This is a genomic window from Cupriavidus sp. 10L43_2, from assembly GCF_056395265.1.
The window spans coordinates 1-227,785 of sequence record NZ_JBFTJE010000007.1 but is presented as its reverse complement, the minus strand read 5'-3'; the positions used below and the strand labels follow the sequence as shown (position 1 = coordinate 227,785).

210 protein-coding genes, 1 tRNA gene, 1 other RNA gene and 2 pseudogenes (1 of these 214 cut by a window edge) are annotated in these 227,785 nt (G+C 67.4%); 103 read left to right on the top strand and 111 right to left on the bottom strand.

Translation table 11 applies throughout. The features are described 5' to 3' along the window. Positions 1-818, bottom strand: partial view of an AEC family transporter gene (locus AC1DEL_RS13145; protein WP_092298043.1) — the 5' portion only. The gene continues 76 nt to the left of window position 1, outside the view; only the first 818 of its 894 coding nucleotides appear in the window; its start codon is at positions 816-818; its stop codon lies off the left edge, out of view. Between the two features lie 180 nt (positions 819-998). On the opposite strand from AC1DEL_RS13145, the gene AC1DEL_RS13140 reads away from it, so the two are divergent. The 6 genes from AC1DEL_RS13140 (at position 999) to plsY (ending at position 5,573) form a co-directional block, all read left to right on the top strand. After that, positions 999-1,619 (top strand): chalcone isomerase family protein, encoded by a 621-nt coding sequence (locus tag AC1DEL_RS13140; protein ID WP_255370917.1) that lies wholly within the window; start codon positions 999-1,001, stop codon positions 1,617-1,619. 92 nt (positions 1,620-1,711) lie between these two features. After that, entirely contained in the window at positions 1,712-2,689 is a 978-nt protein-coding gene (locus AC1DEL_RS13135) for a tripartite tricarboxylate transporter substrate binding protein BugE (protein ID WP_092298037.1), read from the top strand. A gap of 249 nt (positions 2,690-2,938) precedes the next feature. Continuing rightward, on the top strand, positions 2,939-3,418 hold the full coding sequence (locus AC1DEL_RS13130) for a methylated-DNA--[protein]-cysteine S-methyltransferase (protein WP_092298034.1): 480 nt from the start codon (positions 2,939-2,941) through the stop codon (positions 3,416-3,418). After that, positions 3,415-4,353, top strand: a complete 939-nt coding sequence (gene xerD, locus AC1DEL_RS13125) for a site-specific tyrosine recombinase XerD (protein ID WP_477125833.1) — start codon at positions 3,415-3,417, stop codon at positions 4,351-4,353. Before AC1DEL_RS13130 ends, xerD begins: the two co-directional genes overlap by 4 nt. A gap of 21 nt (positions 4,354-4,374) precedes the next feature. Continuing rightward, the gene (locus tag AC1DEL_RS13120) at positions 4,375-4,866 is read left to right on the top strand and encodes an aminoacyl-tRNA deacylase (RefSeq protein ID WP_092298028.1); all 492 of its coding nucleotides are present in this window, start codon (positions 4,375-4,377) and stop codon (positions 4,864-4,866) included. A gap of 95 nt (positions 4,867-4,961) precedes the next feature. After that, the gene (gene plsY / locus AC1DEL_RS13115; RefSeq protein ID WP_092298025.1) at positions 4,962-5,573 is read left to right on the top strand and encodes a glycerol-3-phosphate 1-O-acyltransferase PlsY; all 612 of its coding nucleotides are present in this window, start codon (positions 4,962-4,964) and stop codon (positions 5,571-5,573) included. A gap of 42 nt (positions 5,574-5,615) precedes the next feature. Here the strand turns inward: plsY and AC1DEL_RS13110 are convergent, their stop codons facing one another. Beyond that, positions 5,616-6,896: an ATP-binding protein gene (locus AC1DEL_RS13110; protein ID WP_092298022.1), complete on the bottom strand. Its 1,281-nt coding sequence runs from the start codon at positions 6,894-6,896 to the stop codon at positions 5,616-5,618. Beyond that, positions 6,893-7,627, bottom strand: coding sequence for a response regulator (locus tag AC1DEL_RS13105; RefSeq protein ID WP_092298018.1), 735 nt, complete (start codon positions 7,625-7,627; stop codon positions 6,893-6,895). Before AC1DEL_RS13105 ends, AC1DEL_RS13110 begins: the two co-directional genes overlap by 4 nt. Positions 7,628-7,912: 285 nt before the next feature. On the opposite strand from AC1DEL_RS13105, the gene AC1DEL_RS13100 reads away from it, so the two are divergent. The 4 genes from AC1DEL_RS13100 to AC1DEL_RS13085 are packed head-to-tail and all read left to right on the top strand — an operon-like array spanning position 7,913 to position 17,426. Beyond that, positions 7,913-9,406 carry an MdtA/MuxA family multidrug efflux RND transporter periplasmic adaptor subunit gene (locus AC1DEL_RS13100; RefSeq protein WP_477125832.1) on the top strand — a complete coding sequence of 498 codons (1,494 nt, stop codon included), beginning with the start codon at positions 7,913-7,915 and terminating at the stop codon, positions 9,404-9,406. 24 nt (positions 9,407-9,430) lie between these two features. Then, the gene (locus tag AC1DEL_RS13095) at positions 9,431-12,613 is read left to right on the top strand and encodes an MdtB/MuxB family multidrug efflux RND transporter permease subunit (protein ID WP_477159094.1); all 3,183 of its coding nucleotides are present in this window, start codon (positions 9,431-9,433) and stop codon (positions 12,611-12,613) included. Next, complete coding sequence (locus AC1DEL_RS13090; RefSeq protein ID WP_092298009.1) at positions 12,613-15,927, top strand: efflux RND transporter permease subunit; 3,315 nt, start codon at positions 12,613-12,615, stop codon at positions 15,925-15,927. Before AC1DEL_RS13095 ends, AC1DEL_RS13090 begins: the two co-directional genes overlap by 1 nt. 5 nt (positions 15,928-15,932) lie before the next feature. After that, entirely contained in the window at positions 15,933-17,426 is a 1,494-nt protein-coding gene (locus AC1DEL_RS13085; RefSeq protein ID WP_441591773.1) for an efflux transporter outer membrane subunit, read from the top strand. On the opposite strand, the gene AC1DEL_RS13080 is transcribed toward AC1DEL_RS13085, so the two are convergent. Beyond that, complete coding sequence (locus AC1DEL_RS13080) at positions 17,427-18,338, bottom strand: LysR family transcriptional regulator (RefSeq protein WP_092298003.1); 912 nt, start codon at positions 18,336-18,338, stop codon at positions 17,427-17,429. A gap of 137 nt (positions 18,339-18,475) precedes the next feature. Between AC1DEL_RS13080 and AC1DEL_RS13075 the strand changes: the two genes are divergently transcribed. Both AC1DEL_RS13075 and dacB read left to right on the top strand, forming a co-directional pair. After that, positions 18,476-18,922 (top strand): PACE efflux transporter, encoded by a 447-nt coding sequence (locus AC1DEL_RS13075; RefSeq protein ID WP_441591771.1) that lies wholly within the window; start codon positions 18,476-18,478, stop codon positions 18,920-18,922. Between the two features lie 101 nt (positions 18,923-19,023). Further along, the gene (dacB, locus tag AC1DEL_RS13070) at positions 19,024-20,598 is read left to right on the top strand and encodes a D-alanyl-D-alanine carboxypeptidase/D-alanyl-D-alanine endopeptidase (protein ID WP_441591770.1); all 1,575 of its coding nucleotides are present in this window, start codon (positions 19,024-19,026) and stop codon (positions 20,596-20,598) included. 149 nt (positions 20,599-20,747) lie between these two features. Here the strand turns inward: dacB and AC1DEL_RS13065 are convergent, their stop codons facing one another. The 7 genes from AC1DEL_RS13065 to AC1DEL_RS13035 all read right to left on the bottom strand — a co-directional run bounded on the left by AC1DEL_RS13065 (position 20,748) and on the right by AC1DEL_RS13035 (position 28,449). Further along, positions 20,748-21,737, bottom strand: a complete 990-nt coding sequence (locus tag AC1DEL_RS13065; RefSeq protein WP_477125831.1) for an L-threonylcarbamoyladenylate synthase — start codon at positions 21,735-21,737, stop codon at positions 20,748-20,750. Between the two features lie 9 nt (positions 21,738-21,746). Further along, entirely contained in the window at positions 21,747-22,991 is a 1,245-nt protein-coding gene (locus AC1DEL_RS13060; protein ID WP_477125830.1) for a 5-(carboxyamino)imidazole ribonucleotide synthase, read from the bottom strand. Positions 22,992-23,040: 49 nt separating this feature from the next. Then, entirely contained in the window at positions 23,041-23,538 is a 498-nt protein-coding gene (purE, locus tag AC1DEL_RS13055; RefSeq protein ID WP_092292053.1) for a 5-(carboxyamino)imidazole ribonucleotide mutase, read from the bottom strand. A 21-nt stretch (positions 23,539-23,559) separates the two neighbouring features. Next, positions 23,560-24,468: a phosphoribosylaminoimidazolesuccinocarboxamide synthase gene (locus tag AC1DEL_RS13050; protein WP_092292051.1), complete on the bottom strand. Its 909-nt coding sequence runs from the start codon at positions 24,466-24,468 to the stop codon at positions 23,560-23,562. An 80-nt stretch (positions 24,469-24,548) separates the two neighbouring features. Then, positions 24,549-25,613 carry a class II fructose-bisphosphate aldolase gene (gene fba, locus AC1DEL_RS13045; RefSeq protein WP_477125829.1) on the bottom strand — a complete coding sequence of 355 codons (1,065 nt, stop codon included), beginning with the start codon at positions 25,611-25,613 and terminating at the stop codon, positions 24,549-24,551. A 123-nt stretch (positions 25,614-25,736) separates the two neighbouring features. Next, positions 25,737-27,173, bottom strand: coding sequence for a pyruvate kinase (pyk, locus tag AC1DEL_RS13040; RefSeq protein ID WP_092292047.1), 1,437 nt, complete (start codon positions 27,171-27,173; stop codon positions 25,737-25,739). A 79-nt stretch (positions 27,174-27,252) separates the two neighbouring features. Then, positions 27,253-28,449, bottom strand: coding sequence for a phosphoglycerate kinase (locus tag AC1DEL_RS13035; protein WP_454756830.1), 1,197 nt, complete (start codon positions 28,447-28,449; stop codon positions 27,253-27,255). Positions 28,450-28,886: 437 nt separating this feature from the next. On the opposite strand from AC1DEL_RS13035, the gene AC1DEL_RS13030 reads away from it, so the two are divergent. Beyond that, complete coding sequence (locus AC1DEL_RS13030; protein ID WP_092292043.1) at positions 28,887-29,993, top strand: helix-turn-helix transcriptional regulator; 1,107 nt, start codon at positions 28,887-28,889, stop codon at positions 29,991-29,993. 122 nt (positions 29,994-30,115) lie between these two features. Continuing rightward, positions 30,116-31,261 (top strand): helix-turn-helix transcriptional regulator, encoded by a 1,146-nt coding sequence (locus AC1DEL_RS13025; protein WP_477125828.1) that lies wholly within the window; start codon positions 30,116-30,118, stop codon positions 31,259-31,261. 22 nt (positions 31,262-31,283) lie between these two features. Here the strand turns inward: AC1DEL_RS13025 and AC1DEL_RS13020 are convergent, their stop codons facing one another. The 5 genes from AC1DEL_RS13020 to AC1DEL_RS13000 all read right to left on the bottom strand — a co-directional run bounded on the left by AC1DEL_RS13020 (position 31,284) and on the right by AC1DEL_RS13000 (position 38,691). Continuing rightward, positions 31,284-31,607, bottom strand: a complete 324-nt coding sequence (locus AC1DEL_RS13020; protein WP_092292039.1) for an AzlD domain-containing protein — start codon at positions 31,605-31,607, stop codon at positions 31,284-31,286. Beyond that, positions 31,604-32,449 carry an AzlC family ABC transporter permease gene (locus AC1DEL_RS13015; protein WP_441591762.1) on the bottom strand — a complete coding sequence of 282 codons (846 nt, stop codon included), beginning with the start codon at positions 32,447-32,449 and terminating at the stop codon, positions 31,604-31,606. The genes AC1DEL_RS13020 and AC1DEL_RS13015 overlap by 4 nt, the downstream gene beginning before the upstream one ends. Positions 32,450-32,641: 192 nt before the next feature. Next, positions 32,642-33,979, bottom strand: coding sequence for an MFS transporter (locus AC1DEL_RS13010; RefSeq protein WP_092292035.1), 1,338 nt, complete (start codon positions 33,977-33,979; stop codon positions 32,642-32,644). Between the two features lie 26 nt (positions 33,980-34,005). Beyond that, positions 34,006-35,511: an amidase gene (locus tag AC1DEL_RS13005; RefSeq protein WP_477125827.1), complete on the bottom strand. Its 1,506-nt coding sequence runs from the start codon at positions 35,509-35,511 to the stop codon at positions 34,006-34,008. A gap of 252 nt (positions 35,512-35,763) precedes the next feature. Then, positions 35,764-38,691 (bottom strand): SNF2-related protein, encoded by a 2,928-nt coding sequence (locus AC1DEL_RS13000; protein ID WP_477125826.1) that lies wholly within the window; start codon positions 38,689-38,691, stop codon positions 35,764-35,766. A 137-nt stretch (positions 38,692-38,828) separates the two neighbouring features. Between AC1DEL_RS13000 and AC1DEL_RS12995 the strand changes: the two genes are divergently transcribed. From AC1DEL_RS12995 to AC1DEL_RS12970, 6 genes are all read left to right on the top strand, one after another. Beyond that, positions 38,829-39,749 (top strand): branched-chain amino acid transaminase, encoded by a 921-nt coding sequence (locus AC1DEL_RS12995; RefSeq protein ID WP_092292029.1) that lies wholly within the window; start codon positions 38,829-38,831, stop codon positions 39,747-39,749. Between the two features lie 62 nt (positions 39,750-39,811). Next, positions 39,812-40,006, top strand: coding sequence for a zinc-finger domain-containing protein (locus AC1DEL_RS12990; protein WP_092292027.1), 195 nt, complete (start codon positions 39,812-39,814; stop codon positions 40,004-40,006). Positions 40,007-40,118: 112 nt separating this feature from the next. Beyond that, positions 40,119-41,141, top strand: coding sequence for a lipopolysaccharide heptosyltransferase II (gene waaF, locus AC1DEL_RS12985; protein WP_092292025.1), 1,023 nt, complete (start codon positions 40,119-40,121; stop codon positions 41,139-41,141). A gap of 10 nt (positions 41,142-41,151) precedes the next feature. Then, positions 41,152-41,592 carry a YybH family protein gene (locus AC1DEL_RS12980; protein ID WP_092292023.1) on the top strand — a complete coding sequence of 147 codons (441 nt, stop codon included), beginning with the start codon at positions 41,152-41,154 and terminating at the stop codon, positions 41,590-41,592. Positions 41,593-41,605: 13 nt separating this feature from the next. Continuing rightward, positions 41,606-42,658, top strand: coding sequence for a YheT family hydrolase (locus AC1DEL_RS12975; protein ID WP_441645022.1), 1,053 nt, complete (start codon positions 41,606-41,608; stop codon positions 42,656-42,658). Positions 42,659-42,667: 9 nt separating this feature from the next. Further along, positions 42,668-43,276 (top strand): DUF2946 family protein, encoded by a 609-nt coding sequence (locus AC1DEL_RS12970; RefSeq protein WP_441591754.1) that lies wholly within the window; start codon positions 42,668-42,670, stop codon positions 43,274-43,276. Positions 43,277-43,285: 9 nt separating this feature from the next. On the opposite strand, the gene AC1DEL_RS12965 is transcribed toward AC1DEL_RS12970, so the two are convergent. Continuing rightward, positions 43,286-45,070, bottom strand: coding sequence for a beta-barrel assembly-enhancing protease (locus tag AC1DEL_RS12965; protein WP_477125825.1), 1,785 nt, complete (start codon positions 45,068-45,070; stop codon positions 43,286-43,288). 111 nt (positions 45,071-45,181) lie between these two features. Between AC1DEL_RS12965 and moaC the strand changes: the two genes are divergently transcribed. From moaC to AC1DEL_RS12950, 3 genes are all read left to right on the top strand, one after another. Continuing rightward, entirely contained in the window at positions 45,182-45,658 is a 477-nt protein-coding gene (gene moaC / locus AC1DEL_RS12960) for a cyclic pyranopterin monophosphate synthase MoaC (RefSeq protein WP_441591752.1), read from the top strand. Between the two features lie 251 nt (positions 45,659-45,909). Continuing rightward, positions 45,910-46,395: a hypothetical protein gene (locus AC1DEL_RS12955; protein WP_092292013.1), complete on the top strand. Its 486-nt coding sequence runs from the start codon at positions 45,910-45,912 to the stop codon at positions 46,393-46,395. After that, complete coding sequence (locus AC1DEL_RS12950; protein WP_092292011.1) at positions 46,392-46,916, top strand: hypothetical protein; 525 nt, start codon at positions 46,392-46,394, stop codon at positions 46,914-46,916. The genes AC1DEL_RS12955 and AC1DEL_RS12950 overlap by 4 nt, the downstream gene beginning before the upstream one ends. Positions 46,917-46,943: 27 nt before the next feature. On the opposite strand, the gene AC1DEL_RS12945 is transcribed toward AC1DEL_RS12950, so the two are convergent. The 11 genes from AC1DEL_RS12945 to recA all read right to left on the bottom strand — a co-directional run bounded on the left by AC1DEL_RS12945 (position 46,944) and on the right by recA (position 57,431). Continuing rightward, positions 46,944-48,728 (bottom strand): Wzy polymerase domain-containing protein, encoded by a 1,785-nt coding sequence (locus tag AC1DEL_RS12945; protein ID WP_477125824.1) that lies wholly within the window; start codon positions 48,726-48,728, stop codon positions 46,944-46,946. Positions 48,729-48,859: 131 nt separating this feature from the next. Beyond that, complete coding sequence (locus AC1DEL_RS12940; protein WP_477125845.1) at positions 48,860-49,336, bottom strand: pilin; 477 nt, start codon at positions 49,334-49,336, stop codon at positions 48,860-48,862. A 232-nt stretch (positions 49,337-49,568) separates the two neighbouring features. Continuing rightward, positions 49,569-50,093, bottom strand: a complete 525-nt coding sequence (locus AC1DEL_RS12935) for a pilin (RefSeq protein WP_477125823.1) — start codon at positions 50,091-50,093, stop codon at positions 49,569-49,571. An 11-nt stretch (positions 50,094-50,104) separates the two neighbouring features. After that, positions 50,105-50,632: a pilin gene (locus tag AC1DEL_RS12930; RefSeq protein ID WP_441644813.1), complete on the bottom strand. Its 528-nt coding sequence runs from the start codon at positions 50,630-50,632 to the stop codon at positions 50,105-50,107. A 210-nt stretch (positions 50,633-50,842) separates the two neighbouring features. Next, positions 50,843-51,343, bottom strand: a complete 501-nt coding sequence (locus tag AC1DEL_RS12925; protein ID WP_454756826.1) for a pilin — start codon at positions 51,341-51,343, stop codon at positions 50,843-50,845. Positions 51,344-51,603: 260 nt separating this feature from the next. After that, positions 51,604-52,299 (bottom strand): TerC family protein, encoded by a 696-nt coding sequence (locus AC1DEL_RS12920; RefSeq protein ID WP_092292001.1) that lies wholly within the window; start codon positions 52,297-52,299, stop codon positions 51,604-51,606. Positions 52,300-52,579: 280 nt separating this feature from the next. Then, a complete protein-coding gene (gene sucD / locus AC1DEL_RS12915; protein ID WP_092291999.1) occupies positions 52,580-53,461 on the bottom strand; it encodes a succinate--CoA ligase subunit alpha in 882 nt (293 codons plus the stop codon). Positions 53,462-53,545: 84 nt separating this feature from the next. Continuing rightward, the gene (gene sucC / locus AC1DEL_RS12910; RefSeq protein WP_092291997.1) at positions 53,546-54,712 is read right to left on the bottom strand and encodes an ADP-forming succinate--CoA ligase subunit beta; all 1,167 of its coding nucleotides are present in this window, start codon (positions 54,710-54,712) and stop codon (positions 53,546-53,548) included. A gap of 89 nt (positions 54,713-54,801) precedes the next feature. Next, entirely contained in the window at positions 54,802-55,476 is a 675-nt protein-coding gene (locus AC1DEL_RS12905; RefSeq protein ID WP_092291995.1) for a DUF2889 domain-containing protein, read from the bottom strand. Positions 55,477-55,823: 347 nt separating this feature from the next. Then, positions 55,824-56,282: a recombination regulator RecX gene (gene recX, locus AC1DEL_RS12900; protein ID WP_441591743.1), complete on the bottom strand. Its 459-nt coding sequence runs from the start codon at positions 56,280-56,282 to the stop codon at positions 55,824-55,826. A gap of 84 nt (positions 56,283-56,366) precedes the next feature. Further along, complete coding sequence (recA, locus tag AC1DEL_RS12895) at positions 56,367-57,431, bottom strand: recombinase RecA (RefSeq protein ID WP_092291991.1); 1,065 nt, start codon at positions 57,429-57,431, stop codon at positions 56,367-56,369. Between the two features lie 235 nt (positions 57,432-57,666). On the opposite strand from recA, the gene AC1DEL_RS12890 reads away from it, so the two are divergent. The 13 genes and pseudogenes from AC1DEL_RS12890 (at position 57,667) to creC (ending at position 70,661) form a co-directional block, all read left to right on the top strand. Continuing rightward, positions 57,667-58,356 carry a response regulator gene (locus AC1DEL_RS12890; RefSeq protein ID WP_092291989.1) on the top strand — a complete coding sequence of 230 codons (690 nt, stop codon included), beginning with the start codon at positions 57,667-57,669 and terminating at the stop codon, positions 58,354-58,356. A 12-nt stretch (positions 58,357-58,368) separates the two neighbouring features. Beyond that, a complete protein-coding gene (locus AC1DEL_RS12885; protein WP_441644815.1) occupies positions 58,369-59,955 on the top strand; it encodes a sensor histidine kinase in 1,587 nt (528 codons plus the stop codon). Beyond that, the gene (locus AC1DEL_RS12880; protein ID WP_441591739.1) at positions 59,952-60,305 is read left to right on the top strand and encodes a DUF4212 domain-containing protein; all 354 of its coding nucleotides are present in this window, start codon (positions 59,952-59,954) and stop codon (positions 60,303-60,305) included. The genes AC1DEL_RS12885 and AC1DEL_RS12880 overlap by 4 nt, the downstream gene beginning before the upstream one ends. Positions 60,306-60,556: 251 nt before the next feature. Continuing rightward, entirely contained in the window at positions 60,557-62,251 is a 1,695-nt protein-coding gene (locus AC1DEL_RS12875; RefSeq protein WP_477107830.1) for an MFS transporter, read from the top strand. Positions 62,252-62,451: 200 nt separating this feature from the next. Next, positions 62,452-62,528: transfer RNA gene (locus AC1DEL_RS12870), tRNA-Met, on the top strand. A gap of 175 nt (positions 62,529-62,703) precedes the next feature. Next, on the top strand, positions 62,704-63,693 hold the full coding sequence (locus AC1DEL_RS12865) for an MBL fold metallo-hydrolase (protein WP_092291981.1): 990 nt from the start codon (positions 62,704-62,706) through the stop codon (positions 63,691-63,693). A 62-nt stretch (positions 63,694-63,755) separates the two neighbouring features. After that, positions 63,756-64,766: a LysR family transcriptional regulator gene (locus AC1DEL_RS12860; RefSeq protein WP_477105527.1), complete on the top strand. Its 1,011-nt coding sequence runs from the start codon at positions 63,756-63,758 to the stop codon at positions 64,764-64,766. A gap of 153 nt (positions 64,767-64,919) precedes the next feature. After that, positions 64,920-65,888 carry an isopenicillin N synthase family dioxygenase gene (locus AC1DEL_RS12855; RefSeq protein WP_477125822.1) on the top strand — a complete coding sequence of 323 codons (969 nt, stop codon included), beginning with the start codon at positions 64,920-64,922 and terminating at the stop codon, positions 65,886-65,888. A gap of 7 nt (positions 65,889-65,895) precedes the next feature. Continuing rightward, a pseudogene (locus AC1DEL_RS12850) lies at positions 65,896-66,612 on the top strand (alpha/beta fold hydrolase); the annotation flags it as partial. A 66-nt stretch (positions 66,613-66,678) separates the two neighbouring features. Further along, positions 66,679-67,206: a nucleoside deaminase gene (locus tag AC1DEL_RS12845; protein WP_092292155.1), complete on the top strand. Its 528-nt coding sequence runs from the start codon at positions 66,679-66,681 to the stop codon at positions 67,204-67,206. A 125-nt stretch (positions 67,207-67,331) separates the two neighbouring features. Next, positions 67,332-68,438: an NAD(P)/FAD-dependent oxidoreductase gene (locus AC1DEL_RS12840; protein ID WP_477125821.1), complete on the top strand. Its 1,107-nt coding sequence runs from the start codon at positions 67,332-67,334 to the stop codon at positions 68,436-68,438. A 50-nt stretch (positions 68,439-68,488) separates the two neighbouring features. After that, a complete protein-coding gene (gene creB, locus AC1DEL_RS12835; RefSeq protein ID WP_092291979.1) occupies positions 68,489-69,175 on the top strand; it encodes a two-component system response regulator CreB in 687 nt (228 codons plus the stop codon). 13 nt (positions 69,176-69,188) lie between these two features. Continuing rightward, the gene (gene creC, locus AC1DEL_RS12830) at positions 69,189-70,661 is read left to right on the top strand and encodes a two-component system sensor histidine kinase CreC (RefSeq protein WP_477125820.1); all 1,473 of its coding nucleotides are present in this window, start codon (positions 69,189-69,191) and stop codon (positions 70,659-70,661) included. 13 nt (positions 70,662-70,674) lie between these two features. Here the strand turns inward: creC and AC1DEL_RS12825 are convergent, their stop codons facing one another. The 5 genes from AC1DEL_RS12825 to AC1DEL_RS12805 all read right to left on the bottom strand — a co-directional run bounded on the left by AC1DEL_RS12825 (position 70,675) and on the right by AC1DEL_RS12805 (position 76,293). Then, complete coding sequence (locus AC1DEL_RS12825; RefSeq protein ID WP_477125819.1) at positions 70,675-71,658, bottom strand: Csu type fimbrial protein; 984 nt, start codon at positions 71,656-71,658, stop codon at positions 70,675-70,677. Next, positions 71,655-74,141: a fimbria/pilus outer membrane usher protein gene (locus AC1DEL_RS12820; protein ID WP_477159093.1), complete on the bottom strand. Its 2,487-nt coding sequence runs from the start codon at positions 74,139-74,141 to the stop codon at positions 71,655-71,657. The genes AC1DEL_RS12825 and AC1DEL_RS12820 overlap by 4 nt, the downstream gene beginning before the upstream one ends. Before the next feature lie 18 nt (positions 74,142-74,159). Then, positions 74,160-74,867 (bottom strand): fimbrial biogenesis chaperone, encoded by a 708-nt coding sequence (locus AC1DEL_RS12815; protein WP_092291975.1) that lies wholly within the window; start codon positions 74,865-74,867, stop codon positions 74,160-74,162. Between the two features lie 61 nt (positions 74,868-74,928). After that, on the bottom strand, positions 74,929-75,426 hold the full coding sequence (locus tag AC1DEL_RS12810) for a Csu type fimbrial protein (RefSeq protein WP_477107839.1): 498 nt from the start codon (positions 75,424-75,426) through the stop codon (positions 74,929-74,931). Between the two features lie 249 nt (positions 75,427-75,675). After that, complete coding sequence (locus tag AC1DEL_RS12805; RefSeq protein ID WP_149136676.1) at positions 75,676-76,293, bottom strand: response regulator transcription factor; 618 nt, start codon at positions 76,291-76,293, stop codon at positions 75,676-75,678. A gap of 309 nt (positions 76,294-76,602) precedes the next feature. On the opposite strand from AC1DEL_RS12805, the gene AC1DEL_RS12800 reads away from it, so the two are divergent. Continuing rightward, positions 76,603-77,043, top strand: a complete 441-nt coding sequence (locus tag AC1DEL_RS12800; RefSeq protein ID WP_092291969.1) for a universal stress protein — start codon at positions 76,603-76,605, stop codon at positions 77,041-77,043. 9 nt (positions 77,044-77,052) lie between these two features. On the opposite strand, the gene AC1DEL_RS12795 is transcribed toward AC1DEL_RS12800, so the two are convergent. Then, complete coding sequence (locus AC1DEL_RS12795; RefSeq protein ID WP_092291967.1) at positions 77,053-78,087, bottom strand: serine/threonine protein kinase; 1,035 nt, start codon at positions 78,085-78,087, stop codon at positions 77,053-77,055. Positions 78,088-78,101: 14 nt separating this feature from the next. Beyond that, a complete protein-coding gene (locus AC1DEL_RS12790) occupies positions 78,102-79,718 on the bottom strand; it encodes a DEAD/DEAH box helicase (protein WP_477125817.1) in 1,617 nt (538 codons plus the stop codon). A 390-nt stretch (positions 79,719-80,108) separates the two neighbouring features. Here AC1DEL_RS12790 and AC1DEL_RS12785 point away from each other — a divergent pair, with 390 nt between their 5' ends. From AC1DEL_RS12785 to AC1DEL_RS12720, 14 genes are all read left to right on the top strand, one after another. Then, positions 80,109-80,495 carry a hypothetical protein gene (locus tag AC1DEL_RS12785; protein WP_092291965.1) on the top strand — a complete coding sequence of 129 codons (387 nt, stop codon included), beginning with the start codon at positions 80,109-80,111 and terminating at the stop codon, positions 80,493-80,495. A 99-nt stretch (positions 80,496-80,594) separates the two neighbouring features. After that, the gene (gene miaB / locus AC1DEL_RS12780; protein WP_092291963.1) at positions 80,595-81,947 is read left to right on the top strand and encodes a tRNA (N6-isopentenyl adenosine(37)-C2)-methylthiotransferase MiaB; all 1,353 of its coding nucleotides are present in this window, start codon (positions 80,595-80,597) and stop codon (positions 81,945-81,947) included. An 8-nt stretch (positions 81,948-81,955) separates the two neighbouring features. Further along, entirely contained in the window at positions 81,956-82,969 is a 1,014-nt protein-coding gene (locus AC1DEL_RS12775; RefSeq protein WP_092291961.1) for a PhoH family protein, read from the top strand. A 2-nt stretch (positions 82,970-82,971) separates the two neighbouring features. Next, on the top strand, positions 82,972-83,712 hold the full coding sequence (ybeY, locus tag AC1DEL_RS12770; protein WP_092291959.1) for an rRNA maturation RNase YbeY: 741 nt from the start codon (positions 82,972-82,974) through the stop codon (positions 83,710-83,712). 120 nt (positions 83,713-83,832) lie between these two features. Then, positions 83,833-84,717 carry an HlyC/CorC family transporter gene (locus AC1DEL_RS12765; protein ID WP_092291957.1) on the top strand — a complete coding sequence of 295 codons (885 nt, stop codon included), beginning with the start codon at positions 83,833-83,835 and terminating at the stop codon, positions 84,715-84,717. After that, on the top strand, positions 84,714-86,333 hold the full coding sequence (lnt, locus tag AC1DEL_RS12760; protein WP_477125816.1) for an apolipoprotein N-acyltransferase: 1,620 nt from the start codon (positions 84,714-84,716) through the stop codon (positions 86,331-86,333). Before AC1DEL_RS12765 ends, lnt begins: the two co-directional genes overlap by 4 nt. A gap of 500 nt (positions 86,334-86,833) precedes the next feature. Then, positions 86,834-87,799: a glycine--tRNA ligase subunit alpha gene (glyQ, locus tag AC1DEL_RS12755; RefSeq protein WP_092291953.1), complete on the top strand. Its 966-nt coding sequence runs from the start codon at positions 86,834-86,836 to the stop codon at positions 87,797-87,799. Continuing rightward, positions 87,796-88,446 carry a hypothetical protein gene (locus AC1DEL_RS12750; RefSeq protein ID WP_441591719.1) on the top strand — a complete coding sequence of 217 codons (651 nt, stop codon included), beginning with the start codon at positions 87,796-87,798 and terminating at the stop codon, positions 88,444-88,446. Before glyQ ends, AC1DEL_RS12750 begins: the two co-directional genes overlap by 4 nt. Positions 88,447-88,481: 35 nt before the next feature. Next, complete coding sequence (gene glyS / locus AC1DEL_RS12745; protein ID WP_441591718.1) at positions 88,482-90,605, top strand: glycine--tRNA ligase subunit beta; 2,124 nt, start codon at positions 88,482-88,484, stop codon at positions 90,603-90,605. Positions 90,606-90,618: 13 nt separating this feature from the next. Next, complete coding sequence (gene gmhB, locus AC1DEL_RS12740) at positions 90,619-91,215, top strand: D-glycero-beta-D-manno-heptose 1,7-bisphosphate 7-phosphatase (protein WP_092291949.1); 597 nt, start codon at positions 90,619-90,621, stop codon at positions 91,213-91,215. Between the two features lie 15 nt (positions 91,216-91,230). Continuing rightward, entirely contained in the window at positions 91,231-91,992 is a 762-nt protein-coding gene (locus tag AC1DEL_RS12735) for a lysophospholipid acyltransferase family protein (RefSeq protein ID WP_454756818.1), read from the top strand. Next, entirely contained in the window at positions 91,989-92,864 is an 876-nt protein-coding gene (locus AC1DEL_RS12730; RefSeq protein WP_477105519.1) for a M48 family metallopeptidase, read from the top strand. Before AC1DEL_RS12735 ends, AC1DEL_RS12730 begins: the two co-directional genes overlap by 4 nt. A 92-nt stretch (positions 92,865-92,956) precedes the next feature. Next, positions 92,957-93,364, top strand: a complete 408-nt coding sequence (gene gloA, locus AC1DEL_RS12725; RefSeq protein WP_092291943.1) for a lactoylglutathione lyase — start codon at positions 92,957-92,959, stop codon at positions 93,362-93,364. 9 nt (positions 93,365-93,373) lie between these two features. After that, on the top strand, positions 93,374-94,279 hold the full coding sequence (locus AC1DEL_RS12720; protein ID WP_092291941.1) for a DMT family transporter: 906 nt from the start codon (positions 93,374-93,376) through the stop codon (positions 94,277-94,279). 46 nt (positions 94,280-94,325) lie between these two features. Here the strand turns inward: AC1DEL_RS12720 and trpS are convergent, their stop codons facing one another. From trpS to AC1DEL_RS12695, 5 genes are all read right to left on the bottom strand, one after another. Further along, a complete protein-coding gene (trpS, locus tag AC1DEL_RS12715; protein WP_092291939.1) occupies positions 94,326-95,363 on the bottom strand; it encodes a tryptophan--tRNA ligase in 1,038 nt (345 codons plus the stop codon). Between the two features lie 61 nt (positions 95,364-95,424). After that, entirely contained in the window at positions 95,425-96,270 is an 846-nt protein-coding gene (gene rsmA, locus AC1DEL_RS12710) for a 16S rRNA (adenine(1518)-N(6)/adenine(1519)-N(6))-dimethyltransferase RsmA (protein WP_092291937.1), read from the bottom strand. A gap of 18 nt (positions 96,271-96,288) precedes the next feature. Then, on the bottom strand, positions 96,289-97,344 hold the full coding sequence (gene pdxA, locus AC1DEL_RS12705; protein WP_092291935.1) for a 4-hydroxythreonine-4-phosphate dehydrogenase PdxA: 1,056 nt from the start codon (positions 97,342-97,344) through the stop codon (positions 96,289-96,291). A 30-nt stretch (positions 97,345-97,374) separates the two neighbouring features. Then, positions 97,375-98,886 (bottom strand): peptidylprolyl isomerase, encoded by a 1,512-nt coding sequence (locus AC1DEL_RS12700; protein WP_454756816.1) that lies wholly within the window; start codon positions 98,884-98,886, stop codon positions 97,375-97,377. Positions 98,887-98,895: 9 nt separating this feature from the next. Further along, positions 98,896-101,373, bottom strand: coding sequence for an LPS-assembly protein LptD (locus AC1DEL_RS12695; protein ID WP_477125815.1), 2,478 nt, complete (start codon positions 101,371-101,373; stop codon positions 98,896-98,898). 178 nt (positions 101,374-101,551) lie between these two features. Between AC1DEL_RS12695 and AC1DEL_RS12690 the strand changes: the two genes are divergently transcribed. From AC1DEL_RS12690 to AC1DEL_RS12610, 17 genes are all read left to right on the top strand, one after another. Then, positions 101,552-102,598, top strand: coding sequence for an aminoglycoside phosphotransferase family protein (locus AC1DEL_RS12690; RefSeq protein ID WP_441591711.1), 1,047 nt, complete (start codon positions 101,552-101,554; stop codon positions 102,596-102,598). An 89-nt stretch (positions 102,599-102,687) separates the two neighbouring features. Beyond that, positions 102,688-103,365 carry an AzlC family ABC transporter permease gene (locus tag AC1DEL_RS12685; RefSeq protein ID WP_255370732.1) on the top strand — a complete coding sequence of 226 codons (678 nt, stop codon included), beginning with the start codon at positions 102,688-102,690 and terminating at the stop codon, positions 103,363-103,365. After that, positions 103,362-103,685 (top strand): AzlD domain-containing protein, encoded by a 324-nt coding sequence (locus tag AC1DEL_RS12680; protein WP_092291925.1) that lies wholly within the window; start codon positions 103,362-103,364, stop codon positions 103,683-103,685. The genes AC1DEL_RS12685 and AC1DEL_RS12680 overlap by 4 nt, the downstream gene beginning before the upstream one ends. Before the next feature lie 5 nt (positions 103,686-103,690). Further along, positions 103,691-104,440 (top strand): N-acetylmuramate alpha-1-phosphate uridylyltransferase MurU, encoded by a 750-nt coding sequence (gene murU, locus AC1DEL_RS12675; protein WP_477107887.1) that lies wholly within the window; start codon positions 103,691-103,693, stop codon positions 104,438-104,440. Between the two features lie 100 nt (positions 104,441-104,540). Further along, positions 104,541-105,947 (top strand): aminopeptidase P N-terminal domain-containing protein, encoded by a 1,407-nt coding sequence (locus AC1DEL_RS12670; protein WP_477159092.1) that lies wholly within the window; start codon positions 104,541-104,543, stop codon positions 105,945-105,947. Beyond that, a complete protein-coding gene (locus tag AC1DEL_RS12665; protein ID WP_255370716.1) occupies positions 105,944-106,483 on the top strand; it encodes a hypothetical protein in 540 nt (179 codons plus the stop codon). The genes AC1DEL_RS12670 and AC1DEL_RS12665 overlap by 4 nt, the downstream gene beginning before the upstream one ends. Then, positions 106,419-107,702, top strand: coding sequence for a UbiH/UbiF/VisC/COQ6 family ubiquinone biosynthesis hydroxylase (locus AC1DEL_RS12660; RefSeq protein ID WP_477125814.1), 1,284 nt, complete (start codon positions 106,419-106,421; stop codon positions 107,700-107,702). The genes AC1DEL_RS12665 and AC1DEL_RS12660 overlap by 65 nt, the downstream gene beginning before the upstream one ends. 196 nt (positions 107,703-107,898) lie before the next feature. Further along, positions 107,899-108,975 carry a tRNA dihydrouridine synthase DusB gene (gene dusB, locus AC1DEL_RS12655; RefSeq protein ID WP_092291919.1) on the top strand — a complete coding sequence of 359 codons (1,077 nt, stop codon included), beginning with the start codon at positions 107,899-107,901 and terminating at the stop codon, positions 108,973-108,975. Then, a complete protein-coding gene (locus AC1DEL_RS12650; protein WP_092291917.1) occupies positions 108,972-109,205 on the top strand; it encodes a Fis family transcriptional regulator in 234 nt (77 codons plus the stop codon). Before dusB ends, AC1DEL_RS12650 begins: the two co-directional genes overlap by 4 nt. Positions 109,206-109,221: 16 nt before the next feature. After that, positions 109,222-110,796, top strand: a complete 1,575-nt coding sequence (gene purH, locus AC1DEL_RS12645; RefSeq protein ID WP_477125813.1) for a bifunctional phosphoribosylaminoimidazolecarboxamide formyltransferase/IMP cyclohydrolase — start codon at positions 109,222-109,224, stop codon at positions 110,794-110,796. 108 nt (positions 110,797-110,904) lie between these two features. Further along, positions 110,905-111,450 carry a crossover junction endodeoxyribonuclease RuvC gene (ruvC, locus tag AC1DEL_RS12640; protein ID WP_092291913.1) on the top strand — a complete coding sequence of 182 codons (546 nt, stop codon included), beginning with the start codon at positions 110,905-110,907 and terminating at the stop codon, positions 111,448-111,450. Positions 111,451-111,525: 75 nt separating this feature from the next. Then, positions 111,526-112,695, top strand: a complete 1,170-nt coding sequence (locus tag AC1DEL_RS12635; protein WP_092291911.1) for a glycerophosphodiester phosphodiesterase — start codon at positions 111,526-111,528, stop codon at positions 112,693-112,695. 77 nt (positions 112,696-112,772) lie between these two features. Then, a complete protein-coding gene (gene ruvA / locus AC1DEL_RS12630) occupies positions 112,773-113,354 on the top strand; it encodes a Holliday junction branch migration protein RuvA (RefSeq protein WP_092291909.1) in 582 nt (193 codons plus the stop codon). A gap of 60 nt (positions 113,355-113,414) precedes the next feature. Continuing rightward, positions 113,415-114,485 (top strand): Holliday junction branch migration DNA helicase RuvB, encoded by a 1,071-nt coding sequence (gene ruvB, locus AC1DEL_RS12625; RefSeq protein ID WP_092292147.1) that lies wholly within the window; start codon positions 113,415-113,417, stop codon positions 114,483-114,485. A gap of 248 nt (positions 114,486-114,733) precedes the next feature. Further along, positions 114,734-115,315 (top strand): hypothetical protein, encoded by a 582-nt coding sequence (locus tag AC1DEL_RS12620; protein ID WP_092291907.1) that lies wholly within the window; start codon positions 114,734-114,736, stop codon positions 115,313-115,315. A 62-nt stretch (positions 115,316-115,377) separates the two neighbouring features. Continuing rightward, the gene (locus AC1DEL_RS12615) at positions 115,378-115,962 is read left to right on the top strand and encodes a BPSL1445 family SYLF domain-containing lipoprotein (RefSeq protein WP_092291905.1); all 585 of its coding nucleotides are present in this window, start codon (positions 115,378-115,380) and stop codon (positions 115,960-115,962) included. Between the two features lie 250 nt (positions 115,963-116,212). Continuing rightward, entirely contained in the window at positions 116,213-116,875 is a 663-nt protein-coding gene (locus tag AC1DEL_RS12610) for a queuosine precursor transporter (protein WP_255370731.1), read from the top strand. Positions 116,876-116,905: 30 nt separating this feature from the next. Here AC1DEL_RS12610 and AC1DEL_RS12605 read toward each other — a convergent pair whose 3' ends face one another. The 4 genes from AC1DEL_RS12605 to tyrS are packed head-to-tail and all read right to left on the bottom strand — an operon-like array spanning position 116,906 to position 120,022. Next, positions 116,906-117,580 (bottom strand): histidine phosphatase family protein, encoded by a 675-nt coding sequence (locus AC1DEL_RS12605; RefSeq protein ID WP_477125812.1) that lies wholly within the window; start codon positions 117,578-117,580, stop codon positions 116,906-116,908. Between the two features lie 56 nt (positions 117,581-117,636). After that, positions 117,637-118,284, bottom strand: coding sequence for a YbhB/YbcL family Raf kinase inhibitor-like protein (locus tag AC1DEL_RS12600; RefSeq protein ID WP_092291901.1), 648 nt, complete (start codon positions 118,282-118,284; stop codon positions 117,637-117,639). 19 nt (positions 118,285-118,303) lie between these two features. Next, positions 118,304-118,774 carry a D-aminoacyl-tRNA deacylase gene (gene dtd / locus AC1DEL_RS12595; RefSeq protein ID WP_092291899.1) on the bottom strand — a complete coding sequence of 157 codons (471 nt, stop codon included), beginning with the start codon at positions 118,772-118,774 and terminating at the stop codon, positions 118,304-118,306. A 6-nt stretch (positions 118,775-118,780) separates the two neighbouring features. Next, on the bottom strand, positions 118,781-120,022 hold the full coding sequence (gene tyrS / locus AC1DEL_RS12590; protein WP_092291897.1) for a tyrosine--tRNA ligase: 1,242 nt from the start codon (positions 120,020-120,022) through the stop codon (positions 118,781-118,783). 215 nt (positions 120,023-120,237) lie between these two features. On the opposite strand from tyrS, the gene AC1DEL_RS12585 reads away from it, so the two are divergent. Then, positions 120,238-121,632 carry a peptidoglycan DD-metalloendopeptidase family protein gene (locus AC1DEL_RS12585; RefSeq protein ID WP_477125811.1) on the top strand — a complete coding sequence of 465 codons (1,395 nt, stop codon included), beginning with the start codon at positions 120,238-120,240 and terminating at the stop codon, positions 121,630-121,632. A 2-nt stretch (positions 121,633-121,634) separates the two neighbouring features. Further along, positions 121,635-122,777, top strand: coding sequence for an anhydro-N-acetylmuramic acid kinase (locus AC1DEL_RS12580; RefSeq protein WP_477125810.1), 1,143 nt, complete (start codon positions 121,635-121,637; stop codon positions 122,775-122,777). Positions 122,778-122,857: 80 nt separating this feature from the next. On the opposite strand, the gene erpA is transcribed toward AC1DEL_RS12580, so the two are convergent. From erpA to rplM, 5 genes are all read right to left on the bottom strand, one after another. Continuing rightward, the gene (erpA, locus tag AC1DEL_RS12575; RefSeq protein WP_092291891.1) at positions 122,858-123,226 is read right to left on the bottom strand and encodes an iron-sulfur cluster insertion protein ErpA; all 369 of its coding nucleotides are present in this window, start codon (positions 123,224-123,226) and stop codon (positions 122,858-122,860) included. A 112-nt stretch (positions 123,227-123,338) separates the two neighbouring features. Continuing rightward, the gene (locus AC1DEL_RS12570; protein ID WP_092291889.1) at positions 123,339-123,833 is read right to left on the bottom strand and encodes a bactofilin family protein; all 495 of its coding nucleotides are present in this window, start codon (positions 123,831-123,833) and stop codon (positions 123,339-123,341) included. 22 nt (positions 123,834-123,855) lie between these two features. Next, positions 123,856-124,611: a DUF6776 family protein gene (locus AC1DEL_RS12565; RefSeq protein ID WP_092291887.1), complete on the bottom strand. Its 756-nt coding sequence runs from the start codon at positions 124,609-124,611 to the stop codon at positions 123,856-123,858. Between the two features lie 202 nt (positions 124,612-124,813). Further along, on the bottom strand, positions 124,814-125,206 hold the full coding sequence (gene rpsI, locus AC1DEL_RS12560) for a 30S ribosomal protein S9 (protein ID WP_092291885.1): 393 nt from the start codon (positions 125,204-125,206) through the stop codon (positions 124,814-124,816). Positions 125,207-125,218: 12 nt separating this feature from the next. Further along, positions 125,219-125,647 (bottom strand): 50S ribosomal protein L13, encoded by a 429-nt coding sequence (gene rplM / locus AC1DEL_RS12555; RefSeq protein ID WP_092291883.1) that lies wholly within the window; start codon positions 125,645-125,647, stop codon positions 125,219-125,221. 700 nt (positions 125,648-126,347) lie between these two features. Here rplM and AC1DEL_RS12550 point away from each other — a divergent pair. Next, the gene (locus tag AC1DEL_RS12550; RefSeq protein WP_092291881.1) at positions 126,348-126,770 is read left to right on the top strand and encodes an OsmC family protein; all 423 of its coding nucleotides are present in this window, start codon (positions 126,348-126,350) and stop codon (positions 126,768-126,770) included. A 22-nt stretch (positions 126,771-126,792) separates the two neighbouring features. On the opposite strand, the gene rnpB is transcribed toward AC1DEL_RS12550, so the two are convergent. The 5 genes from rnpB to AC1DEL_RS12525 form a co-directional block, all read right to left on the bottom strand. Further along, positions 126,793-127,133, bottom strand: an RNA gene (gene rnpB, locus AC1DEL_RS12545) — RNase P RNA component class A. A 24-nt stretch (positions 127,134-127,157) separates the two neighbouring features. Next, positions 127,158-127,928, bottom strand: a complete 771-nt coding sequence (locus AC1DEL_RS12540) for a DUF3025 domain-containing protein (RefSeq protein ID WP_477125809.1) — start codon at positions 127,926-127,928, stop codon at positions 127,158-127,160. Between the two features lie 5 nt (positions 127,929-127,933). Beyond that, positions 127,934-128,968 carry a dihydroorotase gene (pyrC, locus tag AC1DEL_RS12535; protein WP_477159091.1) on the bottom strand — a complete coding sequence of 345 codons (1,035 nt, stop codon included), beginning with the start codon at positions 128,966-128,968 and terminating at the stop codon, positions 127,934-127,936. Between the two features lie 10 nt (positions 128,969-128,978). Then, positions 128,979-130,277 (bottom strand): glycerate kinase type-2 family protein, encoded by a 1,299-nt coding sequence (locus AC1DEL_RS12530; protein ID WP_441644854.1) that lies wholly within the window; start codon positions 130,275-130,277, stop codon positions 128,979-128,981. 23 nt (positions 130,278-130,300) lie between these two features. Continuing rightward, positions 130,301-131,374, bottom strand: a complete 1,074-nt coding sequence (locus tag AC1DEL_RS12525) for a tartrate dehydrogenase (protein ID WP_092291873.1) — start codon at positions 131,372-131,374, stop codon at positions 130,301-130,303. Between the two features lie 130 nt (positions 131,375-131,504). Here AC1DEL_RS12525 and AC1DEL_RS12520 point away from each other — a divergent pair, with 130 nt between their 5' ends. After that, positions 131,505-132,335 (top strand): class II glutamine amidotransferase, encoded by an 831-nt coding sequence (locus AC1DEL_RS12520; RefSeq protein WP_092291871.1) that lies wholly within the window; start codon positions 131,505-131,507, stop codon positions 132,333-132,335. 87 nt (positions 132,336-132,422) lie between these two features. On the opposite strand, the gene AC1DEL_RS12515 is transcribed toward AC1DEL_RS12520, so the two are convergent. The 6 genes from AC1DEL_RS12515 to AC1DEL_RS12490 all read right to left on the bottom strand — a co-directional run bounded on the left by AC1DEL_RS12515 (position 132,423) and on the right by AC1DEL_RS12490 (position 138,211). Next, positions 132,423-133,157: an amino acid ABC transporter ATP-binding protein gene (locus AC1DEL_RS12515; protein WP_092291869.1), complete on the bottom strand. Its 735-nt coding sequence runs from the start codon at positions 133,155-133,157 to the stop codon at positions 132,423-132,425. Next, a complete protein-coding gene (gene gltK, locus AC1DEL_RS12510) occupies positions 133,154-133,837 on the bottom strand; it encodes a glutamate/aspartate ABC transporter permease GltK (RefSeq protein WP_092291867.1) in 684 nt (227 codons plus the stop codon). The genes AC1DEL_RS12515 and gltK overlap by 4 nt, the downstream gene beginning before the upstream one ends. A 10-nt stretch (positions 133,838-133,847) precedes the next feature. After that, positions 133,848-134,576 (bottom strand): amino acid ABC transporter permease, encoded by a 729-nt coding sequence (locus AC1DEL_RS12505; protein WP_092291865.1) that lies wholly within the window; start codon positions 134,574-134,576, stop codon positions 133,848-133,850. A gap of 66 nt (positions 134,577-134,642) precedes the next feature. Next, on the bottom strand, positions 134,643-135,542 hold the full coding sequence (locus tag AC1DEL_RS12500) for a glutamate/aspartate ABC transporter substrate-binding protein (protein ID WP_092291863.1): 900 nt from the start codon (positions 135,540-135,542) through the stop codon (positions 134,643-134,645). Between the two features lie 288 nt (positions 135,543-135,830). Further along, on the bottom strand, positions 135,831-137,138 hold the full coding sequence (locus AC1DEL_RS12495; RefSeq protein WP_092291861.1) for a Glu/Leu/Phe/Val family dehydrogenase: 1,308 nt from the start codon (positions 137,136-137,138) through the stop codon (positions 135,831-135,833). 122 nt (positions 137,139-137,260) lie between these two features. Then, positions 137,261-138,211 (bottom strand): LysR family transcriptional regulator, encoded by a 951-nt coding sequence (locus tag AC1DEL_RS12490; protein WP_477125808.1) that lies wholly within the window; start codon positions 138,209-138,211, stop codon positions 137,261-137,263. A 177-nt stretch (positions 138,212-138,388) separates the two neighbouring features. On the opposite strand from AC1DEL_RS12490, the gene AC1DEL_RS12485 reads away from it, so the two are divergent. Both AC1DEL_RS12485 and AC1DEL_RS12480 read left to right on the top strand, forming a co-directional pair. Further along, on the top strand, positions 138,389-138,919 hold the full coding sequence (locus AC1DEL_RS12485; protein WP_477125807.1) for a cysteine dioxygenase family protein: 531 nt from the start codon (positions 138,389-138,391) through the stop codon (positions 138,917-138,919). 6 nt (positions 138,920-138,925) lie between these two features. Next, positions 138,926-139,384 carry an Lrp/AsnC family transcriptional regulator gene (locus AC1DEL_RS12480; protein ID WP_092291859.1) on the top strand — a complete coding sequence of 153 codons (459 nt, stop codon included), beginning with the start codon at positions 138,926-138,928 and terminating at the stop codon, positions 139,382-139,384. 19 nt (positions 139,385-139,403) lie between these two features. Here the strand turns inward: AC1DEL_RS12480 and AC1DEL_RS12475 are convergent, their stop codons facing one another. The 4 genes from AC1DEL_RS12475 to AC1DEL_RS12460 form a co-directional block, all read right to left on the bottom strand. Further along, on the bottom strand, positions 139,404-140,177 hold the full coding sequence (locus tag AC1DEL_RS12475; RefSeq protein ID WP_092291857.1) for an ABC transporter permease: 774 nt from the start codon (positions 140,175-140,177) through the stop codon (positions 139,404-139,406). 15 nt (positions 140,178-140,192) lie between these two features. Further along, entirely contained in the window at positions 140,193-141,062 is an 870-nt protein-coding gene (locus AC1DEL_RS12470; protein WP_477125844.1) for an ABC transporter ATP-binding protein, read from the bottom strand. Further along, complete coding sequence (locus tag AC1DEL_RS12465; protein ID WP_092291853.1) at positions 141,062-142,120, bottom strand: ABC transporter substrate-binding protein; 1,059 nt, start codon at positions 142,118-142,120, stop codon at positions 141,062-141,064. Before AC1DEL_RS12465 ends, AC1DEL_RS12470 begins: the two co-directional genes overlap by 1 nt. Before the next feature lie 182 nt (positions 142,121-142,302). Further along, a complete protein-coding gene (locus tag AC1DEL_RS12460; RefSeq protein WP_092291851.1) occupies positions 142,303-144,204 on the bottom strand; it encodes an ABCB family ABC transporter ATP-binding protein/permease in 1,902 nt (633 codons plus the stop codon). A gap of 97 nt (positions 144,205-144,301) precedes the next feature. Here AC1DEL_RS12460 and AC1DEL_RS12455 point away from each other — a divergent pair, with 97 nt between their 5' ends. Beyond that, positions 144,302-144,706, top strand: a complete 405-nt coding sequence (locus tag AC1DEL_RS12455; RefSeq protein WP_092291849.1) for an acyl-CoA thioesterase — start codon at positions 144,302-144,304, stop codon at positions 144,704-144,706. 18 nt (positions 144,707-144,724) lie between these two features. Here AC1DEL_RS12455 and AC1DEL_RS12450 read toward each other — a convergent pair whose 3' ends face one another. The 7 genes from AC1DEL_RS12450 to clsB all read right to left on the bottom strand — a co-directional run bounded on the left by AC1DEL_RS12450 (position 144,725) and on the right by clsB (position 154,546). After that, a complete protein-coding gene (locus tag AC1DEL_RS12450; RefSeq protein WP_092291847.1) occupies positions 144,725-145,501 on the bottom strand; it encodes an enoyl-CoA hydratase in 777 nt (258 codons plus the stop codon). A 41-nt stretch (positions 145,502-145,542) separates the two neighbouring features. Beyond that, positions 145,543-146,499: a DegV family protein gene (locus AC1DEL_RS12445; protein ID WP_477125806.1), complete on the bottom strand. Its 957-nt coding sequence runs from the start codon at positions 146,497-146,499 to the stop codon at positions 145,543-145,545. A gap of 136 nt (positions 146,500-146,635) precedes the next feature. After that, positions 146,636-147,835, bottom strand: a complete 1,200-nt coding sequence (locus tag AC1DEL_RS12440; protein WP_092291843.1) for an acetyl-CoA C-acyltransferase — start codon at positions 147,833-147,835, stop codon at positions 146,636-146,638. A gap of 21 nt (positions 147,836-147,856) precedes the next feature. Next, positions 147,857-150,283 (bottom strand): 3-hydroxyacyl-CoA dehydrogenase/enoyl-CoA hydratase family protein, encoded by a 2,427-nt coding sequence (locus AC1DEL_RS12435; protein ID WP_477125805.1) that lies wholly within the window; start codon positions 150,281-150,283, stop codon positions 147,857-147,859. An 85-nt stretch (positions 150,284-150,368) separates the two neighbouring features. Continuing rightward, positions 150,369-152,156 carry an acyl-CoA dehydrogenase C-terminal domain-containing protein gene (locus AC1DEL_RS12430; RefSeq protein ID WP_477125804.1) on the bottom strand — a complete coding sequence of 596 codons (1,788 nt, stop codon included), beginning with the start codon at positions 152,154-152,156 and terminating at the stop codon, positions 150,369-150,371. Positions 152,157-152,244: 88 nt separating this feature from the next. Further along, positions 152,245-152,835: a TetR/AcrR family transcriptional regulator gene (locus AC1DEL_RS12425; protein WP_092291837.1), complete on the bottom strand. Its 591-nt coding sequence runs from the start codon at positions 152,833-152,835 to the stop codon at positions 152,245-152,247. 379 nt (positions 152,836-153,214) lie between these two features. Continuing rightward, positions 153,215-154,546 (bottom strand): cardiolipin synthase ClsB, encoded by a 1,332-nt coding sequence (clsB, locus tag AC1DEL_RS12420; RefSeq protein WP_441644837.1) that lies wholly within the window; start codon positions 154,544-154,546, stop codon positions 153,215-153,217. 93 nt (positions 154,547-154,639) lie between these two features. Here clsB and mobB point away from each other — a divergent pair, with 93 nt between their 5' ends. Then, a complete protein-coding gene (gene mobB / locus AC1DEL_RS12415) occupies positions 154,640-155,152 on the top strand; it encodes a molybdopterin-guanine dinucleotide biosynthesis protein B (protein WP_092291833.1) in 513 nt (170 codons plus the stop codon). A 10-nt stretch (positions 155,153-155,162) separates the two neighbouring features. Here the strand turns inward: mobB and AC1DEL_RS12410 are convergent, their stop codons facing one another. The 22 genes from AC1DEL_RS12410 to AC1DEL_RS12305 form a co-directional block, all read right to left on the bottom strand. Further along, positions 155,163-155,921 (bottom strand): endonuclease/exonuclease/phosphatase family protein, encoded by a 759-nt coding sequence (locus AC1DEL_RS12410; protein WP_177219860.1) that lies wholly within the window; start codon positions 155,919-155,921, stop codon positions 155,163-155,165. Next, positions 155,918-156,391, bottom strand: a complete 474-nt coding sequence (gene nudB / locus AC1DEL_RS12405) for a dihydroneopterin triphosphate diphosphatase (protein ID WP_092291829.1) — start codon at positions 156,389-156,391, stop codon at positions 155,918-155,920. The genes AC1DEL_RS12410 and nudB overlap by 4 nt, the downstream gene beginning before the upstream one ends. Positions 156,392-156,438: 47 nt before the next feature. Then, the gene (locus AC1DEL_RS12400) at positions 156,439-157,356 is read right to left on the bottom strand and encodes a hypothetical protein (RefSeq protein ID WP_477125803.1); all 918 of its coding nucleotides are present in this window, start codon (positions 157,354-157,356) and stop codon (positions 156,439-156,441) included. A 159-nt stretch (positions 157,357-157,515) separates the two neighbouring features. Beyond that, entirely contained in the window at positions 157,516-158,985 is a 1,470-nt protein-coding gene (locus tag AC1DEL_RS12395; RefSeq protein ID WP_477125802.1) for a T6SS phospholipase effector Tle1-like catalytic domain-containing protein, read from the bottom strand. A gap of 2 nt (positions 158,986-158,987) precedes the next feature. Further along, positions 158,988-159,500: a DUF3304 domain-containing protein gene (locus AC1DEL_RS12390; RefSeq protein ID WP_246119050.1), complete on the bottom strand. Its 513-nt coding sequence runs from the start codon at positions 159,498-159,500 to the stop codon at positions 158,988-158,990. Continuing rightward, positions 159,497-160,054, bottom strand: a complete 558-nt coding sequence (locus AC1DEL_RS12385) for a DUF3304 domain-containing protein (protein WP_144203205.1) — start codon at positions 160,052-160,054, stop codon at positions 159,497-159,499. Before AC1DEL_RS12385 ends, AC1DEL_RS12390 begins: the two co-directional genes overlap by 4 nt. Positions 160,055-160,060: 6 nt before the next feature. Beyond that, positions 160,061-161,407 (bottom strand): DUF4123 domain-containing protein, encoded by a 1,347-nt coding sequence (locus AC1DEL_RS12380; protein ID WP_477125801.1) that lies wholly within the window; start codon positions 161,405-161,407, stop codon positions 160,061-160,063. 28 nt (positions 161,408-161,435) lie between these two features. Continuing rightward, the gene (locus tag AC1DEL_RS12375; RefSeq protein ID WP_477125800.1) at positions 161,436-163,784 is read right to left on the bottom strand and encodes a type VI secretion system Vgr family protein; all 2,349 of its coding nucleotides are present in this window, start codon (positions 163,782-163,784) and stop codon (positions 161,436-161,438) included. Positions 163,785-164,030: 246 nt separating this feature from the next. After that, on the bottom strand, positions 164,031-165,839 hold the full coding sequence (aspS, locus tag AC1DEL_RS12370) for an aspartate--tRNA ligase (RefSeq protein WP_092291825.1): 1,809 nt from the start codon (positions 165,837-165,839) through the stop codon (positions 164,031-164,033). A gap of 48 nt (positions 165,840-165,887) precedes the next feature. Then, positions 165,888-166,604 (bottom strand): DUF502 domain-containing protein, encoded by a 717-nt coding sequence (locus AC1DEL_RS12365; protein WP_454756808.1) that lies wholly within the window; start codon positions 166,602-166,604, stop codon positions 165,888-165,890. A gap of 17 nt (positions 166,605-166,621) precedes the next feature. Continuing rightward, positions 166,622-166,972 carry an FmdB family zinc ribbon protein gene (locus AC1DEL_RS12360; RefSeq protein ID WP_477125799.1) on the bottom strand — a complete coding sequence of 117 codons (351 nt, stop codon included), beginning with the start codon at positions 166,970-166,972 and terminating at the stop codon, positions 166,622-166,624. Positions 166,973-167,215: 243 nt separating this feature from the next. Further along, the gene (locus tag AC1DEL_RS12355) at positions 167,216-168,652 is read right to left on the bottom strand and encodes a high affinity choline transporter 1 (protein ID WP_477125798.1); all 1,437 of its coding nucleotides are present in this window, start codon (positions 168,650-168,652) and stop codon (positions 167,216-167,218) included. A gap of 182 nt (positions 168,653-168,834) precedes the next feature. Then, positions 168,835-169,449, bottom strand: a complete 615-nt coding sequence (locus AC1DEL_RS12350) for a methyltransferase domain-containing protein (RefSeq protein WP_092291819.1) — start codon at positions 169,447-169,449, stop codon at positions 168,835-168,837. A gap of 16 nt (positions 169,450-169,465) precedes the next feature. After that, a complete protein-coding gene (gene ubiB, locus AC1DEL_RS12345; RefSeq protein ID WP_092291817.1) occupies positions 169,466-171,043 on the bottom strand; it encodes a ubiquinone biosynthesis regulatory protein kinase UbiB in 1,578 nt (525 codons plus the stop codon). Between the two features lie 82 nt (positions 171,044-171,125). Beyond that, positions 171,126-171,791, bottom strand: a complete 666-nt coding sequence (locus AC1DEL_RS12340; RefSeq protein WP_092291815.1) for a ubiquinone biosynthesis accessory factor UbiJ — start codon at positions 171,789-171,791, stop codon at positions 171,126-171,128. A 108-nt stretch (positions 171,792-171,899) separates the two neighbouring features. After that, a complete protein-coding gene (locus AC1DEL_RS12335; RefSeq protein WP_477125797.1) occupies positions 171,900-172,919 on the bottom strand; it encodes a Tim44 domain-containing protein in 1,020 nt (339 codons plus the stop codon). A gap of 50 nt (positions 172,920-172,969) precedes the next feature. Then, positions 172,970-173,701 (bottom strand): bifunctional demethylmenaquinone methyltransferase/2-methoxy-6-polyprenyl-1,4-benzoquinol methylase UbiE, encoded by a 732-nt coding sequence (gene ubiE / locus AC1DEL_RS12330; RefSeq protein WP_477159090.1) that lies wholly within the window; start codon positions 173,699-173,701, stop codon positions 172,970-172,972. Positions 173,702-173,738: 37 nt separating this feature from the next. Then, on the bottom strand, positions 173,739-174,155 hold the full coding sequence (locus AC1DEL_RS12325; RefSeq protein WP_092291808.1) for a gamma-butyrobetaine hydroxylase family protein: 417 nt from the start codon (positions 174,153-174,155) through the stop codon (positions 173,739-173,741). Positions 174,156-174,162: 7 nt separating this feature from the next. After that, positions 174,163-176,097, bottom strand: coding sequence for an ABC transporter ATP-binding protein/permease (locus AC1DEL_RS12320; protein WP_477159089.1), 1,935 nt, complete (start codon positions 176,095-176,097; stop codon positions 174,163-174,165). A 142-nt stretch (positions 176,098-176,239) separates the two neighbouring features. Beyond that, complete coding sequence (locus AC1DEL_RS12315) at positions 176,240-176,674, bottom strand: HIT family protein (RefSeq protein ID WP_092291804.1); 435 nt, start codon at positions 176,672-176,674, stop codon at positions 176,240-176,242. Positions 176,675-176,701: 27 nt separating this feature from the next. Continuing rightward, the gene (locus tag AC1DEL_RS12310; protein ID WP_092291802.1) at positions 176,702-180,682 is read right to left on the bottom strand and encodes a DUF3683 domain-containing protein; all 3,981 of its coding nucleotides are present in this window, start codon (positions 180,680-180,682) and stop codon (positions 176,702-176,704) included. A 117-nt stretch (positions 180,683-180,799) separates the two neighbouring features. Next, entirely contained in the window at positions 180,800-181,378 is a 579-nt protein-coding gene (locus tag AC1DEL_RS12305; protein ID WP_092291800.1) for a YqaA family protein, read from the bottom strand. Between the two features lie 294 nt (positions 181,379-181,672). On the opposite strand from AC1DEL_RS12305, the gene AC1DEL_RS12300 reads away from it, so the two are divergent. From AC1DEL_RS12300 to AC1DEL_RS12290, 3 genes are read left to right on the top strand one after another with little or no spacing between them, the layout of a single operon-like run. Beyond that, positions 181,673-182,167: a (2Fe-2S)-binding protein gene (locus AC1DEL_RS12300; RefSeq protein ID WP_092291798.1), complete on the top strand. Its 495-nt coding sequence runs from the start codon at positions 181,673-181,675 to the stop codon at positions 182,165-182,167. Positions 182,168-182,176: 9 nt separating this feature from the next. After that, positions 182,177-184,555 carry a xanthine dehydrogenase family protein molybdopterin-binding subunit gene (locus AC1DEL_RS12295; RefSeq protein ID WP_477125796.1) on the top strand — a complete coding sequence of 793 codons (2,379 nt, stop codon included), beginning with the start codon at positions 182,177-182,179 and terminating at the stop codon, positions 184,553-184,555. Between the two features lie 17 nt (positions 184,556-184,572). After that, complete coding sequence (locus AC1DEL_RS12290; RefSeq protein WP_477105508.1) at positions 184,573-185,373, top strand: FAD binding domain-containing protein; 801 nt, start codon at positions 184,573-184,575, stop codon at positions 185,371-185,373. A gap of 59 nt (positions 185,374-185,432) precedes the next feature. On the opposite strand, the gene AC1DEL_RS12285 is transcribed toward AC1DEL_RS12290, so the two are convergent. Together AC1DEL_RS12285 and AC1DEL_RS12280 are read right to left on the bottom strand one after the other, a co-directional pair. Then, positions 185,433-185,936 (bottom strand): type VI secretion system amidase effector protein Tae4, encoded by a 504-nt coding sequence (locus AC1DEL_RS12285; RefSeq protein WP_255370712.1) that lies wholly within the window; start codon positions 185,934-185,936, stop codon positions 185,433-185,435. Further along, entirely contained in the window at positions 185,933-186,367 is a 435-nt protein-coding gene (locus tag AC1DEL_RS12280) for a T6SS amidase immunity protein Tai4 family protein (protein WP_218158019.1), read from the bottom strand. Before AC1DEL_RS12280 ends, AC1DEL_RS12285 begins: the two co-directional genes overlap by 4 nt. A gap of 105 nt (positions 186,368-186,472) precedes the next feature. Between AC1DEL_RS12280 and AC1DEL_RS12275 the strand changes: the two genes are divergently transcribed. From AC1DEL_RS12275 to AC1DEL_RS12255, 5 genes are read left to right on the top strand one after another with little or no spacing between them, the layout of a single operon-like run. Next, entirely contained in the window at positions 186,473-187,369 is an 897-nt protein-coding gene (locus AC1DEL_RS12275) for an AAA family ATPase (protein ID WP_092291789.1), read from the top strand. Between the two features lie 4 nt (positions 187,370-187,373). Next, the gene (locus AC1DEL_RS12270; RefSeq protein ID WP_477125795.1) at positions 187,374-188,603 is read left to right on the top strand and encodes a vWA domain-containing protein; all 1,230 of its coding nucleotides are present in this window, start codon (positions 187,374-187,376) and stop codon (positions 188,601-188,603) included. After that, positions 188,594-189,157, top strand: coding sequence for an SRPBCC family protein (locus AC1DEL_RS12265; protein ID WP_092291785.1), 564 nt, complete (start codon positions 188,594-188,596; stop codon positions 189,155-189,157). The genes AC1DEL_RS12270 and AC1DEL_RS12265 overlap by 10 nt, the downstream gene beginning before the upstream one ends. Further along, the gene (locus tag AC1DEL_RS12260) at positions 189,130-190,191 is read left to right on the top strand and encodes an XdhC family protein (RefSeq protein WP_477125794.1); all 1,062 of its coding nucleotides are present in this window, start codon (positions 189,130-189,132) and stop codon (positions 190,189-190,191) included. Before AC1DEL_RS12265 ends, AC1DEL_RS12260 begins: the two co-directional genes overlap by 28 nt. Further along, positions 190,188-190,805 carry a nucleotidyltransferase family protein gene (locus AC1DEL_RS12255; RefSeq protein WP_092291781.1) on the top strand — a complete coding sequence of 206 codons (618 nt, stop codon included), beginning with the start codon at positions 190,188-190,190 and terminating at the stop codon, positions 190,803-190,805. The genes AC1DEL_RS12260 and AC1DEL_RS12255 overlap by 4 nt, the downstream gene beginning before the upstream one ends. A gap of 132 nt (positions 190,806-190,937) precedes the next feature. On the opposite strand, the gene AC1DEL_RS12250 is transcribed toward AC1DEL_RS12255, so the two are convergent. From AC1DEL_RS12250 to otsB, 3 genes are all read right to left on the bottom strand, one after another. Then, the gene (locus AC1DEL_RS12250) at positions 190,938-192,332 is read right to left on the bottom strand and encodes an alpha,alpha-trehalose-phosphate synthase (UDP-forming) (RefSeq protein WP_092291779.1); all 1,395 of its coding nucleotides are present in this window, start codon (positions 192,330-192,332) and stop codon (positions 190,938-190,940) included. Between the two features lie 31 nt (positions 192,333-192,363). Further along, on the bottom strand, positions 192,364-194,121 hold the full coding sequence (locus AC1DEL_RS12245) for a glycoside hydrolase family 15 protein (protein ID WP_092292137.1): 1,758 nt from the start codon (positions 194,119-194,121) through the stop codon (positions 192,364-192,366). A 128-nt stretch (positions 194,122-194,249) separates the two neighbouring features. Continuing rightward, entirely contained in the window at positions 194,250-195,062 is an 813-nt protein-coding gene (gene otsB, locus AC1DEL_RS12240) for a trehalose-phosphatase (protein ID WP_092291777.1), read from the bottom strand. Positions 195,063-195,313: 251 nt separating this feature from the next. On the opposite strand from otsB, the gene ilvA reads away from it, so the two are divergent. Both ilvA and queF read left to right on the top strand, forming a co-directional pair. Further along, a complete protein-coding gene (gene ilvA / locus AC1DEL_RS12235) occupies positions 195,314-196,903 on the top strand; it encodes a threonine ammonia-lyase, biosynthetic (RefSeq protein ID WP_477125793.1) in 1,590 nt (529 codons plus the stop codon). A gap of 10 nt (positions 196,904-196,913) precedes the next feature. Beyond that, positions 196,914-197,747 carry an NADPH-dependent 7-cyano-7-deazaguanine reductase QueF gene (gene queF, locus AC1DEL_RS12230; RefSeq protein WP_092291773.1) on the top strand — a complete coding sequence of 278 codons (834 nt, stop codon included), beginning with the start codon at positions 196,914-196,916 and terminating at the stop codon, positions 197,745-197,747. Between the two features lie 13 nt (positions 197,748-197,760). On the opposite strand, the gene AC1DEL_RS12225 is transcribed toward queF, so the two are convergent. Then, a complete protein-coding gene (locus AC1DEL_RS12225; protein ID WP_477125792.1) occupies positions 197,761-199,119 on the bottom strand; it encodes a carbohydrate porin in 1,359 nt (452 codons plus the stop codon). Between the two features lie 200 nt (positions 199,120-199,319). Between AC1DEL_RS12225 and AC1DEL_RS12220 the strand changes: the two genes are divergently transcribed. The 5 genes from AC1DEL_RS12220 to AC1DEL_RS12200 are packed head-to-tail and all read left to right on the top strand — an operon-like array spanning position 199,320 to position 204,568. After that, the gene (locus tag AC1DEL_RS12220) at positions 199,320-200,024 is read left to right on the top strand and encodes a TetR/AcrR family transcriptional regulator (RefSeq protein ID WP_454756796.1); all 705 of its coding nucleotides are present in this window, start codon (positions 199,320-199,322) and stop codon (positions 200,022-200,024) included. Positions 200,025-200,040: 16 nt separating this feature from the next. Next, positions 200,041-201,012 carry an HlyD family secretion protein gene (locus AC1DEL_RS12215; protein WP_477159088.1) on the top strand — a complete coding sequence of 324 codons (972 nt, stop codon included), beginning with the start codon at positions 200,041-200,043 and terminating at the stop codon, positions 201,010-201,012. Continuing rightward, positions 201,009-201,995 (top strand): ABC transporter ATP-binding protein, encoded by a 987-nt coding sequence (locus AC1DEL_RS12210; RefSeq protein WP_477110353.1) that lies wholly within the window; start codon positions 201,009-201,011, stop codon positions 201,993-201,995. Before AC1DEL_RS12215 ends, AC1DEL_RS12210 begins: the two co-directional genes overlap by 4 nt. Then, positions 201,992-203,134, top strand: a complete 1,143-nt coding sequence (locus AC1DEL_RS12205) for an ABC transporter permease (RefSeq protein ID WP_477159087.1) — start codon at positions 201,992-201,994, stop codon at positions 203,132-203,134. Before AC1DEL_RS12210 ends, AC1DEL_RS12205 begins: the two co-directional genes overlap by 4 nt. A 9-nt stretch (positions 203,135-203,143) precedes the next feature. After that, entirely contained in the window at positions 203,144-204,568 is a 1,425-nt protein-coding gene (locus AC1DEL_RS12200; RefSeq protein ID WP_477125790.1) for an efflux transporter outer membrane subunit, read from the top strand. Positions 204,569-204,700: 132 nt separating this feature from the next. Here the strand turns inward: AC1DEL_RS12200 and AC1DEL_RS12195 are convergent, their stop codons facing one another. From AC1DEL_RS12195 to AC1DEL_RS12185, 3 genes are read right to left on the bottom strand one after another with little or no spacing between them, the layout of a single operon-like run. Next, the gene (locus AC1DEL_RS12195; RefSeq protein WP_477125789.1) at positions 204,701-205,897 is read right to left on the bottom strand and encodes a pyridoxal phosphate-dependent aminotransferase; all 1,197 of its coding nucleotides are present in this window, start codon (positions 205,895-205,897) and stop codon (positions 204,701-204,703) included. A gap of 59 nt (positions 205,898-205,956) precedes the next feature. After that, complete coding sequence (locus tag AC1DEL_RS12190) at positions 205,957-206,805, bottom strand: beta-keto acid cleavage family enzyme (RefSeq protein ID WP_218158018.1); 849 nt, start codon at positions 206,803-206,805, stop codon at positions 205,957-205,959. 15 nt (positions 206,806-206,820) lie between these two features. Then, a complete protein-coding gene (locus AC1DEL_RS12185) occupies positions 206,821-208,146 on the bottom strand; it encodes an aspartate aminotransferase family protein (protein ID WP_477125788.1) in 1,326 nt (441 codons plus the stop codon). Positions 208,147-208,328: 182 nt separating this feature from the next. Here AC1DEL_RS12185 and AC1DEL_RS12180 point away from each other — a divergent pair, with 182 nt between their 5' ends. Beyond that, on the top strand, positions 208,329-209,228 hold the full coding sequence (locus tag AC1DEL_RS12180) for a MurR/RpiR family transcriptional regulator (protein ID WP_092291757.1): 900 nt from the start codon (positions 208,329-208,331) through the stop codon (positions 209,226-209,228). Positions 209,229-209,246: 18 nt separating this feature from the next. Here the strand turns inward: AC1DEL_RS12180 and AC1DEL_RS12175 are convergent, their stop codons facing one another. The 6 genes from AC1DEL_RS12175 to AC1DEL_RS12150 form a co-directional block, all read right to left on the bottom strand. Beyond that, the gene (locus AC1DEL_RS12175; RefSeq protein ID WP_477125787.1) at positions 209,247-210,167 is read right to left on the bottom strand and encodes a glutamate/aspartate ABC transporter substrate-binding protein; all 921 of its coding nucleotides are present in this window, start codon (positions 210,165-210,167) and stop codon (positions 209,247-209,249) included. Positions 210,168-210,396: 229 nt separating this feature from the next. Then, on the bottom strand, positions 210,397-210,813 hold the full coding sequence (locus tag AC1DEL_RS12170; RefSeq protein ID WP_441591638.1) for a hypothetical protein: 417 nt from the start codon (positions 210,811-210,813) through the stop codon (positions 210,397-210,399). Positions 210,814-210,861: 48 nt separating this feature from the next. Beyond that, positions 210,862-211,053, bottom strand: coding sequence for a DUF2783 domain-containing protein (locus tag AC1DEL_RS12165; RefSeq protein WP_092291752.1), 192 nt, complete (start codon positions 211,051-211,053; stop codon positions 210,862-210,864). Positions 211,054-211,088: 35 nt separating this feature from the next. Continuing rightward, positions 211,089-212,846 carry an FAD-dependent oxidoreductase gene (locus AC1DEL_RS12160; RefSeq protein ID WP_441591636.1) on the bottom strand — a complete coding sequence of 586 codons (1,758 nt, stop codon included), beginning with the start codon at positions 212,844-212,846 and terminating at the stop codon, positions 211,089-211,091. A gap of 3 nt (positions 212,847-212,849) precedes the next feature. After that, a complete protein-coding gene (locus AC1DEL_RS12155) occupies positions 212,850-213,809 on the bottom strand; it encodes an MBL fold metallo-hydrolase (RefSeq protein ID WP_092291749.1) in 960 nt (319 codons plus the stop codon). Positions 213,810-213,938: 129 nt separating this feature from the next. Further along, a complete protein-coding gene (locus AC1DEL_RS12150; protein WP_477125786.1) occupies positions 213,939-214,868 on the bottom strand; it encodes a LysR family transcriptional regulator in 930 nt (309 codons plus the stop codon). Positions 214,869-214,996: 128 nt separating this feature from the next. On the opposite strand from AC1DEL_RS12150, the gene AC1DEL_RS12145 reads away from it, so the two are divergent. After that, a complete protein-coding gene (locus tag AC1DEL_RS12145; protein ID WP_092291746.1) occupies positions 214,997-215,812 on the top strand; it encodes an IclR family transcriptional regulator in 816 nt (271 codons plus the stop codon). Continuing rightward, positions 215,809-216,621, top strand: coding sequence for an IclR family transcriptional regulator (locus tag AC1DEL_RS12140; RefSeq protein ID WP_477107881.1), 813 nt, complete (start codon positions 215,809-215,811; stop codon positions 216,619-216,621). The genes AC1DEL_RS12145 and AC1DEL_RS12140 overlap by 4 nt, the downstream gene beginning before the upstream one ends. Here AC1DEL_RS12140 and AC1DEL_RS12135 read toward each other — a convergent pair. Beyond that, positions 216,608-217,315 (bottom strand): hydrolase, encoded by a 708-nt coding sequence (locus AC1DEL_RS12135; protein WP_477159086.1) that lies wholly within the window; start codon positions 217,313-217,315, stop codon positions 216,608-216,610. The genes AC1DEL_RS12140 and AC1DEL_RS12135 overlap by 14 nt on opposite strands. Before the next feature lie 287 nt (positions 217,316-217,602). Between AC1DEL_RS12135 and AC1DEL_RS12130 the strand changes: the two genes are divergently transcribed. From AC1DEL_RS12130 to AC1DEL_RS12115, 4 genes and pseudogenes are all read left to right on the top strand, one after another. After that, positions 217,603-218,355 (top strand): hypothetical protein, encoded by a 753-nt coding sequence (locus tag AC1DEL_RS12130; RefSeq protein WP_092291740.1) that lies wholly within the window; start codon positions 217,603-217,605, stop codon positions 218,353-218,355. A gap of 328 nt (positions 218,356-218,683) precedes the next feature. After that, positions 218,684-218,986: pseudogene (locus AC1DEL_RS12125) on the top strand (xanthine dehydrogenase family protein molybdopterin-binding subunit); the annotation flags it as partial. A gap of 111 nt (positions 218,987-219,097) precedes the next feature. Next, positions 219,098-220,300 (top strand): MFS transporter, encoded by a 1,203-nt coding sequence (locus tag AC1DEL_RS12120; RefSeq protein ID WP_477126470.1) that lies wholly within the window; start codon positions 219,098-219,100, stop codon positions 220,298-220,300. A gap of 46 nt (positions 220,301-220,346) precedes the next feature. Further along, entirely contained in the window at positions 220,347-221,459 is a 1,113-nt protein-coding gene (locus AC1DEL_RS12115) for an alkene reductase (RefSeq protein ID WP_477126471.1), read from the top strand. Between the two features lies 1 nt (position 221,460). Here the strand turns inward: AC1DEL_RS12115 and AC1DEL_RS12110 are convergent, their stop codons facing one another. After that, positions 221,461-222,375, bottom strand: a complete 915-nt coding sequence (locus AC1DEL_RS12110; RefSeq protein WP_092291734.1) for a LysR family transcriptional regulator — start codon at positions 222,373-222,375, stop codon at positions 221,461-221,463. A gap of 262 nt (positions 222,376-222,637) precedes the next feature. Here AC1DEL_RS12110 and AC1DEL_RS12105 point away from each other — a divergent pair, with 262 nt between their 5' ends. The 5 genes from AC1DEL_RS12105 (at position 222,638) to AC1DEL_RS12085 (ending at position 227,178) form a co-directional block, all read left to right on the top strand. Then, on the top strand, positions 222,638-223,123 hold the full coding sequence (locus AC1DEL_RS12105) for a VOC family protein (RefSeq protein ID WP_477126472.1): 486 nt from the start codon (positions 222,638-222,640) through the stop codon (positions 223,121-223,123). Further along, positions 223,120-224,343, top strand: a complete 1,224-nt coding sequence (locus AC1DEL_RS12100; RefSeq protein WP_477159085.1) for an FAD binding domain-containing protein — start codon at positions 223,120-223,122, stop codon at positions 224,341-224,343. Before AC1DEL_RS12105 ends, AC1DEL_RS12100 begins: the two co-directional genes overlap by 4 nt. Positions 224,344-224,378: 35 nt before the next feature. Then, a complete protein-coding gene (locus AC1DEL_RS12095; RefSeq protein WP_092291728.1) occupies positions 224,379-224,738 on the top strand; it encodes a DUF485 domain-containing protein in 360 nt (119 codons plus the stop codon). Continuing rightward, positions 224,735-226,384, top strand: a complete 1,650-nt coding sequence (locus AC1DEL_RS12090) for a cation acetate symporter (protein WP_441593818.1) — start codon at positions 224,735-224,737, stop codon at positions 226,382-226,384. The genes AC1DEL_RS12095 and AC1DEL_RS12090 overlap by 4 nt, the downstream gene beginning before the upstream one ends. A 119-nt stretch (positions 226,385-226,503) precedes the next feature. After that, positions 226,504-227,178, top strand: a complete 675-nt coding sequence (locus AC1DEL_RS12085; protein WP_477110883.1) for a TetR/AcrR family transcriptional regulator — start codon at positions 226,504-226,506, stop codon at positions 227,176-227,178. Between the two features lie 222 nt (positions 227,179-227,400). On the opposite strand, the gene AC1DEL_RS12080 is transcribed toward AC1DEL_RS12085, so the two are convergent. Further along, the coding region (locus AC1DEL_RS12080; protein ID WP_477159084.1) for an isochorismatase family protein at positions 227,401-227,785 on the bottom strand (385 nt) is incomplete at its 5' end.

Below are 227,785 nucleotides of genomic sequence, written 5' to 3'. Positions count from 1 at the left end.
ATCGGCCCATTGCCGCCCATGCGCACCGCGAGGATGTACGCGCTCGGCGCCGTGGGCAGCGAGGCGAACAGCACCACGATCTGGTACTGGAGCGCCGTCAGCGGCAGGTAGCGGCCAGCCAGCCACGCGAAGGCCGGCATCGCCAGCAGCTTCACGCCGCACCACCACGCCACCGGCCCGATCGCGCCCGTGGCGCCGCGCATCTGGAGCCCGGCGCCCACGGTCATCAAGCCCAGCGCCGTGGAGGCCGAGCCGATCCGGTTGAGCGTCATCGCCACCACTTCGGGCGGATGCAGGCCAAGCAGGTTGGTAATCAGCCCGCCCGCCGTGGCCAGGATCAGCGGATTGCGCGCCAGCTCGCGCAGCAGCCGGGACTCCCCATGCCGCGCCAGCGCCCACACCGCCACCACGTTGCACAGCGGTACGGTCACGCCGACGACCAGCGCCATCAGCGCGAGCCCCTCGCTGCCGCCCAGCCGCGACGCCAGGGCCAGCCCGATATAGGAATTGAAGCGGAAGGCGGTCTGGAGCCCCGAGGCGAAGTCGCGCGGGGCCGGCCGCAGCACGAATTTGACGAGGCAGCCCGTGACCACGCCCAAGAGCGTGGTGGCCAGCGCCAGCCCCAGCATGGCCGAGGTGGAGGAGAAATCGAACCTGGCACTGTTGGTGGATTGCAACAGCAACGCCGGGAACAGGACGAAGTAAACCAGGCGTTCCACGCCGGACCAGAACACGCGGTCGAACGGCGTGTAGCGGACCAGCAGCCAGCCGATCAGGATCAGGCTGAAGTCCGGCACCAGCAGCAATGCTGAAGACATGTCTCTTTAGTTTTTATGCACGACAGACCACCCTTGTGACGCATGCGGCAGCCGGGAACGCGGGCGGGGAACCCCCACGGCAGGCACGGCCAAATGTGCAGACTAGGGCAGATACGGATGGGTATTGTTCCAGAACTCCGGCAACATGGCATGCCAAATTTCGTCTTGCCCGCCGCACCCATGAAGGTCCCCGCCCGCCGATCCACCGCTCTCCGCAGACACGCCGCCGCGCTCGCCGTGGCCGTGGGCCTGCTGTCGCCGCTGTCGGCCATCTCCACGCATGCCATGGCGATGGAGATCGAGGGGGTGCGCTTCGACGACGCCACGCGCGTCGGCGGCAAGGAGCTGCAACTGAATGGCGCCGGGCTGCGCGCGGTGTTCGTCATCAAGGGCTACGCGGCCGGGCTCTACCTGCCCGAGCGTTCGCGCAACGCCACCGTGGCGCTGGGCACGCACGGGCCCAAGCGGCTGCAGATCCGCCCGCTGCGCGAGGTGGAGTCCGATGCCTTCGTCAAGGCGCTGAACACGGGCCTGCGCGAGAACCACTCCGAGCCGCAGCTAAAGCTGCTGGCCGACCGCCTCACCCAGCTCGAGCAGACCATGAACCTGGTCGGCACGGCGCGCCGGGGCGATGTCATCAACTTCGACTACGCCCCCGAAAGCGGCACCGTGGTGGCCGTCAACGGCATCCCGCGCGGGCGGCCGATTCCGGGCGAGGACTTCTACCAGGCGGTGCTGCGCATCTTCCTGGGCGAACATCCGGTGGACCGCGAACTCAAGCGCGGCCTGCTGGGCGGCTGAATCCGCAACGCCGCCGGCGCAACGCTCGCCGGCGTTTTATGACCTCCCCGGGCGCGATCCGTCCGGCTTTCAGAACGGGAGACTCTCTTCTCATGCACGCTCGTAAAACCGCACTGACCCTGGCCGTTGCCGCCATCGCCTCGGTGGCTTCCGTGGCGCACGCGCAAAGCTTTCCGACCAAGCCGATCCGCCTGATCATTCCGTTCGCGCCGGGTGGCACCACCGACATCGTGGGCCGTGGCGTGGCCGACCAGATGAGCCGCATCCTCGGCCAGCCCGTGGTGGTGGAAAACCGCGCTGGCGGGGGCGGTTCGATTGGCGCCGACGCCATCGCCAAGGCCCCGCCGGATGGCTACACCATCGGCATCTCCACGGTTTCGACCATGGCCGTGAACCCGGCCTGCAACCCGAAGCTGTCGTACGACCCGATCAAGGACTTCAAGCCCATCACGAACGTGGCCAACGTGGCCAACGTGATCGCCGTGAATCCGAACTTCCCGGCCAAGGACTACAAGGAGTTCCTGGCCGTGCTGAAGGCCAATCCGGGCAAGTACTCGTACGCGTCGTCGGGCACCTGCGGCTTCGGCCACATGCTGGGCGAGCAGTTCAAGGTCTCGACCAAGACGTTCATGGTGCACATTCCGTACCGTGGCGCAGGCCCGGCGCTGAACGACGTGCTGGCCGGCCAGGTACCGATCATGGTGGACAACCTGCCGTCGTCGATGCCCTACATCAAGGCCGGCAAGCTGCGCGCGCTGGTGGTGGCGTGGGACAAGCGCGTGGACGGCCTGCCCAACGTGCCGACCTTCGGCGAAATGGGCCTGAAGGAGCCGAATGACCCGGCCTGGTACGGCCTGGTGGCCCCCGCCGGCACGCCGGACGACGTGATCGCCAAGCTGAACGCGGCGGCCGTCAAGGCGCTGCAGGACAAGGACTTCGTCCAGCGCCTGCGCACGGCTGGCGCCGAGCCGTCGGGCAACACCCCGGCCCAGCACGCCGCCGAGATCAAGAAGGAATTCGACAAGATGAAGACGCTTGTGAAGGTGCAGAACATCAAGCTGGAGCAGTAAGTACGCCCAAGTGGCCCTTCAGGACCACGAGTTTTGCTCCCTCTCCCCTCAGTGGGAGAGGGTCGGGGAGAGGGGTGGTCCAGCATGCGACCACATCAAGCGGAGCCTTCGGTGTGTTCCAGCATGCAGGCTCCGGCCAGCGCCTGCCCTCTCTCCCGGCCTCTCTCCCAGAGGGAGAGAGGCGCAAACCGCAGCACCGGCGCGAATCGGCATAAAATCCGGGGTCATCACCCCAGCCGTCCGCCAGCCATGTCCCACCGCTTCGATGCCGTCCTGCCCGCGCCTTTCGGCAAGATCGGCGTGCGTGCCGATGGCGAGCACGTCCACGAAATCGTCTACCTGCCCGACAGCTTCGAGCTGATTGCCCCGGCCAGCGCCCTCGCGCGCCGCGTGGCCGCGCAGCTGGACGCCTACTACGCCGACCCCGACACCGTGTTCGACCTGCCGCTGGCCCATCGCGGCACCGCGTTCCAGCGCAAGGTCTGGGACGCCATCTCGGCCGTGCCGCGTGGCGGCCTGACCACCTACGGCACCATCGCCAAGCGCCTGCAAAGCATGCCGCGTGCCGTGGGGCAGGCGTGCGGGCAGAACTGGTTCCCGGTGGTCATTCCCTGCCATCGCGTGGTGGCCGCCAACGGGCTGGGGGGCTTCGCCCATCATGGCGAGGAAGGCTTCCATCTCGGCGTGAAGCGCTGGCTGCTGCGCCACGAGGGCGCGATGCTGCTATGAGCGAGGTTGTGCACGCCGAGGCCCCGGCCGGCACCGATCCCAGCGCCGATCTCGCGCTGGTCGATCGCTTCTGCGACGCGCTGTGGCTGGAAGACGGCCTGTCGCGCAACACCATCGACGCCTATCGCCGCGACCTCGCCCTGCTGGCACGCTGGCTCCACGGCGCCGCCCACGGCAAGCTGCTGGGCGTGGACGACACCCTGCTGTCCGCCTACTTCGCCGCGCGCCATCTGGAGACACGGGCCTCGTCGGCCAACCGGCGGCTCACCGTGTTCCGCCGCTTCTACCAGTGGGCGCTGCGCGAGCACATGATCCAGGCCGATCCGTGCCTGCTGCTGCGGCCCGCCAAACAGCCGCCGCGCTTCCCGAAGACGCTCTCCGAAGCCCAGGTCGAGGCCCTGCTCGAAACCCCCGATACCGACACCCCGCTGGGGCTGCGCGACCGCACCATGCTCGAGCTGATGTACGCGAGCGGGCTGCGCGTGTCCGAGCTGACCAACATGAAGACCGTGGAAATCGGCCTGAACGAGGGCGTGGCGCGCATCGTGGGCGGCAAGGGCAACAAGGAGCGGCTGGTGCCGTTCGGCGCGCAGGCCGGCGACTGGCTGCGCCGCTACCTGGCCGAGTCGCGCCCTGCCCTGCTGGCCGGCCGCGCCTGCGACGCGCTGTTCGTCACGCAGCGCGGTGAGGGCATGACGCGCCAGACCTTCTGGCACCTGATCAAGAGGCACGCGCGCGAAGGCGGCATCCATGCGCCGCTTTCGCCACATACGCTGCGGCACGCGTTCGCCACGCACCTGCTGAACCATGGCGCCGACCTGCGCGTGGTGCAGCTGCTGCTGGGCCATGCCGATATCTCCACCACGCAGATCTACACGCACGTGGCGCGCGAGCGCCTGCGCGAGCTGCATCTCCACCACCATCCGCGCGGCTAACCCCCTGCCGCGCCGCGCCTCATGAGCAAAGCGAAACACATCTCCGAGACCCCCGCCACGCAGATGCTGCGCCGGCATGGCGTGGATTTCGGCGAGCATCCCTATGAATATGTCGACCACGGCGGCACCGGCGAGTCTGCCCGCCAGCTGGGCGTGCCCGAGCACGACGTGGTCAAGACCCTGGTCATGGAGGACGAGCGCGCGCAGCCGCTGATCGTGCTGATGCATGGCGATTGCTCGGTCTCGACCAAGAACCTGGCGCGGCAGATTGGCTGCAAGAGCGTGCAGCCGTGCAAGCCCGAGGTGGCGCAGCGCCACAGTGGCTTCATGGTCGGCGGCACGTCGCCGTTCGGCACGAAGAAGCGGATGCCGGTCTATGTGGAGGCCGGCGTGCTGGCGCTGGAGCGGATCTATATCAACGGCGGGCGGCGCGGCTATCTGGTCAGCATCGCGCCGGAGGTGCTGACGCGGCTGCTGGAGGCCAAGCCGGTCGAGTGCGCCCTGCCGGACTGAAATCGGATTGAATCGGGGCTGACCCGAGCCTGACTGACACGGACGGGCGCGCTACAATCGCGCCAGCCTGAAACCCCCAAAAAGATTCCCCTGCAATGGTCAACCTGCTATTCGCCGTCGTCGCCTACCTGATCGGGTCGGTGTCCTTTGCCGTCGTGGTCAGCAAGCTCATGGGCCTGCCGGACCCGCACAGCTATGGCTCGGGCAACCCCGGCGCCACCAACGTGCTGCGCACGGGCAACAAGAAGGCGGCCATCCTGACGCTGATTGGGGACGGCCTGAAGGGCTGGTTCGCGGTCTGGCTGGCCCGGCACTTCGGCCCGGGCTACGGGCTGGAGGATTCGGGCGTGGCGCTCGCGGCGCTGGGCGTGTTCCTGGGCCACCTGTTCCCGGTGTTCCACCGCTTCGCGGGTGGCAAGGGCGTGGCCACGGCCGCCGGCATCCTGTTCGCGATCCATCCGCTGCTGGGCGCCGGCACGCTGGCCACCTGGCTGATCATCGCGTTCTTCTTCCGCTATTCGTCGCTGGCCGCGCTGGTGGCGGCCATCTTCGCGCCGTTCTTCTATGTGCTGATGTTCGGCGTGGATATCATCACCGGCGCGGTCTTCGTGATCGGCGTGCTGCTGGTGGTGCGCCACCGCCAGAACATCGCCAAGCTGCTGGCCGGCAAGGAAAGCCGGATCGGCGAGAAGAAGAAGGCTGGCTGAGGGCACCTCGCCAGCCTGACCGCTACTGTCCGTTACTGACCGTTACGCGGCCTGCGCCAGCGCCGCGAACGGGAACACCATCTCCACCCGCAGGCCGCCGTCGGGCCGGTTGAGCAGCATCAGCCGCCCGCCGCCCTGCCGCACCAGGCGGTCCACGATGGCCAGGCCGAGTCCCGAGTGGGCATTGCCGCCACGCGCCGGGTCCAGCCGCACGAATGGCAGCGTCACGCGCTCCATCGCCTCTTCCGGAATCCCGGGTCCCTGATCTTCCACCGTCAGCCGCCAGCCGTCCGGCCCCCGTGCCGTCGCCACGCAGACGGGCGGCGCGCCATAGGCATAGGCGTTGTCGACAAGATTGCCGATGATGCGATCGAGCTGGGTGGCGATCATCCGGAAGCCCTCGCCAGCGGCCAGTTCCAGCACCACGGTGCGGTCCTGCTCCTGCAGCGACAGCGCCAGTTCGCCGATGCGCTTGTCCACCGGCACCGGGCGGGCGGTCGGCTCGCTGCTCTGGGCGAAGCTCAGGAACTGTTCGACGATCGCCGCCATGGAGTCCACGTCGCGGGTGACGCCGGCCGCCGCCTTGGGGTCGGACAGCATCTCGGCACGCAGCCGCAGCCGCGCCAGCGGCGTCTTCAGGTCGTGGGCGATGCCGGCCAGCATCGTATTGCGCTCCTGGTCGATGCGCGCGAGGTCCGCCACCATCCGATTGAAACGCACGATCAACTGGCGCAGCTCATGCGGCCCGCGCTCGCGCAGCGGCTTGACCGCATGCTGGCGGGAAAGCTGCTCGGCGGCCTCGGCCATGTCGCGCACCGGGCGCTGGATCTGCCACGCAATCAGCAGCGCGAAGATGATCGCCACCCCCACCACCAGCACCACGCCGGGCACCATGCGGTTGTCGGGCGGCGGATTGTGCACGAACAGAATCGGCATGGCGATCCACTGCGCGCGCGTGGGCAGCTTGATCCAGAGGCGCGGCGTGGTCTCGTCCTCCAGGCGGATCTGCGTGCCGGCGGGCAGCTGGCGCACGAACTGCTCCACCAGCCGGCGCGGCCGGCCGGGCGCCGGATCGGCCGAATGCTCGTCAGCCTCGGCGGTGTCGGCCACCTCGACCAGGCTCGGCAGCGCCACCGGCGGCTTCGCGTCCAGCGCGCGCTCGATACTCTTCAGCTGGAACATCATCTGCTCCACCGAATAGTCGATCTGCTGCTGCCGGCGGTCCATGCGCAGGATGGCCAGCCACGAGAAATGGCTGATGAACAGCACGGCCGCAATCAGCAGCGCCATGCGGCCGAACAGGGTGTCGATCCTCAGCTTCATTGCGGAATGCTGTCCTCGGCTTCGTCAGGCACGAAGGTGTAGCCCCGGCCCCGTACGGTCTGGATATAGCGCGGACGCTGCGCGTCCTCGTCGAGCAGGCGGCGCAGGCGCCAGATCTGCACGTCGATGCCGCGGTCGCTGATGCCGCTGGCACTGCCGTACATCAGCTCGACGATGCGTTCGCGCGAGAGCACTTCCAGCGGGTGGGACAGCAGCAGCTTGAGCAGCGCGAACTCGGTATCGCTGATCTGCACCGACTGGTCGTTGCGCAACAGCGTGCGCAGCCGGAAATTGACGCGGAACGGGCCGAACGCCACCGATTCGCGGTCCTCGGGCGCGGCGGCCGGGCGCGCCAGCTTGCGCCGCAGCACCGCGTTGATGCGCGCCAGCAGCTCGCGCGGCGAGAACGGCTTGCCGAGGTAGTCGTCGGCGCCGATCTCCAGCCCGACGATGCGGTCGATCTCGTCGCTGCGCGCCGTGAGCAGGATCACCGGGATGTCGTCGTTCTTGGCGCGCAGGTTACGCAGCGCGGTCAGGCCGTCCACCTTCGGCATCATCAGGTCGAGCACGATCAGCGCCGGCCGCTCGCGCTCGAGGCGGGCCTGGAGGCCATCGCCATCGTGCAGGACCGAGACGGCAAAGCCCTGGCTGGTCAGGTACTCGCGCAGGAGGTCGCGCAGTTCGGGATCGTCGTCGACGACGAGGATCTGGGTAGGCTGGTTCGTTCGCATAGCCACATGATAGTCAGGCCGGCAGCGCCAGATGGCGATTTACCCCGACCGTTTTGTTTCCGGAGGTTACACCCGGCGCCATCGTAATCCGATGTAATAAAAGCGGGACGCCACGAAACAGGTGGGATGGCGGCGGCACATTATCCTTCAGGCCATGGCACCGCTGCCGTGCCCGCCTGCGGCATACTGCTGCAACTTCGCCGCCATATGGGGTCATTTGCCCCGATATGCCGAGCAAGCCCGTTGGTACGCCCTTCGTCGTGCCGTCCCCAGGATTCCCGGTCTATGTCCAGCCCCGAACAAGGTCAATCTCTTCCGCCCTCCCCGCCGCGCCGCCCCGGCCCGGCCCGCCGCCGCACCTGGATCGCCGTGGCCGTCATCGTCGTGCTGGCCGGCGTCGGCTGGTACTGGTACAGCCACCGGCAGGCCGCGCAGGAGGCCGGCGCGGCCACCGGCGGCGCCAGCGGCCCCGGCGCGGGTCGCCGCATGGGTGCCAGCGGCCCAGGGGGCCCGGGCGGCCCGGGCGCGCAACCGCGTTCGCCCGTGGTGGTCAACACGGTGGCCCGGCGTGACATGGACGTGGTGCTCAACGGCCTGGGCAACGTGACGCCGGTGACCAATGTCACCGTGCGCGCCCAGGTCTCGGGCCCGCTGCTGAAGGTGCTGTTCAAGGAAGGCCAGATGGTCAAGGCCGGCGACGTGCTGGCGGAGATCGACCCGCGCCCGTTCCAGGCCACGCTCGACCAGGCCGTGGGCCAGCTCGCGCGGGACCAGGCGCTGCTCCAGAACGCCCGGCTGGACCAGCAGCGCTACAAGACGCTGCTGGCGCAGGACTCCATCTCCAAGCAGCAGGTGGATACCCAGGACGCGCTGGTGCGCCAGTACGAGGGCACCGTGAAGACCGACCAGGGCAATGTGGATAACGCCCGCATCCAGCTCGGCTATACCAGGATCGTGGCGCCCAACTCGGGCCGCATCGGCCTGCGGCAGGTGGACCCGGGCAACATCGTCGGCACCGGCGACACCAACGGCATCGCGCTGATCACCCAGATCCAGCCGATTGCCGTGCTCTACACCATTCCCGAAGACAACCTGCCGGCCGTGCTGAAGAAGCTCAACGCCGGCGAGAAGCTGCCGGTGCAGGCGTGGGACCGCCAGGTGCGCAACCAGCTTGGCGAAGGCACGCTGCTGACCACCGACAACCAGATCGACACCACCACGGGCACGGTCAAGCTCAAGGCCATCTTCCCGAACACGGACGGCATGCTGTTCCCGAACCAGTTCGTGAACGTGCGCACGCGCGTGGACACGCTGGTGGACGCCACCGTGATCCCGGTGGCCGCCATCCAGCGCGGCCAGCAGGGCACCTTCGTCTACGTGGTGGGCGATGACAACCAGGTGAAGGTGCAGGTGGTCACGCTGGGGCCGACCGATGGCGCCCAGACCGCCGTCATGAAAGGATTGGAGCCGGGCCAGCGCGTGGTCGTGGACGGCGCCGACCGCCTCAAGGAAGGCATGATCGTGGAAGCCGTGGACCCGGCCGCGCGTGCCGCCGCCACCACGCCGGCCAGTTCGCCGCGCGGGCGTGGCCGGCGCCATGGCGGGGCCAGCGGCCCGCACGCCGGGGCCAGCGATGCCTCCGGAGCGGTTGGGGCGATGGGCGCCTCCGGCGCCGCAGCCGAGCGCCGGCGCCCCCGGGACGCCGACACCAATCCGAACCCGACCACGAGCACGCCGGCCAACCCCACCGGCACCGTCGGCCAACGGCCGCAGCAGTAAGCACGGCGACGCACCCGAGACGGCATGAATCCCTCACGCATCTTTATCGAACGGCCGGTGGCCACGGCACTGCTGATGCTGGCCATCCTGCTGTCCGGGCTGGTGGCGTACCGGCTGCTGCCGCTGTCCGCGCTGCCGGAGGTGGATTACCCGACCATCCAGGTCACCACGCTCTACCCGGGCGCCAGCCCGGACGTCATGACCTCCTCGGTCACGGCGCCGCTGGAGCGCCAGTTCGGCCAGATGCCGGGGCTCAAGCAGATGTCGTCGTCGTCCTCTGGCGGCGCGTCGGTCATCACGCTGCAGTTCGAGCTGTCGCTGTCGCTGGACGTGGCCGAGCAGCAGGTGCAGGCCGCCATCAATGCGGGCGGCAACCTGCTGCCCTCGGACCTGCCCATGCCGCCGGTCTACAGCAAGGTCAATCCGGCCGATGCGCCGATCATGACGCTGGCGATGACCTCGGACAYCCTGCCCCTGCCCAAGCTGCAGGACATGGTGGACACCCGCGTGGGCGCCAAGATCTCGCAGATTCAGGGCGTGGGGCTGGTCACCATCAGCGGCGGGCAGCGCCCCGCCGTGCGCATCCAGGCCAATCCCACCGCGCTGGCCGCGCTGGGCATGTCGATCGACGACCTGCGCACCGCCATCGGCAGCGCCAACGTGAACGGCGCCAAGGGCAGCTTCGACGGCCCCGCGCGCGCCTCCACCATCGACGCCAACGACCAGCTCCGCTCCGCCGACGAATACCGCCAGATCATCATCGGCTACCAGAACGGCGCGCCGATCCGCATCACCGACGTGGCCGACATCGTCGACGGCCCCGAGAACAGCCGGCTGGCCGCCTGGGCCAACAGCAAGCCGGCCATCGTGCTGAACATCCAGCGCCAGCCCGGCGCCAACGTGATCGAGGTGGTGGACCGCATCAAGACGCTGCTGCCGCAGCTGCAGGCGGCGCTGCCGGCCTCGGTGCACGTGCAGTTGCTGACCGACCGCACCACCACCATCCGCGCCTCGGTCAAGGATGTGCAGTTCGAGCTGCTGCTGGCCATCGCGCTGGTGGTGATGGTGATCTTCGTCTTCCTGCGCAACATCCCGGCCACCATCATCCCGGGCGTGGCGGTGCCGCTCTCGCTGGTCGGCACCTTCGGCGTGATGTACATGGCCGGCTTCTCGATCAACAACCTGACGCTGATGGCGCTGACCATCGCCACCGGCTTCGTGGTGGATGACGCCATCGTGATGATCGAGAACATCATGCGCTACATCGAGGAAGGCGATTCCCCGATGGCTGCGGCGCTCAAGGGCTCCAAGCAGATCGGCTTCACCATCATCTCGCTGACCTTCTCGCTGGTGGCCGTGCTGATCCCGCTGCTGTTCATGGGCGATGTGGTCGGCCGGCTGTTCCGCGAGTTCGCCATCACGCTGGCGGTGTCGATCCTGATCTCGGCCGTGGTGTCGCTGACGCTGACGCCGATGATGTGCGCGCGCCTGCTGCGCCACGTGCCCGAGGAGGAACTGCCGCGCTTCCATCGTGCCACGGGCCGCTTCTTCGACAACGTGATCCACCGCTACGGCCAGGCGCTGGAGTGGGTGCTGGACCGCCAGACCGCCACGCTGGTGGTGGCCGTGGGCACGCTGGTGCTGACCGGCCTGCTCTATATGCTGGTGCCGAAGGGCTTCTTCCCGGTGCAGGACACCGGCGTGATCCAGGCCATCACCGAGGCCTCGCAGACCACCTCGTTCGCGGCGATGGGCCGCAAGCAGGAGGCCGTGCAGAAGGTGATCCTGCAGGACCCGGCGGTGGCCAGCGTCTCGTCGTTCATCGGCGTGGATGGCACCAACACCACGCTCAACGCCGGGCGCATGCTGATCAACCTCAAGCCCAAGGCCGACCGGGACAGCATGGCGGTGGTCACGCAGCGGCTCCAGGACGCCGTGCAGCAGCTGGGCGGCGTCTCGCTCTACACCCAGCCGGTGCAGGACCTGACCATCGAGGACCGCGTCTCGCGCACGCAGTACCAGTTCACCGTGGAAGACCCGGACCCGGCCACGCTGGCCGAATGGGTGCCCAAGCTGGTGGAGCGCCTGCGTCAGGAACCCGAACTGCGCGACGTGGCGAGCGACCAGCAGAACAACGGCCTGCGCGCCTATGTGGACATCGACCGGGACGCCGCCGCGCGGTTCGGCATCACCACGGCCGTGATCGACAGCGCACTCTACAGCGCCTTCGGCCAGCGGCTGGTGTCGACCATCTTCACGCAGTCCAGCCAGTACCGCGTGGTGCTGGAGACCATGCCGCAGTTCCGCACCAGCCCGCAGTCGCTGGCCGAGCTGCGCCTGCCGTCGTCGTCGGGCGGGCAGGTGCCGCTGGGCGCCATCGCCCGCATCAGCGAGCGCACCGGCCAGTTGGTGATCAACCATCAGGGCCAGTTCCCGGCCGCGACGGTCTCGTTCAACCTGGCCCCGGGCGAGTCCCTGGGCGCCGCCGTGGACAAGATCACGCAGATCGAGAAGGAGCTGAACCTGCCGATCTCGATGGTCACCGAGTTCCAGGGCGCCGCGCTGGCCTTCCGCGCCTCGCTCTCCAACACGCTGTGGCTGATCCTGGCCGCCGTGATCACGATGTACATCGTGCTGGGCGTGCTCTACGAGAGCACGATCCACCCGGTGACCATCCTGTCCACGCTGCCCTCGGCCGGCGTGGGGGCGCTGCTGGCGCTGCTGGTCTCGGGGCAGGACATCGGCATCATCGCGATCATCGGCATCATCCTGCTGATCGGCATCGTCAAGAAGAACGCCATCATGATGATCGACTTCGCGCTCGAGGCCGAGCGTGAGGGCGGCATGGCGCCGCGCGACGCCATCTTCCAGGCCTGCCTGCTGCGCTTCCGCCCGATCCTGATGACGACCATGGCCGCCCTGCTGGCCGCCCTGCCGATGATGCTGGGCACGGGCATCGGCTCCGAGCTGCGCCGGCCGCTGGGCGTGACGATGGTCGGCGGCCTGCTGGTCAGCCAGGTGCTGACGCTGTTCACCACGCCGGTGATCTACCTGGCATTCGACAGCGTGGCGATGCGGCTCAAGGGGTGGCGCAAACGCCGCTTCGGCGATCCCGACGACGGTGGCGACGGTGGCGACAACAAGGACGCCCATCGTCCCCGCCCGAACCCGAATCCGAACGCGAACCCGCAGGAGCCGCACGCCTGATGAACCTGTCGGCCGCCTTCATCCAACGCCCGGTTGCCACCGCGCTGCTGACCATCGGCATCCTGCTGGCGGGCCTCGCGGCGTTCCGGCTGCTGCCGGTCTCGCCGCTGCCGCAGGTGGACTTCCCGACCATCTCGGTCTCGGCGTCGCTGCCCGGCGCCAGCCCCGAGACCATGGCGGCCACCGTGGCCACGCCGCTGGAGCGCGCGCTGGGCACCATCGCCGGCGTGACCGAAATCACCTCCAGCAGCTCGCTGGGCTCCACGCGGGTGACGCTGCAGTTCGACCTCTCGCGTGACATCGACGGCGCCGCGCGGGACGTGCAGGCGGCCATCAACGCCTCACGCGGGACGCTGCCGACCAGCCTGCCGAACAATCCGACCTATCGCAAGGTCAACCCGGCCGACGCGCCGATCATGATCATCGGGCTGACCTCGCCCACCATGACGCGCGGCCAGCTCTACGACGCCGCCTCGACCATCCTCTCCCAGAAACTGTCGCAGGTGGAGGGCGTGGGCCAGGTGACGATTGGCGGCGCCTCGCTGCCGGCGGTGCGGGTGGAGCTGAACCCCACGGCGCTGAACAAGTACGGCATCTCGCTGGAAGACGTGCGCAACACGATCTCGGCCACCAACGCCAACCGCCCGCTCGGCGTGCTCGAGAACAACGTCAACAACTGGCAGGTCTACGCCAACGACCAGGCGATGACGGCCAAGGACTACATGCCGCTGATCGTGCGCTACGCCACGCCGGGCACGTATTCCTCCGCCTCGGCCGGCGCGCTGATTGCCAGCACGGCCAACGCCACGGCCGGCGGCGGGGTGAGCACCAAGACCGTCAACGGGATCACCACTACCACCATCACCACCAGCAGCGGCACCACCACCGTCAGCTCGGGCGCCACGGGCGGCAACAGCGCCGCCGCCGGCCCCAACGCCTTCGCGGTGCCGATCCGGCTCCAGGACGTGGCCAGCGTGGTGGATTCGGTGCAGGACATCCGCAATGCCGGCTCGGCCAACGGCAAGCCGTCGGTGCTGCTGGTGCTGAACCGCTCGCCCGGCGCCAACATCATCGAGACCGTGGACCGCGTCAACGAGATGCTGCCGCAGCTGCGCAAGATGATCCCGGCCAGCATCTCGATGGACGTGATGATGGACCGCACGCCCACCATCCGCGCCTCCCTGCGCGAGGTGGAGCACACGCTGATGATCTCGGTGGCGCTGGTGATCATGGTGGTGTTCCTGTTCCTGCGCAACGTGCGCGCCACGCTGATCCCGAGCGTGGCCGTGCCGGTGTCGCTGGTCGGCACGTTCGCGGTGATGTACCTGTGCGGGTTCTCGCTCAACAACCTGTCGCTGATGGCGCTGACGATTGCCACCGGCTTCGTGGTCGATGACGCCATCGTGGTGCTGGAGAACATCTCGCGCCATATCGAGAATGGCATGAAGCCGCGCGCGGCCGCCCTGCGCGGGGCGCGCGAGGTGGGCTTCACGGTGTTGTCGATGAGCCTGTCGCTGATCGCCGTGTTCATCCCGCTGCTGATGATGGGCGGCATCGTGGGCCGGCTGTTCCAGGAGTTCGCCATCACGCTGTCGGTGGCCATCCTGGTCTCGCTGGTCGTGTCGCTGACCACCACGCCGATGATGTGCGCGCGGCTGCTGCGCCCCGTGGACGAGCACAAGGCCAGCCAGGGCCGCTTCTACCGGGCCAGCGAGCGCGTGTTCAACTGGATGCACGACCGCTACGCGCGTTCGCTGGACTTCGCGCTGCGGCACGGCAAGCTGGTCTGGGTGATCCTGCTGGCCACCATGGCGCTGAACGTCTGGCTCTACGTGGTCGTGCCGAAGGGCTTCTTCCCGCAGCAGGACACCGGCCGGCTGATCGGCTTCATCCGCGCGGACCAGGCCACCTCGTTCCAGGCCATGCGCGGCAAGCTCGACAACTTCATCAAGATCGTCCAGTCCGATCCGGCCGTGGTCAACGTCACCGGCTTCACCGGCGGCTCGCAACGCAACACGGGGCAGATGTTCGTGACGCTGAAGCCGCTGAACGAGCGCAAGGAGTCCGCCGACGCCATCATCGCCCGGCTGCGCCTGAAGCTGGCCAGGGAGCCCGGCGCCAACCTCTACCTGCAATCGGTGCAGGACATCCGCGTGGGTGGGCGCCAGAGCAGTTCGCAGTACCAGTTCACGCTCCAGTCCGACGACCTGGAGACGCTACGCACCTGGGAGCCCAAGGTGCGCGCGGCGATCTCGAACATCAAGGGGATCGAGGATGTGGATACCGATACCAATGACAAGGGCCTGCAGACCTCGGTGATCATCGACCGGGACACCGCCTCCAAGCTCGGCGTCACCGCCCAGCAGGTGGATGCGGTGCTCAACGACGCCTTCGGCCAGCGGCTGGTCTCCACGATCTACCACCCGCTGAACCAGTACCGCGTGGTGATGGAGCTGAGCCCGGAGTACCTGCAGGGGCCGCATGCGCTGCAGGACATCTACGTGGTCACCGGTAACGGCCGGCGGGTGCCGCTCTCGGCCTTCGCGCGCGTCACGCCGACCAGCACGCCGCTCGGCGTGAACCACCAGGGCCAGTTCGCCGCCTCCACGATCTCGTTCAACCTGGCCGAAGGGTTCTCGCTGTCGGAGGCCACCGACGCCATCCGCCAGGCGCTGGCCAAGATCGGCGCCCCGGAGACGCTCCAGGCCAACTTCCAGGGCGGTGCCAAGGCGTTCCAGGACTCGCTCAAGAGCCAGCCCTACCTGATCCTGGCCGCGCTGATCACCATCTACATCGTGCTCGGCATCCTGTACGAGAGCTACGTGCACCCGCTGACCATCCTGTCCACGCTGCCCTCGGCCGGGGTGGGCGCGCTGCTGGCGCTGCTGCTGTTCAAGACCGAATTCAGCATCATCGCGCTGATCGGCGTGATCCTGCTGATCGGCATCGTCAAGAAGAACGCGATCATGATGATCGACTTCGCCATCGACGCCGAGCGCAATGAGGGCATGAGCCCGCGCGAGGCGATCTATCGCGCCTGTCTGCTGCGCTTCCGGCCGATCCTGATGACGACCATGGCCGCGCTGCTGGGCGCGGTGCCGCTGGCCATCGGCCGGGGCGACGGCGCCGAGCTGCGCGCGCCGCTCGGCATCTCGATTGTCGGCGGCCTTGTGGTGAGCCAGTTGCTGACGCTCTACACCACGCCCGTGGTCTACCTCACGCTCGACCGCTGGCGCCTGCGCGTGCAGGCATGGCGCGCCCGCCGCCAGCGCCACGGCCAACGCCCGGACGCCGCGCCGCGGCTGGAATCCTGACCTCCATGATGAAGATGAACCGCCCCCTTTCGCTGCCCGGCGCCTCCGCCATCGCCCTGGCCTGCATGGTCCTGGCCGGCTGCGCCGTCGGCCCCGACTACCAGCGCCCCGATGCGCCCGTCCCCAAGGCATTCAAGGAGGCCAGCGAGGCCATGCCGGGCTGGACCGGCGACTGGAAGACCGCCGAGCCGCAGGACGCCACGGCGCGCACCGACTGGTGGCGCGTGTTCGGCGACCCGGCGCTCGACGACCTGATGGCGCAGGTGCAGATCTCGAACCAGAACATCAAGGCGGCCGAGGCGCAGTACCGGCAGGCCACCGCCTCGCTGCAGGCCGCGCGCGCGGGCTTCTTCCCGGTGATCGGTGCGTCCGCCGGCCTCTCGCGCGGCGCCAGCAGCACCGGCGGCCGTATCACCAACGGCCAGAACGCCACGCTATCCGCCAGTTGGGAGATCGACGTCTGGGGCCGCATCCGCCGTCAGGTGGAGAGCGCCCAGGCCGGCGCGCAGGCCAGCCAGGCCGATCTGGCCGCCACGCTGCTCTCCACGCAGGCCACGCTGGCGCAGAGCTACTTCCTGCTGCGCATTGCGGATTCACAGCGCGCGCTGCTCGACCGCACCGTGGCCGACTACGAGAAGTCGCTGCTGCTGGTGCGCAACCAGTACCAGGCCGGCACGGCGCAGCGTTCGGACGTGTTGCAGTCGGAAACCCAGTTGAAGAGTGCGCAGGCGCAGCAGATCGACATCCAGATCACGCGCGCGCAACTGGAACACGCCATCGCGGTGCTGGTCGGCAAGCCGCCGGCAGACCTGACCATGGCCGTGGTCGAGGTGGACGACGCCATTCCCAACGTGCCGGTGGCTGTGCCATCGACGCTGCTGGAGCGCCGGCCCGACATCGCGGCGGCGGAGCGGCGCATGGCCTCGGCCAATGCCGATATCGGCGTGGCGCAGGCGGCGTACTACCCCACCCTGTCGCTGTCGGCCACGGGCGGGCTGACGGCGGGCACGCTGGCGCGCTGGCTGTCCTTGCCGGACCGCGTGTGGTCCGTCGGCGCCGGGCTGGCCGGCACTGTGTTCGATGGTGGCCTGCGCGGCGCGGCCAAGGCGCAGGCCGTGGCGGCGTATGACCAGACCGTGGCCAACTATCGCCAGACCGTGCTGGGCGCGTTCCAGGAGGTGGAAGACAACCTCGCCGCCGCGCGGCTGCTGGGGCAGGAAGCCACCGTGCAGAACGACGCGCTGCGTTCCGCGCGCGAGGCGCTGGCGCTGGTCAACAATCGCTACAAGGCCGGCACGGCCGGGCTGCTCGATGTGCTGACCGCGCAAACCGCCGCCTACACGGCCGAACGCACGGCGCTGTCGATCACGGGCCGCCAGTACACGGCGGCCGTCACGCTGATCGCCGCGTTGGGCGGCGGCTGGCATGCGGAGGGGACGGACACGGCGCAGGCGCCGCAGCCTGCCGCGCAACCGACCCCGCAACCCGCGCCCCAGTAATCAACGCTGCTGGTACCGCGCCGGCGCGAGCGGCAAGGGCTGCTGCCGCACGCGCTCGCGCAGCCAGGTGGCGGCCTTGCCGAGCGGGCGCTGCTTGTGCCAGACCAGCTCCATCGCCACCGGCCAGTCCTGGTCCTGGAAGGCCAGCCGGGGCGATACCAGCGTGGCCGCCGCCGGCGAACTGGCGGCGATGTGCCACGGCACGAAGGCCCAGCCCAGCCGCCGCTTGACCAGTTCGACGATCACCCACTGGCTCTCCACCCACCAGACCTCGGCCGCCACGCGCAGCCGCTTCTTCTCCTCGCTGTCGCTGCGCGTGGCCACCATCAGTTGGCGGTGGCGCTTCAATTCCTCGAAATCGACCTGCGCATGGGCGGCCAGCGGATGGTCGGGCGCGCAGATCACCGGCATCGGCACCCAGCCCAGCGCGTGGAAGGCCAGTTCGGGCGGCAGCACTTCCTGCCGCCACATGATGCCGAGGTCCGCGCACTGGCTCATCACCAGCCGGCTGACGTCCTCCATCAGCGGGAACAGCAGCTCCAGCTCCACGGCGGGAAAGCGTTGCGAGAACTCGTCCAGCAGCACGCCAAGCACTTCCTCGGGGTACAGCTCGTCCACGGCCAGCGTCAGGCGCGACTCCACGCCCTCGCCCAGGCTCATCGCCACGCCCCGGAAATGCTCGCAGCGCTCCAGGATCACGCGCGCCTCCACCAGCAGGCGCTCGCCAGCCGGCGTCAGCACCGGGTAGCGCGCGGTGCGGTCGAACAGCGCATTGCCGAGGTCGATCTCCAGATTGGCCACCGCCGCGCTGATCACCGACTGCGCCTTGCCGAGCTTGCGCGCCGCGCCCGAGAACGATCCACTCTCCGCGGCGGCTACAAAGGCTTGCAGCTGGTCCAGGGACAGGCTCATGGGTACTCCTTTCATCACATCGACACGGAATCGACGCCCCACCGGCAGCGATCCATCTGTTTTGCCGATGGTATCCAACTTGTCCTAAGTTGTCCTGCCGATAGAATGGCCTCCATCGATCCCAAGGAGTTCCTGTCATGCGCACCACCGGAGACCGCATCCGCCATACCGTCGGCTTCGAGCTGATCGGCCTGCTGGCCTTCGCGCCGCTGGCCAGTTTGGTGTTCGGCTACGCCCTGCACCAGATGGGCCTGATTGGCGCCGTGGCGTCGCTGATCGCCGCGGTCTGGAACTACGTCTACAACCTGATGTTCGACAAGGCGATGCTGCGCTTCCGTGGGCAGCTGCGGAAGACGCCAGCCATCCGCGTGCTCCACGCCATCCTGTTCGAGGGCGGGTTGCTGCTGGTCTTCCTGCCGTCCGTGGCGTGGTATCTCGACATCAGTCTGGTCGATGCCTTCATCATGGACATCGCCGTGGCCGGCTTCTACATGGTCTACGCGCTGATCTACAACTGGGCCTACGATGCGATCTTTCCGATCCCGAACGCCACGCCGCGCGACTGCGCCGCCGACTGCCCCTGATAGATCCGAGCGTCGCTGAGACGCCAAGCCGACTTCACGGGCGAACTGGCACGTGAAGCGGCTGTTTTACGTCATCCAGCCGATGGCGGGCATGCGTTAACATGCTCGCCATGCCAAATCGTCCCGCCCTGCTTCGTCTCCCGCTGACGGCCGCCATCGCCGCCGTCGCCCTGCTCTCCACCGGCATCGCCGGAGCCCAGGCCAAACCCGCCAAGGCGGCGCAGGCCGTCAAAGCCACTGCATCGAAATCCGCCACGGTCCGCCGCGCGAGCGCCGACACCGTCGATCTGGCCGCCGCCCGCACCGGGCTGCCGGCATCGGTCACGGCCGCGCTGCGCCGGGCCAACGTGCCGCTCTCCGCCGCCAGCTTCTACGTGGTCAAGGTCGGCGCGCCGCAGGCCCGCGTGAGCTGGAACGCCGAGACGCCGATGAACCCGGCCTCGACCATGAAGGTGGTGACCACCTTCGCCGGCCTGCAGCTGCTGGGGCCGGACTACCGCTGGCTGACCTCGCTCTACGCCGATAGCGAACCCGCTGCCGACGGCACCATCCGGGGCAACGTCTACCTGCGCGGGCGCGGCGATCCCAAGCTGGTGCCCGAGGAGATGGCCAAGCTGGTGGCTTCGGCGCGCAACGCGGGCGCCACCACCATTGACGGCGACGTGGTACTCGACCGCAGCTTCTTCGCCGATGCCTCCGAAGGCACTTATACGATCGACGGCGAGTCCCAGCGCGCCTACAACGTCAATCCGGACGCGCTGCTGTACGCCTTCAAGACCCTGTCATTCACGATCACCCCGGACGCCGCCGGCCGCACCGTGGACGTGGCGGTCACGCCCGCGCTGGCGCAGTTGCGCGTGGAGAACCGCCTGACGCTGACCAACGGCCGCTGCGGCGACTGGCGCTCGCGCGCCACGCCCAACATCACCCCACAGCCGGATGGCACCGTGGTGGCCTCGTTCGACGGCACCTATTCGAGCGACTGCGGCGAGCACGTGGTCAACCTCGCCACGCTGTCGCACAGCGATTTCATCTGGGGCGGCTTCGTGGCCGAATGGCAGGCGGCCGGTGGCCGCTTCGCCCACACGCCGGGGCTGCGCAGCGGCGCGGTGCCGCGTGGCGCGTTCCTGCTGTCGCGCCACTACGGCCAGCCGCTCGGCGACGTGGTGCGCGACATCAACAAGTTCTCGAACAACGTGATGGCGCGCCAGCTGTTCCTGACGATTGGCGCGGAGATGGACCGCAGCGGCCCGGCCAGCACGGCGCGTTCCGCGCAGGTGATCCGCCGCTGGCTGACACGCCAGGGGCTGGACATGCCGGGGCTGGTGCTCGACAACGGCTCGGGACTGTCGCGCGAGGAGCGCATCAGCGCCTATGACATGGCCCGCCTGCTCCAGCAGGCGCTGGCCAGCGACGTCGGCTATACGCTGGTCGATTCCCTGCCCATCCTCGGCGTGGACGGCACGCTGCGCAACCGGCTCACGCGCGCCCACGCGGCGGGCAACGCCTACCTGAAGACCGGCACGCTGGCCGATGTGCGGGCGCTGGCCGGCTATGTCGATGCGACGAACGGCGGCCGCTACGTGGTGGTGGCGTACATCAACCACCCGAACGCCTCCGGCGCGCAGGCAGCGCACGATGCGTTGATGGAATGGGTGTTTCGCGGGGCGCCTTGAACAGGGTCGTGRCGCATTGATGCGCCCGCCCTCTCCCCCGCCCCTCTCCCGGAGGGAGAGGGGAGAACACAGGGGGAAGATCGAAAGCCCTCGGTTTGCTCCCCTCGCCCGCTTGCGGGAGAGGGGCCGGGGGAGAGGGTAGGCGCTGGCTATGCCTCGAACGCCGCCGCGGCCCGCCCGAGGCGGTCGCGTACCCCGTCCCAGTCGTGGGCGTCGGGGACTGGCTCGAACACGAGCCGGCTGAAACCTTCCTTGTCGAGCTTGCGCAGCAGGCCGTAGAGCGCCTGGGCATAGGCGTCCGGCGTGGCGGGTGCTGGCACGAACACGCAGCGCGGGTCGTTGCTGACCTGCGTGGCGCCGACCCAGGCGAGCCGGCCATCGCCCGGCAGCGCCGCCAGGTAGCGCGGCAGTTGATCCGGCGAAGCCAGCGTCAGCGGCGTGCGCGGTGCGTAGTGAGCCTTGAGCGTGCCCGAGGCGCGCGGCGCGGCGGCGTCGGGGGCCAGCGGCATCGTGCCGAGCACGTCGGCCATCATCGCCGCCGTGATCGCGCCGGGGCGCAGCAGCACCGGCCCGACCTCGTCGATGCGCGACAGATCGACGATCGACGATTCAATGCCGATATCCACCCCATCGCCCTCCAGCACGTAGACCGTGCCCGCGAACTCGTCCCGCACATGCTCGGCTGTGGTCGGGCTGACCTGCCCGAACTTGTTGGCCGAAGGCGCCGCAATGCCGCCCCGGCCGCGCCGGAAGCGCGACAGCAGCGCCTGCGCCACCGGGTGCGAGGGGCAGCGCAGCCCGAGGCTGTCCTGCCCGCCCGCCACCGCCGCCGGAATATGGGCGGCGCGCTTGAGAATGATCGTCAGCGGACCGGGCCAGAAGGCATCGATCAGTTTTTGTGCCGCTTCCGGCACCTCCGCAGCCCAGTAGCCCACATCGGCGCCATCCACCACGTGGACGATGACCGGATGGTTCGACGGCCGGCCCTTGGCGGCGAAGATGCGCGCCACGGCCTCGGGGTTCTCGGCATCGGCGCCGAGCCCGTAGACGGTTTCCGTCGGGAAGGCGACGAGCTGGCCGGCCTCGAGCAGGCGGACGGCCTCATCCAGTTCGGCCGCCGTGGGCATGCGTGAAGACATCGGCAACCCTCAGACCGGGATATGGAGCGCCTGCGCGGCGGCGTTGAATGCCGCCTCGGCGGCAGCGGCCTGCTCGCCCACGCAGTTCACATGGCCCATCTTGCGCGACGGCCGCGCGTCGTTCTTGCCGTACAGGTGCAGCTTGGCGCCCGGCTGGCCGACCACCTCGTCCCAGGCCGGCGTGCGCTCCAGGCCGAACTCGAACCAGACATCGCCCAGCAGATTCAGCATCTTGCCGGCCGAATGCTGGCGCGTGCTGCCCAGCGGCAGGCGGGCCATGGCGCGCACCTGCTGCTCGAACTGGCTGGTCTCGCAGGCGTCCATGGTGATGTGGCCCGAGTTGTGCGGGCGCGGCGCCATCTCGTTGGCGACCAGCGTGCCATCGGTCAGCACGAAGAATTCGATGCAGAGCACGCCGACGTAGCCCATCTCCGTCGTCACGGTGGCGGCGGCGGCGCGGGCGCGGTTGGCGATGTCGTCGGACACGCTCGACGAAGGCATGGTGGTCGAGAACAGGATGCCGTCCCGATGGACGTTCTCGGCCAGCGGCCAGGTGGCGGTGCTGCCGTCGGCGGCGCGGGCAGCCAGCACGGACACCTCGTAGGCCAGCGGCAGCATCTGCTCCAGCACGCAAGGCACGTGCTGCATGGCGCGCCACGCGGCGCGCACGTCCTCGCGCGTCTTCACGCGGGCCTGGCCCTTGCCGTCATAGCCCATGCGCGCGGTCTTGAGGATGCCCGGCAGCACGTTGTCCGGAATCTGGTCGACATCGGCATCGTGCTGGATCACCCAGTGCGGGGCCGGCGGCACGCCGGTGCGCTCGGCGCACGAGGCAAAGAACTTCTTCTCGCCGATGCGGTTCTGGGCAATCGACACGCAATAGCCGCGCGGCGCCACGAACGCGCCCAGTTGCTCCAGGCGGTCCAGCGACAGCGACGGCACGTTCTCGAACTCGGTACTCACGGCCTCGCAGAGCTGGCCCATCTCGGCCAGGGCCGCTTCATCGGTATAGACCGCGCAGATATGCCGGTCCGCCACGGCACCGGCCGGGCTGTCCTGGTCCGGGTCCAGCACGCAGACGCGGTAGCCCATGGCCTGCGCCGCATGGGTGAACATGCGGCCGAGCTGGCCGCCGCCGAGCATGCCGAGCCAGGCGCCGGGCAGGATCGGCGCGGTCGGGTTGTCCACGCCGAACTCGGCGCGCGACTCCGGCGTGTGGGCTTCGGACAGGTAGGGATGGATATCGGTCGGCATGCGGATCGGTTCCGGCGGCTTACTTATAGATAGAGAGAGGGACTGGGGCTCAGGCCGGCAGCGTCATGGCGCGCGCGGCCTCGGTCTGCTTCGCGCGGAACGCCTCGAGCGCGCTGGCCAGCGCGTCGTCGGTGGTGGCCAGCGTGGCGATGGCGTGCAGCGCCGCGTTGGCCGCGCCGGCTTCGCCAATGGCGAAGGTGGCCACCGGCACGCCCTTGGGCATCTGCACGATGGAGAGCAGCGAGTCCTCGCCGCGCAGGTACTTCGACGGCACGGGCACGCCGAACACCGGGACGATGGTCTTGGCGGCGATCATGCCCGGCAGGTGGGCGGCACCGCCGGCGCCGGCGATGATCGCCCGGATGCCCCGGCCGCGCGCCGACTCGGCGTAGCGGAACATGTCGTCGGCCATGCGGTGGGCGGAGACCACTTGCGCCTCGAACGCCACGCCGAAATCCTTGAGCATGGCCACCGCGTGCTGCATCACGTCCCAGTCGGAACTGCTGCCCATCACCACGCCGACCACCGGCTTTGCTGCGTTGCTCACGATCTGTCCTTCCTAATGCGGTTAGGCGAGTTCTTCGCCGGTCAGGCGGGTCAACGCCTCACGGTACTTGTCGGCGGTCTTCTGCACCACGTCCTCGGGCAGCTTCGGCGCCGGGGCGGTCTTGGGCCACGGCTTGCCGTCGATGCGCACGGCTTCGAGCCAGTCGCGCACGAACTGCTTGTCGAACGACGGCGGGTTGGTGCCCACCTGGTACGAATCGGCCGGCCAGAAGCGCGACGAATCGGCGGTCAGCACCTCGTCCATCAGGGTCAGCGTGCCGTTGTCGTCCAGGCCGAACTCGAACTTGGTATCGGCGATGATGATGCCGCGCGTGGCGGCGAAGTCGGCCGCTTCCTTGTACAGGCGGATCGAGATGTCGCGCATCTGGGCAGCCAGATCCTTGCCGATCCGCTCCTCGACCTCGGCGAACGAGATGTTCTCGTCGTGCTCGCCCATCTCGGCCTTGGCGGCCGGCGTGAAGATCGGCTCGGGCAGCTTCTGCGCGTTCTGCAGGCCGGCCGGCAGCTCGATGCCGCACACCTTGCCCGTCGCCTGGTAGTCCTTCCAGCCGCTGCCGGCCAGGTAGCCGCGCACCACGGCTTCCACCAGGATCGGCTTCAGCCGCTTGACCACCACGGCCCGGCCCTGCACCTGCGCCACTTCCTCGGGCGCCACCACGCTCTCGGCGCTGATGCCGGTCTCGTGGTTCGGCACGATGTGCGCCAGCTTGCGGAACCAGAAATTGGCCATCTGGTTCAGCACGCGGCCCTTGGCGGGAATCGGCTCGCCCAGGATGACGTCGAACGCCGAGAGGCGGTCGGTCGTGACGATCAGCAGCTTGTCGTCGCCAACGGCGTAGTTGTCACGGACCTTGCCATGGCCGAGCAGCGGCAGGGACTGGATGGAGGACTGATAGAGAGCTTGGGACATGGTGGGTCTGGGCCGGCGGGGAGAGCCAAACAAAAAAAGCGTCGCCCCCGTTTGCGGGGGACGACGCCGTTACGACAGGATTACTGCACAACCTGGGCGAGCTTGCCCGTCTTGTACGCCGAGGCGATGTCGATCAGGCCGACCGGCTTGATCTTGCTGGCCTGGCCTTCGCAGCCAAACGCCACGTAGCGGTCCTTGCAGACCAGCTTGGCGGCTTCGCGGGCCGGCTTCAGGTACTCGCGCGGGTCGAACTTGGTCGGGTTCTCGGCAAAGAAGCGACGGATTGCGCCGGTCATGGCCAGGCGGATGTCGGTGTCGATGTTGATCTTGCGCACGCCGAACTTGATCGCTTCCTGGATTTCCTCGACGGGCACGCCGTAGGTTTCCTTCATGTCGCCGCCGAACTTGCGGATCTCTTCCAGCAGTTCCTGGGGTACCGACGACGAACCGTGCATCACCAGGTGGGTGTTGGGGATGCGCGCGTGGATTTCCTTGATGCGGCTGATCGCCAGGATGTCGCCCGTGGGCTTGCGCGTGAACTTGTAGGCGCCGTGCGAGGTGCCGATGGCGATGGCCAGCGCGTCGAGCTGGGTCGCCTTGACGAAGTCGGCAGCCTGCTCGGGGTCCGTCAGCAGCATCGAGTGGTCCAGCACGCCTTCGGCGCCGATGCCGTCTTCCTCGCCCGCTTCGCCGGTTTCCAGCGAGCCCAGGCAGCCCAGTTCGCCTTCCACGGTCACGCCCACGGCGTGGGCCAGCGCCACCACCTTGCGGGTCACCTCGACGTTGTACTCGTACTCGGCGGGGGTCTTGCCGTCTTCACGCAGCGAGCCGTCCATCATCACCGACGAGAACCCGAGGTCGATGGCGCCCTGGCAGATCGCCGGCGACTGGCCGTGATCCTGGTGCATCACCACGGGGATGTGCGGGTAGGCTTCCACGGCCGCTTCGATCAGGTGGCGCAGGAAGTGCTCGCCGGCGTATTTACGCGCGCCGGCCGATGCCTGCATGATCACCGGGGCGTTGACCTCGTCGGCGGCCTGCATGATGGCCTGTACCTGTTCGAGGTTGTTCACGTTGAAGGCCGGCAGGCCGTAGCTGTTCTCGGCGGCGTGGTCCAGCAGCTGGCGCATGGAAACGAGTGGCATGTCTAACTCCTGAATGAAAAATTTTGGGGGGTTCTTATCGGGGATGTCCGGGCCGGCAGGTTCGCACCGCCAGGGTGCCGCGTCTGTCCGGCGCGCCACATCGCGCGCGCTTGTTCCTAAACCTTAACTGCCCACCCTCACGATCTTGAGGGTATTCGTGCCGCCCGGCTGCCCCATGGGCTCGCCGATGGTCAGCACGATGAAATCGCCCCGCTGCACCACGCCCTGGGCCAGCAGCAGCTCCTCGGCCTGCTCCAGCGCCTCGTCGCGGTCCGTGCTCGACTGGAGCGGCAGCGGCACCACGTTGCGGTAGAGCTGCATCTTGCGCTGGGAGGCCAGGTTCGGCGTCATGGCGTAGATCGGCACGTGAATCCGGTGGCGGCTCATCCACAGCGCGGTGGCGCCGGAATCGGTCAGCGCCGCGATGGCCTTCACTCCCAAATGATAGGCGGTGAACAGCGCACCCATGGCAATCGACTGGTCGATGCGCGAGAAGGTCTGGTTCAGGAAGTCGGTATCGAGCTGCACCACTTCGGACTTCTCGGCCTCCAGGCAGATGGCGGCCATGGCCTCGACGGTCTCCACCGGGAAGCGCCCGGCGGCGGTTTCGGCCGACGTCATCACCGCGTCGGTGCCGTCCAGCACCGCGTTGGCCACGTCGGACACCTCGGCGCGGGTCGGCACCGGGTTCACGATCATGCTTTCCATCATCTGCGTGGCGGTGATGGTCAGCTTGTTGGCCTCCCGCGCGAGGCGGATCATGCGCTTCTGCAGCGCCGGCACCGCCGCGTTGCCCACTTCCACGGCCAGGTCGCCCCGGGCCACCATGATGCCGTCGGACGCCTGGAGGATTTCCTCCAGCACGCCCGGGCGGATGGCCTCGGCCCGCTCGATCTTGGCGATCATGCGCGCCTTGTGGCCATGCGGCTGGCCGGCCACGGCGGCCAGCTGGCGCGCCATTTCCATGTCGGTGGCGTTCTTGGGGAAGCTCACGGCCACGTAGTCCGCGCCGAGGGCCATGGCGGTCTTGATGTCCTCCATGTCCTTGGCGGTCAGCGCCGGCGCCGAGAGCCCGCCGCCCTGGCGGTTGATGCCCTTGTTGTTCGAGAGATCGCCGCCCACGCGCACCGTGGTGAAGATCTCGCTGCCGATGACGCGGTCCACCACCAGCACGATCAGGCCGTCGTTGAGCAGCAGCACGTCGCCGGGGCCCACGTCGCGCGGCAGGTCCTGGTAGTCCAGCCCCACGCGCTCCTGGTTGCCGAGCGGGCAGGTGGCGTCCAGCACGAACGGATCGCCCGGCTTCAGCGTGACCTTGCCGTTCTCGAACTTGCCCACGCGGATCTTGGGGCCCTGCAGGTCGGCCATGATGGCCACCTCGCGGTGGCAGGCCGCCGCCGCCTCGCGCACCAGCGCGGCGCGGTCGATATGGTCCTGCGCGGTGCCGTGGGAGAAGTTCAGGCGCACCACGTCGACACCGGCGGCAATCATGCGGGTCAGCATGTCCAGCGTGCTGGACGCCGGGCCGATGGTGGCAACGATCTTGGTGGAACGAGTCATGCGGGCGGTTTCCTCAAAGGCTACTGGTACGGACAGGGGCGGCTCGGGAACGATCGGGCAAAAACAGGTGACAGGTAAATCAGGCCGCAGCGCGCTGCTGGAGCACTTCCAGCGCGGGCAGCGTCTTGCCTTCCAGGAACTCCAGGAAGGCGCCGCCGCCGGTGGAGATATAGCCCACGCGGTCGGCGATGTGGTACTTGGCGATGGCGGCCAGCGTGTCACCGCCGCCCGCGATCGAGAAACCCTTGGAATTGGCGATGGCCTCGGCCAGCACCTTGGTGCCGTTGCCGAACTGGTCGAACTCGAACACGCCCACCGGGCCGTTCCAGACGATGGTGCCGGCGGCCTGAAGCTGGTCCGCCAGCTGGGCGGCGGTCTTGGGGCCGATGTCGAGGATCATGTCGTCGTCGGTCACGTCCTTGACGTCCTTGACCGTGGCGGCGGCCGTGGCGCTGAATTCCTTGGCGCAGACCACGTCCACCGGAATCGGCACCGAGGCGCCACGGCGGGCCATGATGTCGATGATGGCCTGGGCGTCGCCAACCAGGTCGTGCTCGGCCAGCGACTTGCCGATCTTCAGGCCGGCGGCCAGCATGAAGGTGTTGGCGATGCCGCCGCCGACGATCAGCTGGTCCACCTTGTCCGCCAGGGACTTGAGGATGGTCAGCTTGGTGGAAACCTTGGAGCCGGCCACGATGGCGACCAGCGGGCGGGCCGGCTGGCCCAGCGCGCGGCCCAGCGCGTCGATCTCGGCCGCCAGCAGCGGGCCGGCACAGGCCACGGGTGCGTACTTGGCGATGCCGTGCGTGGTGGCCTCGGCGCGGTGCGCGGTGCCGAAGGCGTCGTTGACGTAGACATCGCACAGCTTGGCCATCTTCTGGGCCAGTTCATCGCTGTTCTTCTTCTCGCCCTTGTTGACGCGGCAGTTCTCGAGCAACACCACCTGGCCGGGCGCCACGTCCACGCCATCGACCCAGTTCTGCACCAGCCGCACGGGCTTGCCGAGCAGTTCGGACAGACGTTCGGCGATCGGGGCCAGCGAGTCCTCGGGCTTGAATTCACCCTCGGTCGGGCGGCCCAGGTGGGACGTCACCATCACGGCCGCGCCGGCCTTCAGGCAGGCCTCGATGGCCGGCACCGACGCACGGATGCGGGTGTCTTCCGTAATCTTGCCGGCATCATCCTGTGGCACGTTCAGATCGGCGCGGATAAACACGCGCTTGCCGGAGAGATTGCCTTGGGAGATGAGATCGGTGAGACGCAGGACAGAGGTCATGGCGAGTAGAAACGGGACTGGGCGGTACGCCAACAGCACGCGGCCGCGTTGGAAATCGGGGAAACCGGCATTTTACCTGATCGCCGTCACGGTTTTATGCGATTGGCCCTCGAAATGACGCCAACATCACTAATACCCACCCCGTGGGCGAAAGTGCCAGGAGCGCATCGGACTTCACTGCAAACCCCCTCGAAAGAAGGGTACAGGTATCTCTGGCGGGCTGCCCCGGTTGGGGTAATGTACGCCCTAATGTACTAAACGTATGCACCGCCAGACACGCATCGCAAAGGTCGCATATTTGGTACATCGCATCATCAGTTGCAGCCAGCGAGCCGGCATCGACCGGCAATAACAAAAAGCCATCCCACCCGACCCGCCCCGTTTCGAGGGCACCGGCGGCCGGATGGTCCATTGTCGTGAATGCAGGGGTAGATCCGATGGACCAAGCAAGCATGCACGGGGCAATCCGTGGGCTTTACGAAGGCATTCTGGACCCCGGCGCGTGGCACAAGAGCCTGTGCGCGCTGACCGATATGGCGGGTAGCGCACATGCGTCGATGATGGTGTGGGACACCGTGCGCGACCAGGTCACCGTGAACGAGATCGTCAATCCGGTGCCGGAACTGTTCACTGCGTACGAGAACGAGTACCAGGCCATCGATCCAGCCAAGATCTTCGCCCCCCGGCTGGTGCCCGGCGCCTGGTATATCGATGCACGCGACCTCGGCCCGCAGGCCATGGCGCGGCATCCGTTCTACTGCGACTTCTTCAACCGTTTCGACCTGCGCTCCTACGTGGCCTGCCTGGTGGAACGACAGCCCCACTACGAAGTGTATTTCTCGATGCAGCGCGCGTTGAGCCAGGACGCCTTCTCGGGCGAGGACACCCGCGCGCTCGACTGGGTGGTGCCGCATATGCGCAGCGCCATCGCCCTGCGCGAACGCACCATGGGGCTGTCCACGCTGGCGTCGGTGTCCGCGCGGCTGCTGGAGCGGCTCGCCTTCGCCGTGGCCGTCTACACGCCGGACCGCCACCTGCTGCTGGCCAATACCGCCGGCGAGCGCTGGGCGCGCCGGCTCGACCCCACTGGCAAGACCGGCGACTGGCGCCTCTCGCGCGGTTTTGCCGAGATGGTCCAGGCCGCCTGCCATCCCCACCAGCCGCAAGCCGCGCAGGCCGCGCGCGCCACCGACAAGACCGGCGCCATGGCCGAGGTGCTGGTCCTGCCCCTGCCGCCCTCCCACATCCTCGCCGCCTCCTGGCAGCAACCCGCCGCGCTGGTGGTGGTGCACGAGGCCGGCGCCCCATCCGTGCTGCTCGATACCGTGCTGCGCGACCTGTACGCGCTCACGCCGGCCGAGACGCGGCTGGCCACGCGGCTGGCCTGCGGCGAAGGACTACCCGAGGCGAGCCGACAGATGCGCATCCGCCACGAGACCGCGCGCACACAGCTCAAGTCCATCTTCCTGAAGACGGGCTGCGGCAGCCAGGCCCGCCTCACGCAGATGCTGACCCGGCTCGCCACCACGCTCGAGGGCGGCTAGCGCCCTCCCCTGCATCGCCCCTTGCCCCTGTCGCGCCCCCGCGGCAGGCATGCGAAGTCTTGACGCGCGCCCGCCTCACCGGAACCGGGCATACCTTCGCGCGCCACGCCGGACCCCAAGGCATGAACGACGGACAAATGCACGAGACCATTCGAAGTCTCTACCAAGGTGTTTTCGAAACGGGCGCCTGGCAGCGGAGCCTGGTCGCCCTGTGCGGCGCGAGCGGCAGTTCGCAGGCGTCGCTGATCGTACGCAACCGGGCGCTGGACCGCGTGGTGGTGACCCACGCCGTCGACTACAAGCCGGACGCCATGGAGGCCTACACCTCCCACTACTACCAGTTCGACCCGAGCCGGCCGTTCGCCGAGCGCCTTGGCGTGGGCGACTGGTATATCGACCATCGCGACGTGGGCGAGCAGGTCATGCGTGCCAGCCCGTTCTATGGCGAGTTCCTGCGCGACCTCAATATCGCGTCGGTCATGTCGTGCCTCATCGAGCGGCATCCCACCTACGAGATCTACCTGTCGCTGCAACGGCCGCTCGACGCCAATGTCTACGCGGAAGCGGATGCCCTGGCGCTGGACTGGGTGATTCCGCACCTGCGCGATGCCCTCGGCCTGCGCGAGCGCATGCAGGAGCTGGCCACGCGGGGGCGATTGTCGGAAGACATGCTGAACCGGCTGCCCTTCGAGGTGGTGGTGTTCGATCTGGCCGGCAAGCCGCTGTTCGCCAACCAGTCCGGCGAGCCGTGGGTGCGGCGCCTGATGCCGGCCGCCTTCTTCGGGCCGCGCGCCAGCGCGCCGACGGACAGCGCCTTCTGGCAGTTCTCGCGCCCGTTTCCCGAGGTGCTTCGCGCCGTGGCCGCGCCGGACACCCTGCAGGCCGCGCAGGCCATCCAGGCCGCCGGGCCGGATGGCCGCACCGCGCAGATCGTGACGCTGGCGCTGGCGCCGATGGCGCAGAGCCTGCCGGGCATGGAGACCCATACCGTGCTGGCCGCCATCCACGAACGCTATGGCACGCCGCGCGCCATGCCGGCCATCCTGCGCGACCTCTTCGGCCTCACGCCGGCGGAAACGCGGCTGGCCGCGCTGCTGACGCAGGGCGTTGGCCTGCCGGACGCGTGCGCGCAGCTCGGCATCAAGCGCGAAACCAGCCGCACGCAGGTCAAGTCGATCTTCAACAAGACCCGCACCAGCACGCAGGCGCAGCTGGCGCATCTGCTGACCCGGCTCAGCACGATGCTGACCGAGCCATCGCGCTATTAGTTAACAGTGGGGATCAGAAGGCTCAGGTGAGCAGCCGCAGCGCGGTGTACACCGCCATGCCGACCACGATCATCCCGACCATGCGGCGCGTGAACAGGTAGAACACCGTGGCGGCGATGCCGGCCATCAGCTTGGCGTTCATCGGCGAGATCGTGAAATGGCCCTGCCAGGTCATGAATTCCGGCACGATGATGGCCGCCAGCGCCGCCGCCGGGGCATAGCGCAGCGCGCGCTGGAGCCGGTCCGGCACGCTCACGCGCTCGCCGGCCATCAGGAACAGCGCCCGCGTGAGCACCGTCACCACGGCCATGCCGACGATGGCGATCCAGGTTTCGACGTGGCTCATGCCCGGTCTCCGGTCTGGGGTTCCGGCTGCGACTCGGATATCGCGCGGGCCCCGGCCTCGGCCTTGGCCTTGTCCTTCCGCGCGCGAATGCCGCGCAGCGTGGCGCGCGCGGCCAATTCGTCGCTGGCCATGCCGGCCGCCAGCGCGCCCACCACGGCCACCACCAGCGCCAGCCGGTACGGCAGGTCGAAGCACAGCAGCGCCAGCACGGCGGACACCACCACGGCCATCAGCGTGGAGCGCGAGTTGATCGTGGCGATCATCACCGGAATCAGCGCCATCACGCCGGCCAGCCCGAGGCCCCAGGCGTCCGGGAACACGCTGGCCAGCAGGATGCCGAGCAGCGACGAGACCTGCCAGGTGGCGCAGTTGACCAGCGCCATCCCCCAGAAATAGCCCTCCTTGCCCGGCGCGTAGCCCGGCTCGACGTACTTCTGCATGAAATAGACGAAGTGGAGGTCGCCGTTGAAGAAGCCCAGCACGGTGCGCCGGCCCAGCGGCAGGTAGCTGAAGTGCGGCTGGAGCGCCGCGCTGAAAATGACGAAGCGCAGGTTGACCACGGCGGCGGTCAGCCAGATGGTCCAGATCGGCAGGCCGGCCGCGAACAGCGGCAGTACGGCCAGCTGGGCGGAGCCGGCGTAGACCAGCAGCGACATGCCGATGGCCTCGGGCACGGTCAGCGCCGACTTGCTCATGGCCACCCCGGTGACCAGCCCCCACGAGAACACCGCGGGCAGGGAAGGCGCGAAATAGCGTGCGCCGTCGAGAAAACCGTTGCGCTCCACCTCGGCAAATCGATGCCAGAGGCGCAACCACACCGGGGACGACTGTCGGGGTGTCATAGCAGAGGGCGAGAAGGGTACGGCCAGCGCGGGGAGCGGGGCCGTCGGGGGCACCGCCGGCATCGCGCCGGCGGCAAAGCAGACATTATAGGCGCGTGCCCGCAGCAGGTAAGCGGTGGCTTAAAAGTGCACGGACCGAGTGTTGTTTCGTGGAGAATCGGGGCCCCGGCGCCCTCCTTCCTCACCCAGCCGCTATGCCGGGCGGCTCGTGGGCGCCAGCGGCGCGGCTTCGGCGGCAGGCGCGTTGGTCGGATCCATAGCCGGGTCCGTCTCGTCATCCCCGCCGCCGGCCTGTCCCAGATCGATGCCTGACGTCTCCGGCAGCAACGCCGCCGAGACCATCACCACCGCGTAGCCCACCCCGGCCACCATGGCGATGGCCAGCGCCAGCGAGGTCCGCCCGCTGTTGAGCCAGCCCACGGCGAGCGGAAAGAACGAGCCGATCACCCGGCCGAGGTTGTACGACACGCCATACCCCGTGGCGCGCACGGCACTTGGGTACGACTCCGAGATCGTCGCGCCAATCCCCGAGAACACGCCCTGCATCAGCACCCCGAGCGGGAAGCCGAGGAACAGCATCGACGTATTGCTGACCGGAATCACCATATAGATCATCGCCATGACGAAAGCGCCGGCGGCGAACGCCATATAGGTCACGCGGCGGCCCCAGCGGTCCGTGGCGTAGGCGCCGGCCACGTAGCCGACCAGCGAACCGAGGATGGTCACCGCCAGGTAGGAGCTGGTGCCGAACACGGACAGCCCCCGCTCGGTCTTCAGGAAGGTGGGCAGCCAGGTGGCGATGGCGTAGTAGGCGCCCAGCATGCCGCCCGACAGCAGGCTGCACAGCACGGTCTTGCGCAGCAGCGGCGCGCGGAACACGCGCGCGAGATCGGCCCCCGGCGAGACCTTGCCGCGTGCGGCCCGGCTCTTGAGGAAGACTTCCGGCTCCTGCAGGTTGCGGCGCAGGTAGATCACCACCAGCGCCGGCAGGATGCCGAGGAAGAAGCAGACGCGCCACGCCGTTTCCGGCTCGAACAGGTTGAACGTGATGGCGTAGGCGATGGCCGCCCCGCCCCAGCCGAACGAATAGCTGCTGGCGGTGAAGCCCGAGTACTTGCCGCGATGGGCCGGATTGCGGATCAGCTCGGTCACCAGCACCATGCACAGCGACGATTCGCCGCCGAAGCCCAGCCCCTGGAGCATGCGGAACACCAGCAACTGCTCGGGCGAATTCGCCATGCCGCAGAGGAAGCACGACACCGCGAACACGATGATGGTCCAGCGCAGCACGCGCACGCGGCCGAAGCGGTCCGCCAGCAGCCCGGCGCCCACCGCGCCAACCAGCGACGAGACCAGCGTCCAGGTGACGATGGCGCCCGCCATCGACTTGCTCATGCCCCACTGCGCCAGCAGCGTGGAGATGAGGAAGGAATAGATCATGAAGTCGAACACATCGACCGCATGACCGAGAAACGCGCCGTAGAACCCCTTGCGCTCGGCGCGCGACAGCTCCTTGAACCAGTCCATCATGATGGTTTCCTCCCAGTCTTCCGTTGTTATCGATCGATGCCGGCCGATGCCAGCCCGCGCGGCGGTTGGTAGCCGTAGCCGGCGGCCTCCAGCAATTGGGCGAAGCGCAGCGAGGTGAGATCGCCCCAGCGCCGCGCCACGATCTGCACGCCGCACGGCAGGCCGTCCCCCGCCGGGCCGATCGGCGCCACCGTGGACGGCAACCCGCACAGCCCCGAATGGCCGGCCCAGAACAGTTGCGTGGTCAGCGGCATCGGCTGGCCGTTCACCGGCAGCGTGCGCTGCCACGGCTCGCCGGCTTCGTCGAGCGGGAACGCGGTGGTGGCGGCGGCCGGGCACAGCAGCACGTCGTAATCGGCGAAGAAGCGGCGCCAGCTTTCGGCAAAACGGTCGCGCGCGGCCTGCAGGCGGAGCCAGTCGCGATGGGTCAGCGTGGCGCCGGTGAACTGCAGCGTGGCGTAGTCGTCACCCGCATCGGGCTGGGTGCGGGCCAGCGCGTCGGCGAAGGCGGCGTCATCCATATAGACGGCGGTCGTGGCGCGCAGCAGCAGCACATAGGTGCGCCACAGCGCGGCGGCGTCGAAGTCCGGGCGCACGTGCCAGTCCACCTTGGCGCCCTGCCCGGCCAGCCAGTGGCCGAGCGCCTCGATGGGCTGGCTGACGGTGGCATCGACATCGGCCAGCGGATGCGTCGGCAGCACCGCCACGCGGAAGTCGGCCAGACGCTGGTGCGGGCAGACCGGCAGGTCCAGCCGCCAGGCGGGCGCGAGGTCCACGTCCGAGCCGGCGATGGCGCGCAGCACCATTTCGAGGTCGCGCGCGCTGCGGGCGACCGGGCCGGCCACGTTGATGTCCTGCTCGGCAAACCCGGCCGGCGCGTTGCCGTGGCCGCGCAGCGGCACCAGCCCGTGACTGCTCTTGTGCGAGAACACGCCGCAGTAGTGCGCCGGGTTGCGCAACGACGAGCCGATATCGGAGCCCACATCGAAAAAGCTCATGCCGGCGCAGACCGCCGCCGCGCTGCCGCCCGAGGAACCGCCGGGCGTGCGCGTCGGATCGTGCGGATTGCGCGTGGTGCCGTAGATCGCGTTGTAGCTCTGCCAGTCGCGCAGGCCCAGCGGCACATTGGTCTTGCCGAGCAGGATCGCGCCCTGCGCGCGCAGGCGCTGCACCACCACGGCGTCGCGCTCGGCACGATGATCGGCGCGCGCCGGGCTGCCGCAGGTGGTGGGCCAGCCGGCCACGTCGAACGATTCCTTGATCGAGAACGGCACGCCGTCCAGCGGCCCGAGCGCCGCGCCGGCCTGCCGGCGGCGGTCGCTCTCACGGGCTGCGGTGTGCGCGGCATCGAAGTCTGGCAGGACAAGGGCGTTGATCGTCGCATGATGGGCGACCCACGCGGCGTGGCAGGACGCGACCAGCGCCTGCGCGGTGGTCTCGCCACGGGCAAGCCGGTCGGCAGCTACCCAGATCGGCAAAAAGCAGTCGTCCAGCCGGCCAGGGTCGGCCGGTGGCAGGTCAGGCAGGGTCACGTGCGCTCCGTGTGTTGTCTTGGGCCGGCGCGTGGGCGCGGCGGCCTGAGGGGGCTTATCGATACGGCGGCGGATACAGCAATCGGTATACTATATTCACAAATCCAAAATTCACAAGGCAGTATTTGTGCCAAGGTGATTTGCACCGCAACAAGGCAGGATGCGGCTTTTCGGGGGATGGGCGCATGCGGGCGCGTGTGCGCTGCACCATCATCGGGAGCGCTTTGGTATACCGTTTGGTGCGAGAGGAGATTAGCGCCGCAGCAGGCCGACCAGTTCGTCGATGTCGGGCAAGGCGGCGGCGCGGCCCGTGGCTTCGCCATCGGTGGCGTCGAGCACGCCGTCCGCCAGGGCGCGCTTGCCTTGGTGGAGGTCCACGATCCGTTCCTCGATGGTCCCGGCGGTAATCAGCCGGTAGACCGTGACCGGCCGCTGCTGGCCGATGCGGTGCGCGCGGCCCATCGCCTGATCCTCGGCGGCGGGATTCCACCAGGGGTCGGCAATCACGATGTAGTCGGCCGCCGTCAGGTTCAGGCCGAAGCCGCCGGCCTTCAGGCTGATCAGGAAGACATCGCCCGCCCCACCCTGGAACGCGGCCACGCGGCGCGTGCGTTCGCCGGCCAGCGTGGCGCCGTCCAGGTACTGGTAGGCCAGTCCCGCCTCATCCAGCGCGCGCCGCATCAACTGGAGGAAATCGACGAACTGGCTGAACACCAGCGTCTTGTGGCCGTTGGCGGCCAGCGTGGCGGCCAGTTCGGCGAAGGCGCGCACCTTGGCGCCCGGCGCGGCCACCTCGGGCGTGGCCAGACGCGGGTCGCACGCGGCGCGGCGCATGCGCATCAGTTGGGCCAGCACGTGGATGCGGGCGTCGGGTTCGGCCGGCGCTGCCGGCTGTGCCTTGCGGCCCTTCCTGGCGGGCGGCCGTAGCAGCGCGCCCTCGGCCTCGGACAGCGCCTGACGGCGCAGGGCCTCGTAGTGGGCGGCCTCAGCCGGCTCGGGCTCCACGCGGATCACGAGTTCGGTGCGCGGCGGCAGTTCGTCCAGCACCTGCGCCTTGGTCCGCCGCAGCACGAACGGCGCGATCATGCGCCGCAGCCGCACGCGCGGCTCCCGCGCGCCATTGCGCTCGATCGGGTTGGCGAAGTGTTCGTTGAAGCGGACCAGCGACCCGAGCAGCCCCGGGTTGCAGAACCGCATCACGGCCCAGAGTTCGGACAGCCGGTTCTCGATCGGCGTGCCGGAAAGCGCCACGCGGCAGTCGGCGGCCAGCGCAAACATGGCCTGCGCGCGGCGCGAGGACGGATTCTTGATCGATTGCGCCTCGTCGGCGATCACCGTGTGCCAGCGCCGCGCGCCGAAATCCTTGCGCGCCTGCTGGAGCAGTTGGTACGAGACGATCACGAGGTCATGGGCGCCGGCCTGCTCGACGATGGCCACGCGGTCCCCCTCGGCATAGAGATGGACGTTGAGCGTGGGGGCGAAGCGGCGCGCCTCGGCGGCCCAGTTGCCGCACACCGAGGTCGGCGCCACGACCAGCGCCGCGCCGTCGGCAGCACGCGCCAGCAGCAGCGCGAGCGACTGGAGCGTCTTGCCCAGCCCCATGTCATCGGCCAGACAGGCGCCGAAACCGGCCTCGGCCAGCGCCATCATCCAGCGGTAGCCTTCTTCCTGATAAGGACGCAGTTCGGTCGCCAGCGTGGCGGGCACGGCGGCGTCCGCCTCCCGCGCGGCCCGCAGCCGGCGCACGCGGGTGCGGAAGTGCGCATCCGGGTCCACGCCGGCGCCGGCCAGCACGTCGTCCAGCCAGGGCGCGGCCACCAGCGGCACGCGGATGCCATCGCGCATGGCATCCCCCACCCCGGCGAGGTCGCGCAGGCGGGCGCGCAACTGCCCGGTCAGCGCCACGTAGACGCCCTGCCCCATCGGCATGAACCGCCCGGCGTGGCCGTGCGCCCAGGCCACCAGCTTCTCGAGCGACATCACCAGCCCCTCGGCCACGCGCAGATGGCCGACGAGCTTGAACCACTCGCTGCCGGTTTCCACGCTGACGGCCAGTTGCGGGAGGTCGGCCGGCAGCAGGCGGATCTCGCGGCCACGCGGCCATTCGAGGTCGATCACGCCGGCAAGGCCGGGCAGCATCTCCACGGCGGTCAGGGCGTCTTCGGGATCGTCCAGCGTCCAGGTGTATTCGCCGCCGGGCGGCGAGGATTCGACCAGGAACGGCAGCGCGGCGAAGACTTCGGCCACGTGGGCCAGCTCGGCGTCCAGGTCGCGCTCGGTGGCCATCGCTTCGCCGGCGACGGTCGCCATCAGCTGCGCGCGGCCCGCGCCGGGCGCCAGCCGGGGCCCCATCGGGCCCAGCGGCGTGACCACCAGCCGCAGGCCGATGCCGCGCCCCACCGGCGCCACTTCGGCGCGCAGGCGGGTTTCCGGCTCGCGCAGGCGGGCTTCGCCCGAACTGTCGGCATGGATCTGGAAATGGCCGGCCAGCGCGCGCAGCGTGGTGTCCAGCCGGGCGTGGGCGTCGGCGGGCACGGCCAGCCCATCGGCAATCAGGCGGGCGGCCTGCTGCTGTGCGGCGGAGAAGCGGATCACGCGGAGGCGGCGTGGGCCGTCCTGGAGCACCGTGATCTGGCGCAGCGCCTCGGCTTCCTCACGCGCGGCAGGGGGCAGCAAGTCTTCCATGGCGGGCGCGGGACGCAGCGGGGGGGCGATGCGGAGCACGTAGCGGTCGCCGCCGTTGCCAACCTCCCGGACCGCTTCCAGCGTGGGCGCGGCCTCGGTGACCTCCATCGGCACAGTCGGCGCGTGGGACAGCACCACCCCGGGGTGCCCGACCAGCGCCATCACGGCGGCGGCGCGGTCCAGCACATGGCGGCGGTTGCGCGAGCGGTCGCGGCGGATGGCCCGGGCCACGCGGGCGTCCCACGGCGCCAGGGTGTCGTCCTCGGCTACCCGCGCCAGCGGGATCGGCCGGGGCTTGCCCCAGCCGCGCGGGCCGTAGGCCTGCTCCAGCGGCTCCACCAGTCCCGGCACCCCATCGGCATCGACGGTCAGCGCCCACAACAGGCGGCGCCGGCCGCCCTCGACAGGGGCTTCCGCGCCGGCCAGCGCGGCCAGTTCGCCCAGCGCTTCCTGCCAGCGGTGATCGTCGTCGGGGGTGGTGGGGAGCGCGGACAAGGGCAAAAGGGGTAAAAAGAGAGGCCGGGAGGATCGGAACGGCGATTGTAGTCCCCCCGCCCGGCCGCGTTGGCACATCAGGGCGCGCGGCTTACAATGGCGGCCTTGTGACATTTCTGGTGCAGAGGGAGACAACCATGTCGATGGCGGATCGCGACGGCAAGATCTGGATGGACGGCAAGCTGATTGAGTGGCGCGATGCCAAGATTCACGTCCTGACGCACACCCTGCACTACGGCATGGGCGTATTCGAGGGCGTGCGCGCCTACAAGACGCCGGCCGGCACCGCGATTTTCCGCCTCAAGGAGCACACGCGCCGCCTGTTCAACTCGGCCAAGATCTTCCAGATGGCCATGCCGTTCGACGAAGCGACGCTCGAGGCCGCCCAGCGCGAGGTGGTGCGGGCCAACAATCTCGAGTCGTGCTACATCCGCCCGCTGGTCTGGATCGGCTCCGAGAAGCTCGGCGTGTCCGCCAAGGGCAACACCATCCACGTGGCCATCGCCGCCTGGCCGTGGGGCGCCTATCTGGGCGAAGAGGGGCTGGAGCGCGGCATCCGCGTCAAGACCTCGTCGTTCACGCGCCACCATGTGAATGTGTCGCTGGTGCGCGCCAAGGCGAGCGGCTACTACATCAACTCGATCCTGGCCAACCAGGAGGCCACCGGCCTCGGCTACGACGAGGCGCTGCTGCTCGACACCGACGGCTACGTGAGCGAGGGCTCGGGCGAGAACGTGTTCATCGTGCGCAATGGCGTGATCTACACCCCGGACCTGGCCTCGTGCCTGGACGGCATCACCCGTGACGCCACGCTGACCATTGCCCGCGACCTCGGCATCGAGGTGCGCGAAAAGCGCATCACGCGCGACGAAATGTACTGCGCCGACGAAGCGTTCTTCACCGGCACCGCCGCCGAAGTCACGCCGATCCGCGAACTGGACGACCGCGTCATCGGCGAAGGCCGTCGCGGCCCGGTTACCCAGCGCATCCAGGAAGCGTTCTTTGCCGCCGTGGGCGGCACGGACGAGAAGTACAAGAAGTGGCTGACGCTGGTCTGAGCACCGGCGCCATCCCGATCATTTAAAACAAGCCAGTCACCCTGCAAGCCAAACGCAACACCATGACGCAAACCGCATCCGTCGTCGAAATCGGCGCTGAAGACATGCCCCTCCACTGCCCCACGGGGAACACCCCGACGTGGAACTACCATCCCCGCGTGTTCCTGGACGTGGCCGACACCGGCGAGGTGAAATGCCCGTACTGCGGCACCGTGTACAAGCTCAAGCCGGGCACCGTGCTGAAGGGCCACCACTGAGATCGCGTCCGAGGCACGCGGCCCACGCCGCGCGCCGCCGCACCCCCCTCCCGCCCCGGGCCGCGTTGCGCCCCGGGGCGTTGGCATGTCCGGGCCACGCATCACCCACAATATGAAAAAAGCCCTCGTCATCGCCCCAAACTGGATCGGCGACGCGCTGATGGCGCAGCCGCTGTTCGCGCTGCTCAAGGCGCGCCATCCCCGCATGGTCATCGACGCCCTCGCCCCGAAATGGGTGGCGCCGGTGCTCGCACGCATGCCCGAGATCGGCACCGTGTTCCCGAGCGATCTCGCGCACGGCAAGCTGCAGCTCTCGGCCCGGCTGATGTTCGCGCAGCAGCTCAAGCATGAGGGCTACGACGTGGCCTATGTGCTGCCGAATTCACTCAAATCGTCGCTGATTCCGTTCCTGGCCGGCATTCCGCTGCGCATCGGCTATCGCGGCGAGGCGCGCTTCGGCATGCTCAACGTGCGCCACGCCAATCCGCCGCGCGACAAGCGCCCGCCGATGGTGGAGCACTACGCACGGCTGGCCCTCAAGCCCGGCGGGCGCCTGCCCGAGCACATCCCCGATCCGCAGCTGCGCGTGAAGCCCGAGCGCATGGCCGCCACGGCCGAGCGCTTCGGCATCGCGCCGCAGACCCGGGTGATCGCCTTCTGCCCCGGCGCGGAGTTCGGCCCGGCCAAGCGCTGGCCGGCCGCGCACTTCGCCGAACTGGCGCAGATGCTGCGCCGCTCGTTCCCGTATGCGCAGATCATCACGCTCGGCTCGGCCAAGGATGCCGAGATCGCGGCGGAGATCGTCGCCGGAGCGCCGTTCGTGCGCAACCTGTGCGGCCAGACCTCGCTGGACGACGCGGTGGACTTGCTCGCCCTGTCCGAAGCCGCCGTCTGCAACGACTCCGGCCTGATGCACGTGACCGCCGCACTGAACCGGCCCCAGGTGGCCGTTTTCGGCTCCAGCGACCCGCGCCACACGCCCCCGCTGTCACAGGCTGCGAGTATCATGTGGCTGCAACTCGAGTGCAGCCCCTGCTTCAAACGCGAGTGCCCGCTGGGCCACCTGCGCTGCCTGAAGGACATCGAACCCGAAATGGTGTTCGTCGAGTTGCGCAAGCTCCTGCATCGACCCTGACCACGCCAACATGCCCCGTTTCGCCCGACTGTTCGATTCCGCCGAAGACATCGTCGATGCCTTCCGCGAAGCCATGAAACTGCGCGATGCCGATGGCGCGCTGCGCCTCTGGCTGGACGAGGATTCGGTCACGTGCGTGATGCCCGACGGCCAGCGCCTGATCGGCCACGACCATCTGCGCCAGGCCTTCATGCTGCTGCTGGAGGAACAGCCGGTGCTGATCGACGCCATCGAGACCAGCAGCCATGCCTCGCTCGGCGTGTCGATCTTCGACGTGACCGAGGCGCTGCGCTTTGGCGCGGACCGCGTGGAAGCGGACCTCTACGTGCACACCACCTACGTGCTGATGCAGAACCACGAGGGCTGGCGCCTGGCCCACATCCACTGCAGCCCGGCCAACGCGGTGCAGGTAGCCGCCGTGGCCGCCGCCCCGGGCCAGGCGCTGCACTGACCACTTCGACGTGATGGGCCTGAAGCTGGGCGCCCCCTTCGGCGAGACCTTCCACACGCCGTGGTGGCTGCGCGGCGGCCATGCCCAGACCATCCTCGCGGCCCGCTTCACGCGGCACCGGCGCGTCACGTTCCGGCGCGAACGCTGGGACACCCCCGATGGCGACTTCATCGACGTCGACTGGACCACGCACCCGGTAGCGCCGGGCGCCCCGCTGGTGGTGATGTTCCACGGCCTCGAGGGCGACTCGAACAGCCACTACGCCCAAACCCTGATGGACGCGCTGCGCGCACGCGGCTGGCAGGGCGCCATTCCACATTTCCGGGGCTGCTCGGGCGAGCTGAACCGCGCGCCGCGCTTTTATCATTCGGGCGATTCCGCCGAGATCCGCTGGGTGCTGGAGCGGCTGCGCCAACGGGTGCAGCCCGGACGGGCGGAAGGACAGCGCATGCTGGCAGTCGGCATCTCGCTCGGCGGCAATGCCCTGCTGCGCTATCTGGGCGAGGAAGGCCACGGCGCGCGCTTCCTCTCGGCGGCGGCGGCCATCTCGGCCCCGCTCGACCTCGCGGCCGGCGGCGCGGCGCTCTCCCAGGGCTTCAACCTGATCTATACCCGGATGTTCCTGCAGACGCTGAAGCGCAAGTCGCTGGCCAAGCTCGACCAGTTTCCGGGCCTGTTCGACCGCGCGACGATGCTGGCGAGCCGCGACCTCTACGCGTTCGACAACGTGGTCACCGCGCCGCTGCACGGCTTCCGCGATACCGACGACTACTGGATGCGCGCCGCCAGCAAGCCGGTGCTGGGCGAGGTCCGCATTCCCACGCTGGTGCTGAACGCGCGCAACGACCCCTTCCTGCCCGGCCAGCACCTGCCGAGCCAGGCCGAGGTCAGCCCCGACGTGCTGCTGGAGCAGCCCGCGCACGGCGGCCACGTCGGCTTCATGACGCCCCGCGCCGGCGTGCTGGGCCACCTGCCGCTATTCCCGGTGGCGGGCCATATCGAATGGCTGCCCACGCGCATCCTCGACTACTTCGACAGCGTGGGTGGAACGCGCCAGACGGCGTAGGAGACAACCATGGATGACATCGTCAAGCAGGCGATGGCCCGCTGGCCCAACGTGCCGAACGCGTACGGATGGCTGGCGCTGGACCGGCGCGGGCAATGGCGCCTGCGCAACGAGTTCGCCCAGGAGCACGGGCTGTCCGGCGACCCGATCCGCCACGAGGCGCTGATCCACTTCATCGAACGCAACTACACCCACGACGCGCGCGGCGCCTGGTTCTTCCAGAACGGACCGCAGCGGGTGTTCGTCTCGCTCGGCTACGCGCCGTGGATCGTGCGGATGCACGACGGCGCGCTGGCCACCACCACCGGGCGGCCGTTCAGCGTGACGGCCTGCCATGCCGACGAGCACGGCAACGTGGTGCTGGCGGGGACGGTGGAAGGTCTGGGGGATGGGGACGGAGATGGCGCGCCGGTGCAGGCCGCGCTGCTGCACGACCATGACCTCGATGCCTTCAGCAGCGCCTGCACCTGGCATGGCGAGGGGTGCGGTGCGGCGCTGGGGGTGTTCCATCACGCCGGGCGCGATTTCGACATCGAACCGATTGCCGAGGACGAGGTGCCGACGCGCTTCGGCTTCGTGCGAACACCTGCACCCGCGCCGGAAGCCGAAGCTGGCTGAGGCCAAGCCTCAGTTCGGCATGCCCTTGTTGTCCTGCTTCTCCTCGCGGAACTGAAGCTGCAGCTGGTGCAGCCGCGCATCGACCTCGGACAGCGAGTAGAAATCGCCATCATTGGCCTTGCGGGCGATCTGCAACTGCTCGATGGCCGCCTGGTAGGACCCGTCCATCGCGTACTTCTCGGCCAGCGCCTGATGCTGCTGCAGCCGCTTGCCCTGCGCCGCGTAGGCGCGTGCGAGCAATTCCCACCATTCGGCGCGCGCCGATTCCTCGCGCGTGCGGGCGCGCAGGAAGGTCACGGCGTCGTTGAGCTTGCCGGCGGCGACCAGTGAATCGGCATAGGTCAACGCCACGGCATGGGAGAGCGGGAACGCGCGCAGCGTGGTGGTGGCCTGCGCCAGCGCGTCCTGCGGACGGCCCTGGGCGCGCGCCAGCTCGATCGCCATGACATCCAGCATCGGACTGCCCGAGGTGGCGGATGGAATCGTGCCATAGAGCCGGCGCGCCTCGGCCAGCGCCCGGTCGGCATCCGCGTAGCGGCCCAGCCGCTGGTTGGCGAAGGCGATGCCGTAATAGATCGCCGGCTGCCGCACCGGCGAGGCGTTCGCCACTTGCGACTGGAACGTCTCCAGCACGTTGCGCTGGTCGTTGGGGGTGGTGGCCTGAATCACGCGCGCCCGCGCCCGGGCGAACTCGTACTCGGGCGTGTTGCCGACCTTGCGGGCGGTCACGTGGCGCACGCGGTCCTGCATGTCGGCGATCCGCTCGGAGGTCAGCGGGTGGGTGCGCACATAGGCCGGGATCGAGTTGTCCGAGATGCCGGTCACGCGCTGCAGCCGCGAGAAGAAATCGGGCATGCCCTGCGGGTCGAAGCCGGCAGCGGTCATGATCTGGAAGCCGACGCGGTCAGCCTCGCGCTCGGCCCCGCGCGAGAAGGACAGCTGGTTGGCCACGGCCGCGCCCTGCCCGCCCATCGCCAGCGCCGCCGCTGCATCGCCGCTCTTGGTGGCCGCCAGCCCGGCCAGCACCATCGACGCCAGCGCGATCCACATCGACTCATCCTGCTTGGTGATGCCGCGCGCGATATGGCGCTGCATCACGTGGCCGATTTCATGGCCGAGCACGGAGGCAAGTTCCGATTCGGTCTCGGACTGGACCAGCAGCCCGGTATGCACGCCGATATAGCCGCCCGGCAGCGCGAAGGCGTTGATCGAGCGGTCCCGCACGCCAAACAGTTCGAAGCCGGTGGCGAAGGTGCCCGCGCCATTCGAACCGGCCACGTTCTGGCGGCGCGCGGCCTGCACCAGCCGGTAGCCGAGCGCGTTCAGGTAATCGTTGAGCAGCGCGTCCGAGACATAGTCGGTATCGCGGCGGATATCCCGCATGATCCGGTCGCCCAGCCGCCGCTCCATGTCCGGCGACAGCGATGCCGTGGACGGGTCGCCGAGGTCCGGGAGCTGCAGGCTGCCGCCCTCCACCACCGGGTTATTGGTCCGCAATCCGAATTCGGATTTCTGACCCGCCCTGACACTGCGGTTGAGATTGTCGTAGACCTGATCGCTGGCGTCGGGCACCAGCTCCGTAGTGGGCGCCGGCTGCTGCGAGGACGGCGCCAGCCGCGCGGCGGGCACGGTCAAGCCCTGCGGCCAGGCCGGCGCGGCCATGGTCAGCACGAGGGCGGCGGCCACGGCACGGGCAAGTGACGCGCGCATGGCGGGGGCGGCCAAAGCAGCGGGAGCGGTGTCGGCGGCGCGCGCCGGAGCGGGCAGGCGGCGGCGCCAGGAGGTCTTGGGCATATTGCTATGATAGCGGCCTCCGCCGCGCGTTCCCAATCCGGCAGACCCCTTGCCCCGCGTTGTTTCTCCGGATTGCGACGGGCGCTATTTCATCCCTCGAATTCTGACGCCATGAGCCAACTCACCCACTTCGACGCCGCCGGACAAGCCCATATGGTCGATGTCGGCAACAAGGCCAGCACCCATCGCGTGGCGGTGGCCACCGGCACCATCACCATGCAGCCGGATACCTTCGCGCTGGTGCGCGACGGCACCGCCAAGAAGGGCGACGTGCTCGGCATCGCCCGGGTGGCCGCGATCATGGCGACCAAGCGCACCTCCGACCTGATCCCCCTCTGCCATCCCATCGGCCTGACCAAGGTGGCGGTCGATTTCGCGCTGGACGAACCGAGTTCCACCATCGCCTGCGTGGTACGCACCGAAACCCACGGCCAGACCGGGGTGGAGATGGAGGCGCTGACCGGCGTGCAGGTGGCCCTGCTGACCATCTATGACATGTGCAAGGCGGTGGACCGGGGGATGGTGATGGGCAACGTGAAGCTGCTGGAAAAGCATGGCGGGAAGTCGGGGGATTGGGTGGCGGGCTGATTTGTCGCCCCGTGTCTCCCGTTGTCCCCCGTTGTCCCGCCCGTAATAAAGGTAACGCCGCATTTCCAAGCCCCCCGCGCCGGCGCCACTTCCGGAAAATTGGTATTGAATTACCAGCAAGGCCCGGCGCCGCCCGTCCACGGATCGGGCGGGTCGAGCGTTGAGGGTTAGGTAACAGGTCACAACGCCGGAAACGCCGCTTTCGGGATGTCGCCGGCACGCATGCAGCACATTGGGTAGGGGTACACATCATGAACGGGCGCAAGCTTTGCCAGATCGCCCTGGCTTTCGCGGCGGTGGCCTCGGCCGCTGTCAGCACGTCGGCCATGGCCGGCGGCCACTACCACGGGGGGCGCGCGCGCGTCGGCGTGGGCGTCTACGTGGGACCGGGCTGGGGAGGATGGGGACCCGGCTGGGGTCCAGGCTGGGGGCCCGGTTGGGGACCCTATGCCTATGGCCCCTACTACGGGCCCGGCTACTATCCGCCCGCCGTCGTCGCGGTGCCGGCGCCGAATCCGCCGCAGTACATCGAACAGGGCGCGGATGGCAATCCAGTGCCCGCGCCATCGGCCAGCGGCGCGCCGAATGACTCGCCCAACGCCTGGTGGTACCACTGCGATTCGCCCGAGGGCTTCTACCCGTACGTCCGCGAGTGTCCCACCGGCTGGCAGCGGGTGCCGCCGACGCCGTCTTCGTCCACCACGCCGCAGGGCCGTGTTCCGGGAGCGACGTCATGAATCCGCGCATCCTTCCCCTGTTGCTGGCGGGCACGCTGGGCCTTGGCGCCTGCGCGGTCATGCCGTCCGGCCCGAGCGTGATGGCGCTGCCGGGCACCGGCAAGACCTTCGACCAATTCCGTGGGGATGACTACAACTGCCGCCAGTTCGCATTCGGTCAGGTGGGCGGCGTAAGCGCCCAGCAGGCATCGAACACGGCCGCCGTGGGCAGCGCGGCCATCGGCACGGCACTCGGCGCAGCGGCCGGGGCGGCCTTCGACGGCGGTTCGGGCGCGGCCATCGGCGCCGGCGTGGGCCTGCTCACTGGCGCCGCCGTGGGGGCCGGGAACTCGTATAACGCGGGATATGGCTCGCAACGGCAGTACGACGCCGCCTACGTCCAGTGCATGTACGCCAGCGGCAACCGCGTGCCGGTCTACGGGCAGATGGTGTCCACGCCGCGCGCCACCAGCTACGCGGCGCCGCCGTCGAACTACCAGCCCTACTATCCTCCGCCCCCGCCGCCCGGTTACGTGCGCTGACGGCTTCGGCCCTGGCTGGGTTTCGGCTCAGCCGTGGCCCTGCCGGGCGCGTACGCGCACCCAGGCGCAGAAGTCGCGCGGACGGTGCGCGTCGGCCATTTCCTCACAGGCGTTGTCCAGCGTGTTGAACTGCGCGGCTTCGTCGCCCTGATAGTAATAGCGCAGGCGATCCATCCACAGCCGCGCGCGCTCCGGCTGGCCGGTCAGCGCCAGCAGCCACGCGGTGCGGCCGATCAGGTTCGGGGTGGGCAGCAGGTGCAGCGCGTCGAGGTGCGCGGGTAGCAATTCAACGGCATTCTGGGCGGTGATGACAGTCCGCTCGACGGCTTCCGAGGCGGCGTGCTGGCGGAACCAGTGGCGCGGCATCGGCAGGCCATCGCGCCGTTCATCGCTCGCATACTCGCGCGCCTCCACGCGACGGTAGTCCTGCCAGAGCGTGGTCAGGATGATGGCCGAGAGCGCGACGAAGGCGATGCCGATGCCCATCGCCGCCGGCTTGGGGAGGCGCAGTTTGCCGAAGCCGGACGGCTCCAGCCATCCCAGCAGGAAGCAGAACGGCAGGAAGAAGTAGAGGTAATGGAGCGGGTATTCGAGCATCGAATGCGCGCCGACCATCGCCAGCCAGAGCAGGATCACCACGGTCTGCGGCCGCTCCGCCGACGCCGCGCGCCACAGGCGGTGACGCACCACGCGCCACAGCCACGCCAGCAGCAGCACCCCGACGCCCGCCGTCCCCATCAAGCCGGTCTTTGCCAGCAGATCGAGCACGGCGTTGTGGGCGTGCAGGGACATCTCGGCCGTCACGCGCAGTTGCGACATCTGCTGGAACTGCGCCCAGCCGAACTCCCCGTAACCCACGCCGAGCAGCGGATGCGATCGGAACATGGCGATGGCATGCGCCCACAGCGCGCCGCGTGCCGAGACCTGATCGCCGGCCTTCAGTTGCGCGACGGTATCGAACAATCGCCAATCGAATGCCTGCCCGGCGCTCTTGATGACCGGCTGCAGCACCACGATGCCGACGACCAACAGCACGGCAGCGAGCACCAAACCGGGCGGGCGCGCCATCGGATTCGGCCCGCGCCGGGCGCCGCGCACCATGGCGGCGGCGATCAGGGCGTAGATGGCGGCCAGCCCAACGTGGACAAGACCGGTGCGCGAGCCGGTCAGCGCGATGCCCGACTCGAGCAGCAGCACGGCGGCCAGCCACGCCGCAAACCCGAGCCGCGCCCGCCGTGCCAGCCAGATCGCGGCAACGAGGCCAAAACCGTGGATCGTCGCCTGATGGTTGGGCTGGTTCAGGTTGCCCCACAGCCGGCGGTTGGTGTCGTAGAAATATTCCGAAACAAGGCCGAACATCTGGTCTTCCATATGGAAGACCTGGATCCACTGGGCCAACGTGCCGAGCAGCCCGGCGACGAGGAAGGTAATGGCGAGGGCATCGACAATCTCGGCCCGTTCCTCGGTGGAAAACCCCTGCCCGAGACGCCACGCGGCGACCATCATGGCCGCGCCGAGGGCGAGGACGATCTGGGTGGTGAAGCGGCTGCCCGTGATATCGGCCATGCCGGCGGCAGACTGGACGAGCGTCGTCAGAATCAGCCAGAGCGGCAGCAGGACGATCCAAGGGACTTGGGGGGTGTCCGCCGAGCGCCGAAAGGCCAGCAGGCAGACCAACGCAACACCGAGCACCCCGGCCGTCCATTCGCCATAGAAGGTGGCGAGCGGAAGCGTGTGCTTAGAGACCAGCAGCGGGAGGGTAAAGGCGGCGACAATCGCCGACCCCGGAAGCAAAGCCCTGGATGGCGGCATGCGGGCGCGAGGGGAAGGAAAGGCGCCATGATAGCGTGGCGGCTTGGGGAAGCAGGAAAAGAAAAAGCGCCCGAAGGCGCTTTTTCAGACATCAGCATCAGGCGAGGGAAAGGCTCGCTGAGTACTTGGAATTAGGTCGCGACGCCAATCGGGCAACCTGCCGGTGCGTACGAAGCCTTCCAGCCAGCGCCGGTGCCGGCCGTCACGTAGCAGCGCCACGTACCCGTATCCAGGCGTTGCCAGTTGACCGTTGCCCCGGCCACGGACGGGCTCGCATTATTGCCCAGCGTAGCGGTCCAAATGAAGGCGCCCGTGTTCACATTAGCGGGCACCCCCGGATTGGCGTAGAGATTGGACGAAACAAAACCAATGTCCTCCACGGCAGCAACCGCGGCGCCGTTGCTCAGACGGTCTTCGAATGCCGTCTTGTACGCGCCCATTTCGCTGACTGCACGTGCGACCTGTGTACGCGCCGTGTAATCCTGATACTGCGGAATCGCGATAGCAGCCAGGATACCGATGATCGCAACCACGATCATCAGTTCGATCAGCGTGAAACCCTTTTGGGCTTGGCGACCCAGTTTTTTGATTTGTTGTACCCGTTGCATAAGGATTGACCCCTCGATGAGATTTTCGTTACAGAAAGAAACATCTGCTTGCATGTGATGCATTACCCCTAAAGCAGGGAGCGTGCCAGGCCAGCAAATGCCGATAATCTCATGCGGGAGTGACAAAATTTGGCCGATCTACGATTCCAAGGGACGGCCAATCAACAAAATTTGTCACATTTTGTGTCTACGGGACTGCCAAAGTTTTGCACTTTGAGGCGGGCGGGACGGGCTATGCCTCTGGCGTGTACCCCCACCGATATCGACATGCCGTTGGACGCACATTTTCGCGCGCGTTCGAATAACAGTCCCAGGAGGCCGCACCGCCGCCAGAGTAGCCGTCGGACGGCTTGCCCGTCCCGCTCAACTCCAACTCCACGAACTTGCCCCGCAACAGCGGCGACGCATCCTCCCGGAAGTACGCCCGGAGAAAGCACCCGCCGCCGTCTGAGACCTGGCCCATGCGCTGGGCCACCACGCGCTCCACGTACTTTCCGTTTATGGTTTCAGCGGGCGGCAAAGCGGTATCGTTCTCCCCGGTGTTGTCAGGACATTGAGAGGACAAGACATAGGTCTCCAGCACCGAGACCTTCAACCCACCCAGCAGGTACAGCCCCTCGGCAAACTGGGCCCGCGCCACATAGGCGCGGTACTGCGGCATGGCGAGGCTGGCCAGGATGCCGATGATCGCCACCACGATCATCAGCTCGATCAGCGAAAAGCCCGCCCGCCGTGGAAGGCGCTTGCGGCGATCCATGGCGCACCGCCTCAGGCCGAGGTGGAACTCGATCCCCTCACGCTGCAGGACTTCGGCATCAGCTTGTGGTCCACGTTGGAGAAGCAATCCCAGGTGAACGAGCCCTCGGAGCCCTTCAGTTCCAACTCCACATGCTTGCCGGCCAGCGCCTGCGAGACGTCACTCCGGAACCGGGCCGTGATCACGCAACCGCCAGAGTCGCCCACCACGCCATTGGCCTTGGTTTCCACCGATGCCACATAGCGGCCATTGATCGTCGAACTCAGCGGCAGGCCGGAGTTATTGGCCGTCTTGTTGTCCGGGCACGACCCGGAGCTGACGTACGCCTCCACCAGCGACGTCTTCAGGCCCGACGCCAGCGTCAGCGCCTCGGCGAACTGGGCCCGCGCCACGTAGTCGCGGTACTGCGGAATGGCAAGGCTGGCCAGGATGCCGATGATCGCCACAACGATCATCAGTTCGATCAGCGTGAAGCCGGCGCGCATGGTCCGGCGCACAAGACGGCCAGACCGCCGTGGATAAGTGTTGGTGTGTTGCATAGGACCCCCTTTCTGGTTGTCGTCATCGACGCGATGACTGGGGTCGTATGCTGTGGCGGGCTGCGCGCCATGAATTTGATCGCGCGCAAGCCGCCGGACGTTGATTCACTCTGATGGAAATGCACCATAAATGGCGCATTTCGGCCCGATTTTTTCGATGCTGACCGAGGCTGGGAGCGGTCCCACCCCCGGTCAGCCGCCGTCATCAGATCAGGCCGGCGCCGCCGCAGCCGCCGCCACGTGGCTGCACGCCTTGGGCAGGTACTTCCGTTCAGCGCCCGATTCGCACTGCCACGCCACGGCACCCTGGTCCGCGCCGGTCATGCGCAGCGTCAGGGACTTGCCGACCAGCCCCTTGGCGATGCCAGCGTCCTTGAAGTTGGCGACGATGGTGCAGCCGCCCGCCGCCGTGGGCGTGCCGCCCGTGACCACGCTCTTGATGTACGTCCCGGCAATGCTGGTCGCCAGCGGAATCCCGTCCGCCGCCCCGCTGGCGTTGCTGGGGCAGGTGCCGCCGTACGAGAACGTTTCGATCACCGCCGGCTTCTGCCCCGACGCCAGGCTCAGTCCCTCGGCGAACTGCGAGCGCGCCACGTAGTCCTGATACTGTGGAATGGCGACCCCGGCGAGGATGCCGATGATCGCCACCACGATCATCAGTTCGATCAGCGTGAAGCCGCGATGGCGGCGTGCGGAAGGCTTACGTTGCATATTGACCCTTTTCATGGTGATGGTTGATGTCCGTGCCGCGCGGCGTTGCGCACCGGCACGGCACCCATGATCGGGAGGTCAGCCCCCTACTCCGATTGATCTCCGACAATTCCCACAGGCTTGTGGGAATTGCTTGGAAATCCACAGGAATTCGTGGCGCGGGCGCCCACAGCGCCCTGTTGTAGCGGCGCCACCAAAGAAAAACGGGCGGCCAGATCGGCCGCCCGTTTCAGGCATGACGAGACTGCAATGCAGAGGCGTCAGGCCACCTGCGCGCTCCGGCGCTTGAGCAGCTTGCCCACCAGCACCACCAGCACGGCCCCGACCAAGCCAAACACCAGATGGGCGTGCGGCACATGCACCTGGAACCACTCTGCATCCACGGGGTCGCTCACCAGCATCTCGCCGGCCAGGTAGCCCAGCAGCGCGGCGCCCAGCACGATGATGAGCGGGAAGCGCTCCATCACCTTCAGCAGGATGGTGCTGCCGAACACAATCAGCGGAATCGACAGGCCCAGGCCCAGCACCAGCAGCATCAGCTGGCTGCCTTCGGGGCCCTTCTGGGCGGCGGCGGCCACGGCCACCACGTTGTCCAGCGACATCACCAGGTCGGCAATCAGGATGGTGCGGATGGCTTGCCAGATGTTGTCCTTGGCGTCGTGGCCTTCCTCGCCGTCATCACCGGTCAGCAGTTGCACGCCGATGTAGACCAGCAGGATGGCGCCGACGATCTTCAGGTACGGCAGCGTCAGCAGCTTCACGGCGGCCACGGTCAGCACCACGCGCATGATGATGGCGGCGGCGCTGCCCCAGAAAATGGCTTTCTTCTGCTGGGCCGGCGGCAGATTGCGCGAGGCGAGCGCGATCACCACGGCGTTGTCGCCGGACAGCACGATATTGGTCAGGATGATGGATCCCAGCGCAATCCAAAATGCGCTGCTCGACAGCAATTCCACGGCAAGACTCCTCGAATTTCTAGGTTTATTCCACGTTCGCCGACCGCCCGGCAGGCGGCGCCACTGCGAACTTTTGGATGTCTGAACTTACAGACATGGAGATGTATCGCACGAACCTTACGATTCGGTTTCAACCTTCCGGCAGGCGGCTCGGGAAATACCCTAGGTCAGCGTCTCGCCAGAATGACATTGCCCCCGGGCGAGCGGGGGCAATGCGATGCAATCACCACACGCCAGGCGCCCGAATCGGCACGCCATGGCGCGGGAAGTGACGCATGATTTACAGCATCGCCTTCAGCAGGCGGGCCATCTCCGACGGGTTCTTGGTCACCGTGATACCGCAGGCTTCCATGATTTCCAGCTTGGCCTGGGCGGTGTCCGCACCACCCGAGATCAGCGCGCCGGCGTGGCCCATGCGCTTGCCCGGGGGCGCCGTCACACCAGCGATGAAGCCAACCACCGGCTTCTTCATGTTGTCCTTGATCCAGTGCGCGGCGTTGGCCTCGTCCGGGCCGCCGATCTCACCGATCATGACCACGGCGTCGGTGTCAGGATCGTCGTTGAACATCTTCATCACGTCGATGTGCTTCAGGCCGTTGATGGGGTCGCCACCAATGCCCACGGCCGACGACTGGCCCAGGCCCAGCGCGGTCAGCTGGCCCACGGCTTCGTACGTCAGCGTGCCCGAGCGCGACACCACGCCGATGCGGCCCTTGCGGTGGATGTGACCCGGCATGATGCCGATCTTGATCTCGTCCGGCGTGATCAGGCCCGGGCAGTTCGGACCCAGCAGCAGGGTCTTCTTGTTCTGCTTACGCATCTTGTCCTTGACTTCCATCATGTCGCGGACGGGAATGCCTTCGGTGATGCAGACCACGAGGTCCAGATCGGCGTCAACGGCTTCCCAGATGGCGGCGGCAGCGCCGGCGGGCGGCACGTAGATCACCGACACGGTCGCGCCGGTCGCCTGCTTGGCGTCCTTCACGCTCGCGTAGATGGGAATGCCCTCGAAATCCTCACCGGCCTTCTTCGGGTTCACGCCCGCCACATAGGCGTTCTTGCCGTTCGCGTAGTCGCGGCAGCCACGGGTGTGGAACTGGCCGGTCTTGCCGGTAATCCCCTGGGTGATGACCTTGGTATCTTTGTTAATCAGAATCGACATGCTGTAATCCTTTGCTTGGCGTCGCGCGGCGCGGGCAGGGCCTGCGCACCGCGCGCTTGCATTTGTTGGCGTATCGGCTTCGGCTTACTTGCCAGCGGCAGCGGCCACAACCTTCTGGGCGGCTTCTTCCATCGTGTCCGCCGAGATGATCGGCAGGCCCGACTCGGCCAGCATCTTCTTGCCCAGGTCTTCGTTGGTGCCCTTCATGCGGACGACCAGCGGCACGCCCAGCTGCACAGCCTTCGAAGCGGAGATCACGCCTTCGGCGATCACGTCGCAGCGCATGATGCCGCCGAAGATGTTGACCAGGATGGCCTCCACGTTCGGGTTGCTCAGCATCAGCTTGAAGGCTTCGGTCACCTTCTCGGTGGTGGCACCGCCGCCCACGTCCAGGAAGTTGGCCGGCTCGCCGCCGAACAGCTTGATGGTGTCCATGGTGGCCATGGCCAGGCCGGCGCCGTTCACCAGGCAGCCGATGTTGCCGTCCAGCGAGATGTAGGCCAGGTCGAACTTCGAGGCCTCGATTTCGTTGGCGTCTTCTTCGTCCAGGTCACGGTAGGCCACGATTTCCGGGTGACGGAACATCGCGTTGGAGTCGAAGTTGAACTTGGCGTCCAGAGCGATCACCTTGCCGTCGCCGGTCAGGATCAGCGGGTTGATTTCGGCCAGCGAAGCGTCGGTTTCCCAGAACGCCTTGTACAGGCCTTGCAGTGCCTGGCGCGCTTGCGGCACGCTGGCGTCCGGCACGCCGATCTTGCGGGCGATGTCGTCGGCTTCGGCGTCCTGCAGGCCCACGGCCGGGTCCACGATCAGCGTGTGGATCTTTTCCGGGCTGTGCGCGGCCACTTCCTCGATGTCCATGCCGCCTTCGCTGGAGGCCATCAGGGCCACCTTTTGCGAGACACGGTCCACCACCAGCGACACGTACAGTTCCTTCTTGATGTCAGCGCCTTCTTCGACCAGCAGGCGGTTGACCTTCTTGCCTTCCGGACCGGTCTGGTGCGTCACCAGTTGCATGCCCAGGATGTTGGTGGCGTAGGTCTTGACGTCCTCGATGCTCTTGGCCACCTTCACGCCGCCGCCCTTGCCGCGGCCGCCTGCGTGGATCTGTGCCTTGACGACCCACACCGGACCGCCGAGCTGCTCAGCCGCCTTCAGGGCTTCTTCAACCGAGAAAGCCGGGATGCCGCGCGGAACCGGCACATTGTATTTGCGCAGGATTTCCTTGCCTTGATACTCATGGATATTCATGCGTGTTTCCTTTCGGGTAGGCGTAAAGGGATGGGAAAAATGGGGGAGACGATTCGTCTCTCGCTGTTCCTGTGGGCGGACCGTGACGGTCAGCCCGAGGTTCCGTTGGGCCGGTGGGCCAGGGTGTCGTCGCCCGATGCCGGAGCATCGACGCGTGACGCGGTCTGGGACGATGACGCCGCAGCGCCGGCCTTCGGTGCCGGCTGGTAGCCATACCAGCGCGGGTAAAACTGGCGAACCACCTCGCCCTCGAAATGGAGCGCGTGGCATCCATGGAGCTGGTAAGGCGGTTCGGGATTCGGATCGTTGACGGTGGCGCCGTCGCGCACATTGAAGACATCGCCGGCAAACGCCTGGATGGCGGCGGTCGGCAGCACGCCGGCCAGCTCCGTCAGGTGGGTGCAGCCGGACACGCCGGACAGCCGCTCGCGCACCGCCTTGCGGAAGCCCTTTGTCAGGTTCAGGCCGATCAGCTTCCGGTAGGCCGGGCCGATCGTGTCGCAATGCGTCGGATACGGCACCCAGTCTGAGCAGGCTTCAGCATCCACCACGTTCATGCGGAGGTCGATCGTCACGCGCAGCCAGAGGTCGTGCAGCGGCTGGCCGATGGGGCGAATGCCGCCGCCGGCGAGTTCGATGTCACGTGGCTTGGTGTCGGTAAGGCGGGCCTCGATGTCCCACAGACCGTCTTCCCGCGCATACGCTTCCGCCGTGATGGCACGGCGATGACGCAAGGTGCGGTTGGCAGGCGGGGAAAGTGGCATGACAGCTGGGGCTGACGCGGGATGTTGAGGTGTGACCGGGGGCAAACGTCACGGCCGGGGCGGGACGGCCGACAGCCGCACGGCCGCCAAGGCCGGAAAACCGGGAGAGTTTAACATGCCGCGCCGCTTTGACCGGGAACATCCTGCGATACGGAATGTCGGGGGCGAATTGTTGCGCCGGTGACAACGCCGAACCACGGCGCGACAAGGGCTGGCGGGCGGCCATCGTATCCGGCGGCACGGTCGGTGGTGCGGCGCCGCAACGTTAGGCGCCGGATCACAAAATCCCTATTGCGCACGCAGGTATACAGTGGTCTACGTGGCGTAATCGACACGTTGTTGCCATCTCACTCGTCATCTTCCGCGCCGCGGATGATCTTGCCGACCACGGCGCGCGAGAAGCCGCGCGCGACCATGAAGCGGATCTGCTTGGCCTTGGCCTCCGGAGAATCCGGGGCGGTGCCGAAGCGCTTGCGCCAGACCTCCCGGGCCCGCTCGACCTCGGTGTCCCGCAGGCGGTCCTGGAGGTCATGCAGTTGTTCATTGCCGAGCTGATGGGTCTTGGCCTCCTGCATCACCCGGGCGGCGCCATAGCGGCTGGCGCGGCGATGGACCAGGCTATCGACGAAGCGGTCGTTGGAGAGCCAGTTCTCGCGCTCGAGCGCGTCGAGCAGGGTATCCACCTCCTCGGGCGTCTCGGCGTGCGGCGCCAGCTTGCGCCGCAGTTCGGCGCGGCTGTGCTCGCGGCGCGACAGGTAGCCAACGGCGCGGGCCTTCAGCGAGAGCGGGGGGCGGGAGCCAGCCATCAGGGGTCATCGACAGTGCAGTACCAATAAAAAAAGCCGCCGCACGATCTGCGACGGCTTCCGAGGGGCGGAGAAAGCTCCGCCTCAGCCTTCGATTTCGGCCGGCGCGCTGACGACAGCGGCGTTCATCGCCACCACGCCCAGCGCCGCACGGACCTTGTTCTCGATCTCAGCGGCGATGTCAGGGTTCTCGCGCAGGTATTCGCGCGCGTTGTCCTTGCCCTGGCCGATCTTTTCGCCGTTGTAGCTGTACCACGCGCCCGACTTCTCGACGATCTTGGCATCCACGCCGAGGTCGATGATCTCGCCCTGACGGGAAATGCCCTGGCCGTAGAGGATGTCGAAGAATGCCTCGCGGAACGGCGGCGACACCTTGTTCTTCACCACCTTGACCTTGGTCTCGTTGCCGATGACGTCGTCGCCCTTCTTGATCGAGCCGATGCGGCGGATGTCCAGGCGCACCGAGGCGTAGAACTTCAGCGCATTGCCGCCGGTGGTCGTTTCAGGCGAACCAAACATCACACCGATCTTCATGCGAATCTGGTTGATGAAGATCACCAGGCAGTTGGTGCGCTTGATCGTACCGGTCAGCTTGCGCAGCGCCTGGCTCATCAGGCGGGCCTGCAGGCCGGGCAGCGAATCGCCCATTTCGCCCTCGATTTCGGCCTTCGGCACCAGTGCGGCCACCGAGTCGATCACGATCAGGTCGATCGAGCCCGAGCGCACCAGGGCGTCGGTAATTTCCAGGGCCTGCTCGCCGGTGTCCGGCTGGGAGATCAGCAGTTCACCCACGTTCACGCCCAGCTTGCCGGCGTAGTTCACGTCCAGCGCGTGTTCCGCGTCGATAAAGGCGCAGGTGCCGCCCAGCTTCTGCATCTCGGCCACCACCTGCAGCGTCAGCGTGGTCTTGCCCGACGATTCCGGACCATAGATCTCCACCACGCGGCCGCGCGGCAAGCCGCCGACGCCCAGCGCGATATCGAGCCCCAGCGAGCCGGTCGACACCACTTCGATGTCCTTTTCGATCTCGCCATCGCCCAGACGCATGATCGAGCCCTTGCCGAACTGCTTCTCGATCTGGGAGAGCGCGGCGGCAAGCGCCTTCTGCTTCTCAGCGCTCACGCCGGCGCCGGCCTTCTTGTCGTCCATGGTCGTCCTTCAGTCAATGGTGTATAAATAGGCCGCATGCGGCGCGACGCCTGATTTTTAAGCGATTTCCGACGGAAATCGGCCTGAAAAGTGATCTGGCGTGCGACCCGACCCGGCTGCCCACAAGGCAGCCTGCGGAATGTCGGGTACTGTATAAAAAAACAGTATGCTTGGCAAGCCCCACCGGTTCCGCAACCGCGTGGCGTGCGATGCTGGCAACAGGGTGGAGACAACCATGCGCATTCTGATTGCGGAAGATGACGACGTGCTGGCAGACGGGCTCACGCGCTCGCTGCGGCATTCCGGCTACGCCGTCGACCACGTCGCCAACGGCGTGGAAGCCGATTCGGCCCTGTCGACCCAGCATTTCGACCTGCTGATCCTGGACCTCGGCCTGCCCCGCATGCCCGGCCTGGAGGTGCTCAAGCGCCTGCGCACGCGCGGCGCGATGCTGCCGGTGCTGATCCTGACCGCCGCCGATGGCGTGGACGAGCGGGTCAAGGGCCTGGACCTGGGCGCCGACGACTACATGGCCAAGCCCTTCGCGCTGTCCGAGCTGGAGGCGCGCGTGCGCGCGCTGGTCCGGCGCGGCGCGGGCGGCGGCGCCACGCTGATGCGCCACGGGCCGCTGGCCTTCGACCAGGTCGGCCGCATCGCCTACCTGAACGAGCAGATGCTGGACCTGTCCGCACGCGAGATCGGCCTGCTGGAGATCCTGCTCACGCGCAGCGGGCGGCTGGTTTCCAAGGAACAACTGGTGGACCACCTCTGCGAGTGGGGCGAGGAAGTCAGCAACAACGCCATCGAGGTCTATGTGCACCGGCTGCGCAAGAAGATCGAAGTGGGTGGCATCCGCATCGCCACGGTGCGCGGCCTGGGTTACTGCCTGGAGAAGTTCCAGCCGGTGATGGCGGCGCATGGCTGATCCGGGGGCGGCATGCGCCTGCTGAGACTGCGCTGGGGCCGCCCGCCGGCCCTGCCCCCCCTGCCCAACTCGCCGCCGCCCCTGCCGACCCTGGCCGACGCCGCGGCGGAGGACGCCGCGCTGGCCGACGCCCTGCCGCACCTGGAAGAATCGTCCGCCCATCCCTCCCCGCGCTCGCTGTTCGGCGAGATCCTCGACTGGATGCTCGCCCCGCTGCTGCTGCTCTGGCCGATGAGCATTGCGGTCACCTACCTCGTCGCCAAATCCATCGCCAACGGTCCGTTCGACCGCGCGCTGGAGGCCAGCGCCATCGTGCTGTCCCAGCAGGTGCGCGAGGTGAACGGCCGCGTGACGCTGCAGCTGCCGCTCTCCGCGCGCGAGATCCTGCGGGCCGACGAAACCGACAATATCTATTACCAGGTGGTGGGCAAGCGCGGCGAGTACGTGGCCGGCGACCACGATCTGCCGCTGCCGTCCGAGGAGGACCAGGGCCATGCCGGGCTGGTGTCCCTGCGCGACGACCGCGTGGCCGGCAACGACGTACGCGTGGCCTATACCTATGTCGACCTGAAAAGCGCCGGCTCCCAGCCGGTGCTGGTGCAGGTGGCCGAGACGCTCGACAAGCGCGCGCGGCTGGCCAACGAAATCATCAAGGGCGTGATCCTGCCGCAGTTCGTGATCCTGCCGCTGGCCGTGGTGCTGGTCTGGTTCGGCCTCACGCGCGGGCTGGCGCCGCTGACCGCGATCCAGCAGCGCATCCGGGCGCGCAACCCCGGCGATACGAGCCCCATCGACGAGACCGCCGCGCCGCAGGAGATCACGCCGCTGGTGGCATCGTTCAATGACCTGCTGGCGCGACTGGACCAGTCCGTGCAGACGCAGAAGCGCTTTATCGCCGATGCCGCGCATCAGATGAAGACGCCGCTGGCCGGGCTGCGCATGCAGGCCGAGCTGGCGCAGCGCGAGCAGTCGCCCGAGGAATTGCGCCGCTCGCTGGCGCAGATCGCCGGCAGTTCCGAACGCACCGCGCACCTGGTGACGCAGCTGCTTTCGCTGGCGCGCATGGAGAACCTGGCCGGCGCGGGCGGCATGGCGCCGCTGGACCTAACCGCGCTGGCGCGTGAGGTGGTCAAGGACTGGCTGCCGCAGGCGTGGGCGCGCCGCATCGACCTGGGGCTGGAAGCCGACGACCACCCGGTGACCATCACCGGCAACCGCCTGATGCTGACCGAGATGCTCAACAACCTGCTGGACAACGCGATCCGCTACACGCCGTCCGGCGGCCATGCCACCGTGCGCGTGGCCGCCGATCCGTTCGAGCCGTTCGCCTATCTCGATGTGGAGGACACCGGGCCGGGTATCGCCCCGTCCGAGCGCGAACGGGTGATGGAGCGCTTCTACCGCGTGCTCGGCACCAATACCGAGGGCAGCGGGCTGGGCCTCGCCATCGTGCGCGAGATCGTGCAGCAGCATGGCGGCGAGGTGGCCATCGACGATCACGTTTACCAGCCGTCGCCCCGGCTGGCCGGCACGCGGCTGCGCGTGACGCTGCGCCGCGCCCAGAACGGCAACGGCACCGGCACCGGGGAGCCGGCATGAGAAAGCCCCCGCGCGACCGCATGTCGCCGCAGGAGCGCCGCGCGTGGCGCCACAACCGGCGCTGGATCGGCGCGCTGCTGGTAGTGTGGTTCGTGGTGTCGTTCGTGGTGAGCTGGTACGCGCGAGAGCTGCGCTTCGACTTCTTCGGCTGGCCCTTCTCGTTCTGGGTGGGCGCCCAGGGGGCGCTGATCGTCTACGTGGCGATGGCCGCGCTCTACGCCTGGCGCATGAACCGCGCCGACCACGAGTTCGAACCTGACGGCCACCCTGCCCCGCCGGCCGGGGCCGAAGCCGTCCCGCACGTCACCCCACCTCCCCCGCAAGCCCCTGCCGGGGCCGATGCTGCATAGCAAGATTCCCGCCCCGCCGTACCGCGTGGCCCGCCCGGTGCCGCGCCCAACCGCAGCGCAGCAACCCCGGCGCTTCGGGGGAAGTTCCCCCCGCTAGCGTATACCCCGACGATTTAGGCGCCATTCCCGTCATTTCTGTCAGAACGCAGTAAGTTTCACCTCCCACAATCCTCTTCAACTTCGATGCAGCGGTCCGCACACGCGTGGCCGCTGACAACGGGGAACCTTTCGATGAGACGGAGGAGACAATAATGGCAAACGCGCAAAACGTGGCAGTGCCGGGGGGCGGTGCACAAAACACGCCGATGACGCGCGAAGAGAGGAAGGTCATCCTGGCCTCTTCGCTCGGCACGGTATTCGAGTGGTACGACTTCTACCTGTACGGTTCGCTGGCGGCGGTCATCGCCAAGCAGTTCTTCGCGGGCCTGGACCCGACCTCGGCGTTCATCTTCGCGCTGCTGGCCTTCGCGGCGGGCTTCCTGGTGCGCCCGTTCGGCGCGCTGGTGTTCGGCCGCCTGGGCGACATGATCGGCCGCAAGTACACGTTCCTGGTCACCATCCTGATCATGGGCCTGTCCACCTTCCTGGTGGGCCTGCTGCCCGGCTACGCCACCATCGGCTGGGCGGCCCCGATCATCCTGATCGCGCTGCGCATGCTGCAGGGCCTGGCGCTCGGCGGCGAGTACGGCGGCGCGGCTACGTACGTGGCGGAGCACGCCCCGCACGGCAAGCGCGGCGCGTACACGGCCTGGATCCAGACCACCGCGACGATGGGCCTGTTCCTGTCGCTGATCGTGATCCTGCTGACGCGCGAGCTGACCGGCCCGAACTTCGACGTCTGGGGCTGGCGTATCCCGTTCCTGCTCTCGATCCTGCTGCTCGGCATGTCGGTCTACATCCGCCTGTCGATGAGCGAATCGCCGGCGTTCCAGAAGATGAAGGCCGAGGGCAAGACCTCCAAGGCTCCGCTGACCGAGGCATTCGGCCAGTGGCGCAACATGAAGATCGTGATCCTGGCGCTGCTGGGGCTGACCGCCGGCCAGGCCGTGGTCTGGTACACGGGCCAGTTCTACTCGCTGTTCTTCCTGACGCAGGTGCTGAAGGTGGACGCCAAGACGGCCAACCTGCTGATCGCCGGCGCACTGGTGATCGGCACGCCGTTCTTCATCTTCTTCGGCTCGCTGTCTGACAAGATCGGCCGCAAGTGGATCATCATGATCGGCTGCGCCATCGCCGTGCTGACCTACTTCCCGCTGTTCAAGGCGCTCACGCACTACGCCAACCCGGCGCTGGAGCGTGCCCAGCAGACCGCGCAGATCGTGGTCACGGCCGACCCGAAGACCTGCTCGTTCCAGGGCAGCCCGATCGCCCGCGAAATCGACTTCCGCAGCTCGTGCGACATCGTCAAGCGCACGCTGGCCCAGGCATCGGCCAGCTATGAAGTGATCGACGCCCCGGCCGGCACGCCTGCCTCGGTGAAGATCGGCGACAAGGAGATCAAGGCGTTCGACGCCACCGTCGTGAAGGGCGCGTTCGACGACGAGAGCAAGGGGAAGATCGCCGCGTTCAAGAAGGAAGTGTCCGGCTCGATGGCCTCCCACGGCTATCCGACCAAGGCTGACCCGGCCCAGATGAACACGATCATGGTGCTGGTGATCCTGGTCATCCTGGTGATCTACGTGACGATGGTGTACGGCCCGATCGCTGCGATGCTGGTGGAGATGTTCCCGACGCGGATCCGCTACTCGTCGATGTCGCTGCCGTATCACATCGGCAACGGCTGGTTCGGCGGCCTGCTGCCCACCATCTCGTTCGCGTTGGTGGCCCAGAACGGCAATATCTACTACGGCCTCTGGTACCCGATCATCATCGCCGCCATGACCTTCGTGATCGGCGCGCTGTTCGTCCGCGAAACCAAGGACGTGGATATCTACGCCAACGACTGAGCCAGATTCAGATTCAGGCCAGCGCTGCGCAACCGCGCTCAGGATAGACCGGCACCGCAAAGCTAGTACACGGCCGGTCGCTCCTTCTCAGGCAGATCTTCGGATCTGCCATTTTTTTGGGCAGCCTGCGGAAGCTTGCATAAAACTGTCACGAGGGTGTTGACAGGCTCCAATCCGTGGGTATAATTGCGGTCTTCGTTGGCGAATTAGCTCAGTCGGTTAGAGCGACGGAATCATAATCCGCAGGTCCGGGGTTCGAATCCCTGATTCGCCACCATCTATTAGAAAAGCCGCAGTCCTTCACGGGATTGCGGCTTTTTGCTTTGGGCCGCCTTCCGCCCCCCCCCTGCGTGACCCTCAGCGCGCATTTTCCGACAGATCATTAGAATGGGCCTCCGGCAACTTGCCTGTCCTATTCGCTTCCACTCCCATCCAGGAAGGATCTGTCCCCGATGAAATCCCTCGCCTTTGCCCCCAAGGCCGCCCGCCGGCTGGTTCGCGCCGCGCTGGCCGGCTTGATGTTTGCCAGTCTTGCCGCCACGGCCGCGCCCGCGCAGGTCAAGGAGCAGGTGCCCGGCTTCTATCGCCAGCAGGTTGGCGACGTGGTCGTCACCGCCCTCTATGACGGTTATGTCGATCTCGGCAGCAAGCTCCTCAAGGGCATGCAGGCCAAGGATCTCCAGTCGCTGATGGCGCGCATGTTCGTGGTCGACAAGAACGGCGTGCAGACTGCCGTCAACGGCTTCCTGGTGCATACGCAGGACAAGCTCGTGCTGGTCGATGCCGGCGCGGCGCAGTGTTTCGGCCCGACCATGGGTGGGCTGGTGAACAACATCCGCGCCGCCGGCTACAAGCCGGAGGACGTGGACGCGGTGCTCCTGACCCACCTGCACCCCGACCACGCTTGCGGCCTGACCCAGGGCACCACGGCGGTCTTCCCCAATGCCACGGTCTGGGCCTCGCAGAAGGATGCCGATTACTGGCTCAGCGACGCCGCCGCGCAGCAGGCCCCCGAGGACAAGAAGCCGTTCTTCAAGATGGCCCAGGACGCCGTGGCGCCCTACAAGGCCAAGGGCGCGCTCCACACCTACGCCGACGGCGCGCAGCCGCTGCCCGGCTTCAGCGTGCTCGGCACGCCGGGCCACACGCCGGGGCACAGCTCCTATCTGGTGACGTCGAAGGGCCAGACGCTGCTGTTGTGGGGCGATATCGTCCACAGCCATTCGGTGCAGATGGCCCACCCCGAGGTGTCGATCGAGTTCGATTCGGACCAGCAGCAGGCCATCAAGACGCGCAAGGCCGTCTTCGCGCAGGCCGCCGCCAAGGGCTGGCTGATTGCCGGCGCGCACATGCCGTTCCCGGGCCTGGGCCACATCCGCAAGGATGCGCGCGGCTACAGCTGGGTGCCGGTGGAGTACGGTCCGGTCCGCGCCGACCGCTGATCGGCAAGGGGGCGAACCGGGTGCCGCCCCCCGCGCTGGCACGGTGCATGCTCGATCCGGGCATGCACATCCACGCCCGCGCCATCAAGTATTTCGACATGATCCGCCGCTGCGGCTCCATCCGCGAAGCCGCGCGGCGGCTGCACGTGGCCTCGTCGGCCATCAACCGCCAGCTGTTGCAGCTCGAGGAAGAGATCGGCAGCCCGCTGTTCGAGCGCCTGGCCACCGGCCTGCGCCTGACCCCGGCCGGCGAGGTGTTCTCGCGCCACGTGATCACCGTGCTGCAGGACGAGCAGCGCCTGGCCACCGAGCTGGAACTGCTGCGCGGCGTGCGACGCGGATCGCTCAGCGTGGCGGCCGTGGAGGGGCTGAATGCCGACCTGATGCCCGCCATGCTGACGCAGATGCACCGGCGCTACCCCACTATCCAGATCGACGTGCGCATCTGCGGCTCCGAACAGGCCGCCCAGGCCGTGATCGATGGCGAGGCGGACCTTGGCATCGGCTTCTCCATCCGCCGCCACGACGGCCTGCGCCAGTGCATGGTGTCGCGTTTCGCGCTCGGCGCCATCGTGCCGCCCGGCCATCCACTGGCCAGCCTGCCGCACGTGGCCTTTGCCGAATGCGCGGCCTACCCGCTGATCCTGCCCCGGCCGGAACTGTCGATGCATGAACTGCTCCAGCCCGTGCTCGCCCATCACAAGCGCGCCTTGCAGGTGCTGCTGGAAACTTCGTCGATCGAACTGGCGAAGGGCCTCGTGGAGCGCGGCGTGGGCATCTTCTTCCAGAGCCGGCTGGGCCTCGAGCGCGAACTGCGCGACGGGCGGCTGGTGCACGTGCCGCTGGACACCCCCGCGCCGATCTGCTCGGAACTCGGCGTCTACGTGCGCGCCGGCCGCACGCCGCCGCCGGCGCTGGACGCCTTCATCCGGATTGCCGCGGAGGCCATCGAGGCGCGCGAGCGCGACGAAGCCCTCGCGCTGCGCAAGCCCACCGCGCCGCACCGCGACCGTGCCCCGGCGCGCCAAAGCGAGGCATCGGCGGAGCCACTCGCGCACGCCTTGAGTGCATGAGCCGATAGCCGCCCCCGGCAGTGCGCCGGGCGGCCCGCCGGGGTGCTCGCATTTCGGCATCACCCCGCGCAAAAATCGGCGCTATCCAGCGCAGTGGCCCCTCCCTAGACTGGGTTGCATCCGTCGCCCAGCCTTCGAGGCCCGCCGCTCACCGTGACTGCCACCGCCCCCGCCTCCCTCAGCCTGCCCCTGATCGACATCGCCGGACTGCGCAGCGCCGACCCCGCCGCACGCCGCGCCGTGGCCACGCAGCTGCACGATGCCTGCGCGCATCGCGGCTTCTTCTACCTGACGAACCACGGCATCGACCCGGCGCTGATCCGCGATGTGTTCGCGGCCAGCCAGCGCTTCTTCGACCTGAGCATGGCCGACAAGCTCGCCGTGGACAAGCGCCTCTCGCCCTGCAACCGGGGCTATGAGCCGCTGCGCGCCCAGACGCTGGAAGCCGGCGCGCCGCCGGACCTGAAGGAGAGCTTCTATATTGGTGCCGAGATTGCCGCCGATGACCCGCGCGTGCTGGCCGGCCGCTTCAACACCGGCCCGAACCAGTGGCCCGCCACCCTGCCGGCCTTCCGCGACGTGATGGAGGCGTACTACCAGCAGGCGTACGCGCTGGGCGCCACGGTCGTGCGCGGGCTGGCGCTGGCGCTGGACCTCCCCGAGGATCATTTCGATGGCTACCTGCACGACGCCTCCGCCACGCTGCGGCTGCTGCACTACCCGCCCCAACCCGCGCAGCCCCAGCCCGGCGAGAAGGGTTGCGGCGAACATACCGACTTCGGCGGCGTGACCCTGCTGCTCCAGGACGAGACCGGCGGCCTCCAGGTCTGGGACGCCCTCCAGGCCAGCTGGATCGATGCCCCGCCCGTGCCCGGCGCTTTCGTCGTCAATATCGGCGACCTGTTCGCGCGCTGGACCAATGGCCGCTACGTCTCCACGCTGCACCGCGTGATCAACCGTTCGGGCCGCGAGCGCTATTCGGTGCCGTTCTTCTTCACCGGCAACCCGCTGCACGAGGTGGCGTGCCTGCCGACCTGCCGTGCCGAAGGCGAGGCCGCCAAGTACCCGCCCGTGACCGTCGAGCAGCACCTGATGGACTGCTACCGGCGCACCTACGGCTGACCCGATCATGTCGATGCAACGCCCCCACATCGTCCTGATCCATGGCGCCTGGCAAGGCAGCTGGGCCTTCGCCGCCTGGCAGCCGATGCTCGAAGCCGCCGGCTGGCAGGTACACGCCGTCGACTTGCCCGGCAACGACCGCAGCCCCGAAAGGCGGGCCGACGCCACCCTCGCCGGCTACACCGCCCACGTGTGCGCACTGCTGGCCGCGCTGGACGCGCCCGCAGTCGTCCTCGGCCACAGCGGCGGCGGCCTGACCGCCTCGCAGGTGGCCGAAACCCTGCCAGACCGCGTGCGCGCGCTGGTCTACCTCGCCGGCATGATGCTGCCCACCGGGGTCAGCTTCGGCGACGTGATCGCCCAATGCCGCGCCGCCGATGCCGATTTCCACTACGCCGGCATCGTGCCGCTCCTCGCATGGGATGCCGATGGCACCACAAGCCGCGTGCCGCCCGCCGCCGCGCGCGAGATCTTCCTGCACGACTGCCCGCCCGAGGCCGCGCAGACCGCCGCCGCGCGGCTCTGCCCCCAACCAGACACAGGCCGCGACATGCGCAACACGCTCAGCCCCGCGCGCTTCGGCCGCGTGCCGCGTGTCTATGTCGAATGCCTGCAGGACCGCTCCGTCACGCTGCCGCTCCAGCGGCGCATGCAGGCGCTCACGCCGGGCGCCCACCGGATTTCGCTCGACTGCGGCCACGTGCCGCAACTGGCCTGCCCGCAGGCCCTGACCGACGCCTTGCTGCCCCTCCGAGCCATGCCCTCACGAAGACCTGCGGAGACCATGACCATGTCTATGACCACGCCCGAACCCACTACCCTGCCCGCCCAGGGCCTGCCGCCCACGCCGGAACAGATCCGCCGCCACCTGCGCCGCGCCCAGCAGGTGGCCGAGCGCGCCGTGACGCTGGGCCACCACCCGTTCGGCGCCATCCTGGTCGGTCCGGACCAGGAAACCGTGCTGCTGGAGCAGTGCAACATCGACACGGTGAACCACGCCGAATCCACGCTCGCACGCGTGGCCGCCACCAACTTCCCGGCCGACTACCTGTGGGGCTGCACGCTCTACACCACCGTGGAGCCGTGCTGCATGTGCGCCGGCACGGCCTACTGGGCCAATATCGGCCGGGTGGTGTTCGGCATGACCGAGCATGCGCTGCTGCAGTACACGGGCAGCCACGCGGAGAACCCGACCATGAGCGTGCCGTCGCGCTATGTGTTCGATCATTGCCAGAAGGCCGTGGAGCTGATCGGCCCGGTGCCGGAGATGGAGGCCGAGATCGCCGCGGCGCAGCGCCGCTTCTGGGCCGGCCGATAGCAAGGCCGTGGCGCCTGCCGGCGCGACGGCCATCGCGGTGGCGCTGCACCACGCCACACATTCGCCTCATACCGGCTTCACCGTCGCTGGCGACACTCGCTCCGTCCAACTTCAGGAGCAGTGACATGACGGCAGCCGGTGCGAATTTCGATGCGGACGTGGTGATCGTGGGGGCCAGCTTCGCGGGCGCGGCCTGTGCGCTGGCGGCGGCRCGGGCCGGCCTGCGCGTGGTGGTGCTGGAGCGCAAGGTCGATCCGGGCGAAAAACTCCACACCACCGGCATCATCGTCAAGGAGGCCGCCGAGCAGACCTGGCTGCACCACGCGCCGGCAGACTGCCTGCACCGCGTGGAACAGGTGCGGCTCTACGCGCCCAGCCTGCGCAACCTGGCGCTGCGCGCCCCCGGCTACTACTTCCTGACGACCGATACCCCGCGCCTGATGCGCTGGCTGGCCGCTGAACTGGTGAGCCATGGCGTGGACCTGCGCCTCGGCACCGCGTTCACGGGCGCCCAGCCCTGCGAGGGCGGCTGGCGCGTGCCCGGGGTGGGCCGCACGCGCTACCTAGTCGGCGCGGACGGGGTGCGCTCGCGCGTGGCGATCACGGCCGGGCTGGGGCGCGTGCACGACTTCCTCTATGGCGTCGAGTACGAGTTTCCCGGCATGACGCTGCCCGAGCCGGGCGCCCTCCACTGCTTCGTCAGCAAGCGCTTCGCGCCGGGCTATATCGGCTGGGTGACGCAGAACCCGACCGGCGTGCAGGCCGGCCTGGCCCTGCGCCAGACGCCGCGCCGCCCGCGTGCGCCTGACATCGACGGCTTTCTGCAGCGCGTGCGCCATCTGCTGCAAATTCCGGACGACGCCATGCCCGGCGCCACGCGGGCTGGGCTGATTCCGTGCGGCGGGCCGGTCGCGCCCATCGCCGGACCCGGGGTAATGCTGACCGGGGATGCAGCCGGGGTGGTCTCGCCGGTGACGGCAGGCGGAATCCATTCGGCATGGCGCCACGGCGAGACCATCGGCGAGGCCATGGCCGCCCACCTGCTCCACGGCGGGCCGGCGCCGGAGCGGGTGGCGGCGGCCAGCGCGCCACGCTTCCTGACCAAGCGCGCGCTGCGCTGGGTGTTCGACCGCCTGCAGTTCGACTGGCCGTTCGAGGTGCTGCTCCATTCCGCGCCGCTGCGGCTGGCCGCCGAGCGGGTCTACTTCCATCGGCGTGGGGTGCACGCCTGATAAGATCGCGCCAATCCCTGCATTCCAGCATCCCAGAGCCCCCGGAACCAATGAACCCGCCGACCGTCGTCGTGGTGGAAGACGAAGCCGCCATCGCCGACACCATCCTCTATGCACTGCGCACCGACGGCATGCAGGCCGAGCACCTCGTGCTGGGCGGCGATGCCCTCCAGCGGCTGCGCGCGGCACCGGCCGACCTTGTGATCCTGGACGTGGGCTTGCCGGACATGAGCGGCTTCGAGGTCTGCCGGACGCTGCGCACGTTCTCTGACGTGCCAGTGATCTTTCTGACGGCGCGGCACGAGGAGATCGACCGCATCGTCGGGCTGGAGATTGGCGCGGACGACTACGTGGTCAAGCCCTTCTCGCCGCGCGAACTGGCGGCCCGGGTGCGGGTGATCCTGCGCCGTGCCGGCGGTCGCGCCGGAGCACCCCCCACGGCGCCCGAACCCGCCCGGTTCACCCACGATGCCGCCGGCGCGCGCATCGCCTTCCACGGCCAGTGGCTGGCCCTCACGCGCTACGAGTACCGGCTGCTGGCGCTGCTGGTGGCGCAGCCGGGGCGCATCTACTCGCGCGCCCAGCTGATGGACATGGTCTGGCACGACGCCGCCGACACCATCGATCGCACCGTCGACACCCATATCAAGACCGTGCGCGCCAAGCTGCGCGCGGTGGATGCCACGTTCGACGCCATCCGCACCCATCGCGGCATGGGCTACTCGCTCGATCCCTGAGCGCCCGGCCGGCATGCATATCGGAGTCCGCATCTTCTTCGGCTTCTTCCTGATCGTGGGGCTGGCCGCGTTCCTCACGCTGCGGGTGTTCGTGCAGGAGGTGAAGCCGGGCGTGCGCCAGGCGATGGAGGACACGCTGGCCGACACCGCCCAGGTGCTGGCCCTGTTGGCCGCCGACGACATGCAGCAGGGCCACATCGGCGATGGCGCGTTCGCGCGGCGCGTGGCCACGCTGGCCAGCGTGCCGGTAGACGCGACGATCTGGGGCGTGCACAAGGACACCATCCACTATCGGGTGACCATCACCGACAGCCGGGGCATCGTGCGCTTCGACTCCGCCGGCACCGCCGCGGGCGCCGACCACTCCCGCTGGAACGATGTGGCGCGCACCCTGCAGGGCAAGTACGGCGCCCGCAGCACGCGCACCGACCCGGACGACGAGGACAGTACCGTGATGCACGTCGCGGCGCCGATCCGGGCCGATGACGCGGGCGGTACGCCCCATGGCGGTCCGATCATCGGCGTGCTGACCGTCTCCAAGCCGAATCGCGTGATGGCGCCGTTCATCGACCGCAGTCGACAGAAAATCCTGCTCCACGGGTTGCTGCTGATGGGCTGCGCCTTCGTGATCGGGCTGGCGTGCACGCTGTGGCTGGTGCACGGGCTGCGCCGGCTGCAACGCTACGCCCGCGCGGTGGCCGCCGGCGAGCGCGCGGAGATGCCGCTGCGCGGCGCCGGCGAACTGGCGGAGCTGGGCCGCGCCGTGGAGACGATGCGGCTGCGGCTGGAGGACAAGCAGTACGTCGAGCACTACATCCACACGCTGACCCACGAGATGAAAAGCCCGCTGGCGGCCATCGGCGGGGCGGCGGAACTGTTGCAGGAGGAGATGCCTGCCGACGACCGGCGCCGCTTCGCCGCCAATATCCAGGGCCAGACCCGGCGGCTCGAACTGATGATCGGCAAGCTGCTGATGCTGGCGGCGGTGGAGCAGAAGCAGCAGCTCGATGCCAGCGAGCCGGTGGCGCTGCTGCCGCTGCTGGAGGCGATCGTGGAGGCGTGCGAGCCGCGCGCGCGCCAGCGCGGCATCACGCTGCACCGCCAGCCGCGRCCGGAAGGATTCGGGGCGCCCGTGGTCAGCGGCGACCCGTTCCTGCTGCATCAGGCGCTGGCCAACTTGCTCGACAATGCGCTCGACTTCTCGCCGGCGCACGGCACGGTGGACATCGCCGTCCTGCCCGGCGCGGCCGGGATGATCGACATCCGCATTACCGACGATGGCCCGGGCATCCCCGCCTATGCGCAGGGGCGGCTGTTCGAGCGCTTCTATTCGCTGCCGCGCCCCAATGGGCGGGACAGGAGCACCGGCCTCGGGCTGTGCCTCGTGCGCGAGGTGGCGGCGCTGCACCATGGCCGCATCGCCGTGGAGAACCGCCCCGGCGGTGGCGCCGTCGCCACGCTGTCGCTGCCCGCCCCTGGTACGTGAGCGAGTACGTGAACTAGTACGTAATCGTGACGATGATCGTGTCGCGATAGAGGCCCGGCGCTGCCCCGGCCTGCGGTGGCACCTGGCCGTAGACCGGGGCTGGATTGGTCAGGCCATTTCCAGTCCCCATCAGGATGGTCGCCCCGCCCGTGCCATCGCCCCATGCGATGTTGTGCGTGGCATCGATATACAAGCCATACGTCAGGGTCTCCGTGCCGCCATCGCGTGTCATCTTGCGCGCGGTTGGGGTGGCCCCTGCGCCCGTGCCGTTGTTGAGCGTGAGCGAATAGGCCGTGCCCGCCGTGCACGTCACGCTGATGTTGCCGTTGGCCGACACGGGCCCGCTGATCAGGCCGATCTGCCCAAAATCGATATTGGTCGCCGTGATGTTGCAGTCCGACACCACCGTCGCGCGGACGGTGAAAGTCCAGGACGTGCCTTGCGGCATGCTCGTCGAGCAGGCCGGTGGCGTGGACACATAGCCTTGCACGTTCATGTTCGTGTCCGCGGTGGTGTAGATCGCGGTATAGCTGCCGGCCGGCACCGTCGCCTGCGGCAGCAGCATGTAGCCGTAGTACATCACCGTGGCGGTGGCCATGCCGAATGAATCGGCCTGCAGCGTCACCGACCGGGACTGCGGCGGCGTGAAGTACACGGAGCCCCACGGGGTGGTGTGCGACGCGTTCTGGTAGAGGTTGTACGGCAGCGGCGTCGAGGTCGCGCCGGCCATGGTCCGATTCGCCACCGTACCGCCGCCCGGCGCGCCGAAACTCAGGCAGACACGGGCGAACTTGGTCGTCATGTCGGTGCATTCGACTTTCACCTCGCCGTTGACACTGACCGGCGTGGTGGTCAGCACGTTGACATCGCCAAACTCGATATCGCTCATCGTGACGGTGCAGTCGATGGCGTACGCGCTGCCCGCCCACCCCAGCCAGATGAACAGCCCGCAGGCCAGCAGGTGGTGGACCAGACGGCGAACCAGGCCGGTGTTCATGGGCGCTCCCGGAGGACGCAGGGGAAGGGGCCGATGGTGGTCATCACATCGCGCGGGGCATAGGGCACCTGCGCCGTGCAGGTCCTGTCGCCAAAGGTCACTGTCACCCGGTTGTCCGGCTGCAGCGCGGGGAGGAACACGGCGCCGTCGTAGCCGACCACGGCCGTGGCATCGCTCCCTTCCAGCACGACATGCGCCCCCACCGGCAGCGGCTGGCCCTGACCATCGACCAGCAGCACGGTAGCGCCCTCGTAGCGCGTGACCGGGAAGCGCACTGTCACGCCGGCACGCGTGGGCGGCACCACGACCTGGCGGTCCGTCGTCACGCTGGCCTCGGCCGGCAGTCCAAGGGTGCTGATGGCGATCCGGTTGCCATCGTACGGCAGCAGGTCGGGCACGAGCAGGCGGCCGCCGGCATTGGTCTTGCCGACCAGCCGGTTCTCGCGCAGGACCGGCACATCGGGCAGGCCGTCGGTCGACACCACGGCGAAGGCGTCGTAGATCGACCGTCCGGCCAGCAGCGCGCCATCCGCCACCACCAGCGACCCCGCCCCGTAGAGCGAGACATGGTTCGACTCGATGCTGCCCGAGTTGATGTGCTCGGCCTGCGCCGTCACGTCGCCATAGCGGCCGCGATAGTCCACCCGGCCCAGGCCACGGCGATAGCTTTCGCTGCCGGCGTCGGCCTGCACGTTCCAGCCGAAACCGCCCTTGTCGTAGTCGACGGGCCGGTTGGCCGACACCGAGACACTCTTGCGGCCATCGTACGAACTGGCATTCGTGCCGACACTCACGCTGTTGCCGAGTGAAATGGTCACGCCGATGAAGGCACCGACGGTCTGCTGCTGGTCGTAGTCCTTGAACACGTTGGCGAAGATGTTGAAACGCGAGCCGATGGCCGCCGTATAGCCGACCGACACGATGCGCGAACCGCCGAGGAACGACGCGTCCTGGCGCGAGTAGCTGACCGACAGCGTCTGGCGCGCCGTCAGCGGCACGCTGAGCGTGATGTACAGCTGATTCTCCGGCACGGGCACGCCCTCGAGCGTGCCGAGATCGCGATACTGGTTCGCCGCGTGGATCCCCTGCACCGTGAAGCTGAACGCGCGCGAGATGTACTGGTAGCCGCCGCTGAACTGCATGCCGCTGGCATCGCCGGTACTGCCGGAGATGGCCGCGTTCGCCACGCCGAAGTACCCGAGCTGCACCAGCCCGCCGATGCCGGCGTTGCGCAGGCCGCTGGCGGCCTCCGCATGCGCTTCCACGGTCACGGCGTCGGTCACGCCATAGCGTCCCGAGGCCGTGGCGGTGGGCGAGCCGGCGTAGTCGAAGGACAAGCTGCCATAGTTGCGCCGCGCGTAGCCGGCCTGCACCGCGTATTCCGACAACCCCTTCGCGAGCAGCCGCGCATCGACATACAGCGGCCGGTTGACGATCACCTCGCGCCCCAGCTGGTCGCGGTAGACCAGCGTGGCGGTGCCCGCGCCAGTCAGGGCCGGCGGCGTGGCGATCACGAAGGGGCCGCCCGACGACTGCGCCGAGAACTGGCGCAAGCCGTTGAGATAGAGGTCCACCGTGGTCGGGACCACCGCGCTGCCGCCCAGCGACGGCACCGGGTAGGTCACGAGGTCCGGGCGGGTGTTGAAGTTGTGCGCCACGCTGATCCCGCCCATGCGCACCGACCGCGACCACGGCAAGGCGGCGGAGACGAAATCGCCAATCGTGTAGCTCATCAGCCGGCGGGGGTCCTCGTAGGTCCAGTAGGTGTCCTGGCGCAGGTACTCGGTCTGGCCCTCGTGCAGCGTGGTGACGCCCGAGTTTTGGAACACGCCGAACGGCGCGTAGAAGCGCAGCTCGCTCGACAGGGACAAGGTCCGGTTCAGGCGGTCGTAGCTGTCTGCGAAGGCCTGCTCGCCGAGCAGCGGCTGCGGGCCGTGCGTGCCCGAGCCCTGCAGCGGGCTGGGCTTGCGCTGCGCCGCGCGCTGCTCGTCCAGCGAGAGCCGCGTGGTCTGGAGATTGAACGCGTAGTTCACCACCAGGCCGGTGCCGGACTGCACCGGCGGCAGCACGGGCGGCTCGGCGCCGMGCCGCTGGGCCCTGAGCAGCCCCTCGGGCACGCGCAGCGCGATGCGCTGGGCGGCGGCGTCGTAGTCGTAGCCGAGGCCAGGCACGGCGTCCAGGGCGATCTGCTGGTCTGGGCCGAACGGCAGGTCGTCGACGCGGACGCCGAGTTCCTCCAACTCGCCGGCGGCCATGTACAGCACACCGGCCCGCCGGTCGACGCGAACGATCAGCTCCTTCTCGACACCGTTGACAGCCGCCTGCAGGTAGAAGGCGGTGGAGGCACCGTCATCGGCCTCCGGCACCGGTTGCGACCACGCATGCGCGCCGGCCATCAGGTCCATCGCAACGCCGCAGAGCAGCGCGAGCGCCAGCTTGCGGGGTGCGCGGGCGGCGGCACCTCCACGGGGCGGTTTTGACATGGGCGGGCACGGTCGGCATCAGAGGTCGACCAGCATCTCGCGGCCGTTGATCATCATCTTGACGCGCGTGGGCCGGCCCTTGGCCGCGGCGTCGGCGGGCAGTGGCAGCCTCCATTCGATCGACTTGCCTGGCAGCACGTAGCCGAGCAGGCCGGGCACCACGGGGCTGGTGCCGCCGCCACGGTATACCAACGAGACGTCGGTGGCCTGCGCGTGGCTTTCGCCACGGTTCACGGCGCCGAGCTTCACCAGATTGCCGTCGGCGGAGGCCGTCACCGTGACCTGCGCGGGCTTGAGCTTCTCGCGCGGCAGCACGAACACCGGCAGTGAGTAGCGCATCTGCAGCGTCACGCCGGTCGGCCGGGGCTGGCTGCTGTCCAGGACCTCGTCCACCAGCACTCGGTACGCCTCGACCTGCGTGGCCGGCGACTTTTCCGTGCGCACAAGCCGGATCGACTGCGTCTGGCGCGGCGCCAGCGTCAGCATCGGCGGGCTGGCGACGAGCCGGTTGGTGGGCGACAGCGCGTCCTCGCCCCCCACCTGGTCCCAGCCGAACAATCGCACCTGCGCGTTGAGCGGCGTATCGCCCTGATTGGTCAGCGTGATGACGGCGGCGGACTGGCCGGGTGGAATCAGCGTCATGGTCGGCTTGACGTGAATCGTCGCCGCGTTCGCAAAGGGCATCGCCAGCAGGAGCGCAAAAGTCGCCAGGAGTGTTCTTGTCATGTTGTGTCTCCGACAGGGGGTCGGGTGGAGATGGCGCGGCAGGTGCCGTTAGGCGCGCGGCTCAATACTGGACAGTGACGGTCACCAGCGACTGGTAGGTGCCCGCCGCCGGCATGGTCTGGGGTGGCATGCGGCCGTAGATCGTCCGCTCCTGGTCATTGCCGTTGCCGGTGGCGCCGACGGTGTCCGTGCCGACCGTCTGGCCCCAGACCGCCGTGCGGGCGGCGTCGCTGTACAACTGGTATTTCAGCGAATTCGTGCCGTTGCTCATGCGCCGGTCCGGCACCGTGGAACCGGTGCCGTCACCGGGGTTCAGCGCGATCGTGTAGGCGGTGCCGGTCGTGCACGCCACGATGATGACGGTGGTCACATCCACCGGCTGGCTGATCGCGCCCACTTCGCCAAAGGCGAGGTTCGGCGTGCTACGGATGTCGCAATCGCTGACCACCACGGCGCTCACGAGGAACGTGCCGGTCTTGGTGGCCGCCCCTGCCAGCTGTGGCACCGGCAGTGACAGCACGGCCGCGATGGCCATGACACGTGAAAGACGAGCAGGCATGACATCTCCTTGTCCGGATCTATCGGGTTCGCATTGCAGGTCGTTGAATTGCGCGGGAATCTCGCCGGATTTACTTGGAAATCGCTGAATCGGCATTCACTGATAAATCGGTTTCCAACGCTCGCGGTGAGAAACAGCAAAAAGATATTTCCGCGCACTGCTGATATAGATGCCGGATAAATCGATGTCAATCGTGCGTCGCGAGACTCAAAAAAGATTCATCACGGAGCGCCCCCATCACGTCGGGACTTACAGCAAGTGATGTCGTCGCGCAAACTCTGCCAGTTCAATCAGCGATTTGAATTTCAGTTTGCTCATGATATTTGCCTTGTGCGAGCTGACGGTTTTATTGCTGATTTCCAGTAATTCGGATATCGCCTTATTGGTATGGCCCGAGGCCAGCATGCGCAATACCGTCAGTTCGCGCCGGCTCAAAATGCGCGCGGGGTCGCCGGCCACGGCCGAGAGGCGCCGCAGCGTGGGCAGCAGGTGCGTGGGAAACACCGCGAAGCCCTGCATGACGGCGCGCAGGGCCGGCGTGAGTGCGTGCAGGCCGTCGCCCTTGTCGACATACCCATGGGCGCCGCCATGGATGGCGCGCTCGCCGGCGCCGGTCATCGCGGACAGCACCAGCACCCGGGTGCCGGGATGGCGCGATACGAGTTCGGCCAGCAACGCCTCGCCCGGCACGCCGGGCAGGCTCAGGTCCACGACGATCAGGTCGGCGATGGCGTCGCGCAGCACGCGCAAGGCGTCCGCGCCGTTGGTCACTTCCGTGACGGTGTCGAAATCGAGGTCCTCGGTGAGGCGGCTTCTGACGGCAAGCCGGATCGCGGGGTGATCATCCACGACAAGGGCGGTGGGCATGGGCTCGGGCTCCTACAGTTGAGTGATGCCCGAGCATAGGCCGTCCGTTTCCGTGCAGGATGCGGAAACGTCGGCAATGACACTGCGAAACTTCCGTGTATCGATGCAGAAATTTCAGCTCCTGCGGATTTGTGTCCGCCCGGGGCGCGCGGATGACATCGGCAAATCACATCGCGACGGACATGACAATCGTGAAATCCTGAAAATTTCGTCTGAATTTGACCTAAGTTGAAAGGCGAGCCCCGCACATCTGCCAATCTGATGAGGATGCGTGACACCTGTGTCATGCCACAACCGGAGATCGCCGCCATGCCCCAAATCATCCTTGCCACCGATGGATCGAACTTCAGCGATGCCGCCGCGCACTTCCTGGCCACCGGACGGCTGCTGCAACCGGGCTATACCGTGCACGTGGTGCACGTCTCGCCCGAAGTCACGGGTCAGGTGCGCGCGTTCGTCAACAAGGACACCATCGACGCCTGGCACCACGATGAAAGCGAGAAGGCCATGGCCTCCGTCTGCAAGATCCTTGGCGATGCCGGCGTGCCGTTCGAGCGCCACCCGCTGCGCGGCTTCGCGCCGGACAAGATCCTGGCGCACGCCAGGGCGGTCCATGCCGATGCCATCGTCATGGGCACCCATGGCCGGGGGTCGTTCTTCGATGCGGTGATTGGTTCCGTGGCGGGCCGCGTGCTGGCGCAGGCCGACTGCCCGGTGATGATGGTCAAGGGCGATCGCCGCCCCGCCTGATCGGCTGGCCTACCCCCAGAGCGGGGGTTCGTCCATCAGCGCGATCTGCTCGCGCAATTCGAGGATGCGGTCCTGCCAGTAGCGCGCCGTGCCGAACCACGGGAACGCGGCCGGGAAAGCGGGATCGCGCCAGCGCGCGGCCAGCCAGGCGCTGTAGTGCAGCAGGCGCAGCGTGCGCAGCGCCTCCACCAGCCATAGCTCGCGCGTCTCGAATTCAGCAAAATCCTCGTAGCCGGCCACGATGTCGGCCAGCTGGCCCTGCATCGCCGCGCGGTCGCCTTCGAGCAGCATCCACAGGTCCTGCACCGCCGGCCCCATGCGGCTGTCGTCGAAATCGACGAAATGCGGGCCCGGCGCGCCGCGTCCGCGGGCGTCTTCCGGATCGATCCACAACACATTGCCACGATGGCAGTCGCCATGCAGCCGCAGCAGGCGGATATCGCCGGCGCGGTCGTAGCAGCGACGCACGGCGTCCAGGGCCAGGTCCACGGCGGCGCGCCACGGCGCGAGCAGGTCGGCGGGAATGCAGTCGTGGGCGAGCAGGTAGTCGCGCGGGACCACGCCGAAGGTCTCCACGTCGAGCGTGGGACGGGCCTGGTACGGCGCCGACGCGCCCACCGCGTGGATGCGCCCGATAAAGCGGCCCAGCCACGTGAGCGTCTCGGCGCGATCGAGCGCCGGCTCGCGGCCGCCGCAGCGCGGGAAAACGGAAAATCGGAAATCGTCGTGTACGAGCAGCGTGGCGGGCGGCTGTCCGCCGAGCGAGGCAGACAGCGCCGGCACCGCCGGGATCTCGGCATCGGCCAGTTGCTGGACGAACGCGTGTTCCTCGAGGATGGCGGCGTCAGTCCAGCGGCCCGGCCGGTAGAACTTGGCGATGACCGGCGCGGCATCCTCGATGCCGATCTGCCAGACGCGGTTCTCGTAGCTGTTGAGCGCCAGCAGGCGCCCGTCCGGCTGGAAGCCGGCGGCTTCCAGGGCGTCGAGGATGCACTCCGGCGTCAGGCCGGCATAAGGTACATCCTCGTCGACGGGCGCTGTCATGGGGCGCGTGACGCTCAGGGCTTGCGGCCGCCGAGCAGCGCTGCCTGCGACGCCGGACGACGGTTGCGCGCGGGCGGCGCGCCGGCAGCGTCCTGCGCCGGGCGCGGGGCGTTGTTGCCGTTGCCGCCGCGGCCATTGCCGCCGCCGTTACCACCGTTACCACCGTTACCGCCATTGCCACCGCCGTTGCCGGCAGCCTGTCGGCCACCGCGGTTGCCGCCGTTGGCACCGTTGCCGTTGCCATTGCCGTTCCCGTTGGCGCCGCGCGCCGGCTGGGCCGGGCGGTTGCGCGGTGCGTCCTGGCGCTGGCCTTCCGGGCGCGGTGCGGCGGGCTTCGGGGCGCGTTCCTGACGGCGGTCGCCGCCCTCGCCCCGGGGCTTGGCCTGTGCCGGCGGGCGCTGGCCACGGCCTGCGCCCTGGCCACCACCACCGCCGCCACGTTGCTGGCGGCCCTTCTGGATCGGCTCGGCCACGATGCTCGGGTCCACTTCGAAGCCCGGCAGGACGGTCTGTTCGATCTGGCGCTTGATCAATCGTTCGATATCGCGCAGCAGGCCGTGCTCATCCACGCAGACCAGGGAGATCGCCTCGCCCTCGGCGCCGGCGCGGCCCGTACGGCCGATACGGTGCACATAGTCCTCGGGCACGTTCGGCAGGTCGAAGTTGACCACGTGGGGCAACTGGTCGATGTCGATGCCACGCGCCGCGATGTCAGTCGCCACCAGCAGCCGCAGCGTGCCGGCCTTGAACTCGGACAGCGCGCGCGTACGCGCCGACTGGCTCTTGTTGCCGTGGATCGCCAGCGCGGACAGGCCGTCCTTGGTCAGCTGCTCGGCCAGCCGGTTGGCGCCGTGCTTGGTACGCGTGAAGACCAGCACCTGGTGCCAGTCCTCCTCGCGCACCAGGTGGGCCAGCAGTTCGCGCTTGCGTTCGCGGTCCACCGGGTAGGCGCGCTGCGCCACGGTTTCCGCCGTGGTGTTGCGGCGAGCCACTTCGATCGAGGCGGGGTTGTTCAGCAGGCGGTCGGCCAGCGCGCGGATATCGTCCGAGAACGTGGCCGAGAACAGCAGGTTCTGGCGCTTGGCCGGCAGGATATTCAGGATCTTGCGAATATCGTGGATGAAGCCCATGTCGAGCATGCGGTCGGCTTCGTCCAGCACCAGCAGTTCTACCTGGGAGAGGTCGATGGTCCGCTGCGACACGTGGTCGAGCAGCCGGCCCGGCGTGGCCACGACGATATCGACGCCGCGCTTGAGGGCCTCGATCTGCGGGTTGATGCCCACGCCGCCGAACATCACCATCGAGCGCAGCTTCAGGTATTTGCCATAGTTGCGGACGCTCTCCTCCACCTGGGCGGCAAGCTCACGCGTGGGAGTCAGCACCAGTGCGCGCACTGGCTGGCGTGCCCCGCGCGGGGCCGGATTGTGGGCGGCGGATTCGCCCAGCAGCTGCAGCATGGGCAGCGTGAAGCCCGCGGTCTTGCCGGTGCCGGTCTGGGCGCCGGCGAGCAGGTCGCCACCTTTGAGAATGGCAGGGATAGCCTGCGCCTGAATCGGGGTCGGCGTGGTGTAGCCCTGTTCGGCCACGGCACGCACCAGCTTGTCGGACAAGCCTAGATCGGAAAAAGACATGAAATGACGCTTCAGCCGCCCGTCACGCAAGGGATTGCGCCAATCGCAGGGCGGCATGGGTAGGAAACCGAACCTGAAGCACCCCGAAGGGGGTCAGGTCCCGGTGGGACGGGCCGATTGCCCCCGCCTCCGGTGGGAGAAGGGCCGTAGTGTACCAGCCCGGCGCCCTCCCCATACCCTGCCGGCGATGGGGTGGCGCCGGCTCCACCCCATCGCCCCCCCGCCCCGGGCCGCCGGGGGTGTCCGGATCTCGCCACATCAGGCGCCCGGCACCCACCCAACGGGGGTACAAGGCGGGCGATGCGGGTAGAATGCCGGGTTGCCCGGCCCGTGCGCATGTCGCGCGGACGGCGCCATTCCCCTCACCAGTCACCCGAAGCCGGAGTCATCATGTCCTTGCGGTTCTCCCTGACGCGTCAGTCCGTGTTCCTGGCGGTGGTTGCCGCCGCCCTGGCCTTGCCCGGCGCGGCCGCGCTGGCCCAGGACGTGCCCGTGGCCGGCACCCCGGTCCGCGTGATTCCGGCCGATGCGCCGATGGCGCGCATGGTGATGGCGATGCCCACGGCCTCCACGCCGCTGACCGCCAAGCTCGACAGCAAGACGGTGGCCACGGCGCCCGGCCTGCGGGTCTTCAGCACGGAAACGCAGCTGCTGAACCCGGTGGTCATCGCCGGCAAGAAGCTCCCGGTGCGCTACAAGCTGGACCTCTACGGCCAGCTCCAGACCGCCTGGGTGCTGACCGATGCCGAGGTGAAGGAATGGAAGGCCTCGCATTAAGTTGAAAAACACGTCGCAGGCGGCCCGCCCCCGGCCGCGTTGTCCCCAGAAGCAGAAGCAAACCCTGATGCCCCCAGGTAAACCACTGAGACCGGCACCATGAAAAAAGTATTCGTGAAGACGTACGGCTGCCAGATGAACGAGTATGACTCGGACAAGATGGTGGACGTACTCAACGCCACGCAGGGCATGGAGCCCTGCGACAACGTCGAAGACGCCGACGTCATCCTCTTCAACACCTGCTCCGTGCGCGAGAAGGCCCAGGAGAAGGTGTTCTCCGAGCTGGGCCGCATGAAGGCGCTCAAGGCCGCCAAGCCGGACCTCGTGATCGGCGTGGGTGGCTGCGTGGCCAGCCAGGAAGGCGCCAGCATCGTCTCCCGCGCGCCCTACGTGGACGTCGTGTTTGGCCCGCAGACGCTGCACCGCCTGCCGGACCTGATCGATCGCCGCCGCCGCACCGGCCAGTCCCAGGTCGACATTTCCTTCCCCGAGATCGAGAAGTTCGACCACCTGCCGCCCGCCAAGGTGGACGGCCCGAGCGCGTTCGTCTCGATCATGGAAGGCTGCTCGAAGTATTGCAGCTACTGCGTGGTGCCCTACACGCGCGGCGAGGAAGTCTCGCGCCCGTTCGAGGACGTGCTGGCCGAAGTGGCCGGCCTGGCCGACCAGGGCGTGCGCGAAGTCACGCTGCTGGGCCAGAACGTCAACGCCTATCGCGGCGCGATGGGCGGTACGACGGAAATCGCCGATTTCGCCCTGCTGATCGAATACGTGGCCGAGATCCCCGGCATCGAGCGCATCCGCTACACCACCAGCCATCCGAAGGAGTTCACCTCGCGGCTGGTGGAGCTGTACGAGCGCTGCGACAAGTTGGTGAACCATCTCCACCTGCCTGTGCAGCACGCCTCGGACCGCATCCTGATGGCGATGAAGCGCGGCTACAGCGCGCTCGAGTACAAGAGCATTATTCGCCGCTTGCGGGCGATCCGGCCGACCATGTCGATGTCGTCCGACTTCATCATCGGCTTCCCCGGCGAGACCGATGCCGACTTCGGGAAGCTGATGTCGATGATCGAGGAAGTCGGCTATGACACCTCGTTCTCGTTCATCTTCAGCCCGCGCCCCGGCACGCCGGCGGCCAACCTGCACGACGACACCCCGCATGACGTGAAGCTGCGCCGCCTCCAGCGGCTGCAGGCCACCATCGAGGAAAACGTGCAGCGCATCAGCCAGGGCATGGTCGGCACGGTCCAGCGCATCCTCGTGGAAGGCCCGGCCCGCAAGGACCCCACCGAGCTGCACGGCCGCACCGAGAACAACCGCGTGGTCAACTTCGCGCTGCCCGGCGTACCGCAGGCGCGGCGCGACCAGATGATCGGCCAGATGGTCGATGTCAGCATCACGCAGGCATTCCCGCACTCGCTGCGCGGCGAGATCGTGGTGCGCCAGTAAGGACCTCCATGAAAATCCAGACGGCGGAATTCGTCGCACCCAAGGACGACAACGCGCGGCTCCAGAACCTGTGCGGGCCGCTCGACGAGAACCTGCGCCAGATCGAGCAGGCGCTCGACGTGACGATCCAGCGCCGCGGCCACCGCATGACGGTGCGCGGCGCGCGCGCCCAGGACGCCGCGCTGGCGCTGGAGCGCTTCTATAACGATTCGCGCGTGTCGCTGTCGATCGACGACATCCAGCTTGGGCTGGTGGAATCGCGCCAGATCTCCGCGCACGGCGCCTACCTGCCCGAGACCACGGCCAGCGGCTACGCCAATGGCGAGGAAGACCCGCGCGGGCTGGATGAATCCCCGGTGCTGCACACGCGCCGCATCGGGCTGCAGGGCCGCACCGCCACGCAGCGCGAGTACCTGCGCCACATCCTCGCGCACGACCTSACGCTGGGCATCGGCCCGGCCGGCACSGGCAAGACCTACCTGGCCGTGGCCTGCGCCGTGGACGCGCTCGAGCGCGATGCCGTCAAGCGCATCGTGCTGACCCGCCCGGCCGTGGAGGCCGGCGAGCGGCTCGGCTTCCTGCCGGGCGACCTCGCCCAGAAGGTGGACCCCTACCTGCGCCCGCTCTACGACGCCCTGTACGACCTGCTCGGTTTCGATCGCACGCAGAAAATGTTCGAGCGCCAGATGATCGAAGTCGCGCCGCTGGCCTACATGCGCGGCCGCACGCTGAACCACGCGTTCATCATCCTCGACGAAGCCCAGAACACCACGCCGGAACAGATGAAGATGTTCCTGACGCGGATCGGCTTCGGCGCCAAGGCCGTGATTACCGGCGACACCACCCAGATCGACCTGCCGCGCGGGCAGAAAAGCGGCCTGGTGGAAGCCCAGCACGTGCTGCGCGATGTACGCGGCGTCGCGTTCACGCGCTTTACCAGCACCGACGTCGTGCGCCATCCCCTGGTGGCGCGCATCGTCGATGCGTATGACGAATTCCACGCCCAGCACAAGGACGCCTGATCTTGACCAAGAAGTCTCCCGCCGCCAGCCTCATCCTGTTCGATGCCGACGGCCGCGCGCGCAAGAGCGCCGCAAACGCGCTGCGCGTGCAACTGCCCGATGGGCGCAGCCTGACCGTGGACCTGTCCCAGGCCGCCGACGGCGTGGTGGCCCTGCTGGCCGAACACACCGATACCCGCCAGCAGGCCGGCCTGCTGGTGCGGCCGGACAACCACGACGCCGTGTCGGTCGCCGTGACGGCTACGCCACTTGTGACCACCACCGGCACCCCGGCCACGCCGCCTGAGGTCGAACTCGACGTCCAGTATGGCGATGGCGTGCGCAAGCGCACCGGCCTGCCCTCCGCCAAGCAGATCGGCAAATGGGTGCGCTCGGCGCTGTTCGCCGATGCCACGCTGACCATCCGTTTCGTCGACGAGGAAGAAGGCCGCACGCTGAACCGCACCTATCGCGGCAAGGACTACGCGACCAATGTGCTGACCTTCGCCTACGCGGAGCACGCCGACGACCCGGTGACCGGCGACATCGTGCTGTGCTGCCCAGTGGTGGAGGCCGAGGCCAAGGCGCAGAAGAAGCCGCTCGACGCCCACTACGCGCACCTGATCGTCCATGGCGCGCTGCACGCCCAGGGCTACGAGCACGAGCATGACGGCGAGGCCGAGGAAATGGAGGCGATCGAGACCGAGACGCTCCAGGCGCTCGGCTACGCCGACCCGTACCTGCCGGTGCGCGAGGATCGCTGAAGCGAAGGATTGTGAAGTGCCGTGTGCGCCACCTGCGTGCGCCACGGCACCCCCTGTCACGGGGCTGGAATCCTTTTAGTGTATGCTTCAGACGATCTCCACCACGCGCTAAGCCGCGACATGAACGACCCCTATCCCAGTTCGAAACCTGCCAATCACAAGCAGGCGGATCGCCCAAGGTCCCTTCTCGAACGCCTCACCGATTTCATTTCCCCTGAGCCGGACACGCGCGCCGAACTCCTGGAAGTGCTGCAGGAAGCGCATGAGCGCAACCTGATCGACGCCGATTCGCTCTCGATGATCGAGGGTGTATTCCAGGTCTCCGAGTTGACCGCCCGCGACATCATGGTGCCCCGCGCCCAGATGGACGCCGTCAACATCGCCGACGCGCCCGAGACGTTTATCCCCTATATGCAGCAGACGGCGCACTCGCGCTTTCCGGTCTACGAAGGCAGCCGCGACAACATCATCGGCATCCTCCTGGCCAAGGACCTGCTGCGCTATTACACCGACGACACGTTCGACCTGCGCGAAACGCTGCGCCCGGCCGTGTTCATCCCCGAGTCCAAGCGGCTCAACATCCTGCTGCGCGAGTTCCGGATCAACCGCAACCACATCGCCATCGTCGTGGACGAATACGGCGGCGTGGCGGGGCTGGTGACAATCGAGGACGTGCTCGAACAGATCGTGGGTGACATCGAGGACGAATTCGACCTCGACGAGGACCACGACAACATCCTGCCGACCGCCGATGGCGCCTGGCGCGTGCACGGGTTGACCGAGATCGAGCAGTTCAACGAGGCCTTCGGCACCGCCTTCCCCGATGACGACGTGGACACCGTGGGTGGCCTGCTGACCAATCATCTGGGGCACGTGCCCCATCGTGGCGAAATCATCACTTTGCCGCCGCTCCGCTTCGAAGTGCTGCGCGCCGACGCACGGCAGGTGCACCTGCTCCAGGTGCGCCGCGAGGCGACCGACCACCTGGCCGTGGCCGACGCATGACGCGCGAAGTCCAGGCCGGCGCCGCCAGCACGGCGAGCGCCCGGCAAACCGGCCAGCGCGCCGGGTCCGCTACCGCTGTGTTCCGGCTGCTCATGGCGGCGACGCTCGGCGTCGCCCATACGCAGGCGTTCGCGCCCCATGACTGGTGGTGGCTGCAGATCCTGTCGATGGCCGGGCTGGTCGCCCTGCTCGCCGATGCCCCGCGCCCGCGCGCGGCGGCCGCCACGGGCTACGCGTTCGGGCTGGGCTGGTTCCTGTCCGGCATCTGGTGGCTTTATATCAGCATGCATGTCTACGGCGAGATGCCGGCCTGGATGGCCGGGCTGGCCGTGGTGCTGTTTGCCGGCTATCTGTCGATCTGGCCCGCGCTGGCCGGCGGCGTCTGGCACTGGCTGACCCAGCGCGGACGCCACGGCGTGCTGCCGGCGCTGGCGTTCGGCGCCACCTGGGCGCTGGGCGAATGGCTGCGCGGCGTGGTCTTCACGGGCTTCCCGTGGCTGGGCAGCGGCTATCCCCATACCGACGGGCCGCTCGCCGGCTTCGCCCCCCTGATCGGCGTGTACGGCATTGCCGCGCTGGCTTCGGCGGTAGCCGCGCTATTGGTGACGGCGGTACGCGCCGCCCTGCGCCGCTCGGCTACGCAGGACGCCACGCCGGACACCGCATCGCGCCGTGGCCTCGTCACCGCGCTGGCCCTCGTCATCGGCCTGCCCGCGCTGGGCTTCGCGCTGACGCCCATCGCCTGGACCACGCCGGTGGGCGAGCCAATCTCGGTGCGGCTGCTGCAGGGCAACGTCGCGCAGGACATCAAGTTCGAGCCGGTGGGCATCCAGCGTTCGCTGGAGCTGTACCGCGACCTGATCACGGCGGAGCCGGCGGACCTCGTGGTCACGCCCGAAACCGCGTTCCCGGTGATCCTCCAGGAACTGCCGGTCGATATCGCCCAGGCGGTACGCCGGCATATGGAATCGACCGGCACCACGGTGCTGTTCGGCGCGGCCGGGGCCGATTCGCCGGTGGACTTCACCAACAGCGTGTTCGCCATCGGCCCGGAGCAGCCCACGCTCTACCGCTATAACAAGCACCATCTGGTGCCGTTCGGCGAATTCATCCCGTTCGGGTTCCACTGGTTCGTGGACATGATGAAGATGCCGCTCGGCGACTTCCGGCGCGGCGGGCTGGACCAGCCGGCGGTGCCGGTGCGCGGCATCCATGTCGCGCCCAACATCTGCTACGAGGATCTGTTCGGCGAGGAAATCGCCGCCACCCTGCGCCAGCAGCCGTCACCGGCCAATATGCTGGCAAATGTGACGAATCTGGCATGGTTCGGCGACACCATCGCCCTGGACCAGCATCTCCAGATCTCGCGGATGCGCGCCCTGGAGACGCGCCGCCCGATGCTGCGCGCGACCAATACCGGCATGACGGCGGTGGTGAAGCCAGATGGCACGGTGCAGGCGCGGCTGCCGACCTTCCAGCTCGGCACGCTCGGGGCCACGGTGCAGGGTACGCAGGGGCTCACCCCCTTTGTGCGATGGGGCAATGTGCCGGCGCTGGCGGCCTGCCTGATCGTGCTCGCGCTGGCGTTCGGCGCGCGGCGGCGGGCACGCCCGTAGCGGCGTGACGCTTCGCCAATGAAAAAAACGGGCCTGAGGGCCCGTTTTCTTTACGGCCCGGAGCGGTTAGCCCAGGACCGAGGTCGCCACCGATACCGCGGCTGCGGCGGCCATCACGGCCAGGGCGACAAGATATGGTTTGCGAGAAAGTAGCGTCATGACCAATCCCCAAAAGTTATTGTTGCCCGGACACCTTTTATGAGCGGTTGTCCCCCTGAGGAGGCTGCCCGGGAGCAGCGCGCTGTGAAGCGGCTGCGTAGTTCCACTGTATACAAAAATAGTATCGGCACCTATCGGCGGGTTCTGAATGGCGTGTCAGGATTTACCCGACCCGTTGCGAAAGCCCGACACCGCCGCCGGGGCCCGTTTCGTGACACAACGTACGGGATTGCCCCCTGTTCCGGTCGGCTTGTGGCCAAAACCCGATAGAATTCAGGGTTTGGCAATCCTGGCACGAGACCGCTCGTGCACTTGCCGGCGGCTTTCTTTTTCGTCTTCCTATGCTGACCTTCCAACAAATGATTCTTACCCTGCAGGCCTACTGGGACCGGCAGGGTTGCGCGTTGCTGCAACCGATCGATCTGGAGGTCGGCGCAGGGACGTCGCATGTGCACACGTTCCTGCGCGCGATCGGCCCCGAGCCCTGGCGCGCGGCCTACGTGCAGCCGTCGCGGCGCCCCAAGGATGGCCGCTATGGCGAGAACCCGAACCGCCTGCAGCACTACTACCAGTACCAGGTGGTACTCAAGCCCGCGCCCGAGAACATCCTCGACCTGTACCTGGGCTCGCTGGAAGCGCTGGGGCTGGACCTCAAGCAGAACGACATCCGCTTCGTCGAGGACGACTGGGAGAATCCCACGCTCGGCGCCTGGGGCCTGGGCTGGGAAGTCTGGCTCAACGGCATGGAAGTGACCCAGTTCACCTACTTCCAGCAGGTCGGCGGCATCGACTGCAAGCCGATCACGGGCGAGATCACCTACGGCATCGAACGTCTGGCGATGTATCTCCAGCAGGTGGAGAACGTCTATGACCTGGTCTGGACCGAGTGGGTCGAGAACGGCGAGACGCGCCGCCTGACCTATGGCGACGTCTACCACCAGAACGAGGTGGAGCAGTCCACCTACAACTTCGAACACAGCAACACCGAGATCCTGTTCCGCCATTTCTCCGAGCACGAGGGCGAGGCCCGCCGGCTGATGGGCGAGGTGGGTGACAGTCGCGGCGAGACCACCGAAGACGGCCAGAAGAAGGATTCCGGCGTGCGTCTGGCGCTGCCGGCCTACGAACAAGTGCTCAAGGCGGCACACACGTTCAACCTGCTCGATGCCCGGGGCGCGATCTCCGTGACCGAGCGCGCGGCCTACATCGGCCGTATCCGCAATCTGTCGCGCCAGGTGGCGCAGGCCTACTACGACTCGCGCGAAGCGCTCGGCTTCCCGATGTGCGGCAACGGGGCCCGCGCATGACCTCGCGCGTGCGCGGCGCACGCATGCCGAGGCGCCTGACAGCGCTGGCGACCGTGGTGTCGCTGGCAACGCTGGGCGGGCTGCTGGCGGCGTCCGGCGCGGCGCAGGCGGCTGCCCGCGCGGCCACCACCCCGGTGCCGCAGGCGCTGTACCTGCCGGCCGACCTCGCCAATATCTGCGAGGCCGACCCGCAGGCGCTCCAGCAGGCCATCGCCCGGCACTGGAAGCCGTCGCTGGCCAGCATCGACCAGTGGACGCAGCTGGTGCGCTCGTTCTCGTGCGACCTGTCCGGCTCGCGCGACCTCGGCTGGCACCGCGTGCCGCTGCGCACCTACGAGAGCGCCATCCGCTACCCGCTGCAGTGGGCCACGTGGGAAGAGCGCAACGGCCGCTCGCGCCGCACCGTCCGCAACTATTATTCAGCGGCGCAGTTGCCGCAGAAGATCGATTTCTGGGTGGGCGGACGGATCGACGAGATCCGCTATGACCGCCGCCAGCAGCGCATCGACGCCCGCTTCCCGGCCGCCGGCGCCCGTGGCGCCTCCGGCGTGGTGGCGCAGTGCGCCTACACCACGCTGCAATTCCGCCAGCAGAACGGCCTGTGGCTGCTGTCTGGCGTAGAACCCAATCTCGCGCCGCGCTGCTGACAGCGCGCGCCTTTCATACCCGTTGGATACGATTCATGTCGCAACCCATGACCGATTCGCTGCTGATCGAACTGTTCACCGAAGAGCTGCCGCCCAAGGCGCTCGCCCGCCTGGGCGATGCCTTCGCGCAAGGCCTGACTGACGGCCTGCGCGCGCGCGACCTGCTCGAGGCCGGCGCCAGCGTGACCCCGTTCGCCACGCCGCGCCGCCTGGCCGCACTGGTGACCGGCGTGCGCCGCAGCGCCCCCGACCGCGAGCAGCGCGAGAAGGTCCTGCCCGTCTCCGTGGCGCTGGACGCCAACGGCGCCCCAACCGCCCCGCTCGGCAAGAAACTGGCCGCGCTGGCCAAGTCCGTCGGCGTGGCCGAGATCGACTGGCAGACGCTGGAGCGTGCCTCCGACGGCAAGGCCGAGGCGCTGTTCCATCGCTACACCGCCAAGGGGGCTACGCTGGCCGACGGCCTCCAGGCCGCGCTGGACGAGGCAATCGGCAAGCTGCCGATTCCGAAGCTGATGAGCTACCAGCGCCCGGACGGCACCACGGTGCACTTCGTACGCCCCGCGCACAGCCTGATTGCGCTGTTCGGCGCCGAGATCGTGCCGGTGTCCGTGCTCGGCCTGCCGGCCAGCAATGTCACGCTGGGCCATCGCTTCCTGTCCGAAGGCACCCTCGAGATCCCGCACGCGGCGGAATACGCCACGCTGCTGGAGAACAAGGGCCGCGTGGTGGCGAGCTATGCCGACCGCCGTGAGCGCATCCGCACCGTCCTGCTCAAGGAAGCCGGCGCCGACCAGGTGGTCATGCCGGACGCGCTGCTGGACGAAGTGAACTCGCTGGTCGAGTGGCCGGTGGTCTATCCCTGCCACTTCGAGGAAGTCTTCCTGGCCGTGCCGCAGGAATGCCTGATCCTGACCATGCAGACCAACCAGAAGTATTTCGCGCTGACCGACGCCGCCGGCCACCTGCGCAACCGCTTCCTGATCGTGTCGAACCTGGCCACCGAGACGCCCGAGTCCATCGTCACCGGCAACGAGCGCGTGGTGCGCCCGCGCCTGGCCGACGCCAAGTTCTTCTTCGACCAGGATCGCAAGAAGACGCTGGCCTCGCGCGTGCCGCAGCTCGGCAACGTGGTCTATCACAACAAGATCGGCAGCCAGCTGGACCGTGTGCAGCGCCTGCAGCAGATTGCCGGCCACATCGCCGACGCGATGAATGCCCACGGCGTGACCGTCGACAAGGCCGCCGCCATGCGCGGCGCCGAACTGGCCAAGGCCGACCTGCTGACCGACATGGTCGGCGAGTTCCCCGAACTCCAGGGCACGATGGGCACCTACTACGCGCGCCATGACGGCGAAGCCGACGAGGTGGCGCTGGCGTGCTCGGAACACTATCGCCCGCGCTTTGCCGGCGACGCGCTGCCCGAGGGTGCCGTCAGCACCGCCGTGGCGCTGGCCGACAAGCTCGAGACACTGGTCGGCATCTGGGGTATCGGCCTCCAGCCCACCGGCGAGAAGGATCCGTTCGCGCTGCGCCGCCACGCGCTGGGCATCCTGCGCATGCTGATCGAGCGCCCGCTGGCGGTGCCGCTGGACACCCTGCTGGCGCTGACCGAGCAGGCGTTCGCGGGGATCGTCGCCGTCAAGCCGTCGCGCGAGGCCATCACCGATTTCCTGTTCGACCGCGTGCGCGGCTACCTCAAGGACAAGGGCTACACCACCAACGAGGTGGAAGCCGTGGTGAGCCTGCGCCCGCAGCAACTGCATGACGTGCTGGGCCGCATGGAGGCCGTGCGCACCTTCGCCGCGCTGCCCGAGGCCGAGGCACTGGCCGCCGCCAACAAGCGCATCACGAACATCCTGCGCAAGACCGACGAAGCCATCGGCACGGTCGACACGGCGCTGTTCCAGGAAGACGCCGAGGGCGCGCTGCATGCCGCCATCGAACGCGTGCGTCCGGGTGTGGAAGCGGCCTTCGCCGGCGGCGACTTCACCGGCGCCCTGCGCGACCTGGCCCAGCTCCGCGACGCCGTGGATCGCTTCTTCAACGACGTGATGGTGATGGCCGAGGACGCGCGCCTGCGCGCGAACCGGCTTGCGCTGCTGGCCACGCTGCACACGCTGGCCAACCGCGTGGCGGACATCTCCAAGCTGGCCGCCTGACCGGAGCCCTGCGATGCCACAGTCCCAGCCCCGCTTTGTGATCCTCGACCGCGACGGCGTGGTCAACCTCGACAGCGACCACTTCATCAAGACGCCCGATGAATGGGTGCCGATCGCCGGCAGCCTCGAGGCCATCGCCACGCTGAACCAGGCCGGCTACCGCGTGGTGATCGCGAGCAACCAGTCCGGCATCGGGCGCGGCCTGTTCGAGATGAGCGCGCTGAATGCGATGCACGAGAAGATGTACAAGGGGCTGGCCAACCTCGGCGGGCGCGTGGAGGCGGTGTTCTTCTGCCCGCACACGGCCGCCGACAACTGCGACTGCCGCAAGCCCAAGTCGGGCCTGTTCGAGCAGATCGGCGAGCGCTTCGGCCTGGAGCTGCGCGGCGTGCCCGTGGTGGGCGACTCCCTGCGCGACCTCGAAGCCGGCGTGGCGGTTGGCTGCATCCCCCATCTGGTCCTGACCGGCAAGGGCGTGAAGACGCGTGACAAGGGCACCCTGCCCGCCGGCACGCGCATCCACGACGACCTGGCCGCGTTCGCCCGCTGGCTGATTGCCGGCGATGCCGCCCACAAGGCGTCTTCGTCACCCGCGCCCAGCGCCCCCTGAATTCCGGCCACACTGATGACCTTTATCCGTTCCCTGCTGTTCGCGCTGTACCTGATCGTGCTCACGCCGCCCTACGCGTGCGCCTGCTTCATCGCCTTCCCGTTCATGAACGCCGACCGGCGCTTCCGCTTCGTGCGTGGCTGGCCCCTGCTCGTGATCTGGGCTGGCCGCCTGATCTGCGGCATGCGCTACCGCATCGAAAACGGCGAGCGCATGGACGCGATGCTCGACAAGCCCGTGGTGCTGCTCTCCAAGCACCAGTCCGCCTGGGAAACCGTGGCCTACGTGGCGCTGATGCCCAAGCCGCTGTGCTTCGTGTTCAAGCGCGAGCTGCTGTTCGTGCCGTTCTTCGGCTGGGCGCTGGGCATGCTCAAGATGGTCCATATCAACCGCAAGGAAGGCACGCGCGCGTTCGCCTCGGCCGCGCGCCAGGGCCGCGACCGGCTCGCCGAGGGCGCCTGGATCATCATGTTCCCCGAAGGCACGCGCACGCGCGCCGGCCAGGAGAACCCGCGCTACAAGAGCGGCGGCGCCCGGCTGGCCGTGGAAACCGGCGCCTGGGTGATCCCGATGGCGGTCAACTCCGGCCGCGTCTGGCCGCGCAACTCCTTCCTGAAATACCCCGGCCTGATCACGATCTCGATCGGCATGCCGATTTCGTCGGCCAACAAGACCGCCGACGTGCTGAACCAGGAAGTGGAAGCGTGGATCGAGGCCGAGATGCGCCGGATCGATCCCGAAAGCTATCGCCGCAACGCCAGCGAAGCCGCCGCATGAAGCTGCTGCGTCCCACTCCCGACAACCCCGGCGCGCAGCTCGAACTGCCGCTCGCGGAGGCTGCGCCCAGCGCTCCCTCCGCCGCGGATGCCGCGCTGCTGGCGCCCTCGCTGGACACGCCCCCGGCCGACACCTGGCCACCCGCCCTGCCCAACGGCCGCACGCTGCACGTGGGCGAGCGCATGCTCCACTACGCGCTCAAGCGCTCGTCGCGGCGCACCATCGGCTTTACGGTGGATGACCGCGGGCTGTCGATCACGGCGCCACGCTGGGTTACGCTGACCGATATCGAGTCGGCCATCCTGGAAAAGCAGCGCTGGATCTTCAACAAGCTGGGCGAGTGGCGCCACCGCGAGGCTCGCCGCATACTGCCGACGGTGCAATGGCGCGAGGGCGCGAGCCTGCCGTTCCTGGGCAAGCCGATCACGCTCCAGCTCGATTCGCCGGCCGGCGCGCTGCTGTTCGACGCCGACACGCGCGTGCTGCACCTGGCGCTGCCGACGCACGCCGACGAGCAGCAGATCAAGGACCGCGTGCAGGGCTGGCTCCAGCACCAGGCGCGCCGCCTGCTGGTGGAGCGGCTCGATATCTACGCCGACAAGCTCGGCGTGCGCCACACCGGCTTCGCGCTGACCTCGGCCGCCACGCGCTGGGGTAGCTGCACCGCCGACGGCAAGATCCGCCTGAACTGGCGGCTCATGCATTTCCCGCTGTCGATGATCGACTACGTGGCCGCGCACGAACTGGCGCACCTCAAGGAAATGAACCACGGCCCGCGCTTCTGGGAAACCGTGGAATCGATCTTTCCCGAGTTCCGCGATGCCCGCGCCCAGCTGCGCGCGCATCCGCCCGAGCTGCTGCCGACGTTCTGACGCCCGGCGAGGCGGGGAGCCGCCGGCGAGGCCCCGCCATCCGGACTAAAATACGGCCTCGCCATCCTACGAATTCCAGAAAAGGGCTCCCCATGCGACTCCTCCACACCATGCTCCGCGTTGGCGACTACCAGCGCTCCATCGATTTCTACACGCGCGTGCTCGGCATGCAGCTGCTGCGCGAGAGCGACAACCCCGAGTACAAGTACCGCCTGGCGTTCGTCGGCTACGGCCCCGAGAGCGAGACGGCCGTGCTCGAGCTGACCTACAACTACGGCGTGGACCAGTACGACCTGGGCACCGCCTACGGCCACATCGCGCTGGAAACCCCGGACGCCGCGGCGGCCTGCGAGCGCATCCGCGCGGCGGGCGGCAAGGTCACGCGCGAGGCCGGTCCGGTCAAGGGCGGCACCACGGTGATCGCCTTCGTCGAGGATCCGGACGGCTACAAGATCGAGCTGATCGAGCGGCATTCGACGCGTGACGCGTCGCGCCCGTAAGCCAGCCCGATGAACACGCAAGCCCTGACGCGGCGCCCGCTGGACGGCACGGCCATCGGCCTGATGGTGTTGCTGTGCGCCGCCTGGGGCCTGCAACAGGTGGTGATCAAGGTGACGGCGCCGCTGATGGGCGCCGTGCTCCAGGCCGGCGTGCGCTCGGCGATTGCGGCGCTGCTGGTGTTCGCCTTCGCGTCCTGGCGCGGCACGCCGCTGTGGCAGCGCGACGGCACGCTGCGCCCCGGGCTGGTGGCCGGGCTGCTGTTCGGCGCCGAGTTCTTCTGCATCTTCGTCGGGCTGGGCCACACCACGGCCTCGCGCATGGCCGTGTTCCTCTACACCGCGCCGATCTTCACGGCGCTGGGCCTGCACCTCTTCGTGCCCGGCGAGCACCTGCGGCGCGGCCAGTGGCTGGGCGTGGTGCTGGCGTTCTGCGGCATGGCGCTGGCCTTTGTCGATGGCATCGCGGCCACCTCGGCGCATGCCAGCACGCTGCTCGGCGACGCGCTGGGCGTGGTCGCCGGCGCGCTCTGGGCGGCCACGACCATCGTCGTGCGCGCCAGCTCGCTATCAAGCGCCCCGGCCAGCAAGACGCTGCTGTACCAGCTGGCGGTCTCGGCGGTGCTGCTGCTGGCGATGGCGCTAGCGGCGGGTCAGGCCGGGCGGGTGGAAGTCAACGGGATGGTGGTGGCGAGCCTGTTCTACCAGTCGGTGCTGATCGCGTTTGCGAGCTACCTGATCTGGTTCTGGCTGCTCAGGCAGTACCTGGCGTCGCGGCTGTCGGTGTTTTCGTTCCTGACACCGCTGTTCGGCGTAGCCTTCGGGGTGCTGCTGATGCACGACGCCGTCGGCCTGCGCTTCGGCGCGGCGGCGGTGCTGGTGCTGCTGGGGATCGTGCTGGTGAACCGGAAGGGCTGAGGCACAGGCACCGCGATCAAGCTCGCGGCGCCTGTCATCGAACGACTTAGCGCGGGAACGAGAACATTCCGAGCGCGTCGCGTACCTCTTCCAGCGTCTGCTGGGTCAGTTCGCGCGCTTCGGCCGTGCCCTTGCGCAGGATCTCGAACACATAGCCCGGGTCCTTCGCCAGTTCCTCACGGCGCTCGCGGATCGGGCGCAGCATCTCCTGCAGGATGCCTTCCACACGGCGCTTGAGCACCATGTCGCCCAGGCCGCCACGGCGGTAGTGGTCCTTCAGCTCGGTCACTTCCTCCACGTTCGGATCGAACGCATCGAGGTAGGTGAACACGACATTGCCCTCCACCTGGCCCGGATCGGACACCTTCAGGTGGTTCGGGTCGGTGTACATGCGGTGCACCGCTTCCTTGATCTGCTCGGGCGAGGCGCCCAGCGGAATCGCGTTGCCCAACGACTTGCTCATCTTGGCCTTGCCATCGACACCCGGCAGGCGGCCATGCTTGGGGATCAGCGCGGCGGCTTCGGGCAGCACGTCGCGACCCACCTGATGGTTAATCCGGCGCACGATCTCGTTGGTCTGCTCGATCAGCGGCGCCTGGTCCTCGCCCACCGGCACCAGCACGGCCTTGAACCCGGTGATGTCCGCGGCCTGCGAGGCGGGATAGCACAGGAAGCCCGCCGGGATGTCACGGCCAAACCCGCGCGCCTGGATCTCTTCCTTGATCGTCGGATTGCGTTCGAGGCGCGCCACCGTGACGAAATTCAGGTACATCAGCGTCAGTTCGGCCAGCGCGGGCAGGTGCGACTGCACGGTGATCGTGGTCTTGGCCGGGTCGATGCCGACGGCCAGGTAGTCTAGCGCCACTTCCAGCACGTTGCGCCGCACCTTTTCCGGATCGTGGGCGTTGTCGGTCATGGCCTGCGTGTCCGCCAGCAGCACGTACTGCTTGTGCGAGTCCTGCAGGGCGACGCGGCTCTTGAGCGAGCCGACGAAGTGGCCCAGGTGCAGCGGGCCGGTGGGGCGGTCACCGGTCAGGATGACGGGACGCGGGTCGGTTTTCGCGGTTAGCGTGTTGGCGGTCATAAGCGTCGCTGGAACTTCGGAATATTCGAAAAAATTCGGAAAACGGAAAACTCTGCGTGATTCAGGCCACGCCGCGCGCGGGGCGGGGCGCGGCGCTGTCGCCGACGGTGCGCGCCAGCTCGACATACTCGGCCACGGGCACTTCCTCGGCGCGGCGGGTAAGGTCGAAGCCGAGCTTGTCGAAGTCGACCTGATCGCGCAGGAAGGACAGCGTGTTGCGCAGCACCTTGCGGCGCTGGGAGAACGCGGCGGTCACCACGTCGCCCAGCACGCCTGCGTCGCAGGCGGGGTACGGCGAGCGCAGCCGGCCATCCTCGCCGCGCGGCCACGGGATCATGCGCACCACGGCAGAATCGACCTTGGGCGGCGGATTGAACGAGCCAGGTGGCACATCGAGCACATGTTCCATGTGATAGCGCACCTGGAGCATGATCGACAGCCGCCCGAAGGCCTTGCTGCCCGGGTCCGCCACCATGCGCTCCACGACTTCCTTCTGGAGCATGAAGTGCTGGTCGCGCACCTGGTCCGCGAAGTCCATCAGGTGGAACAGCAGCGGGCTGGAAATGTTGTACGGCAGGTTGCCGACGATGCGCAGCGGCCGGCCGGTCTCGTGCAGCTTGCCGAAGTCGAACGCCAGCGCGTCGCCGGCATGCACGACCAGCCGGTCGTTGTAGCGGCGGCGCAGGCGGTCCACGAGGTCGCGGTCCAGCTCCACCACTTGCATCTGCGGCAGGCGCTCGAGCAGCGGGTCGGTCAGCGCGCCGAGGCCCGGGCCGATCTCGACCACGATGTCATTCGGTTGCGGATCGATCGCGCCGACGATGCCGTGGATGATGCCGTCATCGACCAGGAAGTTCTGTCCGAATCGTTTGCGGGCCACATGGCCCTGGTGCACGTTTGAACGCATGGTGTCTGCGGCTGGCGGTCAGCGGGTAGCGGGCCACACGCCGGCATTGCCGTCGTGATGGCGCCCGTTGGCGTGGCCAGCCATGGTAATGGCACTGCGGATGGCCTCGATCATGCTGCCGTGCTCGGCGCGGCCGCTGCCGGCCAGGTCGAGCGCGGTGCCGTGGTCCACCGAGGTGCGGATAAAGGGCAGGCCCAGCGTGATGTTCACGCCGTGCCCGAAGGTGCCGTACTTGAGCGGCGCCAGTCCCTGGTCATGGTACATCGCCAGCACGCAGTCCGCGTCGCGCAGGTGGCGCGGCTGGAACAGCGTGTCGGCTGGATAGGGGCCGCGGGCGTCGATGCCGGCATCGCAGGCCAGGGACAGGGCGGGGCCGATCACGTCGATCTCCTCGCGCCCCATGTGGCCGCTCTCGCCGGCGTGCGGGTTCAGGCCGGTCACCAGGATGCGCGGCCGGGCGATGCCGAAATGGCGACGCAGGTCGGTATCGATGATGGTCAGCGTCTCCACCAGCATCGGGATGTCGAGTGCGTCGGGCACCGCGCGCAGCGGCAGGTGCGTGGTGGCCAGCGCCACGCGCAGCATGGCGTTGTCGTGGGCCGGCTGCGGGCCGGCCAGCATCATCACCACACGCGGCACGGCGGCGCGCTCGGCCAGGTATTCGGTGTGGCCGGTGAACGGCACGCCCGCGTCGTTGATCGTGCTCTTTTGCACCGGCGCGGTGATCATCGCCGCGTATTTGCCGGCCTGCAGGCCGTCGATGGCGGCGTCCAGCAGCGCCAGCACGTAGCGGCCGTTGCGGGCGTCGAGCTTGCCCGGCTCACTCTGCACGCCGAGCGGCACATCCTCCACCACCACCCCGCCTTCGCCGATCTGGCGCGTCCAGGCGTGGCCGACGCCCAGCGCCGCGGCCCGGCTGGCCAGCAGACGGGCATCGCCCAGCACATGGAAGCGGTAGTGCCCGTTGCGGTTGCCATTGCTGCCGGCAAGCTGCAGCAGCGCCCCGATCGTGATGTCGGGGCCGATGCCGGCAGGTTCTCCGGTGGTAATGGCTAGCGCGAGCGGGTCGGGCATGGATGGGGTGGGGTCGGGGGCGCCGGCGGATCAGCGCTGGCGGTTGATGCGGTATTCCACGTACGCCGCGCTGCGGAGCTGGCGCACCCAGTCATCATAGGCGGCGCGCAGCTTCTGCTCCCGGACTTCCGAACGGGCGAAGTCGCGCTGCTTCTCCGCCGACACCTCGGTCTCGCGGCGATTCATCACCTGGATCAGGTGCACGCCGAACTGGGTGACCACCGGGTCGGAGATTTCGCCCGGACGCAGCCGGTTCATGGCCTGCTCGAACTCGGGCACCAGTTCGCCCGACGAGACCCAGCCCAGGTCGCCGCCCTGCTGGGCCGAGCCGTCCTGCGAGAAGCGGCGCGCGAAGTCGGCAAAGTCGCCGCCGTGCGTGATGCGGTCGCGCAGCGTCGTCATCTGGCGGCGTGCCTCGGCCTCGGGCATGTTCGGACCGGTGCGCACGAGGATGTGGCGCACCTGGGTCTGCGTGATGCGCTCGCTGGCCTGCGGCTGGTCGGCGGCCGGCGCGGCGCGCTTGGCCATCAGCCGGATCACATGGAAGCCGTTGGCCGACTCCACCACCTCGGGCACCAGTGCGCCGGGCTGGAGGTCCACCACGGCGTTGGCGAACAGCGCCGGCAGGCGGCCGATCTCGCGGAAACCGAGCGCGCCGCCCTGCGCCGCCTCAGGTGCTTCCGAGTTGGCCTTGGCCAGCGCGGCGAAGTCCGCCCCGCCCTGCGCCTGCTTCAGCAGGCCCTCGGCCTTGGTCTTCAGCTCGGCCTTCTGGGCGTCGGACGCGTTTTCGGGCACGCGGATCAGGATCTGGGCGACGTTGTACTCGGTCGGCCCGGCCGGCGCGGCGCCGCCCTTGCGCGCGGCGAGGTAGTTGTCGATCTCGCCGTCGTAGACCTGCACCTTGGAGTCGACCTCGCGCTCGCGCAGGCGAATCACCTGCACCTGCTTGCGGAGTTCGTCACGATACTTGGTCCAGCTCATGCCGCTGGCTTCCACGCGGCTGCGCAGTTCGGTGGCGGTCAGGCGGTTCTGCTGCGCCACGGACTCGATGGCGCGGTCGACTTCCTGGTCGGTCACGCGGATGCCGGCGTCCTGCGCGGCCTGCGTCTGCACGCGCTCCATCACCAGTCGCTCGAGCACTTCGCCGAGCAGGTCGGCGCGCGGCGGCACCTCACGCTGCGCGGCGCGCAGCTGGCTCTCGATCTCGTCGGCGCGGTCCAGCAGCTCGCGCCGCGTGATCACGCTGTTGTTGACCACCGCCACCACTTCATCGACAAGCTGCGAGCGCTTCTGGCCCGGCTGCGGCACGCCCATCTGCGGCTCGCTCGGCGGCACGGCCTGCTGGGCGGGCTGCTGCAGGAAGATGCCCGAGGTGCGGCCGCTGCCGCTGCCGCTACCGGAAAGTGACGGCTTGCCCGAGGGCGCCGACGGGGCCTTGAGCTGCGCCACGGCTGGCGCGGCCAGCGCGGCAAGCACGGCAGCCATCGCCACGTGCCACAGGGGGTTGGATCGGGACAGCGCGTTGGAAGCTCGACGTTTCATCTTGGTCCGTCATTCATAGTGATCGTACTGGGACGTGGGCACCGGACGTGCGGTAACAGGCTCGTAGCCGGGCACGTTCAGACGCAGCATGTCCAGCGGGTTGGAACCGATCTTGGACAACCCGCGGAATTCCACCTGCAGGAAGAACCGGCCGGTATAGCCCTGCGTGGTGTTGCGGAAACGCTGGTATACCACGCGTCCCACCCAGCAGTCGGCGGCGTATTCGATGCCGGCCAGCGCATCGACCAGTTGGTTGGCGGTCTGGTCGAACGCCACCCGGCCAATACCGTAGGTGCGGCGCGTGATCGGCCACTGGCTCGACAGCTCGAACTGGTCGATGGCCGAGTTATCGGTCACCGAGGTCGGCCGGCGATAGCGGTAGCCCACGTTGACCAGCTTGCGCGACTCCGGCCGCCACGCGAACGCCACGTTCGAGTAGTTCACGCGGTTGTCCTCGGGGCTGTACTGGATGCCCGCATCGAGATAGTAGCCGCGGAACAGCTGGATCGTGGTAGCTGCGAGCAAGTCAGAATAGCTCGGCTTGGTATCTGTGGATGTACCGGTCAGCTGCACGCGCTGGCCGGTGAAGTCCACGCGCTGCGCCAGCGTGCCGCGGAAGCGCTCGATGCCGGTCTCGGACTCGATCAGGCGCGTGGTCACGCCCGCCGTGAGCTTGTTGTTGTCGGCGATCCGGTCATTACCGGTGAACGCGTTCTCGCTGAAGATCTGCCCATAGCCAAAGTCTGTCTGGACAGTATCGAACAGCGGGAACTGGCTCTGGTCGCGGAACGGCGTGTAGACGTAGAACAGGCGCGGTTCCAGCGTCTGGGTGTAGTTCACGCCGAACAGTTTGCTTACGCCAGGCGCCGCGCGGTCGAACACCATGCCCGAGTCCAGGCTCACCGTGGGAATGGCGCGGCCGAACGAGTTCTGCGCGCCGGTGGTGTTGGTGCCGGTGTCCATGTTGTACTGCGCGGCGTTGAAAATCACCTTCGGCGTCACGAACCAGCCCGGGCGGATGATCGGGTAGCTGATCACCGGCTGGATGAACGCGCGGTTGCCCTCGGGCTGCTGGAAGCCGGTGGACGTCAGCGGGATCCGGAAGCGGGTGTAGTCGGCTTCCACCGAGATATCGAAGCCGCCGAAGTCATAACGCGTGTAGCGGGCGTTCAACTGCGGCTCGCGCTCGTACGACGGCTCGCTCGGGCGCAGCGTCTGGAACTTCTGCACCCGTGCCATGAACGTGAAGTCCTGCCAGTTGTAGATCACGCCGCCTTCCTGCGTGTACTGGCGCAGCGTGGACTGGGAGACCGAGCGCGTCAGGTCGTCCGGATACTGGTCGTCGGACACCTTGCTGACGTTGGCATACGCCGTCATGCCCGGAATGATCCGCTGGGTGTGCTGGAACGAATACGCCCAGCGGTCACGCTCGGCCTTCCTGTCGTCCGGCAGGAATTCGGCCCGCAGGCGGCCCGAGTAGCCATCGCCGAGGTAGCGGTAGTCGCCGCCCAGCTGCACGCCGCGCGAGGTCAGCAGGCGCGGATAGAGCGTCAGGTCGCGGTTCGGCGCCAGGTTGAAGTAGTACGGCACTGTCAGGTCGAGCCCCGACTTGGAGCTGTACCCCATCAGCGGCGCCAGCACCCCGCTGCGGCGCTCGTCGTTCAGCGGGAACGAGAACGCCGGCGCGCCGGCGATCGGCACGTTGAAGAAGCGCAGCACGCCGCCGTAGGCGGTACCCACCTGGCGGTCGCTGTCGATGTCGATGCGGTTCGCGCTGAAGTACCAGTCGGCGTTGTCGGGCGAACAGGTCGTGTACGACGCCTTCTTCATCGTGCTGCGGTCGGGGTCGATGAAGTCGATGCGCTCCGCGCTGCCCGCGCCGCCGGTCTGGTGGAAATAGTAGTCGGGCGAGAGCATGTAGCCCTCGTTGGCCTCCACGCGCAGCTTGGCCTCGGGGCCCACGGCCAGCGTGCCGCTCTTGGACAGGCGCACGTTGCCCGTGGCATGGGCCTCGTCGGTGTCCTGGTCATAGGTCACCTTGTCGCCCTTGACCACGGCGCCGTCTCGGCGCAGCTCGGCATTGCCCTCGAGCGCCACGCCCTTTTCGCTGAAGCCGGTCAGGCTGTCGCCCGAGACATAGGCCGGGGCGTTGGGGTTCGACGGGGTCGAGCTCGGCGCGATGTTCATGCTGCTGGCCGTGGCCGCCTTCGGCGGCGCCTCGTCCAGGCGCGGCACCAGCACGCCGGCTTCCGGCGCGGGCGGCGGGGCTTCGGGGGTCTGGGTGACCGCCGGCTCGGCGATGTCGATGTTCGGGATGGCCGAGCCCGCGCCATATTGCGCGTGCACGCTCACCGACAGGCCCGCCATGGCCAGCACGAGCGGACGCAGGGTGCTGGCCGGCAAAGCGGCACGCATGCGCCGCGGCAGGCCGCGCAGCGCGGGCGGTCGGGTGGCCGGATGATGCGGTGATCGTTGTTGTTCGGTCATGCGGACGGTTATCGGTCGGCTCGGCGCCGGGCTGCGGAACGGTCCCGCGAACGGTTCCGTACTTCCCGCCAACCCTTGCCGGAGCAGGCTGCGGGGCAACAAAGGCCCCTCCCGGGGGCCACCCGGCGCCCGGGTCTGGTCGGGTATTATACGGGGCATCGTATCCACCCAATCCGGCATGGCAGCACTTATTCACGACCCAACCTCCGACCCGCGTATCGCCCAGCTCAAGAGTTGGGTCGCCGGGCTCGGCGCCACATGGTCGATCGACCCCGACTCCTGCGCCCCGGCATCCGCCGACGCCAGCTTCCGCCGCTACTTCCGCGTGCGCACCGGCCATGCCGCCCATCCGACGGCCATCGTCATGGACGCCCCGCCCGCGCACGAGGACTGCCGGCCGTTCATCCACGTGGCCGGGCTGTTCGGCGAGGCCGGCGTGACCGTGCCCACCGTGCTGGCCCAGGACCTGGCGCAGGGTTTCCTGCTGCTGGCCGACCTCGGCAGCCAGACCTACCTGTCGAAGCTGGACGCCTCGTCCGCGCGCGGCCTCTATGACGACGCCGCCGCCGCGCTGGTCAGGATCCAGCTGGCCACCCGCCCCGGCACGCTGCCCGCCTACGACCGCGCCCTGCTCCAGCGCGAGCTGGACCTGTTCCCCGAGTGGTACGTGGGCCGCCACCTGGGCGCCACGCTGAACGACGCCCAGCAGGCCGACCTGCGCGAAGTCTTCGACGCCGTGCTGGCCAACAACCTGGCCCAGCCGCAGGTCTACGTGCATCGCGACTATCACTCGCGCAACCTGATGGTCCTGCCCGATGGCGCCAACCCCGGCATCCTGGACTTCCAGGACGCCGTGATCGGCCCGGCCACCTATGACGCGGTCTCGCTCTGGCGCGACGCCTATATAGAGTGGGACGAAGAGCAGCAGCTCGACTGGCTGATCCGCTACTGGGAGCGCGCGCGCAAGGCCGGGCTGCCGCTGAACGCCGATTTCGGCGCCTTCTACCGCGATTTCGAGTGGATGGGCCTGCAGCGCCACCTGAAGGTGCTCGGCATCTTCGCCCGCCTGTACCACCGGGATGGCAAGGACGGCTACCTCGCCAACCTGCCGCTGGTACTCAAGTACACGCGCAACGTGGCCGGCCGCTACACCGAGCTGCGCAAGCTGGTGCGGCTGCTCGATGCCCTGGAAGGCACCGAGCGCCCCGCCGGGTTCACGTTTTGAGCGCCGCCCCCGCTGATCCTGCATCGCCCAGCCCCGCGCCGGTCACCCGTGGCGGGGAATGGTGGGCCGGCGTGCGCGCGCTGGCGCCGATGCTGCTCGGCGTGGTGCCGTTCGGCCTGATCTATGGCGTGCTGGCGGTCAATGCCGGCATGCCCGCCTGGCTGGCCTGCGCGATGAGCGCCATCGTGTTCGGCGGCGCCTCCCAGATGATCCTGACCCAACTCTGGGCGGCCGGCACGCCGGCGCTGGTGATCGCCTTCACCGTGGCGATGGTCAACCTGCGCCACGCGCTCTATTCGGCCACGATCGCCCCGTCGCTGGCACCGCTGCCGCGCCGCTGGAAGGCGCTGGTGGCCTACCTGCTGACCGACGAGGCCTTCGCCGCCATGACGCGCCGCCTGGGCGATACCGGCGAGCGGGCGCGCTACCGCCACTGGTTCTACTTCGGCGCCGGCTTCTCGCTGTGGTCGAGCTGGCAGCTCTCCACGCTGGCCGGCGTGCTGGTCGGCGCGCAGGTGCCGCAGGACTGGCCGCTCGATTTCTTCCTGCCGCTGACCTTCATCGCCATCATCGTGCCGAACCTCAAGCACCGCGCCCACGTGGCCGCCGCGCTGGTGGCCACGGCGCTGGCGGTGGCCTGCTTCGGCCTGCCGCACAAGCTGGGCCTGATGGTGGCCGCGCTGGGCGGTATCGCGGCGGGCATGCTGCTGCTCGGGCGCGGGCACCCCACGCCGGGCCGCAGCCCGCGCAAGGAGCCGGCGGCATGAATCCGATGACCTTGCTGTGGGTGTTTTTGGGCGCCGGGCTGGCCACGTACCTGATCCGGCTGTCGTTCATCGCCGTGGAAGGCCGCGTGCGGCTGCCGTCCTGGTTCCGCACCGCGCTCCAGTTCGTGCCGGCGGCGATGCTCTCGGCGCTGATCGCCCCGGACCTGCTGATGCACGACGGCGCGCTCTACCTGAGCCCCTATAACACCCGGCTCGTGGCCGGGCTGGTGGCCATCGTCATCGCCGCCTACACGCGCAGCGTGGGCTGGACGATTGCCGGCGGCATGGCCACGCTGATCGCCCTGGAGTATTGGTTGTGAACACCCTGAAAGCGATGATCTTCGCGGCGGGACGCGGCGACCGCATGCGTCCGCTGACCGATACCTGCCCCAAGCCGCTGCTGCGCGTGGGCGGCAAGCCGCTGATCGTCTGGAAGATCGAGGCGCTGGCGCGCGCCGGCTTGACCGACATCGTCATCAACCATGCCTGGCTCGGCGAGCAGCTGGAAGCGGCGCTCGGCGACGGCTCGCGCTTCGGCGTGCGCCTGCACTGGTCGGCCGAAGGCAGCGCGCTGGAAACGGCTGGCGGCATAGCCAAGGCCCTGCCGCTGCTGACGCCAAACCCCGACGCCGGCGAGATCTTCCTGGCCGTGTCGGGCGACATCTTCTGCGACTTCGACTACGCCGCGCTGCTGCCGCGCGCCCGCGCCATGGCCGGTGCGGAGCGACCGATGATGCACCTGGTGATGGTGCCCAATCCGCCCTTCCACCCGCGCGGGGACTTCGCGCTGGGCGCCGACGGCCTGCTGCGGCTGCCCGATGATGCGGGGGATGCCGTGCCGCTGACCTTCGGCAATATCGGCCTGTACGACACGCGCCTGTTCCGCGAGATCGCGCCGGGTCAGAAAGTGGCGATGACGCCCTATTACCGCGCAGCGATTGCCAGCGGCGATGCCACCGGCGAACGTTTCGACGGCCGTTGGGAGAACGTCGGCACGCCGGCGCAGCTGGCCGCGCTGGATACCGAGTTGCGCGCCGAACTGGGCGTGCCCGCCACCGGCACCGGCGGCGCCTGAGGCGCCCGCGCCACCAGCCAGGCTCCCAGCGGGGCCACCCGCACGCCGACGGGTTTAGAATCGGCATCATTCCCCACCTCGCCACCTCGCCACCCACTCCATGTCCGCACCCGACTCCGCCCTGCTTGGCGCCTGCCGCGACCGCCGCGCCCGYGTGCTGCAACAYCTGCGYGCCRGCGGYGGCGGCGTGGCCATCGTGCCCACCGCGSCCGARGCCATGCGCAAYCGYGACAGCGACTAYCCSTAYCGKCACGACAGCTATTTCTATTACCTGACCGGCTTCACCGAGCCCGAGGCGGTGCTGGTGCTGGTGGCCGGCGCGCCCGGGGAAGGCCCCGGCGCGGACCGCAGCATCCTGTTCTGCCGCCCCAAGCACGAGGAGCGCGAGATCTGGGATGGCTTCCGCCATGGCCCGGAAGGCGCGCGCGCCGCGTTCGGCCTGGACGAGGCGCACTCGGTGGAGGAAATCGACGCCCTGCTCCCGCCGCTGCTGGCCAATCGCGCCCAGGTGGCCTACCCGCTGGCCGCCTCGGCCGAGACGGACCTGAAGGTGCGCGGCTGGCTCGACGCCGTGCGCATGCAGGGCCGCGCCGGCGTGGCCGCACCGTCCGCCGCGCTCGACGTGCGCACTATCCTCGACGAAATGCGGCTGTTCAAGGACGCCGGCGAGGTGGCGATCATGCGCCGCGCGGGCGAGATCTCGGCCCAGGCGCACGTGCGGGCCATGCGCGCCTCGCGGGCCGGGTTGCGCGAATATCACCTCGAAGCCGAACTGCTCTACGAATTCCGTCGCCATGGCGCGCAGAGCGTGGCCTACAACTCGATCGTGGCCACCGGCCCGAACGCCTGCGTGCTGCACTACCGCGCCGGCCCGGCCGAATTGCGCGATGGCGACCTGTGCCTGATCGACGCCGGCTGCGAACTCGACGGCTATGCGTCGGACATCACCCGCACCTTCCCGGTCTCGGGCCGCTTCTCGCCCGCCCAGCGCGAGCTGTACGACCTGGTGGTGGCCGCGCAGGACGCCGCCATCGCCGAGACGCGCGCCGGCGTGCCGTACAACGTGCCCCACGACGCCGCCGTGAAGGTGCTGGCGCAGGGCATGCTCGACACCGGCCTGCTCGACCGCAACAAGGAAGGCACGCTCGACGACGTGCTGGCCAGCGGCAGCTATCGCCGCTTCTATATGCACCGCACCGGCCACTGGCTGGGCATGGACGTGCACGACGTGGGCGAGTACCGCGCGCCGGGCCCGCTGCCCGCCGGCCATGAGGGCGAGCGGCCGTGGCGGCCGCTGGAACCCGGCATGGTGCTGACCATCGAACCTGGTATTTACGTGCGCCCGGCTGAAGACGTGCCGGAGCGCTACTGGCATATCGGCATCCGGATCGAGGACGACGCGGTCGTCACCGCCGGCGACTGCGACCTGCTCACGCGCGGCGTGCCGGTCAAGGCCGATGACATCGAAGCGCTGATGCGCGACAACCTGGGAGACATCGCACGATGAAGACCCTGCTCCGCAAGCTGTTCAGCGGTGGCGGCACGCAACACACGCATTCCAGCAAGCCCGCAGCAGCGCGGCAAGTGGTGCCGGGCGAGCCGTTCGTGATCAATCTGTATGACGACCGCCTGGTCGTGCATCGTCCTGACGGCCAGCGCGAGGAACTCGCCTGGGACGCGCTGGAACGCGTGATCGTGCGCGTTTCCGACCGCGCGCCGTGGACCGGCGCCGCCTGGCTGATCCTGGCCGGCGACGCGGAGAGCAAGCAGGGCTGCGTGGCCCCGCTGGACGCCGCCAACGGCGATGCGCTGGTGGCGCACCTCCAGGCCCTGCCCGGCTTCCACCAGCAGAAGCTCGACAACGCGCTGCGCGATGCCGCCGCCGGCAAGTCGCGCACGGATGCCGTGCTGTGGAAGCGTGCCGCGGCGAATGCGGCGAATGCGGCCGATACGGCCCAATCCGGCGAGGAAGCTCCTGATGACAAGCCCCGTGACCCTCAGCACCACTCCCAGTCCCAGCCACAGTCCGGCGCCCAGCCCTGAGCCGTTCGACATCGCCATCGTCGGCGGCGGGCCCGTCGGCCTGGCGCTGGCGGCGCAGTTGCTGCGCACCACGCCGTGGCGGATCGTGCTGATCGATGCGGCCACGCCGGCCCGCGCCGCGCGGGACCCCCGGGCGATTGCGCTGTCGCACGGCAGCCGCCAGCTGCTCGAGCAGATTGGCGCGTGGCCGATGCCGGCGCAACCCATCGAGCACATTCACGTGTCGCAGCGCGGGCGCTTTGGCCACGTGAAACTGCATCACGACGACTACGGCGTGCCGGCGCTCGGCTATGTCGTGCGCTATGGCGACCTGTGCCAGACGCTGGAACGCGCGCTGGCTCGTGCCGCGGACGCCGCGCCGGGCCGCCTGGCGCGCCAGTTCGAGACGCGCATCGACGACATCGCGCAGGACACCAAGGCCGAGCGGCAGGAAGATGCCGCGCTGGTGCGGCTGACCGGCACCTCGCATGCCGATCAGGTCGGGCTGCCCATGGCGGTCACGGCGCGCCTCGCCGTGCAGGCCGAAGGCGGACTGTTCCACCAGCGCACGCAGCGGCTGGCGCGCAGCGCCGAAACCTCCCGGCGGCGCGACTACCAACAGACGGCCATCATCGGCCATGTGACGTGTACGCAACCGCGGCGAGGCTGGGCTTGGGAGCGCTTCACCGAGGAAGGGCCGCTCGCGCTGCTGCCGCATGACGAACACGGCACTGCCGGCTATGCGATGGTCTGGTGCTGCCCGCCCGATACGGCCATGCGGCGGCTCGCGCTGTCCGATGCCGAATTCGCCGCGGAACTGGGCGAGGCGTTCGGCTCGCGCATGGGCCGCTTCACGCTGGTGGGCAAGCGTCACGCGTTCCCGCTGGGGCTGAATGCGGCGCCGGTGACCGTCGATGGCCGCATCGCGGCGGTCGGCAACGCCGCCCAGACGCTGCATCCGGTGGCCGGACAAGGGTTGAACCTTGGCCTGCGCGATGCCTTCGCACTGGCTGACTCGCTGCGCGCCGGCTGCACGCCGCAGGCGTTGCAGGCCTTCGCCGGCCGCCACCGCGTGGACCGGGCGATGACCATCGGCGTGACCGACCTGCTGCCGCGTGTCTTCGGCATCGGCGGGCCGCTGGCGGCGCATGTGCGCGGGGCGTCGCTGGCAGCGCTGGCCTGCGTGGCGCCGCTCAAGGACGCGCTGGCGCGCCACATGATGTACGGCGCGCGCCGCTGATCCCTCGTGGGGGGCGGGCACCGTGCCACGCAGGCAAGGCCCGCCCCCTCATCCATGATATTTGCTCATTTCTTGGGCAACCCGGTCCGTTTGGCGGTAAAATCCCGCCCTCGCGCCTTCCCCCAGTACCCGTTTACCGAACGCGCCATGTGACGCAAAACCGTCACGTGCGCCTGTTCCATTCGCTATTCCTATCGTGCAGATCGGTCCGCATCGTCTTCGCAACAACCTGTTCGTCGCCCCCATGGCCGGGGTGACGGACCGGCCGTTCCGCCAGCTGTGCAAGCAGCTGGGTGCGGGCTACGCGGTGTCCGAGATGGTGGCGTCCAACGCCCAGCTCTGGAAGAGCGAGAAGACCATGCGCCGCGCCAACCACGCGGGCGAGGTGGAGCCGATCTCGGTGCAGATTGCCGGCGCCGAGCCGGGGATGATGGCCGAGGCGGCCCGCTACAACGTGGACCGGGGCGCGCAGATCATCGACATCAATATGGGCTGCCCGGCCAAGAAGGTCTGCAACGTGGCGGCCGGGTCGGCGCTGCTGCAGAATGAGCCGCTGGTGGTGCGCATCGTCGAGGCCGTGGTGGGTGCCGTGGGCGACCGCGTGCCCGTGACGCTGAAGATCCGCACCGGCTGGGACCGCGAGCACAAGAATGCGCTGCGCGTGGCGCGCCTGGTGGAAGACGCCGGCATCAGCATGCTGACGATCCACGGGCGCACCCGCGCGGACCTGTACCACGGCGAGGCCGAGTACGAGACGATTGCGGCGGTCAAGCAGTCGATCCGGATTCCCGTGGTGGCCAACGGCGACATCACGTCGCCGCAGAAGGCGCGCGAGGTGCTGGCCGCCACCGGCGCGGACGCGATCATGATCGGCCGCGCGGCGCAGGGCCGGCCGTGGCTGTTCCGCGAGATCGAACACTTCCTGGCGACGGGCGAGATGCTGCCGTCGCCCGAGGTGGCCGAGATCCGCGCGATCATGAACCATCACCTGGCCGACCACTACGCGTTTTACGGCGAGTTCACCGGCGTGCGCACCGCGCGCAAGCACATTGCCTGGTACACGCGCGGCCTCAAGGGCGCGAACCTGTTCCGGCATCGGATGAACACGCTGGAGTCCACCACGGCGCAGCTGGAGGCCGTGAACGCCTTCTTCGACGAGCAGGCGGCGATTTCCGACCGCCTGGTCTATGTGGAAGACGGCGACGCCACGGCCGAAGGCCAAGATAAGAACGCCGACAACAACAACAAGAACAAGGAATTGCTTGCCGCATGAGCCGCAACGCCATCGATCAATGCATCCGGGACAGCCTGGATACCTACTTTCGCGACCTGGACGGCGAAGAGCCGTCCAATATGTACAACATGGTGCTGGAGGCCGTGGAACGGCCCCTGCTGGAAGCCGTGATGGCGCGCGCAGAGCGCAACCAGTCGCTGGCGGCCGCCTATCTCGGCATCAATCGCAACACGCTGCGCAAGAAGCTGCAGCAACACGGTTTACTTTGAAGCGTTCCCCCAAGCCATGATCAAGCAAGCCCTTCTCTCCGTTTCCGACAAGACCGGCATCGTCGATTTCGCGCGCGACCTGAACGCGCTCGGCGTGGTGCTGCTTTCCACCGGCGGCACCGCCAAGCTGCTGGCCGACGCCGGCCTGCCCGTGACGGAGGTGGCCGACTACACCGGCTTTCCGGAAATGCTGGACGGCCGCGTGAAGACGCTGCACCCCAAGGTGCACGGCGGCATCCTGGCTCGCCGCGACCTGCCCGAGCACGTGGCCGCGCTGGCCGAGCACCAGATTCCCACCATCGACCTGCTGGTGGTGAACCTGTACCCGTTCCAGCAGACCGTGGCCAAGGATGACTGCACGCTGCCGGACGCCATCGAGAACATCGACATCGGCGGCCCGACCATGCTGCGCTCGGCGGCCAAGAACCACCGCGACGTGACCGTGATCGTGGACCCGGCCGACTACGCCGTGGTGCTGGACGAAATGCGCGCCAACGCCAACAGCGTCGGCTACGACACCAACTTCCGCCTGGCCACCAAGGTCTTCGCGCATACCGCCCAATATGACGGCGCGATCACAAACTACCTGACCAGCCTCGGCGCCGACAAGTCGCACCAGGCCCGCAGCGCCTATCCGAAGACGCTGAACCTGGCCTTCGAGAAGGTGCAGGAGATGCGCTACGGCGAGAACCCGCACCAGTCGGCTGCCTTCTACCGCGACCTGAAGGCCGTGGACGGCGCGCTGGCCAACTACGTGCAGCTGCAGGGCAAGGAGCTGTCGTACAACAACATCGCCGACGCGGACGCCGCGTGGGAGTGCGTGAAGTCGTTCGATGCCGCCAACGGCGCCGCCTGCGTGATCATCAAGCACGCCAACCCGTGCGGCGTGGCCGTGGGCGTGAACGCGCTGGAAGCCTACGACAAAGCCTTCAAGACCGACTCGACCTCGGCCTTCGGCGGCATCATCGCCTTCAACGTGGAACTGGACGAAGCCGCCGCGCAGGCCGTGGCGAAGCAGTTCGTGGAAGTGCTGATCGCCCCTTCGTTCAGCACGGCGGCCCGCAACGTGTTCGCGGCCAAGCAGAACGTGCGTCTGCTGGAGATTCCGCTGGGCAAGGGCGTGAACCAATACGACCTCAAGCGCGTGGGCGGCGGCCTGCTGGTGCAGGGTCCCGATGCGCGCAACGTGCAGCCGTCCGAGCTGCGCGTGGTGACGCGCCGCCATCCCACCCCGAAGGAAATGGACGATCTGATGTTCGCCTGGCGCGTGGCCAAGTTCGTGAAGTCGAACGCCATCGTGTTCTGCGGCGGCGGCATGACGCTGGGCGTGGGCGCGGGCCAGATGAGCCGCGTGGATTCCGCCCGCATCGCCAGCATCAAGGCGCAGAACGCCGGCCTGACCCTGGCGGGCTCCGCCGTGGCCAGCGACGCCTTCTTCCCGTTCCGTGACGGCCTGGACGTGGTGGTGGATGCAGGCGCAACCTGCGTGATCCAGCCGGGCGGCTCGATGCGCGACGACGAGGTGATCGCCGCCGCCGACGAGCGCAACATCGCCATGGTGCTGACCGGCACGCGCCACTTCCGGCATTGAGACGCGGCGGCGCATACTGAGGCGCCGGCCCTCTCCCCTCAGTGGGAGAGGGTCGGGGAGAGGGGTGGTCTAGCAAAGCACCACGACGAACGAAGCCCAAACAACACCATGCGCATCCTCGGCATCGATCCCGGCCTCCGCACCACCGGCTTTGGCGTGTTGGAAAAACACGGCAACAAGCTGGCCTACGTGGCCTCCGGCACCATCAAGAGCGACGGGAATTCCAGCCTCCCGGAGCGGCTCAAGACCCTTTACGACGGCATCTCCGAAGTCGCCCGCACCTATGCGCCCGACTGCGCGGCCATCGAGAAGGTCTTCGTCAACGTCAATCCGCAGTCCACGCTGATGCTCGGCCAGGCGCGCGGGGCCGCCATCTGCGGCCTTGTCGGCCATGGCCTGCCCGTGTTCGAGTACACCGCGCTCCAGTTGAAGGTGGCCGTGGTCGGCTATGGCCGGGCCAACAAGGAACAGGTGCAGGAGATGGTGATGCGGCTGCTGGCGCTGTCCGGCAGGCCGAGTTCCGATGCGGCCGATGCGCTCGGCGTGGCCATCTGCCATGCCAACGGCGGCGATACCCTCGGCACGCTGGCCGGCATGGCGCCCGACCTGGCCCGCAAGGGGCTGCGCGTACGGCGCGGGCGCCTGGTCGGGTAGTCCGGCGCCGGACAGGCCAACTCCGGCCTCTGCTCGTACAATCGGCGTTCCGCCCCATCCCATGAACGCCGCGCGATGTCCTTCCTTCCCCGCCTGACCCTTGCCTTTGCCACTGCCACCCTGATTGCGGGCTGCGCCACACCGCACCACGCACATAAGGACAAGGCGGCGGCCTCCACCGCGGCGGTCCCGGCGCCCGCCCCGGCCGCCCCGCCGGCCCCGAAAGCGCTGGTCATCGCCCATCGCGGCGCCAGCGCGCTGCGCCCGGAGCACACGCTGGCGTCCTACGCCAAGGCCATCGAGGACGGCGCCGACGTGATCGAGCCGGACCTCGTCATGACCCGCGACGGCGTGCTGGTCGCCCGCCACGAGAACGACATCACCGGCACCACCAATGTGGCCGAAGTGGCGGAGTTTGCCGACCGCAAGCGCATCAAGGTCATCGACGGGGAACGCCTGACCGGCTGGTTCACCGAGGACTTCACGCTGGCCGAGCTGAAGACGCTGCGCGCCCGCGAGCGCATTCCCAAGCTGCGCCCGCTCAACGCCAAGCTGAACGACCAGTTCGAGATTCCCACTTTCGACGAAATCCTGCGGCTGGCCTCGCAGGCGGCCATCAAGCGCGGCCGCCCGGTGGGGATCTACCCCGAGCTGAAGCACCCGAGCTACTTCCGGGGTATCGGCCTGCCGCTCGAGGAGAAAGTCGCCGCCGCGCTGCAGGCCAACGCCTACGCCCGCAGCGCGCCGGTCTTCGTCCAGTCGTTCGAAGTGGGCCCGTTGCGCACGATGAAGCGGCTGCTGGGCACCTCGATGCCGAACGTGAAGATCGTACAGCTGATTGGCAGCCCGTCCAGCCGCCCCGCCGACTGGCGCCTGGCCGGCGACACGCGCAACTACGCCGAGATGCTCACGCCACTGGGCCTGCGCGAAGTGGCGACCTACGCCAACGGCATCGGCCCCGAGAAGAGCAACGTGGTGCCACGCGACGCCCAGGGCGGGCTGGCCGCCCCCACGGCGCTGGTGACCAACGCCCACGCGGCCGGGCTGACGGTCCACCCGTACACGTTCCGGCCCGAGAACAGCTTCCTGCCGAAGCCGTTCCGGGTGGCCGGCGATGACGCCACGCGCAGCCCCAACGGCCTGGTGCGCGAAATCCAGGCCTTCTTGGCCGCCGGCGTGGATGGCGTCTTCACCGACGACCCGGCGCTGGGCCGCCGCGCCGTGGACAGCGCACCGGAGCGATAACCCGCAGCGATAACCGCCAGCGCGCCACCCGCACGCGCTACACTTGCCGGCAATTTCGTCACCCCACCCTGCCCACCATGATCGGTCGCATTGCCGGCACCCTGCTTGAGAAGAATCCCCCGCACCTGTTGGTCGACTGCCACGGCGTGGGCTATGAGATCGACGTGCCGATGAGCACGTTCTACAACCTGCCCGCCGTGGGCCAGCCGGTGACGCTGCTGACGCAGCAGATCGTGCGCGAGGATGCCAACCTGCTCTACGGCTTCGGCTCGGCGTCCGAGCGCAACACGTTCCGCGAGTTGATCAAGATCACCGGCATCGGCGCACGCATGGCGCTGGCCGTGCTGTCGGGGCTGTCCGTGAGCGAACTGGCGCAGGTCGTCACACTGCAGGAGGCAGGCCGGCTGACGCGGATTCCAGGCATCGGCAAGAAAACCGCCGAGCGGCTGCTGCTGGAACTCAAGGGCAAGCTGGGGGCCGAACTGGGCCACGCGCCGGGCGCCACGCCCGTCGCCGACAGCGCCGTGGACGTGCTCAACGCCCTGCTGGCGCTGGGCTACTCCGAGAAAGAGGCCGCGCTGGCCATCAAGCAGGTGCCGGCCGGCACGGGTGTGTCCGACGGCATCAAGCTGGCGCTGAAGTCGCTCTCGAAGGGCTAGCGAAGGGCTAGCGCGAGAGGCAGCCGGCGTAGAATGACGGCTGTCCCGCATTCCACCGCCATGATCGAAACCGACAAGCTCACCGGCGCCGAGCGCCAGCCCGAACGGGTTATCTCGGCCACCCCCGCCTCCGCCCGCGAGGAGGCCTTCGAGCGCGCCCTGCGGCCCAAGCTGCTGGACGAGTACGTCGGCCAGGAAAAGATCCGTGGCCAGCTCGACATCTTCATGCACGCGGCCCGCAACCGCCGCGAGGCGCTGGACCACGTGCTGCTGTTCGGCCCGCCGGGCCTCGGCAAGACCACGCTGGCCCACATCATCGCGCGCGAAATGGGCGTGAGCCTGCGCCAGACCTCCGGGCCGGTGCTCGAGCGCCCGGGCGACCTGGCCGCGCTGCTGACCAACCTCGAAGCCAACGACGTGCTGTTCATCGACGAAATCCACCGGCTCTCGCCGGTCGTCGAGGAAATCCTGTACCCGGCGCTCGAGGACTACCAGATCGACATCATGATCGGCGAAGGCCCGGCGGCCCGCTCGGTCAAGCTGGACCTGCAGCCGTTCACGCTGGTGGGTGCCACCACGCGCGCCGGCATGCTGACCAACCCGCTGCGCGACCGCTTCGGCATCGTGGCGCGGCTGGAGTTCTATACGGCCGAGGAACTGGCGCGCATCGTCACGCGCTCGGCCCAGTTGCTCAACGCGGTGATCGAGCCCCTGGGTGCGCTCGAGATAGCCCGCCGGGCGCGCGGCACGCCGCGTATCGCCAACCGGCTGCTGCGCCGCGTGCGCGATTACGCCGAGGTGAAGGGCGACGGCACGATCAGCCGCGAGACGGCCGATGCCGCGCTGGCGATGCTCGACGTGGACCGCGTCGGCTTCGACCTGATGGACCGCAAGCTGCTGGAAGCCGTGCTGCACAAGTTCGGCGGCGGCCCGGTGGGCGTGGACAACCTGGCGGCGGCCATCGGCGAGGAGCGCGACACCATCGAGGACGTGCTGGAGCCCTACCTGATCCAGCAGGGTTACCTGCAGCGCACACCGCGCGGCCGGGTGGCGACGGCGGCGGCGTACCGGCATTTCGGGCTCGCCACGCCGCAGGACGACTCCGGCAGCGATCTGCTTGAGACGCCCTGAGCGTCCCCTAAGCGTCCCCTAAGCGTCCGCTGAGCGTCCCCTAAGCCTCTCCCCAGACAAAATCGGCCGAATCCGGCCTGCTGCAGTGCGCAACGACCGCGCATTGCAGCCCGCCCCCGCCAGTTAAACGTTTTCGCGCACCGCTCCAAATTTTTTCGAAGTGGATTGCCCGCTTATGGCCGGTTGTCCACAATGGCTCCATCAGTTTCCACTTACAGCGCCCATTGCGCCAGAAAGGACTCAGAGCCATGATCCAGCGACCCATCCCGACCCTTGCCTTGCTTGCCAGCCTGCTCCTGGCCGCTGGCGCCGTGCATGCGCAGAAGACGCCTGCGCCGGTCGGCATCGCCGAGGAAGCCGTTATCAGCGGCAAGGTCGTCGATGTCGATGTCAACTCGAAGGCCGTGCTCGTGCAGGGGCCGAAGGGCAATATCGTCGAGATCGTGGGCGGCGACGAGGCCAAGAATATCGGCAACGTGCGCAAGGGTGACATCGTCACGCTGACGCGCGCGGCGGCCGTGGTGGCGGCGCTGGAGCCGCTCGACAGCAAGGACACCCCGCTGGTGGAGCAGGTGGAGCGCACCTCGCGCGCGGCCGAGGGCGGCAAGCCCGGCGTGATGCGCGAGATCACCACCACCATCACGGCGCAGATCACCAAGATCGATACCGCCAATCGCACCGTGACCTTCCGTGGCCCGCGCGAGACGCTGCGCACGGTCAAGGTCCGTGACCCGAACATCGACCTCACCAAGATCAAGCAGGGCCAGATGGCGAAGATCGTCGTGCGTGAGGTGGTCGCCATCACCGTGAAGTCGCCTAACGCCGGCTGAAGTCCGGTCCGAACCACCGGAAAGAGTCGAATGCAGTACTTTTCCCCATCAGGAGGTTGCATATGAATCGACGCCATTTCGTGACGCGGGTGACCGGATCGGGCCTGCTCGTGGCCACGGCCTTTGCCGCGGGCTGCACCACCACGGGTCCCAAGACGCCCGAGGACGCCGCCGCCAAGAAACAGGAAATCGACGCCGGCGTGGACGGCGCGCTGAACCGGCTCTACGCCTCGGTGGACGGCTCGCGCGAGCTGGCCAACCGTTCCCAGGGCATTCTGGTGTTCCCGCGCGTGATCGGCGGCGGGCTGGTCGTGGCCGGCGAGTACGGCGACGGCGCGCTGCGCTCGAAGGGCGCCACGGTGGGCTACTACCGCACGATCTCGGCCTCGTTCGGCTTCACCGCCGGCGGCCAGTCGAAAGCGGTGATCTTGATGTTCATGACGCCCGAGGCCTACAACAAGTTCGTGCAGTCCAGCGGCTGGACGGCCGGCGTGGACGGCAGCGTGGCGCTGGCCAAGATCGGCGCGAACGGCAAGCTGGATACCGTCACGGGCCAGCAGCCGGTGATCGGCTTCGTGCAGACCAACGCGGGGCTGATGTTCGATGCCTCGATCGACGGCTCCAAGATCAGCAAGCTGTCGCTCTGATCGACCTGGTTTTCCCATCCTCCAGGGTGTGTTGGCTCCCGGCTCCGGCCGGGAGTTTTCTTTTGCGGGCCCGGCGGGCCCGGCTTGCCGACACGTGTGGCGCCGCGCTGGCATAATCGCGCGAACCCCCGCACCGGAAGCGCTCCCGCCCATGCCCCCGCCCCTGTCCTCGCCCGAGTCTCACGCCACGCCCCTCCCTGCCGTCGATGCCGCGCACACTGGTCGCGTCTACCGCTACTACGACTTGGTCATGGTGGCCTTCGTCACGGTACTGCTCTGCTCCAACCTGATCGGCGCGGCCAAGGCGGCGCAGGTCACGCTACCCGTGATCGGCCCGGTCACCTTCGGCGCCGGCGTGCTGTTCTTCCCGATTTCGTACATTTTTGGCGACGTGCTGACCGAGGTCTACGGCTATGGCCGCGACCGCCGCGTGGTCTGGGCCGGCTTCACCGCGCTGGCCTTCGCCACGTTCATGAGCCTGGTGGTGCTGAAGATGCCGGTGGCGCCRTTCATGGCGGACTACCAGAAGAGCCTGGAGGATGTGTTCGGCAACACGTGGCGGATCGCGCTGGGGTCGCTGATCGCGTTCTGCTGCGGCAGCTTCACCAACAGCTACGTGCTGGCGAAGATGAAGCTGTGGAGCGGCGGGCGCTGGCTGTGGACGCGCACCATCGGCTCCACGCTGGCCGGGGAACTGGTCGATTCCTCGCTGTTCTACGTGATTGCCTTCTATGGCATCTGGCCGCTGGAGAAGGTGATCCAGGTGGCCGTGGCCCAGTACGTGCTGAAGACGGCCTGGGAAGTGGTCATGACGCCGGTCACCTACAAGGTGGTGGGCTTCCTGAAGCGGGCCGAGAACGAGGACTGGTTCGACCGGCACACCAACTTCACGCCGTTCCGGCTCAAGGTCTGAGCCTTCCGGGGTGGGCCCCCGGACGCGCGGCTAGGGCACGCGCTTGTCGACTTCGTCGAGCGCCAGCGCCTCCAGGTGGCTCACATCGCCCCATTGCAGCAGGGTCAGGTGCGCGCTGTCGCTGCGCAGGCGGTTGACGCTGGCGTTCAGCAGTTCGTGCTGGCGCGGCGCCTCGAGCGTCATGCCGGTGGCCTCGCGATACAGGCAGTCGAGCACGCCGCCGTGCGCCACCAGCGCGATGCGCTCGCCCGGATGCCGGCGCGACAGCGCCAGCGCGGCCTCGACCGCGCGCTCGTGGAACTCCAGCAGCGACTCGCCCTCGGGCGGCGCGTAGTCCGGCACGCGGGCCTGCCAGCGCGCGAAGTCCTCGGGGCGCTGCTCGGCCACTTCGGCATAGGTCATGCCTTCCAGGTCGCCGTAGCAGCGCTCGCGCAGGCGGGCGTCGGGCCGCATTTGCAGACCCAGCGTCTCGGCCAGCGGCATGGCGGTTTCCATGGCGCGGCCCAGGTCGCTCGAATAGATGGCGTCGATCGGCTCGCCGGCCAGCGCCTCGGCCAGCGCGGCCGCCTGGGCGCGGCCCACCTCGTTCAGCGGGATATCGAGCTGGCCCTGCAGGCGCCGCGCGCGGTTCCAGGCCGTCTCGCCATGACGGATCACGATCAGGTGGGTGTAGGCCAGCGACTGCGGCCCGGAGCTTTGCGACATGCCGGTTCCTTGGGGGCGACGGTTGCGCGCCGGGTCTGCGCCCGGCGTGCGGATGATTACCGGATCAGTTTCGGATTGAGCGTGTAGGTGCCGGTGAGCGAGGCTTCGGCCAGCACGTGGCCCTGGATGGCCTGGCGCACATCGGCGCCAGTGAAATGGCCTTCCACGGGCAGGCGTTCGATATCGAGCGCGTAGACCGTGAACACGTAGCGGTGCACCAGCGCGTCGTTCCAGGGCGGGCAGGGACCGTCGTAGCCGAAGTAGTGGCCCTTCATGTCCTCGTCGCCGGAAAACCACGCCGTGTAGTCGTTGGTGCCGTGGCGCAGGCCGCCGGCCACGGCCGTGCCGACCAGCGTGTCCGGGCCCGGCTTGCCGCGCGCGATCACGCCGTCGCTGTGCGTGCCGGCCGAGATCGTGTTCAGGCCCGGCGGTATGTCCACCAGCACCCAGTGGAAGAAGTCCGCGCGCGGCAGCGTGGCCGGCACTTCGCGGTCGGCCTGGTTCACGTCGTCGCCCACGCTCGGCACATCGGGATCATGGGCGACCAGCACGAACGAACGCGTCTCGGCGGGGAAACCGTCCCAATGCAGGTCCGGATTGCGATTGCTCGACAGCGCCACATGATTGGCGGCATCGGGCACGCAGAACGCAAACTCGCCCGGAATGGGCGCGTTGTCGGCAAATGCCTTGCTCCAGAGTTTCATGAGGATCTCCTTGGATGTGTCACGCCGTGCCGGCCGGCGGCACGCGCAGCCAGAACGTCACGGGGCCGTCATTGACGAGGCTGACCTGCATCATCGCGCCAAACTCGCCGGTTTCCACCGACGAATGCGCGGCGCGCGCGCGGGCCACGAAATGTTCATACAATCGCCTACCATCCTCGGGCGACGCCGCCGGCGTGAAGCTCGGCCGCGTGCCGCTGTTGGTATCGGCGGCAAGCGTGAACTGCGACACCACCAGCAGCCCGCCCGCCTTGCCCTGCCCGTCCATGTTCTGCACCGGCAGGTTCATCTTCCCCTCGGCGTCTGAAAACACGCGGTAGGCGAGCAGCTTGGCCAGCAGGCGCTCGGCCTGGGCCTCGGTGTCGCCGCGCTCGGCGCAGACCAGCGCCAGCAGCCCGGCGCCGATCTCGCCGGTGGTGCGGCCCGCCACGGTCACGCGGGCCTGCGCCACGCGCTGGATCAGGGCGATCATCGCGCCTTACACCAGGGTCACGCGCGCGAAGCGGCGCTTGCCCACCTGGACCACATAGGTGCCGGCGGCCACCTTTGTGGACTTGTCGCCGACCACGGAGCCGTCGATCTTGACGCCGCCCTGCTCGATATTGCGGTTGGCTTCCGAGGTGGACGGCACCAGGTTGGCCTGCTTCAGGAGTTGGGCGATGCCCAGCGGCGCGCCTTCCAGCGTCACCGCCGGGATGTCGTCCGGCACGCCGCCGCGCGCGCGGTGGTTGAAGTCCTCGAGCGCCTTCTCGGCATCGGCCGCGCTGTGGAAGCGCGTGACGATCTCCTGCGCCAGCGCCACCTTGCATTCGCGCGGGTTGCGGCCCAGCGCGATCTCCTGCTTCATCAGGTCGATCTCGCTCATCGGCCGGAACGACAGCAGCGTGAAGTACTGCCACATCAGGTCGTCCGAGATGCTCATCAGCTTGCCGAACATGTCGTTCGGGGCCTCGGCCACGCCGATGTAGTTGTTTTTCGACTTCGACATCTTCTCGACGCCGTCCAGCCCCACCAGCAGCGGCATGGTCAGGATGCACTGCGGCTCCTGGCCGTATTCCTTCTGCAGCTCACGGCCCACCAGCAGGTTGAACTTCTGGTCGGTGCCGCCCAGCTCGATATCGGCCTTGAGCGCCACGGAATCGTAGCCCTGCATGAGCGGATAAAGGAACTCATGGACCGAAATCGGAATCCCAGACCGGAACCGTTTGGTGAAGTCGTCGCGCTCCATCATCCGGGCGACGGTGTACTTGGCTGCCAGCTGGATCATGCCGCGCGCGCCGAGCGGGTCGCTCCACTCGCTGTTGTAGCGGATTTCGGTCCGGGCGGGGTCGAGCACCAGGCTGGCCTGGCGGTAGTAGGTCTGGGCGTTGGCCTCGATCTGCTCCCGGGTAAGCGGCGGCCGGGTGGCATTGCGGCCGGACGGATCGCCGATCGTGGAGGTGAAATCGCCGATCAGGAAGATCACCTGGTGGCCAAGGTCCTGGAGCTGGCGCAGCTTGTTCAGCACCACGGTGTGACCCAGGTGGATGTCCGGCGCGGTGGGGTCCAGGCCCAGCTTGATGCGGAGTGGCACCCCGGTGGCCTCGCTGCGGGCGAGCTTCTGGAGCCACTCGGCTTCGATCAACAGCTCGTCGCAGCCACGCTTGGTGATCTCCAGGGCCTGCATCACCGACGGCGTAAGTGGATATTTGGCCGCGGCGGCCGGGGTCACTTCAGACATGAGATAAGTCGTTGAAATAATTAAGGAATCGCCGACGGACAGCCGGTGTCGTTCTGGTATAATTCGCGCTTTGCGTCTGCCGGGGCAGCCCGGCGGCAACCGCCATTGTAGGCGGCTGACAAACATTGGCCCGCGCCGCAACCTCGGGGGAGGAAGGCAGACGAAGACACATCGTCGCGGCAGCGGAGCCCGGAATCAAGGTTGAATTTTACGTGATGTGGTCCAGTCTCCGCGAAGTTTTCGCGCGCGAGCTGGTGGTGCTTGTCGACCCGACCAACCCCCAGCATGCCCGGCGCCGGAAGCAACTCACCGTTGCTGTCGGCACCGTTTTCACGCTCGGCATGGCTGCCGCGATGGGCGTCGCCCCGCGCAATGCCTATGACGACCCCCAGGCGCCGAAGGTGCAGGAGACCATTCGCCTGCCCGACCTGCGCACCCAGCTCGAACAGCTCACCGAGAGCGATCCCGAAAGCCGCTATGTGCGCGAGGACCGCATGCAGCGCAGCGACACCCTGGCCACGCTGCTGCGCCGGCTGGGCGTGGAGGATCCCGACGCCCAGGCGTTCATCCTCAAGAACGCCACCGCGCGTGGGCTGCTCAACCTCGACGCCGGCCAGGCCGTGCAGGCCGAGATCGACGACCACAACCTGCTGGTGTCGCTCCAGGCCAACCTGGGCGGCGACGCCGCCGCCTCGCGCGAACTCGTGATCGAGCGCGTGGCGCCGAAGGCCGAGGGCGGCGACTACACCTACAAGGCGCGCGTCCAGTCCGTGGACAACGACGTGCACTACGAGATGGCTTCCGGCGGGATCGAGGCCGGCGGCTTCTTCAAGTCGATGGACAGCGCCAACGTGCCTGACGACATCGTCCAGAAGATGATCTCGATCTTCTCGGGCGTGATCGACTTCCACCACGACATCGCCAAGGGCGACCGCTTCCGCATCGTCTACGAGGCCGGTTTCCGCGACGGCGCCTTCGTGCGCAACGGCCGCGTGGTGGCCGTGGAGCTGATCAATCGCAACACATTGCATCAGGCGCTCTGGTACGCCCCGGAAGAAGGTGAAGCCGGCGCCTACTACACGTTCGACGGTCGCACCATGAAGCGGCCGTTCCTGCGTTCGCCGGTGGAGTTCTCGCGCGTATCGTCGGGCTTCGGCGGGCGTGACCATCCGCTCCACCACCAGTGGGCGCAGCACAAGGGTGTGGACTTCGCCGCGCCGCAGGGCACCAAGGTCATCGCCACCGGCGATGCCACGGTGGACTTCGTCGGCCAGCAGAACGGCTACGGCAACATCGTGGTGCTCCAGCACGCGGGCGGGTACTCGACGTACTACGCCCACCTGTCCGGCTTTGCCGGGCTGCGCCAGGGCCAGCACGTGAGCCAGGGCCAGGTGATCGGCTATGTCGGCGCCACCGGCTGGGCCACCGGGCCGCACCTGCACTACGAATTCCGCTTCAACGACGTGCCGCAGAACCCGCTCACCATCACCCTGATGGAAGCGCCGGCGCTGACCGGCAAGTCGCGCACGCAGTTCCTGACCTATACCAGCGCGATGTTGAGCCGCATCAACATGCTGCGCACCTACAACGTCCTGACCGCCAGCAACTGACCATGTCCGTGCCCCCGGCAAGCAGCGAGCGATTTATCGGCCTGATGTCGGGCACCAGCATGGATGGCGCGGATGGCGTGCTCGTCGATTTTTCCGGCGCGCACCCCGTCGTGCTGGCGGCGGCGCACACCCCCTTTCCCCAGCCGTTGCGCGAGGCGTTCGGCGCCTTGCAGCAGCCGGGCGACGATGAGATCCATCGCGAGGCGCTGGCCGCCAACGCGCTCGCCAGCGTCTATGCCGAGTGCGTGGCGACGCTGCTGCGGCTCGCCGATGCCCGCCCGGCATCGGTCGCGGCCATCGGCGCGCACGGCCAGACCATCCGCCATCGCCCCGGTCTTTATGACGGCACCGGCTACACACGGCAGAGTCAGCATCCGGCGCTGCTGGCCGAGTTGACCGGCATCGACGTGATCGCCGACTTCCGCAGCCGCGACGTGGCGGCCGGCGGCCAGGGCGCGCCCCTCGTGCCCGCTGTGCACGCGGCGCTGTTCGGCGCGCCGGACGAGACCCGCGTGGTCTGCAACATCGGCGGCATCTCCAATATCAGCATCCTGCCGGCAACGGCCAGCGGTCGCCCGGTCACCGGGTTCGACTGCGGCCCCGGCAACGCGCTGCTCGACGACTGGATCCACCGCCATCGCGGCCTGCCCTACGACGACAATGGCGCCTGGGCCGCGAGCGGCACGGTGGATGCGGCGCTGCTGGCGCAGTGCCTGACCGAGCCCTATTTCAGCGCGCCGCCGCCCAAGAGCACCGGGCGCGATCTGTTCCACCCGGGCTGGCTGCAGGCGCTGCTGGCCACGCGCGGCGACCGGCAGCCGCCCGCCGCCGACGTGCAGGCCACGCTGGCGACGCTGACGGCCACCGCCATCGCGCGCGACGTGCAGACGCATGCCGCCGATGCGCGCCGGCTCATCGTCTGCGGCGGCGGCGCCCGCAATGGCTATGTGATGGCTGAACTCGCGCGGCTGCTTCCGGGCGTGGCCGTGCAGACGACCGATGATTTCGGCGTGCCGGTCCTGGAGGTGGAGGCACTCGCCTTCGCCTGGCTGGCGCGGCAATGCGTGCGGCGCGCGCCCGGCAACGTGCCCACGGTTACCGGCGCGGCCGGCCCGCGCGTGCTTGGGGCGATCTATCCGCGTTGAGGTCGCGCGTTGATTGCCAGGAATCGACAGGCAACAAAAAAGCGCACCGAAGTGCGCTTTTTTATCGACCGAAACCGGGATCAGGCCGAGAACGACGAGCCGCAACCGCAAGTGGTCGAGGCATTCGGGTTCTTGATCACGAACTGCGCGCCGTTGATGTCTTCCTTGTAGTCGATCTCGGCGCCCACCAGGTACTGGTAGCTCATCGAGTCGATCAGCAGCATCACGCCGTTCTTGACCATCGTGGTGTCGTCTTCGTTGACGTCTTCGTCAAACGTGAAGCCGTACTGGAAGCCAGAGCAGCCGCCGCCCTGCACGAATACGCGCAGCTTCAGCTCGGCATTGCCCTCTTCCTCGATCAACTGCTTGACCTTGTCGGCGGCGCTGTCGGTAAAGACGAACGGTGCCGGCACGTCCTCGGTTACGGGTGCCTCAGCGACTGCGTTCATGGGGATTCTCCTATTTAGATACGCCGTATTCTAAGCGCTACTTCGAAATCGTGCCGAACCCATTAAATTTCAAGGGCTTCTAGGCGTTCACGTCACATCCATCGACAAACAATCAGGCCGCGGCGCCTGCGTTCTCGGGTGTGGCCTTGGCCGACACCTCTTCGGCCTCGGTTTCGGACGTGTTCGATTCCACTGGCGTCTCTTGATTGACCTCGGCGGCCGGCACATGGTTCGGCAAGGCGCGCACCTCGCCCTGCCCGATTGGCACGAGACGGCCTTCGACGATGGCGCCCTGGTGCATTTCCAGCGCCGCATAGTGCACTTCACCGTAGACGCGCGCATGGGGCTGCAGTTCGAGCAGTTCGCTGGCGCTCACCGGGCCGGTCACAGTGCCGTTGAGGATCAGGTGCCCGACGCGCACTTCGCCCTCGACTGCGCCCTTCTCGCTGATGACGAGCATGCTGCGCTGCGCGTCCGATGCCAGCACGTTGCCGCGCACGCGGCCATCCAGGCGCAGGCCGCCCGCGAACGTGACATCGCCCTCGATGGTGGCGTCCTGGCCGATCAGGGTGTCGATCGACAGGCCTTTCTTCTTCGAAAACAACATGATCCCTCTCCTTGTTCGGGTCCTACGGCGTTGCCGACTGCGCCGCGCGGACCTGTCCGTTCTGCACGATACGGACCGATACGGCACGTACCTCGGCGCCCTTGGGAATCGCCAGGTCGCCCTCGATACGCTGGTAATGCGTGAGGCGCACCGCCGGTAACGGCGCCTCTTTCGGATTCGGCAGTGTCATGGTTAACGGCTGCCCAGCCCGGACTGCTGAAATTGTGAATTGTAGATCACCTTTGAATTCGGGCTGCTCGACAAATGCCTTCGAACCGCCCTGCATCACGAGCAGGCGATAGTGCACGGCCTGGGGCTGTGCTTCGTCGATGACCACGCGGAAACTGCGCACGTGGATGCCAGACGTATCGCCGGTGGCCGGCAGCAGCGCCTCGAAGAACCCAAGGTCTTCCTTGAGCTGGCTTACCTCGGCCTCTGCCGACTTCAGTTGCTGCACCAGACGCTCGCGCTCGGCGCGGGCCATCTCGAGACGGGCCTCCGGGGTGTTCGCGCTGGTAAGCAGTTGGTCGCGCTCGGCGGTCACCTCGGCCAGTTGCACACGCAACGCGGCATTGGCCGCCACGAGTGCCGTATCCGTTGGCGCGGCAGGTTGACGCATGGCATGGCCGGCATCGATGGCCCAGACCACGGCGAGTCCAAGCCCGATCGCCAGCACCAGCGCCCAGATCCACACACGCCACGGCCGATGCACACGAATCACGGCCCGCGAAGCGCGCAATCCCCGGCGCGGTCGCAGTGGCCGGTACTTCAGGCCCATGACACCATCGTTCGTCCTCTCATTCGCAGGCCCGTGATTGTATCTCCGAGCCGCCATTGTGCCGATCAATGTATGACATCTGAGACACCTTCGCCAGAAAAGTGGTGATTTCTGCACCACGCAGACGAAAAAAAACCGCACGACAGAGCGTGCGGTTTTTCCGGATTCGACAGATCCGCCAGAGCGGACCTGCGAAAGCGCATCAGCGCTTCGAGAACTGCTTCCGGCGACGTGCCTTGTGCAGACCGACCTTCTTACGTTCCACTTCACGTGCATCGCGCGTGACGAAACCAGCCTTCGACAGCGTCGGCTTCAGCGTGGCGTCGTAGTCGATCAGGGCGCGGGTGATGCCGTGGCGCACTGCGCCAGCCTGGCCCGTTTCGCCACCGCCGGTCACGTTGACCTTGATGTCGAACGTTTCGGCGTGGGTGGTCAGTTCCAGCGGCTGACGCACGATCATCAGCGAGGTTTCGCGAGCGAAGTACTCGTTGATGGGCTTGCCGTTGACGACGATTTCACCCTTGCCCGACTTGATGAAGACACGAGCCACAGCGCTCTTGCGGCGGCCAGTACCGTAATTCCAGTTACCGATCATGGATTGGCCTCCTTAGATGTCGAGCGTCTTGGGTTGCTGTGCCTCATGCGGATGATCGGCTTCGGCGTAAACCTTCAGCTTCTTGATCATTGCATAGCCCAGCGGACCCTTCGGCAGCATGCCCTTGACAGCTTTTTCCAGGGCGCGGCCCGGGAAACGCTGCTGCATCTTGCCGAACGTCGTTTCGTAGATACCGCCCGGGTAACCCGAATGGCGATAGTACTTCTTGTCCGTTTCCTTGGTACCCGTGACACGCAGCTTGGCTGCGTTGACGATGACGATGTAATCGCCCGTGTCGACGTGCGGAGTGAATTCCGGCTTGTGCTTGCCGCGCAGTCGGCGTGCCACTTCGCTGGCAACACGGCCGAGGACCTTGTCCGTCGCGTCAATCACGTACCAGTCGCGCTTTACCTCATGAGGCTTGGCGGAAAAGGTCTTCATGATTTTTCCTGACTATTGAATACTGCCCGATGTGACGGTCGCCGTTTTAGCGTCCTGTCGTTCGGCCGGCCCTTGGGACCTGACCTTCCTGCTTGTGTTTGCAGGCTCTCCCTGATTCCTTTTCCGGGGGCAATGACCGGAAAAGCCTGCGATTATACTCGGGGAATGCGATGGCGCACAAGCAAAGTCGTGGCTTTTCGTCAAGCCCCCTGCATCACATGGAAGCCGGGGACGAAATGTGGACGTAAGTGGACGAAAAAAAACCCAAGTCGGTTGGACTTGGGTTTGAATCCACCAAAGGAGGAGGGTGGAGGAGACACTGGTAGATCGACGGGGCGGCGGGCGGTGCGGAGGGCTTTCGCTTTCGCACTCTGGCGCGCCAGATGCGCCGTCGTTCAATGAACTGAATTATACATAGCGGCCGTCGCAACGCAAGAAAATTTGCAGTGCGAAATCGCATTGCACATTGCGCAATGCTTTAGTAGCCTCTTGCAAATGTTTGTCTTTCTTAAAAATCAAAGACTTACCCTCGATGTGATGCTGAGTCATCGGCGCCACAATAGAGGATTCCCTCAGAATCCCAAGGGAAATCCCTCGCCTCGGGCACGATCCGCCGATGCCATATACTGACGAAATGCAAGATTCGTGATTGCGCGGACGTGAGCGCGAAAACACATTCGTAAACCCAGGAACGAACAAAATGGAATGCAAAGTGACATGGATGGGCCCGGAAGGCATGAGCTTCGTGGCCCAGACCGGCAGCGGCCATATCGTGGCGATGGACGGCGCGCCCGATGGCGGTGGCAACAACCTGGCGCCGCGTCCCATGGAGATGGTGCTGCTCGGCACCGGCGGCTGCACGGCCTATGACGTGGTGCTGATCCTCAAGCGTGGCCGCCAGGACGTGCGCGGCTGCACGGTAAAGCTCGAAGCCGAGCGCGCCAACGAGGACCCGAAGGTCTTCACGCGCATCAACTTCCACTTCACGGTGACGGGCCGCAACCTGAACCCGACCACGGTGGAGCGCGCGATCACGCTGTCGCACGACAAGTACTGCTCGGCCTCGATCATGCTGGCCAAGACCGCCGAGATCACGCACACGATGGAAATCGTCGAGGGCTGAACGCCCTGACGTCAGGAAGAGAGAGCAAAGCAGGCCGATAAGCCGGATTCTGTGCGCGCGGCCCGCCTTGCGGCGCGCTGCGCGTGACAACCATTCCTCTAGGCCGACCGTTACCGGCCGGCTCCAGCTCCCTACCCGCAGACTCAGCGGGCCGCCTCATCGTCTGCCTATTTGGGATTGCTCCGGGTGGAGGTTACCGCGTTTCACCCTTCCCGCCAGGCGAACCCGGCGGCAAGACTCGTCTCTGTGGCCCTATTCCGCACGTTACCGTGGATGGCTGTTAGCCAACACCCTGCCCTGTGGAGTCCGGACTTTCCTCCCCTTGCCCCTTGCGAGACAAGCAGCGATTGTCTGGCCTGCTTTGCGGCCCGCAGTCTACCACCGAACTCAGCGGATCTGGCGCCCGGGGCGGAACACGGCCGTATCGTCGTAGAACGACGGCGCATCGTTCTCATCGCACCAGCCTGGAATGCCCAGCACCGGCAGCGGCGCGAAGCAGCGGCCGGCGCGCAGTGTGCCCTGCCCGGCTGCCTCGGCCAGCGATTCGGCCAGTTTCCGGTCGATGACCGCGCGCGGCGTGCCGGGCGGCATCGGCAGCCACCATGCGTGGGCCGTGATCGACTTGTAGGGCTGCACCAGCTTCTCCAGCAAGGCGTGGCCGAACGGGACGACCGTGCAGGCGCTGCCCCATGCGGCGCGCGCCGCCACGAACAGCGTGTGCCACGCAAACCCTTGCAGCGCCTGGGCCAGCCGGGTGTCCTCGGTCAGGAAGATCACCGCGTTTTCGTCGAATAGCGTCGCGGCATCGCGCAGGCGGCCGCGCACGGGCAGCACGCCATCACGGGCGATGGCCTCGGCCTGGAGCCGGTTCAGCACGGCCTTGGTCGCGGGGAAATGGAGCCAGATCAGCGCGTTGAACGCGTCGTGGAGGTTGTCGCGCGTGGGAACGTGGCCGGTGGCGTGGATATGCGCCTCATAGGCCACCCCATCGGGGAGGTCAGACTGGGGGACGAAGCACAGTGGCTGGTCGTTGGCGTTCGCCAGCCCGGCGGCGGCAGCTTGTTCGTTGAGCGCCGCGCGAGAATCGGCGGCGGAGAGCGCGACCCCGGACGCGGCGAATGGCCGGAACCACGGCCGCGCCCAGTCGATGCCAGGCAAGTCGCTTATTGCGCCTTCCAGCGCAGGGTCTCGCCGGCGCGCAGCGGCACCAGCGTGGTGTCGCCATACGGCAGTTCCGCCGGCAACYCCCAGTCTTCGCGCGACAGCGTGAGCGTGCCGGTGTTACGCGGCAGGCCGTAGAACGCCGGGCCGTGGAAGCTGGCGAAGCCTTCCAGCTTGTCGAGCGCGCCGGCAGTATCGAACGCTTCGGCGTACAGCTCCATCGCATGCAGTGCCGTGTAGCAGCCCGCGCAGCCGCAGGCGTGTTCCTTCAGGCCGCGTGCATGCGGCGCGCTGTCCGTGCCGAGGAAGAACCGCGCGCTGCCGGAGGTGGCCGCCTTGACCAGCGCCTCGCGATGGGTCTCGCGCTTGAGTACCGGCAGGCAGTAGTAATGCGGGCGGATGCCGCCGGTGAAGATCGCATTGCGGTTGTACAGCAGGTGGTGCGCGGTGATCGTCGCCCCGACCGGGCCTTCGGCCTCGGCCACGTACTGGGCCGCGTCCTTGGTGGTGATGTGCTCGAAGACCACCTTCAGCTCCGGGAAATCCTTGCGCAGCGGCCGCATCACGCGGTCGATGAACACGGCTTCGCGGTCGAAGATGTCGATGTCGCCATCGGTCACTTCGCCGTGCACCAGCAGCGGCAGGCCGGCGCGCTGCATGGCTTCCAGCGTGGCGGCGCAGCGGCGGATATCAGTCACGCCGGCGTCGCTGTTGGTGGTGGCGCCGGCCGGGTACAGCTTCACCGCGTGGATGAAGCCGCTCGCCTTGGCGGCGACGATTTCCTCGGCGGGCAAGTTGTCGGTCAGGTACAGCGTCATCAGCGGCTCGAACGCCATGCCGGACGGCAGCGCGGCCAGGATGCGCGCGCGGTAGGCGGCAGCCTGCTCCACCGTGGTCACGGGCGGCTTCAGGTTCGGCATGATGATCGCGCGGCCGAACTGGCGCGCGGTGTCCGGCAGCACGGCGGCCAGCGCCGCGCCGTCGCGCAGGTGCAGGTGCCAGTCGTCCGGGCGGGTGATGGTGAGCGTCTGGGTCATAGCTGGAAATTCAAAGAATCAGGATGGCGCGGTAATCGTTCACGTTGGTGCGCGTTGGGCCGGTCTGGACCAGGTCGCCGATGGCATCGAAGAAACCCCAGGCATCGTGCGCATCGAGTTGCTGGCGGGCGGAGACGCCGGCGGCCTCGGCGCGCTTGAGCGAATCGGGGCAGCACACGGCGCCGGCGTTGTCCTCGGAGCCGTCGATGCCGTCCGTATCGGCGGCGATCGCATGGATATTGTCCGCCCCGCCCAGCTCGATCACCAGCGACAGCAGGAACTCCGAGCAACGGCCGCCCCGGGCCCGCTCGGCACCGCTCGCGGGCAGCGTCACCGTGCATTCGCCACCGGAAATCAGCGCCACCGGCGCGGCGAACGGCGCATTGTACGCGCGAATCTCGCGCACCAGCGCGGCATAGACCCGCGCGACTTCCTGGGCTTCGCCGGTCACGGTGTCACCCAGCACCACGGGCTGGATGCCCTGTTTGCGGAACAGCGCGGCGGCGGCTTCCAGGCTGCCGTGCGCGGTGGCGATCATGTGATTCTCGACCCGGGTGAACAACGGATCACCCGGCTTGGGCGTCTCGTCGATCTCGCCCCGCGCGCCGCGTTCCAGGTGGGATTGCACCGGGGCCGGCACCTTCGCGCCGTAGCGTTGCAGGATGGCCAGCGCATCGGCATACGTACTCGGATCGGCCACGGTGGGGCCGGATGCAATCGCGCTGGGATCATCGCCGGCCACATCCGAGACGATCAGCGTGGTCACGGGCGCCTTGCTCGCCTGCGCCAGCCGGCCGCCCTGGATGCGCGACAGGTGCTTGCGCACGATATTCATTTCTGTGATCGGTGCGCCACATCGGAGCAGTTCGCGCGTGGTGGCCTTGAGGTCTGCCATGGCGATGCCTTCGGCCGGCAGCGACAGCAGGCTCGACCCGCCGCCAGACACCAGGACGATCAGCCGGTCTTCCGGCCCGAGCGCCTGCACGCGGGCGAGGATGTCCGCCGCGGCCTGTTCGCCGGCCTCGTCGGGCACGGGATGGCCGGCCTCGATCACGCGGATATGGTCGGTCGGCAGGCCGTGCGCGTAGCGGGTGACAACGATGCCGTCGAGCGTGGCGCGGCCCGCGTAGGCGCGCTCCACGGCCAGCGCCATCGATGCGGCGGCCTTCCCCGCCCCGACCACGAGCGTGCGGCCGCCGGCATGGGGCGGCGGCAGGTGGGCGGCGACGATCTCGAGCGGGTCAGCTGCGGCCACGGCGGCCCGGAAGCTCTCCAGCAGCAGCGTGCGGGGGTCGATATGGGAGGTCACGGTGTTGGTGGTGTTAGCGGTATTCACAGCGCCTCCGCAATCGCACGACCCAGGTCGGCCGTTCCGGCGGTGCCGCCAATATCCCGCGTCAGCGGCGCGTGGCCCGGCCCGGCGGCCAGCACCTTCTCGATGGCGGCCAGGACGGCGGCGCCCGCATCGGCATGGCCGAGGTGCTCCAGCATCATCGCGCCGCACCAGATCTGGCCGATCGGGTTGGCCACGCCGCGCCCGGCGATGTCCGGCGCCGAGCCGTGCACGGGCTCGAACAGGCTCGGATAGGTCTTGTCCGGGTTGATATTGCCCGACGGCGCCACGCCGATGGTGCCCGTGCAGGCCGGGCCGAGGTCGGACAGGATATCGCCGAACAGGTTGCTGGCCACGACCACATCGAACCAGTCCGGATGCTGCACGAAGTGCGCAGTCAGGATGTCGATGTGGTACTTGTCCACCTTCAGGCCCGGGTAATTGGCCGCCATGGCCTCCACGCGCTCGTCCCAGTACGGCATGGTGATGGAGATGCCGTTCGACTTGGTGGCCGAGGTCAGGTGCTGCTTGGGCCTTTTCTGGGCCAGCTCGAACGCGAATTTCAGGATGCGGTCCACGCCGACGCGGCTCATCACGGTCTCCTGGACCACGATTTCGCGCTCGGTGCCCGGGAACATGCGCCCGCCGATGCTCGAATACTCGCCCTCGGTGTTCTCGCGCACCACGTAGAAGTCGATATCGCCAGGCTGGCGGCCGGCCAGCGGGCTCTTGATGCCGGGCATCAGGCGCACCGGGCGCAGGTTCACGTACTGGTCGAACGAGCGGCGGAACTGGAGCAGCGAGCCCCACAGGGACACGTGGTCCGGGATTTTCTCGGGCCAGCCCACGGCGCCGAAGTAGATGGCGTCGTACTTGACCAGCGTGTCGAACCAGTCGTCCGGCAGCATCTTGCCGTGGCGGGCGTAGTAGTCGTAGCTGGAGAAGTCGAAGTGGTCCCACTGGAAGTCGATGCCGAAGCGGCGCGCGGCGGCGTCCATGGCACGGATGCCTTCGGGCATCACTTCCGTTCCGATTCCGTCTCCGGGAATGACAGCGATCTTGTATTGACTCATGGCTGGGAAGTGGCTGGGGCTGAACAGCAGGGGGGGCGCCCGGGCGCCGCGCTTGGCAGCGTCCCGCACGCGCGGGATAATGTCTGCATTCTATTGCAAAGCGGCAGCCCCTTGCCGCACCGGTGCCCCCATGTGCCAGCTGCTAGGCATGAACTGCGCCACGCCAACCGACGTGACGTTCTCCTTCACGGGCTTTGCCGCCCGTGGCGGCGTAACCGACCACCATGCCGATGGTTTCGGCGTGGCATTCTTCGAGGACAAGGCCTGCCGGCTGTTCATCGACAACCAGTCCGCCGGCACCTCGCCGGTGGCGGAGCTGATCAAGCGTTATCCGATCAAGTCGAAAAACGTCATTTCCCATATCCGCAAGGCGACGCAGGGCACGGTGCTGCTCGAGAACTGCCATCCGTTCATGCGCGAACTCTGGGGCCGGCACTGGATCTTCGCCCATAACGGCGACCTGAAGGGCTTCTCGCCGTTCCTGTCCGGCGTGTACCAGCCGGTGGGCGATACCGACAGCGAACTCGCGTTCTGCACGCTGATGCAGGGGCTGCGCAAGCGGTTCCCGGGCTCCCAGCCGCCGCTGAACGAGCTGGGCCACGCGCTGGCGGACATCACGCGCGACATCACGCTGCATGGCGTTTTCAACTTTCTACTATGCAATGGCCAGGCGCTGTTCGCGCACTGCTCGACGCATCTGTACTACATCGTGCGGCAGTGGCCGTTCTCGAAGGCGCATCTGATCGATGCCGACCTGTCGATCGATTTCGCCCAGGTGACCACACCCGACGACCGCGTGGCCGTGATCGCCACCGCGCCGCTGACCGACAACGAGACGTGGACGCGCTTCATGCCGGGCGAGCTGATCATGTTCGAACATGGCCTGCCGACGATGACGCTGACCGTGCCGATCCCGCCCGAGGTGCAGGCGAAGAACGCGGCCAATACGGCGTGTACTTGAGGCTTTAGGCTTTGGGGAGGGTAAAGCGGGAGGGATGCTGCGCCCCTCTCCCGACGGGAGAGGGGGTCCGACGACCTGCTACACCAATTAGTGCTGCAGGATCTTCGACAGGAACTGGCGGGCGCGCTCCGAGCGGGCGGCGATGTCGCCGAAGAACTCTTCCTTCGGGCAGTCCTCGACGATCTTGCCGGCGTCCATGAAGATCACGCGGTTGGCCACCTTGCGTGCGAAGCCCATTTCGTGGGTCACGCACATCATGGTCATGCCTTCCTGAGCCAGCTGCACCATCACGTCCAGCACCTCGTTGACCATTTCCGGGTCAAGCGCCGAGGTCGGCTCATCGAACAGCATGCAGATCGGGTCCATCGACAGTGCGCGGGCAATCGCCACGCGCTGCTGCTGGCCGCCGGACAGCTGACCGGGGAACTTGGCCGCCTGGTTCTTCAGGCCCACGCGCTCCAGGTACTTCAGGCCCTTGGCCATCGCCTCGTCCTTCGAGCGGCCGAGCACCTTCATCTGGGCGATGGTCAGGTTCTCGGTGATCGACAGGTGCGGGAACAGTTCGAAGTTCTGGAACACCATGCCCACGCGCGAGCGCAGCTTCGGCAGGTTGGTCTTGGCGTTACCCACCGAAGTACCGTCGACCAGGATATCGCCCTTCTGGAACGGCTCCAGCGCGTTCACGGTCTTGATCAGCGTGGACTTGCCCGAACCGGACGGGCCGCACACCACCACCACTTCGCCCTTGGCAACCTTGGTGGTGCAGTCCGTCAGCACCTGGAACGTGCCGTACCACTTGGAAACGTTATTAATTTCGATCATACAGCCACCTTTTTCTGATAACGCTTGACCAGCAGCGAAGCGGAGAAGCAGATAACGAAGTACACGAAGCCCGCGAACAGCAGCATTTCGACGATGCGCCCGTCGCGCTCGCCAATGCCGTAGGCCTGGCCGAAGAAGTCAGCCAGCGCGCTCACGTAGACCAGCGACGTATCCTGGAACAGGATGATGCCCTGCGTCAGCAGCAGCGGCACCATGTTGCGGAACGCCTGCGGCAGGATCACCAGCCGCATGGTCTGGCCGTAGGTCATGCCCAGCGCCTGCGCGGCGAACATCTGTCCGCGCGACACGCTCTGGATACCGGCCCGGATGATTTCGGAGTAGTACGCGGCCTCGAACAGCGCGAACGCGATGAGCGCCGAGGTCATCCGCAAATCGGCCGCGGGCGACAGGTTGAACACCTTCTGCAGCAGCTGCGGGATGATCAGGAAGAACCACAACAGCACCATCACCAGCGGGATGGAGCGGAAGATGGTCACGTACCCCTGCGCAAACCAGTTCAGCGCCTTGAAGGAAGACAGGCGCATCATCGCAAGGATGGTGCCCCAGACAATGCCCACCACCACCGCGGTCACGGTGATCTTGAGCGACACCGTCATGCCTTCCCACAGCACGTCCAGCGTTTCGTGGTTGATGGAACTAAAGTCGAATTCGTATGCCATGTGCGCCCCTTTACTTGCCGCCGATGAAGCCCGGCACCCGGGTCCGGCGTTCCACCCAGCGCATGATCAGCATGACCGTCAGATTGATCAGCATGTACATCACCGTGACCGCAATGAACGATTCATACGGACGCGCCGTGTAATCCACCAGCTGGCGGCCCTGCGCGGCGAGTTCCAGCAGGCCGATCGTGGACGCCACCGCCGAGTTCTTGAAGATGTTCAGGAATTCGGAGGTGAGCGGCGGCACGATGACACGGAAGGACATCGGCAACAGCACGAAGCGGTAAGTCTGCGCGAGCGTGAAGCCCATCGCCAGGCCGGCGTTGCGCTGGCCCGGCGGCAGCGAGTTGATACCCGAGCGCACCTGTTCGCAAACCCGGGCGGCGGTAAACGTGCCCAGGCAGAGCATGGCGGCCAGGAACTGCTGGGTGAACGGGTTCATCTGCTTGATCGCGTCGCCGAACGGCAGCAGCTCGGGAATCACGAAATACCAGATGAACAGCTGAACCAGCAGCGGAATGTTCCGGAAAATCTCGACATACGTCGCGGCAATACCCGACAGCAGCTTGTTCGGCACCGTGCGCAGCACGCCGAGCACCGAGCCGATGACGAGGGCGATGGCCCACGAGGTCAGGCCCAGCGCGATCGTCACCTTGAGACCGGAAATCATCCAGTCCAGGTACGTCTCGTTCTGCGCGGCCTGCTCGAGGAACACTCCCCAGTGAAAAATGTAATCCATAGTGCGTCCTTCAAAAAGAAACGGAAGGACTTCTCCTTCCGTTTCGCACTGCTCCGATCACAGGGATCAGTCGAGTGCCTTGTCGTTCGGGTTCTTGAAGAGCGCCTTCATGTCGTCGGACAGCGGGAAGTCCAGGTTCAGGCCCTTCGGCGGTACCGGTTGCATGAACCACTTGGTGTACATCGTGTTGATCGATCCGTCCTTCATCAGGCCGGCGATCACGGTGTCCGTCACCTTCTTGAACGGGGCATCATCCTTGCGGATCATGCAGCCGTACGACTCGCGCGACTGTGGCTTGCCCACGACGATCCAGTCGGCCGGGTTCTTCGCCTTGGCGCGTTCGCCGAAGAGCAGCGCGTCGTCCATCATGAACGCCACGGCACGGCCCGATTCCAGCGTCAGGAACGACTGGCCATGGTCCTTGGTGCTGATGATGTTGGCGCCCAGCTTCTGGTCGTCGTTCATCTTGCGCAGCAGGCGCTCGGACGTCGTGCCAGCGGTGGTGACCACATTCTTGCCCTTCAGGTCAGACCAGTCCTTGATGCCGCCATCCTTCTTCACCATGATGCGGGTGCCGATGATGAAGATGCTGTTCGAGAACGAGGCCTGCTTCTGGCGTTCCAGGTTATTGGTCGTGGAACCGCACTCGATGTCGATCGTGCCGTTCTGCAGCAGCGTGATCCGGTTCTGCGAGGTGATCGGGATTTCCTTGACCTGCAGGTTCGGCAGCTTCAGCTGGTCCTTCACGGCCTCCACGATCTTCATATTGATATCGTAGGAATAGCCCACCTGGCGCACGCCGCCAAGGTTGTAGTTGAACGGAATCGAGGAATCCCGCACACCCAGCGTAATGACACCCGTGTCCTTGATCTTCTGCAGCGTGCCCGTCAGCGGCTCTGCAGCCTGCGCGGTACCGCACAGAATACCCGCAGCAACCGCCAGGCTAGCCAGCTTGGCTACATTCATAACATCTCCTTGACCATGAAGAGAAAGGCGGGACTCTAGCAAAAAAACGCCCCACCGGCGAAACAGTATTGCTTAGCTCGTGACCCAAGACAACGGGTTTTTCCCCTAACTGGTGCCAGTTCAGGCATGGTTGCGCGGCATTGCGCCAAAATGCGACACAACTGCAATGATTCAGACAACAAAAAACGCGGCAGCCGGAAAACTCCGGCCGCCGCGTCCTTTCATGTCCGGGGAAAGGATGGATGCTGCGTCGCAACATCCATCCGCCCCTTTCATTGCCCGTTTCAATCAGGGATACAGGCCGCGCATCTCGCGCGCCTGCAGGATTCGCGTACAAGCAACGATAAACGCAGCCGTCCGCAGCGTGACCTTATTGTCCTGGGCCACCTGCCAGATCGCCCGGAAGGCCTCTTGCATGATTCGTACCAGGCGCTCGTTGATCTCCTCCTCGGTCCAGAAGAAGCTCGAGAAATCCTGCACCCATTCGAAGTAGGACACGGTCACGCCGCCGGCATTGGCGATGACGTCCGGGCAGACCAGGATGTTGCGCTCGCGCAGGATGTCGTCCGCCTGGGGCGTGGTCGGGCCGTTGGCGCCCTCGATCACCAGCTTGGCCGTAATCTTGGGCGCGTTGGCGGCCGTGATCTGGCCTTCCAGTGCGGCCGGGATCAGGATGTCGCACTCGACTTCCCAGAACCGCTCGGTGGTCAGCACTTCGCCCTGGAAGCCTTCGATCGTGCCGCTGTGCGACGCGTATTCCATCATCGCCGGCACATCGAGCCCGGCCGGGTTGTACAGCGTGGTGCGGTGGTCCTGCACGGCCACCACCTTGGCGCCAGCCTCGTGGAACAGCTTGGCCGCCACGGCGCCTACATTGCCGAAGCCCTGCACGGCCACGCGCGCGCCCTTGATGTCCATGCCGAGGTTGCGGGCGGCTTCCTTGCCGACCACGAACACGCCGCGGCCGGTCGCCTCGTGACGGCCCAGCGAGCCGCCCAGCGAGATCGGCTTGCCGGTCACCACGCCGGTGGCCGTGCTGCCCGAGTTCATCGAGTAGGTATCCATCATCCAGGCCATGACCTGGGCGTTGGTGTTCACGTCCGGCGCCGGAATGTCCTTGGTCGGGCCGATGATCAGGTTGATTTCACTGGTGTAGCGGCGCGTCAGGCGTTCCAGTTCGGCCGTGGAGAGCGTGCGCGGATCCACGCGGATGCCGCCCTTTGCACCACCATAGGGCACGTTGACGGCAGCGTTCTTGACCGACATCCACGCGGACAGGGCCATCACCTCGGACAGCGTCACGTCCTGGTGGAAACGCACGCCRCCCTTGCCCGGGCCGCGCGAGAGGTTGTGCTGCACGCGATAGCCCTCGTAGTGGGCGATGGTGCCGTTGTCCAGYTCGATGGGCACGTCCACGATCAGCGCGCGCTTGGGGCGCTTCAGCGTTTCCACCCAGCGGGCCAGCGAACCCAGGTAGGGCGTGACACGGTCAACCTGCTGGAGGTAGATGCCCCAGGGCCCGAGCGCGTCGGCGTTCAGGTACGAAGGCAGGATGTGGGAGGCGATGGACGGCTTGGACGGTGCTGCGGAAGACATCGTTGAGTTCCGAGTGAAGGTGACACGCAGAATATCGGCGCCTCCACATCGGAATCCAATGCCGTTTGCTCATCCCGCCCTGCAGCATTATGCAAGATGCGCATAACCTTGCGCCCGACCCCTCAGGCTTGCGTCGTCAACGCAGCCCAGACCTTGTCCACCAGCTGGCGCTTGCGCCGGCTCTGCCCGCTGCGGCGGTCGTTGCCGACATCGGTGGGCCGTTCGCGGTAGAGCCGGATCTCCATGTCGATGGACTGCGGCAGCCCGCGCGCGGCCTCGGCCCGCACCAGCCGGCCTGCGTGCACGTCGTCCCGCACCGCGCTCTCGGGCAGGAAAGCCATGCCGTGGCCGGCCAGCGCCATGACCTTGAGCGCCTCGGCCATATCGGTCTCGTAGCATTTGTCGAGCTTGAGGATGTCCGGCGACTCGGACAGCAGCATGTCCACCATCCGTCCCAGGAACGCATTGGGCGTGTAGCTGAGGAACGGCACCGGCTTCTTGTCGCTGCCGGGCAGCCGGAACACGGGCCGGCCAGTGCTGTCGGGCACGCTGTAGGGCGACAGCCGCTCGGTGCCGAGCACGAGCATGTCGTAGTGGGCCGGATCCAGCTGGATGGCCTGGCGCGGGTGGTGGTAGACCATGACGAGGTCGCAGCCGCCCTCCACCAGCATCAGCACGGCATCGTGGACGTTCAGCGCGCGCAGCCGGCAGGGCAGCGTGCCGACCTTGCGCTCCACGCCCTTGAGCCATTCCGGGAAGAAGGTCAGCGACAGCGTGTGCGGCACCGCGAATTCCAGCACCTGGGCGTTGGCCGAGCGCTGGCCGCGCATCAGCGCCCGGGTTTCGCTGACCTGGGCCAGCATGGCCAGCGCCTGCTCGTAGAACACCTTTCCGGCGTCGGTCAGAGTGGTCGGGTAGCTCGATCGGTCGATCAGTTCGATGCCCACCCACGCCTCGAGCGACTGGATACGCCGCGAGAACGCCGGTTGCGTGACATGCCGCAGCTCCGCCGAGCGCGAAAAGCTGTGCGTCTCGGCCAGGCTGACGAAGTCTTCAAGCCATTTGATTTCCATGGCGCGGATTATCGCTTGCCGGCCATCGGGCTGCACGATGAGCAAATCTATTCCAATTTCTTTAATATTTTTGGAACAGGATTACAATTGGAGCGAGATTTGGACGACAGATTGGATATTCTTGCTCAGGGGGGCCGACTAAGATGAATGGGATCCCATCCTGCCCCCGCAACCGCCATGCAGCCATCTGTCCTCCCTTCGTCCTTTTCCACGCTCGCCACCGGCATGGAAGCCACGCTCGCCCAGAGCGCGCGGATGGTGGCGGCGCACGTGGCGGCCAGCCTGCCGGACGCCGACACGCTGCTCGCCAGCCTGCCGCCGGGCGCGCTCGAAGGCAGTCCGGACCGCTATACGCGGCACCTGGTCCATGCCGATCCCTTCGAACGGTTCTCGGTCATGGTGCTGGTCTGGCGGCCGGGGCAGTTCAGCCCCGTCCACGGCCATCGCACCTGGTGCGCCTACCGCGTGCTGCGCGGCACGCTGGCCGAGCGCCACTACCGCTGGAACCCGGAGGACCGCACCGCATCTCAGGTCAACGCGGTCACCCGCGAGGCCGGCGACACTTTCAGCGTGCCGGCCGGCCTGCAGCACATCCACGCGCTGGGCAATGCCAGCGACGCCGTGGCGGTGTCGCTCCATATCTACGGCGTGGACCAGGACCGCATCGCCACCGGCGTGAACCTGCTGGTGGATACCATCGTCAGTTGAGGATTCATGGACCGCTATGACCGCCAGATCCTGGAGATCCTCCAGGAAGACGCCACCGTGCCCGTCGCCGATATCGGCGAGCAGGTCGGCCTCACGTCCACGCCGTGCTGGCGGCGGGTGCAGAAGCTCGAGGAATCGGGCGTGATCCGCAAGCGCGTGGCGCTGCTGGATGCCGGCAAGCTCAATGTGGGCGTGACCGTCTTCGTGTCGATCCGGACCAACCAGCACAACGTGAAATGGCTGAAGGCCTTCCACGGGCTGGTGGCGTCGATCCCCGAAGTGACCGAGTTCTACCGCATGGCCGGCGACACGGACTACCTGCTGCGCGTGGTGGTGCCCGATATCGCCGCCTACGACGCCGTGTACAAGAAGCTGATCCAGGGCGCGGAACTGGCCGATGTCAGCTCCAGCTTCGCGATGGAACAAATCAAGTACACGACGGCGCTACCGCTGGACTACGCCTGAGCGGCGCCTGCGGGGCGCATCAGCCCCGGTGCGCCCAGCCCGTCATGCGCTTTTCCAGTACCGCGAACAGCTCGTACATCCCCATCGCCATCACGGCGATGACGACCAGCCCCGCAAACGCCAGCGGCATCTTCATCGCCGAGCCGGCCGACACCAGCAGGTAGCCGATGCCCTCGTTCGCGGCGCTCATCTCGGACACCGTGGTGCCGACGAAGGCCAGCGTGATGGCCACCTTCAGCGAGGCGAAGAAGAACGGCATCGCGCGCGGCAGACCCACCTTGAGCAGCACGTCGCGCCGCTTGGCGCCGAGCACGCGCAGCACGTCCTCGAGTTCCGGCTCCAGCGTGGCCAGCCCGGTGGCGATGTTGACCATGATCGGGAAGAACGAGATCAGGAACGCCGTCAGGATGGCCGGCCCGGCGCCCAGCCCGAACCAGACCACGAGGATCGGCACGAAGGCGGCCTTGGGCAGCGCGTTGAAGGCGGTCATCAGCGGGTAGGTGGCCGCGTAGGCCAGCTTCGACGAGCCCATCAGCAGGCCCAGCACCACACCGACGCCAATCGCCAGCCCAAAACCAACCATCGTGGTCCAGAACGTGCGCCAGGCATGGCCGGCGATCACGCCGCTGTACTCGGTCAGCGAGGCGACGATGGCCGACGGGCTCGGCAGGATGAAATCGGAGATCTGGAAAGCGAGGCACGCGCCCTGCCAGACCATCAGGAAAGCCCCCAGCAGGAGCCACGGCGCCACGCGCTGCACGCGCTTTGCCTGGGTGGAAGTCATGGTTGCCATGGTGTGGATCGCTTCTTATTGCTGGCGGACGTGGCCGATCTTCTCGCGCAACTCGTGCACGCGTTCGGCGAACGGTTCGGAATAGGTGACGTCGAGCGCGCGCGGACGCGGCAGGTCGATCTCCTTGCGCAACAGGATGCGGCCCGGGCGGGCGCTCATCACGTAGACCGTGTCGGCCAGGAACACGGCCTCGCGCAGGTCGTGCGTGACGAGGATGACGTTGAAGCGCTGGGCCTGCCAGAGGTCGCGCAGCACGCACCAGAGTTCCTCGCGCGTGAAGGCGTCGAGCGCGCCGAACGGCTCGTCCAGCAGCAGCATGCGCGGCTGGTGGATCAGCGCGCGGCAGATCGACGCGCGCTGCTGCATCCCGCCGGACAGCTGCCACGGGAACTTGTCCTCGTAGCCCGCCAGGCCGACGGTCTTGAGCAGGTCGCGCGCCCGGGCCTCGTACTCCTTGCGCTTGGCGCGCATGGTGGAGCGGTACGGCTCGACGATCTCCAGCGGCAGCATCACGTTGTCGAGCGTGGTACGCCACGGCAGCAGCGTCGGCGCCTGGAAGGCCATGCCGACCTGCTTGAGCGGGCCGTTCACCTTCTCGCCCGCGATGCTGACCACGCCGCGCGTGGCCGGCCGCAGCCCGGTGGCCAGCTTCATGAAGGTGGACTTGCCGCAGCCGGACGGCCCGACGATGGCGATGAACTCGCCCTGCGCCGCCTGCAGCGAGATGTCCTCCACGGCAAACTCGCCACGCCGGGCCAGGTCGTCGTCATAGGCGAGCCAGACACGATTGAAATCGACGAACGGCTTCGGGGAAGCCAGGGTGGCCTCCGTGACCCCGCTGGCCGCCCCACCCGAGGCGGGGGACAGGCTTTCTCGCGCCATCATCATCGCAGGACGTCCAGTTCGGCGGCAGAAGGCAGGTAGGCGTCGGTCCAGAGCGTGTCCGGGTTGATCCGGCCCTTGGTGCCGAAGGCATCGGCCACCTGCGACGCCATCAGCGAGAGGCGCGGCTTGCTCACGCGGCCGAAGCCCTCGGCCTTGGCATCGGGCGACTTCACCACGCTGTCCAGCGCCAGCTTCAGGCGGCGCACTTCCAGCTTCTCGTCGATGATGCCGTCACGGGCCTTCACGGCCTTGATGCCTTCCTCGGGATGCGCGATCACGTCGCGCGCGGACTTGGAGAACGCGCGCAGGAACGCCTTGACCGTCTCCGGGTTGCTCTTCAGGAACTGCTCGGAGGCGATGATGGCGTTGCCGTACAGCTTCACGCCGAACTGCGGGTACGGCAGGACGACGATGTCCTCATCCTTCACACCACGCGCGTTCAGGTTCAGGATCGACGTGAACGAGAAGCCGGTGATGGCGTCCAGGTCGCCGCGCGTGAGCATGGTCTCGCGCAGCGTGGGGTCCATCGCCTGCCAGTTGAACGACTGTGCCTGGAGGCCATTGGCCTTGGCGAAGATCGGGAAGGCGCGGCGGCCGGCATCGAACACCGGGGCGCCGAGCTTCTTGCCGGCCAGGTCCTTGGGCGCGCGGATGCCGGACTTCTTCAGCGCCAGCACGGCGGCCGGCGTGTTGTTGTAGACCATCATCACGGCCACCGGCTTGTTCTTGGCGTCCGGGTTATTGCCGTAGAACTCCATCACCGAGGCCAGGTCGGCGAAGCCCATGTCGTAGGTGCCGGAGGCCACGCGGTTGACCACGTTGCCCGAGCCGTTGCCAGCGTCGATGGACACGTCGAGCTTCTCCGCCTTGTAGTAGCCCTTCTGCTCGCCCAGCAGGAACAGCGCGGACGGGCCCTCGAAACGCCAGTCGAGCTGGAAGCGGACCTTGGTGGCGGCTTGCGCCTGAGCGGTGCCTGCACAGAGTGTCGACAGCACCATGGTGGTGCCCAATGCGGTACACAGCTTCAGCAGATGACGGCGCGCGGCGAATTGCGGCATGAACCTTCTCCAGTTGTTGATCTCTCCTGGGAAGGCTTTTCGCAAGGCGCGTGCCAGCTTTTCACATGGGTGTCATGCCCCGATCCGGGGCACGCGCGCCGTGCATTGACGAACCATGATTGTGCGCGGCGCTCTGTGGGACGGGGTTGCCGACAGCGATTGTCGACAATCCCAAGCCAATCTCAGGCGTCCTGCGTGGCGTCGCCGACGTCGATGGCGAGCACGTCGGACGGCGACGCCGCCTCCACCGCCCCCTCCGCCGCGCTGCGCGCCTGAATCAGCCACATCTCCGCGTAGCGGCCGTTGGCGCGCATCAGCTCGGCATGCGTGCCGCGCTCGACGATGCGGCCGTGATCCATCACCAGGATCTGGTCGGCGTGGACCACGGTGGAGAGCCGGTGGGCGATCAGCAGCGTGGTGCGGTTTTGCGCCAGCCGCATCAGTTCGGCCTGGATGGCCTGCTCGGTGCGCGAATCAAGCGCCGAGGTGGCTTCGTCGAACACCAGGATCGGCGGATTCTTGAGCAGCGTGCGGGCGATGGCCACGCGCTGTTTCTCGCCGCCGGACAGCTTCAGGCCCCGCTCGCCCACCGGGGTGTCGTAGCCCTGCGGCAGTTCGCGGATGAAGGTGTCGATCTGGGCCGCGCGCGCGGCTTCGATGACCTCGTCGCGCGTGGCCTCCGGCCGGCCGTAGGCGATGTTGTAGTAGATGCTGTCGTTGAACAGCACGGTGTCCTGCGGCACGATGCCGATCGACGCCCGCAGGCTCGACTGGCGCACGTTGCGGATGTCCTGGCCATCGACCTCGATCCCGCCGCGGGACACGTCGTAGAAGCGGAACAGCAGCCGCGCCAGCGTGGACTTGCCCGAGCCGCTGTGGCCGACCACGGCGGTGGTCGTCCCGGCGGCGATGGTGAAATCGACGTCGTCCAGGATCACCCGGTTGCTCTCGTAGCCGAATCCCACATGGCGGAAGCGCACCTCGGCGCCGCGCACCTGGAGCGGGAGCGCCCCGGGCGTGTCGGCCACCTCCTGGTTCGTGCCGAGCAGGACGAACATGCGGTCCATGTCGGTCGTCGACTGCTTGATCTCGCGGTAGATCACGCCGAGGAAGTTCAGCGGGATATAGAGCTGGATCATCAGCGTGTTCACCAGCACGAGGTCGCCCAGCGTCAGCGTGCCGGCCGCCACGCCCACCGTGGCGCGCCACAGGATCAGGATCAGCCCCAGGGCGATGATGGTCTGCTGGCCGAAGTTCAGGAACGACAGCGAGTTCTGCGAGCGGATCGCGGCGGTGCGGTAGGTGCGCAGGTTCTCGTCGTAGCGGTGGGCCTCGTATTCCTCGTTGCCGAAGTACTTCACGGTCTCGAAGTTCAGCAGCGAGTCGATCGCCTTCTGGTTGGCGCGCGAGTCCAGCTCGTTCATCTTGCGCCGGAAGTGCGTGCGCCACTCGGTCACGACGATGGTGAACACGATGTAGCCGACCAGCGCGCAGGTGGTGATCGCCGCGAACCAGATGTCGTAGCGGACCACGAAGAAGCCGATCACCAGCGACATCTCCACCAGCGTGGGCAGGATGCTGTACAGCGAGTACGAGATCAGGGACTGGATGCCGCGCGTGCCGCGCTCGATGTCGCGGCTCATGCCGCCGGTCTGCCGGTCCAGGTGGAAGCGCAGCGACAGCGCGTGCAGATGGCGGAAGACCTGCAGCGCGATCTCGCGCACCGCGCTCTGCGTCACCTTCGAAAAGAGGATCTCCCGCAACTCGGTGAACAGCGTGCCCGAGAGCCGCAGCACCCCGTAGGCGACGATCAGGCCGACCGGCACCACGAGCAGCGCGGCGGTATCGCCGGGGGCGATGTTCATGCTGTCGATCAGCTTCTTCATCAGCACCGGCACGCCGAGGTTGGCCACCTTGGCCGCCACCAGGCAGGTCAGCGCCAGCATCACGCGCCACTTGTAGTGCCAGACGTAGGGCAGCAGGTTACGGACGGTCTGCCAGTCGCTGCGGGGCTTGCCGCCGGCGGGGAACAGCGATTTGGCCGATTCGGGGGGGGAATCGGCGGACGTGGAGTAGCGGCGCATACGTTAGAATTCTTGCCAATGYCGCGATTGTCGCAGAGATCGCACATCCCGGCAGGCCATGACATTCCCCCGCACCCCGCCTTACCTTCCTGCCGATATGAACCATCCTGCCCCGCTCTCCGAACTGCCCGCCGGCAAGAACCCCGCCCTCCGCGTGGTGCCGATGCCCGCCGACGCCAATGTGCATGGCGATGTGTTCGGCGGCTGGATCATGTCCCAGGTGGACATCGCCGGTTCGATCCCGGCGGTGGAGCGCGCCCAGGGCCGCGTCGCCACGGTGGCCGTGAACTCGTTCCTGTTCAAGCACCCGGTGATGGTGGGCGATCTGGTGAGCTTCTATGCCGATATCGTCAAGACCGGCCGGACCTCGATCACCGTGTCGGTGGAGGTCTACGCGCAACGCATGCGCCACAGCCACGAATGCGTGAAGGTGACGGAGGCCACGCTGACCTACGTGGCCACCGACGATACGCGGCAGCCGAGAACCCTCCCGACCGCCTGAAGCGCCAACGCTCGCGTCTTAGCTGAACTTCGAGAAATCGGGCTTGCGCTTCTCGAAGAACGCCGAGAACGCCTCTTTCGCTTCCGGCGCCACCAGCATGCGCCGGAACACCTCGCCCTCCTCGCCCATCTTCTGCTCGACGGCTGCCACGTCGTCGCCCTTCATGAGCCGCTTGGTCTCGCGCAGCGACGACGCCGGCAGCGCGGCCAGCTTGGCCGCCTGCTGGCGCACGTAGTCCTGCAATTCGGCCACCGGCAGCACCTTGGTCACCAGACCCATCGCCAGCGCCTCCTGCGCGCTGAACGCCTCGCCCAGCATCAGCTTCTCGGCAGCGCGCTGATAGCCGACCAGACGCGGGAGCAGCAGGCTCGACGCCGCCTCCGGGCACAGGCCGAGCTGCGCGAACGGCAGGGACAGCTTCGCCGTGTCCGAGGCGTAGACGAGATCGCAATGCAGTAGCAGCGTCGTGCCAATGCCCACCGCCGCGCCACTGACCGCCGCCACCACGGGCTTGCTCGCGTGGCTGATCGCATGCAGGAACTGGAACACCGGCGCCGGCGTGCCATCCGCGCCGTGCGACGGCGGGCGCTTCATGAAGTCCTCGAGGTCGTTGCCGGCGGTGAAGATCTCCGGCTTGCCCTCGATCACGATCACACGCACGGCGGCGTCAGTCTCCGCCGCGCGCAGCGCATCGGCCATGGTCTGGTACATCGCGGCCGTGATCGCATTCTTCTTGTCGATGCGGTCGAAGCCGATGGTCAGGATGCCCTGGTCGATTCGTGTGGCAATGCTCATGTCAAACCTCGTCTGTCTCGTCTAGCTCATTGGGATGCCGCTCATACGAACGGTGGCGGCACTTCGGAAAGGTAACCGATGCTGAACGCGCCGGCGCCGATGTTCAGCGCCACGGTCAGGCTCATCGGGGCCAGCATCAGCTCCACGCCGGCGCGCTCGGCCGTGGCGGCCAGCGACTGCCACGCGGGCCACGCGCGCACTTCGTCGATATTGCCGGCATAGGCCACCGAGATGTCCGGCGTCAGCAGGCAGCCGGCCCGCACGCAGCTCTCGGCATGAGCCAGCAGCCGGCGGATGCCGTCCTCCTGTCCGCGCGCCTTGGCAATCGCCTCGGTCTCGCCCTGGTGCATGCGGATGATCGGGCGGATGTTGAACGCATTGCCCAGCATGTAGCGGCCCCAGGTGATGCTGTTCTCGCCCTTCTGCTTGGCGCGCGTATACATATAGAGCAGCTCGTTCGGCACCATGATCATGTGGGCGGCGTCGCGCAGGCGGGTCTCCACGGCATGGGAGATCGCCGCGGCGTCAGCGCCGTGGCCCAGCATGCGGGCCACCTCGCGCACGATCAGCGCCTGGCCCGGGCCGATGGCGCCGGTGTCGATCACGGTCAGGTCGAACAGGCCGCTGCGCCCGGCGTCCTTGCGCAGCTTGAAGCTGCGCGCCACGGTGCCGACCACGGCGCCGGTGGCGTTCGCGTAGAACTTGCTGCGCGTGCTGGCAATCGTCAGCAGGATGGCACGGTCGCAGCCGGCCACCACATGCTTGAGCAGATGGTCTTCCAGCTCGCGTTCGAGCAGGGGGATCGATTCGGCGTAGTGGTCCTGCTTGCCGACCAGGTACTGCTGGTACAGGTCGGGCAGCGCGGCTTCGTCGCGGGTGTCGACCACGAAGCGGTCGCCAGCGCGAATCCGGAAAGGGATGGTATGGACGCCCAGCGCGTCCATCATTGCGCGCGGCATGTCGCATGCCGCGTCGGCCAGAATAGCTGTCTCCTGCATATTATTGTGTTCCTCCGTATCAAGCGTTTCAGTGTGTGGCTTCTCCGTTCCATCGCACTACGTTCTTCACCTGATCAGAGGGTTCGGGACAGCCCACCCGCCGGGCTGTCCCCGTGGCGCGCTGCCCCTGGCGCGTTTAAACGCGCTCGAAGATACCGGCGGCGCCCATGCCCGTGCCGACGCACATGGTCACCATGCCGTATTTGAGGTTGTGGCGACGCAGCGCGTGCACCACGGTGGCCGAGCGGATCGCGCCCGTGGCACCGAGCGGGTGGCCCAGCGCAATCGCGCCGCCCATCCGGTTGACCTTGGCCGGGTCCAGCGCCAGGTCACGCATCACCGCCAGCGACTGCGCGGCGAAGGCCTCGTTCAGTTCGATCCAGTCGATCTGGTCCTGCGTCAGCCCCGCAGCCTTCAGCGCGGCCGGAATCGCTTCCTTCGGACCAATCCCCATGATCTCGGGCGGCACGCCGCGCACCGCGAACGACACGAAGCGGGCCAGCGGCACGAGATTGAACTGCTTGAGGATCTTTTCCGAGACCAGGATCAGCGCGCCGGCGCCGTCCGACGTCTGCGAACTGTTGCCGGCCGTCACGCTGCCCTTGTTGGCGAACACCGGACGCAGCTTGGCCAGGCCTTCCAGCGACGTGTCGGGGCGCGGACCCTCGTCCAGCGAGATAGTACGCGTCTTGACGCCGACCTGACCAGTGGCGAGGTCCGGGAACTTCTCGGTTACCTCGATTGGGGTAATTTCGTCGGCGAACTCCCCGGCCTGCTGCGCGGCCATCGCCTTCTGGTGCGACGCCAGCGAGAACGCGTCCTGATCCTCGCGGCTGACCTGCCACTGGGTCGCCACCTTCTCGGCGGTCAGGCCCATGCCGTAGGCGATGCCGACGTTCTCATCGCGCGTGAAGATCGACGGCGACATCGACGGCGTGTTGCCCATCATCGGCACCATGCTCATCGATTCCACGCCGGCGGCGATCATCACGTCCGACTCGCCCACGCGGATGCGGTCCGCGGCCATCGCCACGGCCGACACGCCCGAGGCGCAGAAGCGGTTCACGGTGATGCCGCCCACGGTGTTTGGCAGGCCCGAGAGCAGCGCGCCGATGCGCGCCACGTTCAGGCCCTGCTGGGCTTCGGGGATGGCGCAGCCCACGATGGCGTCTTCGATCAGCGCCGGATCGAGATTGGGCACCTGCGCCACGGCAGCGCGCAGGATCATGGCGAGCAGGTCGTCAGGCCGGGTGTTCCGGAACGCGCCCTTGGGGGCCTTGCCGATGGGCGAACGGGTGGCCGCGACGATGTAGGCGTCTTGCAGTTGTTTCATGATGTCGGTTCCTATTCTGGCCTGTTAGTTGCGCACCGGCTTGCCGGTCTGCAGCATGCCCATGATGCGCTCCTGCGTCTTGCCCGTGCCGAGCAGCTCGATGAACGCGCGGCGCTCCAGCGCCAGCAGCCAGTCCTCGCTGACCAGCGAGCCGGCTTCCACGTCGCCGCCGCACACGGCCTCGGCGATACGCGTGGCGATCAGGAAATCGTGGGCCGAGATAAAGTTGCCGTCGCGCATGTTGACCAGCGACGCCTGGATGGTGGCGATGCCCGAGCGGCCCGCCACCGGCACCAGCGCGCCGGGCACCGGGGCGCGGTAGCCGGCGTTGGCCAGCGCGCGCACTTCGCTCTGCGCCACGTACAGCAGTTCGTGGACGTTGAAGACGATGGTGTCAGTCGGTTGCAGATAGCCAATCTGCTGCGCATCGAGCGCCGAGGTGGACACCTTCGCCATCGCCGCCGCCTGGAAGCGGTTGGTCAGGAATTGCAGGTAGTTGGTGCTGCCCGCCGCCTGCGCCGCGCGCGCGGCAGCCAGTGCCGCCTCCTTGAGGCCGCCACCGGCCGGGACCAGGCCCACGCCCACTTCGACGAGGCCGATGTAGGTTTCGAGCGCGGCCACACGCTTGGCCGAATGGAGCATCAGCTCGCAGCCACCGCCGAGCGCGATGCCCGACGCCGCCGCCACCACCGGCACGGCCGAATACTTCACGCGCATCATGCCGTCCTGGAACTTCTTGACGAACGGCTCGATGCCCTTGGCGCCGCCCATCATGAACGCGGGCATGGCAGCTTCGAGGTTGGCGCCGGCCGAGAACGGACCGCCGGGCGCGCCCAGTTGCAGCGAGGTCGGCTGCCACACCACCAGACCCTTGTAGCCGGCTTCGGCCAGGTCGATGGCGCGCGTCAGGCCGTCGATGACATCCGGCCCGATCGTGTTCATCTTGCTCTTGAAGGACACCACCAGCACGTCGTCGGCGCCGGCGCTGGTCCAGATGCGCACCGCATCGTTCTCTTCGACAGTCTTGCCAGCCGTGCGCGGATCGGCCGCGTCGGTGCCGCGCAGCGCTGCGCGGAACACCTGGCGCTGGTACCCCGGCAGTTCGGCGCGCTGGACGAACGAACTGGTCGCCGGCGACCACGAACCCTTGGCGCTATGCACGCCCTGGTTCTCGGCCACGGCACCGCTGAACACCCAGGCGGGCAACGCAGCGTTCGACAGCGCCTTGCCTGCATCGACATCTTCCTTGACCCACTCGGCCACCTGCTTCCAGCCGGCGGCCTGCCAGTCTTCGAACGGGCCCGAGTTCCAGCCGAAGCCCCAGCGGATGGCGAGGTCCACGTCCGCCGCCGAACCGGCGATCTGTTCGAGGTAGACGGCGATGTAGTGGAACACGTCGCGGAAGACGCTCCACAGGAACTGCGCCTGCGGGTTGGTCGATTCGCGCAGCAGCTTGATGCGCTCCGCCGGCTCCTTCTTGAGCATGCGGACCACGATCTCGTCGGCCTTCTTGCCCGACTCCACGTACTGGCCGGTCTTGGCGTCCAGCACCTTGATCGCCTTGCCTTCCTTCTTGTAGAAGCCGGCGCCTGTCTTCTGGCCCAGCGCGCCCGCATCGACCAGCCCCTTCAGCACGGCCGGCGTCTGGTAGACCGGTGCGAACGGGTCGTTGGTCAGGTTGTCCTGCATCGTCTTGATCACGTGCGCCATGGTGTCCAGGCCCACCACATCGGCGGTGCGGAACGTGGCGGACTTGGCGCGGCCCAGCTTGGAACCGGTCAGGTCATCGACGACATCGAACGGAATGCCGAACTTCTCGGCCTCGGCGAACACGGCCAGGATCGAGAAAATGCCGACGCGGTTGGCGATGAAGTTCGGCGTGTCCTTGGCGCGCACCACGCCCTTGCCGAGCGTGGTGGTCAGGAAGGCTTCCAGGCGGTCGAGGATCTCGGGCTGCGTGGTGGCCGTCGGAATCAGCTCCACCAGGTGCATGTAGCGCGGCGGGTTGAAGAAGTGCACGCCACAGAAGCGGGCCTTCAGGCCAGCGTCGAAGCCATCCGACAGCGCGGTGATCGACAGCCCCGAGGTATTGGTCGCGAAGATCGCATGCGGGGCCAGGTGCGGGGCCACCTTCTTGTAGAGGTCGTGCTTCCAGTCCATGCGCTCGGCGATGGCCTCGATCACCACGTCGCACTCGCCCAGCAGGGCGATGTCATCTTCGTAGTTCGCGGCGCGGATCAGGCCGGCCTCATCCTTGATGCCGAGCGGCGCGGGCGAGAGCTTCTTCAGGTTCTCGATGGCGCGCAGGGCGATGCCGTTCTTGGGGCCTTCCTTGGCGGGCAGGTCGAACAGCACCACGGGCACGCGGGCGTTGACCAGGTGGGCGGCAATCTGCGCCCCCATGACGCCGGCACCCAGCACGGCGACTTTCTTGACGATGAAATTGGACATGCGCGCTCCTCAGTCTGTGAGCGTTGAGAGGATGTGAGGTACGGGCAGGCGCGGCGGCGGATGGCCGCGCGCGCCTGCCGGCAAATCAGAACAGGTCGGCGTCCAGCGCCATCAGCGTGGCCGAGCCGGCGCGCGCCTTGCAGATCTCCGCGGCGGTTTCCGGCAGCAGCTTGGCGAAGTAGAACCGCGCCGTGGCCAGCTTGCTGGTGTAGAACTTGTCGCCGCTGCCCTCCTTCTCGAGCGCGAGCTTGGCCATGCGGGCCCAGAAGTACGAGAACACCAGGTGCCCCACCACGCGCAGGTACGGCACGGCGGCCGCGCCCACTTCGTCCGGGTTGCCCATGGCCTTCATGCCGATTTCCATGGTCAGCTTCTGCACCTTGTCGCCGATGTCGGCCAGCGGGTTGACGAACTCCTGCATCGCCTCGTTGGTGCCCTCTTCCTCGACGAAGTCCTGCACGATCTTGCCGAACGCCTTCAGCTTGGCGCCCATGTCGCCCAGGATCTTGCGGCCCAGCAGGTCCAGCGCCTGGATCGTGTTGGTGCCTTCGTAGATCATGTTGATGCGGGCGTCGCGCACGTACTGCTCCATGCCCCATTCGGCGATGTAGCCGTGGCCGCCGAACACCTGCATGCCCTCGTTCGTCGAGGTGAAGGCGTTGTCGGTCAGGAAGGCCTTGATCACCGGCGTCAGCAGCGCCACGAGGTCGCCGGCTTCCTTGCGCACGGCGGCGTCGGGGTGCGACAGCTCGCGGTCGATCTGCAGCGCGGTCCAGTAGCTGAACGCGCGGCCGCCTTCGACGTAGGCCTTCTGCGTCAGCAGCATGCGGCGCACGTCCGGGTGCACGATGATCGGATCGGCCGGCTTCTCCGGCGCCTTCGGGCCGGTCAGCGCGCGCATCTGCAGACGGTCCTTGGCGTAGGCCAGCGAGTTCTGGTACGCCACCTCGGTCAGGCCCAGGCCCTGGGCGCCCACGCCCAGGCGCGCGGCGTTCATCATCACGAACATCGCGTTCAGGCCCTTGTTCGCCTCGCCCACGAGCCAGCCCCGCGCGCCGTCCAGGTTCATCACGCAGGTGGCGTTGCCGTGGATGCCCATCTTGTGTTCGATGGAGCCGCACTTGATGCCGTTGCGCTCGCCCGGGTTGCCACCGGCATCGGGGATGAACTTCGGTACCACGAACAGCGAGATGCCCTTGGTGCCTTGCGGGGCGTCCGGCAGGCGGGCCAGCACCAGGTGAATGATGTTCTCGGCCAGGTCGTGCTCGCCGGCCGAGATGAAGATCTTCGTGCCCGAGATCAGGTAGGAGCCATCGGCCTGCGGCTCGGCCTTGCTGCGCAGCATGCCGAGGTCGGTGCCGCAATGCGGCTCGGTCAGGCACATCGTGCCGGTCCACACGCCGGACACCAGCTTGGGCACGTAGGTCTGCTTCAGCTCCGGCGTGCCGTGGGCATGCAGCGCCTCATAGGCGCCGTGCGAGAGGCCCGGGTACATCGTCCACGCCTGGCCGGCCGAGTTCAGCATCTCGTACAGCGCGTTGTTGATGATGATGGGCAGGCCCTGGCCGCCGAACTCGGGGTCGCAGGCCAGCGCCGGCCAGCCGGCTTCGACGTACTGCTGGTAGGCCTCCTTGAAGCCCTTGGGCGCGCGGACCACGCCGTCGCCCTCGTAGGTGCAGCCCTCGCGGTCGCCGGGCTGGTTCAGCGGGAAGACCACGTCGGCGCAGAACTTGCCGGCTTCCTCGATAACCTGGTTGATGGTGTCCGCGTCGATGTCGGCGTGCGTCGGCATCGCCTTGAGTTCGGCTTCTGCGCCGAGCAGTTCATGGAGCACGAACTGCATGTCGCGCAACGGTGCGGTGTACTGGCCCATCAAAAACTCCTTGGAGGTTTGCGATGCCGCCACACGCACGCGCCGCGCCGCCTGAAGGGAGGGGGCGAGACCGTTGCCGGGGGCGGCGTCAGGTTCGGTAAGACTGAATCAGTTTGTTGAGCGCGACCATGGCAAGTTCGGCGCTGTCCGGCAGGCGCAGGAAACGGGCGTCGTGATGCAAGCCTAGTTCAAGGCTGTACATCTCGAACAGCATCGTGCGCGGATCGCAGTCCGCGCGCAGGTGCCCCTCTTCCTTGGCCTGGTCGATCGCGCGCATCAGCGCGGCCCGCCAGATCGTGACGCTCTTGACCAGCTCGTCACGCACCGGGCTTTCCGCGCGATCGTCGTACTCGACCGCCCCGCTGATGTAGATGCAGCCCGTGGTCACTTCCTGGATGCGCTTTTCCATCCAGCGCCGCACCATCGACCACAGGCGCGGCAGACCGCGTGGCTCGTGCAGCGAGGGGTAGAACACCTCCTGCTCGAACCGGCGGTGATACTCGCGCACCACTTCCACCTGCAGGTCCTCGCGCGAACCGAAATGCGCGAATACGCCGCTCTTGCTCATCTGCATGCGTTCCGCGAGGAGGCCGATGGTCAGCCCTTCCAGCCCGTCGCGGGACGACAATTCCAGTGCGGCATCGAGAATCGCCACGCGCGTCATCTCACCCTTGCGCAAGGGCGCGGGTGCGGCGGCGGATTCAAGACGGACTGACTGGTGTCGCATGGTGTTCTCTCCGTTCTCGCAGCGCACTTCCCGGGCGCTGCCTATGACCTGACTTTGCTTTGAACCTGGCATTGCGGCTGCCGTAAAGCCGTGGCAAGTCGCGAATGCACGCAGTCTAAGCCAAAAAAGAACGGTCGTTCAGATTATTCTGGCGAGGCCGTTTGGCATCAAGCAATTAATTAGACCGGGGTTTCTAAACAGACGGTGCGGGCCCTGCGTTGACCACGCATTGCAGCAACGGCTTAAAACCGCCCGGCACCAGCGCGCGCGGGATGGCGCGTGCGGCAGGGCAGCATGGTAACGCCACGCGCGCGGCCATACGTCGAGGCATTCAGTACCGCCCCGTCACCCCGGCGATGACGACGCCGACGCGCAACACATAGTAGGCCGCCCAGTTGGCAAACCGCCGCAGGCGCGGCAGGCCCGCGTGCGCCTCCGGCACCACGCGCGCGCTGCGCTGCGCCATGGCCCGTTCCAGGTGCCCGCGCAGGTCGTTCGCGAAGTGGGTGTCGTAGACGGCCACGTTGGCCTCGCGCGCCAGCAGCAGGCTGAACGGGTCCATATTGCTCGAGCCGACCGTCGCCCAGGTATCGTCGACCACGGCGACCTTCGCGTGCAGGAAGCTCGCCTCGTATTCGTAGATCTCCACGCCCGCCTCAAGCAGCGTGGCGTAGAGCGCGTGCGTGGCGAAATGCTGGAGCCGGTACTCGACCACCCCCTGGAGCAGCAGCCGCACCCGCACGCCGCGCTCGCGGCAGGCCAGCAGCGCGCGGCGCATCTTGTGGCCCGGCAGGAAGTAGGCATTGGCGAGGATCACGTCGTGCCGCGCCGCGCCCAGCGCGTAGAGGTACTCGCGCTCGATCGTGCGGCGGTTGCGCAGGTTGTCGCGCAGCAGCAACGCGGCCGGCACGCCGCCCGGCTGCACGTTGCGCCGCGCCTGGCGGGCGGCCGTGGTCAGCGTCTCCACCTCGGCGAAGGCCTCGGCGGTCTCGCGCAGGCCGCGGCGCTGGGCGATGCGGAACCAGAGCCGGGCCGACGCCAGCGCGATCTGCGCGACCAGCGGCCCGGATACCCGCACGGCGAAGTCGTAGCGTGGGCCGAGTTCGGGCAGGTCGAGCGGGCCGTGGTTGTGGTCGTCGATGATATTGATGCCGCCGACGAACGCCACGCTGTCGTCGATCACGGCCATCTTGCGGTGGAGCCGGCGCAGATGCCGGCGCGCGAACTTGAAGCCGCGCAGTGGCCGGTAGATCTCGAGCTTCACCCCGCCGGCCCGGAGGCGCTGTTGCAGGGCTTCGGGCATGTCGCCGGCGCCGAAGCCATCGACCACCAGCCGTACGTCCACGCCTCGCTGCGCTGCAGCGATCAGCGCCTCGCTGACGCGCTGGCCTACCCCATCATCGGCATAGATATAGGTCTCCAGCACGACGTGGCGGGTGGCCGCGCCGATGGCGGCGATCAGGGCGGGGAAGAAGGTTTCGCCATTGCGCAGCAGTTCCACGGCATTGCCGGGCACCGGATTGCCGCGCCGGCGGCCCCAGCGCAGCAGCGGCGTGCGAAGGGCGGCGCCAGCCGGCGCTGCCTTGGGGGGAATGGGCGGCGCCGGAGCCTGGGGCGTCGAGGCAGGTGTGGGGCGGTCGACCCGGTCGTAGATCCGTGACATGGCTTGATTATCGGATAACGGGCGGCTCCTGCACATCGCCCTGGCCAACTCTGCTATTGTCGGGCCATTGTGTGGCGGAAAACGGAAAGAATTGTGAAGGTATTCGGCATCGCCGGTGCGTCGGGCAGCGGCAAGACCACGCTGCTGGACCAGCTGATTCCCCGCTTCGTGGCCGACGGCCTGCGGGTAGCCGGCATCAAGCACACCCACCACGGCTTCGACCCCGACACCCCCGGCAAGGACTCCTGGCGCATGCGCGCGGGCGGCTGCGAGAACGTCGTGCTGGTCGGCGCGCGTCACCTGACGCTGATGCGCCACTACCCGGAATCGAAGCCGTCGCCCGAGATCAGCGAGGCGCTGGCCGTGCTGCCGCCCGAGACCGACCTGGTGCTGGTCGAAGGCTATAAATGGAGCGATTTCCCCAAGCTCGAGGTCTATCGGCCCGCCCACGGCAAGCCGCCGCTCTGGCGCGACGTGCCCGGCGTGGTCGCCGTGGCGACGGACGCCCCGGCCGAAGTTGCCACGCAAACGGCGCTGCCGGTACTCGACCTCGCCGATCCAGACGCCATCTACCACTGGATCCGCACCGCCCTCATCAGCCTGTAACCCCGGGGCACTACGCCTCGGGAATCGCCACCCGGCGGGCCAGCTCCGCCACCAGCGGCACATGGTCCGAACGCTCGGCCCATTCGCGGCCGGTCAGCGCCTGGGTGCGCTCGATCTCGAATCCCCGTACGTAGATCCGATCCAGCTGCCACCACGGCATATGGCTCGGAAACGTGTGGATACGCCCGCTCTTGGCGTGCGCCGACTCCACCGCGTTGAGCGTGTTGCAGATCTGGGCGTCCAGCCGATGGTTCCAGTCGTTGAAATCGCCGGCGATGACCAGCGGCGCATCGGCCGGCACCACGGCGCGCACACGCTCCACCAGCGCGCTCGCCTGCCGCGCCCGGCTGCGCGCGAACAAGCCGAAATGCACGCAGATCAGGTGCGCCTCCACGCCGTTGATGTCCGCCACCGCGTGCAACAGGCCGCGCTGCTCGAAGCGGTGATCGGAGATATCGAGATTTTCCGACATCAGGATCGGATGCCGGGACAGGATCGCGTTGCCGTGATGGCCGTGATCGTAGACCGCGTTGCGGCCGTAGACCGAATGCGGATAGGCGTCGGTGGCCAGATAGTTGAGCTGGGTGTGGTCAGGGTCGAACAACTCGGCGGCAACCAGCCGGTCGTTGCGGTCCTGGACTTCCTGCAGGAAGACGATGTCCGCGTTCATGGTCTGCAGGCCGGTGCGTACATTCTGGATGCGCGGCTTCCCGCTGAACCCCTTCACGCCCTTGTGGATGTTGTACGTGACCACGCGCAGCTTCATCATGCCGCTCCCGAGGTGACGTCGAGCCCCGCCGCCGCCCGCCAGGCCAGCTGGCGCACCGCTTCCGCATTGCTGCTGGAAAAGCAGCGCTCGGCGGCTTCCTGCCAGGGCAGCCACGCGTAGCGCAGGTGTTCACGCGGCGCTAGCGTCACATTAAGAGGTGCGGGCACGCACAGCCCGAACCAGTGCTCGGTGTTGCGTGCCACCCCGGGCGCGTAGCGGTGGCGCCACTGGGGGTAGATGTCGTACGTGATGGTGTGTTGCCAGTCGGTCAGGCTATGCGCGCTGGCGATGATGCCGGTTTCCTCGGCCACCTCGCGGGCGGCGGTCACTGGCAGCGGTTCGTCCTCGGCGTCCAGGCTGCCGGTGACCGACTGCCAGAAGCCGGGCCGGTCGGCGCGCTCGATCAGCAGGACTTGCAGGTCTGGCGTGTAGATGACAACCAGCACCGATTCGGGAATCTTGTAGGGCATGGGGCGCGTTGGAAGGACAAACCCAAGGATAGCGCAAACCCCTCCGCTCAGGCCGCCGAGCGATCGGCGGCAGGTGCCGGCATCCCGTCTTCCGGCTTGGCGTGGCGCAGCCAGGTCTCGAAGACGTCCGGCGAATCGCCATGGCCCCACGCAGAACGCAGTTGCTGCATCAGCGGCGCCAGCGCCTGCGTGTAGCGCTGCGAGGCCACGTGGGCATGCTCGGCCAACGCATCGGTGCTCTCGCGCAGTTGCGCGGCCAGCTCGGCACGTTCCTGCCCAATGTCCTTCTCGCGCTGACCCAGCTGGTTGTACTTCTGGATCAGGAAGCGCTGGTAATCGCCCGCTTCCACGCCTTGCGCGGCCTGGGCGTTGACCTGCTCGAAGCGCATCACGATGCTGGCGGTTTCCTGTTCGACATGGGCGGCTTCCGCCACCAGCGCCTGGAGCGCCTCCTGAAGCGTCAGCGCCTCGCGGCGATGGGTCTGGAGCCGGGCGGCTTCATCCTCGAACGTACGCTGAGCGGTCAGGTAGGCCTGCACGACCGGTTGCGGGGCGACGACCAGCAGCGGGTCCGCGCCACCGGCACGCCGGCCGGTCAGTAGCGCGTCCTCGGCCAGGCGCAGGTTGCCGACATCCTCGAGCCAGCGCCCGCGGGCCATGACAGTCGCCACGGTATCGAGCGACAGGCGGCGCAGCGCATCGGCACGCTGGGCCGTGACCGGCTCGGCGCCATCGGGGCCTGTAGCAATGGGATGCGCCGTCTGCGCCGCATGGGCGATATCGGGCACGCAGGCCGCCACCGTCGTCGCCACCGATTCGGACATCGCCTGTGCCGACTTGCGCACCGCGCGACGCAGCTCGAATTTCGCCAGCAACATCATCACCAGGCCAGCCACCAGCCACGTCAGGATGGTCTCCGCATGCGCCTGCAGGAACTGGCGGATTTGTTCGATATCGAGGTTCACAGATTCGTCCTCCCAGACGGCGCGGCACGGTTGATTATGGGTTTTTCAACCTAGGGAGACATTGTTGCGGGAGGCTTCGTTCCTATTCGTAACAAATGGAAACGAGATTATTGGTGTTCGAGGGCGAAATCCCCGCGTACTATCGACGTTTGTTTCAATTCAAGCAATGGGAGCCATCGCCGAATTCAGCGGCTGCTCTGCGCCGGAGGGCGCGATCAGTTCTCGCGGCCTCAGATAACCGCTGTGGTCCACGCGCAGAAACCCCGCGCGCGAGTCGTGGATGTAGTGGTCGAACAGTCGGAGCAGGCCCGGCGACAGCTTCGGGGGATTCAGCCAGGCTTCCCAGTAGGCGGCTTCCTCGTTGGACAGCGGCTGGTTCATCGGGCTGCGCGGACCGCCGGCCGCATCGATGGTGCGGTCGTATTCACTGCGGTTGGTCTTCCACAGCTCGGTCAGATAACTGCGCCAGTTCATCGTGTCCATTTCGACCTTCAGGCGTTCATGAAACGCCTGAATGCGTTGCAGCTGCGCCTGTACTTCCGGGTCAGTCGAACACACGTTCTTGTAGATGTCACAAGGCTTCTGCTGGAACCGCCCCTTTAGCCAGCCATAGTAAAGGCGCATGTGTCCGAAGATCTGCGCCTCGAGCGTGCCGCCCGCCTCGATATGGCCCATGTACTCGTCGAATAGCGCTTTGACATCCTCGTCGTATTCAAACAGGTCATGGACATCCTTGGTGGCGAGCGACGGCGCAGTGAATGGCACACCGCTGATGGCGCCCTCCACGCGCATGCGGTTCAGGGCGATACGCGCCAGCAGGTCGGAACGGGCCTGTTCGCCGGGGCGATAGCCGCCGCCGATGTCAGAGTGAACCCCGGGCCAGATCAGCTTTTCAACCGGTGCGCCGCCATCGTGCGCTCGCGTCAGCGGGAAATAGGCCCGCAGCTCGTGTCCGGCCGCGATGTGAAAGCATCGCTCCACCTGATCAGGAATACGCATCCACATGTCGCTATTGAGGTTGTGCCCCGGCAGCCCGACGGACTCGACGGTATCGAACAGACCCAGAAACCGGATATGCAACGGCGCGGCTTCACCATCGACTGCTGTGCGGCAAGGCCAGAAGGGCGCGCCATGCCGCATCTCGCATTGTGTCAACAGCCGGTGTACAAAGGCACGCGCAAGCGCCGCGCCGCGGGAGAAGCCAAATACGGCGATATCGATGCGGGTGACTTTGTGGTTGGCTTTCAATCTATCTCGAAGATCTGCCTCGGCCAACGCTAATCGCGCATCTGCGCCCAATCCGGCTCCCCCGCCCAATGTCTCGCTGTCGCGAATCCATTCCCACCAGCTTGGATTACTGGCATCTAGCGGTGTGCCAACGCCTGGGTAGTAAAACCTCCAGATCAGCGGTCGTTCCTCGTCGTGTCCCGCATAGAGCCGTGCGATGTTGGACAACTTCTTCGCCGGTTCGTCCAACTTAAGGTTGTTTCCTGTGCCATCAAAAAAAAAGCTGAACCACGGCTTCTGCTCGCAGGTCGAGCAGGTCGTGAACGCTTCGTCGTGCAGCATCGTGGCGGTCTTGAGCGCCCGATGGAAAGTATCGTGGCTATCGGTGAACCAGTCTTGCATCGTTATTCTCCCTTTTGGCGCATTACGCGCGGGCCAACAAAGAAAATTCTGTCCATCCGCGGATTTCCGGGGCCTAGATCGCCGTCCCCAGAAAGCAATTCCGTCTCGATCTCATGATTGGGGAAGAATCGGACCACTAGATAGCTCTGCAGCTTGTAGCCCGGCTTCGGCATCGTCCCTTTCACGACGACATCCCGGCTGTAGGTTTTCCACATGGACTTGTCGTCCTGACGTCCGCCCACTCGCCATACGACCTTGATCGTCTGACCGACACCCGGCATCCGCGAACAGCATATGCTTCCACTGGTTCCCCCTCTGGAGAATTCCTTAACCTGTATACCGCCCACTCCGGTGTCCTTGCCTGAGACCGTCTGAATCCAGTAGTCGTAGATATAGTCCTCGGTGTAGTTCGCGGCCCACGCCCCCGCCCTGACATCTCTTCCCGACTGGCCCATCGCGCACCCACCGAGCGTGACCAGCACCATCACAATCAGCCCGCATGCAATCCGTCTCATTGCTTCATCCCCCGTTCCGAGGGTGAAGCGAGTTGGTCCAGGACCGGCCATAGCAACGGATCGATACGTTTGCTCGCGCGGCCGGCCTTCAGCTCCTCGTCGGAGATGTACTCAGCCTGAATGGTGGCCGCGGGAAAATCATTCATGAACCGGAGGATGAGGTGCGAGAACTGATTGGGGTCGGCTGGTGCCTGCCCGGTCAGCACAGCCGTTCGCTTGATGTGCTGGTGTTCCCCCATGGTTGGGCTCTTCCAGTAAATCGTTATTGGCGCGCCCGGCTTCGGTAATTCGTAGCAGCACCTTGCTGGCCCTACCCCGCCCGACTCGCGCGCGCGGACGGGTCCCGCAAGCCCGACACGCTCTTTGGCGCCGGTGTCAATGAGCACGGCTGAAACCTCGAAGTCCGTATAGTTGACCATCAGGACGCCGACCTTCTTCAACGAACCGGCTTCAACGTGTTTGGCAGGCTCTGTCGAAACACTACCGGACGCACACGCGCCAAGAAGCAGCGCAATGGATGACAGCGATATCGTTTTCATGATGATGTGTGGCATGCTGAATTACTCTCCTTTTATTGCGCTGCCCGGCTTCGGGTCTTCAGCGTGCAGCGTGATGGAGACCCCTCGACCGGGTCCAAATTTGACGATTGCCAGACCGGTGTCCCTGGCCTTGGGAAGTTCACCTGTCACCTCGACTTCAACAGCACATTCCCAATTGGCATAGTGTGCGATCCATCTGACAGTGGCCTGCGCTCCCGGCAATGGCATCGCCACGGCGGGGACGTCCATCTCGACGGGCGCGTGCATGGTCCCTTGCAGTTCGCCGCACAGTGAGGACACCTGGCTGACGCCGCCGCATTCAAAGTGCAGGCAAATATCGCGTTGTCGATACTGGTTGCAATTCAGCACCCGCACGCGTATCTGCACGCAACCCTGCTTGCGCAGCTTTTCCTGATGCGCCTGGGTTGCCAGCTCCCCCGCACGCCTCATGGCAATTTCGCGTGCCGCTGGCCAAACGCCTTCATCCAGCGCGGCGTACGCATCGATCAGGGCGGGCCTTGTATTGCGAAGCCGGGTCAGCACGTCTTGCACCGCAGGATGTTCGTCGTAGGCCGCGCCGTAACGAAGCCCGTAGGCGGCATACACGCCAAGATCGATCTTTTCGGTAATGCCATACGACATGGCCTTCTCGACAAGCGAAGTTATGCGCTGCAGTTGCGCACTGGCACGGCTCCCATGCAGTTGCGACGGATCGAATGTTTGCAGCCAGGCGAGCACCTGGGCAGGTGCGCCGGCTCGATCGAGGGCATTCATTACGTCCTTCGGTACGGGAAAGGCGTCCCATGCCGGCGGCAAAGGCAGGTTTTCGCCGGCAAGCTCGACCAGTTCTCCGCACGGATCGCGGCACCACCACGCGAGGAACGGCCCGAACATGTAGCGGCGTGTCGCCTCAGGCAACGCGCCATGCAGCACAGGCAGGTAAGCCGGTTGATGGAAGAAGAACCATGCGTCCACATCGTCCGGCCCGAGCCGTGCGTGGAGCAAGGTTTGCAGATGCCCGATGAGGGCCGCGGCGGGATGTATCGTCCATATCCACGACACGGTTCGGCAATCGTCCACGCTCAGGTTGTTGAGCGAGTGGTACAGGGTGCGGGACGCCACACCGTCCGGCTCTGGGCAGGCAAGCAGGAAGGGCCCGGTTTCCGTGAGGTCATCCAGTCCGGTATCGCTATACAGCGCAAGACGGGTTACCCGTTTCAGGGCGTCCGATAGCCGGAGCTGATCCCGATGGCTGACCGTGGAGGTATCGATCAGGGCGTAAAGCCGCGCCTGAGGATGCGCGGCCTTCAGGTTGGTGTACTGGGCGCGGAACCGCGCCAGCCATGCGTTACGAGCTTCAAGTGGCATGAAAATCTGTCGTCGTGGCGCCCGAGGGCTAGAAGCGTGCAAACGGCATGCCGGTGCGGGCGGCATCCAGGGCGCATGCCGTTGCCGCCGGCTTCGGCAGCACAGGCAGATCGGCGGGGATGCTGGCCGGTCCCTGGCGAACGTGTGCGGCGGCCTTTGAGATGCGGTCGCCCCGTGTCGCGTCCTCAATGCCCGTGCAGGTCAGGCGCAGATAGGACCCTCCGCACTTGAACAGCAGTTCGTCTTTCGCCTCGATGACGACGCGCCCGTTCGAACTGGTAATGGTGGCGTCCTTCTCGGAAGCCATCTGGATGGCCCCGCTTTGCGCCTGTATCTGCACGTCTCCACGCACGGCAAACAACTTGACGCCCATTCGGTACGCGAGCAGCGACAGCACTTCTCCGGCCACGATGGCGACATTCCGCACTGCATTGACGTTGAATCGGCTGGACGTCGTGACGCTCACATCCTTGCCCGCCGCCACCATCACGCGGTCAGGCGTGGCCAGGCCGATACCGTTAGGCGCGGACAGCGCGATAACCGCCCGCTTGAGATCCGCCAGTTCATCCTTCAGCCACTGGTTCTCGGCTTTCATGTCCGCCACTTCCGCCTGGGCGGCCCGCGCAACCTGCGCCAACTCCTGGGCGTGCGCCTGCGTCAATTGGAACTGGTCCATCGCAGGCGTCATGTCGTTCTGCTTGCCCAGCGCCTTCTTCTGCATGTCCGCCGACACGAACAAGCCGCCGCCTGCGCGCACCGCGCCTTGCGCGTCGGTACGCAACTCGAATCCCTCGCCACGCCGCTTCCACTTGCCGTCGACCATATGGCCAAGCGTCAGCTGGGTCTTGCCGGAGTGTTCGGTGGACAGCTTGATATGTTCCTGCCCCTCCCAATCCTCGAGTTCGATCTTGTTGTCGCGCTGCGTGCGGATGACGTTGCGTGACAGCCATCGGTCCTGGTTGGTAATCAGGTCGGGCTGGCAGCTGTTGTGGTGGACATGGGCGATGTACGGCTTGTTCGGATTTCCGTCCCGGAACGCGATGGCGGCCTCTGTGCCATCGATCAACGGGAAATGGAAGCCTGTCTGGAACGCGCCGGCGAACGGCTTCGCCAGGCGCAGCGGCACGCATTCTCCACCGCCTGGCCATGTCTCGAAGTCGAACTCGAAGCGAACTGTGTAATAGCCCTGTGGCGTCAGGTAAGCATACGGATACTTGCTTGGCGACGTGATACGGGCGCTCAGCGTGCCCGGTATCTTCGGCCAGTTGGCTTCATCGAGCGGCAGCCGGAAGCGGCGGTCCGAGGGGATCGATTTGAAGGAATTGCGATAGGCCGCATCACGTGCGCCGCTATGAATGACCTCGATGATGACCTGCCCGTGTGGTGCGTCGGGCAGGTCCTTATCCATCCTGAGGATTCGCGCCGGACGCAGCGCCAGCACGCTGCTTTCGCCTTCATAGACCACCTGGCCGGCAACCTCCGCTTCATGACGCAGCTGCGCCTCCCATTTCGCGCCCGCCATGTCCAGATGATGCGTGCCGAAGACGTAGGGCCGGCCGTAGGTGGTCTTGTCACTGCGCGCGACGTTCGCTTCGCCCTGGATAGGCTCCCACGCCAGATCGGGGTTGTAGTCGGCCACCAGAAACGATTCGGCAACGGCTTTCGCGTGTGTGCGAAGGCCATGAACGGCCTCCACACCGGATTCCAGCCCCGCCGTCTCGCGATAAGGCACATGCAGTTGAGGCTTGTAGATGTAATGGTCAATGTCGTCGCCGAACACCAGAAATTCGCCGAACTCTCCCGGGATGAAATAGCTATAGATCCCTTCCTGCTCCATCAACAGCCGAATGTATGCCCAATCGGACATCTGGTACTGGAAACGGAACTTGTGCTGCGGATACTTGCGCAGGAGCTTGAAAGCGAACTGATGGCCGAGCAGGCCATGGCGTCGCAGGATGGCCTCGATAATTTCCGGCGCGGTCTTGTGCTGATAGATGCGGGTCGCGCGCGTGAGGCGCAAGCGGGCTACGAGCGGCTCCAGGTCTATCTCATACCCGTGGAAGTCCCGCGTCTCGGCCGTCTTGGTGAATCGTGTGATGCAGCCCGCAAACGTGCGGGGTTCCGTCCCGTCCCCGGGATCGATCACGAACGTGGCCGGCTTCCCAACGTAATCGGCGCGGCCCTGCTCCAGCGGGTGGGTCAGTGCGACCGTCACCACATACGGCTCACCTAGCCGCTCCACCGTCTTGAAGGACACCACGGAAAGCGCAGCGGCGCTCAGCGCGCCAGGCACTTCCAGACGATAGGCCTGCCGGCCCGTTTCCCCCTTGCGCAGGGCGCTGCCATCAGACGTCCTTCCTTTGCTCAAATCCGCCACGGTTCCTTGCTCCGTTCTCAAGCCATGCACAGCGTGGTTGCGCTGCGCGGCGCACATTACGCCGTTTTACCTGGGCTGCGAACCTCAATGGCATTGCAATCCACTGCAACATTGAGCGAAGTCAATAGAACCGTGCCACTCGGCCAACCTTTGTGCGCACACCACACGTGACTGGCTCGGGCCCAAAAGAAAAAGGGCGCCCAGCCGGGCGCCCCTTCATCGGTCTTACTAACGGTCAGACAATACTCAAACCGTAGTCTTGGCCTCCTGCGCCCGCAGGCGAATATGCAGCTCCCGCAGTTGCTTCTCGTCCACCGCCGACGGGGCCTGCGTCAGCAGATCCTGTGCACGCTGGGTCTTCGGGAAGGCGATCACGTCGCGGATCGAATCGGCGCCGGCCATCATCGTCACGATACGGTCGAGGCCGAATGCCAGTCCGCCGTGCGGCGGCGCGCCGTATTGCAGCGCATCCAGCAGGTAGCCGAACTTGGCCCGTGCCTCTTCCTCGCCGATCTTCAGCGCGCGGAACACCTTGCTCTGCACGTCCTCGCGGTAGATACGGACCGAACCGCCGCCCATTTCCCAGCCGTTCAGCACCATGTCGTACGCCTTGGCGATGCACTTGCCCGGATCGGTTTCCAGGTACTGCAGGTGCTCGTCCTTCGGGCTCGTGAACGGGTGGTGCATGGCCACCCAGCGCGCGTCTTCCTCGTCGTACTCGAACATCGGGAAGTCGATCACCCACAGCGGCTTCCACACGTCCTCGAACAGGCCGCTGGACTTGCCGAATTCGGAATGGCCGATCTTCAGGCGCAGGCCGCCGATGGCGTCGTTCACGACCTTGGCCTTGTCGGCGCCGAAGAAGATGATGTCGCCGTCCTGGGCGCCGGTGCGCTTCAGGATCTCGGCAATCGCGGCGTCATGCAGGTTCTTGACGATCGGCGATTGCAGGCCGTCGCGGCCCTTGGCCACTTCGTTGACCTTGATCCAGGCCAGGCCCTTGGCGCCGTAGATGCCGACGAACTGGGTGTAGGCGTCGATTTCGCCACGCGAGATCGAACCGCCGCCCGGCACGCGCAGACCCACCACGCGACCGTTGTCGCTGTTGGCCGGGCCCGAGAACACCTTGAAGTCGACGTCCTTCATCACGTCGGTCAGCTCGGTGAATTCGAGCTTCACGCGCAGGTCCGGCTTGTCCGAGCCGAAGCGGGCCATGGCCTCGCGGTACTCCATCACCGGGAACGCGGCGTCCAGGTCCACGTTGATGGCGTTCTTGAACACGGTGCGCATCATGTCCTCGAACAGGTCGCGGATCTCCTGCTCGGTCAGGAACGACGTCTCGCAGTCGATCTGCGTGAATTCGGGCTGGCGGTCAGCGCGCAGGTCTTCGTCGCGGAAGCACTTGGTGATCTGGTAGTAGCGGTCGAAGCCCGAGACCATCAGCATCTGCTTGAAGATCTGTGGCGATTGCGGCAGCGCGAAGAAATGGCCCGGGTTCGTGCGCGACGGCACCAGGTAGTCGCGCGCGCCTTCCGGCGTGCTCTTGCCCAGCATCGGCGTTTCGATGTCGATGAAGCCCTGGGCGTCCAGGTACTTGCGCACTTCCATGGCCACCTTGTAGCGCAGGCGCAGGTTGTACTGCATCTGCGGGCGGCGCAGGTCCAGCACGCGGTGCGTCAGGCGGGTGGTTTCCGACAGGTTGTCGTCGTCCAGCTGGAACGGGGGCGTGACCGACGGGTTCAGCACGCTCAGCTCATGGCACAGCACCTCGATCTTGCCCGAGGTCAGGTTGGCGTTCTCCGTGCCGGCCGGGCGCGGACGCACCTTGCCAGTGATGCGGATGCAGAACTCGTTGCGGATCTCTTCGGCGGCCTTGAACATCTCCGGGCGATCCGGATCGCAAACCACCTGCACCAGGCCCTCGCGGTCTCGCAGATCGACGAAGATCACGCCGCCGTGGTCACGCCGGCGCTGTACCCAGCCGGTCAGGGCCACTTCCTGGCCRATCAGTTGTTCGGTCACCAGACCGCAGTAGTGAGTACGCATGGAGGACATAGGAGAAATTCCCGGTAATGCGCGGCCGCGAGGCGGCCCGCGCGCAATTCAATGAGTAGGGTTCGAGTCGGCGACCGCAACCGCCTCTTCAGCGGTGTCCGCGGCCTCGGCCGCATCCGCCGGACGGCCCGGCGTGCCGGACTTGCGGGGCAGCTCCGTCGGTGCCACGACGCCCATCGAGACGATGTACTTGAGCGCGGCGTCGACGGTCATGTCGAGTTCGATGGTGTCGGCCTTGGGCATCATCAGGAAGAAGCCCGAGGTCGGATTCGGCGTGGTCGGCACGTAGACGCTGACGTATTCGCCCTGGAGGTGATTCTGCACGTCTCCGCCGGGCCGGCCGGTCAGAAACGCGATGGTCCACGACCCCTCGCGCGGATACTGCACCAGCAGCGCCTTGCGGAACGCGTTGCCGGACGACGACAGCAGCGTGTCCGAGACCTGCTTCACGCTGGTGTAGATGGGGCCCACCACGGGAATGCGGCCGAGCAGCATTTCCCACCAGCGCACCAGCCGTTGGCCGATGAAGTTGTGCGCGAGCACGCCCACCAGCAGGATGAACAGCAGCGTCAGGATGGCGCCAAGACCTGGAATGCGGCGCCCGAACAGGTTCTCGGGCTGCCACGCCACCGGCAGCAAGGCCATGCTCTGGTCCATCGTGCCGATGATCAAATTGAGCACCCACAGCGTGATGCCGAGCGGCACCAGCACGAGCAGCCCGGTCAGGAACCAGGTCTTGAGGGCGGAGGTTTTCTTGGCAACCACGGTTTTGGCCATGAGGGTCAGGCGCTGGCGCTGCCGCCCGCCGGGGCGGAAGGCGTCGAAGACGTGGACGTGGACGACGACGAAGCCGACGAACCAGACGCGTCACCGCCCGAGGCCGCCGGGGCCGATGCCGCCGCACCGCCCGTAGCCGCTGGCGCGCTGGCGCCCTTGTTGCCGCTGTTGCCGCCACGGAAGTCCGTGACGTACCAGCCCGAGCCCTTGAGCTGGAAGCCGGCGGCGGTCAGTTGTTTCTTGAAGGACCCGGCAGCGCCGCAGGATGGGCAGTCCGTGAGCGGGGCATCGCTCATTTTCTGCAGCACATCGCGCCCGTGGCCGCAGGCGTCGCAACGGTAGGCATAGATCGGCATGATGGTTCTTTTCGCGGAAATCTGGATTGGGAACAACAGGTGGCAGCGCCGGAGGCCATTTGCAATGGCAATTCGCGGAAAAACACCCACACGGCGATGCAAAGCCTCGGATTATAAACTGTCGGCGGCCCGTCCACCGCCGGGAAAAGAGGCCATTCCGGGCGCCTCAGGTCGCCCATGAGGCGCCTGGCGCCCGTTTTACCGGCGCCGCCGGGGTGCCGGACCCAGTTTCAGGCTTGGAAGTTACGCAATATGCACTTCCTTGACGCCCGGTCGCTCGCTGATCCATTGCGGCAGCAGCGAGCCGAACACCATGCCGCTGATCGAGAACATCAGCCCCACCATCTGCGGCGGCACGGCGGCGTCGGCGAAGGCCACCTCGCAGGTCAGCCAGGATGCCAGCCCCATCAGGATGGCGGCCAGCCCGCCCTGTCGCGTGGCCGGCTTCCAGAACAGCCCGAACGCCAGCGGCACGAAGGACGACACCAGCGTCACCTTGTACGCGTTTTCCACCATGTGGAAGATCGACAGGTGCGAATTCAGCGCGAACAGCGTCACCAGCGTCGTGAAGACCAGCACCACGGCCTGCATCACGCGCAGGAACTGCTTGTCGGTCAGATGGCGGAAGTACGGCCGCATGATGTTCTCCGCGAACGTCACGGACGGCGCCAGCAGCGTGGCCGACGCGCAGCTCTTGATGGCCGACAGCAGCGCACCGAAGAACATCACCTGCGCGAACATCGGCGCATGGGTCAGGATCAACTGCGGCAGGATCAGCTGCGAATCCGAGTTGATGTACCTCTCGACCATGCCGGGATCGATCATCGTGGCCGAATAGGCCAGGAACATCGGGATGAACGCGAAGAAGAAGTACAGCACGCCGCCCAGCACCGAGGCGCGCCCGGCAATCTTCTCGGTACGCGACGAGGTCACGCGCTGGAACACGTCCTGCTGCGGAATCGAGCCCAGCATCATCGTGAACAGCGCCGCCGCGAAGCCAATGATCTGGATCAGGTCCAGCGACGGCCAGAACTCGAACTTCCCGGCCGCCGCCGCGTGCGACACCACCGCCGCCACGCCGCCGGCCTGCCCGCTGACCTCGTAGCCGATATAGAGCATGCCGATCACGATGATGATCATCTGGATGAAATCGGTCACCGCCACCGACCACATGCCGCCGAACAGCGTGTAGACCAGCACGCTGGCCGCGCCGATCATCATGCCGGCGTCCTGCGACAGCGCGCCGTCGGACACCGTATAGAACACCAGCCCCAGCGCCTTGATCTGCGCCGCCACCCAGCCGAGGTAGGACGCCACGATACATAGCGTGGTCAGCACTTCGGCCACGCGCCCGTAGCGGTTGTGATAGTAGTCGCCGATGGTCAGCAGGTTCATCCGGTACAGCGGCCGGGCGAAGAACAGGCCCACCAGGATCAGGCAGAGCGAGGAGCCGAACGGGTCGGACACCACGCCGGAGAGCCCCTCCTTGAGGAACACGGCCGGGATGCCGAGCACGGTTTCGGAGCCGAACCAGGTGGCGAACACCGTGGCGGTGACGATGTAGAACGGCAGGCTGCGGCCGGCCACGGCGAAGTCGGCGGTGCCCTTGACGCGCAGCGCCGCCCACAGCCCAATGCCGACCGAGATAACCCAATAGACGATGACGAACCAGATCAGCATGCCGCTGCCCTATCCCAGATTTCCGAAGTTGCGGAGAAATGCCGGCGGATTATAGCGATGCAGACCCGACGGGTCGAAAAAAAATCCCCGGGCGCGGCGAATTCCCCACGCCGGTGCGGGAAGCGGCGCATGGACGACTTGGAAACGGCTCAGGGTCGAATCTGGATCGGATCAGGTTCGCTTCAGGCGCGCCGGCGCCAGACCTGCCAGCGCTCCTGGCCGGCCGCGAAGACCGGCAGCGGCGCGGCGGACGGACGGTCCTCCACCAGATCGAAGGCCGGCGCCAGCAGCCCGTCCAGCTCGGTGCGGGGCATGGTGAACGGGGGCCCGCCGCGCGTCTCACCTATATAGAAGTACCCGGCCAACAATCCGCCCGGTGGCAGCAGTGCCGCCACGCGGTCGGCATAGGGCTGGCGCAGCGCCGGCGGCAGCGCGCACAGGAAGGCGCGCTCGTAGATCAGTTGGCAGGGCGGCTCCGGCGTGAAGGCGAAGAAATCGGCCTCCCGCACCACCACGGCGGCGGCGCCGAGCGCCCGCCGCGCCGACGCCACCGCCTCGGCGGAGAAGTCGATCGCGGTCACCGGCCAGCCGCGCGCGTGGAGCCAGCCGGCCTCCCAGCCGTTGCCACAGCCCGGCACCAGGGTCGGGCACGGCGTCAATCCGGCAGCGAACGCCTCGAACTCGGCCGGCACGCCCTGAGCGTCCCAAGGCGTGAATTGCCGCGCAAAGCGCTCGTCCCAGAACGCCGCGTCGGCGGCGTTGCGGCTCTCGAATTCGCGTTTCGGGGGATTCGGCATGGCGTGCGTCCGAGGCTTACCAGTAGCCCGCCCAGGCCAGCGCCTGCACCAGCACGATGCCGGCCAGGAAGCCGCCGATCAGCATCAGCGCCGTGGACAGCCGACGGTTGGTGCGCCGCTGCTCCACCACGAGCTGCGCCAGCAACCGCTCCTGCTCGCCATTGTTCTGCAGCGCGCGGCGTTCCAGGAACTGGTGCGCCAGGCGCGGGAAGTCAGGCAGCATCTTGGCCCACTGCGGCGCCTCCACCTTTACCCGCTCCCAGGCGCCCTGCCAGCCCACCTGCTCGTACATCCACTTTTCGAGGAACGGCTTGGCGGTCTTCCAGAGGTCGAGTTCCGGGTCGAGCTGCCGGCCCAGCCCCTCGATATTGAGCAGCGTCTTCTGCAGCAGCACCAGCTGCGGCTGGATCTCGACGTTGAACCGCCGCGAGGTCTGGAACAGCCGCATCAGCACCATGCCGAGCGAGATCTCGCGCAGCGGTTTGTCGAAGTACGGCTCGCAGCAGGCGCGCACGGCGGACTCCAGCTCCTCCACGCGCGTCTCGGCCGGCACCCAGCCCGATTCCACGTGCAGCAGCGCCACACGGTGGTAGTCGCGTCGGAAAAAGGCGATGAAGTTCTGCGCGAGGTAGTTCTTGTCGAACTCGGACAGCGCGCCGACGATGCCGAAGTCCAGCGCGATATAGCGCCCGAACGTCTCCGGCTGCACCGAGACGAGGATGTTGCCGGGGTGCATGTCGGCGTGGAAGAAGCCGTCGCGGAACACCTGCGTGAAGAAGATCTCCACGCCCTCCTCGGCCAGCTGGTGCATGTCCACGCCAGCCGCCTTCAGCGACTCCATGCGCGAGATCGGGATGCCGTGCATCCGCTCCATCACGAACACGTTGCTGGTGCACCAGTCCCAGAACACTTCCGGCACCAGCAGCAGCCCGCTCTCGATGAAGTTGCGGCGCAACTGGCTGGCGTTGGCGGCCTCGATCATCAGGTCGAGTTCGTCGTGCAGGTACTTGTCGAACTCGGCCACCACCTCGCGCGGCTTGAGCCGGCGGCCATCCACCCAGACGCGCTCGAGCCAGGTCGCCATGTCGCGCATCAGGGCCAGGTCGCTGTCGATCACGGGCAGCATGCCGGGCCGCAGCACCTTCACCGCCACCTCACGCCCATGGTTCGGGCCGCCGCGCAGCGTGGCGAAGTGCACCTGCGCGATGGACGCGCTGGCCACCGGCGTGTGCTCGAAATTCTCGAACAAGTCCGAAAGCGGCCGGCCGAGCGACTTCTCGATGATCTTGACGGCCAACACCGGGTCGAACGGCGGCACCTGGTCCTGGAGCATCGCCAGTTCGTCGGCGATGTCGGGCGGCATCAGGTCGCGGCGGGTGGACAACACCTGGCCGAACTTGACGAAGATCGGCCCGAGCGTGGTCAGCGCCATCCGCAGGCGCACGCCGCGCGGCTGCTCGAGCTTGCGGCCGATGGTGATGACCTTCACCAGCAGCTTGATGCGCCGGCTCTTGAAGCCGGACAGCACGAGTTCATCGAGCCCGTAATACAGGATGACAAAGACGATCTTGCAGAGACGCAGAAGGCGGGTCATGCGGGTTCTTTACGGTGCGGAGGCACGCCGCGCGCGCAGGCGGCGGCGCAGGCAAAAGGGAGGGAGGACGACGGCCGGGCCATCAACGGTGGGCGGACGGCAGCTTGCCCGGCGCGGCCGGCTGGCGTTCCAGCCGTTCCAGCCGCTTTTCCAGCCGTTCGAGGTCGTCGCGCAGCCGCGCCACGTCATCGGCAAAGCCGTCCAGCGCCGCGTGGCGTACGAGGGTCGGTTGTTCGTCGAGTAGGTATTCCGTCACATTGTCGAGCAGGGCGCGGCCCACGCGGGTGGCGTTGTCGTGGACCTGGCGTGCGCCATCGACCACGCGCTGCGCCACGCTGTCACTGACCGGGCCGCCCATCACGCCGCGCAGCGCGCGCGACAAGTCTTCGGCGGCGTCCCAGCGCAGGCTGCGGGCCAGCGTGGACACGGCGTTGGCCAGTTCCGCGTCGCCTTCGATCCGCACATGGCGCATCGCGGCGGCCTGCCCGCCCTCGGCCACGTCGGCCACCACCAGCGGCCATTGCTGCAACGGCACCAGCAAGGTCACGGCCGGCGCCTCGGCCACCGTGGCCTGCTCGATGCAGCCGTGTTCGGTCACCTTCAGCGCTAGCGCAAAGGCGGCGGCATCGAAGCGGATCACGCGGCCGGCAAAGGGCGACAGCAGCGCGCAGGCCCACGGCTCCTGTTCGATCAGGTGATTGAGGGCGGCAACGATCGGCGCGGCCAGCGGGGAAGGCAAGGCGTTCATGGCGAGCGGTTTGCGGTAGTCGGGCAACAAAAAAGGCCCACGCACGCGTGGGCCTCCATTCTAAGCTACTCGCCCGCCGCATCCGTGGAAGCGGCGGGGAGATTACGCTCAGGACTCCTGCTGAATGCCGGCCAGCAGCCAGCCACCGTTGCCGGCGGTGGCCTTGGCCAGGTTCCAGACCTCGGCGAACGGCTGGGCCGGCTCGCCCGCGCGCTCGCGGATCATGCCGGCGAAACGCACGCTGGCAACGTGCTGCGTCGGGGTGTCCTCGATGCCCAGCAGTTGGGCATCCAGCGTCACGACGTCGGTCTTGTTGACCTCGGCGCCGCGCTCGGCCAGATCCATCTTGATCTCGGCGAACATTTCCGGCGTGGTGAACTCGCGGATGTCGTCGAGATTGCCGGCGTCCCACGCGGCCTGCAGGCGCACATAGTGAACCTTGGCATTGCGCAGGAAGGCTTCGGTGTCGAAGTCGGCCGGCACGCCCCACGGTTGCTGCACTGCAGCAGCCACGTCGCCGGCGGCAGCGCCACCCATCACCGGGTTGGCCGCCGCGCCGCCGTAGGCGGCAGGTTGCGCGGGTTGGGCCGGTTGCTCGGCCTGACGGAAGGTCGGCTCGGCGGTGCGCGACAGGTCATTGCCACCGAAACCACCCTGGTTGCCCTGATTGCCCATGCCGGCGTAGGCCGGTTGCTGGCGGCGCGCTGCGCCTCCGCGGAACTTGCGGATCAGCCAGAAGGCCAGCAGCGCGATACCGCCGATCAGGATCAGATTCGACAGGAAGCTGGCAGCCGCACCGCCCAGACCGAAGTGCGAGAGCAGGTAGCCAAGACCCAGACCAGCCGCCAGGCCGCCGAGCATGCCGCCCCAGTTACGCTTGGGTGCAGCAGCCGCCGCACCGCCGGCCGCGCCAGCCGTGGCCGGTGCCGCCTGGTTGGGCTGTTGGGCCGGTTGCTGCGTCGGCGATTGCTGGGCCGGCGCCTGCTGACGTTGCTGCGTCACGGAGGACGACTGCTTGCCAACACTGCGCGAGCCGCCCAGCCGCTTGGCATTGGCGTCCAGTGCGACCCCCAGCGCCAGCGTCGCGATCAGCGACGCGGCGAGGAATTTTCCACGAAAAGAAGACATTTTCTGCGATCCCCTGTCAGTTTCGGCCATCCAAGGCCGAACATGGCGAATTAGTACTTACGCCCGACGTGGAGCGCCACCACTCCGCCCGTCAGATTGAAGTATTCGACCTTCTCGAGCCCCGCATGTTCCATCAAGCGTACAAGTGAACCCTGGTCTGGATGCATTCTGATCGATTCTGCGAGATAGCGATAGCTCGGGGCATCCCCAGCCACCCGCTCGCCCAGCCACGGCAATACCTTGAACGAGTAAACATCGTAGGCCTTTTCCAGCGRCTTCCAGACTTTGGAGAATTCCAGGACCATGACCTTGCCGCCCGGCTTCACCACGCGGCGCATCTCGGCCAGCGCGCGGTCCTTGTGGGTCATGTTACGCAGCCCGAACGCCACCGTGACGAGGTCGAAGTAGTTGTCCGGAAAGGGAATCCGCTCGGCGTCGCACAGCGCCACCGGGGTCACCACGCCCTTGTCGAGCAGGCGGTCGCGGCCCACGCGCAGCATGGATTCGTTGATGTCTGTCAGCCAGACCTCGCCGGTCGGGCCGGCCCGCTTCGCGAAAGCCTTGGCCAGGTCGCCCGTGCCGCCGGCGATGTCGAGCACCTTCTGGCCCGGGCGCACATTGGCCTGGGCGATGGTGAACATCTTCCAAAGCCGGTGCATGCCGCCGGACATCAGGTCGTTCATCACGTCGTACTTGCTCGCGACCGAATGGAACACGCCAGCTACCTTGCCGGCCTTATCCGTTTCGTCGACTTTCTCGAACCCGAAGTGGGTCTCGCTCATGTCTGGTACTCCAGGTGCGGATATATATAGACGGGGATCAGTGGTGGTGGCCGCAGGCATGGCCGCCGCCGGCCACCATCGGCGCATCGCGGTCGACGCCGGCGGCTTCGAGCCGCTTCAGGTAGTCGTTCCACAGCGCTTCCTGCTGGTCGCCCAGGCGATACAGCAGCTCCCACGAGTAGATGCCGGTGTCGTGGCCGTCGTCGAAACGGATCAGGATCGCGTAGTTGCCCACGGGCTCCACCGCCGCGATGCCCACCTCGCGCTTGCCGGTCTGGAGCGTTTCCTGGCCCGGGCCATGGCCCTGGACCTCGGCGGACGGCGAATAGACGCGCAGCAGCTCGAACGGCAGGCGCCACGCGCGGCCATTGTCGAAGCCGATTTCCAGCACGCGCGACTGCGTATGCACGGTCAGCGCGGTGGGATGGGGGGTGTCTTTCTCTAGGCCAGCCATAGTAGGGTCACGCGGGGAGCGCGTCCGATGTGTCTTGTACGACCCGATAGCTTACTCCACCCCCCATGCCTTGCCCATCCTGGGGTCCGGCACCGCTTTCGTCGCGCGCGCCGGTCGGCGCCACGGGGAGGTAGCGCAGCCGCCGGTCATGGAAGGCGGCCACGGTGCTGCGGTGGGCGATGCTGACGATGGTGGCGTCCGGCAGGCTATCGACCATCAGCTGGTACATGGCAGCCTCGGTTTCCTCGTCGAGCGCCGCCGTGGCCTCGTCCAGGAACAGGAAATCGGGCTTCTGGAGCAGCGCGCGGGCGAAGGCCAGCCGTTGCTGCTCGCCCGGCGACAGGCGCAGCGACCAGTTGTCGAACACATCGAGCTGGTTCGCCAGCATGGCCAGCCGGGCCTGGCGCAGCACCTGTTGCAGCGTCTCGCACGAGTGCGCCGTGCCGGCGTCCGGGTAGGCCAGCGCATCGGCCAGCGTGCCGATCGGCAGGTAGCTGCGCTGCGGCAGGAACAGCATGCGCTTGCCCGGCACCGCGATGCGGCCGTGGCCGTAGGGCCAGATSCCGGCCAGCGCGCGGAACARCACGCTCTTGCCGCAGCCGGASGGCCCGCTGACCAGCCASCGCTCGCCSKGCCCGATSGACAGCGAGAACGGCGCCACCAGCGGCCGCTGGCGCGGGTGGGCCGGATGTTGCGGATCCACGCCCTCCTCGTCCGGGCTCTTGCCGCCGCGTACCGGCAGCGCCAGCGCGAGGCCGGTCAGGTCGATGCCGTCCTGGCCCTCCGCCACCACCACCTCGATGTCGCCCGGGCCCTCGTGCGTCAGGTCCTGGCGCTCGGCCACGCGGATGGCGTCCTGGAAGTCGATCAGACGGTTGGCGGCGGCCTTCCAGCCGACCAGCGTGGCGTAGCTGTCCACGAACCAGGACAGCGCGCCCTGCACCTGCCCGAAGGCGGAATTGATCTGCATCAGCCCGCCCAGCGTGAGCTTGCCGGAGAAATAGCGCGGCGCGGCCACCAGCAGCGGGAAGATGATCGCGAACTGGCCGTAGCCCGAGTTCACGAAGGTCAGCCGCCGCGTGTAGCGCATCAGCTGGTTCCAGTTCGCCCGGATCCGTTCGAAGCGGGCCCGCAGGCCGGCCTGCTCGGTCGGTTCGCCGCGGTACAGCGCCACCGGCTCGCTATTCTCGCGCAGGCGCACCAGCATGAAACGGAAGTTGGCTTCGTACTGCTCCTGCTGGAAGGACAGGCCGATCAGCGGCCGGCCCACGAAGTGGGCAATCAGCGAGCCGATCACCGCGTAGCCGGCGGCGAACCAGACCATGTAGCCGGGAATCGTCAGTTCGGTGCCGCCCAGCACGAAGCTGATCGGCCCCGACACCACCCAGAGAATGCCGATGAACGACACCAGCGTGACCACCGAGTTCAGCAGCCCCATGGAGAGCGTCAGCGCCCCGTCGGTGAACTGGCGCAGGTCGTCGGCCAGACGCTGGTCGGGGTTGTCGGTCGAATGGGTCTGTTCGATGCGGTAGTACGCCTGATGGCCGAGCCAGCGCTGCATGAAGACGCCGGTCATCCACGTCCGCCAGCGCATCTGCAACATCATCTGGTAGTACTGGCGCGAGATCGCCAGCACGATGAAACAGGCCGCGATCCACGAGAATCGCAGCAGCAGTTCCTTGAACGAGACGAAGTCGCGCTGTTCCAGGGCGTTGTAGAACACCCGGTTCCACTCGGTCAGCAGCACGTTGATATAGACGATGCCGAGATTGAGCGCGACGACCAGGAGCAGCAGCCCCAGCCCSGCCTTGCGGTCTTCGGATTTCCAGTAAGGCTTGATCAGGTCCCAGGTGGCCGCCAGGCGCAGCCGGCTCTGGATCTTGAGAGCCTCGGCCGGGACGGCCGGGCCGGGCACGGTGACGGACGACGGAGTGGAGGACATGGTGGCGCAGGTGTGGCCCGCCGCCGTTCCGGCCAGCGGGCGTGTTGTTGTTCGACGGAGGTCAGACGTCGCCGCCCCGTGGCGGGTTCCGTGCCGCCCTCCGGTCAGTCAGCCATGCTCGGTTGTTATCGCAGTCAGACAATCAGTCAGCGGAGGGCATCACGGCCAGCGCGGTGCGCAGCGTCGGCAGCCGCAGGGCCAGCTCGCCGATGCGCGCCGGCTCCGCCGCGCGCTGGGGCGCCGCCCAGATCGCCTCCGGGAAATGCGTGTCCCAGCGGTAGCGCGGAATGATATGCCAGTGCAGGTGCGGCACCATGTTGCCGAACGCGGCCAGGTTGACCTTGTCCGGCGTCATCACCTCGCGCACGGTGCGCTCCACCCGGGCCACCAGCCGCATCAGCCAGGCCTGGTCGGCATCGTCCAGATCGGTCAGCTCGGCGGCGTGGTCGTTCCAGACGATGCGGCAGAAGCCGGGATGCCGGTCATGCTCGACGAGGATCACGCGCGCGCGATCCCCCATCCAGACCAGTTCGCCGCCATCGGCTTCGCACAGGGGGCAGTTGGGGAGTCGCGTCATGGTATCCGCCGGAGTCCGCTGGCTGCCTTACACCAGCACGCGCTCGATGCCGCCGGCGTTGGCGCGGGCCACGTACTCGGGCAGCCAGTTCTCGCCCAGCAGGTGCTTGGCCATCTCGATCACGATGTAGTCGGCCGTCACCGAGGCGTCCTCGTTGTAGCGCGACAGCCCCTGCAGGCACGACGGGCAGCTGGTCAGGATCTTCACGTCGCCGGTGAAGCCGTCCGTGCGCAGCTTGTCGGCGCCCTTGCGCATTTCCTCTTCCTTGCGGAAGCGGACCTGCGTGGAGATGTCCGGGCGCGTCACGGCCAAAGTGCCGGATTCGCCACAGCAACGCTCGTTCTTCTCGATCTTGCCCGCACCGCTGCCGCCGTTCCCGCCCATCAGGTCATTGACCAGCTTGGTCGGGTCCATCGTCTTGATCGGGGTGTGGCAGGGGTCGTGGTACATGTAGCGCGTACCGGTCACGCCTTCCAGCTTCACGCCCTTCTCAAGCAAGTACTCGTGGATGTCGATGATGCGGCACCCCGGGAAGATCTTGTCGAATTCATACCCGGCGAGCTGGTCGTAACACGTGCCGCAGCTGACCACCACGGTCTTGATGTCGAGGTAGTTCAGCGTGTTGGCCACGCGGTGGAACAGCACGCGGTTGTCGCTGACCATCTTCTCGGCCTTGTCGTACTGGCCGTTGCCGCGCTGCGGATAGCCGCAGCACAGGTAGCCCGGCGGCAGCACGGTCTGCACGCCCACGTGCCACAGCATGGCCTGCGTGGCCAGCCCCACCTGCGAGAACAGCCGCTCCGAGCCGCAGCCCGGGAAGTAGAACACCGCCTCGCTCTCGGCCGTGGTCAGCTTCGGGTCGCGGATGATCGGCACGATCTCGTTGTCCTCGATGTCCAGCAGCGCGCGGGCCGTCTTCTTGGGCAGGTTGCCCGGCATCTTCTTGTTGATGAAGTGGATCACCTGCTGCTGCACCGGCGGCTTGCCGACCGTGGCCGGCGGGTGCTGGGTCTGCTTGCGGGCGAACTTCTTCAGCACCTCGTTGCCGAGCCGCTGGGCCTTGTAGCCGAGCCCGATCATTGCCGAGCGGGTCAGGTTGATGGTCTGCGGGTTGGTCGCGTTCAGGAAGAACATCGACGCCGCGGTACCCGGGTTGAACTTCTTCTGGCCCATCTTGCGCAGCAGGTTGCGCATGTTCATCGACACATCGCCGAAGTCGATCTTCACCGGGCACGGCGTCACGCACTTGTGGCAGACCGTGCAGTGGTCGGCCACGTCCGAGAACTCGTCCCAGTGCTTGATGGACACGCCCCGGCGCGTCTGTTCCTCGTACAGGAAGGCTTCGATCAGCAGCGAGGTCGCCAGGATCTTGTTGCGCGGGCTGTACAGCAGGTTGGCGCGCGGCACGTGGGTGGCGCACACCGGCTTGCACTTGCCGCAGCGCAGGCAGTCCTTCACGCTTTCGGCAATCGCGCCGATGTCGCTCTGCTGCATGATGATGGACTCGTGCCCCATCAGGCCGAACGACGGCGTGTACGCGTTGCGCAGGTCGGCGCCCGGCAGCAGCTTGCCCTTGTTGAAGCGGCCCTGCGGGTCCACGCGCTGCTTGTAGGCGCGGAACTCGCCGATCTCGTCCTCGGTCAGGAACTCCAGCTTGGTGATGCCGATGCCGTGCTCGCCCGAGATCACGCCGTCCAGCGAGCGCGCCAGCGCCATGATGCGGGCCACCGCGCGGTGGGCGTCCTGCAGCATGGCGTAGTCGTCCGAGTTCACCGGGAGGTTGGTGTGGACGTTGCCGTCGCCGGCGTGCATGTGCAGCGCCACGAACACGCGGCCGCGCAGCACCTGCTTGTGGATCTTCTGCGCCTCGTCCAGGATCGGCTTGAACTCGCCGCCGTTGAAGATCTTGCGCAGCTCGGCGCGGACCTCGCTCTTCCAGCTCACGCGGATGGTGCGGTCCTGCAGCAGGTGGAACACGTTCGCGTCCGGCTGCTGGTGCAGGCGCTCCTCGAACGCCGGGCCGAGCAGGCCCAGGCCGTGGCCGATCAGCGCGGCACGCGCGGTGGCCAGCGGCACGTCCAGGTGGTCCTGCAGGTAGCGCCAGCGCGCGCGCACCTCGCGCAGCAGCGTCAGCGCGTGTGCAACCCGGTCTTCCAGCAGTTCGGCGCTCGGAATCTCGTTCGCGTCGTCGCTGCGGCCCAGTGGCAGGTTGCCGCGCGCGAAGAACGCTTCCAGCTCGTCGGCCAGCTTGAGCTTGTTCTTGATCGACAGTTCGATGTTGATGCGCTCGATGCCGTCGGTGTACTCGCCCATCCGCGGCAGCGGAATCACCACGTCCTCGTTGATCTTGAAGGCGTTGGTGTGGCGGGCGATGGCGGCCGTGCGCGAGCGGTCGAGCCAGAACTTCTTGCGGGCCTCCGGGCTCACCGCGACGAAGCCTTCGCCGCTCTTGCCGTTGGCCATGCGGATCACTTCCGAGGTGGCGCGCGCCACGGCGTCCTCGTCGTCGCCGACGATGTCACCGATCAGCACCATCTTCGGGAAGGCGTTGCGGCGGCTCTTGGTGGCGTAGCCCACGGCGCGCAGGTAGCGCTCGTCCAGGTGCTCCAGGCCGGCCAGGATGGCGCCGCCTTCGCGCTTGGACTCGCCGTCCAGGTAATCCTTGATCTCGACGATGCTCGGAATCGCGTCGCGCGGCTGGCCGAAGAACTCCAGGCAGACCGTGCGCACGTGCTTGGGCATGCGGTGCAGGATCCAGCGCGCGCTGGTGATGATGCCGTCGCAGCCTTCCTTCTGCACGCCGGGCAGGCCGGCCAGGAACTTGTCCGTGACGTCCTTGCCCAGCCCTTCCTTGCGGAACTTGCGGCCCTCGATGGCCAGCGTCTCGGTGCGCAGCACCTTGTCGCCCGGCGCGCGGTTGCCGTCCGACCACTTCAGTTCGAAGGTGGCCACGGGCACGTCGTGAATCTTGCCGAGGTTGTGGTCCAGGCGCGTGATCTCGAGCCAGTTGCCCTCGGGATCGACCATGCGCCACCAGGCCAGGTTGTCGAGCGCGGTGCCCCACAGCACGGCCTTCTTGCCGCCGGCGTTCATCGCCACATTGCCGCCGATGCACGAGGCATCGATCGAGGTCGGGTCCACCGCGAAGACGAGGCCGGCCTTGTCGGCCGCGTCCGCCACGCGGCGCGTGACCACGCCGGCGCCGGAGAAGATCGTCGCCACCTTGTGGTCCACGCCGGGCAGGTCGGTCTGCTCGACCAGGCCCAGCTCCTCGAGCTTCTCGGTGTTGATGACGGCCGAGAACGGCGTCAGCGGCACGGCGCCGCCGGTGTAGCCGGTGCCGCCTCCGCGCGGGATGATGGTCAGGCCGAGTTCGAAGCAGCCCTTCACCAGGCCGGCGATCTCTTCCTCGCTGTCCGGAGTCAGCACGACGAACGGGTATTCCACGCGCCAGTCGGTGGCGTCGGTCACGTGCGAGACGCGCGACAGCCCGTCGAACTTGATGTTGTCTTTCTGCGTGACCTTGCCCAGCACGCGCTGCGCGCGCTTGCGCAGGTCGTAGGCGTCGGCGAATTCCTGCTTGAACGACTCGATGGCCTGCTTGGCGAAGGCCACCAGCTGCTCCACCCGGTGCGAGCGATCCTCGGCGGCCGGCTCGGCGTGCTCGGCACGGTCGGCGGCGCGGCGCTTCTCGATCTCGCTCAGGCGGTGATGCAGCGCGCTGACCAGCATCTGGCGGCGCTTGGGGTTCTCGAGCAGGTCGTCCTGGAGGTACGGGTTGCGCCGTACGACCCAGATGTCGCCGAGCACTTCGTACAGCATTCGCGCGGAGCGGCCAGTGCGGCGCTCACCACGCAGTTCATCCAGAATGCGCCAGGCTTCCTCGCCCAGCAGGCGGATAACGATCTCGCGGTCCGAGAAGGACGTGTAGTTATAGGGAATCTCGCGCAGGCGCGCGGGGGCGTCCTGTGCGGCGAGCTTGGCATCGAGCACGAGTGGGGCGTTCATGGCGGGACCGCTTCCTGCTGCGCACGGGGACAGTGCGCGATTGTCGTTCATTGAAGCGCGATTGTACTGCAACGGCCCGCTTCGCTGCACCGCAACAAGGCATAAGAGACGGTTCTGTCAGAACCATTGACGAATCGCTTCCCCCACGCCGTGCCAGAACGAGTCTGGAATCCACATCAGGCTGGCCGTCATCACAAGGTAGCGGAAGAACTTGCCGATCGCCATATAGCCGAGGCTGGGCCAGAACGACAGGCGCAACCACCCCGCTAAAGTGCACAACGGATCACCTATAGCGGGCAGCCAGGACAGCAGCAACGTGGGCGGGCCCAGCCGGCGCATCCAGCGGAAGTATTTGGCGTCCAGCTTGGGCTTGTGTTTCTTCACCGGATGGCCGCGATGCTCGGCGTGCTCCCGCTCGTGCTGGATATGCTGGCGCCGCTGGCGGTAGCGCACCAGCGCCAGCTTGGCGGCGTAGCCGAGCCACCAGTCGATGGCCCCGCCGACCGTATTCCCAACCGTGGCCACGAGGATGGCCGGCCAGAACATGTCCGGGTTGAGCTTGATATAGCCGAACACGGCCGGCTCCGAGCCCAGCGGCAGCAGCGTGGCCGAGACCAGGCTGACCACAAAGATGGCCGGCAGGCCCACGCTGGGCAGGGCGACGGTTCCAAACAGCCAGTCGATGAACGCTTGCATGGTCCGGGGCAGATCGATGTGCGCCGGGCCGCCCCATGGTGGGGAACCCGCATGGCAGCACCGGGGGTTTTGTGATTAACTGTTAGAGCCGGTTCTGGCCGATCGTTCACGGCCGCGTCGCGGAATTCGCCACGCCAGGCATCTCCGGCAAGGCCGGGCCCCAGGCCCGGCAGCACCAATATCACGAAATAGCCGTAACAACCAAGCGGCAGTACCGCGTCGTGGCCCGTCCCGCGCAGTCGTTCGGGATTCTTGCGGCAGGCCATGCGCGTCCACCCCATATTGGAGACAAGCATGGCGATTCCGATCCGCCTGACGGTCAATGGCAAGCCCATTGACGCGCAGGTAGAACCCCACACCCTTCTGGTCCAGTTCCTGCGCGAAACCCTGCGCCTCACCGGCACGCATGTCGGCTGCGACACCGCCCAGTGCGGCGCCTGCACCGTCCACCTCGACGGCCGGGCGGTGAAGTCGTGCAACGTGCTGGCGCTCCAGGCGGACGGCGCCAAGGTCACCACCATCGAGGGCCTGGCGCCGGACGGACAACTCCATCCGATGCAGGAAGCGTTCCGCGAGTGCCACGGCCTGCAATGCGGCTTCTGCACGCCCGGCATGGTGATGGCCGCCACCGCGCTGCTGCGCGAGCGTCCCAACGCCGATGCCCAGACCATCCGCGAGCAGCTGGAAGGCAATATGTGCCGCTGCACCGGCTACCAGAACATCGTCCGCGCCGTGCAGCAGGGCCAATCCAGCATGCGCAGCGGCCAGGCCGTCGCCAGTGCGGAATAGGAGCCGACCATGAACGCACCCGAGAAGTTGATCGGCGCGCCGGTCCGCCGCAAGGAGGACTACCGCTTCCTGACCGGCAACGGCCAGTACACCGACGACGTGACCCTGCCGCGCCAGAGCTACGCCTGTTTCGTCCGCTCGCCGCACGCGCACGCGCGCATCCGCTCCATCGACAAGACCGAGGCCCTGGCCTCGCCCGGCGTGATTGCCGTGCTGACCGGCGAGGAGATGGCCGCCGACAAGGTGGGCGGCCTGCCCTGCGGCTGGCTGATCCACAGCATCGACGGCACGCCGATGAAAGAGCCACCCCACCCCGCGCTGGCGCACGGCAAGGCCCGCCACGTGGGCGACCAGGTGGCGCTGGTCATCGCCGAAACGCTCCAGCAGGCGCGTGACGCCGCCGAGATGGTCGATGTCGACTACGAGGAGTTGCCCGCCGTGGTCAGCCCGGCGGACGCCGCCGCAGCCGCCACGATGGTCCACGACGACGTGCCGGCCAACACCTGCTACACCTGGGGCCATGGCGACAAGGCCGCCACGGACGCCGCCTTCGGCAAGGCCGCGCACGTGACCACGCTCGATATCGTCAACAACCGGCTGATCCCGAACGCGATCGAGCCGCGCGCGGTCAACGCCAGCTACACGCGCCAGGACGACAGCTACACGGTCTACGTCTCGAACCAGAACCCGCACGTGGAGCGCCTGCTGATGGGCGCCTTCGTGCTCGGGCTGCCGGAGTCCCGCCTGCGCATCATCGCGCCGGACGTGGGCGGCGGCTTCGGCTCGAAGATCTTCCTCTATCCCGAGGACGTGGCGCTGACCTGGGCGTCGAAGAAGATCGGCCGGCCGGTGAAGTGGACCGCCGAGCGGTCCGAGTCCTTCCTGACTGACGCGCACGGCCGCGACCACGTGACCAAGGCCGAGCTGGCGCTCGATGCCGACGGCAAGTTCCTGGCCATGCGCGTGCACACGGTGGCGAACATGGGCGCCTACCTGTCCACCTTCGCCAGCAGCGTGCCGACCATCCTCTACGCCACGCTGCTGGCCGGCCAGTACGCCACGCCGGCGATCTACGCCGAGGTCAAGGCGGTGTTCACCAACACCTCGCCCGTCGATGCCTACCGGGGCGCCGGCCGCCCGGAGGCCACCTACGTGGTCGAGCGGCTGGTGGAAACCGCCGCGCGCGAGATGAACATCGCCCCCGCCACGCTGCGGCGCAAGAACTTCATCCACGACTTCCCCTACGCCACGCCGGTGGGCCTGACCTACGACACGGGCGACTACGAGCCCTGCCTGGCGCGTGCCGAGGAACTGGCCGACGTGGCCGGCTTCCCGGCCCGGCGCGAGGCCGCCAAGCAGCGCGGCAAGCTGCGCGGGCTGGGCTACTCCTGCTACATCGAGGCGTGCGGACTGGCGCCATCGAACATCGCCGGGGCACTCGGCGCGCGGGCGGGCCTGTTCGAAGTGGGCGAGATCCGCGTCCACCCCACCGGCACGGTCACCGTGTTCACCGGCTCCCACAGCCATGGGCAGGGCCACGAGACCACCTTCGCGCAGATCGTGGCGGACCGGCTCGGCATCGGGCTGGAGGCGGTGGAGATCGTCCATGGCGATACCGGCCGGGTGCCGTTCGGCATGGGCACCTACGGCTCGCGCTCGCTGGCCGTGGGCGGCTCGGCCATCATGAAGGCGCTGGACAAGATCGAGACGAAAGCCAAGAAGATCGCCGCGCATCTGCTGGAGGCATCCGACGCCGACATCGAGTTCCAGGACGGCGTGTTCCGCGTGGCCGGCACCGATCGCACCAAGACCTTCGGCGAGGTGGCGCTGACCGCCTACGTGCCGCACAACTACCCGCTCGACAAGCTCGAACCGGGCCTGAACGAGAACGCGTTCTACGATCCGACCAACTTCACCTACCCGTCCGGCGCCTACGTCTGCGAGGTGGAGGTGGACCCCGACACCGGCGAGTCGCAGGTGGTCAAGTTCACCGCCGTGGATGACTTCGGCAACATCATCAATCCGATGATCGTGGAAGGCCAGGTGCATGGCGGCATCGGCCAGGGCCTGGGCCAGGCCATGCTGGAGCAGTGCGTGTACGACCCCGACAGCGGCCAGTTGCTGACCGGCTCCTACATGGACTACGCCATGCCGCGCGCGGCCGACCTGCCCGACTTCACCGTGGAGACCGCCAAGGGCACGCCATGCACGCACAACCCGCTCGGCGTGAAGGGCTGCGGGGAGGCCGGCGCCATCGGCTCGCCACCGGCGTTCATCAACGCGCTGGTCGATGCGCTGGCACCGCTCGGCGTGCGCGACGTACAGATGCCAGCCACGCCGCACCGCGTGTGGCAGGCCATCCAGTCCGCACAATCCACATCGGCCTGAATCGGGAGAAAGACATCATGTACGCATTCCAGTTCGAACGCGCCACGGATGCCAAGGCCGCCGTGGCCAAGCTCCAGGCCGACGCCGACGCCAAGTTCCTGGGCGGCGGCCAGAGCCTGCTCGCGGCGATGAAGCTGCGGCTCGCGGCGCCCAGCATGCTGGTGGACGTGTCGCGCATCCCGGGCATGGCGGACATCCGCGTGGAGGGCGACGAGTTGGTGATCGGCGCCGCCGCGCGCCATGCCGACGTGGCCGCCCATGCGGAAGTCTTGCGCCGCATCCCGGCGCTGGCGGCCATGGCCAATGGCATCGGCGACCGTCAGGTACGGGCGATGGGCACCATCGGCGGCTCGCTGGCCAACGACGACCCCGGCGCCGACTACCCCGCCGCCGTGCTCGGCCTCAACGCCACCGTGGTCACCGACCGGCGCAACATCGCCGCCGACAGCTTCTTCAAGGGGCTCTATGAAACGGCGCTCGCCCCCGACGAGCTGATCACGGCGGTCCGCTTCCCCACCCCGGACCAGGCCGCCTACATCAAGTTCCGCAACCCGGCCTCGCGCTTCGCGCTGGTCGGCGTGATGGTGGCGCGCACCGGCAAACTGGTGCGCGTGGCCATCACCGGCGCGGCAGACAGCGTTTACCGCGCCCCCGACCTGGAACAGGCCCTGACCGCCAGCTTCACCCCCGCCGCCGCCCGCGCGGTAAAGGTGGACGCCGCCCGGCTCAACACGGACCTGCACGCGTCAGCGGCATACCGCGCGCATCTGATTCCGGTGCTGACAGCAAGGGCGGTGGAGCAGGCGTTGAAGGGGTGATGCTAGGCTGTGGCCCCCCATCCATCCGGGATGGGGAGCCAACAGCCTGCCCTATCCGGCTATGGCAGGCGCCAGAAGTTGGCGCGGTCGGTCCGATAGGTCGCGGCGGCGCTGTTGAAGTAACACTTGTCGTAGCAGTGGGTGCCGTCCCATAAGGTGGCGTGTCCCTTGGCGTCCGTCCAGCCCGATATTTCGAACACCAGTAACCCTTGTTGTCCGGCCAACGCGCCGCCGTGGGAAGGCGGATGCGCAACCACTTCCGGCCGGCCCCATCGCACCTTGAGGTAGTCGAGCACCCTCTCGATGCGATAGAAGTACCAGCTGCCATCGGCGCCGGAGACGGTTTCCTTCTTGACAAATGGGATTCGTGCGCCAGTTTGGTTTAGGACATAACTGATGCGCACGGCGCAGGTGTTCTCCCAACGTTGCTTCGGATCCGGGTGCAGGATGTTGCGCTTCACCATACCGCCAATGACGTTCGCCACGCGCACAGAGGAATTGGAGGGATCGTAGATGCGATTGGCCGCAGCCCATGCCGCATGAAAGGAAGGTCTCGTCATCATGGCTCCTGTCGGTGGGTCTGGTTCGGCCTCGGGACGTGGCGCTTGACCTGATCCTGAAGCGCCCTGCTGTGATAGAGGTCCAGGCACTTCAACAGACGAAATTGCTGGCCCATGGAATGGGCCTTCAGCCGTGGATTGCGGTAGTCGCGTGCCAGGAACTGGTCGACGAGGGGCGGGATCGCATCAATACTTGATGCCATGTCGTAGTAGAGGGATGCGCTCAGTTCATCCGCCGTCTGGCCGGCGTCTGCCGATGCGGCTGCGTCGCCCTCGTATGCCCTGGCGATGCAGCGCGCCAGCACCATGTCCTTGTAATTCTGGCCGTACGTTCGACCCTGCGCGTCGGACGCGTGCGTGTCGGGCGCCTTGGCATTCGCGGTTAGGGCCCAGGCCGCGCACGAAGCCAGCATGAGCCAACGGATTCGAAGCATGAGTGTCTCCAGGAAGAGCGGTTGCAGTGCATGACATCACGCACCAGAGGCGCTTCTACCGCCTTCTTCTGCCCATGAAAATCGTAAATCGACTAAATTGAACCCATGCTCCCCGCCTCCATCGACGACACCGCCGCCCTGCTGCACCGCCAGCAGTATTTCGCCGACCGCGAGACGGCGACCGTGCTTTATCTCGCCCTGCGCATGCAGCGCCCGCTGTTCCTGGAGGGCGAGCCCGGCGTGGGCAAGACCGCGCTCGCGCAGGCCATGGCGGCGGCGCTCGGGACGCGGCTGCTGCGGCTGCAGTGCTACGAAGGGCTCGATGCCGCCAGCGCGCTTTACGAATGGGATTACCCGCGCCAGATCATGGCGCTGCGGCTGGCGGAGGCGCGTGGCGAGCGGCCCGAGCAGCAGTCGCTCTATCACGACGATTTCCTGCTCAAGCGCCCGCTGCTCGAAGCCTTGCTGCCCGACCCCGCTGCGCCGGGCGTGCCGCGCGTGCTGCTGATCGATGAGATCGACCGGGCCGACGAGCCGTTCGAAGCCTTCCTGCTCGAAGTGCTGTCCGAATACCAGGTGTCGATTCCGGAGATCGGCGTCGTGCGGGCCGAGCGGCCGCCGCTGATCGTGGTCACTTCCAACCGCACGCGCGAGGTGCACGACGCGCTCAAGCGGCGCTGCCTCTACCAGTGGATGGGCTACCCGGACCGCCAGCGCGAGCTGGAGATCGTGGCCGCCCGCGCGCCCGAGGCGGCCGCGGCGCTGCAGCATCAGGCGATCGACTTCGTCCATCGGTTGCGCGGCATCGACCTGTTCAAGGCGCCCGGCATCGCCGAGGCCATCGACTGGTGCCGCGCGCTGGCCGCGCTGGGCGTGACCGAACTGGACCCGCAGTCGGTACGCGACACGCTGGGCGTGCTGCTGAAATACCAGGACGACCTCGCCCGCGCCGATGGCCCCACGGTGGCCGAACTGCTCGCTGGCGCCCCGCCGGAGCGCTAGCGCCATGCCGCACCCCATGCTGCACCCCACCCCGGCCCTCCCCATGCTCGCGCGCAACGTCACGCATTTCATGCGGCTGCTGCGCGATGCCGGCTTCGGGCTGTCGCCGGCCCACGCCGTGGATGCGCTCGACGCGCTGCGCCATATCGACATTGGCGCGCGCGGCGAGGTGCGCGCCGCGCTGGCCGCGCTGGTGCTGTCCGGCCCCGACCAGCGTCCACTGTTCGATGCCGCCTTCGACCTGTTCTGGCGCGACCCGGACTGGGAAGGCAAGATGCGCGCGATGCTGCTGCCGCGCGTCGATGCCGGCGCGCCGCCGCCCAAGCGCAGCAACCGGCTCGCCGATGCGCTTGCCGCGCGCCAGCCGCCGCCTCCGTCCCCCGGCCAGCCCGCCCGCGAGGAGCGCTTCACCGCCCCGCTGACGTTTTCCGATCAGGAGCGGCTGGCCCAGCGCGATTTCGAGACGCTGACCGCCGAGGAATGGCGCGCGCTCCAGCACCTCGTGCGTACGCGGCGTGCCCACCTGGCGCTCCAGCGCACGCGCCGGCTGCGCGCGGCGGCCTGCGGCATCCACGCCGACCTGCGCGCCAGCGCGCGGCTGGCCGTGCGCCAGCATGGCGAATGGCTGCGCTGGAAATACCGCAAGCACGCCGAGCGCAAGCCGCCCGTGGTGCTGCTGCTCGACATCTCGGGATCGATGAGCCAGTACTCGCGCGCGGTGCTGTACTTCTGCCACGCGCTGATGCAGTCGCGCGAGCGCATGCACGTGTTCCTGTTCGGCACCCGGCTGACCAACGTCACGCGGGCGCTGCGCGAGCGCGATCCCGACGAAGCCGTCGACCTGATCACCGGCCAGGTGCGCGACTGGGCCGGCGGCACGCGCATCGGCGCGGCGCTGGCGCAGTTCAACCGCCAGTGGGCACGCCGCACGCTGTCCGGCCGCGCCACGGTGCTGCTGGTCAGCGACGGCATCGACCTCGAACACATCGACCTGCTCGACGCCGAGATGGCGCGCCTGCGCCGTTTTGCGCACCGCATCATCTGGCTCAATCCGCTGCTGCGCTACGCCGGCTTCTCGCCGCAGGCGCGCGGCATGCAGGCCATCCTGCCGCACGTGGACGCCCTGCGCCCCGCGCACAACCTCGACAGCCTGTTCGCGCTCGAATCCCTGCTCGCGGACGACGCGCGCCGGCCCTTCATCGCAACCCCCAAAGGAAGCCCCCCATGGAGATGACCCAGACCCAGCGCCTACCCGTGCCCCGCGACGTGGCATGGGGGGCCTTGAACGACACGGACGTCCTCAAGCAATGTATTCCGGGATGTGAGAGCATCGAGCCCGATGGCGAAAACGCCTACCTGCTGGCGATGACCGCCGCGGTGGGGCCGGTCAAGGCGCGCTTCAAGGGCCGCATGGCGCTGACGGACATCCAGGCGCCGGAAAGCTATACGATCCAGTTCGACGGGCAAGGCGGCGCGGCCGGCTTCGGCAAGGGCACCGCCCGTGTTTCACTGGTGGATCAAGGCGACGAGACCGACCTGACCTATGTGGTGCACGCCCAGGTGGGCGGCAAGATCGCGCAGATCGGCTCGCGGCTGGTGGATGGCGCCGCGCGCAAGCTGGCCGAGGCCTTCTTCACGCGCTTCACCGAGGCGGTGAGCGGCGGCAAGGAAGCCGAAGGCCAGGACGTCAACGAGGAAGCCGACGCCGCGCAAGCGGACGGCGGCGATGAGCAACAAGGTAGCGAGAAGCGGAAACGATCATGGACAGCGTGGATCTCGAAGTCCTGAAGAGCAGCGTGCGGTGGCAACAGGAAGGCCACGGGGTATTGCTGGTGACGGTGGTGAGAACCTGGGGCTCGTCGCCCCGCCCCGAAGGCGCGATGCTGGCCGTGCGCGATGACGGCCTTGTGGTCGGTTCGGTCTCGGGCGGGTGCATCGAGGACGACATCATCGACCGCGTGCGGCGCGAGGGGATCCACGCCAGCCGCCCGGAGGCGATCAAGTACGGCATCAGCGCCGAGGAAGCCCACCGCTTCGGCCTGCCCTGCGGCGGCACCATCGAACTGGTGGCGGAGCCGCTCAAGGCCGCCAGCGGCATCGCCGACCTGCTCGATGCCGTGGAGAGCGGCCGGCTGGTCGCGCGGACGCTCGACCTGGCCACCGGCGCCGCCACGCTCGGCCCCGCCCAGGCCACGGACGGCCTGGCGTTCGACGGTGACAAGCTGCTGACCATCCACGGCCCGCGCTACCGCATGCTGGTGATCGGCGCCGGGCAGTTATCGAAGTACCTGTGCCAGATCGCCGTGGGGCTGGGCTTCCATGTCACCGTCTGCGACCCGCGCGAGGAATACACCGAGACGTGGGACATCCCCGGCGTGGCGATGGTACGCACGATGCCCGACGACACCGTCATGGACATGAAGCTCGACGAGCGCAGCGCGGTAATCGCGCTCACGCACGATCCCAAGCTCGACGACCTGGCGCTGATGGAGGCGCTGCGCACGCCGGCCTTCTACGTGGGCGCGCTCGGCTCGCGCCGCAACAACCATGCGCGCCGCGAGCGCCTCAAGGAGTTCGACCTGACCGAACTCCAGTTGGCGCGGCTGCACGGCCCGGTCGGCATCTATATCGGCAGCCGCACGCCGCCCGAGATTGCCATCTCGATCCTGGCCGAGGTCATCGCCGCCAAGAACCACGTTTCGCTGCCGGACATCCTCCAGGTGGAAGGTGCCAAGGCCGCACGCGAGATCGCGGCGGGCGAGGCGGAATGTCCTGTGCTGCCCGCCACGGCCACGGCGACGGCGACGGCCACGCAATCATGAAGAAGCCCGCACGCGCCCCGCTCACGCCGACCGACCTGCCGGTCGGCATCCTGCTCGCCGCTGGTTTCGGCAAGCGTTTCGATGCCACCGGCACGCGCAACAAGCTGCTGGAGGTACTGCCTGACGGCCGCACCGTGGCGTGGCGCAGCGCGCGCACGCTGGCGGCAGCCCTGCCGAACTCGATTGCGGTGGTGCGGCCCGGCAACGCGGCCCTGGCCGAGGAACTGCGGCGCGGCGGCTGCCGCGTGGTGGAAGCGCCCGATGCCGAGGCTGGCATGGGCGTGGCGCTGCGCGCCGGTGTGGCGGCGACTGCCGAGGCACGCGGCTGGGTGGTGGCGCTGGCGGACATGCCGTGGCTGCCAATGGAGTTGGTCCGCGCCGTGGCGCTGACCATCACCACGCCGGAAACCATCGCCGCGCCGTGGCGCGACGGCAAGCGCGGCCACCCGGTCGGCTTCGGCGCCGCCTGGCGCGATGCCCTGCTGAAGCTGGACGGCGACGAAGGCGCACGCGCCTTGCTGACCGACCAGCCGGTCACCCGCATCCTGACCGAGGACGACGGCCCGTTCCGGGACATCGACACACCGGGCGATCTGGCCCCGCGTTCGCGGTAGTAGCTACGCCTGCCCTCTCCCCCGCCCCTCTCCCAGAGGGAGAGGGGAGAACACCGTTGGTTTGCTCCCCTCGCCCGCTTGCGGGAGAGGGGCCGGGGGAGAGGGCCAGCGCCATGACGCAGCCCCGACCGTTCAACCGCCCTCGGTCTCCATCAGCGTCCGCAGATACTCCCGGCTCCACCAGTGCACGTCCTGCTGGCGGATGCGCTCAAGCAGCTTCTCGTGCCGCGCCCGCCGTTCGGCCAGCGGCATGTGCAGCGCCTGCTGCACCGCCTGCGCCGTGGCGCGCGTGTCGTAAGGGTTCACCAGCAGCGCTTCCTTGAGCTGCTCCGCCGCGCCGGCAAAGCGGGACAGCACCAGCACGCCCGGATCCTCCGGGTCCTGCGCGGCGATGTACTCCTTCGCCACAAGGTTCATCCCGTCGCGCAGCGGCGTGACCAGCGCCACGCTGCTGGCGCGGCACAGCCCCGGCAGCCGGCGGCGCGAGGTGGAGCGGTGGATGTAGCGCACCGGCATCCAGTCCAGCTCGCCATATTCACTATTGATCGCCCCGGTGATGCCCTCCATGTCGCGCCGCAGGTCGGCGTAGGCATCGACCGATTCGCGCGAGGGCGCCGCGATCTGGATCAGCGTGGCGCTGGAGCGGTTCTCGGGGTACTCCGCCAGCAAGACCTGGAACGCCTTGAGCCGCTGCGGCAGCCCCTTCGAATAGTCGAGCCGGTCGATGCCGAGCAGCAGCCGGCGCCGCGCGTACTGGTGGCGCATCATCTCGTAGGTCTCGCGCGCCTCGTCGCCGCGGCCCAGGTCGATGAACTCGTCCACGTCGATGCCGATCGGGAACGCCTGCGCGCGCACCGTGCGGTGGAAGGCGCGGAAGCGGTACTCGCCCATCGGCTCGGCGCTGGCCTCGCCCTGCACGTAGCGGGAGAAGTGGTCAAGATCGGCCTGGCTCTGGAAGCCCAGCAGGTCGTAGGCGAACAGCGCCCGCATCAGCCACTCGTGCTGCGGGATGGCCGCGAGAATCAGCGGCGGCGGCAGCGGAATATGGAGGAAGAAGCCGATGCGCTGGCTGCAGCCGATGGCGCGCAGCTCCGCCGCGAGCGGGATCAGGTGGTAGTCGTGGATCCAGATCACGTCGTCCGGCTTGAGCAGCGGCGCCAGCTTGCGCGCGAACAGCTGGTTCACGCGCCGGTAGGCGTTCAGGTTGCCGCCCGCGTCGAAGTCGGCCAGATCGAGCCGGTAGTGGAACACCGGCCAGAGCACGCCGTTGCTGTAGCCCAGGTAGTAGGCGTCGTAGTCTTCCCGGCTCAGGTCCACCGTGGCCAGCGTCACGTTGCCGGCCTGCGAGATGTGCAGCTCGCCCTCGCCCGGCGTGCCGCCGTGGCTGGGTTCCACCGCGCGACCGCTCCAGCCGAACCACAGGCCGCCGGTCTTGCTCAGCGCCTCCGAGAGCGCCACGGCCAGGCCGCCCGCCGCGTGGTTGCGCGGATCGGCGACCCGGTTCGATACCGCTACAAGTCTTCCCATAGATCGCTTCTTGTTGTTGCCAATCCTGTCGTCAGATCACCGAATCCCACGGGGCAGATAGCCGCATGGCGCCGTTGATCAGGCCGACCATCGAATAGGTCTGGGGGAAATTGCCCCACATCTCTCCGGTGACCGGGTGTGTGTCTTCCGAGAGCAGCCCCAGCGGGTTGCGCGAGGCCAGCATGGCCTCGAAGATCTCGCGCGCCTCGTCGCGGCGGCCGATGCGGGCCAGCGCGTCGATGCGCCAGAACGTGCAGATATTGAACGCGGTCTCGGGCTTGCCGAAGTCGTCGGGCGCCTCGTAGCGGCGCATGTACGGGCCGTCGCAGAGCGAGGCTTCCAGCGCCTTGACCGTGGAGACGAAGCGCGGGTCCTTCGGGTCGATGAAGTTGACCTCGGCCATCAGCAGCACGCTGGCGTCGAGTTCCTTCCCGCCGAAGCTCTCCGCGAAGGCCTGGCGCGACTCGTTCCAGGACTCGTCCAGGATCTGCTTCTTCATGCGGTTGGCGTGGTCGTGCCAGTAGGCGGCGCGCGCCGGCTGCCCGAGCGCCTCGCCCACCTTGGCCAGCCGGTCGCAGGCGGCCCAGCTCATCAGCGCCGACGAGGTGTGCACGCGCGCCCGGGTGCGCAGCTCCCACATACCTGCGTCCGGCGTGCCGAACACGCGCACGGCCTGCTCGCCGACTTCCTCCAGCCGCGCATACTCGGCCGGCCCGCCCCGGTGCAGCAGGCGATGGTCGTGGAAGGCCTGCGCGGCGCCGAGCACCACGTTGCCGTAGACATCGTGCTGGAAGTGCTCCTGCGCCTGGTTGCCCACGCGCACCGGCCCCATGCCGCGATAACCGGGCAGGTGATCGAGAATGCTCTCGGGCAGTTCACGCTCCAGCCCGATGCCGTACAGCGGCTGGATATGGCCGTCCTGCGACTGCATCACGACGTTGGAGAGCCAGCGCAGGTAGTCCTCCATCGTGCCGACTTCGGACAGGCTGTTCAGCGCGCGCACCACGAAGAAGGCGTCGCGCAGCCAGCAGAAGCGGTAATCCCAGTTGCGGCCACTGCCGGGCGCCTCCGGCATGCTGGTGGTCATGGCGGCGACGATGGCGCCGGTTTCCTCGTACAGAGACAGCTTGAGCGTGATGGCGGCGCGGATCACCGCCTCCTGCCACTCGCGCGGGACCGCCAGGCGGCGCGTCCAGAGCCGCCAGTAGGAGGTGGTTTCCTGCTCGAAGTCCCGCGCAGTTTCCTCCACGCCCTGCGCCAGCGTCTCGTCCGGGCCGAGGATGAAGTTGTAGCCGCGCGTGACCAGAAACGGCGTGTTCGAGAGCACGTAGGCCAGCGGCGCGTCCGTGGTCATGCGCAGCGTCATGTCCTCGCCGATAAAGCGCGCATGACTGCTCCCGCGCGTCATCTGCGGCTTGTTGCGGCCCCAGTTGAAGCGCGGCGCCACGGTCACGCGCACGCGCGGCGCGCCGCGCACCGGGCGGATGCGCCGCACCAGCGTCAGCGGCCGGAAATAGCGGCCAAGGCGGAAGAAGCGCGGGCAGAAATCGGTGATTTCGAGGCAGTTGTCGTGCTTGTCGATCAGCTGCGTGCGCAGGATGGCCGTGTTCGGCTCATACCACTGCTTGGCTTCGAGGAAGTCCTCGATCTCGATGGCCCAGTGGCCGGCGTTCTCGCTCGGGTCCAGCAGGGCGTTGAAGACCGGGTCGCCGTCGAAGCGCGGCATGCAGCACCAGACGATGCGGCCCCGGCCGTCGACCAGCGCCGAGAAGCCGCAATTGCCGATCATGCCGAGCGAGAGCGACGGGTCGGCGTAGCGGCACGAGGTGTCCGAGTCGGTGTTGATTGCCGGCGCCTCGGGCTGTCGCCCGACGTTGGCGGCATCGGCGGCATCGGTGTGATCAGTGGCAGGCTGGTTCACAACGAATCCTCCCTTAGCGTCGGTGTGATGATGGGTTCCTTGGGCGCCGCTTCCGGGGCATCGCCCCGGGTGGCCATCCAGTGCGTCAGGGCGTGGGCCGATTCGTGCAGCCAGGCCCGCAGGGCGTCGGGGTTGGGCAGCACCGCCGTGGCGGCGGTGGCGCGCTGGCCCACCAGCAGGCCCACGCCGCCCAACTCACGCACGACGACGAATCCGGCCTCGTCGGTCACGTCATCGCCGGCAAACAGCGGCATGCGGCCCGCAAACGGCGGCGAGCGCATGAAGGCCGCGATGGCATCGCCCTTGTCCACGCCAGCCGGCTTGATCTCGACGACCATCTTGCCGGGCAGCGCCTCCAGGCCGGCCGCGTCGCGCAGCACGTCGGCCACGGCGGCCCGCACCAGCGGCTCCAGTTCCGGCACCTGCCGGTAGTGGATGGCCACGGCGACCGATTTTCGTTCGAGTTGCAGCCCGGGATGCCGGGCCACCAGCGCTTCCAGCTTCGGCAGCAAGGCGCCGATGCCAGGCGCGGGCGGCGTGACGACCCGTTCGCCGCCATGGCGGAATTCCGCCCCGTGGATCCCGGCGGAAGGCAAGCGCAACGGTTGCAGGAAATGGTCGAGCTCGGCAACAGGCCGGCCCGAGACGATGGCCAGCGCGCCGTCCAGGCAGGTATGCAACGCACGCAGCGTGCCAACCAGTTGGGGCTCTACCTGCACCAGGTCGGGGCGCGGCGCAAGGTCGGCCAGCGTGCCGTCGAAGTCCAGGAACAGCGCGATATGGGGTTCGATTAGGGGTAGCGGGGGCATCGCGTTAAACCGTAACACGTGTGTTTGACGAGCGTCCACCCGATGCTGTCCTACATCGCGGCCCGGCGCGGCTGTGGCGCATTCGGCACCCGCGCCGACACACCACGCGCCAGCACGGCGCTGCCGGGCACGTTCCGCCCGCGTCACGCCAGCGCCGCCCGGATGGGCGCCATCCATTATCATTGGCGGTTTCCGCCGAATTTTCCGGCTTTTTTTGCCCGCGCCCCTGCCGCGCCCCTGCCCTGCCCATCATGACCGCCAAGATCGCCAAGACTGCAAAACCCGCCAAGCCAGCCCGCGCCGCCAAGGCCCCCCGCGCCGCCACGCCCGACTACCTGCGCAAGATCCTCACCGCCAAGGTGTACGACGTCGCCCAGGAAACCGAGCTGACCTACGCGCACGCGCTGTCGGCCCGCACCGGCAACGCGGTCTGGTTCAAGCGCGAGGACACCCAGCCGGTGTTCTCGTTCAAGCTGCGCGGCGCATACAACAAGATGGCGTCGCTGACGCCCGACGAGCTGAAGCGTGGCGTGATCGCCGCTTCCGCCGGCAACCACGCGCAGGGCGTGGCGTTGTCGGCAGCGCGGCTCCAGTGCAAGGCGATTATTGCGATGCCGACGACCACCCCCCAGGTGAAGATCGATGCGGTGCGCGAACGCGGCGGCGACTGGGTCAAGATCGTGCTGCACGGCGAGTCCTACAGCGACGCCTACCAGCACGCGGCGGCACTGGGGCTGAAGCAAAAGCTGACCTTCATCCACCCGTTCGACGATCCCGAAGTCATCGCCGGCCAGGGCACCATCGCCATGGAGATCCTGCGCCAGCACCCGGGCCCGATCCACGCCATCTTCGTGGCGATTGGCGGCGGCGGGCTGATCTCGGGCGTGGCGGCCTACGTCAAGGCCGTGCGGCCGGAGATCAAGGTGATTGGCGTGCAGACCTTCGACTCGGACGCGATGAAGCGCTCGGTGGAAGCCGGCAAGCGCATCGAACTGAAGGATGTGGGCCTGTTCGCGGACGGCACCGCCGTGAAGCTGGTGGGCAAGGAAACCTTCCGCATCACGCGCGAACTGGTGGACGAGATCATCCTGGTGGACACCGACGAGATCTGCGCCGGCCTGAAGGACGTGTTCCAGGACACCCGCAGCATCCTCGAGCCGTCCGGCGCGCTGGCCGTGGCCGGCCTGAAGCGCTACGCCGAGCGCGAGAAGCTCAAGGGCGAGCAGCTCGTGGCGATTGCCTGCGGCGCCAACATGAACTTTGACCGCCTGCGTTTCGTGGCCGAGCGCGCCGAGGTGGGCGAAGCCCGCGAGGCCGTGTTCGCCGTGACGATTCCCGAGGAGCGCGGCAGCTTCAAGCGCTTCTGCGAGCAGGTGGGCACGCGCAGCGTGACCGAGTTCAACTACCGCATCGCCGACCAGGGCGTGGCGCACATCTTCGTGGGCGTGCAGATCGCCGACCGCGCCGAGAGCGACAAGATCGCCGCCAACTTCCGCCGCCATGGCTTCGATACGCTCGACCTCTCCAACAACGAGCTGGCCAAGCAGCATATCCGCTACATGGTGGGCGGCCGCTCGCCGCTGGCGCACGACGAACTGCTGTTCCGCTTCGAATTCCCCGAGCGCCCGGGCGCGCTGATGAAGTTCCTGTCGAGCATGAGCCCGAACTGGAACATCAGCCTGTTCCACTACCGGAACCAGGGCGCCGACGCCTCCAACATCCTGGTGGGTATCCAGGTGCCGAAGAACGAGAAGCGCGCCTTCCGCGACTTCCTTTCCACGCTGGGTTACGTACACTGGGACGAGACCGACAACCCGGTCTACAAGCTGTTCCTGTCCTGAGATCGCGATCATGACGCTCCCCGAACACTCGCCGCTGGGCAAGCCCTCGGCCTACAAGACCGAATACGATCCGACGCTGCTGTTCCCGATTCCCCGGCAGCCCAAGCGCACCGAGATCGGCCTGGCCGAAGGGCGCGCGCTGCCGTTCTTCGGCGTGGATATCTGGAATGCCTACGAGGTGTCCTGGCTGAACCTGAAGGGCAAGCCGCAGGTGGCGCTGGCGACCTTCATCATTCCGGCCGATACGCCGAATATCGTCGAGTCGAAGTCGTTCAAGCTGTACCTGAACTCGTTCAACCAGAGCAAGGTCGCCTCGGCCGAGGCGCTCCAGCAACTGCTGCACCACGACCTCTCCGAGGCCACCGGCGGCACGGTGCAGGTGCGACTGGTCACCGAGGCGGACCTCGGCACGCAGAAGATGGGCGAGCTGGATGGGCTGCTGCTGGACCGCCTGGACATCGAGACCGACATCTACGAGCCGGACCCGACCCTGCTGTCGGCGGATCAGGATGAGACGCCGGTGGAGGAATCGCTGGTCTCGCACCTGCTGAAGTCGAACTGCCTGGTCACCGGGCAGCCGGACTGGGGCAGCGTGCAAATCCGCTACGTGGGTGCGCCGATCGACCAGGAAGGGCTGCTCAAGTACCTGATCTCGTTCCGCAACCACAACGAGTTCCACGAGCAGTGCGTGGAGCGGATCTTCGCGGACGTGCTGCGCATGTGCAAACCGGTGAAGCTGGCCGTCTATGCGCGCTACACCCGGCGCGGCGGGCTGGACATCAACCCGTTCCGCACCAACTTCAACACGCCGTGGCCGGACAACCGGCGCAACGCGCGCCAGTAAGGCAAGCCGCCAGTCAGAACTCCGCGTGCGCGCGGATGCCGTAGAACTTGGCGGGTCCGCGGTCCCGGTTGTAGCCGGGATTGCGGATGTACTGGAAGTCCGGGCTCAGGCTCAGGGTCTTCCAGACCGCGAAACTGTAATAAATCTCGAACACTTGCTCCGGGCCGTAGCGCAGCGCGCCATCGCCCAGGAACGCGCCCAGGCCGCCTGCCGCCAGGTAGTTGCGGTGCGATGAGCCGAGCATGTTCGCCGCCACCGCCACGCCCACCTCGTCATTGGGCCGCCCCCAGGCCTTGCCTTTCAGCGTGCCGCCGCCGGCCACCTGCCGGCCGATCTCGGTGAAGGCGTAGGTCTCGGTCTTGTCGTCCGACATATTGGCGCGGAAGAACACCCCCAGCGCATCGGTCACCTCCTGCACCATCGCCACGCCGATGCCGAGCTTGCTGTGCTCGCGCCGCACGGCGGCGAGGTCCGGCGTTACGCCATTGGCCTGCCCGTAGGCGATGGCGTCGTTGAACGACCCCATATTGGCCTTGTTCCGCCACAGCAGCAGCCGCGCCTGCCCCGGGCGGCCGGCCAGCGTGTAGCGCTTTTCCAGCTCGAGGACGTCGCCGTAGTGCTCGAACAGCCGGGTGTCCAGTTCGCGCCCGTTCGACTCCAGCGGCAGCAGGAAATGGCCGAAGCGCGCCGACCAGCCGTCGCCGATGTACTCCAGCGCCGCGCCCCAGTTATAGCCGCGCGAATCGGCCGGATAGTCGAACGAGCCGTGCGTCATGAACGACCAGTTCATGAACTGCGTGCGGGGGTCCGAGCCGTAGGGGTTCTGGTCGAATACGTCGATCACGCCGAAGTTGCCGGCGGTCAGCACCACGCGGCGCTTGTCCACGGTGCGGGCGAACTGGTTGAAATCCGATTCGAGTTTTTCGTCCCCGCCGCCCAGGCCCCAGGTCTGGCGGATAAAGGCGCGCGCGCGATAGAACTTCGGGCTGGTGCTGGCCGTCTTGGCCAGCTCCCCGTTGGACAGCCCACCCAGGCCATGCAGGTCCGAGAACGGCACGCCCTGCGCCACTTCCGGGTTGAAATGGAACTCGGCGCCCTGCCACAGCCGCAGGCCAAGGTCGAGCGTGCCCGTGAACGAGTAGCTCTTGGCGCGCTCGGTGGTCAGGCTGTTCTCGCCCGAGTACGCGGCGCCGAAGGACGGCTTGCGCTGCCAGATATAGGTGGTCTGCCCGTGGATGGCGAACGGGCTTTCGGTGTCGGGCTCGGCAGCGGCAACAGGGGCGGCGGCGGCGTCCTGGGCGAACGCGGCCGGCGCAGTGGCCAGCGTCGCCCAGGCAAGGCCGGCGCAGGCCATCAGTCGGAAACGCGGCATCGGGAAATTCGGCTGGGACGGATGCGCCACAGCGGCCATCCGAGACTGGCGCGAAGCATAGCCAACCGCTTCTGACGTGTCTACCGTGATTGCTGCAACGCAACAAGAAAGGCACGGTTCCCCCATCCGGCGACTTTGTAACGCGCCTTGAATTAATTAATTCGAAAATTAATATTCAGCCGATACGAAGTGCCACGCCCATGCCGACCAAGCCACCATCCCCAACATCCACACCCAGCCCTGACGCCCGGCGCCCGGGGCGCCCCGTCGCCCGCGCCGATGCCGGCCAGCGCGACCGCCTGATCGAGGCGGCCGTAACCCTGTTCGCCCGGCATGGCGTAGCCGCCACATCGACCAAGGCGATTGCCGCCGAAGCCGGCGTGACCCCGGCGCTGGTCCACTACTACTTCCGCGAGCGCGAGCAACTGCTGGAAGCCGTGTTCGAGGAACGGCTGCTGCCGCTGGTCGATCAGGTCTTCAGCGGCGCCCCGCCCGCCGGCGAGGGGTCGCCACCCGATGTCGGCACGCTGATCCAGGGTCTCGCGGGGCGGCTGATCCGGGTGGCGTCGGCCACGCCGTGGTTCCCGGGGCTGTGGATCCGCGAGATCGTCGGCGTCGAGGGCCAGTTGCGCGAACGGCTGGTGCAGCGCGTGGCCATGCAGCGCGCCACGCTGATCACCGGCCCGCTGATGGCGGCGCAGGCGCGCGGCCAGCTCAATCCTGGCCTGGAGCCGGCGCTGGTCATGGTCTCGCTGATCGGCCTCACGCTGCTGCCGCTGGCCACCACCCATATCTGGCAGCGCCTGCCCGGCGCGGAAGCCATCGACACCGACACGCTGGTGCGCCACGTGACCGCCCTGCTGGCCCACGGGCTGTCCGCACCTGCATCCCCCTCGTCGACCTAACGCCATGGAGCCGCGCATGCCCTCCCGCCTTCCGCAGTGCCTCCTGCAGTGCCTCCTCCTGCTCGCCGCCTGCGCCGCGCTGGCCGCCTGCAGCAACGACAAGCCCGTCACCTGGCAAGGCTATGTCGAGGGCGAATTCGTCGCCGTGGCGTCGCCCTTCGCGGGGCGGCTGGAAAAGCTGACCGTCGATCGCGGCCAGCAGGTCGCCGCCGGCGCGCCGTTGTTCGTGCTCGAATCCGACGACGAACGCGCCGCGCGCCAGCAGGCCGCCGAGCAGGTGCGCGTGGCCGAGGCGCAACTGGCCGATATCCAGATCGGCAAGCGGCCCGTGGAAGTGGCCGTGAACCAGGCCCAGCTGGCGCAGGCTCGCGCCCAGGCCACGCGCAGTGCGGCCCAGCGCAAGCGCGACGAGGCGCAGTTCGAGATCGGCGGCATCTCCCGCGCGCAGCTGGATGAGACCCGCGCCACCGCCGATGCGGACGCGGCGCGCGTGCGCGAACTGCAACGGGACATCGACGTGGCCCGCCTGCCCGGCCGCAAGGACCAGCTCGCCGCCCAGCAGGCCCAGGTAGAGGCCGCGCGTGCCGCGCTGGCGCAGGCCGAATGGAAGCTCTCGCGCAAGYCGGTCAACGCCACGGCCGCCGGGCTGGTCTACGACGTGCCCTACCGCCCCGGCGAATGGGTGCCTGCCGGCAGCCCCGTGGTGCGCATGCTGCCGCCCGGCAACGTCAAGGTGCGCTTCTACGTGCCCGAGGCGGCGGTGGGCGCGCTGAAGAACGGCCAGTCGGTGCAGATCCGCTGCGACGGCTGCGCGGCGCCTGTCGCAGCGAAGATCACCTATGTATCGAACGAGGCCGAGTTCACGCCGCCCGTCATCTACAGCAACGAAACGCGCCGCAAGCTGGTCTTCCTGATCGAGGCCCGCCCCACGCCCGAGGACGCCCCCAAGCTGCGCCCCGGCCAGCCCGTGGAGGTGGCGCAGTCATGAACGGCACCGAGGATCGCGCCAACGGCGCGCTGGCGATCGACGTCAAGGGGCTGAACAAGCGCTTCGGCGACAAGCACGTGGTCAACGACCTGACCATGCAGGTGGCGCGCGGCGAGATCTTCGGCTTCCTCGGCCCGAACGGCAGCGGCAAGACCACCTCCATCCGCATGATGTGCGGGCTGCTGACGCCGGACTCGGGCTCGGGCACCTGCCTGGGCTTCGACATCCTGAAGCAGGCCGCCGAGATCAAGCGCAACGTCGGCTATATGACGCAGCGCTTTTCCTACTGGGAAGACCTGTCGATCCGCGAGAACCTCGACTTCGTCGCCCGCGTCTACGCCATGCCCAATCGCCGCGAGGCCGTGGACCGCGCGCTGGAAGACCTCGGCCTGCAATCGCGCGCCGCGCAGCTCGCCGGCTCGCTGTCGGGCGGATGGAAGCAGCGGCTGGCGCTGGCGGCGTGCCTGCTGCACGAACCCAAGCTGCTGCTGCTCGACGAACCCACCGCTGGCGTCGATCCCAAGGCCCGGCGCGACTTCTGGGAGCAGCTCCACCAGCTCGCCGCGCGCGGCATCTCGGTGCTGGTCAGCACGCACTATATGGACGAGGCCGAGCGCTGCCACAAGCTCGCCTATATCGCCTATGGCCGGCTGCTGGCGCAGGGCACGTCGGCGGAGGTGGTGGCCAGCCAGGACCTGGCCACGTGGAGCGTGGAGGGCGACGACCTCGCCGCGCTCTCCGCCCAGCTGCAGGGCCGGCCCGGCGTGGACCAGACCGTGGCCTTCGGCACGGCGCTGCACGTCACCGGCAAGGACGCCGGCCAGCTCGAACAGACGCTGAAGCGCTACGCCGGCGCGCATCACCGCATCCACCTGACCGAAACCAGCCTGGAGGACGTGTTCATCCACATGATGAGCGGTGCCCAGGACAACATGGCGGCGCAGCCGGGCAAGTCCGCCAAGCCAGCGAAGGGGCAATCGTGAGCGCCAACGCCCGCTTCTCCGTCCAGCGCTGGTGGAGCATCGTGCTGAAGGAATTCCTGCAGCTGCGGCGCGACCGCATCACCTTCGGCATGATCGTCGGCCTGCCGATCATGCAGCTGCTGCTGTTCGGCTTCGCCATCAACAGCGACCCGCGCCATATGCCGACTGCGGTGATCGTCGCCGAACATAGCGACYTCTCGCGCACCTTCGTCCACGCGCTGGAGAACACCACCTATTTCCGCGTGGTGCGCACCCTGCCGGACGAGGCCGCCGGGCGCGAGGCGCTGCTGCGCGGCGACGTGCAGTTCGTGGTCAGCATCCCCACCGATTTCTCGCGCAAGCTGCTGCGCGGCGAGCGCCCCGAGATCCTGGTCGAGGCCGACGCCACCGACCCCTCGGCCACCGGCCCGGCGATCGGCGCACTGGCGCAGCTGCCGGTCAGCGTGGCGCGCATCGACCTCAAGGGCGCGCTGGCCCCGCTGGCCGGCGGCAAACCCGCCTTCGACGTCAACGTGCAGCGCCTCTACAACCCCGAGGGCATCACCCAGTACAACATCGTCCCGGGCCTGATGGGCGTGATCCTGACCATGACGATGGTGATGATGACCGGCCTGGCGATGACCCGCGAACGCGAGCGCGGCACGATGGAAAACCTGCTCGCCACGCCGGTGCAGCCGCTGGAGGTCATCTCGGGCAAGATCGTGCCGTACATCTTCATCGGCCTGATCCAGTCCACCATCATCCTGCTGGCGGCGCGTTATGTGTTCCAGGTGCCCTTTCTCGGCTCGGTGGTGGGCGTGTACCTGGCGGCGCTGCTGTTCATCGCGGCCAACCTGACGGTGGGCATCACGCTGTCCTCGCTGGCCAAGAACCAGCTCCAGGCGGTGCAGCTCACGTTCTTCTACTTCCTGCCCAACATCCTGCTGTCCGGCTTCATGTTCCCGTTCGCCGGGATGCCGACGTGGGCGCAGTGGATCGGCAACGTGCTGCCGATGACCTACTTCAACCGGATGATCCGCAGCATCCTGCTCAAGGGCAGCGGCTGGCTGGAGTTGTGGCCGAACGTCTGGCCGGTGGCGCTGTTCACGGCCATCGTCATGACCATCGCGGTGCGCTTCTACAAGCGCACGCTCGACTGAGGGGATGCCATGCGAGTCTTCTCGCTTGTCCTGTTGCTCTCGCTGGCCGGCTGCGCGGTCGGCCCCGATTTCAAGTCCCCCGATGCCGTGCCCGACGCGCGCTACACGCCGGGGCCCCAGCCGGTGGCGACCGTGCCGGCCCTGGGCAAGTCCCAGTCCTTCGTGCCGGGGGACCTGCCCCAGCAATGGTGGACCCTGTTCGGCAGCGACAAGCTCGACGCCACCGTGCGCGCCGCGCTGGAAGCCAGCCCCACGCTCACGCAGGCCCGCGCGCGGCTGCGGGAGGCGCAGGAGAACCTCAACGCGCGCACCGGCGCCACGCGGTTTCCCACTGTCGATGCCTCGCTCAACGCCACGCGCCAGCAGGTGGACCTGACCTCGGTCGGCATCACCCAGTTTCCCAGCCCCGGCCCGTTCACGCTCTACAACGCGAGCGTGCAGGTCTCCTACGCGCTGGACCTCTTCGGCGGGCAGCGGCGCGAACTCGAAGGCCTGCAGGCGGCTGTCGATTACCAGCGCTACGAACTCGAGGCCGCGCGGCTCTCGCTGGCCGCCAATGTGGTGACCGCCGCCATCCGCGAAGCCGGGCTGCGCGCCCAGTTGGCCGATACCGTGGCGATGGCCGACGCGCAGCGCCGCCAGCTCGGCATCATGACCGAGCGCCTCAAGGTGGGCGGCGTGGCGCGCGTGGACGTACAGCGCCAGCAGGCCGAACTGGCGCAGACGCAGGCGCTGATTCCGGGCCTCTCCCAGCAGATCGATGTCACGCGGCACCAGCTGGCTGTCTACCTCGGCCAGACCCCGGCCAGCGCGCAGTTGCCCGAATTCGGGCTCGCCGACCTGACCCTGCCCGAGACGCTGCCCGTCAGCCTGCCCGCCGAACTGGCCCGCCGCCGCCCCGACATCCGCGCGGCGGAGGCGCTGCTGCATCAGGCATCGGCCGATATCGGCGTGGCCACGGCCAACCTCTATCCGCAGATCACGCTGACGGCCAGCGGCGGCACGCAGGAGATGCGCGCGCGCGACCTGTTCAGCAGCATGAATGTGTGGAGCCTGGCGGCCGGCGTGGTCCAGCCCGTGTTCCATGGCGGCGAGCTGCGCGCCCGCAAGCGGGCCAAGGAGGCGGCCTACGAGCAGTCGCTCGGCGCCTACCAGCAGGCGGTGCTGCAAGGCCTGCAGAACGTGGCCGATACCCTGCGCGCGCTCGACGCCGACGCCGCCACGCTCCAGGCCCGCGAGGACAATGCCCGCCAGACGCGCGGCACGCTGGTCATCGTCACGGAGCAATACCGGCTCGGCGGCGTCAGCCAGTTCACCCTGCTGGACGCCGAGCGCCAATCCCGCCAGGCCGCCCTCGACCTGTCCCAGGCCACCGCCGCAAGGCTGGCGGACTCGGCGGCACTGATGCAGGCGCTGGGCGGGGGATGGGAGTGACTGACACGCCTGCCCTCTCCCCCGGCCCCTCTCCCGCAAGCGGGCGAGGGGAGACCCCAGACAGCCTTTGATAGGCCCTCGGTTAGCTCCCCTCTCCCTCTGGGAGAGGGGCCGGGGGAGAGGGCCAGCGCTTCAGCGAAGTCCAGCCGCCAAAAACCCCCTCAACCGCCGAACCCCCTCATCCAGCCGCTCCACGTCACACGCATAGCACCAGCGCACGAAGCCCTCGCCCTCATCCCCGAACGCGCTGCCGGGGGCCAGCCCGAGGTGGGCTTCCCGCACCAGTTGCTTGCAGAGCGCGAGGCTGTCCGTCGCGCCGGCCAGCTTGAAGAAGACGTACATCGCGCCTTCCGGGGCGTGGGCGTCCACGCCCGGGAGCGCCGACAGTGCGCCCACGAGGTGATCGCGGGCGCCGCGCAGGCGCTGCACCAGATCCTGCGTGAACGCCTCGCCTTCGGTCACCGCCACCACGCCGGCTTCCTGCACGAACGACGGCGCGCAGGAGGTGTTGTATTCCACCAGCTTGCCGAGGTCGTCCATCAGCGCCGCCGGCAGCACCATCCAGCCGAGGCGCCAGCCGGTCATCAGCCATGCCTTGGAGAACGAGTTGACGGCAATCACGCGAGCCTCGCGCGGGGCGATGTCGAGGAAGGACGGCGCGATGGTCCCTTCCGGGCCGTAGTAGAGCCGTTCGTAGACCTCGTCGGCGATGATCCAGATGCCGTGCCGCTGGCAGTGGTCGAACACGGCCTGCTGGGCGGCGCGCGGCATGACCCAGCCGGTGGGATTGTTCGGCGAATTGATCATCACCGCGCGCGTGCCCGGCGTCAGCGCGGCGAGCAGCTTGTCCAGGTCGAGCGCCCAGCCGTGTGGGCCGTAGTCCAGCGTCACCGTTTCCACCGTGGCGCCGAGGATGCGCGGGATCTCGACGAGGTTGGGCCAGAGCGGCGTCACGGCCACCACGCGGTCGCCGGGGCCGGTGACGAGTTGGGCGGCCAGCATCAGCGCGTTGACGCCGGCGCTGGTCACGGCCACGTTGCCGACCGGCGTGTCGCCATGCAGGCGGCTCACATAGCCGGCCAGCGCGGCGCGCAGCGGCGGAATGCCGAGGTTGTGGGTGTAGAACGTGGCGCCGGACGCCAGCGCCTGGCTGGCGGCATCCCGGATAAATGCCGGCGTGACCTGATCCGACTCGCCGAACCAGAACGGCAGTACATCGGGCAGGCCGATGCCCGCGTTGGCCACCTCGCGGATGCGCGACGCGCGCAGGCTGCGCACGGTGTCTCGCGCCAGCGGCGCAGTGGCAGGGGAAACAGGCGGCTGGGACATCGGTGCTCCGGGGGTGAGGGACGATGAAGCCGCCAGCGTAGCGGAAACGGCGAAAGTCGTCAGTCTGCGAACCGCTCGCGCAGTTGCGCGGCCGTCATCGCCCCATAGCCCAGCCCGCCCAGCGGCGACGCCACGGCGCGCAGCAGCGCCGCATTGTCCGGCGCCGTAGCGCCATCCGGCAGGGCCATGTTGTTTTCGAAGCCGATGCGCGCGTGGCCGCCGAGCATCACGGCGGTGGCCGCGCAGTCGGCTTCCTGCTTGCCGAACGCGCAGACGGCCCATTCCACGCCGGTGCCTTCCAGGCCGGTCTCGCGCCAGGCGGCGAGGAACGGCAGCAGGTCCGCCGGCGTCGACTTCTGTCCCGCCGAATAGCGGCCCAGCACGAACAGCACCCAGTGGCGCCCGGCCGGGATCGCCCCGCTTTCGCGCAGCGCGGCGTAGCGGTGCACGTCGGCGGCGTCGTAGAGGATGTACTGGGCCACCACGTGCTCGCGGTGCATCCAGCCGAAGAACTCGGCGGCGACCGGCAGCGCGGCGGGGTCCGGCACCAGTTCGCGCACGGCCACGGACGCCGCCTCGGGGCGCAGCGCCCGGACGGTGGCGATCTGCTGGGCCGGCTGGTAAATGCCGACGGCCTCGGTGGTCAGTTGCAGGACCAGCGCGTCGCCCACGGCCTGCCGCACCGCCGCGATGGCCGGCGCGTAGTCGGCCACCTCCAGGCTGTGCGTGCCATCGGCGCGTCGCACGTGCAGGTGGATCATGGCGGCGCCGGCCTCCACGCATTCGCGGGCGCATTGCGCCAGTTCGTCCGGGGTCATGGGCAGCCGCGCGTGATCCGCGTGGGTCTTGCGGGCGCCGTTGGGCGCCACGGCCAGCGCGAAGGGACGGCGCAGGATGTCTTCAGTCATGGGGGTATCTCAATCTCAAGCGGGCAGGACCACGCCCACGGCCTGCGCGAAACGGTCCACGATATTGTCGATGTCCGCCGCCGTGCAGATGAAAGGCGGCGCAAACAGCACATGATCGCCGTGCACGCCATCGACGGTGCCGCCCATCGGATAGACCAGCACGCCGTGCGCCATGCACGTGCGCTTGAGCGCCGCGTGGGTCTTGCGGGCCGGGTCGAGCGTGGCCTGGGTGGCGCGGTCGGCCACGAACTCCACGCCGACGAACAGCCCGCGCCCACGCACATCGCCCAGATTCGGATGATCGCCCAGCGCCTCGCGCAGCCGCGCGCGCAACTGCTCGCCACGCGCCAGCACGTTATCGAGCAGATTGTCCTCGGCGATGGTCTGCTGCACGGCGAGCGCCGCCGCGCAGGCCGTGGCGTGGCCGATATAGGTATGGCCGTGCTGGAAGAAACCGCTGCCGCCGACGATGGCTTCGTAGATGCGGCGCGTGGACATCATCGCGCCAATCGGCTGGTAGCCGGCGCCGAGGCCCTTGGCGATGGTGACGATATCCGGCACCACGCCGTCTTCCGCGCAGGCGAACAGGTGGCCGGTGCGGCCCATGCCCGACATCACCTCGTCGAGGATCAGCAGCACGCCGTACTTGTCGCACACGGCGCGGATGCGCTTCAGGTAGTCGCCCACCGGCGGCACCGCGCCGGCCGTGGCGCCGACCACGGTTTCGGCGACGAAGGCGGCCACGCTCTCCGGCCCCAGTTCGAGGATCTTGGCTTCGAGTTCGTCCGCCAGCCGTTGCGCATACTGGGCGTCCGTCTCGCCGGCGGCCCGGTCGCGGTACGCATAGCACGGCGACACATGGTGCGCAGGCACCAGCAGCGGCAGGAACGGCTCGCGCCGCCACGCGTTGCCGCCAATCGCCAGCGCGCCGAGCGTGTTGCCGTGGTAGCTCTGGCGGCGCGCGATGAAGTGGCGGCGCGCCGACTGGCCGGTTTCGACGAAATACTGGCGCGCGAGCTTCAGCGCCGCCTCCACGGCCTCCGAGCCGCCCGAGACGAAGTAGACGTGATCGAGATCCCCCGGCGCGGCCTCGGCCAGCGTGCGCGCCAGTGTCTCGGAGACTTCCGTGGTGAAGAACGAGGTGTGGGCGTAGGCGAGCGTATCCACCTGCGCCTTGATGGCCGCCACCACGCGCGGGTGGCCGTGGCCGAGGCACGACACCGCCGCGCCGCCGGAGGCATCCAGGTAACGGCGGCCGGTGCTGTCGATCAGCTCGATCCCCTGGCCGCCAACGGCCACGGGCATGGTTTGCTTGGGATTGCGATGGAATACGTGCGTCATGATGGAAGAAGCTGTCCTGTGCGGGGCGCCGAAGTCAGGTGCGAGTATAGGAACAAGCGCACCCTCTTTGCAACATGTGTTTCATTGATCGATGAAAAAGAAACACTCGATCCAGCAATCGACGTGGGGACGGGGCGCCGACCTGTGCAACAATCGTTGCATTCCGCGTTCCGCCATCGCCCATGTCTCCTGACACCACCCCTGCCTCGCCCCTCTCGCTGGATGCCCTGCTGACCCAGCTCCGCGCCGATTTCCCGACGCTGAGCGCGCAGTTCCAGAGCGGCGCGCGCTACCTGCTCGACCATCCGCACGACATCGCGCTCCACTCGATGCGCAAGGTGGCCGCCAACGCCGGGGTGCAGCCAGCGACACTTGTGCGGCTGTCGCAGTCGCTCGGGTTCGAAGGCTGGCAGGGCCTGCGCGAGCTGTTCATGGAGGCGATGCGCGACCAGGGCGCGCAGCCCTACGCCAAGCGGGCGCGCAAGGTGGTGAAGGAGAGCGGCTCCAACCGGATGCTGGCCGAGATGATCGAGGTGCAGCATCACAACCTGGACGCCCTGCTGGCCAACAATGCCGAGACGCTGCCGCAGGCCGCCGACCTGCTCGCGGCGGCGCCCAATGTCTACGTGGCCGGCTTCCGCTCGTGCTTCCCGATCGCGTTCACGTTCCACTATATCTACCGGCTGTTCCGCAGTTCGGTGCACCTGGTGCGCGGCGACGCCGGCACGCTGGAGATGGAGCTGCGCGCGCTGACCGCCAAGGACGTGGTGCTGGTCACCGCCTTCGCGCCGTACTCGCAGGAGAGCCTGCGCGTGGCCTCGGCCGCGCGGGAGGCCGGTTGCAAGGTCGTGGCGCTGACCGACAGCACGGTGGCGCCCATCGCGCTGGAGGCGGACTGCACGCTGCTGTTCGCCATCGACAGCCCGTCTTTCTTCCCGTCGATCACGGCTGGCGTGGCGATGGTCGAGGCCTTGGTCGAGCAACTGCTGGCCCGCAAGGGCAAGGGTGCGATTCGCGCGCTGGAGCAGACCGAGGGCCAGCTCCACCGCACCGGCGCCTACCTGCCCGCCCAGCGCGGCTAAGCCGGCCGTCTTTCGGACTTATTCGAACGCCTCGTCGTTGGGGTTGGCGTAGGCCTTCTTCATCGGCTCGCTGAGCGGCAGGTCGAAGCTGATGTTCTTGGGCGGCACCGGCTTGGCGAACCATTTGGCGTACAGCGTGTTGATCTCGCCGCTCTTGATCAGGCCGCTGATGGCGCCGTCCACCACCTGCTTGAAGCCGGGATCGTCCTTGCGCAGCATGAACGCGTAGGCCTCGAACGACTGCGGCGTGCCGACCACGGTCCAGTCGCCGGGGTTCTGCGCCAGCGTGCGGGCGCCGGACAGCAGCACGTCATCCATCATGAACGCGGCCACCCGGCCCGACTGCAGGATCAGGAAGGACTCGCCGTAGTCCTTGGCGCTCTGGATGGTGATATTGGCCTGCTTCTCGTCGTTGAGCTTGCGCAGGATCCGCTCCGAAGTCGTGCCGGCATTGGTCACCACGGCCTTGCCCGACAAATCGCCAAAGTCATGGATCGGGCTGCCCTTCTTCACCAGCAGCCGCGTGCCGGCCACGAAGAACGTGGTCGAGAACGCCACCTGCTGCTGGCGGGACTTGAGGTTCGTGGTGACGCCGCACTCCAGGTCCACCGTGCCGTTCTGCACCAGCGAGATCCGGTTCTGCGAGGTCACCGGCACCATGCGCACCTGCAGGCTGGCCGCGCCCACTTCCTTCTTCACGCTATCGATCACCCGGTCGCAGATGTCCTGCGAGAAGCCGATCACCTTCTGGCTGGCGTCGTAGTACGAGAACGGGATCGACGAGGTCCGGTGCCCGATCGAGATCGTGCCGGACGACTTGATCTTGGTGAGCGTCGGGCTGGCGGCCACGTCGACCGCGAAGGCCGGGGCTGCGGTGGCCAGGACGGCGGCGGCAGCGATCAGGCGCAGCACCGGGCGGACGGAAATCGACTTGGGCATGGAAAACACTCCTGTTTGAATGGATGCGTCAGGTGTTGCAATGCTAGGCATTGAGCAACAAGTGTTCCATCATGGATTACCATGAAACAAATGTGTTATTCCCGGGGATGGTGCAACAAAGGAGCGAGAAGGGAGCCACAAGGGGGGCAGCCGGAAAGAAAAACGCCCCGGGTCGGGGCGTTGGTGGCACGGCGTTGGGATGGCCGGGGAATGCTGCGGCGCAGCAGTTCTACGCCCCGCACTTCTCCTTGAACGTCTTCTGCAACTGCCGGCGGCTGCGGTCGCGCTCGACGGACAGCACGTCGTTGCCCTGGCTGTTCTCCACCGGCGCGCCTGACTTGTAGCTGCGCTTGGGTGTCTCGTTCATCTGCGCCATCAGTTGCTGGCATTCGGCGTCGTCGATGGTCTGCTGGGTGGGCGCGGCGGCGCCGGGCGGGCGCGGCATGGGGCGGTAGGGCGACTCGCCTTCCTTCACGGCATCGCCAATCACGTTGTCGATGGCGGCCGTGCCGCCGGGCTGGGGCGGATTCTGGGCATAGGCCGGGAGGCAGGCACCCAGCGCGAGGAGAACGACGGCATGGCACTTCACTGCGGCAAGGCAACGGCTCGGCATGACGAACTCCTTCCCTGTGGTCGGTGCTGCCATGGTAACGCCTAACGCGTCCGGACGGCCCCAAGGGCGACCGGGGGTGCCCTACGGCGCCTCGCGGGCCAGCGCGAGGGCTTCGAGCAGCGTCTGGTGATCGCCGATATGGTTGGCCAGTAGCAGGATCAGCCGCGCGTTGGCGGCCTGGCTGGCGGCGTCGTCGAGGTCGCGATGCATGTCGATCAGCGCCTCGTAGAAATCGTCGGGGCGCGCGAGGTTCGGCGCGGTGTTGAGGGGCATCGGCGGGTCTCCTGATTGTCGCGACGGGCGGCAAGTCACGCCATCGCCATCGGCTTGGGAGCCGGGGCCACCGCTGGCCGGCCCTGCCCCGCCTGACCGATGGCCCGGTCCAGCGCAGCGCCGACGCGCGCCGCATCCACCGTCCGCCAGCGCGCGCAGACGTGCTGGTCCGGGCGGATCAGGTAGCAGGTACCCGCGCGGGCGTCGTAGCGGCGGGCGGCCAGCCCTTCCACGTCGCGGACCACGGTGGCGCCGGGCCACGGATCGGCGGAGGCGGCGATGGCTGCATCGGTCACGAAGACCAGCCGCAGCGGCGCCGCGCCCTGCTGCAAGGCTTGCAGCGCGCGGCGGGTCGCGGCATCGAGCCCGGCCGGGGCGCCGAAGATCAGCGCCACGAACTGGTCGCCCAGCCGGGGCAGCAGCCACGGTTCACCGCTCATGCTGCATACCGGCGCATCGGCACAGGCCGCGCCCGGCACCATCGCCCCGGCGAAGGCCTCGCCGTCGCCATCGGCCGTATTGAGCGGCGATGCGTGCAGTACCGCCGGCACCGAGAGCCGCCCGCTGTTCACCAGTTGCCGGGCAAACCCATGGTCCCGCGCCAGCGTGAGTACAGCGTCGCGGAAGGTGCGGCTGACGGCGCTCTTGGGGGTGATGAAATCAGTCGAACGCGTGGAATGGCGGATGTTCTCGTCGGCGGCGAACTCGCGCTCGCTGGCGTAGGAGTCCAGCAGGCTGTCCGGCGCGCGGCCCGCCAGCACATAGGCGAGTTTCCAGGCGAGGTTCTCGGCATCCTGCACGCCGCTGTTGGCGCCGCGCGCGCCGAACGGCGAGACGCCATGCGCCGCATCGCCCGCGAACAGCACGCGGCCATGGCGGAAGTGGTCCATCCGCACGCAGGAGAAGGTGTAGACGCTGACCCACTCCAGCTCGAACTTCGCATCCGGGCCGAGCAGCGCCCGCACGCGCGGGATCACCCGTTCGGGTGTTTTCTCCAACACCGGGTCGGCATCCCAGCCGAGCTGGAAGTCGATGCGCCAGACGTTGTCCGGTTGCCGGTGCAGCAGCACCGACTGGTTCGGATGAAACGGCGGATCGAACCAGAACCAGCGCTCGGGCGGAAACGCGGCCTCCATCTTCACATCGGCAATCAGGAAGCGGTCCCGGAAGGTATGGCCGTGGCTCTCCAGCCCCATCAGCTTGCGCAGGCCGCTGCGCGAGCCGTCGGCAGCCACTACGTAGCGGCCGCACAGCGTGTAGCCGCCGTCGGGCGTCTCCACGGTCAGCGCCACGTGGTCATCGCGCGACTCCAGGTTCACCGCGCGGCTTTTCCAGCGGATGTCGATCAGGGGCAGCGCGCGCGCCAGATCGAGCAGATAGCCCTCGACGTAATACTGCTGGAGGTTGATGAAGGCCGGGCGCTGGTGGCCGGACTCGGGCAGGAGGTCGAACGCGTAGACCAGGCTGTCGCGCAGGAAGACCTTGCCGAGGTGCCAGCGCACGCCCTTCTCGACCATGCGCCCGGCGCAGCCGAGGCGGTCGAAGATATCCAGCGTGCGCTTGGCGAAGCAGATGGCGCGGGAGCCGGTGGAGAGCGTGCAGTCCTCGTCGATCAGCACCACCGGCACGCCATGCCGGGCGAGGTCGATGGCGGTGGCCAGCCCGACCGGGCCGGCCCCGACTACCACCACGGGGTGCGGCGCGCCGGCGGCATGGCCCGGACGCTGCTCCGCGCACGGCGCGTAGGCGTACTGCTGGCGCTGGTAATCCGGGTCGATGGCGTCCGTGGCCATGGCTCAGTCCTGCAGCGCGGCCCACATCTCCTGGTCGCGCTGGGCGGTCCAGATGCGCGGATGGGTGATGCCGGCGGCCTCGTCGAACGCGCGCGAGACATCGAACGGCAGGCAGTGCTCGTAGATGAACACCTGGCCGAACTTCGGGTCCATGGACTTGCGCGTGTGCGCCATGGCGGCCTTCAGGTCCATACGGTCCGCCACGGCCTCCTTGCCGGCCTGCAGCAGCGTGGTGACGAAGTCCTTGGTGTAGGCGATGCCCTTGGCCACATCGGCGGGCGTGGTCAGCGCGGGGCCGCGGCCCGGCACCAGCTTCTGCGGCTGCAGCGCGGCCAGCGCGTCGAGCGTGGCCGGCCATTGGGCGAGCTGGGCGTCGCCGCAGTAACAGGCCGCGTCGTACTCGACCAGATCGCCCGAGAACAGCACCTTCTGCTGCGGCAGCCAGACCACGGTGTCGCCTTTGGTGTGGCCGGCGCCCAGATGGGCAATGCGTACCTCCAGCTTGCCGAGGAACAGGGTGATTTCCTTGTCGAAGACCAGCGTCGGCCAGGTCAGGCCCGGCACGGTCTCCACGCCGGCGAACAGGCGCGGAAAGCGCTCGATCTCGGACTTCATGTCGGCCTCGCCGCGCTCCACGATCATCTCGTAGGTGCCCCGGCTGGCGATAACCTGCTGCGCCCCTTCGGCGAAGTACGCCGACGCGCCCAGCACGCGCACCGCGTGGTAGTGCGAGAGCACCACGTACTTGATCGGCTTGTCGGTGATCTGGCGGATGCGGGCGATCAGGTCCTGCGCCATCGCCGGGGTGGCGGTGGTGTCGACGATCAGCACGCCGTCGTCACCGATGATCACGCCCGAGTTGGGGTCGCCCTCGGCCGTGTAGGCGTAGGCGTTCTCGGACAACTGGGTGAAGGTGATCTGCTTGGCTTCCAGGTCGGCCTGGGATGCGAATGCTTTTGCCATGTCGGTCTCGATACGGGGGATAGGCCAAGCTTAGGAAGCCGACCAAATTTAGTCAATGGCAAATCGAATTGTCATTTGCTAAATCACCCGCCAGACCGCATGCCGCTGTGGCGGCGTCCGGGAAACTCCCTACCCGCCGTTACCCCCCTCCCCGGCCAGCGCCGGCAGCGTCTCCTGGCTGGCCGCCATCACGAAGTCGAGGAACCGGCGCACCCGCGCGGGCACGTGGGTGCGGTGCGGGTAATACATATAGAGGCCGACGTTCTTGCTGCGGTAGGCGGGCAGGATCGACACCAGCCGACCGGCCGCCAGATCGTCCTGCACCATGTAGGCCTGTAGCTGCCCGATGCCGATGCCGGCGCGCACCGCCTCGATCTCGGTCTCCACATCGCTGAAGGTGGCCACGGCCGGCACCTCCAGGTAGACGAGATCGCCATCGACCATCAGCTCCCACGGCAGCAGCCGGCCCGTGACCGCCCGGCGGAAGCCGGTGCAGGCGTGGCTGCGCAGGGCGTCGAGCGAGTCCGGCGTGCCATGGCGAGCCAGGTATTCGGGGGCGGCGCAGATCAGCAGCGGCAGGTCGCACAGCTTGCGGGCGACGAGGTTCTGGCCGGGGCTGGTGCCGGCGCGGAAGCCGATGTCGATCTTCGCCTCGACCAGATCGGTGAACAGGTCAGTGAGCACCACATCGAAGGTGATGCCCGGGTATTCCTCCCGGAAGGCCCGGATCAGCGGCACCAGCACGCGGGCGCCCACCGAGTGCGGCGCGGTCACGCGGACCATGCCGTCATCCTCGCTGCGGCTGCTGCGCACCTGCTCGAGCGCCTCGTCAAGCTGGCGCATGCCCGGCTCGGCCAGCTCGAACAGCCGGGCGCCCTCGGTGGTCAGGCTCAGCTTGCGCGTGGTGCGATGGAACAGCCGCACGCCGAGGTATTCCTCGAGCGTGCGCACTGCCTTGCTGACCGCCTGCGGCGTGACCTCGGCCTCCACGGCCGCCCGCGCGAAGCTCTTGGCGCGCACCACGCCCAGGAACAGCGTCAACACCCTGGCCTTGTCCATGCGTTGCCAACCTCTGGTTGTCAATGAAGCAGGCATAGTACGCCGGGCGGCATGATCTGCGGATGGTTTCCCGGAGGGATTCCATTACTATCTGGGCTTCCCCAGCATGGACCCCGGGCAGACGCCGCATGGCCCCACCCATCGACAGCATCGACAGTACCGATAGCGCCGACAGCACCGAGCGCACGCAGCGCGGCATCCAGAGCGTGGAGGTGGGCGGCCGCGTGCTGCGCGCGCTGGCCGACGCGCGCCGGCCGATGTCGCTGGCCGACCTCGCCGCCGCCGCCCAACTGGCGCCTGCGCAGGCGCACACCTATCTGGTCAGCCTGACGCGGCTCGGGCTGATCAAGCGCGACCATATCGACGGTTACTACGAGCCCGGCCCGCTGGCGCTGCGGCTCGGGATGCTTCACCTCGACCACGATCCAGCCTATCGCGCCGCCGTGCCGCGCGTGCAGGCGCTGGCCGCCCGCATCGGCTTCAGCGTGGCGATCAGCCTGCCTACGCCACAGGGGCCGACCATCGTCCATTACGCCCACGCCGGCACGCCGCTGCATGTGAACCTGCACGTCGGCACGGTCATGGCGCTCGCCGCCACGGCCACCGGCCGCACCTACTGCGCGTTCCAGCCGCCCGGGCACTGGCAGGACATCTGGGCGCGGCAGCATCCGCAGGGCGCCGACCTGCCCGGCTTCCTGCATCAGCTAGAGGACATCCGCGCGCGCGGCATGGAGCGCAGCATCGACTCGCCCAGCCCCGCCGTGAGCAGCCTCGCCGTGCCGTTGCGGGATGGCGATGGCGCGCTACGGCTGGTGCTAACGGTGATCGGCTCCACGGGTGGCATCGACGTGGACTGGACCGGCCCGGTGGCCGCCGCCCTGCGCGACGCCGCGGAGGACATCGCCTCCGCCATCGCCGCCAACATCGACAAGGCGCCCGCATGAACGACGACACGCTCCCCGGCGGCGCCAAGCCGCAACGCGGCATCCAGTCGCTCGACAACACGGGGCAGCTGCTGATGGCACTGGTCGCGGCCGGACGGCCCCTGCCGCTGGGCGAACTGGCGCGCGCGGCCGGCATGGTGCCGGCCAAGGCGTTTCCGCATCTGGTCAGCCTGCAGAAGATCGGGCTGCTGTCGCGCAATGCATCGGGGGATTTCGTGGCCGGGGCGTTGAGCCTGGATTTGGGGCTGGTGGCGCTGCAGCGGCTGTCGCCCACCCGGGAGGCCGAGCCGGAGATCATCGCCCTGGCCCATGCCACCGGGTTGTCTGTGGCGATGGCGGTGCTTGGCCCGCTGGGGCCCACCGTGATCCGGCTGGAGGAAGCGGCGCGACCCCAGCATGTGAGCCTGCGGGTTGGCACGGTGTTGTCGATGGTCAACACGGCGATCGGGCGGACCTTCGCCGCCCATCTGCCGGCCGATGTACTGGCCGGCGCGCTGGCACAGGACGCCATCCGCATGGCCGGCACCCCGGGCGGGACGCCGGCGGGTTATGCCAACCGGCTGAAGGCAGTGAAAGCGACAGGGATCGACAACGCCGTCAGCAAGCCGGTGCCCGGCATCGACACGCTGGCCGCGCCGGTCTTCGACCATACCGGGGCGCTGGCCATCGTCATTGCGGTGATGGGCAGCAGCGGCAGCTTCGACAGCGCCACGGACAGCGACACCGCCGCACTGGTCCGCCAGGCCGCGCAGCGGCTGTCCTGGCGGTTCGGGGCGCCCGGGATGGGGCCGACGATCAGCGCTCGATGACCGGCGCATGCACCGGGGCGATCGACGCGTGCGGCGTCTGCGTGCGCTGCGCGGCCTTGTGGACCATCGTGTAGGCGTAGTCGATGCCCATGCCGTAGGCGCCCGAGTGTTGCTTGGCCAGGCCGGTCACGGCGTCGTACGTTTCCTTGTTCTTCCAGTCGCGCTGCCATTCCAGCAGCACCTGCTGCCACGTCACCGGCACCACACCGGCCTGGATCATGCGCTGCATGGCGTAGTCGTGCGCTTCCTTGGTCGTGCCGCCCGAGGCGTCGGCCACCATGTAGATCTCGTAGTCMCCTTCCAGCATCGCGCTCAGGGCGAAGGTCGTGTTGCAGACCTCGGTCCACAGGCCGGCCACGACGATCTTCTTGCGGCCGTTGGCGGCCAGCGCGTCGCGCACCTTCTGGTCATCCCACGAGTTCATCGAGGTGCGTTCCAGCGTCTGCTGGCCCGGGAAGACRTCGAGGATTTCGGGGTAGGTGTAACCGGAGAACGACTCGGACTCCACCGTGGTGATCGTCGTCGGCACATCGAARATCTTGGCCGCCTTGGCCAGGCCCACCACATTGTTCTTCATGGTCTGGCGGTCCATCGACTGCACACCGAAGGCCATCTGCGGCTGGTGGTCGATGATGATCAGCTGGCTGTTGCGCGGGGTCAGGACTTGCAGCTTGGCGTTGKTGGCGTTCGACATGGTGGTTTCTCCGGTAGCTAAAGGTTGATTCGTTCAGTTTTATTGCTTTTCGCTGTTCGCCGTTGTTTTGTTGTGGCGTTGCGATGGGATGAACTATACGGGGCGATAAGTGACGTAAATCCGCTGAAGTCTCACGTAGTTATTCAAATTTTTTGAAATTAGATCTCTCTACGCCGCCGCGCGACCCCCGGGGCATGTCTACCCCACTTCCCGGGGCTCAATGTCAGGCCCTGCCGGACGTTATCGATCTCATGTCTTTCCCTCATCCGATAAAAACAGGAGAAACCATGGGTCGTCGTTACCTCGCCGGGCTGCTGCTGGCCGTTACCGCCCTCGCGGGTTGCGCAGTGGTACAGAAGCCGATTCCGGCCACCAGCGCGCTGTTCGAGAACAAGGAGAAGACCGTCGCGGTCGCCCTCGAGAAGCTGCCCGAGCCGAACCAGGTCATGCTGGGCGCGCAGGGCATCCTGGACTACGCCATCAACCGGGCCAACGCCAAGGCCATCGTCGACCGCCTGCAGAAGCAGGATTTCTCGAAGGTGAGCGGCCTGCCCAAGGAATTCGCCCAGGGCCTGGAATCGCGCCAGATCAAGGTCGTGATGATCGAGGAGCCGATCGATACGGAGTCCCTCTCCAAGTTCACGGAGGGCTCGGGCGATGGCGTGGCGCTGCGTGACTATCGCCCGCTGGCCCGGAAGTACAAGGCGGACAAGCTGCTGCTGGTGAGCGCCACCTCGCTGGGCACGGTCCGAAACTACTACGGCTTCCTGCCGCTGACCCCGCCGACGGCCCTGATCTCCCTGACCGGACAGCTGGTGGACCTGTCGACCAACAAGCTCGAATGGTATGAAAGGGTGGAAAACCACAATCCCGCCAAGGGCGACTGGGACCAGGCCCCGGAATATGAAAACCTGATGGGCGCCGTGGACGAAGGCACCCGCGCGGCCACCTCGCAGCTGCGTGGCGCGTTCTTCATGGAACGGGCCGCACCGGCGGTGCCGAAGGTGGCGGGTACGGCGGCGGCGGGATCGGCGCAGTAAAAACCCCCGCTGGAAAGCAAAAACGGCCGCGAGAGATCGCGGCCGTTATTTCTTGGGGCGCTGGACTGTCGCGCCCCGGTCGCCTCGCGCTCGAACTCGCGGATCACCGGGTTGCCGAGGATCGCATCCCTTCCCGCATCGATCAGGCGATCAATGTCCGCCTCGGGCAGGCGAAGCCTGGTCGGTACATCGCTCAGACTTGCGGCACGCGCCTTGTCGAGGGAATCGAACGAGATCCGCGTGACGAAGAATTCGACGGCGTCGCACCGCCAGTCCGGGCTGCTTGCGGCGATTTCCTGTCGCCGGGCATCCGGCATGGCGCCGCTGCGAACCCGAGGGCAGCATCCTGCAATCTGCCAGCTGGACACTCTATGAACAGTTGCGCTTCGACACGAGCGGCATTCGCAGTTTCGATTGGGGAACCTATCCAATCATGCGGTTCTCGGCGGTACCCCACGCAGGTCAATGTGCCTCTGATCGATCGTCCAGGCGCACCATTCCTGGGCGTGGCGGAAGCCGCGATGGGCCCGACCGCCGGTGCCATCGGCAACGCACTGGTCGATGCCACGGCGTGAGGCTGCGCGATATGCCACTGGGCGGCGAGACGCTGCAGGCCAGGATCGCGCCCTAAGTACCGAGGGAGGCGTTGCATCCCGCGCAACGCTGATTTGCTCCCCGTTGTGATTCAAATTGCGCTTTCCGGCGCCTAAGCTCTCCCCATTGCAACCTGTCCCTCAACGCCATGGAATCCACAACTTCCCCCCTCACGCCCGGCGCCGCGCCTGCGCCAGTCCCGATGGCCGGCGCGCTGGTCGCGCTGTTTTCGCTGTGTGCCGGCGTGCTGGTTGCCAACCTCTATTACGCCCAGCCCATCATCGAGATGATTGCGCCGACGGTGGGGCTGTCGGCCCAAAGCGCCAGCGTCATCGTGTCGCTGACCCAGATTGGCTATGCCGTCGGTCTGTTCTTTCTGGTGCCGCTGGCAGATCTTCACGAGAACCGGCGCCTGCTGCTGATCAGTGGCGTGGCCGCCGCCATCAGCCTTGTGGGCGCCGCCACCGCGTCGCAGCCAGGACTGTTCCTGCTGGTGTCGCTGTTGCTTGGCCTGAGCTCCGTGAGCGTGCAGATACTGATTCCGCTGGCGGCGCACCTTGCGCCCGAAGCGCTGCGTGGGCGCACCGTGGGCACGATCATGGGCGGCCTGCTCTCCGGAATCCTGCTGTCCCGGCCATTGTCGAGCCTGCTGGCACAGGCCTTCGGCTGGCGTGCGGTGTTCTTTATCGCCGCCGCGATGACGCTGGCGACGGTGGCCATCATCGCAGCGACGATTCCGCGCCGCATGCCCGAGCATCGCGGCACCTATGGCGGCCTGCTGGTTTCCCTGTGGCATCTGTTCACGCGCTATGCGGTGCTGCGCCAGCGCTCGCTGTACCAAGCGCTGCTGTTTGCCGCGTTCAGCCTGTTCTGGACTGCCGCACCCCTCGAGCTGGTCAGCCACTATGGCCTCTCGCAATCGCAGATTGGCGTCTTTGCACTGGTTGGCGCGCTGGGCGCTGTGGCGGCACCGATCGCCGGCCGGCTGGCGGATTCGGGCCATACGCGCATCGCCTCTTACCTGGCGATGATCGCTGCTGTCATCAGTTTCCTTCCCGGAATGGTCGGCGGCACAGGCGGCGTCTATTGGCTTGCATTGACCGGCATCGTGCTCGACTTTGCCGTGCAGATGAACATGGTGCTGGGTCAGCGTGCGATTTATGCGCTCGATGCCACCAGCCGTGGACGCCTGAACGCGCTGTACATGACCGCCATCTTCGCCGGGGGCGCGGTGGGATCGGCCGTCGCCAGCGTGCTCTACACGCATATCGGCTGGTCCGGCATCGTCGCGACGGGCAGTGGTCTTGCGCTGGTCTCGCTGCTGGCCATGGCCCTCGCTTCGCGCCGCTGAGCAGCTCGCTCCTTCTTCGAACCATTCATTGACCGGAGTCATCATCATGACATCCCATCTGTTCTCGCCCATCACAATCGGGCAGCTGCAACTGACTCACCGCGTCGCCATGGCGCCATTGACGCGCTCGCGCGCTGGCCAGCCCGGTAATGTGCCCAATGCCATGAATGTCGAGTACTACCGGCAGCGTGCCTCAGCGGCATTGATCATTACCGAGGCCACCCAGATCTCGCAGCAAGGCCAGGGCTATGCGTGGACCCCTGGGATCTACACCGCCGAGCAGGTCGAGGGCTGGCGTGCCGTGGCGGACGCCGTCCATGCCGAAGCTGGCCGGATCTTCCTGCAACTGTGGCACGTTGGCCGGGTTTCGCACCCGTCGTTTCAACCCGGCGGCGCGCTGCCGGTGGCGCCGAGCGCGCTCCCGGTGCCCGGCAAGACGTTCATCGTCGACGCCGACGGGAACGGCGTGTGGGGCGACATCCCGACGCCACAGGCACTGACCGTGGAGGGTATCGCGGCGATCGTGCATGACTACCGCCGGGCCGCGCACAATGCCATGGAGGCGGGCATGGACGGCGTGGAAATCCATGCGGGAAATGGCTATCTGCTGGACCAGTTCATCAACTCTGACAGCAACCTTCGCACCGACGCCTATGGCGGCAGCATCGAGAACCGCGCGCGCCTGCTACTGGAGGTGGTGGACGCCGTGACGGCCGAGATCGGTGCGGAGCGCGTGGGCGTGCGGCTCACGCCGATGGGCCGCTTCATGGGTATGGGCGATGCCACGCCTGAGGCCACGTTCGCCTACATCGCACGCCGCCTCAACGACGAGTCGCTGGCCTATTTGCACCTGGTGGAGCCGGCGATGGTCGGTACGGTCAAGGACGAGGCGGCTGACCCGCGCTGGGATGCCATCATGCGCAGGATGCGTGCCGAATTCCACGGCGTGCTGATGCTGGCTGGCGGCTACGACGGCGCCTCTGCAGAACGTGCGATTACCGACGGGCGCGCGGACATCGTCGCGTTCGGACGGCCGTTCATCGCCAATCCCGATCTGCCCCGCCGTCTCAAGACCTCGGCGGCGCTGAATGCCGCCAATCCGGCGACGTTCTTTGGCGGCACGAGTGTCGGTTACACCGACTATCCGGCACTTGCCTGAGTCATTCCTGGCGGCGTGTCGGCCCGGGCAATGTCGCCAGGAATGTCAGGAACGCGGCAATCCGTCGCGAGCCGCGCTGGTTCGGCAGATACAGCGCAGAGATGGCGGAGCTTGTCTGGTCAGGATTGACAGACCATGCGTCAAACAACGGCGTCAGCCGACGATTGTCAATATCGTCATCGACGAGCCAGTCCGGCAACAGGCCGATGCCCCCGCCCGCCAGCGCGATCTCGCGTAATACCTCGGCGTTGTTGCTGCGGAAATGGCCATTGACCGGAACTGTCGTCTCACTGCCGTCCTGGCGAAAGGTCCACACCTGATCCCGCGCGCCATAGCTGAATCGCAGACAGCGATGATGGAGCAACTCGCCGGGCTCAGCGGGCACACCCTGGCTCTCCAGATAGGCCGGGCTAGCCACCACGCGACGGCGGAAGCTGCCGATCTCCCGCGCGATGACACTATCGTAAGACGCCGGGCTGCCCAGCCGGACGGACAGGTCAATCCGCTCGCCGATCAGGTCGACGATGTCGTCGGTCAGCGTCACCTCGACCTCGAGTTTCGGAAACTTCGCCAGCCAATCGCCAAGATAGGGGGCGATGCATCGCCGCCCAAACGCCACGGGTAGCGATACGCGCAAGCGCCCAACCGGCTCCTCGCCCCGATCCGCAATCAACGCGTCGGCTTCCTCCACGGCATCCAGAATCTTCCGGGCCTGCTGGTAATAGGCTGCGCCGGCCTCCGTGACCGTGATGAGCCGCGTGGACCGATTCAGCAAGACCGCCCCCAGTGATGCCTCAAGGCCGTCGAGCGCGCGCGTGACCGACGATGTGGCCAGCTCCAGGCGTCGTGCTGCGGCGGAGAAGCCCTTCGCATCCACGGTTTCCACGAACATCTTCAGTGCAAGCAGCTTGTCCATCTTCCAGGGATGATCGATTGATAACGATTGGTCATTCGGGAAGCGTGATGCAGATCGCGATATGAACTATGCGACACGCTCGCGTTCCGGCAGATGATGCCACTCCTTGATCCGACTTGCTTTGTGAGCCAGGCGCGACACCGCGCGGAAGCTCGTCGAATCAGGGTAAGTCCCACCCGTCCCGCCCCTTGGCCTGTCGCGCCTTCCGCCCTATCATTTATCAACCGATCACTGATCGATCGATAATTTAAAGGAGGCGACGATGGCACTGACCAAACTTGCGCATTTTTCCATTCGCACCACCGACCTGGAACGGTCCTGCGCGTTCTACGAACGCGTGCTGGGCTTCCGGCGTGGCTACCGCCCCCCGTTCGATTTTCCCGGCGCCTGGCTCTATATGGGCGATGACGAGCGTGACTACGGATGCGTGCACATCATTGGCATCGATCCCGCCAATCCTTCGGGGCTGGCGGCCTACCTCGGCGACAAGTCCCTGCCCGCATCCGGCACCGGCACCGGCACGCTCGACCACATCGCCTTCCTGGCCACTGGCGTCGCGCAGATGTGGAACACCCTCCGTGCCGAGGGCATCGCCTGGCGTGACCGCACCGTCCCGAGCCTTGGCCTCCATCAGGTCTTCATTGAGGATCCTTCGGGCGTCACGATCGAGCTCAACTACCCATCCACCGAGGTGGAGGGCCTGGCATTGCCGCATCCGGCGCAAGCTACAACGGGAGTCGAGGCATGAAATCCGCACTGCAAAGGCAACCCAGGGCGATCGTCGTCGGCGGATCGCTCGGCGGTCTGTTTGCCGCCARCATGCTTCAGCGCGAAGGCTGGGAGGTCGAGGTCTTCGAGCGGACACCCGAAGCGTTGACCGGGCGTGGCGCCGGAATCGTCACGCACCCGGAACTGTTCGAGGCACTGGCCACCGCCGGCGTGGTCGTCGACGACAGCATTGGCGTTCACGTCGATACCCGGGTCACACTCGCCCGCGATGGCGCTGTGGTATCGGATCGCCAGATGCCCCAGATATTGACGGCCTGGGGCAAGATGTATGACGTGCTGGGCAAGGCGTTTTCCGGCGCCTATCGCACCGGCGCTACCGTGACCGCGGTCGATTCTCATGCCGACCATGCGGTCGTCACGCTGCAGGACGGCTCGACGCACCGGGCCGACATGGTCATTGCCGCCGACGGCTTCCGCTCGGGGGTACGCGAACAGCTACTGCCTTCGGTCGGCCTGGAGTACGCCGGATATGTTGCCTGGCGCGGGCTGGTCGATGAGGCCGATATTTCGCCCGGCACGCACGCGGCCATTTTCGACAAGTTTGCCTTCTGCCTGCCGGCTCACGAGCAAATCCTTGGCTATCCGGTGGCGGGCGACGGCAACAGCATCGCGCCGGGCCGCCGCCGCTACAACTTCGTGTGGTATCGCGCCACGCGCGAGGAAGACGAACTCCCTGACCTGCTGACCGACGTCGCGGGCAAGACCTGGGCCAATGGCATTCCGCCGAGCCTGATCCGCCCCGAGGTGCTCGACGACATGGAAAGCGCCGCATCCGATCTGCTGGCGCCGCAGTTCGCGGAAATCGTCACGAAGACCCCCCAACCGCTATTCCAGCCGATCTTCGACCTGACCGTGCCTCGCATGGCTTTCGGCCGAATCGCGCTGCTGGGCGACGCCGCGTTCGTGGCTCGCCCGCATTGCGGCATGGGTGTCACGAAAGCGGCCGGCGACGCCATCGCACTGGTCCACGCGCTGGCCGGACATCCGTCCGTCGAAACGGCGCTCGAGGCGTACAGCACCGAGCGCGTCCAGGTAGGCCGGGCGGTCGTCGAGCACGCACGCCATCTGGGGGCCTATATGCAGGCGCAACTCAAGGGTGAACAGGATCGCGAGATGGCCGAACGCTATCGGACGCCCGAGGCAGTCATGCGCGAGACCGCCGTCTCACGGCGCTTCTGACCTACGCCGCAAAACAACGTACCGGAGACAACATCATGCCCCAAGCCGCGGCCTATCCAATCCATCTTGATCTTGCCGAAACGGACCCGCCCGTGGTCCCGCATCCCCTCCTGAGCGAGCCAGGCTTCGCGCGTCTGCAGCGCGCGCGCCGTCGTTTTTCCTGGTCGCTCACCGCCGCGATGCTGGCGGTCTACTTCGGCTTCATTCTCACCCTGGCCTTTCGTCCGGACCTGCTTGCTGCGCCGCTGACAGCAGGCCAGCCGATGAGCGTCGGCATACCCATCGGGTTCGGCATGTTCGCCTTCACCTTCGCACTGGTGGCCATCTATGTGTATCGCAGCAACACCGTCTACGACAGGATGATTGCGCAGATCCGCGAGGGAGAACCGTCATGAACCGCGCCTTGATTGCAGCTTCCCTCCTGCTTGCGCCGCTTGTCGTCGCCACTCCCGTCCTGGCGGCCACGCCACCGGTCGGGCAGGGCCTGAACCTGATCGCCATTGCCATGTTCGTCGCGTTTGTCGCCGCCACACTGGTCGTGACACGCTGGGCGGCCAAGCGCAACCACAGCGTAGCCGACCACTACGCTGCCGGCGGCAAGATCACGGCCATGCAGAATGGCTGGGCGATTGCCGGCGACTACATGTCTGCCGCATCGCTGCTCGGCATTTCGGCGCTGGTCTTTACCAGCGGCTACGACGGCCTGATCTATTCCATCGGATTCCTGGCCAGTTGGCCCATCATCCTGTTCCTGATCGCCGAACCCCTGCGCAATCTGGGGCGCTACACGCTGGCCGATGTGCTGTCATACCGGCTCAGGCAGCGGCCTATCCGCGGCTTCTCGGCATTGAGTTCGATCGTGATCGTGCTGCTGTACCTGGTCTCGCAGATGGTGGGCGCCGGCAAGCTCGTGGAGCTGCTGTTCGGCTTCAACTACACCTCGGCGGTGGTCCTGGTCGGCGTGCTGATGGTGGTCTACGTGTTCTTCGGGGGCATGCTGGCCACGACTTGGATCCAGATCATCAAGGCCGTCATGCTGCTGGCCGGTTGCGCCTTCATGGCCTTCATGGTCATGCGCCACTTCGGCTTCAGCCTGAATACCCTGTTCGAGCACGCCATCACCGCACATGGCAAGCACGACGCCATCATGCGTCCCGGCGGCCTGGTCTCGGATCCGGTGTCAGCCGTGTCGCTGGGCCTGGCGCTGATCTTCGGCACTGCCGGCCTGCCGCACATCCTGATGCGCTTCTTTACCGTCAGCAACGTCAAGGCCGCGCGCAAGAGCGTGCTCTACGCCACCGGCATCGTCGGCATGGGCTACGCCATGATCATCGTGATCGGCTTTGGCACGATCGCGCTGGTCGCCCAGGATCCGCTGTACCACAACAGCGCCGGCGCCGTGATTGGCGGGGTCAACATGGTGGCCGTGCATCTTGCTCATGCGGTGGGTGGAAACGTCTTCCTCGGCTTTATCTGTGCGGTGGCGTTCTCGACGATCCTGGCCGTGGTTGCCGGGCTGACGCTGGCGGGCTCCTCCGCCATCTCGCACGACCTCTATGCGACGGTGATCCGCCAGGGCAAGGCGTCCGACAAGGACGAGATGCGGGTATCGCGTATGACGACGCTGGTGCTGGGTGTGCTGTCGATCCTGCTCGGCATCCTGTTCGAGAAGCAGACCATCGCCTTCATCGTCAGCCTGACATTCTCGATCGCCGCCAGTTCCAATTTTCCCGTGCTGCTGCTGTCGATCTACTGGCGCGGGCTGACCACGCGCGGCGCGGTCGTAGGCGGCATGCTCGGACTGATCACGGCCGTAGTACTGACGATCCTGAGCCCGACCGTCTGGGTGCAGGTGCTGGGGCACGCCTCGGCCATCTATCCGTACGAATATCCGGCCCTGTTCTCCATGCTGGTGGCATTTGCCGGCATCTACGTATTCTCGGTGACCGACCGGTCGGCACGGGGAGCATGGGAACGCGCGGCGTATCAGAATCAGCGCGTGGATTGTGAGCTGGGCCTCGGCAGGAAGACCGTTAACTAGGCTGCAGCCACCATCGGGAGCGGGCGGCGCAGACCTTCTGCAGTCGCCCATCTTCCCATTTATCGGTCGATTGGTAGAATCCGGACATCATCGGCATCGCATTGGCGAGAGAGAACGTCATGGACTCAGGTACTGGATCGACCACGGAAGAGCCGCCCGTCAAGTCTGCGCGACGGCTGCTGCCCGAGGAACGCGAGAAGCAGATCGTCGAAAAGGCGATCGAACATTTCACCCGAAACGGCTTTGGCGGCAGTACCCGGGAGCTGGCCCGACAGATCGGTGTGACGCAACCCCTGCTCTATCGTTATTTCGAGAGCAAGGAAGCCCTCATCGAGCGCGTGTACAACGAGGTCTTCCAATGGCGTCCTGACTGGGATCGGCAAATCACCGACCGCTCGATGCCACTGGCGGAGCGGCTCCATGCTTTTTACCTCGACTATTCATCGGTGATCCTCCGCGAAGAATGGATCCGGCTGTTCATCTTTGCCGGCCTGACGCACGAAGGCATCAACAAGAAGTACCTCGGCAAGCTGCGCAGCAAGGTCTTCCTGCCTGTGCTGGCCGAAGTCAGGGATGCATTCGGGATTGAAGCACCGCGCAAAGCTGAAGAGACTGAGGCGGAGATCGAGATGATCTGGAGCCTGCACGCGGCCATCTTCTATATCGGCGTCCGCAAGTGGATCTACGGTCTCAAGGTCCCGACCGACATGGACGCCATGATCCGTCAGAAGGTAGACATGTTCCTGCATGGCGCCCCGGCGGCAATACGCGCATTGCGCGCAAGCGCTGGATAAACAAACCGCTGGGTCATCATGGCGCAAACCGCCAGTGTTCCAGCCAGCATACCGAGGGACGAAGAGGTGTGCGCGTGAGAGGAGAACCCCGTCGCGAAGGCGACGGCAGCCATTTCCAGCTTACGACCAAGTTTGTGATTGCATGTCATTGCGGCTACCATTTTTTGCCTGTGCCCAGTCAGGGTGGCCCGGCTCTTGATGCCGCGCCACCCACCTTGGATATCAGTATTCGGTCACCGGCGCATGCACGGGCGCGATCGACGCGTGCGGGGTCTGCGTGCGCTGCGCAGCCTTGTGGACCATCGTGTAGGCGTAGTCGATGCCCATGCCGTAGGCGCCCGAGTGTTGCTTGGCCAGGCCGGTCACGGCGTCGTACGTTTCCTTGTTCTTCCAGTCACGCTGCCATTCCAGCAGCACCTGCTGCCACGTCACCGGCACCACGCCGGCCTGGATCATGCGTTGCATGGCGTAGTCGTGCGCTTCCTTGGTCGTGCCGCCCGAGGCATCGGCCACCATGTAGATCTCGTAGTCCCCTTCCAGCATCGCGCTCAGGGCGAAGGTCGTGTTGCAGACCTCGGTCCACAGGCCGGCCACGACGATCTTCTTG

Bases quoted from the DNA above. Each gene is read 5' to 3' on its own strand.
- AC1DEL_RS13140 (WP_255370917.1), top strand. From the start codon at position 999: ATGAAGGTCCCCGCCCGCCGATCCACCGCTCTCCGCAGACACGCCGCC.
- AC1DEL_RS13135 (WP_092298037.1), top strand. From the start codon at position 1,712: ATGCACGCTCGTAAAACCGCACTGACCCTGGCCGTTGCCGCCATCGCC.
- AC1DEL_RS13130 (WP_092298034.1), top strand. From the start codon at position 2,939: ATGTCCCACCGCTTCGATGCCGTCCTGCCCGCGCCTTTCGGCAAGATC.
- xerD (WP_477125833.1), top strand. From the start codon at position 3,415: ATGAGCGAGGTTGTGCACGCCGAGGCCCCGGCCGGCACCGATCCCAGC.
- AC1DEL_RS13120 (WP_092298028.1), top strand. From the start codon at position 4,375: ATGAGCAAAGCGAAACACATCTCCGAGACCCCCGCCACGCAGATGCTG.
- plsY (WP_092298025.1), top strand. From the start codon at position 4,962: ATGGTCAACCTGCTATTCGCCGTCGTCGCCTACCTGATCGGGTCGGTG.
- AC1DEL_RS13110 (WP_092298022.1), bottom strand. From the start codon at position 6,896: ATGAAGCTGAGGATCGACACCCTGTTCGGCCGCATGGCGCTGCTGATT.
- AC1DEL_RS13105 (WP_092298018.1), bottom strand. From the start codon at position 7,627: ATGCGAACGAACCAGCCTACCCAGATCCTCGTCGTCGACGACGATCCC.
- AC1DEL_RS13100 (WP_477125832.1), top strand. From the start codon at position 7,913: ATGTCCAGCCCCGAACAAGGTCAATCTCTTCCGCCCTCCCCGCCGCGC.
- AC1DEL_RS13090 (WP_092298009.1), top strand. From the start codon at position 12,613: ATGAACCTGTCGGCCGCCTTCATCCAACGCCCGGTTGCCACCGCGCTG.
- AC1DEL_RS13085 (WP_441591773.1), top strand. From the start codon at position 15,933: ATGATGAAGATGAACCGCCCCCTTTCGCTGCCCGGCGCCTCCGCCATC.
- AC1DEL_RS13080 (WP_092298003.1), bottom strand. From the start codon at position 18,338: ATGAGCCTGTCCCTGGACCAGCTGCAAGCCTTTGTAGCCGCCGCGGAG.
- AC1DEL_RS13075 (WP_441591771.1), top strand. From the start codon at position 18,476: ATGCGCACCACCGGAGACCGCATCCGCCATACCGTCGGCTTCGAGCTG.
- dacB (WP_441591770.1), top strand. From the start codon at position 19,024: ATGCTCGCCATGCCAAATCGTCCCGCCCTGCTTCGTCTCCCGCTGACG.
- AC1DEL_RS13065 (WP_477125831.1), bottom strand. From the start codon at position 21,737: ATGTCTTCACGCATGCCCACGGCGGCCGAACTGGATGAGGCCGTCCGC.
- AC1DEL_RS13060 (WP_477125830.1), bottom strand. From the start codon at position 22,991: ATGCCGACCGATATCCATCCCTACCTGTCCGAAGCCCACACGCCGGAG.
- AC1DEL_RS13050 (WP_092292051.1), bottom strand. From the start codon at position 24,468: ATGTCCCAAGCTCTCTATCAGTCCTCCATCCAGTCCCTGCCGCTGCTC.
- fba (WP_477125829.1), bottom strand. From the start codon at position 25,613: ATGCCACTCGTTTCCATGCGCCAGCTGCTGGACCACGCCGCCGAGAAC.
- pyk (WP_092292047.1), bottom strand. From the start codon at position 27,173: ATGACTCGTTCCACCAAGATCGTTGCCACCATCGGCCCGGCGTCCAGC.
- AC1DEL_RS13035 (WP_454756830.1), bottom strand. From the start codon at position 28,449: ATGACCTCTGTCCTGCGTCTCACCGATCTCATCTCCCAAGGCAATCTC.
- AC1DEL_RS13030 (WP_092292043.1), top strand. From the start codon at position 28,887: ATGGACCAAGCAAGCATGCACGGGGCAATCCGTGGGCTTTACGAAGGC.
- AC1DEL_RS13025 (WP_477125828.1), top strand. From the start codon at position 30,116: ATGAACGACGGACAAATGCACGAGACCATTCGAAGTCTCTACCAAGGT.
- AC1DEL_RS13020 (WP_092292039.1), bottom strand. From the start codon at position 31,607: ATGAGCCACGTCGAAACCTGGATCGCCATCGTCGGCATGGCCGTGGTG.
- AC1DEL_RS13015 (WP_441591762.1), bottom strand. From the start codon at position 32,449: ATGACACCCCGACAGTCGTCCCCGGTGTGGTTGCGCCTCTGGCATCGA.
- AC1DEL_RS13010 (WP_092292035.1), bottom strand. From the start codon at position 33,979: ATGATGGACTGGTTCAAGGAGCTGTCGCGCGCCGAGCGCAAGGGGTTC.
- AC1DEL_RS12995 (WP_092292029.1), top strand. From the start codon at position 38,829: ATGTCGATGGCGGATCGCGACGGCAAGATCTGGATGGACGGCAAGCTG.
- AC1DEL_RS12990 (WP_092292027.1), top strand. From the start codon at position 39,812: ATGACGCAAACCGCATCCGTCGTCGAAATCGGCGCTGAAGACATGCCC.
- waaF (WP_092292025.1), top strand. From the start codon at position 40,119: ATGAAAAAAGCCCTCGTCATCGCCCCAAACTGGATCGGCGACGCGCTG.
- AC1DEL_RS12980 (WP_092292023.1), top strand. From the start codon at position 41,152: ATGCCCCGTTTCGCCCGACTGTTCGATTCCGCCGAAGACATCGTCGAT.
- AC1DEL_RS12975 (WP_441645022.1), top strand. From the start codon at position 41,606: ATGGGCCTGAAGCTGGGCGCCCCCTTCGGCGAGACCTTCCACACGCCG.
- AC1DEL_RS12970 (WP_441591754.1), top strand. From the start codon at position 42,668: ATGGATGACATCGTCAAGCAGGCGATGGCCCGCTGGCCCAACGTGCCG.
- AC1DEL_RS12965 (WP_477125825.1), bottom strand. From the start codon at position 45,070: ATGCCCAAGACCTCCTGGCGCCGCCGCCTGCCCGCTCCGGCGCGCGCC.
- moaC (WP_441591752.1), top strand. From the start codon at position 45,182: ATGAGCCAACTCACCCACTTCGACGCCGCCGGACAAGCCCATATGGTC.
- AC1DEL_RS12955 (WP_092292013.1), top strand. From the start codon at position 45,910: ATGAACGGGCGCAAGCTTTGCCAGATCGCCCTGGCTTTCGCGGCGGTG.
- AC1DEL_RS12950 (WP_092292011.1), top strand. From the start codon at position 46,392: ATGAATCCGCGCATCCTTCCCCTGTTGCTGGCGGGCACGCTGGGCCTT.
- AC1DEL_RS12945 (WP_477125824.1), bottom strand. From the start codon at position 48,728: ATGCCGCCATCCAGGGCTTTGCTTCCGGGGTCGGCGATTGTCGCCGCC.
- AC1DEL_RS12940 (WP_477125845.1), bottom strand. From the start codon at position 49,336: ATGCAACGGGTACAACAAATCAAAAAACTGGGTCGCCAAGCCCAAAAG.
- AC1DEL_RS12935 (WP_477125823.1), bottom strand. From the start codon at position 50,093: ATGGATCGCCGCAAGCGCCTTCCACGGCGGGCGGGCTTTTCGCTGATC.
- AC1DEL_RS12930 (WP_441644813.1), bottom strand. From the start codon at position 50,632: ATGCAACACACCAACACTTATCCACGGCGGTCTGGCCGTCTTGTGCGC.
- AC1DEL_RS12925 (WP_454756826.1), bottom strand. From the start codon at position 51,343: ATGCAACGTAAGCCTTCCGCACGCCGCCATCGCGGCTTCACGCTGATC.
- sucD (WP_092291999.1), bottom strand. From the start codon at position 53,461: ATGTCGATTCTGATTAACAAAGATACCAAGGTCATCACCCAGGGGATT.
- sucC (WP_092291997.1), bottom strand. From the start codon at position 54,712: ATGAATATCCATGAGTATCAAGGCAAGGAAATCCTGCGCAAATACAAT.
- AC1DEL_RS12905 (WP_092291995.1), bottom strand. From the start codon at position 55,476: ATGCCACTTTCCCCGCCTGCCAACCGCACCTTGCGTCATCGCCGTGCC.
- recX (WP_441591743.1), bottom strand. From the start codon at position 56,282: ATGGCTGGCTCCCGCCCCCCGCTCTCGCTGAAGGCCCGCGCCGTTGGC.
- recA (WP_092291991.1), bottom strand. From the start codon at position 57,431: ATGGACGACAAGAAGGCCGGCGCCGGCGTGAGCGCTGAGAAGCAGAAG.
- AC1DEL_RS12890 (WP_092291989.1), top strand. From the start codon at position 57,667: ATGCGCATTCTGATTGCGGAAGATGACGACGTGCTGGCAGACGGGCTC.
- AC1DEL_RS12885 (WP_441644815.1), top strand. From the start codon at position 58,369: ATGCGCCTGCTGAGACTGCGCTGGGGCCGCCCGCCGGCCCTGCCCCCC.
- AC1DEL_RS12880 (WP_441591739.1), top strand. From the start codon at position 59,952: ATGAGAAAGCCCCCGCGCGACCGCATGTCGCCGCAGGAGCGCCGCGCG.
- AC1DEL_RS12875 (WP_477107830.1), top strand. From the start codon at position 60,557: ATGGCAAACGCGCAAAACGTGGCAGTGCCGGGGGGCGGTGCACAAAAC.
- AC1DEL_RS12865 (WP_092291981.1), top strand. From the start codon at position 62,704: ATGAAATCCCTCGCCTTTGCCCCCAAGGCCGCCCGCCGGCTGGTTCGC.
- AC1DEL_RS12860 (WP_477105527.1), top strand. From the start codon at position 63,756: ATGCACATCCACGCCCGCGCCATCAAGTATTTCGACATGATCCGCCGC.
- AC1DEL_RS12845 (WP_092292155.1), top strand. From the start codon at position 66,679: ATGTCTATGACCACGCCCGAACCCACTACCCTGCCCGCCCAGGGCCTG.
- creB (WP_092291979.1), top strand. From the start codon at position 68,489: ATGAACCCGCCGACCGTCGTCGTGGTGGAAGACGAAGCCGCCATCGCC.
- AC1DEL_RS12825 (WP_477125819.1), bottom strand. From the start codon at position 71,658: ATGAACACCGGCCTGGTTCGCCGTCTGGTCCACCACCTGCTGGCCTGC.
- AC1DEL_RS12815 (WP_092291975.1), bottom strand. From the start codon at position 74,867: ATGACAAGAACACTCCTGGCGACTTTTGCGCTCCTGCTGGCGATGCCC.
- AC1DEL_RS12810 (WP_477107839.1), bottom strand. From the start codon at position 75,426: ATGCCTGCTCGTCTTTCACGTGTCATGGCCATCGCGGCCGTGCTGTCA.
- AC1DEL_RS12805 (WP_149136676.1), bottom strand. From the start codon at position 76,293: ATGCCCACCGCCCTTGTCGTGGATGATCACCCCGCGATCCGGCTTGCC.
- AC1DEL_RS12800 (WP_092291969.1), top strand. From the start codon at position 76,603: ATGCCCCAAATCATCCTTGCCACCGATGGATCGAACTTCAGCGATGCC.
- AC1DEL_RS12795 (WP_092291967.1), bottom strand. From the start codon at position 78,087: ATGACAGCGCCCGTCGACGAGGATGTACCTTATGCCGGCCTGACGCCG.
- AC1DEL_RS12790 (WP_477125817.1), bottom strand. From the start codon at position 79,718: ATGTCTTTTTCCGATCTAGGCTTGTCCGACAAGCTGGTGCGTGCCGTG.
- AC1DEL_RS12785 (WP_092291965.1), top strand. From the start codon at position 80,109: ATGTCCTTGCGGTTCTCCCTGACGCGTCAGTCCGTGTTCCTGGCGGTG.
- miaB (WP_092291963.1), top strand. From the start codon at position 80,595: ATGAAAAAAGTATTCGTGAAGACGTACGGCTGCCAGATGAACGAGTAT.
- AC1DEL_RS12765 (WP_092291957.1), top strand. From the start codon at position 83,833: ATGAACGACCCCTATCCCAGTTCGAAACCTGCCAATCACAAGCAGGCG.
- lnt (WP_477125816.1), top strand. From the start codon at position 84,714: ATGACGCGCGAAGTCCAGGCCGGCGCCGCCAGCACGGCGAGCGCCCGG.
- glyQ (WP_092291953.1), top strand. From the start codon at position 86,834: ATGCTGACCTTCCAACAAATGATTCTTACCCTGCAGGCCTACTGGGAC.
- AC1DEL_RS12750 (WP_441591719.1), top strand. From the start codon at position 87,796: ATGACCTCGCGCGTGCGCGGCGCACGCATGCCGAGGCGCCTGACAGCG.
- glyS (WP_441591718.1), top strand. From the start codon at position 88,482: ATGTCGCAACCCATGACCGATTCGCTGCTGATCGAACTGTTCACCGAA.
- gmhB (WP_092291949.1), top strand. From the start codon at position 90,619: ATGCCACAGTCCCAGCCCCGCTTTGTGATCCTCGACCGCGACGGCGTG.
- AC1DEL_RS12735 (WP_454756818.1), top strand. From the start codon at position 91,231: ATGACCTTTATCCGTTCCCTGCTGTTCGCGCTGTACCTGATCGTGCTC.
- AC1DEL_RS12730 (WP_477105519.1), top strand. From the start codon at position 91,989: ATGAAGCTGCTGCGTCCCACTCCCGACAACCCCGGCGCGCAGCTCGAA.
- gloA (WP_092291943.1), top strand. From the start codon at position 92,957: ATGCGACTCCTCCACACCATGCTCCGCGTTGGCGACTACCAGCGCTCC.
- AC1DEL_RS12720 (WP_092291941.1), top strand. From the start codon at position 93,374: ATGAACACGCAAGCCCTGACGCGGCGCCCGCTGGACGGCACGGCCATC.
- trpS (WP_092291939.1), bottom strand. From the start codon at position 95,363: ATGACCGCCAACACGCTAACCGCGAAAACCGACCCGCGTCCCGTCATC.
- rsmA (WP_092291937.1), bottom strand. From the start codon at position 96,270: ATGCGTTCAAACGTGCACCAGGGCCATGTGGCCCGCAAACGATTCGGA.
- pdxA (WP_092291935.1), bottom strand. From the start codon at position 97,344: ATGCCCGACCCGCTCGCGCTAGCCATTACCACCGGAGAACCTGCCGGC.
- AC1DEL_RS12700 (WP_454756816.1), bottom strand. From the start codon at position 98,886: ATGAAACGTCGAGCTTCCAACGCGCTGTCCCGATCCAACCCCCTGTGG.
- AC1DEL_RS12695 (WP_477125815.1), bottom strand. From the start codon at position 101,373: ATGACCGAACAACAACGATCACCGCATCATCCGGCCACCCGACCGCCC.
- AC1DEL_RS12690 (WP_441591711.1), top strand. From the start codon at position 101,552: ATGGCAGCACTTATTCACGACCCAACCTCCGACCCGCGTATCGCCCAG.
- AC1DEL_RS12685 (WP_255370732.1), top strand. From the start codon at position 102,688: ATGCTGCTCGGCGTGGTGCCGTTCGGCCTGATCTATGGCGTGCTGGCG.
- AC1DEL_RS12680 (WP_092291925.1), top strand. From the start codon at position 103,362: ATGAATCCGATGACCTTGCTGTGGGTGTTTTTGGGCGCCGGGCTGGCC.
- AC1DEL_RS12665 (WP_255370716.1), top strand. From the start codon at position 105,944: ATGAAGACCCTGCTCCGCAAGCTGTTCAGCGGTGGCGGCACGCAACAC.
- AC1DEL_RS12660 (WP_477125814.1), top strand. From the start codon at position 106,419: ATGACAAGCCCCGTGACCCTCAGCACCACTCCCAGTCCCAGCCACAGT.
- AC1DEL_RS12650 (WP_092291917.1), top strand. From the start codon at position 108,972: ATGAGCCGCAACGCCATCGATCAATGCATCCGGGACAGCCTGGATACC.
- purH (WP_477125813.1), top strand. From the start codon at position 109,222: ATGATCAAGCAAGCCCTTCTCTCCGTTTCCGACAAGACCGGCATCGTC.
- ruvC (WP_092291913.1), top strand. From the start codon at position 110,905: ATGCGCATCCTCGGCATCGATCCCGGCCTCCGCACCACCGGCTTTGGC.
- AC1DEL_RS12635 (WP_092291911.1), top strand. From the start codon at position 111,526: ATGTCCTTCCTTCCCCGCCTGACCCTTGCCTTTGCCACTGCCACCCTG.
- ruvA (WP_092291909.1), top strand. From the start codon at position 112,773: ATGATCGGTCGCATTGCCGGCACCCTGCTTGAGAAGAATCCCCCGCAC.
- ruvB (WP_092292147.1), top strand. From the start codon at position 113,415: ATGATCGAAACCGACAAGCTCACCGGCGCCGAGCGCCAGCCCGAACGG.
- AC1DEL_RS12620 (WP_092291907.1), top strand. From the start codon at position 114,734: ATGATCCAGCGACCCATCCCGACCCTTGCCTTGCTTGCCAGCCTGCTC.
- AC1DEL_RS12615 (WP_092291905.1), top strand. From the start codon at position 115,378: ATGAATCGACGCCATTTCGTGACGCGGGTGACCGGATCGGGCCTGCTC.
- AC1DEL_RS12605 (WP_477125812.1), bottom strand. From the start codon at position 117,580: ATGTCGCAAAGCTCCGGGCCGCAGTCGCTGGCCTACACCCACCTGATC.
- AC1DEL_RS12600 (WP_092291901.1), bottom strand. From the start codon at position 118,284: ATGAAACTCTGGAGCAAGGCATTTGCCGACAACGCGCCCATTCCGGGC.
- dtd (WP_092291899.1), bottom strand. From the start codon at position 118,774: ATGATCGCCCTGATCCAGCGCGTGGCGCAGGCCCGCGTGACCGTGGCG.
- tyrS (WP_092291897.1), bottom strand. From the start codon at position 120,022: ATGTCTGAAGTGACCCCGGCCGCCGCGGCCAAATATCCACTTACGCCG.
- AC1DEL_RS12585 (WP_477125811.1), top strand. From the start codon at position 120,238: ATGTGGTCCAGTCTCCGCGAAGTTTTCGCGCGCGAGCTGGTGGTGCTT.
- AC1DEL_RS12580 (WP_477125810.1), top strand. From the start codon at position 121,635: ATGTCCGTGCCCCCGGCAAGCAGCGAGCGATTTATCGGCCTGATGTCG.
- erpA (WP_092291891.1), bottom strand. From the start codon at position 123,226: ATGAACGCAGTCGCTGAGGCACCCGTAACCGAGGACGTGCCGGCACCG.
- AC1DEL_RS12570 (WP_092291889.1), bottom strand. From the start codon at position 123,833: ATGTTGTTTTCGAAGAAGAAAGGCCTGTCGATCGACACCCTGATCGGC.
- AC1DEL_RS12565 (WP_092291887.1), bottom strand. From the start codon at position 124,611: ATGGGCCTGAAGTACCGGCCACTGCGACCGCGCCGGGGATTGCGCGCT.
- rpsI (WP_092291885.1), bottom strand. From the start codon at position 125,206: ATGATCGGTAACTGGAATTACGGTACTGGCCGCCGCAAGAGCGCTGTG.
- rplM (WP_092291883.1), bottom strand. From the start codon at position 125,647: ATGAAGACCTTTTCCGCCAAGCCTCATGAGGTAAAGCGCGACTGGTAC.
- AC1DEL_RS12550 (WP_092291881.1), top strand. From the start codon at position 126,348: ATGGAATGCAAAGTGACATGGATGGGCCCGGAAGGCATGAGCTTCGTG.
- AC1DEL_RS12525 (WP_092291873.1), bottom strand. From the start codon at position 131,374: ATGAGTCAATACAAGATCGCTGTCATTCCCGGAGACGGAATCGGAACG.
- AC1DEL_RS12520 (WP_092291871.1), top strand. From the start codon at position 131,505: ATGTGCCAGCTGCTAGGCATGAACTGCGCCACGCCAACCGACGTGACG.
- AC1DEL_RS12515 (WP_092291869.1), bottom strand. From the start codon at position 133,157: ATGATCGAAATTAATAACGTTTCCAAGTGGTACGGCACGTTCCAGGTG.
- gltK (WP_092291867.1), bottom strand. From the start codon at position 133,837: ATGGCATACGAATTCGACTTTAGTTCCATCAACCACGAAACGCTGGAC.
- AC1DEL_RS12505 (WP_092291865.1), bottom strand. From the start codon at position 134,576: ATGGATTACATTTTTCACTGGGGAGTGTTCCTCGAGCAGGCCGCGCAG.
- AC1DEL_RS12500 (WP_092291863.1), bottom strand. From the start codon at position 135,542: ATGAATGTAGCCAAGCTGGCTAGCCTGGCGGTTGCTGCGGGTATTCTG.
- AC1DEL_RS12490 (WP_477125808.1), bottom strand. From the start codon at position 138,211: ATGGAAATCAAATGGCTTGAAGACTTCGTCAGCCTGGCCGAGACGCAC.
- AC1DEL_RS12485 (WP_477125807.1), top strand. From the start codon at position 138,389: ATGCAGCCATCTGTCCTCCCTTCGTCCTTTTCCACGCTCGCCACCGGC.
- AC1DEL_RS12480 (WP_092291859.1), top strand. From the start codon at position 138,926: ATGGACCGCTATGACCGCCAGATCCTGGAGATCCTCCAGGAAGACGCC.
- AC1DEL_RS12475 (WP_092291857.1), bottom strand. From the start codon at position 140,177: ATGGCAACCATGACTTCCACCCAGGCAAAGCGCGTGCAGCGCGTGGCG.
- AC1DEL_RS12470 (WP_477125844.1), bottom strand. From the start codon at position 141,062: ATGATGGCGCGAGAAAGCCTGTCCCCCGCCTCGGGTGGGGCGGCCAGC.
- AC1DEL_RS12465 (WP_092291853.1), bottom strand. From the start codon at position 142,120: ATGCCGCAATTCGCCGCGCGCCGTCATCTGCTGAAGCTGTGTACCGCA.
- AC1DEL_RS12460 (WP_092291851.1), bottom strand. From the start codon at position 144,204: ATGCGCCGCTACTCCACGTCCGCCGATTCCCCCCCCGAATCGGCCAAA.
- AC1DEL_RS12455 (WP_092291849.1), top strand. From the start codon at position 144,302: ATGAACCATCCTGCCCCGCTCTCCGAACTGCCCGCCGGCAAGAACCCC.
- AC1DEL_RS12450 (WP_092291847.1), bottom strand. From the start codon at position 145,501: ATGAGCATTGCCACACGAATCGACCAGGGCATCCTGACCATCGGCTTC.
- AC1DEL_RS12445 (WP_477125806.1), bottom strand. From the start codon at position 146,499: ATGCAGGAGACAGCTATTCTGGCCGACGCGGCATGCGACATGCCGCGC.
- AC1DEL_RS12435 (WP_477125805.1), bottom strand. From the start codon at position 150,283: ATGTCCAATTTCATCGTCAAGAAAGTCGCCGTGCTGGGTGCCGGCGTC.
- AC1DEL_RS12430 (WP_477125804.1), bottom strand. From the start codon at position 152,156: ATGGGCCAGTACACCGCACCGTTGCGCGACATGCAGTTCGTGCTCCAT.
- clsB (WP_441644837.1), bottom strand. From the start codon at position 154,546: ATGTCACGGATCTACGACCGGGTCGACCGCCCCACACCTGCCTCGACG.
- AC1DEL_RS12410 (WP_177219860.1), bottom strand. From the start codon at position 155,921: ATGATGAAGCTGCGCGTGGTCACGTACAACATCCACAAGGGCGTGAAG.
- nudB (WP_092291829.1), bottom strand. From the start codon at position 156,391: ATGCCCTACAAGATTCCCGAATCGGTGCTGGTTGTCATCTACACGCCA.
- AC1DEL_RS12395 (WP_477125802.1), bottom strand. From the start codon at position 158,985: ATGCAAGACTGGTTCACCGATAGCCACGATACTTTCCATCGGGCGCTC.
- AC1DEL_RS12390 (WP_246119050.1), bottom strand. From the start codon at position 159,500: ATGAGACGGATTGCATGCGGGCTGATTGTGATGGTGCTGGTCACGCTC.
- AC1DEL_RS12385 (WP_144203205.1), bottom strand. From the start codon at position 160,054: ATGCCACACATCATCATGAAAACGATATCGCTGTCATCCATTGCGCTG.
- AC1DEL_RS12380 (WP_477125801.1), bottom strand. From the start codon at position 161,407: ATGCCACTTGAAGCTCGTAACGCATGGCTGGCGCGGTTCCGCGCCCAG.
- AC1DEL_RS12360 (WP_477125799.1), bottom strand. From the start codon at position 166,972: ATGCCGATCTATGCCTACCGTTGCGACGCCTGCGGCCACGGGCGCGAT.
- AC1DEL_RS12355 (WP_477125798.1), bottom strand. From the start codon at position 168,652: ATGCTGATCTGGTTCGTCATCGTCTATTGGGTTATCTCGGTCGGCATT.
- AC1DEL_RS12350 (WP_092291819.1), bottom strand. From the start codon at position 169,449: ATGCCGAATCCCCCGAAACGCGAATTCGAGAGCCGCAACGCCGCCGAC.
- ubiB (WP_092291817.1), bottom strand. From the start codon at position 171,043: ATGACCCGCCTTCTGCGTCTCTGCAAGATCGTCTTTGTCATCCTGTAT.
- AC1DEL_RS12340 (WP_092291815.1), bottom strand. From the start codon at position 171,791: ATGAACGCCTTGCCTTCCCCGCTGGCCGCGCCGATCGTTGCCGCCCTC.
- AC1DEL_RS12335 (WP_477125797.1), bottom strand. From the start codon at position 172,919: ATGTCTTCTTTTCGTGGAAAATTCCTCGCCGCGTCGCTGATCGCGACG.
- AC1DEL_RS12325 (WP_092291808.1), bottom strand. From the start codon at position 174,155: ATGGCTGGCCTAGAGAAAGACACCCCCCATCCCACCGCGCTGACCGTG.
- AC1DEL_RS12315 (WP_092291804.1), bottom strand. From the start codon at position 176,674: ATGACGCGACTCCCCAACTGCCCCCTGTGCGAAGCCGATGGCGGCGAA.
- AC1DEL_RS12310 (WP_092291802.1), bottom strand. From the start codon at position 180,682: ATGAACGCCCCACTCGTGCTCGATGCCAAGCTCGCCGCACAGGACGCC.
- AC1DEL_RS12305 (WP_092291800.1), bottom strand. From the start codon at position 181,378: ATGCAAGCGTTCATCGACTGGCTGTTTGGAACCGTCGCCCTGCCCAGC.
- AC1DEL_RS12300 (WP_092291798.1), top strand. From the start codon at position 181,673: ATGGCGATTCCGATCCGCCTGACGGTCAATGGCAAGCCCATTGACGCG.
- AC1DEL_RS12295 (WP_477125796.1), top strand. From the start codon at position 182,177: ATGAACGCACCCGAGAAGTTGATCGGCGCGCCGGTCCGCCGCAAGGAG.
- AC1DEL_RS12290 (WP_477105508.1), top strand. From the start codon at position 184,573: ATGTACGCATTCCAGTTCGAACGCGCCACGGATGCCAAGGCCGCCGTG.
- AC1DEL_RS12285 (WP_255370712.1), bottom strand. From the start codon at position 185,936: ATGATGACGAGACCTTCCTTTCATGCGGCATGGGCTGCGGCCAATCGC.
- AC1DEL_RS12280 (WP_218158019.1), bottom strand. From the start codon at position 186,367: ATGCTTCGAATCCGTTGGCTCATGCTGGCTTCGTGCGCGGCCTGGGCC.
- AC1DEL_RS12275 (WP_092291789.1), top strand. From the start codon at position 186,473: ATGCTCCCCGCCTCCATCGACGACACCGCCGCCCTGCTGCACCGCCAG.
- AC1DEL_RS12270 (WP_477125795.1), top strand. From the start codon at position 187,374: ATGCCGCACCCCATGCTGCACCCCACCCCGGCCCTCCCCATGCTCGCG.
- AC1DEL_RS12265 (WP_092291785.1), top strand. From the start codon at position 188,594: ATGGAGATGACCCAGACCCAGCGCCTACCCGTGCCCCGCGACGTGGCA.
- AC1DEL_RS12260 (WP_477125794.1), top strand. From the start codon at position 189,130: ATGGACAGCGTGGATCTCGAAGTCCTGAAGAGCAGCGTGCGGTGGCAA.
- AC1DEL_RS12255 (WP_092291781.1), top strand. From the start codon at position 190,188: ATGAAGAAGCCCGCACGCGCCCCGCTCACGCCGACCGACCTGCCGGTC.
- AC1DEL_RS12250 (WP_092291779.1), bottom strand. From the start codon at position 192,332: ATGGGAAGACTTGTAGCGGTATCGAACCGGGTCGCCGATCCGCGCAAC.
- AC1DEL_RS12245 (WP_092292137.1), bottom strand. From the start codon at position 194,121: ATGATCGGCAATTGCGGCTTCTCGGCGCTGGTCGACGGCCGGGGCCGC.
- otsB (WP_092291777.1), bottom strand. From the start codon at position 195,062: ATGCCCCCGCTACCCCTAATCGAACCCCATATCGCGCTGTTCCTGGAC.
- ilvA (WP_477125793.1), top strand. From the start codon at position 195,314: ATGACCGCCAAGATCGCCAAGACTGCAAAACCCGCCAAGCCAGCCCGC.
- queF (WP_092291773.1), top strand. From the start codon at position 196,914: ATGACGCTCCCCGAACACTCGCCGCTGGGCAAGCCCTCGGCCTACAAG.
- AC1DEL_RS12225 (WP_477125792.1), bottom strand. From the start codon at position 199,119: ATGCCGCGTTTCCGACTGATGGCCTGCGCCGGCCTTGCCTGGGCGACG.
- AC1DEL_RS12220 (WP_454756796.1), top strand. From the start codon at position 199,320: ATGCCGACCAAGCCACCATCCCCAACATCCACACCCAGCCCTGACGCC.
- AC1DEL_RS12210 (WP_477110353.1), top strand. From the start codon at position 201,009: ATGAACGGCACCGAGGATCGCGCCAACGGCGCGCTGGCGATCGACGTC.
- AC1DEL_RS12200 (WP_477125790.1), top strand. From the start codon at position 203,144: ATGCGAGTCTTCTCGCTTGTCCTGTTGCTCTCGCTGGCCGGCTGCGCG.
- AC1DEL_RS12195 (WP_477125789.1), bottom strand. From the start codon at position 205,897: ATGTCCCAGCCGCCTGTTTCCCCTGCCACTGCGCCGCTGGCGCGAGAC.
- AC1DEL_RS12190 (WP_218158018.1), bottom strand. From the start codon at position 206,805: ATGACTGAAGACATCCTGCGCCGTCCCTTCGCGCTGGCCGTGGCGCCC.
- AC1DEL_RS12185 (WP_477125788.1), bottom strand. From the start codon at position 208,146: ATGACGCACGTATTCCATCGCAATCCCAAGCAAACCATGCCCGTGGCC.
- AC1DEL_RS12180 (WP_092291757.1), top strand. From the start codon at position 208,329: ATGTCTCCTGACACCACCCCTGCCTCGCCCCTCTCGCTGGATGCCCTG.
- AC1DEL_RS12175 (WP_477125787.1), bottom strand. From the start codon at position 210,167: ATGCCCAAGTCGATTTCCGTCCGCCCGGTGCTGCGCCTGATCGCTGCC.
- AC1DEL_RS12170 (WP_441591638.1), bottom strand. From the start codon at position 210,813: ATGGCAGCACCGACCACAGGGAAGGAGTTCGTCATGCCGAGCCGTTGC.
- AC1DEL_RS12165 (WP_092291752.1), bottom strand. From the start codon at position 211,053: ATGCCCCTCAACACCGCGCCGAACCTCGCGCGCCCCGACGATTTCTAC.
- AC1DEL_RS12160 (WP_441591636.1), bottom strand. From the start codon at position 212,846: ATGGCCACGGACGCCATCGACCCGGATTACCAGCGCCAGCAGTACGCC.
- AC1DEL_RS12155 (WP_092291749.1), bottom strand. From the start codon at position 213,809: ATGGCAAAAGCATTCGCATCCCAGGCCGACCTGGAAGCCAAGCAGATC.
- AC1DEL_RS12150 (WP_477125786.1), bottom strand. From the start codon at position 214,868: ATGGACAAGGCCAGGGTGTTGACGCTGTTCCTGGGCGTGGTGCGCGCC.
- AC1DEL_RS12145 (WP_092291746.1), top strand. From the start codon at position 214,997: ATGGCCCCACCCATCGACAGCATCGACAGTACCGATAGCGCCGACAGC.
- AC1DEL_RS12140 (WP_477107881.1), top strand. From the start codon at position 215,809: ATGAACGACGACACGCTCCCCGGCGGCGCCAAGCCGCAACGCGGCATC.
- AC1DEL_RS12130 (WP_092291740.1), top strand. From the start codon at position 217,603: ATGGGTCGTCGTTACCTCGCCGGGCTGCTGCTGGCCGTTACCGCCCTC.
- AC1DEL_RS12120 (WP_477126470.1), top strand. From the start codon at position 219,098: ATGGAATCCACAACTTCCCCCCTCACGCCCGGCGCCGCGCCTGCGCCA.
- AC1DEL_RS12115 (WP_477126471.1), top strand. From the start codon at position 220,347: ATGACATCCCATCTGTTCTCGCCCATCACAATCGGGCAGCTGCAACTG.
- AC1DEL_RS12110 (WP_092291734.1), bottom strand. From the start codon at position 222,375: ATGGACAAGCTGCTTGCACTGAAGATGTTCGTGGAAACCGTGGATGCG.
- AC1DEL_RS12105 (WP_477126472.1), top strand. From the start codon at position 222,638: ATGGCACTGACCAAACTTGCGCATTTTTCCATTCGCACCACCGACCTG.
- AC1DEL_RS12095 (WP_092291728.1), top strand. From the start codon at position 224,379: ATGCCCCAAGCCGCGGCCTATCCAATCCATCTTGATCTTGCCGAAACG.
- AC1DEL_RS12090 (WP_441593818.1), top strand. From the start codon at position 224,735: ATGAACCGCGCCTTGATTGCAGCTTCCCTCCTGCTTGCGCCGCTTGTC.
- AC1DEL_RS12085 (WP_477110883.1), top strand. From the start codon at position 226,504: ATGGACTCAGGTACTGGATCGACCACGGAAGAGCCGCCCGTCAAGTCT.